Annotated in this window: 228 protein-coding genes, 2 tRNA genes and 3 pseudogenes (1 of these 233 only partly in view); 115 read left to right on the forward strand and 118 right to left on the reverse strand. The window is 63.6% G+C overall.

Annotation, left to right across the window (positions count from 1 at the left end; translation table 11 throughout):
- Window positions 1-236 precede the first annotated feature (236 nt).
- Window positions 237-312, forward strand: a tRNA-Cys gene (locus D8Y22_RS07330).
- A 442-nt stretch (window positions 313-754) separates the two neighbouring features.
- Here the strand turns inward: D8Y22_RS07330 and D8Y22_RS07335 are convergent.
- Genes D8Y22_RS07335 through D8Y22_RS07350 form a run of 4 tightly spaced genes read right to left on the reverse strand, consistent with a single transcriptional unit; the run spans window position 755 to window position 5,065 of the window.
- Window positions 755-1,717: an AAA family ATPase gene (locus tag D8Y22_RS07335; RefSeq protein WP_141464061.1), complete on the reverse strand. Its 963-nt coding sequence runs from the start codon at window positions 1,715-1,717 to the stop codon at window positions 755-757.
- A 45-nt stretch (window positions 1,718-1,762) separates the two neighbouring features.
- A complete protein-coding gene (locus D8Y22_RS07340; RefSeq protein WP_141464062.1) occupies window positions 1,763-2,299 on the reverse strand; it encodes a DUF7519 family protein in 537 nt (178 codons plus the stop codon).
- Window positions 2,296-4,236 (reverse strand): DUF58 domain-containing protein, encoded by a 1,941-nt coding sequence (locus tag D8Y22_RS07345; RefSeq protein WP_141464063.1) that lies wholly within the window; start codon window positions 4,234-4,236, stop codon window positions 2,296-2,298. Before D8Y22_RS07345 ends, D8Y22_RS07340 begins: the two co-directional genes overlap by 4 nt.
- Window positions 4,229-5,065 carry a DUF4129 domain-containing protein gene (locus D8Y22_RS07350; protein ID WP_141464064.1) on the reverse strand — a complete coding sequence of 279 codons (837 nt, stop codon included), beginning with the start codon at window positions 5,063-5,065 and terminating at the stop codon, window positions 4,229-4,231. The genes D8Y22_RS07345 and D8Y22_RS07350 overlap by 8 nt, the downstream gene beginning before the upstream one ends.
- A gap of 177 nt (window positions 5,066-5,242) precedes the next feature.
- Between D8Y22_RS07350 and D8Y22_RS07355 the strand changes: the two genes are divergently transcribed.
- Both D8Y22_RS07355 and D8Y22_RS07360 read left to right on the forward strand, forming a co-directional pair.
- On the forward strand, window positions 5,243-7,237 hold the full coding sequence (locus D8Y22_RS07355; protein ID WP_141464065.1) for a right-handed parallel beta-helix repeat-containing protein: 1,995 nt from the start codon (window positions 5,243-5,245) through the stop codon (window positions 7,235-7,237).
- A gap of 5 nt (window positions 7,238-7,242) precedes the next feature.
- Entirely contained in the window at window positions 7,243-7,425 is a 183-nt protein-coding gene (locus tag D8Y22_RS07360; RefSeq protein WP_141464066.1) for a hypothetical protein, read from the forward strand.
- 46 nt (window positions 7,426-7,471) lie between these two features.
- Here the strand turns inward: D8Y22_RS07360 and glmU are convergent, their stop codons facing one another.
- Window positions 7,472-8,656: a bifunctional sugar-1-phosphate nucleotidylyltransferase/acetyltransferase gene (gene glmU, locus D8Y22_RS07365; RefSeq protein ID WP_141464067.1), complete on the reverse strand. Its 1,185-nt coding sequence runs from the start codon at window positions 8,654-8,656 to the stop codon at window positions 7,472-7,474.
- 131 nt (window positions 8,657-8,787) lie between these two features.
- On the opposite strand from glmU, the gene glmM reads away from it, so the two are divergent.
- The 6 genes from glmM to D8Y22_RS07395 all read left to right on the forward strand — a co-directional run bounded on the left by glmM (window position 8,788) and on the right by D8Y22_RS07395 (window position 15,822).
- Window positions 8,788-10,122: a phosphoglucosamine mutase gene (glmM, locus tag D8Y22_RS07370; RefSeq protein WP_141464068.1), complete on the forward strand. Its 1,335-nt coding sequence runs from the start codon at window positions 8,788-8,790 to the stop codon at window positions 10,120-10,122.
- A 110-nt stretch (window positions 10,123-10,232) separates the two neighbouring features.
- Window positions 10,233-11,444 (forward strand): sugar phosphate nucleotidyltransferase, encoded by a 1,212-nt coding sequence (locus D8Y22_RS07375; RefSeq protein ID WP_141464069.1) that lies wholly within the window; start codon window positions 10,233-10,235, stop codon window positions 11,442-11,444.
- A complete protein-coding gene (gene glmS / locus D8Y22_RS07380) occupies window positions 11,444-13,231 on the forward strand; it encodes a glutamine--fructose-6-phosphate transaminase (isomerizing) (RefSeq protein WP_141464070.1) in 1,788 nt (595 codons plus the stop codon). The genes D8Y22_RS07375 and glmS overlap by 1 nt, the downstream gene beginning before the upstream one ends.
- A 49-nt stretch (window positions 13,232-13,280) precedes the next feature.
- Window positions 13,281-13,562: a hypothetical protein gene (locus D8Y22_RS07385; protein WP_141464071.1), complete on the forward strand. Its 282-nt coding sequence runs from the start codon at window positions 13,281-13,283 to the stop codon at window positions 13,560-13,562.
- On the forward strand, window positions 13,559-14,746 hold the full coding sequence (locus tag D8Y22_RS07390; RefSeq protein WP_141464072.1) for a DUF4350 domain-containing protein: 1,188 nt from the start codon (window positions 13,559-13,561) through the stop codon (window positions 14,744-14,746). Before D8Y22_RS07385 ends, D8Y22_RS07390 begins: the two co-directional genes overlap by 4 nt.
- Entirely contained in the window at window positions 14,743-15,822 is a 1,080-nt protein-coding gene (locus D8Y22_RS07395; protein WP_141464073.1) for an AAA family ATPase, read from the forward strand. The genes D8Y22_RS07390 and D8Y22_RS07395 overlap by 4 nt, the downstream gene beginning before the upstream one ends.
- 25 nt (window positions 15,823-15,847) lie before the next feature.
- On the opposite strand, the gene D8Y22_RS07400 is transcribed toward D8Y22_RS07395, so the two are convergent.
- From D8Y22_RS07400 to D8Y22_RS07410, 3 genes are read right to left on the reverse strand one after another with little or no spacing between them, the layout of a single operon-like run.
- Entirely contained in the window at window positions 15,848-16,771 is a 924-nt protein-coding gene (locus tag D8Y22_RS07400; protein ID WP_141464074.1) for a hypothetical protein, read from the reverse strand.
- Window positions 16,768-17,337: a hypothetical protein gene (locus tag D8Y22_RS07405; RefSeq protein ID WP_141464075.1), complete on the reverse strand. Its 570-nt coding sequence runs from the start codon at window positions 17,335-17,337 to the stop codon at window positions 16,768-16,770. Before D8Y22_RS07405 ends, D8Y22_RS07400 begins: the two co-directional genes overlap by 4 nt.
- Window positions 17,334-18,773 (reverse strand): DUF58 domain-containing protein, encoded by a 1,440-nt coding sequence (locus tag D8Y22_RS07410; RefSeq protein ID WP_141464076.1) that lies wholly within the window; start codon window positions 18,771-18,773, stop codon window positions 17,334-17,336. Before D8Y22_RS07410 ends, D8Y22_RS07405 begins: the two co-directional genes overlap by 4 nt.
- 103 nt (window positions 18,774-18,876) lie before the next feature.
- Here D8Y22_RS07410 and D8Y22_RS07415 point away from each other — a divergent pair, with 103 nt between their 5' ends.
- From D8Y22_RS07415 to thrC, 5 genes are all read left to right on the forward strand, one after another.
- On the forward strand, window positions 18,877-21,102 hold the full coding sequence (locus D8Y22_RS07415; protein WP_174811798.1) for a hypothetical protein: 2,226 nt from the start codon (window positions 18,877-18,879) through the stop codon (window positions 21,100-21,102).
- Between the two features lie 180 nt (window positions 21,103-21,282).
- The gene (locus D8Y22_RS07420; RefSeq protein WP_141464078.1) at window positions 21,283-22,332 is read left to right on the forward strand and encodes a DUF1616 domain-containing protein; all 1,050 of its coding nucleotides are present in this window, start codon (window positions 21,283-21,285) and stop codon (window positions 22,330-22,332) included.
- A 137-nt stretch (window positions 22,333-22,469) separates the two neighbouring features.
- Window positions 22,470-23,657, forward strand: coding sequence for an inorganic phosphate transporter (locus D8Y22_RS07425; protein ID WP_141464079.1), 1,188 nt, complete (start codon window positions 22,470-22,472; stop codon window positions 23,655-23,657).
- A gap of 273 nt (window positions 23,658-23,930) precedes the next feature.
- Window positions 23,931-24,581, forward strand: coding sequence for a helix-turn-helix domain-containing protein (locus D8Y22_RS07430; protein WP_217350870.1), 651 nt, complete (start codon window positions 23,931-23,933; stop codon window positions 24,579-24,581).
- 75 nt (window positions 24,582-24,656) lie between these two features.
- The gene (thrC, locus tag D8Y22_RS07435; RefSeq protein ID WP_141464081.1) at window positions 24,657-25,883 is read left to right on the forward strand and encodes a threonine synthase; all 1,227 of its coding nucleotides are present in this window, start codon (window positions 24,657-24,659) and stop codon (window positions 25,881-25,883) included.
- On the opposite strand, the gene D8Y22_RS07440 is transcribed toward thrC, so the two are convergent.
- On the reverse strand, window positions 25,866-27,509 hold the full coding sequence (locus tag D8Y22_RS07440) for an N-acyl-D-amino-acid deacylase family protein (RefSeq protein ID WP_141464082.1): 1,644 nt from the start codon (window positions 27,507-27,509) through the stop codon (window positions 25,866-25,868). The genes thrC and D8Y22_RS07440 overlap by 18 nt on opposite strands.
- A 91-nt stretch (window positions 27,510-27,600) precedes the next feature.
- Here D8Y22_RS07440 and D8Y22_RS07445 point away from each other — a divergent pair, with 91 nt between their 5' ends.
- From D8Y22_RS07445 to D8Y22_RS07470, 6 genes are all read left to right on the forward strand, one after another.
- On the forward strand, window positions 27,601-28,839 hold the full coding sequence (locus D8Y22_RS07445; RefSeq protein ID WP_141464083.1) for a Zn-dependent hydrolase: 1,239 nt from the start codon (window positions 27,601-27,603) through the stop codon (window positions 28,837-28,839).
- Between the two features lie 274 nt (window positions 28,840-29,113).
- A complete protein-coding gene (locus D8Y22_RS07450; protein ID WP_141464084.1) occupies window positions 29,114-30,832 on the forward strand; it encodes an ABC transporter substrate-binding protein in 1,719 nt (572 codons plus the stop codon).
- Between the two features lie 22 nt (window positions 30,833-30,854).
- Window positions 30,855-31,844, forward strand: coding sequence for an ABC transporter permease (locus D8Y22_RS07455; protein WP_141464085.1), 990 nt, complete (start codon window positions 30,855-30,857; stop codon window positions 31,842-31,844).
- A gap of 4 nt (window positions 31,845-31,848) precedes the next feature.
- On the forward strand, window positions 31,849-32,778 hold the full coding sequence (locus tag D8Y22_RS07460) for an ABC transporter permease (RefSeq protein ID WP_141464086.1): 930 nt from the start codon (window positions 31,849-31,851) through the stop codon (window positions 32,776-32,778).
- A 20-nt stretch (window positions 32,779-32,798) separates the two neighbouring features.
- The gene (locus D8Y22_RS07465; protein ID WP_141464087.1) at window positions 32,799-33,863 is read left to right on the forward strand and encodes an ABC transporter ATP-binding protein; all 1,065 of its coding nucleotides are present in this window, start codon (window positions 32,799-32,801) and stop codon (window positions 33,861-33,863) included.
- A 67-nt stretch (window positions 33,864-33,930) separates the two neighbouring features.
- On the forward strand, window positions 33,931-34,959 hold the full coding sequence (locus D8Y22_RS07470; RefSeq protein ID WP_141464088.1) for an ABC transporter ATP-binding protein: 1,029 nt from the start codon (window positions 33,931-33,933) through the stop codon (window positions 34,957-34,959).
- Between the two features lie 283 nt (window positions 34,960-35,242).
- Here D8Y22_RS07470 and D8Y22_RS07475 read toward each other — a convergent pair whose 3' ends face one another.
- The gene (locus tag D8Y22_RS07475) at window positions 35,243-35,773 is read right to left on the reverse strand and encodes a hypothetical protein (protein WP_141464089.1); all 531 of its coding nucleotides are present in this window, start codon (window positions 35,771-35,773) and stop codon (window positions 35,243-35,245) included.
- A 278-nt stretch (window positions 35,774-36,051) separates the two neighbouring features.
- Here D8Y22_RS07475 and D8Y22_RS07480 point away from each other — a divergent pair, with 278 nt between their 5' ends.
- Complete coding sequence (locus tag D8Y22_RS07480; protein ID WP_141464090.1) at window positions 36,052-36,771, forward strand: hypothetical protein; 720 nt, start codon at window positions 36,052-36,054, stop codon at window positions 36,769-36,771.
- 77 nt (window positions 36,772-36,848) lie between these two features.
- On the opposite strand, the gene D8Y22_RS22825 is transcribed toward D8Y22_RS07480, so the two are convergent.
- A complete protein-coding gene (locus D8Y22_RS22825; protein WP_141464091.1) occupies window positions 36,849-37,118 on the reverse strand; it encodes a DUF7571 family protein in 270 nt (89 codons plus the stop codon).
- A 74-nt stretch (window positions 37,119-37,192) separates the two neighbouring features.
- Window positions 37,193-38,590, reverse strand: a complete 1,398-nt coding sequence (locus D8Y22_RS07490) for a hemolysin family protein (RefSeq protein ID WP_141464092.1) — start codon at window positions 38,588-38,590, stop codon at window positions 37,193-37,195.
- A gap of 102 nt (window positions 38,591-38,692) precedes the next feature.
- Here D8Y22_RS07490 and D8Y22_RS07495 point away from each other — a divergent pair, with 102 nt between their 5' ends.
- Window positions 38,693-38,989, forward strand: a complete 297-nt coding sequence (locus tag D8Y22_RS07495) for a glutathione S-transferase N-terminal domain-containing protein (protein WP_141464093.1) — start codon at window positions 38,693-38,695, stop codon at window positions 38,987-38,989.
- Window positions 38,989-39,513, forward strand: coding sequence for a redoxin domain-containing protein (locus D8Y22_RS07500; protein ID WP_141464094.1), 525 nt, complete (start codon window positions 38,989-38,991; stop codon window positions 39,511-39,513). The genes D8Y22_RS07495 and D8Y22_RS07500 overlap by 1 nt, the downstream gene beginning before the upstream one ends.
- A gap of 37 nt (window positions 39,514-39,550) precedes the next feature.
- Here the strand turns inward: D8Y22_RS07500 and D8Y22_RS07505 are convergent, their stop codons facing one another.
- The 3 genes from D8Y22_RS07505 to D8Y22_RS07515 form a co-directional block, all read right to left on the reverse strand.
- Window positions 39,551-40,390 (reverse strand): DUF6517 family protein, encoded by an 840-nt coding sequence (locus tag D8Y22_RS07505; RefSeq protein ID WP_141464095.1) that lies wholly within the window; start codon window positions 40,388-40,390, stop codon window positions 39,551-39,553.
- An 83-nt stretch (window positions 40,391-40,473) separates the two neighbouring features.
- A complete protein-coding gene (locus tag D8Y22_RS07510; protein WP_141464096.1) occupies window positions 40,474-41,862 on the reverse strand; it encodes a S8 family peptidase in 1,389 nt (462 codons plus the stop codon).
- Window positions 41,863-41,932: 70 nt separating this feature from the next.
- Window positions 41,933-42,304: a DUF5518 domain-containing protein gene (locus D8Y22_RS07515; protein ID WP_141464097.1), complete on the reverse strand. Its 372-nt coding sequence runs from the start codon at window positions 42,302-42,304 to the stop codon at window positions 41,933-41,935.
- A 100-nt stretch (window positions 42,305-42,404) separates the two neighbouring features.
- Between D8Y22_RS07515 and D8Y22_RS07520 the strand changes: the two genes are divergently transcribed.
- From D8Y22_RS07520 to D8Y22_RS07530, 3 genes are all read left to right on the forward strand, one after another.
- Entirely contained in the window at window positions 42,405-43,478 is a 1,074-nt protein-coding gene (locus D8Y22_RS07520) for an NOG1 family protein (protein WP_141464098.1), read from the forward strand.
- 24 nt (window positions 43,479-43,502) lie between these two features.
- Window positions 43,503-43,850 carry a hypothetical protein gene (locus D8Y22_RS07525; RefSeq protein ID WP_141464099.1) on the forward strand — a complete coding sequence of 116 codons (348 nt, stop codon included), beginning with the start codon at window positions 43,503-43,505 and terminating at the stop codon, window positions 43,848-43,850.
- 269 nt (window positions 43,851-44,119) lie between these two features.
- A complete protein-coding gene (locus tag D8Y22_RS07530; RefSeq protein WP_141464100.1) occupies window positions 44,120-45,121 on the forward strand; it encodes a hypothetical protein in 1,002 nt (333 codons plus the stop codon).
- Between the two features lie 33 nt (window positions 45,122-45,154).
- On the opposite strand, the gene ubaA is transcribed toward D8Y22_RS07530, so the two are convergent.
- On the reverse strand, window positions 45,155-45,991 hold the full coding sequence (gene ubaA / locus D8Y22_RS07535) for an SAMP-activating enzyme E1 (protein ID WP_141464101.1): 837 nt from the start codon (window positions 45,989-45,991) through the stop codon (window positions 45,155-45,157).
- 218 nt (window positions 45,992-46,209) lie between these two features.
- Here ubaA and D8Y22_RS07540 point away from each other — a divergent pair, with 218 nt between their 5' ends.
- The 4 genes from D8Y22_RS07540 (at window position 46,210) to D8Y22_RS07550 (ending at window position 49,840) form a co-directional block, all read left to right on the forward strand.
- Complete coding sequence (locus D8Y22_RS07540; protein ID WP_141464102.1) at window positions 46,210-46,395, forward strand: HVO_0416 family zinc finger protein; 186 nt, start codon at window positions 46,210-46,212, stop codon at window positions 46,393-46,395.
- 147 nt (window positions 46,396-46,542) lie between these two features.
- Entirely contained in the window at window positions 46,543-46,701 is a 159-nt protein-coding gene (locus D8Y22_RS23490; protein ID WP_449421050.1) for a DUF7563 family protein, read from the forward strand.
- A gap of 145 nt (window positions 46,702-46,846) precedes the next feature.
- A complete protein-coding gene (locus tag D8Y22_RS07545; protein ID WP_141464103.1) occupies window positions 46,847-48,727 on the forward strand; it encodes a UvrD-helicase domain-containing protein in 1,881 nt (626 codons plus the stop codon).
- A gap of 3 nt (window positions 48,728-48,730) precedes the next feature.
- Window positions 48,731-49,840 (forward strand): M24 family metallopeptidase, encoded by a 1,110-nt coding sequence (locus D8Y22_RS07550; protein WP_141464104.1) that lies wholly within the window; start codon window positions 48,731-48,733, stop codon window positions 49,838-49,840.
- Between the two features lie 3 nt (window positions 49,841-49,843).
- Here the strand turns inward: D8Y22_RS07550 and D8Y22_RS07555 are convergent, their stop codons facing one another.
- Window positions 49,844-50,089, reverse strand: a complete 246-nt coding sequence (locus tag D8Y22_RS07555; protein WP_141464105.1) for a DUF7533 family protein — start codon at window positions 50,087-50,089, stop codon at window positions 49,844-49,846.
- Window positions 50,090-50,208: 119 nt separating this feature from the next.
- Between D8Y22_RS07555 and D8Y22_RS07560 the strand changes: the two genes are divergently transcribed.
- Window positions 50,209-50,868: a riboflavin synthase gene (locus D8Y22_RS07560; protein ID WP_141464106.1), complete on the forward strand. Its 660-nt coding sequence runs from the start codon at window positions 50,209-50,211 to the stop codon at window positions 50,866-50,868.
- A gap of 15 nt (window positions 50,869-50,883) precedes the next feature.
- On the opposite strand, the gene D8Y22_RS07565 is transcribed toward D8Y22_RS07560, so the two are convergent.
- The 3 genes from D8Y22_RS07565 to D8Y22_RS07575 all read right to left on the reverse strand — a co-directional run bounded on the left by D8Y22_RS07565 (window position 50,884) and on the right by D8Y22_RS07575 (window position 53,048).
- Window positions 50,884-51,234, reverse strand: coding sequence for a hypothetical protein (locus D8Y22_RS07565; protein WP_141464107.1), 351 nt, complete (start codon window positions 51,232-51,234; stop codon window positions 50,884-50,886).
- Window positions 51,235-51,373: 139 nt separating this feature from the next.
- Window positions 51,374-51,937: a hypothetical protein gene (locus D8Y22_RS07570; protein ID WP_141464108.1), complete on the reverse strand. Its 564-nt coding sequence runs from the start codon at window positions 51,935-51,937 to the stop codon at window positions 51,374-51,376.
- Window positions 51,938-52,037: 100 nt separating this feature from the next.
- Window positions 52,038-53,048, reverse strand: coding sequence for a PrsW family intramembrane metalloprotease (locus D8Y22_RS07575; RefSeq protein ID WP_141464109.1), 1,011 nt, complete (start codon window positions 53,046-53,048; stop codon window positions 52,038-52,040).
- A gap of 106 nt (window positions 53,049-53,154) precedes the next feature.
- Between D8Y22_RS07575 and D8Y22_RS07580 the strand changes: the two genes are divergently transcribed.
- Window positions 53,155-53,556, forward strand: a complete 402-nt coding sequence (locus D8Y22_RS07580; RefSeq protein ID WP_141464110.1) for a DUF7532 family protein — start codon at window positions 53,155-53,157, stop codon at window positions 53,554-53,556.
- The gene (locus D8Y22_RS07585; RefSeq protein ID WP_141464111.1) at window positions 53,553-54,998 is read left to right on the forward strand and encodes a DUF402 domain-containing protein; all 1,446 of its coding nucleotides are present in this window, start codon (window positions 53,553-53,555) and stop codon (window positions 54,996-54,998) included. Before D8Y22_RS07580 ends, D8Y22_RS07585 begins: the two co-directional genes overlap by 4 nt.
- A gap of 36 nt (window positions 54,999-55,034) precedes the next feature.
- Here D8Y22_RS07585 and D8Y22_RS07590 read toward each other — a convergent pair whose 3' ends face one another.
- Both D8Y22_RS07590 and D8Y22_RS07595 read right to left on the reverse strand, forming a co-directional pair.
- Entirely contained in the window at window positions 55,035-55,496 is a 462-nt protein-coding gene (locus tag D8Y22_RS07590; protein WP_141464112.1) for an NUDIX hydrolase, read from the reverse strand.
- 139 nt (window positions 55,497-55,635) lie between these two features.
- Window positions 55,636-56,622 carry a bile acid:sodium symporter family protein gene (locus tag D8Y22_RS07595; RefSeq protein WP_141464113.1) on the reverse strand — a complete coding sequence of 329 codons (987 nt, stop codon included), beginning with the start codon at window positions 56,620-56,622 and terminating at the stop codon, window positions 55,636-55,638.
- Window positions 56,623-56,729: 107 nt separating this feature from the next.
- On the opposite strand from D8Y22_RS07595, the gene D8Y22_RS07600 reads away from it, so the two are divergent.
- From D8Y22_RS07600 to D8Y22_RS07635, 8 genes are all read left to right on the forward strand, one after another.
- On the forward strand, window positions 56,730-56,945 hold the full coding sequence (locus D8Y22_RS07600) for a hypothetical protein (protein WP_141464114.1): 216 nt from the start codon (window positions 56,730-56,732) through the stop codon (window positions 56,943-56,945).
- Window positions 56,946-57,025: 80 nt separating this feature from the next.
- Entirely contained in the window at window positions 57,026-57,925 is a 900-nt protein-coding gene (locus D8Y22_RS07605) for an acyltransferase (RefSeq protein WP_141464115.1), read from the forward strand.
- Between the two features lie 73 nt (window positions 57,926-57,998).
- Window positions 57,999-58,322: a DUF7577 domain-containing protein gene (locus tag D8Y22_RS07610; protein WP_141464116.1), complete on the forward strand. Its 324-nt coding sequence runs from the start codon at window positions 57,999-58,001 to the stop codon at window positions 58,320-58,322.
- An 83-nt stretch (window positions 58,323-58,405) separates the two neighbouring features.
- Window positions 58,406-59,023 carry a pyridoxal 5'-phosphate synthase glutaminase subunit PdxT gene (gene pdxT, locus D8Y22_RS07615; protein WP_141464117.1) on the forward strand — a complete coding sequence of 206 codons (618 nt, stop codon included), beginning with the start codon at window positions 58,406-58,408 and terminating at the stop codon, window positions 59,021-59,023.
- Window positions 59,024-59,499: 476 nt separating this feature from the next.
- Window positions 59,500-59,967, forward strand: coding sequence for a bifunctional nuclease family protein (locus tag D8Y22_RS07620; RefSeq protein WP_141464118.1), 468 nt, complete (start codon window positions 59,500-59,502; stop codon window positions 59,965-59,967).
- Window positions 59,968-60,252 carry a phosphoribosyl-ATP diphosphatase gene (gene hisE / locus D8Y22_RS07625; protein WP_141464119.1) on the forward strand — a complete coding sequence of 95 codons (285 nt, stop codon included), beginning with the start codon at window positions 59,968-59,970 and terminating at the stop codon, window positions 60,250-60,252.
- Between the two features lie 103 nt (window positions 60,253-60,355).
- Window positions 60,356-61,057, forward strand: coding sequence for a phosphoglycerol geranylgeranyltransferase (locus tag D8Y22_RS07630; protein ID WP_141464120.1), 702 nt, complete (start codon window positions 60,356-60,358; stop codon window positions 61,055-61,057).
- 81 nt (window positions 61,058-61,138) lie between these two features.
- Window positions 61,139-61,786, forward strand: coding sequence for a helix-turn-helix domain-containing protein (locus D8Y22_RS07635; RefSeq protein WP_141464121.1), 648 nt, complete (start codon window positions 61,139-61,141; stop codon window positions 61,784-61,786).
- A 21-nt stretch (window positions 61,787-61,807) separates the two neighbouring features.
- Here the strand turns inward: D8Y22_RS07635 and D8Y22_RS07640 are convergent, their stop codons facing one another.
- The 7 genes from D8Y22_RS07640 to D8Y22_RS07670 form a co-directional block, all read right to left on the reverse strand.
- Window positions 61,808-62,560 (reverse strand): TrmB family transcriptional regulator, encoded by a 753-nt coding sequence (locus D8Y22_RS07640; RefSeq protein ID WP_141464122.1) that lies wholly within the window; start codon window positions 62,558-62,560, stop codon window positions 61,808-61,810.
- Complete coding sequence (locus D8Y22_RS07645; RefSeq protein ID WP_141464123.1) at window positions 62,557-66,063, reverse strand: MMPL family transporter; 3,507 nt, start codon at window positions 66,061-66,063, stop codon at window positions 62,557-62,559. The genes D8Y22_RS07640 and D8Y22_RS07645 overlap by 4 nt, the downstream gene beginning before the upstream one ends.
- Before the next feature lie 215 nt (window positions 66,064-66,278).
- The gene (locus D8Y22_RS07650) at window positions 66,279-66,803 is read right to left on the reverse strand and encodes an NUDIX domain-containing protein (RefSeq protein WP_141464124.1); all 525 of its coding nucleotides are present in this window, start codon (window positions 66,801-66,803) and stop codon (window positions 66,279-66,281) included.
- A gap of 61 nt (window positions 66,804-66,864) precedes the next feature.
- Window positions 66,865-68,049: a pyridoxal-phosphate dependent enzyme gene (locus tag D8Y22_RS07655; RefSeq protein WP_141464125.1), complete on the reverse strand. Its 1,185-nt coding sequence runs from the start codon at window positions 68,047-68,049 to the stop codon at window positions 66,865-66,867.
- Window positions 68,049-69,008: a succinylglutamate desuccinylase/aspartoacylase family protein gene (locus D8Y22_RS07660; protein ID WP_141464126.1), complete on the reverse strand. Its 960-nt coding sequence runs from the start codon at window positions 69,006-69,008 to the stop codon at window positions 68,049-68,051. The genes D8Y22_RS07655 and D8Y22_RS07660 overlap by 1 nt, the downstream gene beginning before the upstream one ends.
- An 86-nt stretch (window positions 69,009-69,094) precedes the next feature.
- A complete protein-coding gene (gene ygfZ, locus D8Y22_RS07665; RefSeq protein WP_141464127.1) occupies window positions 69,095-70,216 on the reverse strand; it encodes a CAF17-like 4Fe-4S cluster assembly/insertion protein YgfZ in 1,122 nt (373 codons plus the stop codon).
- Between the two features lie 48 nt (window positions 70,217-70,264).
- On the reverse strand, window positions 70,265-70,567 hold the full coding sequence (locus D8Y22_RS07670; protein ID WP_141464128.1) for a DUF6432 family protein: 303 nt from the start codon (window positions 70,565-70,567) through the stop codon (window positions 70,265-70,267).
- Between the two features lie 118 nt (window positions 70,568-70,685).
- On the opposite strand from D8Y22_RS07670, the gene D8Y22_RS07675 reads away from it, so the two are divergent.
- The 3 genes from D8Y22_RS07675 to D8Y22_RS07685 all read left to right on the forward strand — a co-directional run bounded on the left by D8Y22_RS07675 (window position 70,686) and on the right by D8Y22_RS07685 (window position 72,436).
- A complete protein-coding gene (locus tag D8Y22_RS07675) occupies window positions 70,686-71,645 on the forward strand; it encodes a DUF7093 family protein (protein WP_141464129.1) in 960 nt (319 codons plus the stop codon).
- Between the two features lie 200 nt (window positions 71,646-71,845).
- A complete protein-coding gene (locus D8Y22_RS07680; RefSeq protein ID WP_141464130.1) occupies window positions 71,846-72,235 on the forward strand; it encodes a DUF5611 family protein in 390 nt (129 codons plus the stop codon).
- A gap of 12 nt (window positions 72,236-72,247) precedes the next feature.
- Window positions 72,248-72,436: a hypothetical protein gene (locus tag D8Y22_RS07685; protein WP_141464131.1), complete on the forward strand. Its 189-nt coding sequence runs from the start codon at window positions 72,248-72,250 to the stop codon at window positions 72,434-72,436.
- 107 nt (window positions 72,437-72,543) lie between these two features.
- Here D8Y22_RS07685 and D8Y22_RS07690 read toward each other — a convergent pair whose 3' ends face one another.
- Complete coding sequence (locus tag D8Y22_RS07690; RefSeq protein WP_141464132.1) at window positions 72,544-74,091, reverse strand: heme-binding protein; 1,548 nt, start codon at window positions 74,089-74,091, stop codon at window positions 72,544-72,546.
- Between the two features lie 162 nt (window positions 74,092-74,253).
- Here D8Y22_RS07690 and D8Y22_RS07695 point away from each other — a divergent pair, with 162 nt between their 5' ends.
- The gene (locus tag D8Y22_RS07695) at window positions 74,254-74,778 is read left to right on the forward strand and encodes a PadR family transcriptional regulator (protein WP_141464133.1); all 525 of its coding nucleotides are present in this window, start codon (window positions 74,254-74,256) and stop codon (window positions 74,776-74,778) included.
- A 37-nt stretch (window positions 74,779-74,815) separates the two neighbouring features.
- On the opposite strand, the gene D8Y22_RS07700 is transcribed toward D8Y22_RS07695, so the two are convergent.
- The 3 genes from D8Y22_RS07700 to pyrH are packed head-to-tail and all read right to left on the reverse strand — an operon-like array spanning window position 74,816 to window position 79,095.
- Window positions 74,816-76,651 (reverse strand): site-2 protease family protein, encoded by a 1,836-nt coding sequence (locus tag D8Y22_RS07700; protein WP_141464134.1) that lies wholly within the window; start codon window positions 76,649-76,651, stop codon window positions 74,816-74,818.
- A gap of 42 nt (window positions 76,652-76,693) precedes the next feature.
- The gene (lysS, locus tag D8Y22_RS07705; protein WP_141464135.1) at window positions 76,694-78,373 is read right to left on the reverse strand and encodes a lysine--tRNA ligase; all 1,680 of its coding nucleotides are present in this window, start codon (window positions 78,371-78,373) and stop codon (window positions 76,694-76,696) included.
- The gene (gene pyrH / locus D8Y22_RS07710; protein ID WP_141464136.1) at window positions 78,370-79,095 is read right to left on the reverse strand and encodes a UMP kinase; all 726 of its coding nucleotides are present in this window, start codon (window positions 79,093-79,095) and stop codon (window positions 78,370-78,372) included. Before pyrH ends, lysS begins: the two co-directional genes overlap by 4 nt.
- Window positions 79,096-79,238: 143 nt before the next feature.
- Between pyrH and D8Y22_RS07715 the strand changes: the two genes are divergently transcribed.
- From D8Y22_RS07715 to D8Y22_RS07725, 3 genes are all read left to right on the forward strand, one after another.
- The gene (locus D8Y22_RS07715; protein WP_141464137.1) at window positions 79,239-80,081 is read left to right on the forward strand and encodes a molybdopterin synthase; all 843 of its coding nucleotides are present in this window, start codon (window positions 79,239-79,241) and stop codon (window positions 80,079-80,081) included.
- Between the two features lie 254 nt (window positions 80,082-80,335).
- The gene (locus D8Y22_RS07720; RefSeq protein WP_141464138.1) at window positions 80,336-80,575 is read left to right on the forward strand and encodes a DUF7123 family protein; all 240 of its coding nucleotides are present in this window, start codon (window positions 80,336-80,338) and stop codon (window positions 80,573-80,575) included.
- A gap of 181 nt (window positions 80,576-80,756) precedes the next feature.
- On the forward strand, window positions 80,757-81,908 hold the full coding sequence (locus D8Y22_RS07725) for a site-2 protease family protein (RefSeq protein ID WP_141464139.1): 1,152 nt from the start codon (window positions 80,757-80,759) through the stop codon (window positions 81,906-81,908).
- 170 nt (window positions 81,909-82,078) lie between these two features.
- On the opposite strand, the gene thiL is transcribed toward D8Y22_RS07725, so the two are convergent.
- Window positions 82,079-82,984: a thiamine-phosphate kinase gene (thiL, locus tag D8Y22_RS07730; RefSeq protein ID WP_141464140.1), complete on the reverse strand. Its 906-nt coding sequence runs from the start codon at window positions 82,982-82,984 to the stop codon at window positions 82,079-82,081.
- Window positions 82,985-83,154: 170 nt separating this feature from the next.
- On the opposite strand from thiL, the gene D8Y22_RS07735 reads away from it, so the two are divergent.
- From D8Y22_RS07735 to D8Y22_RS07780, 10 genes are all read left to right on the forward strand, one after another.
- Complete coding sequence (locus tag D8Y22_RS07735) at window positions 83,155-83,610, forward strand: 30S ribosomal protein S19e (protein WP_141464141.1); 456 nt, start codon at window positions 83,155-83,157, stop codon at window positions 83,608-83,610.
- A 102-nt stretch (window positions 83,611-83,712) separates the two neighbouring features.
- Window positions 83,713-84,063 (forward strand): DNA-binding protein, encoded by a 351-nt coding sequence (locus D8Y22_RS07740; protein ID WP_141464142.1) that lies wholly within the window; start codon window positions 83,713-83,715, stop codon window positions 84,061-84,063.
- Window positions 84,063-84,653 carry a DUF7411 family protein gene (locus D8Y22_RS07745; RefSeq protein ID WP_141464143.1) on the forward strand — a complete coding sequence of 197 codons (591 nt, stop codon included), beginning with the start codon at window positions 84,063-84,065 and terminating at the stop codon, window positions 84,651-84,653. Before D8Y22_RS07740 ends, D8Y22_RS07745 begins: the two co-directional genes overlap by 1 nt.
- A gap of 84 nt (window positions 84,654-84,737) precedes the next feature.
- Complete coding sequence (locus D8Y22_RS07750) at window positions 84,738-86,327, forward strand: hybrid sensor histidine kinase/response regulator (protein ID WP_141464144.1); 1,590 nt, start codon at window positions 84,738-84,740, stop codon at window positions 86,325-86,327.
- A 27-nt stretch (window positions 86,328-86,354) separates the two neighbouring features.
- The gene (gene hisS, locus D8Y22_RS07755) at window positions 86,355-87,653 is read left to right on the forward strand and encodes a histidine--tRNA ligase (RefSeq protein ID WP_141464145.1); all 1,299 of its coding nucleotides are present in this window, start codon (window positions 86,355-86,357) and stop codon (window positions 87,651-87,653) included.
- A 92-nt stretch (window positions 87,654-87,745) separates the two neighbouring features.
- Window positions 87,746-87,982 carry a PaaI family thioesterase gene (locus D8Y22_RS07760; protein ID WP_141464146.1) on the forward strand — a complete coding sequence of 79 codons (237 nt, stop codon included), beginning with the start codon at window positions 87,746-87,748 and terminating at the stop codon, window positions 87,980-87,982.
- Window positions 87,983-87,999: 17 nt separating this feature from the next.
- Entirely contained in the window at window positions 88,000-89,400 is a 1,401-nt protein-coding gene (locus tag D8Y22_RS07765; protein ID WP_141464147.1) for an RNA-guided endonuclease TnpB family protein, read from the forward strand.
- 53 nt (window positions 89,401-89,453) lie between these two features.
- Window positions 89,454-89,714, forward strand: coding sequence for a PaaI family thioesterase (locus D8Y22_RS07770; protein ID WP_141464148.1), 261 nt, complete (start codon window positions 89,454-89,456; stop codon window positions 89,712-89,714).
- Between the two features lie 78 nt (window positions 89,715-89,792).
- Window positions 89,793-91,301 (forward strand): sulfatase-like hydrolase/transferase, encoded by a 1,509-nt coding sequence (locus D8Y22_RS07775; RefSeq protein ID WP_141464149.1) that lies wholly within the window; start codon window positions 89,793-89,795, stop codon window positions 91,299-91,301.
- Between the two features lie 74 nt (window positions 91,302-91,375).
- Window positions 91,376-91,804 (forward strand): hypothetical protein, encoded by a 429-nt coding sequence (locus tag D8Y22_RS07780; RefSeq protein ID WP_141464150.1) that lies wholly within the window; start codon window positions 91,376-91,378, stop codon window positions 91,802-91,804.
- Window positions 91,805-91,840: 36 nt separating this feature from the next.
- Here D8Y22_RS07780 and D8Y22_RS07785 read toward each other — a convergent pair whose 3' ends face one another.
- The 3 genes from D8Y22_RS07785 to hisG are packed head-to-tail and all read right to left on the reverse strand — an operon-like array spanning window position 91,841 to window position 94,218.
- The gene (locus D8Y22_RS07785; RefSeq protein ID WP_141464151.1) at window positions 91,841-92,320 is read right to left on the reverse strand and encodes a desampylase; all 480 of its coding nucleotides are present in this window, start codon (window positions 92,318-92,320) and stop codon (window positions 91,841-91,843) included.
- Window positions 92,317-93,348 carry a cobalamin-binding protein gene (locus tag D8Y22_RS07790; protein ID WP_141464152.1) on the reverse strand — a complete coding sequence of 344 codons (1,032 nt, stop codon included), beginning with the start codon at window positions 93,346-93,348 and terminating at the stop codon, window positions 92,317-92,319. Before D8Y22_RS07790 ends, D8Y22_RS07785 begins: the two co-directional genes overlap by 4 nt.
- Before the next feature lie 3 nt (window positions 93,349-93,351).
- Window positions 93,352-94,218 (reverse strand): ATP phosphoribosyltransferase, encoded by an 867-nt coding sequence (gene hisG, locus D8Y22_RS07795; protein WP_141464490.1) that lies wholly within the window; start codon window positions 94,216-94,218, stop codon window positions 93,352-93,354.
- A gap of 157 nt (window positions 94,219-94,375) precedes the next feature.
- On the opposite strand from hisG, the gene D8Y22_RS07800 reads away from it, so the two are divergent.
- A complete protein-coding gene (locus D8Y22_RS07800) occupies window positions 94,376-95,578 on the forward strand; it encodes an MFS transporter (RefSeq protein ID WP_141464153.1) in 1,203 nt (400 codons plus the stop codon).
- A 70-nt stretch (window positions 95,579-95,648) separates the two neighbouring features.
- Here the strand turns inward: D8Y22_RS07800 and D8Y22_RS07805 are convergent, their stop codons facing one another.
- The 12 genes from D8Y22_RS07805 to D8Y22_RS07855 form a co-directional block, all read right to left on the reverse strand.
- Window positions 95,649-96,662, reverse strand: a complete 1,014-nt coding sequence (locus D8Y22_RS07805) for a hypothetical protein (RefSeq protein ID WP_174811799.1) — start codon at window positions 96,660-96,662, stop codon at window positions 95,649-95,651.
- Window positions 96,663-96,747: 85 nt separating this feature from the next.
- Window positions 96,748-97,362 (reverse strand): NUDIX hydrolase, encoded by a 615-nt coding sequence (locus tag D8Y22_RS07810; protein ID WP_141464155.1) that lies wholly within the window; start codon window positions 97,360-97,362, stop codon window positions 96,748-96,750.
- Between the two features lie 45 nt (window positions 97,363-97,407).
- Complete coding sequence (locus D8Y22_RS07815) at window positions 97,408-97,818, reverse strand: DUF5809 family protein (RefSeq protein WP_141464156.1); 411 nt, start codon at window positions 97,816-97,818, stop codon at window positions 97,408-97,410.
- A gap of 25 nt (window positions 97,819-97,843) precedes the next feature.
- Window positions 97,844-98,302 carry a DUF5810 domain-containing protein gene (locus D8Y22_RS07820; RefSeq protein WP_141464157.1) on the reverse strand — a complete coding sequence of 153 codons (459 nt, stop codon included), beginning with the start codon at window positions 98,300-98,302 and terminating at the stop codon, window positions 97,844-97,846.
- Between the two features lie 334 nt (window positions 98,303-98,636).
- On the reverse strand, window positions 98,637-99,659 hold the full coding sequence (locus D8Y22_RS07825) for a hypothetical protein (protein ID WP_141464158.1): 1,023 nt from the start codon (window positions 99,657-99,659) through the stop codon (window positions 98,637-98,639).
- Window positions 99,652-99,858 (reverse strand): DUF4177 domain-containing protein, encoded by a 207-nt coding sequence (locus D8Y22_RS07830; protein ID WP_141464159.1) that lies wholly within the window; start codon window positions 99,856-99,858, stop codon window positions 99,652-99,654. Before D8Y22_RS07830 ends, D8Y22_RS07825 begins: the two co-directional genes overlap by 8 nt.
- A 188-nt stretch (window positions 99,859-100,046) precedes the next feature.
- Window positions 100,047-100,520, reverse strand: a complete 474-nt coding sequence (gene rimI / locus D8Y22_RS07835; RefSeq protein WP_141464160.1) for a ribosomal protein S18-alanine N-acetyltransferase — start codon at window positions 100,518-100,520, stop codon at window positions 100,047-100,049.
- Window positions 100,521-100,770: 250 nt separating this feature from the next.
- Window positions 100,771-101,088: a hypothetical protein gene (locus D8Y22_RS07840; protein WP_141464161.1), complete on the reverse strand. Its 318-nt coding sequence runs from the start codon at window positions 101,086-101,088 to the stop codon at window positions 100,771-100,773.
- Entirely contained in the window at window positions 101,088-102,548 is a 1,461-nt protein-coding gene (locus D8Y22_RS07845) for a sodium-dependent transporter (RefSeq protein WP_141464162.1), read from the reverse strand. The genes D8Y22_RS07840 and D8Y22_RS07845 overlap by 1 nt, the downstream gene beginning before the upstream one ends.
- A gap of 139 nt (window positions 102,549-102,687) precedes the next feature.
- Window positions 102,688-102,819 carry a hypothetical protein gene (locus D8Y22_RS23125; RefSeq protein WP_281282383.1) on the reverse strand — a complete coding sequence of 44 codons (132 nt, stop codon included), beginning with the start codon at window positions 102,817-102,819 and terminating at the stop codon, window positions 102,688-102,690.
- A gap of 39 nt (window positions 102,820-102,858) precedes the next feature.
- Window positions 102,859-103,401, reverse strand: a complete 543-nt coding sequence (locus tag D8Y22_RS07850) for a DUF892 family protein (protein WP_141464163.1) — start codon at window positions 103,399-103,401, stop codon at window positions 102,859-102,861.
- 95 nt (window positions 103,402-103,496) lie between these two features.
- The gene (locus D8Y22_RS07855) at window positions 103,497-103,781 is read right to left on the reverse strand and encodes a DUF6360 family protein (RefSeq protein WP_141464164.1); all 285 of its coding nucleotides are present in this window, start codon (window positions 103,779-103,781) and stop codon (window positions 103,497-103,499) included.
- Between the two features lie 362 nt (window positions 103,782-104,143).
- Here D8Y22_RS07855 and D8Y22_RS22295 point away from each other — a divergent pair, with 362 nt between their 5' ends.
- The 8 genes from D8Y22_RS22295 (at window position 104,144) to D8Y22_RS07890 (ending at window position 111,245) form a co-directional block, all read left to right on the forward strand.
- On the forward strand, window positions 104,144-104,287 hold the full coding sequence (locus tag D8Y22_RS22295; protein ID WP_174811800.1) for a hypothetical protein: 144 nt from the start codon (window positions 104,144-104,146) through the stop codon (window positions 104,285-104,287).
- A 57-nt stretch (window positions 104,288-104,344) separates the two neighbouring features.
- A complete protein-coding gene (locus D8Y22_RS07860) occupies window positions 104,345-105,034 on the forward strand; it encodes a DUF7119 family protein (RefSeq protein ID WP_141464165.1) in 690 nt (229 codons plus the stop codon).
- A gap of 28 nt (window positions 105,035-105,062) precedes the next feature.
- Window positions 105,063-105,136: transfer RNA gene (locus D8Y22_RS07865), tRNA-Lys, on the forward strand.
- A gap of 729 nt (window positions 105,137-105,865) precedes the next feature.
- On the forward strand, window positions 105,866-107,209 hold the full coding sequence (locus tag D8Y22_RS07870; protein ID WP_141464166.1) for a nucleotide sugar dehydrogenase: 1,344 nt from the start codon (window positions 105,866-105,868) through the stop codon (window positions 107,207-107,209).
- Complete coding sequence (locus D8Y22_RS07875) at window positions 107,209-108,288, forward strand: glycosyltransferase family 2 protein (protein WP_141464167.1); 1,080 nt, start codon at window positions 107,209-107,211, stop codon at window positions 108,286-108,288. Before D8Y22_RS07870 ends, D8Y22_RS07875 begins: the two co-directional genes overlap by 1 nt.
- Entirely contained in the window at window positions 108,285-109,316 is a 1,032-nt protein-coding gene (locus tag D8Y22_RS07880; protein ID WP_141464168.1) for a DUF354 domain-containing protein, read from the forward strand. The genes D8Y22_RS07875 and D8Y22_RS07880 overlap by 4 nt, the downstream gene beginning before the upstream one ends.
- Window positions 109,313-110,518 carry a glycosyltransferase gene (locus D8Y22_RS07885; RefSeq protein ID WP_141464169.1) on the forward strand — a complete coding sequence of 402 codons (1,206 nt, stop codon included), beginning with the start codon at window positions 109,313-109,315 and terminating at the stop codon, window positions 110,516-110,518. The genes D8Y22_RS07880 and D8Y22_RS07885 overlap by 4 nt, the downstream gene beginning before the upstream one ends.
- Window positions 110,493-111,245: a ParB N-terminal domain-containing protein gene (locus D8Y22_RS07890; RefSeq protein WP_141464170.1), complete on the forward strand. Its 753-nt coding sequence runs from the start codon at window positions 110,493-110,495 to the stop codon at window positions 111,243-111,245. The genes D8Y22_RS07885 and D8Y22_RS07890 overlap by 26 nt, the downstream gene beginning before the upstream one ends.
- A 14-nt stretch (window positions 111,246-111,259) precedes the next feature.
- Here D8Y22_RS07890 and D8Y22_RS07895 read toward each other — a convergent pair whose 3' ends face one another.
- The 3 genes from D8Y22_RS07895 to D8Y22_RS07905 form a co-directional block, all read right to left on the reverse strand.
- Complete coding sequence (locus D8Y22_RS07895) at window positions 111,260-113,038, reverse strand: hypothetical protein (RefSeq protein WP_141464171.1); 1,779 nt, start codon at window positions 113,036-113,038, stop codon at window positions 111,260-111,262.
- 186 nt (window positions 113,039-113,224) lie between these two features.
- Window positions 113,225-114,694, reverse strand: a complete 1,470-nt coding sequence (locus D8Y22_RS07900; RefSeq protein WP_141464172.1) for a flippase — start codon at window positions 114,692-114,694, stop codon at window positions 113,225-113,227.
- A gap of 27 nt (window positions 114,695-114,721) precedes the next feature.
- Window positions 114,722-115,687: an NAD-dependent epimerase/dehydratase family protein gene (locus D8Y22_RS07905; RefSeq protein WP_141464173.1), complete on the reverse strand. Its 966-nt coding sequence runs from the start codon at window positions 115,685-115,687 to the stop codon at window positions 114,722-114,724.
- A 365-nt stretch (window positions 115,688-116,052) separates the two neighbouring features.
- Here D8Y22_RS07905 and D8Y22_RS07910 point away from each other — a divergent pair, with 365 nt between their 5' ends.
- The 6 genes from D8Y22_RS07910 to D8Y22_RS07935 all read left to right on the forward strand — a co-directional run bounded on the left by D8Y22_RS07910 (window position 116,053) and on the right by D8Y22_RS07935 (window position 123,154).
- Window positions 116,053-117,264, forward strand: a complete 1,212-nt coding sequence (locus D8Y22_RS07910; protein ID WP_141464174.1) for a nucleotidyltransferase domain-containing protein — start codon at window positions 116,053-116,055, stop codon at window positions 117,262-117,264.
- Complete coding sequence (locus tag D8Y22_RS07915) at window positions 117,261-119,087, forward strand: ABC transporter ATP-binding protein (protein ID WP_141464175.1); 1,827 nt, start codon at window positions 117,261-117,263, stop codon at window positions 119,085-119,087. The genes D8Y22_RS07910 and D8Y22_RS07915 overlap by 4 nt, the downstream gene beginning before the upstream one ends.
- Before the next feature lie 7 nt (window positions 119,088-119,094).
- Window positions 119,095-120,978, forward strand: coding sequence for an asparagine synthase-related protein (locus D8Y22_RS07920; protein WP_141464176.1), 1,884 nt, complete (start codon window positions 119,095-119,097; stop codon window positions 120,976-120,978).
- A 48-nt stretch (window positions 120,979-121,026) separates the two neighbouring features.
- The gene (locus tag D8Y22_RS07925) at window positions 121,027-121,158 is read left to right on the forward strand and encodes a lasso RiPP family leader peptide-containing protein (protein WP_141464177.1); all 132 of its coding nucleotides are present in this window, start codon (window positions 121,027-121,029) and stop codon (window positions 121,156-121,158) included.
- A gap of 54 nt (window positions 121,159-121,212) precedes the next feature.
- Complete coding sequence (locus tag D8Y22_RS07930) at window positions 121,213-122,136, forward strand: hypothetical protein (RefSeq protein WP_141464178.1); 924 nt, start codon at window positions 121,213-121,215, stop codon at window positions 122,134-122,136.
- 97 nt (window positions 122,137-122,233) lie between these two features.
- Window positions 122,234-123,154: a phosphoenolpyruvate carboxykinase (ATP) gene (locus D8Y22_RS07935; RefSeq protein ID WP_141464179.1), complete on the forward strand. Its 921-nt coding sequence runs from the start codon at window positions 122,234-122,236 to the stop codon at window positions 123,152-123,154.
- 333 nt (window positions 123,155-123,487) lie between these two features.
- Here D8Y22_RS07935 and D8Y22_RS22300 read toward each other — a convergent pair whose 3' ends face one another.
- The 5 genes from D8Y22_RS22300 to D8Y22_RS07950 form a co-directional block, all read right to left on the reverse strand.
- Window positions 123,488-123,646: a hypothetical protein gene (locus D8Y22_RS22300; protein ID WP_174811801.1), complete on the reverse strand. Its 159-nt coding sequence runs from the start codon at window positions 123,644-123,646 to the stop codon at window positions 123,488-123,490.
- Window positions 123,647-123,727: 81 nt separating this feature from the next.
- Window positions 123,728-123,886, reverse strand: a complete 159-nt coding sequence (locus D8Y22_RS22305) for a hypothetical protein (RefSeq protein ID WP_174811802.1) — start codon at window positions 123,884-123,886, stop codon at window positions 123,728-123,730.
- Window positions 123,887-123,942: 56 nt separating this feature from the next.
- Window positions 123,943-125,841, reverse strand: coding sequence for an asparagine synthase-related protein (locus tag D8Y22_RS07940; RefSeq protein WP_141464180.1), 1,899 nt, complete (start codon window positions 125,839-125,841; stop codon window positions 123,943-123,945).
- A complete protein-coding gene (locus D8Y22_RS07945; RefSeq protein ID WP_141464181.1) occupies window positions 125,838-126,308 on the reverse strand; it encodes a lasso peptide biosynthesis B2 protein in 471 nt (156 codons plus the stop codon). Before D8Y22_RS07945 ends, D8Y22_RS07940 begins: the two co-directional genes overlap by 4 nt.
- 10 nt (window positions 126,309-126,318) lie before the next feature.
- A complete protein-coding gene (locus D8Y22_RS07950) occupies window positions 126,319-126,636 on the reverse strand; it encodes a PqqD family peptide modification chaperone (RefSeq protein WP_141464182.1) in 318 nt (105 codons plus the stop codon).
- A 135-nt stretch (window positions 126,637-126,771) separates the two neighbouring features.
- On the opposite strand from D8Y22_RS07950, the gene D8Y22_RS07955 reads away from it, so the two are divergent.
- Entirely contained in the window at window positions 126,772-127,188 is a 417-nt protein-coding gene (locus D8Y22_RS07955) for a hypothetical protein (protein WP_141464183.1), read from the forward strand.
- Window positions 127,181-127,705 carry a metal-dependent hydrolase gene (locus tag D8Y22_RS07960; RefSeq protein WP_141464184.1) on the forward strand — a complete coding sequence of 175 codons (525 nt, stop codon included), beginning with the start codon at window positions 127,181-127,183 and terminating at the stop codon, window positions 127,703-127,705. The genes D8Y22_RS07955 and D8Y22_RS07960 overlap by 8 nt, the downstream gene beginning before the upstream one ends.
- 390 nt (window positions 127,706-128,095) lie before the next feature.
- Here the strand turns inward: D8Y22_RS07960 and D8Y22_RS07970 are convergent, their stop codons facing one another.
- The 5 genes from D8Y22_RS07970 to D8Y22_RS07990 form a co-directional block, all read right to left on the reverse strand.
- Window positions 128,096-128,815, reverse strand: a complete 720-nt coding sequence (locus D8Y22_RS07970; RefSeq protein WP_141464185.1) for a DUF5828 family protein — start codon at window positions 128,813-128,815, stop codon at window positions 128,096-128,098.
- A 154-nt stretch (window positions 128,816-128,969) separates the two neighbouring features.
- Window positions 128,970-130,163, reverse strand: coding sequence for a threonine synthase (locus D8Y22_RS07975; protein WP_141464186.1), 1,194 nt, complete (start codon window positions 130,161-130,163; stop codon window positions 128,970-128,972).
- Window positions 130,164-130,215: 52 nt separating this feature from the next.
- Complete coding sequence (locus D8Y22_RS07980) at window positions 130,216-130,914, reverse strand: DUF4013 domain-containing protein (RefSeq protein ID WP_141464187.1); 699 nt, start codon at window positions 130,912-130,914, stop codon at window positions 130,216-130,218.
- A 299-nt stretch (window positions 130,915-131,213) separates the two neighbouring features.
- Window positions 131,214-131,390, reverse strand: coding sequence for a 50S ribosomal protein L37e (locus D8Y22_RS07985; RefSeq protein ID WP_141464188.1), 177 nt, complete (start codon window positions 131,388-131,390; stop codon window positions 131,214-131,216).
- Entirely contained in the window at window positions 131,387-131,614 is a 228-nt protein-coding gene (locus tag D8Y22_RS07990) for an LSM domain-containing protein (protein WP_141464189.1), read from the reverse strand. The genes D8Y22_RS07985 and D8Y22_RS07990 overlap by 4 nt, the downstream gene beginning before the upstream one ends.
- 137 nt (window positions 131,615-131,751) lie before the next feature.
- Here D8Y22_RS07990 and D8Y22_RS07995 point away from each other — a divergent pair, with 137 nt between their 5' ends.
- Window positions 131,752-132,069, forward strand: a complete 318-nt coding sequence (locus tag D8Y22_RS07995) for a hypothetical protein (protein ID WP_141464190.1) — start codon at window positions 131,752-131,754, stop codon at window positions 132,067-132,069.
- Window positions 132,070-132,160: 91 nt separating this feature from the next.
- Window positions 132,161-133,117, forward strand: a complete 957-nt coding sequence (locus D8Y22_RS08000; RefSeq protein WP_141464191.1) for a zinc-dependent metalloprotease — start codon at window positions 132,161-132,163, stop codon at window positions 133,115-133,117.
- An 18-nt stretch (window positions 133,118-133,135) separates the two neighbouring features.
- Here D8Y22_RS08000 and D8Y22_RS08005 read toward each other — a convergent pair whose 3' ends face one another.
- Window positions 133,136-133,588, reverse strand: a complete 453-nt coding sequence (locus tag D8Y22_RS08005; protein WP_141464192.1) for a DUF3225 domain-containing protein — start codon at window positions 133,586-133,588, stop codon at window positions 133,136-133,138.
- Between the two features lie 82 nt (window positions 133,589-133,670).
- The gene (locus D8Y22_RS08010; protein ID WP_141464193.1) at window positions 133,671-134,222 is read right to left on the reverse strand and encodes a hypothetical protein; all 552 of its coding nucleotides are present in this window, start codon (window positions 134,220-134,222) and stop codon (window positions 133,671-133,673) included.
- A 238-nt stretch (window positions 134,223-134,460) separates the two neighbouring features.
- Between D8Y22_RS08010 and D8Y22_RS08015 the strand changes: the two genes are divergently transcribed.
- The gene (locus tag D8Y22_RS08015; RefSeq protein ID WP_141464194.1) at window positions 134,461-134,742 is read left to right on the forward strand and encodes a hypothetical protein; all 282 of its coding nucleotides are present in this window, start codon (window positions 134,461-134,463) and stop codon (window positions 134,740-134,742) included.
- A gap of 26 nt (window positions 134,743-134,768) precedes the next feature.
- Here D8Y22_RS08015 and D8Y22_RS08020 read toward each other — a convergent pair whose 3' ends face one another.
- Entirely contained in the window at window positions 134,769-135,350 is a 582-nt protein-coding gene (locus D8Y22_RS08020) for an SPW repeat domain-containing protein (protein WP_246084378.1), read from the reverse strand.
- Between the two features lie 175 nt (window positions 135,351-135,525).
- Between D8Y22_RS08020 and D8Y22_RS08025 the strand changes: the two genes are divergently transcribed.
- Entirely contained in the window at window positions 135,526-138,456 is a 2,931-nt protein-coding gene (locus D8Y22_RS08025) for an AAA domain-containing protein (protein WP_141464195.1), read from the forward strand.
- Between the two features lie 3 nt (window positions 138,457-138,459).
- Here the strand turns inward: D8Y22_RS08025 and D8Y22_RS08030 are convergent, their stop codons facing one another.
- Complete coding sequence (locus tag D8Y22_RS08030; RefSeq protein WP_141464196.1) at window positions 138,460-138,864, reverse strand: hypothetical protein; 405 nt, start codon at window positions 138,862-138,864, stop codon at window positions 138,460-138,462.
- A 115-nt stretch (window positions 138,865-138,979) separates the two neighbouring features.
- Window positions 138,980-139,939 carry an AIR synthase family protein gene (locus D8Y22_RS08035; protein WP_141464197.1) on the reverse strand — a complete coding sequence of 320 codons (960 nt, stop codon included), beginning with the start codon at window positions 139,937-139,939 and terminating at the stop codon, window positions 138,980-138,982.
- 205 nt (window positions 139,940-140,144) lie between these two features.
- On the opposite strand from D8Y22_RS08035, the gene D8Y22_RS22310 reads away from it, so the two are divergent.
- Window positions 140,145-140,291 (forward strand): hypothetical protein, encoded by a 147-nt coding sequence (locus D8Y22_RS22310; RefSeq protein ID WP_174811803.1) that lies wholly within the window; start codon window positions 140,145-140,147, stop codon window positions 140,289-140,291.
- 17 nt (window positions 140,292-140,308) lie between these two features.
- Window positions 140,309-140,932, forward strand: a pseudogene (locus D8Y22_RS08040) (DUF2270 domain-containing protein); the annotation flags it as partial.
- Window positions 140,933-141,042: 110 nt separating this feature from the next.
- Here D8Y22_RS08040 and D8Y22_RS08045 read toward each other — a convergent pair.
- Together D8Y22_RS08045 and D8Y22_RS08050 are read right to left on the reverse strand one after the other, a co-directional pair.
- Complete coding sequence (locus tag D8Y22_RS08045) at window positions 141,043-141,570, reverse strand: hypothetical protein (protein ID WP_141464199.1); 528 nt, start codon at window positions 141,568-141,570, stop codon at window positions 141,043-141,045.
- Window positions 141,571-141,730: 160 nt separating this feature from the next.
- Window positions 141,731-142,735 carry a TIGR04024 family LLM class F420-dependent oxidoreductase gene (locus D8Y22_RS08050; protein WP_141464200.1) on the reverse strand — a complete coding sequence of 335 codons (1,005 nt, stop codon included), beginning with the start codon at window positions 142,733-142,735 and terminating at the stop codon, window positions 141,731-141,733.
- A gap of 296 nt (window positions 142,736-143,031) precedes the next feature.
- Between D8Y22_RS08050 and D8Y22_RS08055 the strand changes: the two genes are divergently transcribed.
- Both D8Y22_RS08055 and D8Y22_RS08060 read left to right on the forward strand, forming a co-directional pair.
- The gene (locus D8Y22_RS08055) at window positions 143,032-144,990 is read left to right on the forward strand and encodes a 3-hydroxyacyl-CoA dehydrogenase/enoyl-CoA hydratase family protein (RefSeq protein WP_141464201.1); all 1,959 of its coding nucleotides are present in this window, start codon (window positions 143,032-143,034) and stop codon (window positions 144,988-144,990) included.
- A 3-nt stretch (window positions 144,991-144,993) separates the two neighbouring features.
- Complete coding sequence (locus D8Y22_RS08060) at window positions 144,994-145,452, forward strand: PaaI family thioesterase (protein ID WP_141464202.1); 459 nt, start codon at window positions 144,994-144,996, stop codon at window positions 145,450-145,452.
- A 60-nt stretch (window positions 145,453-145,512) separates the two neighbouring features.
- Here D8Y22_RS08060 and D8Y22_RS08065 read toward each other — a convergent pair whose 3' ends face one another.
- The 12 genes from D8Y22_RS08065 to glpK form a co-directional block, all read right to left on the reverse strand.
- A complete protein-coding gene (locus D8Y22_RS08065; protein WP_141464203.1) occupies window positions 145,513-146,058 on the reverse strand; it encodes a winged helix-turn-helix domain-containing protein in 546 nt (181 codons plus the stop codon).
- A 476-nt stretch (window positions 146,059-146,534) separates the two neighbouring features.
- Window positions 146,535-149,420: an ATP-dependent helicase gene (locus tag D8Y22_RS08070; protein WP_141464204.1), complete on the reverse strand. Its 2,886-nt coding sequence runs from the start codon at window positions 149,418-149,420 to the stop codon at window positions 146,535-146,537.
- A 186-nt stretch (window positions 149,421-149,606) separates the two neighbouring features.
- Window positions 149,607-151,085 (reverse strand): sensor histidine kinase, encoded by a 1,479-nt coding sequence (locus tag D8Y22_RS08075; RefSeq protein WP_217350872.1) that lies wholly within the window; start codon window positions 151,083-151,085, stop codon window positions 149,607-149,609.
- Window positions 151,086-151,210: 125 nt separating this feature from the next.
- Window positions 151,211-151,945 carry a 3,4-dihydroxy-2-butanone-4-phosphate synthase gene (gene ribB / locus D8Y22_RS08080; protein ID WP_141464206.1) on the reverse strand — a complete coding sequence of 245 codons (735 nt, stop codon included), beginning with the start codon at window positions 151,943-151,945 and terminating at the stop codon, window positions 151,211-151,213.
- The gene (locus tag D8Y22_RS08085) at window positions 151,942-152,649 is read right to left on the reverse strand and encodes a DUF120 domain-containing protein (protein WP_141464207.1); all 708 of its coding nucleotides are present in this window, start codon (window positions 152,647-152,649) and stop codon (window positions 151,942-151,944) included. Before D8Y22_RS08085 ends, ribB begins: the two co-directional genes overlap by 4 nt.
- A gap of 138 nt (window positions 152,650-152,787) precedes the next feature.
- Window positions 152,788-153,600, reverse strand: coding sequence for a DICT sensory domain-containing protein (locus D8Y22_RS08090; protein ID WP_141464208.1), 813 nt, complete (start codon window positions 153,598-153,600; stop codon window positions 152,788-152,790).
- A gap of 134 nt (window positions 153,601-153,734) precedes the next feature.
- Window positions 153,735-154,715 (reverse strand): 4-demethylwyosine synthase TYW1, encoded by a 981-nt coding sequence (gene twy1, locus D8Y22_RS08095; RefSeq protein WP_141464209.1) that lies wholly within the window; start codon window positions 154,713-154,715, stop codon window positions 153,735-153,737.
- Window positions 154,716-154,808: 93 nt separating this feature from the next.
- Window positions 154,809-155,102 carry a hypothetical protein gene (locus D8Y22_RS08100; RefSeq protein ID WP_141464210.1) on the reverse strand — a complete coding sequence of 98 codons (294 nt, stop codon included), beginning with the start codon at window positions 155,100-155,102 and terminating at the stop codon, window positions 154,809-154,811.
- Between the two features lie 93 nt (window positions 155,103-155,195).
- The gene (locus D8Y22_RS08105; RefSeq protein ID WP_141464211.1) at window positions 155,196-155,615 is read right to left on the reverse strand and encodes an acyl-CoA thioesterase; all 420 of its coding nucleotides are present in this window, start codon (window positions 155,613-155,615) and stop codon (window positions 155,196-155,198) included.
- 77 nt (window positions 155,616-155,692) lie between these two features.
- Window positions 155,693-156,376 (reverse strand): HAD-IIB family hydrolase, encoded by a 684-nt coding sequence (locus D8Y22_RS08110; protein ID WP_141464212.1) that lies wholly within the window; start codon window positions 156,374-156,376, stop codon window positions 155,693-155,695.
- An 87-nt stretch (window positions 156,377-156,463) separates the two neighbouring features.
- Entirely contained in the window at window positions 156,464-157,549 is a 1,086-nt protein-coding gene (locus D8Y22_RS08115; RefSeq protein ID WP_141464492.1) for a hypothetical protein, read from the reverse strand.
- 5 nt (window positions 157,550-157,554) lie between these two features.
- Window positions 157,555-159,102 (reverse strand): glycerol kinase GlpK, encoded by a 1,548-nt coding sequence (gene glpK / locus D8Y22_RS08120; protein WP_141464213.1) that lies wholly within the window; start codon window positions 159,100-159,102, stop codon window positions 157,555-157,557.
- 367 nt (window positions 159,103-159,469) lie between these two features.
- Between glpK and glpA the strand changes: the two genes are divergently transcribed.
- The 5 genes from glpA to D8Y22_RS08145 all read left to right on the forward strand — a co-directional run bounded on the left by glpA (window position 159,470) and on the right by D8Y22_RS08145 (window position 167,161).
- Complete coding sequence (gene glpA / locus D8Y22_RS08125; RefSeq protein WP_141464214.1) at window positions 159,470-161,146, forward strand: anaerobic glycerol-3-phosphate dehydrogenase subunit GlpA; 1,677 nt, start codon at window positions 159,470-159,472, stop codon at window positions 161,144-161,146.
- Window position 161,147: 1 nt separating this feature from the next.
- The gene (gene glpB, locus D8Y22_RS08130; RefSeq protein WP_141464215.1) at window positions 161,148-162,500 is read left to right on the forward strand and encodes a glycerol-3-phosphate dehydrogenase subunit GlpB; all 1,353 of its coding nucleotides are present in this window, start codon (window positions 161,148-161,150) and stop codon (window positions 162,498-162,500) included.
- Window positions 162,497-163,834, forward strand: coding sequence for an anaerobic glycerol-3-phosphate dehydrogenase subunit C (locus D8Y22_RS08135; protein WP_141464216.1), 1,338 nt, complete (start codon window positions 162,497-162,499; stop codon window positions 163,832-163,834). Before glpB ends, D8Y22_RS08135 begins: the two co-directional genes overlap by 4 nt.
- On the forward strand, window positions 163,831-164,997 hold the full coding sequence (locus tag D8Y22_RS08140; RefSeq protein ID WP_141464217.1) for a Cdc6/Cdc18 family protein: 1,167 nt from the start codon (window positions 163,831-163,833) through the stop codon (window positions 164,995-164,997). Before D8Y22_RS08135 ends, D8Y22_RS08140 begins: the two co-directional genes overlap by 4 nt.
- An 88-nt stretch (window positions 164,998-165,085) precedes the next feature.
- Entirely contained in the window at window positions 165,086-167,161 is a 2,076-nt protein-coding gene (locus D8Y22_RS08145; protein WP_141464218.1) for a hypothetical protein, read from the forward strand.
- A 45-nt stretch (window positions 167,162-167,206) separates the two neighbouring features.
- Here the strand turns inward: D8Y22_RS08145 and D8Y22_RS08150 are convergent, their stop codons facing one another.
- Window positions 167,207-167,983, reverse strand: a complete 777-nt coding sequence (locus D8Y22_RS08150) for a CPBP family intramembrane glutamic endopeptidase (protein WP_141464219.1) — start codon at window positions 167,981-167,983, stop codon at window positions 167,207-167,209.
- 82 nt (window positions 167,984-168,065) lie between these two features.
- Window positions 168,066-169,652 carry a phosphoglycerate dehydrogenase gene (gene serA, locus D8Y22_RS08155; RefSeq protein WP_141464220.1) on the reverse strand — a complete coding sequence of 529 codons (1,587 nt, stop codon included), beginning with the start codon at window positions 169,650-169,652 and terminating at the stop codon, window positions 168,066-168,068.
- Window positions 169,653-169,888: 236 nt separating this feature from the next.
- On the opposite strand from serA, the gene hisA reads away from it, so the two are divergent.
- Window positions 169,889-170,620 carry a 1-(5-phosphoribosyl)-5-[(5-phosphoribosylamino)methylideneamino]imidazole-4-carboxamide isomerase gene (hisA, locus tag D8Y22_RS08160; protein WP_141464221.1) on the forward strand — a complete coding sequence of 244 codons (732 nt, stop codon included), beginning with the start codon at window positions 169,889-169,891 and terminating at the stop codon, window positions 170,618-170,620.
- Window positions 170,621-170,686: 66 nt separating this feature from the next.
- On the opposite strand, the gene D8Y22_RS08165 is transcribed toward hisA, so the two are convergent.
- The 6 genes from D8Y22_RS08165 to D8Y22_RS08185 all read right to left on the reverse strand — a co-directional run bounded on the left by D8Y22_RS08165 (window position 170,687) and on the right by D8Y22_RS08185 (window position 174,297).
- Window positions 170,687-171,361 (reverse strand): hypothetical protein, encoded by a 675-nt coding sequence (locus tag D8Y22_RS08165; RefSeq protein ID WP_141464222.1) that lies wholly within the window; start codon window positions 171,359-171,361, stop codon window positions 170,687-170,689.
- A gap of 264 nt (window positions 171,362-171,625) precedes the next feature.
- Window positions 171,626-171,760, reverse strand: coding sequence for a DUF7503 family protein (locus D8Y22_RS23130; RefSeq protein WP_281282384.1), 135 nt, complete (start codon window positions 171,758-171,760; stop codon window positions 171,626-171,628).
- Between the two features lie 280 nt (window positions 171,761-172,040).
- Window positions 172,041-172,325, reverse strand: a complete 285-nt coding sequence (locus tag D8Y22_RS08170; RefSeq protein WP_141464223.1) for a translation initiation factor eIF-1A — start codon at window positions 172,323-172,325, stop codon at window positions 172,041-172,043.
- A 137-nt stretch (window positions 172,326-172,462) separates the two neighbouring features.
- Entirely contained in the window at window positions 172,463-172,975 is a 513-nt protein-coding gene (locus D8Y22_RS08175; RefSeq protein ID WP_141464493.1) for a YkgJ family cysteine cluster protein, read from the reverse strand.
- Window positions 172,976-173,234: 259 nt separating this feature from the next.
- On the reverse strand, window positions 173,235-173,507 hold the full coding sequence (locus tag D8Y22_RS08180; protein ID WP_141464224.1) for a hypothetical protein: 273 nt from the start codon (window positions 173,505-173,507) through the stop codon (window positions 173,235-173,237).
- A gap of 64 nt (window positions 173,508-173,571) precedes the next feature.
- Complete coding sequence (locus tag D8Y22_RS08185; RefSeq protein WP_141464225.1) at window positions 173,572-174,297, reverse strand: fumarylacetoacetate hydrolase family protein; 726 nt, start codon at window positions 174,295-174,297, stop codon at window positions 173,572-173,574.
- 115 nt (window positions 174,298-174,412) lie between these two features.
- Here D8Y22_RS08185 and D8Y22_RS08190 point away from each other — a divergent pair, with 115 nt between their 5' ends.
- Window positions 174,413-174,619, forward strand: a complete 207-nt coding sequence (locus D8Y22_RS08190) for a hypothetical protein (RefSeq protein WP_141464226.1) — start codon at window positions 174,413-174,415, stop codon at window positions 174,617-174,619.
- A gap of 45 nt (window positions 174,620-174,664) precedes the next feature.
- Here the strand turns inward: D8Y22_RS08190 and D8Y22_RS08195 are convergent, their stop codons facing one another.
- From D8Y22_RS08195 to D8Y22_RS08220, 6 genes are all read right to left on the reverse strand, one after another.
- On the reverse strand, window positions 174,665-175,774 hold the full coding sequence (locus D8Y22_RS08195; RefSeq protein ID WP_141464227.1) for an amidohydrolase family protein: 1,110 nt from the start codon (window positions 175,772-175,774) through the stop codon (window positions 174,665-174,667).
- A 194-nt stretch (window positions 175,775-175,968) separates the two neighbouring features.
- On the reverse strand, window positions 175,969-176,868 hold the full coding sequence (gene gnd / locus D8Y22_RS08200; protein WP_141464228.1) for a phosphogluconate dehydrogenase (NAD(+)-dependent, decarboxylating): 900 nt from the start codon (window positions 176,866-176,868) through the stop codon (window positions 175,969-175,971).
- A gap of 45 nt (window positions 176,869-176,913) precedes the next feature.
- Complete coding sequence (locus D8Y22_RS08205; RefSeq protein WP_141464229.1) at window positions 176,914-177,348, reverse strand: hypothetical protein; 435 nt, start codon at window positions 177,346-177,348, stop codon at window positions 176,914-176,916.
- A 115-nt stretch (window positions 177,349-177,463) separates the two neighbouring features.
- Window positions 177,464-177,928 (reverse strand): CopD family protein, encoded by a 465-nt coding sequence (locus tag D8Y22_RS08210; protein WP_141464230.1) that lies wholly within the window; start codon window positions 177,926-177,928, stop codon window positions 177,464-177,466.
- Between the two features lie 107 nt (window positions 177,929-178,035).
- Window positions 178,036-178,590, reverse strand: a complete 555-nt coding sequence (locus D8Y22_RS08215) for a metal-dependent hydrolase (RefSeq protein ID WP_141464231.1) — start codon at window positions 178,588-178,590, stop codon at window positions 178,036-178,038.
- A gap of 9 nt (window positions 178,591-178,599) precedes the next feature.
- Window positions 178,600-179,082, reverse strand: a complete 483-nt coding sequence (locus D8Y22_RS08220; RefSeq protein ID WP_141464232.1) for a deoxyuridine 5'-triphosphate nucleotidohydrolase — start codon at window positions 179,080-179,082, stop codon at window positions 178,600-178,602.
- A 161-nt stretch (window positions 179,083-179,243) separates the two neighbouring features.
- Between D8Y22_RS08220 and D8Y22_RS08225 the strand changes: the two genes are divergently transcribed.
- On the forward strand, window positions 179,244-181,211 hold the full coding sequence (locus tag D8Y22_RS08225) for an aconitate hydratase (protein WP_141464233.1): 1,968 nt from the start codon (window positions 179,244-179,246) through the stop codon (window positions 181,209-181,211).
- Window positions 181,212-181,370: 159 nt separating this feature from the next.
- On the opposite strand, the gene D8Y22_RS08230 is transcribed toward D8Y22_RS08225, so the two are convergent.
- Window positions 181,371-181,661 (reverse strand): YgaP family membrane protein, encoded by a 291-nt coding sequence (locus D8Y22_RS08230; protein ID WP_342781894.1) that lies wholly within the window; start codon window positions 181,659-181,661, stop codon window positions 181,371-181,373.
- 35 nt (window positions 181,662-181,696) lie between these two features.
- On the opposite strand from D8Y22_RS08230, the gene D8Y22_RS08235 reads away from it, so the two are divergent.
- Window positions 181,697-182,353 carry a helix-turn-helix domain-containing protein gene (locus D8Y22_RS08235; RefSeq protein ID WP_141464234.1) on the forward strand — a complete coding sequence of 219 codons (657 nt, stop codon included), beginning with the start codon at window positions 181,697-181,699 and terminating at the stop codon, window positions 182,351-182,353.
- Window positions 182,354-182,546: 193 nt separating this feature from the next.
- Window positions 182,547-183,461, forward strand: a complete 915-nt coding sequence (locus D8Y22_RS08240; RefSeq protein WP_141464235.1) for a TIGR03571 family LLM class oxidoreductase — start codon at window positions 182,547-182,549, stop codon at window positions 183,459-183,461.
- 167 nt (window positions 183,462-183,628) lie between these two features.
- Here D8Y22_RS08240 and solA read toward each other — a convergent pair whose 3' ends face one another.
- The 4 genes from solA to D8Y22_RS08260 form a co-directional block, all read right to left on the reverse strand.
- Entirely contained in the window at window positions 183,629-184,756 is a 1,128-nt protein-coding gene (gene solA / locus D8Y22_RS08245; protein WP_141464236.1) for an N-methyl-L-tryptophan oxidase, read from the reverse strand.
- Window positions 184,757-184,977: 221 nt separating this feature from the next.
- Window positions 184,978-185,442, reverse strand: a complete 465-nt coding sequence (locus D8Y22_RS08250; RefSeq protein WP_141464237.1) for a Tfx family DNA-binding protein — start codon at window positions 185,440-185,442, stop codon at window positions 184,978-184,980.
- 213 nt (window positions 185,443-185,655) lie between these two features.
- Entirely contained in the window at window positions 185,656-186,540 is an 885-nt protein-coding gene (locus D8Y22_RS08255) for a TIGR01548 family HAD-type hydrolase (RefSeq protein ID WP_141464238.1), read from the reverse strand.
- Between the two features lie 96 nt (window positions 186,541-186,636).
- On the reverse strand, window positions 186,637-187,071 hold the full coding sequence (locus tag D8Y22_RS08260; RefSeq protein ID WP_174811805.1) for a UPF0146 family protein: 435 nt from the start codon (window positions 187,069-187,071) through the stop codon (window positions 186,637-186,639).
- A 39-nt stretch (window positions 187,072-187,110) separates the two neighbouring features.
- Here D8Y22_RS08260 and D8Y22_RS08265 point away from each other — a divergent pair, with 39 nt between their 5' ends.
- From D8Y22_RS08265 to D8Y22_RS08275, 3 genes are all read left to right on the forward strand, one after another.
- Window positions 187,111-187,632, forward strand: a complete 522-nt coding sequence (locus D8Y22_RS08265; protein WP_141464239.1) for an archaemetzincin family Zn-dependent metalloprotease — start codon at window positions 187,111-187,113, stop codon at window positions 187,630-187,632.
- A gap of 81 nt (window positions 187,633-187,713) precedes the next feature.
- Window positions 187,714-188,370 carry a class I SAM-dependent methyltransferase gene (locus D8Y22_RS08270; protein WP_141464240.1) on the forward strand — a complete coding sequence of 219 codons (657 nt, stop codon included), beginning with the start codon at window positions 187,714-187,716 and terminating at the stop codon, window positions 188,368-188,370.
- Window positions 188,371-188,498: 128 nt separating this feature from the next.
- On the forward strand, window positions 188,499-189,371 hold the full coding sequence (locus D8Y22_RS08275) for a hypothetical protein (RefSeq protein ID WP_141464241.1): 873 nt from the start codon (window positions 188,499-188,501) through the stop codon (window positions 189,369-189,371).
- Here the strand turns inward: D8Y22_RS08275 and D8Y22_RS08280 are convergent.
- Genes D8Y22_RS08280 through D8Y22_RS08295 form a run of 4 tightly spaced genes read right to left on the reverse strand, consistent with a single transcriptional unit; the run spans window position 189,359 to window position 193,275 of the window.
- A complete protein-coding gene (locus tag D8Y22_RS08280; protein ID WP_141464242.1) occupies window positions 189,359-191,173 on the reverse strand; it encodes a ribosome biogenesis/translation initiation ATPase RLI in 1,815 nt (604 codons plus the stop codon). The genes D8Y22_RS08275 and D8Y22_RS08280 overlap by 13 nt on opposite strands.
- 3 nt (window positions 191,174-191,176) lie before the next feature.
- Window positions 191,177-191,500 carry an EMC6-like membrane protein gene (locus D8Y22_RS08285; protein WP_141464243.1) on the reverse strand — a complete coding sequence of 108 codons (324 nt, stop codon included), beginning with the start codon at window positions 191,498-191,500 and terminating at the stop codon, window positions 191,177-191,179.
- Between the two features lie 54 nt (window positions 191,501-191,554).
- Window positions 191,555-192,742 carry a hypothetical protein gene (locus tag D8Y22_RS08290; protein WP_141464244.1) on the reverse strand — a complete coding sequence of 396 codons (1,188 nt, stop codon included), beginning with the start codon at window positions 192,740-192,742 and terminating at the stop codon, window positions 191,555-191,557.
- A complete protein-coding gene (locus tag D8Y22_RS08295; protein ID WP_141464245.1) occupies window positions 192,739-193,275 on the reverse strand; it encodes a DUF7344 domain-containing protein in 537 nt (178 codons plus the stop codon). Before D8Y22_RS08295 ends, D8Y22_RS08290 begins: the two co-directional genes overlap by 4 nt.
- A gap of 418 nt (window positions 193,276-193,693) precedes the next feature.
- Between D8Y22_RS08295 and D8Y22_RS08300 the strand changes: the two genes are divergently transcribed.
- The 8 genes from D8Y22_RS08300 (at window position 193,694) to D8Y22_RS08335 (ending at window position 200,785) form a co-directional block, all read left to right on the forward strand.
- A complete protein-coding gene (locus D8Y22_RS08300; protein WP_141464246.1) occupies window positions 193,694-194,215 on the forward strand; it encodes a hypothetical protein in 522 nt (173 codons plus the stop codon).
- A 128-nt stretch (window positions 194,216-194,343) separates the two neighbouring features.
- A complete protein-coding gene (locus D8Y22_RS08305) occupies window positions 194,344-195,153 on the forward strand; it encodes a hypothetical protein (RefSeq protein WP_141464247.1) in 810 nt (269 codons plus the stop codon).
- A 211-nt stretch (window positions 195,154-195,364) separates the two neighbouring features.
- Window positions 195,365-195,937, forward strand: coding sequence for a hypothetical protein (locus D8Y22_RS08310; RefSeq protein ID WP_141464248.1), 573 nt, complete (start codon window positions 195,365-195,367; stop codon window positions 195,935-195,937).
- Window positions 195,938-196,013: 76 nt separating this feature from the next.
- Complete coding sequence (locus tag D8Y22_RS08315) at window positions 196,014-196,985, forward strand: CARDB domain-containing protein (RefSeq protein WP_141464249.1); 972 nt, start codon at window positions 196,014-196,016, stop codon at window positions 196,983-196,985.
- Window positions 196,986-197,090: 105 nt separating this feature from the next.
- On the forward strand, window positions 197,091-198,263 hold the full coding sequence (locus D8Y22_RS08320) for a signal peptidase I (protein WP_141464250.1): 1,173 nt from the start codon (window positions 197,091-197,093) through the stop codon (window positions 198,261-198,263).
- A gap of 216 nt (window positions 198,264-198,479) precedes the next feature.
- Entirely contained in the window at window positions 198,480-199,661 is a 1,182-nt protein-coding gene (locus D8Y22_RS08325) for a DUF5305 domain-containing protein (protein ID WP_141464251.1), read from the forward strand.
- Between the two features lie 358 nt (window positions 199,662-200,019).
- Entirely contained in the window at window positions 200,020-200,313 is a 294-nt protein-coding gene (locus tag D8Y22_RS08330; protein ID WP_141464252.1) for a MarR family transcriptional regulator, read from the forward strand.
- Window positions 200,314-200,371: 58 nt separating this feature from the next.
- Complete coding sequence (locus tag D8Y22_RS08335) at window positions 200,372-200,785, forward strand: hypothetical protein (protein ID WP_141464253.1); 414 nt, start codon at window positions 200,372-200,374, stop codon at window positions 200,783-200,785.
- Between the two features lie 10 nt (window positions 200,786-200,795).
- Here the strand turns inward: D8Y22_RS08335 and D8Y22_RS08340 are convergent, their stop codons facing one another.
- On the reverse strand, window positions 200,796-201,707 hold the full coding sequence (locus D8Y22_RS08340) for an NAD+ synthase (RefSeq protein WP_141464254.1): 912 nt from the start codon (window positions 201,705-201,707) through the stop codon (window positions 200,796-200,798).
- Window positions 201,708-201,867: 160 nt separating this feature from the next.
- Here D8Y22_RS08340 and D8Y22_RS08345 point away from each other — a divergent pair, with 160 nt between their 5' ends.
- A complete protein-coding gene (locus D8Y22_RS08345; protein WP_141464255.1) occupies window positions 201,868-202,506 on the forward strand; it encodes a hypothetical protein in 639 nt (212 codons plus the stop codon).
- On the forward strand, window positions 202,506-203,165 hold the full coding sequence (locus D8Y22_RS08350) for a metal-dependent hydrolase (RefSeq protein WP_141464256.1): 660 nt from the start codon (window positions 202,506-202,508) through the stop codon (window positions 203,163-203,165). The genes D8Y22_RS08345 and D8Y22_RS08350 overlap by 1 nt, the downstream gene beginning before the upstream one ends.
- Before the next feature lie 102 nt (window positions 203,166-203,267).
- Here the strand turns inward: D8Y22_RS08350 and D8Y22_RS08355 are convergent, their stop codons facing one another.
- The 3 genes from D8Y22_RS08355 to D8Y22_RS08365 all read right to left on the reverse strand — a co-directional run bounded on the left by D8Y22_RS08355 (window position 203,268) and on the right by D8Y22_RS08365 (window position 207,137).
- A complete protein-coding gene (locus D8Y22_RS08355) occupies window positions 203,268-204,107 on the reverse strand; it encodes a DUF7344 domain-containing protein (protein WP_141464257.1) in 840 nt (279 codons plus the stop codon).
- Window positions 204,108-204,412: 305 nt separating this feature from the next.
- Window positions 204,413-206,299 carry a PINc/VapC family ATPase gene (locus D8Y22_RS08360; protein ID WP_141464258.1) on the reverse strand — a complete coding sequence of 629 codons (1,887 nt, stop codon included), beginning with the start codon at window positions 206,297-206,299 and terminating at the stop codon, window positions 204,413-204,415.
- Between the two features lie 58 nt (window positions 206,300-206,357).
- The gene (locus D8Y22_RS08365; RefSeq protein ID WP_141464259.1) at window positions 206,358-207,137 is read right to left on the reverse strand and encodes a methionyl-tRNA formyltransferase; all 780 of its coding nucleotides are present in this window, start codon (window positions 207,135-207,137) and stop codon (window positions 206,358-206,360) included.
- A 92-nt stretch (window positions 207,138-207,229) separates the two neighbouring features.
- Here D8Y22_RS08365 and D8Y22_RS08370 point away from each other — a divergent pair, with 92 nt between their 5' ends.
- Complete coding sequence (locus D8Y22_RS08370; protein WP_141464260.1) at window positions 207,230-207,793, forward strand: hypothetical protein; 564 nt, start codon at window positions 207,230-207,232, stop codon at window positions 207,791-207,793.
- A 3-nt stretch (window positions 207,794-207,796) separates the two neighbouring features.
- On the opposite strand, the gene D8Y22_RS08375 is transcribed toward D8Y22_RS08370, so the two are convergent.
- The 3 genes and pseudogenes from D8Y22_RS08375 to D8Y22_RS22315 all read right to left on the reverse strand — a co-directional run bounded on the left by D8Y22_RS08375 (window position 207,797) and on the right by D8Y22_RS22315 (window position 209,426).
- Window positions 207,797-208,597 (reverse strand): helix-turn-helix transcriptional regulator, encoded by an 801-nt coding sequence (locus D8Y22_RS08375; protein ID WP_141464261.1) that lies wholly within the window; start codon window positions 208,595-208,597, stop codon window positions 207,797-207,799.
- Between the two features lie 509 nt (window positions 208,598-209,106).
- Window positions 209,107-209,286: pseudogene (locus D8Y22_RS08385) on the reverse strand (RNA-guided endonuclease TnpB family protein); the annotation flags it as partial.
- Window positions 209,283-209,426: a hypothetical protein gene (locus D8Y22_RS22315; RefSeq protein WP_174811806.1), complete on the reverse strand. Its 144-nt coding sequence runs from the start codon at window positions 209,424-209,426 to the stop codon at window positions 209,283-209,285. The pseudogene D8Y22_RS08385 and the gene D8Y22_RS22315, both read right to left, overlap by 4 nt.
- A gap of 95 nt (window positions 209,427-209,521) precedes the next feature.
- Between D8Y22_RS22315 and tnpA the strand changes: the two are divergent.
- From tnpA to D8Y22_RS08400, 3 genes and pseudogenes are all read left to right on the forward strand, one after another.
- Window positions 209,522-209,971 (forward strand): annotated as a pseudogene (gene tnpA, locus D8Y22_RS08390) (IS200/IS605 family transposase).
- A gap of 231 nt (window positions 209,972-210,202) precedes the next feature.
- Window positions 210,203-211,840 carry a globin-coupled sensor protein gene (locus D8Y22_RS08395; protein ID WP_141464263.1) on the forward strand — a complete coding sequence of 546 codons (1,638 nt, stop codon included), beginning with the start codon at window positions 210,203-210,205 and terminating at the stop codon, window positions 211,838-211,840.
- A 53-nt stretch (window positions 211,841-211,893) separates the two neighbouring features.
- On the forward strand, window positions 211,894-213,030 hold the full coding sequence (locus D8Y22_RS08400; RefSeq protein WP_141464264.1) for a M20 family metallopeptidase: 1,137 nt from the start codon (window positions 211,894-211,896) through the stop codon (window positions 213,028-213,030).
- 3 nt (window positions 213,031-213,033) lie between these two features.
- On the opposite strand, the gene D8Y22_RS22830 is transcribed toward D8Y22_RS08400, so the two are convergent.
- The 4 genes from D8Y22_RS22830 to D8Y22_RS08420 all read right to left on the reverse strand — a co-directional run bounded on the left by D8Y22_RS22830 (window position 213,034) and on the right by D8Y22_RS08420 (window position 214,574).
- Window positions 213,034-213,423 (reverse strand): zinc ribbon domain-containing protein, encoded by a 390-nt coding sequence (locus D8Y22_RS22830; RefSeq protein WP_246084380.1) that lies wholly within the window; start codon window positions 213,421-213,423, stop codon window positions 213,034-213,036.
- Between the two features lie 62 nt (window positions 213,424-213,485).
- The gene (locus D8Y22_RS08410) at window positions 213,486-213,842 is read right to left on the reverse strand and encodes a hypothetical protein (RefSeq protein WP_141464265.1); all 357 of its coding nucleotides are present in this window, start codon (window positions 213,840-213,842) and stop codon (window positions 213,486-213,488) included.
- Between the two features lie 101 nt (window positions 213,843-213,943).
- Window positions 213,944-214,399 (reverse strand): PIN domain-containing protein, encoded by a 456-nt coding sequence (locus D8Y22_RS08415; protein ID WP_246084381.1) that lies wholly within the window; start codon window positions 214,397-214,399, stop codon window positions 213,944-213,946.
- A complete protein-coding gene (locus D8Y22_RS08420) occupies window positions 214,335-214,574 on the reverse strand; it encodes an antitoxin VapB family protein (RefSeq protein WP_141464266.1) in 240 nt (79 codons plus the stop codon). The genes D8Y22_RS08415 and D8Y22_RS08420 overlap by 65 nt, the downstream gene beginning before the upstream one ends.
- Window positions 214,575-214,789: 215 nt before the next feature.
- On the opposite strand from D8Y22_RS08420, the gene D8Y22_RS08425 reads away from it, so the two are divergent.
- From D8Y22_RS08425 to D8Y22_RS08435, 3 genes are all read left to right on the forward strand, one after another.
- A complete protein-coding gene (locus D8Y22_RS08425; protein WP_141464267.1) occupies window positions 214,790-216,373 on the forward strand; it encodes a carboxypeptidase M32 in 1,584 nt (527 codons plus the stop codon).
- A gap of 83 nt (window positions 216,374-216,456) precedes the next feature.
- A complete protein-coding gene (locus D8Y22_RS08430; RefSeq protein WP_141464268.1) occupies window positions 216,457-217,203 on the forward strand; it encodes an SDR family oxidoreductase in 747 nt (248 codons plus the stop codon).
- A gap of 72 nt (window positions 217,204-217,275) precedes the next feature.
- Window positions 217,276-217,929 (forward strand): hypothetical protein, encoded by a 654-nt coding sequence (locus tag D8Y22_RS08435; RefSeq protein ID WP_141464269.1) that lies wholly within the window; start codon window positions 217,276-217,278, stop codon window positions 217,927-217,929.
- Window positions 217,930-217,995: 66 nt separating this feature from the next.
- On the opposite strand, the gene D8Y22_RS08440 is transcribed toward D8Y22_RS08435, so the two are convergent.
- Entirely contained in the window at window positions 217,996-218,604 is a 609-nt protein-coding gene (locus tag D8Y22_RS08440) for an IMPACT family protein (protein ID WP_141464270.1), read from the reverse strand.
- Between the two features lie 170 nt (window positions 218,605-218,774).
- Here D8Y22_RS08440 and D8Y22_RS08445 point away from each other — a divergent pair, with 170 nt between their 5' ends.
- Complete coding sequence (locus tag D8Y22_RS08445; RefSeq protein WP_141464271.1) at window positions 218,775-219,176, forward strand: DUF7522 family protein; 402 nt, start codon at window positions 218,775-218,777, stop codon at window positions 219,174-219,176.
- A 27-nt stretch (window positions 219,177-219,203) separates the two neighbouring features.
- Here D8Y22_RS08445 and D8Y22_RS08450 read toward each other — a convergent pair whose 3' ends face one another.
- Window positions 219,204-219,707: an amino acid-binding protein gene (locus D8Y22_RS08450; protein WP_141464272.1), complete on the reverse strand. Its 504-nt coding sequence runs from the start codon at window positions 219,705-219,707 to the stop codon at window positions 219,204-219,206.
- A 94-nt stretch (window positions 219,708-219,801) separates the two neighbouring features.
- On the opposite strand from D8Y22_RS08450, the gene D8Y22_RS08455 reads away from it, so the two are divergent.
- On the forward strand, window positions 219,802-220,683 hold the full coding sequence (locus D8Y22_RS08455) for a prolipoprotein diacylglyceryl transferase (protein ID WP_141464273.1): 882 nt from the start codon (window positions 219,802-219,804) through the stop codon (window positions 220,681-220,683).
- A 32-nt stretch (window positions 220,684-220,715) separates the two neighbouring features.
- Here the strand turns inward: D8Y22_RS08455 and hisB are convergent, their stop codons facing one another.
- Window positions 220,716-220,980 carry the end of an imidazoleglycerol-phosphate dehydratase HisB gene (gene hisB / locus D8Y22_RS08460; protein WP_141464274.1) on the reverse strand. The gene runs 329 nt beyond the window's last position, so 265 of the gene's 594 nt are visible here — the last part of the coding sequence; its start codon lies beyond the right edge, outside the window — the gene reads right to left on this strand; it ends in the stop codon at window positions 220,716-220,718.

The raw sequence follows: 220,980 nt of genomic DNA on the forward strand, positions 1-220,980 counted from the left end.
ACTGGAGTGGGAGACCCTCTGGGAAACCTGGTTCGCCGCCATCCACTCATACTTCATTTCTAAGCCTCACAGCATCCGCTGTGGGGCTTTTTTCATTTCCAACGAGCGCGAGAGCGATCAGGAGCAATCGCTCGGTTCCGGAACATCCCTGTAGCGGCTGCGTCGCTCGAGCGTGCGATTTCCCCGCCGGCGGGGACCGTAACCGTTATGCGCGCCACTCGTCTACTGGCAGTTGCGCCAAGGTGGCAGAGTCCGGCCGAACGCAGCGGCCTGCAGAGCCGCCTACCGCCGGTTCAAATCCGGCCCTTGGCTTACTGTTGCAAACACTTTCGTGACCGGCGGGACGACCAATTTGGATATCGGACTTCGTCTCGCTCGTCTCGGAGTCACGGTCGGCCTGTGGTTGTTGTACGGTCTGTGGTACGGCCTTCGGGAAACCCGCGGGCGATCTGTCGGTTGCCGGTGACGACGGATCGGATCCGTATCAGATCGTATTCGAAAAGCACAGATTTTTCGATACGCTTCCGAACCGAGGAGTTCCGTATGGTTCTCGAGGCCGATCACGTCTTTTGAGCGGTGTCGGTGACGAGGGTGTGTCGTATCGATCGGCTCCTCGCACACCGTCGCGAGACGCTCTCGACCGTACCGATCCCGGACCCTCTCGCGCGAAACGAGATCGTAGCCAGTAACAACTGATTGGGCGTTTTCGGGGCGAGCTGGGTGGCGATATGCACGGATTACGTTCGAGGGAGTGTTAGTGTGGCTGGCTTTCGACGGTCGGGACGGGGACGGATTCGAGGACGGACTCGAGTACCTGCGTGCTATCGATATCGTTGACGGTTGCCTCGGGCGTGAGGACGAGGCGGTGGGCCAGCACTGGCTGGGCGACCCGTCGGACATCGTCGGGAGTGACGTATTTGCGGCCGGCGATCATGGCGGCGACGCGGGCGGCTTCGAACAGTCGCTGGGTGCCGCGTGGGGAGACGCCGGTGTCGACGTGAGCGGCGGTTCGGGTCGCGCTGGCGATGGCGACGGCGTACTCGAGAACGTCGTCGTCGACGTGGATTCGTTCGGGGACGGCTCGGAGGTTGGTGACCTGCTCGTTTTCGAGGACGGTCTCGACGGAGGGTGTGGTCTGGGCGCGCGAGGCACGTCGCCGGAGAAGATCGGTTTCGCCGTCTTCGTCGGGGTAGCCGAGCGAGGTTTTGACGAGGAAGCGATCGAGTTGGGCCTCCGGGAGCGGGAAGGTGCCGTCCTGGTCGATCGGGTTCTGGGTCGCGATGACGAAAAACGGCGCTGGAAGCTGTCGGGTCTCGCCGTCGGTCGTGACTTGCCCTTCTTCCATGGCCTCGAGCAGCGCGGCCTGGGTCTTGGGTGGGGCGCGGTTGATCTCGTCGGCCAGCACGACGTTTGCGAAGATGGGGCCTTCGTTGAACTCGAAGTGTCGTTCGCGCTCGTTGAATACGTGCGTCCCGGTGACGTCGGCGGGGAGCAGATCCGGCGTGAACTGGATCCGTGAAAACGAGAGGCCGAGCACGTCGGCGAGGCTGCGAGCGGTGAGGGTCTTCCCGGTTCCCGGCACGTCCTCGAGCAGGACGTGACCGCGACCGACGACGCCGACGAGTATTGTCTCGAGGACGTCCCGGTCGCAGATCACCGCCTCGCCGATCGCCTCACAGATCGTGTCGCTCAACTCGCTCGCGCGGGCAACGTCCATGGGAATCGCCACCGTTCGACGCGATAAATCAGTTTTGCTCGATTGTCACGATGGCCACTCGAACGAGAGCGTCTCGCGCGGGGCGAGCGCGACGGCGATGAGGGCGCCGGCGAGCAAGAGTAGTGCGACCGCGAGCAGGGGTTGCGTGCCGGCCACCAGCAGCGAGCCAGCGGTACCGAGGACGACGATTGCACAGCCGGCGGTGAGACTCGCAAGCGCGTGTGCGAGCTCGGCGCGGACGGTGGGTGCCTCGCGCCCGAGTTGGCGGCCGACGCTGATCGCGTTGTGGCCGATATCCCACGCGAGGATCGACGCAGTAGTGCCGGTGAGGACGGTGGCGACGCCTGCTCCGTCGCCGGCGCTGACGAACACCGCGAGGACGAGTCCCGCTGCACCGACCGTCAGTACCGTCCGGTCGCCGACCAGCAACGCGAGAGCGAGCAGGAACCAGCCGATCGATGCGGTCGCCACTCCGTGTATCGACCAGGGTACGGTACTGGCCCATCCAATGGCGGCGAGACAGACGGCAAGCCAGGCGCTGAGTATCGCTGGTGAGCCGTCGGGTGGGTTCGCGGCGTTCATCGTGCCCTCCGGAGTGCGTCTTCGAACGACCGGTCCCACGCCCAGTCGACGACCGGGACGCCCAGCCCGCGAACTTCGTCGATCCGTCGCGATCGCTCGAGGTGGGCAACCGCCCGCGCCGGATCGTCTGTCGTCGTCGGATCCGGTGAGACGATGGCCACTGATGGTCCCCGCGCTCGAAGCGTTCGCACGATCTCGAGGATGGTGTCGTCACAGAGCGGGCTGAACAGGAGGAGCTGTGCGTCGCTCGGGAGTCGTTCGAACTGGCCGAGATCGTAACCGGCCGACGCTGGAGGTCGTGGATCGATCGAATCGTGGCTGGTCAGCAGCGCTCGAGCGCGCTCGCGGTGGGCGTCGCCGGTCCCGGGGGACAGCCAGAGCGGTTCCGGGCCGATCGAGGCGAGGCCGACGCTGTGGCGCTCTGTCAGCAACGTATCCACCGCGCTCGCGGCGCCGGTAACCGAGCGGTCGACGGCGTGTTCGCCCGCGAAAAACTCCGGCGTGTAATAGGCGTCCCTTCGCGCGTCGATGGCGGGGATCACCACGGCCGACCGTTCGTCGTGAAAGGAGACGGTCGATAGTTCGTTCGTGCGTGCGTAGCGATTCCAGTCGATTCGTCCGACCGCGTCCCCGGGCTGGTACGCCCGGACGCTGTGGAACTCGAGTCCTGGGCCCGAATCCGTCGTCGCGAGCGAACCGGCTCGACGCCCGCCCTGGGTTCGGAGCGGAAGCTCGTCGCTCGAGGCCAGTGGCGGAGCTGTCGGTTGGCACGTGATCGACGGTGCCGTCTCGGGGGAGACAGACTCGAGTCGTTCGGCCGCGCCCGTGACGGGTCGGTCGACGAGTACGACCGGTTCGAACTCGTGTGTGCCGCGACGAGCCGTGATCGTGTACGTGATCGCGGTCGACTCGCCCGGGGCAAGCGAGGTGCCGAGTCGCGGCGAGCCGTCGACGACGGCCACGTCTGGGGGAACGCCGTCGACCAGCCGGAGGTCGGCGAGTCGTCGATCACCCTCGTTACGGACGCTGAGGACGACGTCGACGTCCGCGCCCGGTTCGGGTGTCGCGTCGCTGACGGCCCGCTCGACGGTCACCTCGAGGTCGCGGTCGAGTTCGATATTCGCGTACGCGGCGAAGCCGATGCCGACCGCCGCGGCGACGACGATCGGCGGTTGCTGGTAGAGGATGCCACCCACGAGGCCGACGAAGGCGACGACGGTCACGCCGTGCCAGTGACCGGTTGGAAGTCGATCGCCGTCGGGAATCTCGGGTTCGCTCGTCGGCTCGTCCTCCGCACCCGCGGTGTGTACTCGAGGCTGCGACGCGAACTCGGCGGATTCGACTGGAACGGTCGCGGTCGCTGCGATCGCGCTCATCGTTCGTCGCAGTTCGCGCGGTGCCTGTCGGCTCGGGAGATCGAGTGCGAGTCGTATTCGTTCTCGGAGCGGTCGCGACGGGGGGCCCTCGCTGTCGTCGAGCAGTCCCGCCGCGAGGGTGTCGTCGGTCCAGGTGCCGGCAGCGATCGCGTCGGTTGCTGCGTCTCCGGTTCGGTCGCGATCCTCGAGGAGGCCTCGTGCCAGCTCCTGGAGTCGCCGACGGACCGTCTCGAACGTCTCGTCGGACCGGTCGCGGACGGATTCGACGGTCGCTGCGAGGTCGTCGCCGGGGACCGGAACCGGCGTCGCCGTCTCTCGCCGGGGGAATGTTGTCTCGGCTGGCGGGGTCAGAAGTCGCTGGCGAGCGATGCGATAGCTCTGGGCCAGGACGAGCGCCAGCAGGAGATATAGCGCCAGTTGCCCGAACGCCTCGAGCCCGACGACGAGATCGGGGGGCAACATCTCGAGAACCCAGTCGGTCGCCACGAGGACGCTGCTACCGACGATCAGCGAGAGGACTGCAACGGCCAGAACCGCCCCACGGAGGACGGATTCACGCATCGGAATCGTCCTCCGTCGCGTGGAGTCCGCGGCCCAACTCCCGCGCCCGCTGCTCTCGCTTGGCAGTCGGGTTTCGGTCGCCGTACCGGCTGTCTTCGAACAGTCGTTGGAGTTCGCCGACGGTTTCGGCGTCGAACCCGTGGTCGATCGCTGCCGCTCGGACGTCGTCGGCCGTCGCTGTGTCGTCGTCACCTTTCCCGACCGATTCGGTCACGGTCTGCCACGCCTGGTAGATGTCGTTGTCGGCCGGCCGATCGCTCGGGGTCTCGAGCGTGGCGGCGGGCGACGCGTTGTCGGCCGGTGGCTGTTGGTGTCGTTCGACAGTCGTCGCCGTCGCCTCGAGGGGCGGCGTCTCGGTGGCGTCTCGAGCCAGGATGACGGCAGTGCCGGCGACGGCGAGAACGAGTGCCAGTGCTGCGACGACGAGTGCCACGCTATCGGCGATGGTGGCGGTCAAACTCGTCTCGCCGCCCCAGCCGGCGAGTACCAGCCAGCCAAGGACGGCAGCGACGCCGCCGATTCCGAGCGCGAGTACCAGCGCACTCGTCTCGGGATTCGAGCGGGCGATCCGGACGAGGATCACCAGACCGACGATGGCGACGCCGAGCAGGAGCCACTCCGCCGGCAATGAGCCACTCTCGTCGCCTTCGGGCTGTTCACCGACTGCCTCCTCGAGGAGTTGTGCCTCCTCGTCGTCCAGGTCGGCGGGATCGAGCGTTTGGTCGTCGTCGACGACGGAGATGGCAGTTGGGAGTGCCGGGGCGGCGACCGCCACGACCAGGATTCCAGTGATCCCGAGACAGAGCATCCACGCGAACGTCCTGGTCACGCAAACTGTGTGGGAATGGAGGGAGATATACGATTCGGTGGCCGGTATCGTCTGCCGGATCTCCGAAAAAATACTACGCTACACATCTAAATATTATATACTGCGAGCGACGAATAGTGGTATGCATCTGGTCTATCGCCCTCCGTCGGGCGTGTCGGTGACGGAGGCTGAATCCGCATGACCGACGGCTATCCGGAGCCGCCACGAACTGCGTGGGGCGATCTGGCACTGGTGAGCGAGGCGGACGATCCGAGGGCTTATGAAGGCGTGTGGGGCGTCGTCCAGGACCGGGAGAACTGGCGCGAACTCCAACGCAAAATCCTCGAGGAGGGGACCTACGAGCAGCGACCCGAGGCGGCGCCGTTCGACGGGGCGAAGTACCACGCGACGGATATCAACACGGTATTCGCCTGGGACGAGGACGACGCGGCGTGGCAGCCGCTAAACACCGGAACAGCGGCCGATCCGGTCCCCGGGAGGACCCACCTCGAGTCGGTCGCCGCGGATCGGACGAACGCCGTCGTCTGGGCCGACCGCTACGCCGATTTGCAGTCGGCGCTCGACGAACTGAATGCCGGTGACGTCCTGTTCGTCCCGAAATCGAGCGGCCCCTACGAGGAGACGCCGACGCTCCCGCCGACCGACGATATCGCGATCGTCAGCAACGGTGCCGTCTGGCGACCTGGCCCCGGCGACGACCGGGCGTTCGAGGATCCACATACTTACAGCGAGTGGACAGGGGATGTCTTTACGCCGTCTCGAGTGACCGACACGCCCTCGACACTCGATCGCGAAATCCGGGTGGCGGACCCGCGTTTATTCGCCGAAGGCGATACGGTTCGCCTGTGGGATCCCGACGAGACGTATCGGGATATTGAGGCGGGCCAGATGGGGACGGGTGCGGGGATTCCACAGGGCGAATTGCTCACCGTTCGAGGAGTCGATGGCGACGCCGTCGGGATCGAACCCGCCGTTCGGTTCGAGTATGCAAACAGTGGCGGCAACCTCGTGTTAGAGCGGGTCGACCATCCGATAGACGGGCTTCGAATCGAGGGGTTTCGGTTCGAGAATCACGGCTGGGCGGTGTCGCTGTACTATCTAAAAAACGCCCGCGTGACGGATTGTACGTTCACGAACTGCGAATCGCGTGCGATCGAGTTCAACGCGTGTTACGATTCCGTCGCGAGCGATATCAGGCTCAGAAACGTCGACGGCTACGGGATCGGTGCCAACAGGGGCTCGTTTCACACGACGATTACGGATGTCGACGCCGAAAACGTCAGCAGCTACGTCGTCGCCGCCGGCTGGAGCAGACGGTATCCAAACCCCGTCTACGACGTGACTGCAGCGAATATTCGCGGGCGAAACTCCCAGTTCGTCTGTGAGGCTCACCACGGTGCGGAGTTCGTCCGCTTTCGAAACGTCGTCGCGGACAACGCGGAACTGTGTAAGCTTCGGGGCAGAGACCAGCAACTGATCGGGGGACAGGCGAGAGTGACGCGACCGATCGGGCCGGATTCCGACGTGATCCACCTCACGCAAGCCCCGGAAAACGTCTCGATACGCGGCGTCGACGTGTCCGGAACCGACGCGAACATCCTGCACGTGATCAACTTGGAACCGGATCTCGCCGCGAAAAACGTCACCATCAGCGACGTGTCCGTCGAGCAGGCGACGCAGTTTCTGTCGATCGGTGCGGGCGGAACTGCGACCGACGATATTTCGATCGAAAACGTCGTCGTCCGTGACGCAGAGATTGCTCGCCTCTCTCACACCGATCCGGCCGACGAGGACGAACGCTCGTGGTTCATCCGGTATCGGGACGACATCCACACCGATGGGTTCACCGTCGACGGCTGTCTCGTCCACGACTTCCAGACGACGACGACCGGCTGGATTCTCCGACACCGGCCGAACGCAGCCATCGACGGTCGGTTCACGATCAAAAACTGTGCGTTTGGGGGTGCCGTGAGCGGACTGCTAGTCGAGCCCGACAACGCCCTCGCAGTCCACGGCTGTACGTTCGAGGACTGCGATACCGTCCTCCACGAGGACTCCGGTCACCCGCGTCATTTCAGGGACAACGTCTACGTCGGGTCGACGACGCTTCCTCGAGCGGAAGGGACCGACAGCATGACGACACCGTCTGGCGTCGCCGACCGTCTCTGGTGAGTCACGTGAACGAAACTCGTCGAGCGCTGTTGGTAACGGTCGGCGCGATGTCGGTCCCGCTGTCTTCCTCGAGGCCCTCGAGCACGTCCACGTCCCCGACGGTGTCGGCGGACGAGCGGGTCTACGGCGCCGGGACGTACGGCGCTGGTGCTTACGGCGGCGTCCGTCTCGGCGACGAATCGAAGTGAGCAGTCTCGCTGGTTGGGTCGAGATTATACCGCACACAGCGCATCCTCACCGATCCCGGTCGACGACCTCGCCGGGGTCGGTCGTCGCGTTCGCCGAGAGCGCCAGGCCGGGTGCGAGACTCGAGTCGATCCCCGTTTTGACCTCGGGGCCGGCGACGACGCCGAACTTTCGACGGCCGGTCGAGACGCGCTCGCCTTTGACGGTGTGTTCGACGGGCTCGTCATCGTGGCGGAGGTTCGCGACGGTCGTGCCGGCGCCGAAGTTGACGTCCCGGCCGAGTACGCTGTCGCCGACGTACGAGAGGTGGCCGACGGTCGCGCCCTGCATGAGCACGCTGTTTTTGACTTCGACGGCGTGGCCGACGTGTGCGTCCTCGCCGACCAGGGTGGCGCCGCGGACGTAGGCATTCGGCCCGACCGAGGCTCCCGATCGGATCAACACGGGCCCCTCGAGGACGACCCCGGCGTCGACGCTCGCACCGGACTCGACGACGACGGGCCCCCGAACGACGGCGTCGTCGCTGACCGTTCCCTCGAGACGGGGCTCGAGCTCGTCGAGTTTCCACTCGTTGGCTGCGAGCAGTTCCCAGGGGCGGCCGACATCCAGCCAGCGATCGAGGACGACCGGCCGAACGGTGTCGGCCTCGATCACGCGTGCGAGAACGTCGGTGATCTCGCGTTCGCCGCGTTCGCTCGCCGGCACCTCGAGCCAGTTGCGAGCCTGGGCGGGGAAGACGTAGACGCCGGCGTTGGCGAGCGTCGAGGGCGGCTCGTCGGGTTTTTCGACGATGCCGGTGACGGTCTCGTCGGCGGTCTCGAGGACGCCGTAGTTCGTCGGATCGTCGACGCGGACGGCGCCGACGGCGGGGCCGACCTCGAACAGGTGAGCGATCGCATCGGGGTCGTAGAGGTTGTCGCCGTTGAGGACGGCAAACGGCTCGGCCGTGAGGTGGTCGCGCGCGGCGGCGACGGCGTCGGCGGTGCCAGCCCGTTCGCGCTGGACGGCGTAATCGACCGGGACCCCGCGATAGCTGTCGCCGAAGTAGTCGCGAACGGCGTCACCCTCGTAGCCGACGACGACGACGAGTTTGTCCACCCCGGCCTCGACGGCGGTGTCGGCGGTGTGGGCGACGATCGGGCGGTCGGCGACCGGGAGCATCGGTTTGGGAACGTCACTCGAGAGCGGTCTGATTCGAGTGCCCTCACCAGCCGCGAGCAGAACTGCGTACATTATCTCGTCTCACTCGCTCGTATGATTTATACGCTACTATTCGTATAAGAACGAGCTGGCGGCGGGGGTCGACTGCAGATACGGATAGCTTCCACTCGACTATTTATGTCCGGTCGTTGAACGCTGGATCAATGTTCGGAACGAGTGGCATTCGAGGGACAGTTGGCGAAACGATAACCGCCGAACTCGCGGTGTCACTGGGCCGTGCGCTGGCGAGTGCAAACTACGATCGCGTCGTCGTCGGTCGCGACGCTCGAGCGAGCGGCCGGCTGTTGGTCGATGCGCTCACCGCCGGCGTTCGCGAAGGTGGCAGCGACGTGATCGACGTCGGGGTCGCAACGACGCCGACGGTCGCTCGTGGTGTGGGGACCCTCGAGGCCGATGCGGGCGTCGTCGTGACGGCCTCGCACAATCCGGCGACGGATAACGGGTTCAAATTCTGGACGCCATCCGGACAGGCCTTCGACGAGACGCGACGGAACGAAATCAGCGAGTACGTGCGTGCCGACGACGAGGCGCTCGTCCCGTGGGACGAACTCGGCGATCGAACGGACCGGAGCGACGGCGTCCTCTACGCCCGTCACAAGGACGCCCTCCGTACGTCGATCGACGCCGCCGACACCGCACTCTCGTCGCTCTCGGTCGTCGTCGACGTCGGCAACGGCACCGGCGCTATTACGGCGGACGCGCTCTACGAACTGGGGTGTACGGTGCGAACTCTGAACGCGCAGCCGGACGGGCGGTTCCCGGCGCGGCCCAGCGAGCCAAACGCCGACACCCTCGAGACGCTGCAACAGACGGTCGGGGCGACCGACGCCGACCTCGGGGTCGCCCACGACGGCGACGCGGATCGCATGGTCGCCGTCGACGAACGCGGTGAGTTCGTGGTGCTCGATTGCTTGCTGGCCCTGTTCGCTCGCGAGGCCGCCGGCGAGGGCGACCGGGTCGCCGCGCCGCTGAACACGAGTCTGGCGGTCGACGACGCGCTCGCGCAGGTCGGCGCGTCGCTTACCCGGACGCCGGTCGGTGACGTTTATGTGGCCGAGCGAGCCACCGAATCGGATGTCGTCTTCGGCGGCGAACCGAGCGGTGCCTGGATCTGGCCCGCGGAGACGCTGTGTCCCGACGGTCCGCTCGCGGCCTGCAAGCTCGCCGCACTGGTCGCCCGCCGCGGCGCGCTGGGCGAGCTCGTCGATGCCCTCGAGACGTATCCGATCCACCGGGAATCGATTCCGGTGGAACGGAAGGCGGCGGTGATGGACGCCGTCGAGACGGCGGTTCGCGAACGCGGGGCGGCATTCGACGCGATGGATGGCGTTCGCATCGAGTACGACGACGGCTGGGTGCTCGTCCGTCCCAGCGGTACCGAACCCGTCGTTCGCGTCACCGCCGAAGCTCGCGACGCCGACCGGGCCGACGCCCTCCTCGAGGACGCTCGTTCGCTCGTCGACGATACGGTCCGCTGACGAGTTTTTGCTCCGAACACCCCTCGTTTCTTTCCCCGCCCTGTGCATACTACAACACTGCACGGATAATTATATATGGCTTCGTAGTACTAAAATTAGCACGTCAAACTATGGAATCTCTCTCTGCCGTCGTGCTTGCGGCCGGCGAAGGAAAGCGGCTCCGGCCACTGACGCGAAACCGACCGAAACCGATGCTACCCGCCGCGACGCGTCCGATTATCGAACGAGTCTTCGACGAGCTCATCGATGCGGGAATCACGGATATCACGGTCGTCGTCGGCTATTGTCGCGATCGGGTCCAGTCGCACTTCGGGCCGACCTACCGAAACGTGGCCCTGACCTACGTCGGGCAGGACAAACAGCTCGGGTCTGGCCACGCGCTGGCCGCCGCCCAGTCGGCCGTCGATGGGCCGCTACTCGTGGTCAACGGTGACCAGATCGTCGACCGAGAGATCATCGACGACGTCGTTCGGGCTCACGAATCGGCGACGGCTCCCGCGACGCTCGGGTTGCTCCGCCGCGAGACTGTCAGCGGCTACGGTGGCGTGCTCCTCGAGCCGGATGCGGGGCTCCCTGCGGACGGGCGTATCGTCGAACTGGTCGAGCGCCCGCGCGACGACCGAAACTATCGACTCAATGCGGGCGTCTACGCGTTCGAGCCGACGATCTTCGAGACGATCGACGAAACGATCCCCCGAGCGGGCGAGCACTCGTTGACCGACGCGATCTCTCATCTCGTCGAGGAGGACGACGCCGCCGGGCCCGTACAGGGGGTCGAATCCGACGGCTTGTGGGTCGACGCGACGTACCCGTGGGACCTGCTTCGGGTCGCGTCCGAACTGTTCGACCGCGACGTTCCCGATCGGACGACGACGGCCGACGATCTCGCGTCGGTCCACGAGACGGCCGTCGTTCGCGAGCCGGTGGTGGTCGGGGACAACTGCGAAATCGGCCCCGGTGCGGTCGTGGGGCCCTACACCTGTCTCGGCGAGAACGTGACCGTCGGCACCAACGCCGTCATCGAACGCAGCGTCCTCGACTCCCAGACGCGCGTTCGGCCGAACGCGACGGTCCTCGAGTGTGTCACCGGCCAGGGCGTCGAGATCGGCGCTGGCACGACGATCGGTGGTGGTCCCGGCGACGTTCGCGTCGGCGACCGGGTCTTCGAAGACGAGGATCTTGGTGCGTTGTTGGCCGACCGCGTCTCCGACGGCGGCGACGTCACCTACGTTCCCGGCACCATCGTCGGCACCGCTGCCGAGGTCAGCGCCGGCGCAACCGTCCGCGGTACCGTCCCGGCCCAGACGGAGGTGCGGTCCTGATGTGTGGCATCGTCGGCTACGTCGGCGACGACGGCGTCCTCGAGGTCCTCATGGACGGCCTCTCCGGGCTCGAGTATCGGGGCTACGACTCCGCTGGCATCGCGATGGCCGAGTCGTCGATCTCGGTACACAAGCGCCAGGGCGACATTTCGGCGCTCGAGGAGGCGCTGCCCGACGGCAGCGTCGAGGCGACCGCCGGTATCGGCCACACCCGGTGGAGCACCCACGGACCGCCTTCGGACGCCAACGCCCATCCCCACACCGACGAGAGCGGCCGCGTCGCGGTCGTTCACAACGGCATCATCGAAAACTACCAGCAACTGCGCGACGACCTCGAAGCTGCGGGTCACAGCTTCGACAGCGACACCGACACCGAGGTCGTCCCCCATCTGATCGCGGCGGCACGCGACGACGGTGCCGACCGCGAGAGTGCGTTCCGTCGTGCGATCGGCCGACTCGAGGGTAGTTACGCCATCGCCGTGGTCTTTTCGGGGAGCGAGACGGTGTATGCCGCTCGCAACGAATCGCCGTTGGTACTGGGCGTCGGCGACGATGGGCACTATCTCGCCAGCGACGTCCCGGCGTTTATCGAGTACACCGACCGGATAATCTATCTCGACGACGGCGAGTTCGCACGCATCGACGAGTCGACCGTCGTCGTGACGGATACGGACGGGACCGTCGTCGACACCTCGATCGAAACGGTCGAGTGGGACGCCGAAGACGCCGGCAAGAGCGGCTACGACCACTACATGCTCAAAGAGATCAACGAGCAGCCGACCGCCGTCCGGCAGTGTTGTGGCGAGCGCGTCTCCGAACTCGAGCGGACGATCGACGTCGACTCGCTGTCGGCGCTGTCGGTGCCCGAGCGCGTCCAGTTCGTCGCCTGTGGGACATCGTACCACGCTGCGTTGTACGGCGCACGGTTGCTTCGCGAACGCGGCGTCCCCGCGACGGCGTTTCTGGCCAGCGAGTACGACACTGCCACACTGCCGGTCGACGAGTCGACGTTGGTCGTCGGCGTTACCCAAAGTGGCGAGACGGCGGATACGATGGGTGCCTTGCGGGGTGCAAACGGCGCCGGTGCGACGACGCTCGCCGTAACAAACGTCGTCGGTAGTTCGGCCGCCAGAACGTGCGATCACGTCATGTACGTCCGGGCCGGGCCCGAAATCGGCGTCGCTGCGACCAAGACGTTCGTCTCACAGCAGATCGCCCTCGCGATGCTGGCGTGTGAACTGACCGACGAGTACGACGATGACCTGGTCGAGGCACTGCGTGATCTGCCCGACAAACTGCAATCGATCCTCGATAGCTCCAGCGGGCGCGAGATCGCTCGGGAGTATCTCGAGGCCGATGCCTACTTCTTCATCGGTCGTGGCTACAACGCACCGGTCGCGCTCGAGGGTGCCCTGAAGATGAAAGAGATCACCTACAAACACGCCGAGGGGTTCCCTGCGGGCGAACTGAAACACGGCCCGCTCGCACTGGTCACCGATCGGACGCCCGTGTTCGCGCTGGTAACCGCGGGATCGAATCCGACGAAGACGATCGGGAACGTCAAGGAAGTCGAGACGCGGGGTGGGCCGGTCGTCGCCGTCACCGATGGCTGCGACGACGTCGCACGCTACGCGGACCACGTTCTCGAGGTTCCCGAGACGCATTCTGCACTTGCGCCCGTCCTCGGGAACGTCCAGTTGCAACTCGTTTCCTACTGGGTGGCGAACGAACTCGGTCGATCGATCGACAAACCTCGGAACCTGGCCAAAAGCGTCACCGTCGAATGAGGCACCTCGCTATGGGCTCCCGGATCGACACCATCGACGACACGAGGCAATGACGACACATCGCCGAATGCAGTTCGTCTACGGACAGCTCGCCTGGATGCTCGGGACGGTGCTCGTGCTCACCGTGCTTGGCTCGGTCTCGCTCGAGTTGTTCGTTAGCTGCTCGCTGATCGGGGTGCTCGTTCTCTCGGAGCTGACGGTCCCGCTGAACGTCGCACCGGCGTGGCGACGGCGACTCCCGTGGCTGATTGCTCTGGGACTGGCCGGGTTTGGATTGCTCGTCGTTCGCCGATTGCTTCTGATCTTCCCACCGGAGGTGCTCCCGTGGTGAGCGATCGCCTCGAGATGGACTGGCCACGAGCGCTCACGTACGCGCTGGCGATCGCCGTTGTGGCGACGCTGTTGATCGCTGCAGCCACGTCGACGGCGGCCTTTGGCCTCTTTAACCCGTCGTGGGACGGCGCCACCGAGTTCCGTGTGGCGGTTGCGGACGATCCCGCGACGGATAGTGCGGTGGTACGAGATCCGTCCGCGTACGACGCCCATTCACCCGACGAAACGACGGCATTCGTTATCGCTCCCGACTCGACGTACGATCCGGCGGCTGCCGACCGGATCGCGCAGTTCGTCGAGCGCGGCGGGACACTCGTCGTTCTCGACAACCGCGGTGTCGAGAGCAACGCGCTTCTCGAGGCTGTCGGTGCCCAGGCCAGACTCGATGGGCGAGTGGTCCGAGACGAGCGCCATCACGAGCAGGGGCCGCTCCTGCCGACGGCGACGACCGTCAGCGACCGCGAGTTGGCCGACGACGCCGAGCGATTGACTCTCAACCACGCGACGGTGATCGACGTCGGAACGGAGCCACTGGCACTCGAGCAGGCGCCAGCCGATCGGGGGGAGCCGACGACCCTGGCAACGACGAGCGCGTTCGCCCAGCTCGAGCCCCGGTCGGCCGAGCATCAGAACGAGGCCGACAACTCGTCGGCGCCGTCGGCCACGTATCGGGTGGCGACGACCGAATCGGTCGGCGATGGCCGGGTCGTCGTCGTCGCCGATCCGAGCATCACGATCAACGCGATGGTCGATCGGTCGGACAACGAGGCGTTCTTGCACGCCCTCCACGCAGATACCGACACGGTGGTTTTCGACCGTTCCCACGCCGGCGATCTACCGCCGCTTGCGAGCGCGCTCGAGACGATCCGCCGATCCCCGACGTTGCAGGCGTTGATCGGTGTCGGGTCGATCGTGGCTGTGGGTGTGACTCCCAGCCGCCGCGTCCGTCGGGCTCTCGTCGCCGTCCGTGATCGGCTCGCGATCGGGAGCGGCGTTCTCACTGGTGTGAGCACGGACACTGGGGTCGACCGAAGCCACGAGCGTAGCGACGCCGGGCTCTCGGCGGCCGAACAGGCGGGGTATCTCAGACGCCACCATCCTGACTGGAGCGACGATAGGATCGAAGAGATAATAGGAAAATTCAACCACAACGATGGTGAATATACGGTTACTGACGAATGACTGGATCGAATCGACGAGCGGATGACGGTAGCGACAGTCGGCAGTCGACTCCCCGTAGCGACCCGGTCGCCATCTACGACACGCTCCACAGCGAAATCAAACGCGTCCTCGTCGGGAACGACGAGACGACCAGACAGTTGACGATCGCGTTGCTCACTCGCGGACACATCTTGCTCGAGGGCGTTCCCGGTATCGCCAAGACGACGGTCGCGACGTTGTTTGCGCGGGCCACCGGTCTCGAGTACAGTCGCATCCAGATGACGCCCGACGTTCTCCCCGCCGATATCACTGGAACGACCGTCTATCGCGAGACCGTCGGCGAGTTCGAACTGCAGCGAGGCCCCATCTTCGCAAACGTCGTCGTCGCCGACGAGATCAACCGTGCAACGCCGAAGACCCAGTCGGCCCTGCTCGAGGCGATGAGCGAGCGTCAGGTCACGATCGAAGACGAGACCTGCCAGCTGCCGTCGCCGTTTATCGTCGTCGCGACGCAAAATCCGGTCGAGATGGACGGCGTCTTCGACCTTCCAGAGGCCCAGCGCGACCGGTTTCAGTTCAAACTCGAGATGGACGTTCCCGACCGGGCGGCCGAACGGACGCTTCTGGATCGGTTCGATTCGGAGCCGGAACTGGGTCCGGACGACGTCGAACCGGTCGTCTCGCCTCGGGAGCTGCTGGCGACACGACGGGCGGTCGCGGCCGTCCACGTCGCGCCGGCGGTCAAAGAGTACGTGCTCGATCTCGTTCGATCGTCGCGGGACCATCCCAACGTCGCCCACGGCGCCTCGCCGCGTGCGACGCTTGCGTTCGTCGACGCGGCGAAAGCCAACGCCGCACTCGAGGGTCGAGCGTACGTCATTCCCGACGACGTCAAACGGTTTGGGGAACCGATTCTGGCCCATCGACTCGTGTTGTGCACCGATGCGGATCTCGGTGGCGTCACGCCGGCCGATGTCGTCGCCGATGTCGTCGAGTCGGTCGAGCCACCGGGTGCCGAAGCGATCGAGACGGATCCTGCCGAGCCCGACTCGGAATCGCCAGCAGCTGAACCCGACGGCGGGCGACGGCGTCGATAATCCGTTTGCGAGTGAGTTCTCGCCGTTAGGTTTCCGCTGCAGTCGCGTCTGTCGGGCCGATCGTTCGCGATTCGAGCGCCGTTTCGATATCCCAGCGACAGGTGACGAGCCAGTCGGCACGACCGTCGCCTCGCGTGACCGTCAGATCGACGGGCTGTTCGAGGCCGGTCGCCATCCCCACGGCGAGAAACGAGGCGACGGGATGGTCGAACCGATCGAGGTCGCGTACGGCGCTGTCCGTGACCGCGAACGTCACCTGTGACGGATCGACTTGAGGATCGACGCCATCGGCGAGTTCGAACTGTTCGACGAGCCCGTCGGCAAGTTGGGCCGCGAGCGGCGACGGCGTCCTCGAGAGGTCGGTGGTCAACGCCTGCTGGAACGCCTCGAAGAGTCGGCCCCCGGTCGGCTCGAGGACGAGTCCGCGAGCGTCCTCGTCGGTGACGATCGGCCCCTCGTGGGTCGGGAGTTCGTAGTCGTGGTATCGGGGGACGAACAGTCGACAGTCGCCGATAGCGTGTGCTGGAACGTAGAGTCGCGTCTCGCTCAGGCCGAGTTCGCCGGCGAGTGCCGCCTGGTTCGACGCGAGCGCAGCGTAGATCCGCTCGCCAACGTCGGCGGCGACGAACGCACCCGGCGAGAGGTAATACGTCAGGACTGCACCGAACGCACCCGTCGCGCCGAGTGCGAACAGCACGTCACGGTGGGCCGGAAAGATCAGCCCGCCACCAACGGCGACGATGCTGATGGCAAACAGTCCGAGTGCCCGCTTGCGATACTGTGCGTGCCTGACGCGTGCGTACGTCGATCGAAGCCGTCGGTTCTCTGCTTCGAGAAGCTCGATCCGGGCGGCGAGTTCGACTCGATCCTCGGTGGTTCTCTGAACGTCGCTCTCTTCGGCCGGTCTCGATCCGTCGGTCGTCTCGCGGTTGTAATCTGTCGTACTCATAACTCGGTCGATCCGGTTCGGTCGGTCTCGGTCCGGTCCGTTTGTGTCGTCGTGTCGGCGTCGGTCGGCTCGTCACGCTCGCTCGAGCCCTCGAGGAGCCCGAGGGCGACCCGTTCGTATCGATCGAGACCGAGTACACACCACACCAACACGACGAGGAGAGCGAGTCCGGCTATCCATACCGACCCGGGGCCACTCGCGATGAGGAGCCAGCCCACACCGACGAGGCCGCTCGTCGTCACGACGACGGCGACGCCGAACGCCACGGGGTGTGGCGTCCGGAATCCGGCCGCCAGTGCAACCAGCACATACGCTGTGGGTGCAAGCAGCGCCGTTTCGCCCTCGAGCGTGTACGTCGGGACGGCGGCCAGTCCGACGAACCCGACCGCCAGCGCGGCTGGCGTCTCGAGGACGTACCACGCGAGGACGGTCCCGAGCCAGATGCCGATCGCCGGCGGACCGACCGTGACCCACAGCGACAGACAAAGCAACACCAGCATCGCTGGCTCCGCGTTCGAGCGTGCCGTCTCGATCGGTGTCTGGCAAGTCTCGGCGCTCGTGGTCACGCCACGTCACCTCGAGATCGGCCGGCGTCGACGATCGCCGAGAGGCGGTCACCGGGGCCGACCTCGAGTGCGGTGACCCGTTCGATGCGCGTCAGATCGCGTCGGAGGTTTTCGAACGCGACGTACTGATCGAACGACTGCTCGAGTGCAGTGATACGGTCGGTCTCGTAGAGTACCGAGGGGGCGAGCAATACGAGCACGTCGTTGCCGTGACTGTGTGCCAGCGAGACGGTTTCGCGGAGTTCGGCGGGCCGCGAGTCGTCGGTAACGATCACGGTTTGGCCTCGGTTGTGGCTACTGGTCGTCGCTCTGATGGCGCTGGTCAGTGAGTCGACGGTCACGCGGTCGGTACCGCTTGCACGCGCTTCGTAGAACGGTCGGAGCGTCGTTTCGAACGGTTCCCCTTCGGGATGGCTCGAGCCGCCGGCTAACGACGCGAGTCGCGTTCGGGCCTGGTCACCGGTCAGTCGTCGCGTGTGGGTGCGTGTCGTCCCGGTCGGTTCGAGATCGAGGAGTCGGTGTCTGATCGTTCGATACGTGCCTCCAGCAGTCGTCTGTTCGATGCGAGAACTGACGCCGCCGTCGTCGACGGTCACGAGACCGACCGGGTCGCCCGCCCGGTACGCGCGTTCGGCTACCGACAGCGCGGCTTCCCGGAGGTGATCAAATTTCGTCCCCGAGTCGGGGCCCGTCGCCAGCGTCGAGCGATGGTCGACGACGAGCGTCGTTCGTCGGTCCGTCTCGGTCTCGAACTCCCTGACGTAGGTAGTGCCGAGCCGAGCCGTTGCCTTCCAGTCGATCTTGTCGGCGGTATCGCCGGGGACGTACTCGCGTGGCTCGGCCGGGTCGTCCCCGGAGCCGAGACGTCCGCCTTCGTGTTGTCCGTAGGCCGTTCCGATCCGATCACCACCGGCGCCGACGTGGATCGGCTCGTCACCTCGCGGTTCGACCGTGACGGCCGGCCGACTTCCGGCGGTTATCGTTTCACGGAGGCCGCCGTCGGTCGCTGTTACGGTTGCCGGCTCGAACTCGTGGCGACCGGAAACGGGCCAGCGGAGTGGTTCGGTCGTCGCGCGCTCACAATCGCCGGGATCCAGCGTCGTCGCCGGCGGGGTGGTATCGTCCTCGAGCGTTGCGACCGTCGGCACCGACCCGCCGATCGTCACCTGGAGCGACGATGGCGCTGCAAGCGACGCTCCGAGCGTGATCGCACTCGCGCCGTCGGTTCGGACCGTCGTTCGATCGACGGTCTGGTCGACGGTTAGGTTCTCGACCGTTCGCTCGAGCGCCATCGTAAACGCGAGTTGGCGAGCGACGGTCCAGCCGCCGATAGTCGCTGCGCCGACGAGCAGCATCGGGTCGTCGAAAACGATCGCGAGGACGACGAGAACGCCAGCGAGCGAACACCGTGCCAGAAAACGAGGTGTGGGGTACATCCTGATGGAAGACGCCGTTCCGATAGCGTTGGTATCTCGGTAGACGGCATCTTCGATTGAATAGCTTTTTGATTTTAGGGACTAATCGACAAATGTGAACCAGATGCGGCGGAGACGAATACTGCTCGCCGAGCTGGTGGTCGTGGTGATACTGCTGTGTAGCGTCGGGTTCGTCGCAGTTTCGGGGGCAACGCAGTCGACGACTGTATCGGGTGCATCGACGGCCGCGGACGAACACGTCGACGGAACCGACGATACGCCTCCACACGTTGACCCCGACGAGTACGACGAGGACGGTGACCTCTCGGAGGTTCAGTCGTGGCTGGCACAGCAACTTGCCGATCGACTCTACACCAGTACGACGGCACTCGAACGTGACAAATACGACAGTGCACGCGCTCAGTTCGACGACACTTATCGAGATCACTACGACGAGTACGCGCCGATCGTCCGCGACTCGGGCGACTACGAACACGAGAACCTGGACGGAACGCTGCCGGAGGCGTTCGTCCACGCTCGAGCGGAGACGATATCGCTTGCCGATGCACTCGAGGCCTACGACGAACGATCGACGGAGTACGACCGCGCCGTCGCCCGCGACGACGAGGATGCGGCCGTCGAACTGGCACTCGAACTCGATCGTCGGGCAGCGGAGATCGAAGCGGCAAACGAAAGCCTCCATCAGCAGTTTGCGATCATCGAAGCCGTTTCACGAGCCGATCTCCAGAACAGTCCCGAGACGGTACGAGCGATCGACACGGAGATCCAGGCCCAACAGGCCGAAATCAGGGCCGCACGGTTTACGGATACGTCACTGACGGCAGACGCAGACGGCGACACCGTCACGCCGGCCGAGACCGTCACACTAACGGGATCGATCGACGCCGATGACGAGGGCTGGCCCGCCGGTCAGGAGACCGTGACGATCGCGGTCAACGGCGAGGCCCACGATCTCGAGGTCACCGAGGATCCGCAGGGGACGACAGCCGGTATCGACGAGGACGGCACCTTCGTTCTCGAGTATCGGCCGGAGCCGCTCGGCTCGACGGCAGACGAACTTCACGTCGAGTACGTTCCGGCGACGGGTATCGGCCACCGGTCGACCGAGACGACGATACCAGTCGCCGTCGAGTCGGTCGAACCGACGGTGACACTCGATGGGCCGGAACGTGTCGGCTACGGCGATACCGTCCTCGTCACTGGCGAGTTCACTGCAGACGACCTCCCGGTCGAAAACGCACTCTTGACAGTGTCGCTCGGTGAGACGGCACTCGAGACCGTCGAGACGGTCGAGGGATCGTTCAGCGAGACGGTATCGATTCCAGCGACGGTACCCGACGGCGAGCGCGAGCTGGCCGTCAGCTTCGACGCCACAGACCGAGCGCTCGAGCCGGTTTCGACCCGGGAGCCGGTCACCGTCACCGAACGCGAGAGTCGATTGACGCTGTATGTCACCGAGACGGCGACGGGACAGCTCTACGTCGAAGGGGCGTTGACGGCCGTCGGCGGCGATGCAATCAGCGGACAGCCGATTCGACTCGACGCCGACGGTGACCACGTCGCCGACGTGAGGACGGCTGACGACGGCTCGTTCGACGAGACGATCACCGTCGAGCCACCGGGGGACAACGCGACGATTACTGCAACTTACGACGGCGACGGTACCAACGTCGGGTCTGGGGCCGAACGAACAACCGCCGAGACGACGACGCAGGCATCGTGGATCGACGACTGGGGACTCATCGTCTACGTGTTGGCCGGCAGTCTCCTCGTCGGCGGCGCTCTCGTCGGTGTGTGGCGACTCGTCCGGTACTACAGATCCCCTCCCGTCGACGACGGTGGGTTCGCGTCCGTCTTTGGCGACCGCTCGAGGGCATCCTCGACGCGACCGTCGGCCGATTCTCCGGACGGGACCGTCACCGCAAGCGCCACTCCCGGGCCCGACCGCCGGCCGACAAACGCCGAGTTGCCGGTCTCGATCGGGCCATCGCACAGTCACGAACTACTCAAGCAGGCGTCGACGCAACTCTCGAGCGGCCGAACCAACGAAGCGATTCAGTCGGCCTACGTCGCCGCCAGGATGGAACTCCAGTCGTTCGTTCCCGAGGGGCAGACGCTTACCCACTGGGAGTTTCACGAGCAGTACTCGGGGCCTCACGCGGACGCGCTGGGGGAAATCACCGAACAGTACGAACGTGCCGCGTTCGGCCTCGAGCACGTCTCACGCGAGGACGCCTCGGAAGCCGTCGTCTCCGCCCGGTTGCTCGTCGACGGAATGAGCGACGACGACGGCAGTCACGATCTCGACGGGATCGTCCTCGAAGAATGAGGCGAAACGCTGTCCCGTGGTTCGGCCCACTTGCAGGCGAGTCGCGGCGGGACCGCCACTGGCGGACGACGGTCCGGTATCTACAGACGTGCCTGCGTGGACGGGATGCTAGCTCACAGCCGACGATGCTATCGGATTACAACAGTTTAATTTTACCACTGATACTCGGTAATGACACGTATGAGTGATGGCCGTCGGTGGTGGTTGCTACTTCCGGCACCGCTTCGGAAGGTGCCTGCGGATCTCGGTGCCGTGTTGCTCCTCACGGCGGTTACCAACGTCGTCATCGTCGTACCGTTCGTCCGTGAGACACCGCTTCGTGCGCTGTTTGGGCTCGTCTTTTTGCTCGTCGTTCCGGGGTATGCGTTCGTCGCGGCGCTGTTTCCCGGGCGACCGGCACCCGAGTCCGGCGACGGCCACAGCGGGTCCGACCCGGACAGTCACCGAGCGGTCGCTACGACCGATATACTCGAGCCAGGGCCAGGCCACATCGACGGCGTCGAACGGGCCGGGCTGTCGGTCGGATTGAGTATCGTCTTCGCCCCGTTGCTCTTCATGATCGTCGACGTCTCGCCGTGGGACCTCGATCTCGTGGCGCTGCTTGGCGTCGTTACTGGGTTTGTTCTCGTCTCGTGGGCGGTCGCGGTCGTTCGGCGGTGGCAACGTCCGCCTGAGGATCGGTTTCGGGTTCCGTACCGCACGTGGATCGGCGCCACCCTGGCGGTCGGACAGTCCCAGTCCCGGCTCGACGCCGCTTTGTCCGTTCTCGTGGTCGTCTCGGTCGTCCTCGCTGTCGGCGTCGTCGCCGGTGGGGTCCTCGTCCCAGCCGACGGCGAACGGTACTCCGCGGTCTACGTGCTGACCGACGACGACGACGAATTCGTTGCCGGTAACTATCCATCGAGGGTGGCACTCGGTGACAGTCGAGAAATCGTCGTCGGAATCGACAACGAGCAACACCGGACCGTCGAGTACACCGTCGTCGTCGCCGAGCAACGACTCGAGGAGACGGGCGAGGGGGTCGGCGTCGTCGACCAGCGGGAACTCGAGCGCTTCGAGGCCGAACTGACCCACGGCGAGACGAGCTACCACGTCCACGATATCGAGCCGACGATGGTCGGTGGGACGCGGATCGTCTGGTTCCTGTATCCGGACGATGCGCCAGTGGAGCCGTCGATGGAGACCACGCCCTATCACGCTCATCTCTGGCTCGAGGTGGACGATAGGTAGTCTCGGTTCGCTATCGCCCGCCGATATACTCGGCCCGGTAGGCCGAGCTGTTGCTCTCCATTCTTGTGCGCATTAGCGACGCCGTCCTCACTGGAACCCGGCACACACTTGTATACCCCCCCAGTAGGAGGCCGTAGATGGTCGAGATCGCGACGATCGCGACGTTTCTGATCGCCGCAGTCGCCAGTCTCTTTATGGCCTGGGCGATCGGCGCCGGCTCGAGTGGGTCGACGCCGTTCGCGCCAGCGGTCGGCGCCAACGCGATTTCGGTGATGCGAGCGGGCTTCCTGGTCGGGATTCTCGGCTTTGCCGGCGCCGTCTTACAGGGGGCGAACGTCTCCGAGGCGGTCGGCGAAGACTTGATCGGGGGCGTGACTCTCTCGCCGATGGCGGCGACGATCGCGCTGGTGATCGCGGCCGGGTTGGTCGCGGCGGGCGTGTTCAAAGGCTATCCGATAGCGACGGCGTTTACGGTCACGGGGGCGGTTATCGGTGTCGGGTTGGCGATGGGTGGCGATCCGGCCTGGCCGAAGTACGCGGAGATCGCCACTCTGTGGATCTTGACGCCGTTCGTCGGCGGCGGACTCGCGTACGGAATCGCCCGAACGCTTCGTCTCGAGCCGATCGCCGAAGAGTGGCTCATTATCCTGCTTGCCGCCTTGGTGGGCGGTATCATCGCCAACATCGAGTTCGCCGTGCTCGGGCCGCCCGACGCCGGTGCGTCGATCGCCCAGGCCGTTGGCGCCTGGCTGCCGGTGTCGGAGCTACTCGGTATCCTCGCGGTGACGGTATCGATTGCGGTCCTCTGGGCGATCGCCATCGGTCTCGACCTCAACAAGGGCACCGAACGCGGCGAGCGACACTTCCTCCTCATTCTGGGCGCGCTCGTGGCGTTTTCGGCCGGCGGGAGTCAGGTCGGGCTAGCGATCGGGCCGCTGTTGCCGCTGTCGGGCGATGTCGGTCTGCCGCTGCTCGCGTTGCTGGTCGGGGGCGGATTCGGCCTCTTGCTTGGCTCTTGGACCGGCGCCCCGCGGATGATCAAGGCCATCTCGCAGGATTACTCCTCGCTGGGCCCCCGACGCTCGATCGCCGCGCTCATCCCCTCGTTTATCATCGCCCAGACGGCCGTCCTCTTCGGGATCCCCGTCTCGTTCAACGAGATCATCGTCAGCTCGATCATCGGCAGCGGTTACGCCGCGAGCACGGGTGGTGGCGTCAGCGCCCGTAAGATGGGGTATACGGTACTCGCGTGGGTACTCTCGCTGGCCGGTTCGATCGTCATCTCCTACGTCGGCTACCTCGGCTTCGCCGCGGTCTTATTGTAACGATTTACCGGTGGGACCGCAGGACGATCGTGGGCACACCGGCAACGACTTCAGATAGTCCGTCTAGTGTGTCGTTCGGAAGCGCTTCGTGTCATTATGCCCGTAGTGTCTATGCATTCGCTGTATCAGGCAACATATGACACTCACTTCCCGGAAAAGGTTTTAGTATGGCTAATAAAATCCATTCATAGGTAAACCATGGCAGTTCAAGAGCGAGCGGAAATGCTACAACTGTCGTTGGATCTCTGGCATCCAAACTGTTGGACGCTGGAAGTGACCGACGACCAAGACGGAGGGATGTACGGTCACGGTGCGTATACGACGGACGAAGGAACGGCGATGGGACGGTTTACGATGTACGGAAAGACGACCGCCGACATACAGACGCTCATTGATCGAGCCAGAGCGTCGTCGCTGACGGAGATGGTCTCGGTGGCCGAGCACGACTACAATACGAACCCGGGACAGACGGGTGTTTCGACACCCGGAAACGCGACGAAGGACGTTTTCGTTGAGTTCCAGTCTGAAAACAGTATCGACCATTCGTTCGTCTCTCGAGGATTCATCTACGATGGTCCCGTTCACATCCATGGCGGTCGTGAATACTGGACCGTTATTACACACAAGGAGCGGGACCTGATCGACAACGATCTCGCGTCGATCCAATCGGAGATGAACGCGGAGATCAACGTCCAACAGATATCGCCGTACCAACACGCGAGAGATCCCATTAGCGAACGGGAGGTACTCTCGGCACGACAACAAGAAGTACTCAAACTCGCTCGCTCGAACGGCTACTATTCGTATCCGCGCGAGACGACCTCTCGAGAACTGGCCAGTAAACTCGATATCTCGAAGACGACGTTCCTCGAACATCTCAGAAAGGCCGAAGCAAAGCTGCTGGGGCCGGGCACCGACGAGTAATCTCTCTCCATCGCCGCTTACCCTCCCATGGGAGGCACTGGGTTATACTCCGGAACGGTACTATCCACGGGTACGATGGACCACGTACCTGCGTTACAGTGTACGCTCTGTGGGGAGACGTATGATCCCGAGCGGGAAATTTACACCTGCCCGAATCACGACGGCGTTTCGGGAATTCTCGAGGTGCAGTACGATTACGATGTCGTTCTCGATCGATTCGACGCCGACCTCGATGGCAGTATTCCGAGTCAGTGGAAGTACAAGCCGTTCCTGCCGGTATCGGCTGACGCGACGCCTGTGACGCTGGGTGAGGGAGGAACGGATCTATTGGCAGCAGAGACCTTGAGCGACCGACTGGGCGTCGAAACACTGGTCAAAGACGACGGCCGAAATCCGACCGGCGTTCTGAAGGATCGAGCGACGAGCGTCTCGGTGACGAAAGCGACCGAAGACGGCGTCGACGTTGTCACCTGTGCCTCGACCGGCAACGCTGCTGCGTCGCTTGCGGGGTACGCTGGGCGTGCGGACCTCGAGTGTCGGATCTTCGTTCCCGGCGACGCGCCCGAGGGAAAACTTGCACAGCCGTTGACCTACGGCGCCGATGTCCTCGCGGTCGAGGGCAGTTACGACGAAGCCTACGATCTCAGTATGGCGGTCACCGACGAGTTCGGCTGGTACAACCGGAACGCGGCGATCAATCCGTTTCAGGTCGAGGGGAAACGAACCGTCGGCCACGAACTCGCCGAACAGACCCGCGAGTCGGTTCCGGACTGGGTCGTCTTCTCGATGGGCGATGGCTGTACGATCTACGGTGGGTGGAAGGGGTTCAGGGAGTTCCACGAACTCGATCTGGTTTCGGAGACACCGAAGATGCTCGGCGTACAGGCAGACGGTGCCCGTGCGATCCACGATACCTTTCACGATCACGACGACGTTGACGACGTCGCGGACACGCTGGCCGACAGCATCGCCGTCGGTCGGCCGCGAAACACGCTCAAAGCCTGCAAAGCGCTCGAGCAAAGCGGCGGAACGTCCGTCGTCGTCAGCGACGAGCAAATACTCGAGGGGGAGCGATTGCTCGGTCACACCGAGGGAATCTACGCCGAGCCTGCGGGTGCGGCCCCGGTCGCGGGCGTCCGCAAGGCTCGCGCTGAGGGGATCATCGATCCGGACGAGACCGTTGTCATCGTCGTGACCGGCAACGGGCTCAAGGATACGAAAAGCGCGTTACGGGCGAGCGGGGATCCCGTCTCGATTCCGCCGGAGCTGTCGTCCGTCGTCGAGCTATTCCCCGACGGATAGGCCCTGGCGTCGCTCGGAAGCGGCCGGGCGACACTGCCTGCCCCACTCCTCGGTCGACCGCAGTACCCGTCCGGAACGTGACGCTGTCGACTCGCCGCCGTCGACGGCAACCGTTCCGTTGACGAGGACGTATTCGATGCCGTCGGCGAGTTGCATCGGTTCTTCGTAGGTACCACGTTCGCGGACCTGATCCAGATCGAACGCGACGAGATCGGCCTTGTACCCCGCCGCGATCCGACCTCGATCGGAGAGCCCCAGTATCGCAGCCGGCTGTCCTGCGGCCTTGTACACGGCGGTTTCGATCGGAAGCACCTCCCGCTCACGGACGTACCGCTCGAGTATGCGAGGAAACGCGCCGATAGCTCGCGGATGCGGTTTCCCGCCGAAAATGCCGTCGGTGCAGAACGTCCCGCGCGGGTCGGCCAGAAATCGCTCGATATCCTCCTCGGCCATGATGAAATCGACCATCGTCACGTCGAGTGCTTCCTCGAGGAGGAGATCGAACATCGCATCGATCGGTTCACAGTCGCGGTCGGCCGCGATCGCTGCGATCGTCCGGCCCTGGTTGCGTCCGCTCGCCGTCCGCGTGATCAGGATGTTTTCCCAGGTGCCGGCTGCGCGGGCGAGGTTCTCCCAGTCCCCGGGTGAGTCGATATCTGCCGCGATCTCAGTCCGAGTCTCATCGTCGCGGAGCCGCTCGAGCGTAGCGGCGGCGTCCCCGGTTCTGGCCCACGGCGGGAGCAGTGCCGATAGCATCGTCGATCCGGACGTGTAGGGGTACTGATCGAACGTCACGTGCTGACCGCGGTCGGCGGCGTCGTCGAAGAGGGCGAGGACGGCTTTGGAGGTCCCCCAGTTGTCCTCACCGCCGACTTTCAGGTGCGAGACGTGAGCGTGACAGCCACCCCGGTGACAGATATCGAGGTAGCGATCGATCGATTCGACGACCCGGTCGGTTTCGTTCCAGACGTGTGAGACCATGAGCGTCTTCCGCTCGGCGAGTGTCTCTGCAAGCGCCACCAGTTCGTCGTCGCGAGCGTAGGAGCTCGGGGGGTAGATCATGCCGGTAGAGAGGCCGAAGGCACCGTCGTCGATCGCCGTCGTTAGTTCTGCCCGGAGTGATTCTACCTCGTCCCGCTCGAGTGGCCGATCCTCGAAGCCGGCCAGCAGCGACCGCAAGTTGCCATGCGGGGCGTAGTACGCGCAGTTGACACCGGGCGAGGCGGCCTCGAGTTGCTCGAGGTACTCGTCGACGGTCGTCCACTGCCAGGGGTCCTCGATAGTTCCGTCGAGCGGTCGAATGCGGTTTTCCCACTCATCGGTCAGTTCCGAGGGGACGGGTGCCACGCTGACGCCGTCTTGACCGAGAACTTCGGTCGTTATCCCCTGTGATACGTTTTCGGCGGCAGTTGGTTTCTCGAACAGGCGGAGATCCGAGTGTGAGTGCATGTCGATAAAGCCCGGCGTGAGATACGCACCGTCGAGATCGATTTCGCGGGTCGCGCCTGTGGGAGTCTCGTCGACGCGACGGATCGTTTCTCCCTCGACGAGGACGTGTCCCGTCTGCGGGGTTCGACCCGTTCCGTCGACGATCGTTGCATTTTGAAACTCGATTCGGTCGTCCATGTCTCGTCTTTCGTCGTGTCGGTAAAAGATCCGCCTCCCTCCCATGGGAGGCTCCGCACTGAAACACCGAACTGACGAACCATCAGACCACATGACCGTAGCGATCGACGCCGATCGATTCAGACGCCGATTCGACGAATTCAACCAGATCGGGGCGACCGAACGGGGCGGCGTGAATCGTCCTGCACTCTCGGATGCGAACGAACGTGCACGCGACCAGCTCGTCGAATGGTTCGAGGAGGCGGGACTCACCGTTCGAATCGACGAGATGGGGAATCTGTTCGGTCGACGTGACGGAGCCGATCCCGATGCCGATCCGGTCCTGTTTGGTTCTCACGTCGACAGCCAGTACAACGGTGGTCAGTACGATGGCGTGATCGGCGTCCTCGGCGCACTGGAAGTAATCGAGACGCTCGAGGACGCCGATATCCGAACCGACCGCCCGCTCGAAGTCGTTTCCTGGAGCAACGAGGAAGGGGTTCGATTCCAGCCGGATATGCTCGGTAGCGGGGTCTACACGGACGTGTTCGATCTGGAGTACGCCTACGAACGAACGGACGACGACGATCTGAGCTTTCGAGAGGAACTCGAGCGGATCGGCTATCGCGGCGAGACGCCGTGTGAACACGACGATCTCCACAGTTACTACGAGATGCACGTCGAGCAGGGCCCCTATCTCCTCGAGAACGACTGTAGTGTCGGGGTCGTCGAGGGCGTCTACGGCTTTTCCTGGATGAACGTCGCGTTCGACGGCAAAGCAGATCACGCCGGACCGACGCCGATGCACCTCCGGAACGACGCACTCGTCGCGACCAGTGACGTGATTCAGGCGGTCCGTCGGCTAACGGCGGTCGGTGGCCCGGATCTGGTAGGGACGGTCGGCTCCGTCGAGGTTTCGCCGAACTCGATCAACGTGATTCCCGAACGAGTCGAGTGTACCGTCGACTTTCGCTCCTACGACAACGCCGTCGTCGACGAGGCGGTCGCCCAGATCGAACGCGAGATCGCGGCTGCAGCCGAACGCGAAGGGCTCGAGTACGAACTCGAGGAGATCATGCGCGTCGATGCCGACCCGTTCGACGACGACTGTCTCGAGCGAATCGAGGACGCGGCCCAGACGGTCGGTGCCGAGTATATGCGGATGACAAGCGGTGCGGGCCACGACGCGAATTATCTCAATACGATCTGTCCGACGGCGATGATTTTCGTTCCGAGCGAGGACGGGATTAGCCACACGGAAGACGAGTTCACCGAGTGGGACGATGTCGTCACGGGCACGAACGTCTTGCTCCACACGGTACTTGCAAGCGCTGGGGGTGATGGCCGATAGGACAAATCGGTGCCATCGCAGCAGGAGGATTTACTCGACTCCGTTAGCTCCGACACTATGACAACTTTCGTATCTATTAGTATAGCCATATCTAAATTTATGTAATCAAATTTTCTTGCCCCATCCCACTCAGTTTGAAGATACACGCATAATAGCGGCTAATCGAAAACAATCAACCACCTATTACACCTATTAATCTCTAGTCTCATCTGATTTGAGATGCGATTCTAGACGAAAGAGTTAACTATGTATGTTCTAACTACTATATTGTAATATGACAGAATCGAGGCGATCGATACTGAAGAAGATGGGTGCAACGGGCGTATCACTGGGGACGGTATCGATAGCAGGCTGTTTCGGCGGCGAACAAGAGACCGAGGAGTACGATCGACCGGTCGAGGAAGACCTGCCCGAAGAGCGCCGTATCGAGAGGACGTTCGAACACATGGCGTACACGGAGGAGTACAGTCCGAACCGATACGCGACGAACGAACTCGTGGTCGAAACCGTCGGCGACGTGCTCGGCATCGACTACGAGATGGATATCGGTGAGGCATCCGTGCTCGACGACCGCGAGGCCGAAGGCGACTTCGACTTCTTTACGTACACTTGGGAATCGGAGCAGGGCGGGGACCCGGACAACGTGATCACGTTTCGGTACCACAGCGACGGCCAGCGAAACTTCGGCGGGTACTCGAACGAGGAGTACGACGAAATCGCCGAGCAGTCCCGTCAGGAGTACGACGAGGATGCACGCCAAGAGCTCATCTACGAAGCACAGGAGCTCATCGGCGAACTCCGCTGGGAGAGCCAGTACCTCTACAACGAGGGCCTATACGGCTACAACACGGACGTCGTCGACGAGGATTCCGTCATCGTCGACGGTCGCCTGCGTGGAACCTGGGTTACCTGGACCGAGATCGAGCCGGGACCGGAAAACGACGACGGGATGGTTGCGACGAACAACTGGGACGCGACGAACCAGCTCAACCCGTTCGACCAGATGACCATCGGCCCGGCCCGAAACGTCACGCCGACGCTCCTCATGCACGATACCTTCATCCGGTACACCGAGGAGTACGAACAGGTCAACTGGATCGCCGAGGACATCGAGACCGTCGACGATACGACGATTGTCGTCGAAATCAGCGACGAGTTCGAGTTCCACGACGGCGAACCCCTCACGGTCGAGGATGTCCTCTGGACGTACGAGACGATCCTCGAGACCGAACCCGCCGCCTACCTCACGTCAGTTACCGACCCGCTCGAGTCGATCGAGCAAACCGGTGACAACGAAGTCACGTTCCACCTCGAAGAGCCCTACGTGCCGTTCACGACGCTCACGTTCTGGCAGACGCCGATCCTTCCCGCTCACTACTGGGAAGAAATCCTCGACGAGACTGACAACCACGACACGCCGTGGGAAGTGTCGTTCGGCGACGACAGACCAATCGTCGGTAGCGGTCCGTTCGAGTACGAAAGTTGGGATCAGGGCGAACAGTTTATCCAGACGGCCAACCACGACCACCCGATTGCGCCGCCGAACATCGAAACCCGCGTCCAGCGGCCACTAAGTTCCTCTGCAGCCGAACTCGAGGCGCTGGAACAGGGCGAGTACGGCTACCTCGACTACTGGTTCGGCAACAACGAGGAGTTAGCCGACCGAATTGAGGACGAACCTCACCTCGGTATGTCGGCCGAGCTCGACAACATGCGCGAGGCGACGTGGATGAACGTCGAGGAGCCACCGCTGGATGATGTTCCCTTCCGCCAGGCCTATCACGCCGTCGTAGCCGATCTTCAGCCGGTATTCGTCGAGGAGATCTACGATGGCTACGGCGAGACGGGTCACTCGCCGATTACCCCGATGATCGAGTTCTGGCACAATCCCGACGTTCCCGGCTTCGAGGGCGGTCCGGAGACCGCTATCGAGATCCTCGCCGATGCAGGCTACGTGTGGGACGAGGACGGGAACCTCTACGCACCCGAATAACGGCACCGATATCTCTATACCTATGCTAAACCGAAAATATCTGTTGCAACGGCTGGCGCTGATGGGGATTTCGCTCTTTATCGTCGTTACACTCTTGTTTTTCCTTTTTCGACAGATTCCAGGCGGACCGACCGCGATGATGGCTCCGGGTGCGCTCCCGGAAGACGTTCGACAACAGGTGATCGAAGAACACGGCCTCAACGAGCCGTTGTGGCGTCAGTACGTACTGTTCATGACCAACCTGGTCCAGGGGGATCTGGGTTACTCGTTTTACTACGGCCAGCCAGTCTCGTCGATGATCGCGAGTCGTGTCGTCAACACTCTCGCACTGATGATCAGCGCAATCCTGATCTCCTACACGCTGGGCATCTATCTCGGTGCACACCTGGGCTGGATCCGCGGCACTACCCTCGAGCGCGTCGAGATGGTCATCGTGCTGATCGCCCGTTCGACGCCGGTGTTTTTTATGGGCCTGTTCTTGCTGTACATCTTCTCGTTTCAGTTGGGGTGGTTCCCCGTCGGCGGGATGCGTAGCGTCGGCGCGTCAGCTGATGGCGCGTTTCAGACGTTTTTCTCGATCGATTTCTTCCACCACCTCGTCTTACCTGTCGTCTCGTTGTCGCTATTTTACACGGGGCTCCCACTGTTGTTGATGCGAAACAACATGCTCGAGGTCATCACCGAGGAGTACATCGAAACGGCACAGGCGAAGGGACTGTCCCGGCGACGAATCGTCTTCGTTCACGCGGCACGGAACGCGATTTTGCCCGTCGTCACCGCTTTCGCGGTTGCTATCGGGTTTTCGATCGGCGGACAGGTACTCATCGAGACGGTCTTTTCTTGGCCTGGCCTCGGTCGGGAGATGGTCGATTCGGCGACAAGAAACGACTATCCCATGGCCCAGGGGACGTTCCTGTTGCTTGCAACGCTCGTCATTACGATGAATTTCGTTGCGGATATCCTGTATACGTACCTGGATCCGCGGGTCAGCGTCGACGGTGAATCCGAGTGATACGATGAGTGATACAAACGCGACTGCAACCGAATCGACTACCGACGGCAGCAGGCGCCGACAGCGGCTTCGGCGACTCGGCGAAACGCTCGCCAGTCAGGCGAAAACCGTCTGGCGGTCGAAGATGGCTGTCTTCGGTATCTGTCTGATTCTGGCGTTTACGCTGATGGCGGTTACAGCGCCGTTTATCGCGCCCTACGAACCGAACGAACGTCAGTACGCAGACGACGGCTCCTGGAAGACGATGGAATCACCGTCGGCCGAGCATCCGCTTGGAACGACCGACGATGGCTACGACGTGCTCTCCCAGCTTATTTGGGGGTCACAGATTGCGATGTTCGTCGGCTATCTCGGGGCGTTCATGGTCGCCGTGATCGGGACTGGTGCGGGGGTGGTCGCCGGCTACTACGGCGGGCTGGTTGACGAGGGTGTCATGCGGTTCGTCGACATCCTCTACGGACTGCCGTTTATCCCCTTCGTCATCGTCATCGCGACGATCTTCGGCGCCAGTGTCTGGAACGTCATCTTCGGGATCGCGCTCTTGTACTGGCTGACGACTGCCAGAGTGGTTCGCTCCGAGGTCCTCTCGATCAAAGAGCGCCCGTACATCGAAGCTGCGAAGGCGGCCGGTGCATCCAACCTCCGGATCATGCGCGTTCACATCGTGCCGAACGTGCTCCCGCTATCGGCACTGTACGCCGCCATCGCGGTCGGCTACTCGATCACCGCACAGGCAAGTATCGCGTTCCTCGGATTTAGCGATCCAACGGTTCCCTCCTGGGGCGTCATGCTTCAACGAGTGTTCAATCAGCAAGGACTCGATGCCTGGTGGTGGTTCCTACCGCCGGGCATCTCGATCACGCTGGTCGTGCTCGGCGCGTATCTAGCGGGACGAGGATACGACGAGATCGTCAATCCGCAGTTACAGCAGTAGACCAACCCAATCGAAGACCTATGAGTACGATCGAATTCACGGACGATGCGCCGCTGCTTTCCGTAGACGGCGTGAGTATCGAGTACGAAACGAGAGATGGTGGCCGGTTACGGGCGATCGACGATCTGAGCTTCGAGATCGACACCGACGAAATTCTCGGCCTGATCGGGGAAAGCGGCTGTGGAAAGAGTACCGTCGCAAAGGCTGTGCTCGGTCTCTTGCCCCGAAACGGCTACGTCGTCGACGGCGAGATCCAGTTTCGCGGCGTCGATCTGACGACACTGGACACCACCGAGCTCAACCAAGTGCGGTGGCAACACGTCTCGCTGATCAGCCAGGGAGCGATGAACTCGCTCAACCCTGTTCATCGAATCTCCGATCAGATAATCGAGGCCATTCAGAACCACGACGATGTCTCGAACGAAGACGCTCGAGCGCGCGTCGCGGAGCTGTTCGAACTCGTCGGACTGGATCCCGATCGGATGGACGACTACCCCCATCAGTTCAGCGGTGGAATGCGACAACGGGCCTACATCGCGATGGCGCTGGTTCACGATCCGTCGCTGATCATCGCCGACGAACCGACGACGGCACTCGACGTGATCGTTCAAGATCAGATTCTGAAGCGGCTTAAGGAGTTACAAGACGAGTTCGACCTCTCGATCTTGCTCATCACACACGACATCAGCGTCGTCGCCGAAACGTGCGATCGGATGGGCGTGATGTACGCCGGCAAGCTGATGGAGTACGGCAATCTGCGGTCGATCTTCGACGCGCCGTACAACCCATACACGCTCGGGTTGAAAAACGCGTTCCCGTCGCTGACCGGCGACCAGCAGGATCTGATCAGCATTCCTGGTAGCCCGCCCGACCTCTCGGAGGTTCCCGCTGGCTGTCGGTTCGTCGAGCGCTGTCCGTTCGCAACCGAGACGTGTACCACGTCGCATCCGCCCCTCGAGAACGTGGGTGCGGATCACCACTCGGCGTGTTATCGCCACGAGGACATCGAACAGTTGCGCGAGCAAGCACAACTGCGAGAGAGTTGGCACCGAGACGGGAGCCAACCGACTATCGAACAGCACTAACATGTCTGAATCACATAATTTGGGTCCGGAATCACCGCCGCCGAGCGATCGAGAGTCCGCTCCCATCATGTCCTGTACCAAACTCGAGCAGTACTTTCCCGTCGAGCAAGGACTCGTCGACACGCTCACCGGGGCCGAACGGGAGTACGTCAAAGCCGTCGATGGCGTCGATCTCGAGATCGAAACGGGCGAAATCGTCGGTCTCGCCGGCGAGTCAGGCTGTGGCAAGACCACGTTCGGCAAGACGCTCATCCGGCTTCTCGATCCGACCGGCGGCTCGATTCGATTCAACGGTAACGACGTAACGACCATCTCCGGCAGCGAACTGCAGGAGTTTCGCCGGAACGTCCAGATCATCTTTCAGGATCCGTTCGAGAGCCTCAACCCTCGACTCACGATACGCGACGCCGTGCGGGAGCCACTGGACATCCATGGAATCGGCGATCGGGAGCAACGCCGTGCACGGGTCATCGAGGCGCTCGAGCGAGCGGAGTTACGACCCGCGACCGAGTTTCTCGATCGGTATCCACACCAGTTGAGCGGCGGACAGAAACAACGCGTCGCGATCGCTCGAGCGCTGGTGCTCGAACCGGAGTTCATCCTGGCCGACGAACCCGTTTCGATGCTCGACGTGAGCATTCGTGCCGGCGTGTTGAACCTTCTCGAACGGCTCAACGAGGAACTGGGGATCACGATGCTGTTCATCAGCCACGACCTCTCGCTGTTGCGACAGGTATGCGATCGGATCGGGATCATGTACCTCGGGCGGGTCGTCGAACTCGGCGATACCGAATCGGTCATCCAGGAACCGACACATCCCTACGCCAGGGCGTTGCTCTCGGCTGCGCCCGAACCCGACCCGTTCGCTGATCGGGATCACACGGAGTTACAGGGATCGATTCCAGATCCGATTGACCTCCCGACTGGCTGTCGGTTCAAAGATCGCTGTCCCGAACGGGAGGCCATCTGCGACCACGTCGACCCACCGTTGCTCGAGGTCGAGTCCGACAAGAGCGTCGCGTGTCATCCGTACTATGACACCGCTGATCGAGAGCGGCTCGAACAGCAGTTCGACGATGCGGACAGCGATACGTAGGCGGCGAGCAATCTACCTCAGAACTTATAAGAGAGGTACAGTGCGATCCCCGAATGGATCCCAATAGCAAACAGTATCCACGATTCCGCGAAACGGCCGCCGGCCAGTAACGCGACTGCAAGCACGTACGGGCCAACGATGACGGCCGAAACCAGCCACTCCCACTGGCGACGCGAGACGCCCAGCCACCGTCGCAGCTGTTCCCGAATGGGTACTCGACCGGACTCGGGATCGAGAGTCGAACCGGGTGAGTGTGGTCGTGTCGTCGATTCAGGTCGATCTGTCATCGAAGATATGCCTGTAAGATCCGCAGGTTCTGATCGACGTCGTCGATCGTGTCGTTGTGTGTCTCCAGCGCTGCAATAGCGCCTTCGAGATGTGCGTGACTGTCGAGCAGTACCGCCTGGTCACCGTCTCGCTCGAGGCGATCGACGTTCGTTTCGACTGCATCGACCAGAGCCGCCATCTCCTCGCGAAATTGACGTATCGTGTCGTTGTGCTGGCGGAGCTTCTCGATTGATCGGTCGCGATGACGGACGGCCTGTGCCGTCGAGAGGTGTGCCGTCCCATCTTCAAGGCACGCGAGGCTCCGTCGCTCGGCTGCAAGCGCCTCTTCGAGACGGTTCAGACACGCCTGCTGCGTCTTAAGTACCTCTCGAGTTTCCGAAAACTGATCGGCGTCGGACTCGAGTTCCCTGGCGAACGTCGTTTGGCGTTTGTCGTCCAGTTCGGTAAGCCGCTCGACGAGGTCGAGGATCGATTGGACGGATAGCGACTCGTCAGCGCCATCAACGGTACGATCGTTCGTGGTCATGAACTAATTAACAATTCTGATACAAAGTCGCCAAAGTCAAACGGATGGACTACATTATACTCCATTTCACTAAACATTCATTCACTGAATTTGCTTTAATGTTTTGGTACCTGCTTCGTTCGACTGCTCCATCCTGCCAGGATCGGGCTGGCAGTCCACGCCTCAGACGAGGACTCGACTCTCGAGCTTTCATCGGTTCTGTCTTGCTGTACTCGGTTTCCCTCGAACAAGCCGCTGAACATCGAACGGTCTTTACCCGATCGGTCGTGAGTCCCGGTATGGAAGACGTCGTCGATGCGGACGACATCGAGGCGATCCAGTGGCGACACGACGCCTCGACGTCGACGTTTGTGCGATGGGGATGGGCCTTGGGCGTCGGCACCTTCTTCGCCGCGATCTCGATCGTCGTCTGGTGGCGGCTGTACGATCTGGCCAGCCAGACCGGCGTCGAAACGGTCGTGTTTGCGCTCACCGCGGCGGCCGTCGTGACCATCCTCGCACTCGCTATCGGCGACACGAACCGACACCTCCGAACGCTCGCCGGCTGGCTCTCGCTCGAGCCCACGGATCGAACCCTCGAGCGCGCGATGGACGCCACACTCGGCACGGTCGCCATGGCACTGGTTATCGGCTCGTTCATGGTCGCGGGTCGGCTCGTCGTCGAACTCGATGTCCTCGAGAACGTCGGTCCCGGTCCCTTCACCGGCGTGGCGGCGTTGACGCTGCCGGTCGCGCTGGTCGTCCTCGTGCTCGCGTCGTTTTTCAGCTCGCGGGGCGCGCTCGATCGGACGAACGACACGCTCTATCTCGGCGATCCCGACCACGCTATCGACCTCGAGTTGATTCAGGCTGTCTCCGTGCGCCGGATCGGCGACGCGGCCGTCGTCGGGCTCACCTACGCCCAGCCCGACAACCAGTACGTCGCCGGCCCGCGACGGATCGTCGTTCCCCCGGACGTCGCGAGCGAAATCGAACGAACCGTCAACTCGAGGCCGTAATCGACCTCGACCGGCTCGAGGTCGGGACCCACTCCGTGTCGTCGGCAGGTGTCGGCGTTCGCTCTCGAGGGTCGTCTTCAGGAGGACAGCGAGGTGCAATTCCAGCCGGGATCGTGCCCAGTGCGATCGATACGATCAGAACGACACGCTGGACAATAGTCGGGGGTGACGGATTCGCTTTGCGGGACGTACACCGCGCCGCCACACTCCACGCAGGCATCTGCAACGATCGTCACGCAGTCCGTGCAGATGTTGAAGTCGTCAACTGTGAGGTCGCGAAGGGGCTCGAGTTGTTTATCCAAATTGTACTCGTCGATGACCGACTGACAGTTGTGGCACGGTTTCATAGCGGTGCATATAGGTCCATGTGAACACACCCCTAAATATCTACCTTCGGAACTGATCGTTACAGCAACCCGTCTCAGCCGTTGGTTTCCTCACCGGTGGCGTCGTTCTTATCGTCCTCGTTTTGCTCAGGCGCTTGCTCCTCGAGTTTTCGCAGTCGGGCTTTTAGAATTCGCGTGTTCTCGACGCTCTCGACCGTGATGCGGACGCCATCGTAGGTGATCTCTTCGCCTTCCTCGACCAGCCGGCCAGCACGATTGAAGATGAAGCCGGCGATGGTCTCGAACTCCTCGCCTTCGGGGAGATCGATCTCGAGGGCTTCGTTGACGTCCTCGATGTTGACCTCGCCTCGGACGAGGACGGTCTGCTTGTCGAGGAACTCGATCGGCTCTTCCTCGCCGGATTTGAGGATCTCGCCGACGATCTCCTCGATCATGTCCTCGACCGTAACGAGGCCCTCGGTGGTGCCGAACTCGTCGATGACGATGGCCATATGCATCCGGTTTTCCCGCATCTCGGTCAGCAGTTCGTCGATATTCTTCGACTCTGGAACGTGCAGCGTCGGCTGAATGAGATCGTCCAACTCGAGTTCGTCGTTGTCGGTCTCGCCGTAGTTCAGGTCACGCACGAGGTCACGAATGTGGACGACGCCCTGCACGTTGTCGAGACTGCCCTCGTAGACCGGAACCCGTGCGTGGCCGCTCTGGATGCAGGTCTGGATGGCCTCGTCGATGTCGGCGTCTTTCGGGACGGCGGTCATGTCTAGGCGAGGCGTCATCACCTCCTTGACGATGGTGTTGTTAAAGCGGAAGATACGGGTGAGCATCTCGTGTTCTTCCTCCTCTAAGACGCCCTCGCGCTCGCCGGATTCGATCATCTCCTGGATCTCGTCGCGCGTGACATAGGGCGATTCGATCGCGCCCGTCGACCCCGTCAGGCGGTTGACCTGCCGCGTGAGATAATCGAAGAGGATGATGAGCGGATAGAGTAGGTACTCGGTGGCCTTCAGGGGCTTCGAAATACGAACGGCCCACGACTCGGTGTTTTCGACCGCGTAGGACTTTGGAACGCTCTCGCCGAACAATAGGACGAGGGCGGTGATCCCGAACGTCGCCAGCAGTACGCCGACGAGTCCGCCGAAGTGCAGCGAGAGGACGGCCGTCGCGATCGAGGACATCGCGATGTTGACGATGTTGTTCCCGACGAGGATCGTCACGAGCAGCCGGTGTGGGTCGTCCTTGAGGGTTTTCACCAGTTCCGCGCCGTCGATCCCGTCCTCGACCATTCCCTCGAGGCGATGCTTCGGGAGGTTGAACATCGCGATCTCGGATGACGAGAAAAATCCGGAGAGAGCGATAAGTATCGCGACCGTAAAGACGCCGAGAATCGTAACCGTCGACTCCTCGATCTCGAGGCCGACTACCGGGACCTCGTAGGCGGCGAGCACGAGTTCGACGGGCAACGAGAACGTCATCGATGGTGGGGATTACGGCTGGATCGGTTAACCGTTTACCATTTACCGGTGGCTGGCGCCGGCGACGACACGTTTACCCGCCCGTTTCCCGTACAGACGGGTATGGGTGAGTCGACCGATCCGCCGATCACGTTCTACCGGCTGCAGGCGTGTCCGTACTGCGAACGCGTTACTCACACACTGAACGACCTCGATCTCGAGTACCGGTCGCGGTTCGTCGAGCCGTTGCACTCGAAACGCGACATCGTCAAGCGCGTCGCGGGCGTTCGAACCGTCCCCGTCATCGTCGACGACAACACCGGCGTGACGATGGCCGAGAGCGCAAACGTCGTCGACTACCTCGAGTCGACCTACGGCGACGGAGCGACGAGCGAGGCCGACGCTGGGGGTGCGGACTAATGCCCGAGTTCGACGTCGTCGAGCTGCCAGCGGCGACGCCGCCCGCGACCGGCGAGGAGGCGCCCGATTTCACGCGACCGCTCGTCACCGACGAGTTCTGGGAGGACCGATCCCTGTCGTCGCTGCTCGCGGAAAGCGAGGGGCGGACGATTCTCGTCTTTACGCCGATGATCGGTTCGTTCCCCGGAACCTACGTCTGGGAGGAACTCGCCGAGCGCAACTGGGACGAGGGCGTCGATCGGGTCGTCGGTATCACGGCTGCGACGCCGTATGCCGTCTCGTCGTTTCTCGACGGGACCGGCGTCCCGTTTTCGATCTTCGCGGATCCCGCGAACGACGTCGCCGACCGTTACGGCGTCGCCCACGACCTCGACGGCATGACGGGGATCAGCGAACCGCGACCCGCGTTCGTCGTCCTCGAGGCCGACGGCACCGTCGCCGCCAGTTGGGTCGCAAGCGAGTGGCCGGAGTTTCCCGAGTACGACGAGTTAGAAACGCAGCTGGGTCTCGAGACACCCTCGTAATCGAAAACAGGTCCTCGGCCGCCGAGAAAACGGGTCGTTAGACGTCGAGCAGCCCCTCGTCGTCATCGTCTCCCGATTCGTCTCCATCCCCGTCGTCCCCCAGCTCGTCGCTGTCGTCGTCGGTCGCACCGTCATCGCCGTCGGAGACATCGTCGTGGCCATCAGAACCGTCGTCCGTCGAATCGTCATTGCCTGTTCCGTCGCCATCGTCCGGTGGTTCGCCGTTAGTCGCGGCCTCGAGGTCGTCGACAATGCCATCGAACAGCGTGTCGACGTTGTCTTGCTCGAGGAGTGCGACCTGATCGGGATAGACGGCAATCGCGACCAGCAGGTCCTCGCCGCTCTCGACGGCCTCGGTGATCTGCAGCGTGACGTCGACGGCGACCCCGTCGAACTGAGCGTCGGCGTCGAACGTCGAGGAAACGGTCTCTTGCTCGAGAATCGTCACCTCGTCGTCGCGCTGATGGGCGATGTTGCTGATGTCGTCGTAGTTGTCCTCGACGAGCTCGACGAGCTCCTGTGAACCCATCTCACCGACGGGATTGAAGTCTCGCCCGAGGATGCTGACCTGGGGCGTGGTCAGGAGCATGAAGACGGCACCGCGTTGCCTGCCGAGTAGCCCCATATCGACCGCCTTGTCGTATTCGGTCAGCCGGTTGGCGACGGAAACGCGTTCCTCGGTGACGAGCATTCCGACCGGCTCCTCGACGACGAGTTCCTCGACGCCGGTTAGCTCGTATCCCGTTTCCTCGCGTGTCGCCTGCGTGACGCCGGCCGGGCCGGCGTGGTGCTCGTCCAGGCCAACGACGCCCAGACAACCTGCGAGACTCGAGAGTCCGATCGTGCCAGCACCGGCGAGGACGGTTCGTCGGTTCATCTCACCACAAATCCAAACCCGATTTATTTTAGTTTATTGGCTTTGCCTGATTTTTTAGTTTAACTTGACATATTTTCGGCGCGCTACCCGAACAGCCACTCGAGTAGTTGCGCGATGGCGGTTCGGACACGGGACCAAAGCGACGCCGAGCCGTCGGTGGATGCGCCGGAGTCGCTGGCATCGTCTCGAGCCCCGTCGCTGTCGCGCTCGGTGGCGGACTCGATCGCTGCCGTCGCGTCGACGAGCCCGTGACCGTCCCAGCAGGCGTCGGTCATCGACTCCGCGCTGTCCTCGAGGATAGCGCGCACGTCGGCCCCCGGACCAGGGCCGTCGGCGTCGTACTGTGCCCAGACCAGCCCTGCGACGCCGGCAACGTGGGGACAGGCCATACTCGTCCCGCTCCGTGTGGCGTAGTCGTTGCCGATGTCGGTCGAGGAAATACTCGAGCCGGGCGCGACCAGACCGACCGCCTCGCCGACGCTGCTGTAGGCGGCGAGCGAGTCGTCGTCGTCCGTCGCGGCGACGGCAAGGACGTCGTCGTGAGTTGCGGGATAGGTGACATTGTCCGCGCCACAGCTCTCGCCGCCCGAGTTCCCCTCGTTGCCGGCCGCACCGATCACGAGGTGGCCCGCCGCGGCGGCCGCCTCGATAGCCGTGTCCATCGCGTCCGTGCTCTCGGTCCCGCCGACGCTCAGCGAGGCGATCTCGATGTCGTTCGAGAGACACCAGTCGATCCCCGCCGCCAGCCAGCTGTGGTAGCCCTGGCCGTCGTCGTCGAGCACCTTCACCGCGTAACAGTTCGCTTCCGGGGCGACGCCCACGACGCCGATGTCGTTCTCGAGTGCCCCCGCGATGCCGGCACAGTGAGTCCCGTGGCCGTGTCGGTCCTCGTAATCGCCCGGCATGCCGGTAGCGTTGTAGCCGCCGGCGACCTCGAGGTCGCAGTGGGCCGTCTCGATCCCGGTATCGAGGATGGCAATGTCGACGCTGTCGCCGGTTTCTTCGACTTCGTCGGCCCCGATTCGCTCCCATCCCCACGACGGCCGCTCGGGCGGATGGACGGTACAGTCGCCGCCCCCGCCGCCGATGAGACCGTCGTCGCCGACGAGCCCGTCGTCGATCGGTCCGGTCACGTCGTCGATCAGGTCGATGCGACGATGGTGGTGGCCGCCGCCAGCGCCAGTCTGGAGGTCGACTCGCGGGTCGTCCTCGACGAGTGCGATTCGCGAGTCGGCCTCGAGTTCGTCGCGAACGCTTGCAGGAACGGTCGCGGCGAGGAAATCGAAGTTGTCGTACTCGAGGCGGACGCCCCCCTCGAGGGCCTCGAGGCCGGCAATTGCCTCAGTGAGCGGGCCGTCGGGGTGAATGAGTACCCGCTCGTCGTCACCGAGGGCACTCGCGGGCTGGCTGCCGACCACCGCCGTGACGCCCACAGCAGTGGCTTGCAGCGCCTGGCGACGGGTGAGTCCCATAGCTATCGAAGCCCTGTTCGTTCACACTAAATCTCTTGTGGTCGAGAGTGTCAGGCGCTGAACACGGTATTTAGGGATACAAGAGGCCACCGAGTGCCCCGGCCAGCGCGCTCTCTATCGCTAGCACGAACGAGACGAGGACGGCAACGCCGAAGATACCGATGCCGGCGACGCCGGTGACGAGCCCGCCGGCCGGTCCGCCCGCCCAGCCCGCGAGGCCGACGACGACCGCGATGAGGAACCCGGCGACGATGCCGCCGAGCGCTCCCGAGAGCAGTCCGTGCCAGGCGCCGCGGCCGAGTCCGCCGCCTGCGAGGTAGCCGGCGACGAAGCCGCCGATCAACCCCGCCGTGAGCTGGCCGAGAACCGGCACCGAGAGGCCGATCAGCCCGAGAATCGTCGTCACGAGAAAGCCAATTAGGACGGCACGCCAGTCGGTCATACCTGCAGCAGGACTCGAGCGACCGTATGCGTTTGGGAGGCAGTGACCGCCACGGCGCGTAACGAACGAGCTTTTACCACCGCGCGTTCTAGCTAGCGCTATGATTTTCGAAGACCTTCCGACGACGCCCACGTCGGAAGAGCTGATCGACAAGGCGTTTTCGCGGGCGGCACGGGCCGGCAGGGCCAAGGGCGGCCTCGAGGCCCAGCAGTCGATGCTCCAGACCGCGGCGAACATCATCTCGGACAATCTGGAGAACGTCGTGACGGCGTGGCCGGACTTCGAGTACGACGCCCATCCGTTCTACTACGAACTCGCCGACGCCGTCCTCGAGTCGACTGCTCGACCCGGCGACGAGGCCGCGGGCGTCGACGACCTTCGCCAGAGCCTCTCGGAGGTGATGTGGGCCAGCCGGAAGGCTCGCGAGATTCACGAGGAGTACCAGCCGCGCCTGCGCAAGACCGACGCCGACACCGCTCGCAAGCACCGTAAACAGGCCTTCGCCCGACTGGCCGATATCGTCGAACAGGTCGACGACGATCTCCTGTTCATCAACGAGGCGCGCAACGACCTGCGGGATCTGCCCGAGATCGATCCCGAGACGCCGACGATTGTCGTCGCCGGCTATCCAAACGTCGGCAAGTCGTCGTTCGTCAACGACGTAACCAACGCCCGCGGCGAGACGGCGTCGTATCCGTTCACGACGAAAGGCATCGGCGTCGGCCACTTCGAGGGGGCGGCGACAGCCGCCGGATCCGAGCGGTCCGATCGGTCCGCGTTGAACGGTCACATCCGCCACCAGATCGTCGACACGCCGGGGCTGCTCGATCGCCCTCCCCAGGAACGAAACGAGATCGAATCCCAGGCTGTCAGCGCCGTCGAACACCTCGCGGACTGCATGCTCGTGATGGTCGACCCGAGCGGCGAGTGTGGCTACCCCCTCGAGTCTCAACTCGAGCTCCGGGACTCGATCACCGCCCAGTTCGAGGACGTGCCGGTCCTGACCGTCGCGAACAAGGTCGATCGCGAAGACGTCTGGGACGACAGCCTTCGCGAGGAGCTTGCGGCCGATTACCGGATGAGCGTCGAAACCGGCGAGAACGTCGACACCGTCCTCGAGGCCGCTGTCGACGCGATCGACCACGAACCGACCCTGCCGTTCGAGGAGTCCTAACGCCGTGACGATCGATCCGTGACGATGAAGGGGCCAGGACTGCTCTGGATGTTCCAGACCGCCGCGGGGCTTTCGATGGCCGGGCCGATGTTCGTCATCGGATTCGACCTCTTCCGGTCGGGAGAGACGGCAATTGGCGTCGGATTCTTCGCTATCGGTGCGGTTGCGCTCTACCTGCCGACGTACTTGATCCAGCGGATCGGCGGACCACGAACCTGGATTCGCCGTCGGCTGGGCCGTTCCGGAGGCGAATCGTCGACCGACGCCAGTGCTCCCTCCAGCGGCGGTTCGAACGCCGACTTCGAGGGGGAGTCGGCGTCCAGGGCCAATTCGAACGGCGCTGGACTCCTCGAGCGGCTTCGTCGTCGCTAACCGTGGTGACCTGGACCGCCGTCCGTCAGCTCTGGCGAAAAATCGCGACCCGGCTGCGGGTGTGCCGGGACTCGTATGGCGGTCCGTACGAGACGGATATGCCAACCCAGTGCAGGGAGGTGGCTGAGGGCGATCGTCCCGCAGTTCCGCGGTTGTGCCGACCGGACACAGATATCACGCGTGTCCTCGAGTCCGTTTCGGGAACCGTCGAACCGATACCGTCGAGTCGAATCGGAACGTTCTCGGTGACACTCTCGTGAGCGAGTCGTGTGTACGGTCCGATCCAGTTCGCGGGCTATCTCGCATTGGTCCTGACACCCGTGGTCCTGCTCGGCAGCGCCCTCCTCAGCCTGCCCGAGCCATCGCTGGACACGGCCGTCGTCCGAACGACGATCGGGCTGCAGGCCGTACTCGTACTCGCCGCCGCAGTTGCGGTCGTCCGCGAGCGCAAGCGGGTTGTCGACGGCTGGCACGTCGACGGGCCGACTGCCGGCTCCGTCGCCCTCACACTCGGATTCGACGAGGGGGACGCAGTCGACGCACTCGCAGTCGCGGCCGGCGGCGTCGTCACCTACGCGATCAGCGTCGCCGCGGGCCTCGGACCCGTCCTGGCCTCGGCACTCGTCGGCCTCGCCGTCGGCCTGGTCGCCCCGCGAGTCGCCGTCCCCGCCTACTGCGGTTCGTTCGTCGGGATGGCCTCGCCGGCCGTGTTCTCGCTCGAGGGCGTCGCCCTGGCCGGGACGGTTGCCGGGCTCGGCTTCGTCGCGACGGCGGAATCGTTCGACGGCGTCGGCGGCAAGCTCGGGACGATCGCGCTCTGTGGCTGTCTCGGCGCGGTCGCGCTCACCGGCCTCGAGTACGGCTCGCCGAGCCCGCCAGCGTGGGAACTGGTCGGCGTTGTCGTCCCGGTCGCGGTCGCGGGGGCGGTCGCGACGGTGTTTTTGAGTCTGCGCCTCGAGTTGGGTGCCGTCGTCGGCTCCGGGCTGGTTGGCGTTCTCGCGGGGGTTGGCTTTCCCCTCCTCTTGCCCGGAGTCGGGGAGACGCTTGCGGCAGTCGCGTTCTGTGCCTCGTTCGTCGGGATGTCGAGTGCGAAGCGTCTGTCAGTGGGCCACGTCGCCGTTGCCGGCGGCGTGAGTGGGCTGGTCTATCTCGCCGTGACGCCGGCGGTGACCGGGGCCGGCGGGAAACTCGGAACGATCGCGTTCGTCTCCTGTATCGCCGTAATCGGCGCGCTGGCGTGTTACAAGGGGACGATCGAACGACTCCGGTGATGTCTCGCGGACGATCCGATGGCGTCGGTGAAATCAGTCGGCGGAGATCTGACAGGTGCCCTCGTAGGCGACGTCGTCGACGGACTCGATCGCGGGCTCCTCGCCACAGATCGGACAGGCCGGGTTCGCCAGCACGTCGACCGTCTCGAAGCTCATATCCATCGCGTCGTACAACAGGAGTCGCCCCTCGAGAAGCTCTCCCTTCCCCAGCAGGTACTTGACGACCTCGGTGGCCTGGATGCAGCCGACGGTGCCGGGGAGCACGCCGAGGACGCCGGTCGTCGCACAATCGGGGACGGTACCGGGTTCGGGAGCCTCCGGGAAGACACAGCGGTAGCACGGTGGCGATCTCTCTCCCGACCGATCGTTCGTAAACGTCGTCACCTGGCCCTCGAACCGGTAGATCGCCCCGTGAGAGAGCGGCGTCCCCGAGAGCACACAGTAGTCGTTGAGTAGGTATCGCGTGGCGAAGTTGTCGCTGGCGTCGAGGACGATGTCGTACTCGTCGACGAGACCGGCGACGTTGTCGGCCGTCAGTCGCGTCTCGTGGGTCTCGACCGTGATATCGGGGTTGAGCGCGTCGACGTAGTCGGCCGCGCTTTCGACTTTCGACCGGCCGACGTCGGCGTCGCCGTGGACGATCTGGCGCTGCAAGTTCGAGCGCTCGACGACGTCGTCGTCGACGATCCCCAGCCGGCCGACCCCCGCGGCCGCGAGGTACTGGATCGCCGGCGATCCGAGTCCGCCCGCGCCGAGGACCAGGACGCTGGCCTCGAGCAGCCGCTGTTGGCCCTCGGGACCGATTTCGTCCATAATGACGTGTCTCGAGTAGCGATCGAGTTGCGTCGCATCGAGGCGCAGGTCACTCATACCCTCGCGTTGGGGCGAGAACGAGAAAAACCCGCGGGTTGGGTCCACGCGAGTGGGCGCCACATCCGTGCTGTCCCGGCGGTCGCTCGAGCAGGTGCGGCGATCACCGGAAAAACGCGACCTCAACCCGTATTAATGTGAGACATTAACACCCAAGAACGGGGCAGCACTTTCACCCACCCCAACCGTTTAGTAGTGTGGTGTCCATTCACATGGATATGGGAACCTCACCCAACGATGCCGGTGACGACGTCATCGATCAATTTCTCTCGACTCGCGGTCACACGGTAGAACAAGTGGGGTGGGAACGAGACTATAACAAAAAGCAGTGTCCCGACTGTGGCGGCCTCCACGACCAGTCGGCCAGATCCTGCACCGTCTGTGGGTGGCAGCCGACGCCGTAGGTTCGCCCAAGCCACTACAGAGAACTGATGCTGTCGGTAACTGCCCTCGCTTCGTGACGAGTCGGTCGTCGCGAGCGACTATTTTCCGTGCTCGTTATGCGATACAATTATAACGTTTTACTCGAGACACATTCACTGGGAGTCACAATGCCGGAATGCCAGAACTGCGGTGCATTCGTAACGGAAGCGTACGCGCGTGTCTTTACACCTCGTGAAATCGACGATCCACGCGTCTGTCCGGACTGTGAGGACAAGATCCGCGACGGTGCCGACGTTCGGTCAGCCCGATCACCGCGAAATCCTTGATTCGTACTCGTTTTGGACCCGCCTCATCGTCGCTATCGATGTGTTTCACCGATCCTTGATGCGCGGATCTGCGCGTTCTGGTATTGCCCGGTTCCGGCACCGAAACCCACGTCACTTATGGGTATTGCGCTCTTGAACAGGTACAATGACTACCACGGAGACGAAGGTGACCCGGCTGTTCGGTGGCCCGGGAAGCGGGAAGACGACCGCGCTTCTCGACCACGTCGAAGAAATCTTAGAACAGGACGGCGTCACGTTTCGGGATATTCTCGTCGTTTCGTACACGCGTGCAGCCGCCCAAGAGGTTCGCGAGCGCCTCGCAGAACGTCTCGACGAAAGTCCGCGTGCACTGCAGGGCAACGTCTGTACGATGCACGCCAAAGCCTACGATCTACTCGATCTCTCTCGGAGCGACGTCATCGGCGAATCCGAAAAGGAAGAGTTTTGCGAGGAGTTCGGCCTCGAGTTCGAAGACGAGTATTCGGGTGCCGGCCGACGAACCGCCCGTTCGACGACGATCGGTAACAAGGTAATCGCGACGAGCCAGTGGCTCCAGCGAACCAGCCGGGATGTCGCCGACTGGTACGACGTTCCCTTCCAATGGGACGAAGAGGAGGTCCGTCTGCCACCGGAGATTGACCCCAACGCCCAGGAGGGCAACAAGTACACCCCGACCTGGCCCAGCGACGACGACCGGATCGACGTCCCCGAAGCGATTCGGGGCTGGCGCTCTTACAAGGGTGAGCAGGGCATGATCGGCTTCGCCGATATGCTCGAGCGGGTCAAACAGCGCTCGCTGCTGCCGAGCGTCGATTACCTGGTGATCGACGAGTTTCAGGACATTACGACGCTGCAGTACGATGTCTACGAGGAGTGGAAACCACACATGGACCAGGTGCTGATCGCCGGCGACGACGACCAGGTCGTCTACTCCTGGCAAGGTGCCGATCCCGCACTCCTGCTCGAGGAGGCGGTCGACGACGACGTTATTCTACCCAACTCCTATCGGCTCCCCTCGAACGTTTTGAACGCGGTCAACAAGGAGATACGCCACATCGAGCACCGACAGGACAAGGACCTCAACCCGCGCAAGGAAGGCGGCGCGGTCGAAGCCCGGCGCAACGCCTCGATGCTCGATGTCGTCCGACTGGTGCGACGGACCTTGGTTGAGGGTGAGGGAACGATCATGATCCTCTTTCGGGCGCGCTACCAGATGTTCCAGTTCATCGACGAGTTCATCACCGAAGGGGTCCCCTTCACCTCGCTGACCGACCAGCGGATGTGGACCGATCGGCTCACCCAGTACGTCCGCGCCGTCGAGGCGATCCACGCGGGCGAAGACGTTACCGGCCTACAGGCCAGGCGCCTCGCAGACATGCTCCAGGAGTCGGCCTTCGGTACCGAAGAACGCGACGACCTCTTCGACACCATCGACGAGCGCCAGGAAGAAGCCGGTATCGACGACTTAGAGCGGCTCATGATCCCCGCATCGGTCGTCGAGGATCACGTCCCGTTCATGCCGACTCCCGACTCGGCCTCCGACATGCTCCGGAAGGTGACCAACTTCCAGAAAAAGAGCGTCAAATCCTACTTCTCGATCGGCGAGTACAAAGGTATGGAGACCGACCGCGTCCGCGTCGGTACCATCCACTCCGCGAAGGGCCGCGAGGCCGACCACGTCGTCGTCGGTACCGATCTCACCGAGAAGGTCGTCGAGCAGATGGTCGCGACCGTCGACGATCCGACGGATGTCCCCGGTGTCGAGGAGTTCCTCAAGACGACCTCGCCCGTGCCCGTGCTGACGGATAACGAACGCCGCGTCTTCTACGTCGGTATGTCTCGCGCCCGGGAACGACTCGTCCTGCTGGAGAACTTGGTCGATGGCGCGCCGACGCTCCCGATCGACGTCCTGCTCAACAACGAGCCGACCGACGCGACCTTAGAGGAGCTGATCGAAACCGCCCAGGAGCCACTCGAGGACGGGGGCGACGCCGGCGCCGAAGAGATCGAAGCCGAAGCGCCCTAAGCCGTGACCATCCCTTCGTTCGACGACGCTCGAGCGCACGTCGAGGGCCGTCTCGAGGCCGAAATCGAGGCTCGCGACGCGGCTGCAGTCGCCCACGTCGGCACCGGTCGCGAGCCGACGGTCCGGTACCTGCTGTCCGTCGCCGATGTGCCAATCGAGGACGACGGTCCGAGCCGCTACGCCGTCGCCTACGACGCCGCGGCGTGGACCGTCCGCTCGTCGCCACAGTCGGGATCACATCCGGCGATCACCCTCGCCGAGAGCCTCCCGCATCGCGAGTCGGCGACGATTCTGACGCCGGCCGACATTCCGCACGACGCTGCGCTCCACCTCGAGAGCGCCGGCTTCGACCTCGCCTCGACGGCCGTCCTCGAACGCGCTCGAACGACGAAGACGACCGCCGAGCGAGATCGGATCGAGCGCGCGCAGGCGGCCGCGAGCGCCGGAATTCGCCGGGCCGCGTCGGTGCTCGCGTCGGCGACGGGTTCGGACGGGACACTCGTTACTGGCGGCGACAACGCCGACGAACGAACCGAGCGGTTGACCACCACACGGCTTCGGCGCGCAATCGACGAGGCGATTGTCGCCGCCGGCGGGTTTCCCGACGCCAACACGCGAATCGAGTTCGGAACCGACGACGAGGCGTGTCGACCCGGTGAGCCGATCGTCGTCAGCGTCGCACCTCACGACCCTGAGGGATACTACGGCGGACTGGCGCGGACCTTCGTCGTCGAGGGCGAGGGCGGCCGCGACCGACGCGCCCACGTCGGCGTCACCCACGCCTTCCGCTCGAGTCGGGCGATGTTGACCGCCGACAGCGAGTCCGTCACGGCCGTCGAAGCCGACCTCGAGGCCGAGGTCAGAGCCTTCGGCTTCGGCGAGGCCGACGACGTCGCCACCGACGTCTCGGGACTCGGCCTCGAGCCCCGCGAACCGCCGCTCGCGGGCGGTGACGTGGTCGGCCCCGAAAACATCGTTCGGCTCGAGGCGGCCGCTCGTCTCGAGGGCGAGCGGTGGGTTCGTGTAGCCGATGTCCTCGCGATCGACGAAGGCGGCCCCGAGTGGCTCGAGGCTCCCTCGCGGGCGCTCGAGCCCGCGGCGCTGCTCGAGTAGCCGCTACTGCTCGTCGTCGTCGGTCGGCTCCGCCGATACCGCACCGGTAAGTCGATCGACGACGAACCCTTTCGCACTCGTCGATGGCGAGAGGCGTCGCTGGGCGATGACGAGCACGCCGGCCAGCACGAGCAGCGTCGCGCCGACGAGTCGCTCGCCGCCGACGAAGAGATTGAACCCGGCGAAGGCCGCGGGCAGCGCCAGCACGAGGATGCTCGCGAGTTTGATCGTATCGATGATGCCGGCCATTGCCACTCCGTAGCGCGGCGAGTGTCAAAAGCCCGGCGGCTCTCTGCGGATCGCCGCCCTAAACCACGCCCGCGAGCGGACCCGGAACGGCTTTCTGCCCGCATCGACCATCCCCGAGTATGTTCACCGGCATCGTCGAGGAGACCGGCGAGATCGTCGCCCGCGAGCGGACCGACGACGGCCTTCGGCTGCGGATCGGCGCCGAGGACGTCGCGACGGGACTCGAGCACGGCCAGAGTATCAGCGTCAGCGGCGCCTGTCTCACGGTCGAGCGCTACGACGAGGGCGAGTGGTTCGAGGTCTTTCTCGCCAGCGAGACCGTCGACCGGACGTACCTGGGCGCCCTCGAGGACGGCGCGGCGGTCAACCTCGAGCGAGCGATGCCCGCCGACGGGCGCTTCGACGGCCACGTCGTCCAAGGCCACGTCGACGCAGTCGCGACAGTCACGGGTGTCGAGTCAGCTGGCGAGAGCGAGGCGCTACGGGCCTCGGATGAACCGACCGGTGACGAACCGGGAGGTGACTGGTTCTTCGAGTTCGAGCTGCCCGCAGGGTACGACCGCTACGTCGTCGAAAAAGGGTCGATCACGCTCGACGGTATCAGTCTGACCGTCGCCGACCTCGCGGAAGCTGCTGGCACCGTCACCGTCGCCATCATCCCGACGACCTACGAACTGACGACGCTTTCGGGCAAGGAGCCCGGCGATCCGGTCCACCTCGAGATCGACGTGCTCGCGAAGTACGTGGAACGGTTGCTGGAGGCCCGCTTCGACGAATAGCGACAATCGAGCGCGTTAGACGCCCGGAATCCCGAACGCGCCGACGCCCAGTCCCAGCAGCGACTCGAGGACGAACAGGACGACGAGCGCGACGAGCCAGGCGACGACGCCGATCGCGGCGGCGGTCGTCCAGCCGCCGGGATACCGCCAGTTGATCACCCAGACCCACGCGACGAGCGCCAGCAGCGGGCCGGCGAGCGGAATCCAGGCGGTCAGCGCCCACGCGATCGCACCGAAAATCGCGGTGAACACGGCGTGGGAGTAGTCGTCGACGTCGGCGACGACGGTCGCACTGACGTAGATCGCCAGTCCGCCGACGAGCAGTGCCACGACGAACGCGACGAGCGAGCCGACGATCGGAATCATACGATCGGCTACCGGTCACGAACCCATACGTTTTGTGCTCCGATCACGAATCGGGTCGCTCGAGCGCGCCACGAGGTGTCTCGCTTCGATCCGGCGGTCTCTCGCACCGGTTTGGCGGTCTCACCACGATCCGGCGGTCTTACTCCGACCCGGCTTCGAGCTGTTGCTGACACCGCTCGAGGAGGTCCGCTTGGCGCTCGAGCACGGCGACGTGCCGGTCGGCGTGGTCGTCGACCCGGTCGCCGGACCGATTCGCCGGGTCGTCGATCGACGCCCGGAGTTCCCGGACGTGTTCGCGGTGGTCCGCGAGCGCCTCAAAGAGTTCCTCGTCACCCGGTTCGGTACTCGCCGTCGATCGCCGTCGATCCTGCGGACTCGTCATCGCTGTGACGGCGTTCAGATAGCTCGTCGCCGTCGATGCCATCGCGTCGAGCGCGCGCTGGTGAGCCATCATCGGCCCCTCGAGTGCCCCGCCCTCGAGACGGACGGTATCGGTGGTGATCTCGTCGATGTCGTCGTCGTGGATCGAAATCGTGTCGCTACTCGATGTCCAGCCCAGCGTCGCCTTGATCGAATCGATCATCCCCGGTTGGGGTTCGAGCTGGGCTGTCTCGTCGTCGACGGCGGTGATCGTGCCGATTTCGTCGCCAGTCGCACTCTCGACGCGCTTCTCGAGGTCGTCGTCGGTAAAGGTTCCACACATGATCCGGACTGGGCGGCTTGGACCCAAGCCGGTAGTGCCTGCACCAGCGTGCGCCCCGCAAACGGTCGCGTCTCGGACGCTCGAGGCCGATCTCGCTCCGTTACCGTTTCGGCGGATCGAACTCGGTCAGTTCGGGTGGCGACGGCTCGTCGATATCGTCCCTGACCGCGAGATAGGTTCGGCGGTAGCGGGCGATCTTCCGGTAGAGGTAGTAACCGATCGCGAGGTTGAAGGCGATCACGTAGCCGACGAACGCGATTTCGAAGGTCAACGCCGGGTACAGCATCGCGAGTAAATCCGGGACGATACCGACCGTGGTGTTGTAGGTGGCGTGGACGAACGCGGCGACCAGCAGCCCTTTGACGACGAGTGGCCCCGCGTCGTTGGGGTTGAACTTCGCGAGCCCGAGGTAGTAGCCCGCGATCGCCGAGTAGATGACGTGGCCCGGACCGACGAGCGCCCGAACCGTCGCAATGCCGGTGGCCGCGGTGAACAGCCCAGTTTCGGCCTCAAGCAGCGTACTGCTGATGTAGATCGCGTTCTCGATCGCCGCGAATCCCAGGCCGGCGATGGCGCCGTAGACCGCCCCGTCGATCACCGCGTCGAACGTGTCACTGCGGTAGGCGAAGACCCGAACCGCGAGCAGTTTGACGATCTCCTCGACGGGACCGACGATCAGATAAAAAAAGAGCGCCCAGCCGACGATCGGAATCGCTTGGAAGAACGGCTGTGTCACGCTGTTGACGACGGCCGCGAACGTCGCAAAGAGCACGGCCAGCACGAATGTCCCCACCAGCAACCCAAGCGGTTCGTTCGTCGTCACGTCGGTGTACCAGATAAAGGCCGCCAGCGCGCCGGCGGGGACGACCGACAACGCGAAGAAAATCCCGATCCAGGGCTGCTCGAGGACGAGAATCCCCGGCTGGAGCAGTAGTGCCAACGTGATCGCGAGTGCGACCAGCAAGACGATGCCGTGAAGTCCGTACGTGATCGCCATGTAGATCGCGTACGCGAGGCGATCGAGCGCCGATCGGGGCTCCCACGTCGCAACGTCGTACAGGTCCCGCGACTCCTCGTCCGCGCGTTCGACCGGGTCACGCCTGCGCTGCATACGGATTCGTACGGCTGCTCACCCGGTAAGCGTTGGGACGCCCAGGATAGGTCTCGCCTGGTACGGACTCGGAATTGACATAGGGATCCCGGCCCAACCGACGGCCATGCACTTCGACCAGCGAACTCAGCGGGCGCTTCGCGAGGTCGGCCTCGAGACCGACGACCTCCGGGCGGCTTCGCAAGCGGTCGTCGATGCCGTCGAGACCGACGCGGCGGCGCTCGAGGACTTCTTCGCGGCACACGACACCGTCTACTCGGATATGGAACTGGCCCACTCAACGGCCGACTACCCCGAACACGCCATCGAGTGGCTCGATCTGACGACTCACGCCGACGAAATGCGCGGCTGGCTGCGCTTCGACTCGTGGGGCGTTTACGTCGAGGACGGTCGCATTCTCGACGGTGGCGACGATCTCGAGGCCGCAAACGCACACATCGAACTGACCCTGGGGCCGACGATCCACGACCGCGTTCGGTTCGCCCCCGCACGCGAGACACTACAATGACTGAGCATCCAGCAACCGTCCGCATCCGTGGCATATACACGACGGCGCTCACGCAACTGCTGATCGACGACGGCTTCGAGGTCGTCCAGGCCTCCGACCCCATCTGCGAGCGCTTCGAGGAATCGTTCGAAGCCGCCCCGGCGGATGTCACCATCTGGACGACCCGCGACAGACAGGGCCTCGAGGTTTCGGGCGACCCCGACGCCGTCGAGACGATCGTCTCGCTGCTCGAGGCGGTTGCAATCGATACCTTCCACTGGAGCGATGCCGTCCCGCGGGGATCGGTCTTCGACGCCGAAGTGCTCGATGCCGACGGCGGCAGCGGCGCGGTCGTCGATCTCGGCGACGGTCGACGCGGCTATTTGCAATACGACGCCGTCGACGGCTACGTCGACGCCGGCAACCGCTATCGGGTACAGGTCGACGAACCGATCCCGCCCTGGGACGACGACCGGCCGCTCGTCCGCCCGACGCTCGCGGTCGGGGGCGGCCTCTGTCGACTCTCGCGGGATCGAACCGGCGTTTCGGCTGCGCTGTCGGGCGAGCGAGCCGAGGAACTCGTCGGGATGACCGACTTGCTCTCGGTCGACCGCCCGGACGGCTGGGGCCTTCGGTGGCAGCGCCCGGCCGCCGACGCCGACCTCGAGGCGATGACGACCGCACTCGAAGACGCCGCCGAACGAGCCGAGGGGCTCGAGGAGGCGCTCGCAGACGCCCCGGGAGGGATCGACGAGCCAGCCGATCCTGGCGAGCGAGCTACACCGAAGCGGACGGCGTGGCTCTGGTTCGGCCGCGAGTCGCGGTTCGAACTGGACGCCCTGCGTCGCGATGTCGAGGCGACGATGGCCGGCCACCATCGGACGAAAGCCGCCGATCGGGCGGCGAGTGCGGCCGTCGACTTCGCCGAAGCCGTCGCCGAGTCGCCGGGTGGGGAAAGCGACGACTTTCCCTTCGAGACCGTCGCCAGACAGTTCGGGCCGACCGACGGCGACCGCCTCGAGATCGATCACGGCAAACCCGACGGCACGCTCATCTCGCTCGGCTACGGCGACGTCACCGAGTTCGATTCGGATGGATCGCTCACCCTCGAGCGGTCGATGGGCGGCGGCGGAACCTACGACGCGCTCGGGACGCCCAAGGAGTCGGGCGACGTCGCCGTCACGAAGTTCCGCGAGGGCCGATGGTGGTATCCGACGACGTACAAGGGTTCGGACGGCGGGTCCAAGGGCACCTACGTCAACGTCTGTACCCCGGTCGAACTCTTTCCCGACACCGTGCGCTACGTCGATCTGTACATTGACGTGATTCGGACGCCCGACGGCACGGTCGAGACCGTCGACGCGGACGAACTCGAGGCTGCCGTCGCCGACGGTCACGTCTCGGCCGAGTTAGCCGACAAGGCACGAAGCGTCGCCGACGCTGTCGAGCGCGCACTCTCCTAGTCGGTTCGCCGGCGTCGTCACTCGTCGCGGTCGATTTCAGTCAGAGGCCGCAGGGATCCCATCGGTCGCGGACTCGCTCGAGGGCAACAACGGCACGTAATCGTCCAGATCGAGCGCGAACTCCCGTGCGGTTTCCGGCGAGACCCAGTACAGGTCGAACGCCGCGCCGTGTTCCTCGCCGCCGTCGGTGACGGTGTGGGTCCACGCCTCGCGAGGTTCGTGAACCGTCGCGTGGAAGAAGTGACGAACGTAGCGCTTTGGCGGCGAGCGCCGTCGCGTCCAGACATCGGTCGTCAGATGCTGGGCCGCGTTCAGCGTCCCGAGACCGGTCTCCTCGAGAACTTCGCGAAAGAGCGCTTCCCGCGGGGTTTCCCCGGGCTCGAGGGTCCCTTTCGGAATCTGGAGGCCGTCGTGACCGGGGCCCTCGAAGACGAGGAGTTCGCCCGAGGCTCGCGTGATGTAGGCACACGCCTTCTCGACGTAAGTGACGCCATTCATGATAGCGTATAGCACAGTGACCGGACGTAAAAGGTTGTCCCCATAACGGATTAAAAGAAACTAAGGAGTGCGGTAGAACCGTTCCATCTTCCAAAACGTTTCGGACGGTTCGAAACGACGACGGGCGGGTCCGGAGTCGTTAGTCCGAGGCGATACCGGCGTCGTAGTCGGAGACGGACTCGCCGTCGATCCGGGTGAAGACGGTCGCGAGCGCCGGCCCGGAGACGTTGTGCCAGACGCTAAACAGCGCTGGGATGAGGGCGGCGACGGGATCGAAAAAGGCCACCGCGAGCGCGACCGCGAGGCCGCTGTTCTGTAGCCCGACCTCGAACGCGCAGGCCCGCGCTCGGTCTTCGGTCATCCCGGTCAGGTAGCCAACGCCGTAGCCGGCGCCGAGGCCGAGGCCGTTGTGGAGGACAACGGCGAGGAAGACGACCGCACTCGCGGTGAGGATCTCCTCGACATTGAGCCCCACGACGGCCGCGACGATGGCGACGATGGCGACGACGCTGATCGCCGGGAAGATAGAGAGGCCGGCTTTCGCCGCCGTCGGCGCGTATTTATCGAGTGCCAGACGCAGGAGAAGGCCGGCCACGACCGGAATCAGGACGATCAACACGATCGATTCGGCCATCTCGGCGAACGTGACGGAGATCTGCTCGCCGGCCAGCAGGACGACCCACGCGGGCATCACCAGCGGTGCGGCGATCGTCGTCAGCGACGTGATCGTCACCGACAGCGCCACGTCCCCGCGGCCGAGGTAGGTCATCACGTTCGAGGCCGTCCCGCCCGGCGCGGCACCGACGAGGATCAGACCGACGCCGATCTCCCAGGGCAGTCCGAGGCCGACGACGAGGACGTACGCGATCACCGGCATCGCGATCCACTGGGCCAACGCGCCGATCAGCACGTCTCGAGGGCGCTCGAGAATCCGTCGGAAGTCCGCGGGCGTCAGCGTCAGGCCCATCCCGAGCATGATAATGCCAAGCAGTATCGAGATGTAGTCGCCGATCGGGACGAACGTCTCGGGCGCATACAACGCGACCGCGGCGGCGATCAGCACCCAGACGACGAAGTACTTGCTCGTGACCTGTCCGACCCGTTCCAGTAGTTGAAGATTGCTCACGTGAAATCACGTCGCTTTCGGTGATGGTCGTTGTTCACGGACAGTTCGCGATAAGTCACACGGATCGACGGCGAACCGCTTTTGGGTCAGTCTCGAGTAGGCCTCGTATGGCTCGAGTCGGCTGGTCGGTCTCGGAACGCATCCTTCTGGGCGCCGTGCTGGCTGCTATCGTCGCCGTTGCGGTCGCCGTGACTCAGTTAGCCGTCGGTCCACGAACGCTCGCCGGCGGCACCGTCGTCGTGGGCACGGCGTTGCTCGTGGTGTCGATCGCGCTCCCCGCGTTCTTGCTCTCGCGGTGGCAGCGAGCCCAGGCGCGCCGGTGACACCCGTGTCACCGCTCGAGAGCCGGCGAAGCGGACGCACAACCGAACTCCTATGAACGCGGCGGGCAAAGCCTCGAGGTATGACAAAGCGGTACGTCTCGCTACCCGACGAGGCGGAGACGGGCATGCGCGAGTTCATCGACGAGGTCGATCGACGGCTGGCCGGCGAGGAGGATACCTGTTCGGTCGTCGAGGACGTCCTGATCGATCTTTCGGGCGATCGGGAGGCCTACGACCGCTGGCAGAACGGCGAGTCGATGTCGGCCGCCGAACGCGTCCGCCTACAGAGTTACGATCCCTGTAACACCACCCTCGAGAGCGAGTACTACGCCGAGAAAGACGAGGAGAAATTTCGCCGCTCCAAGCACCTCCAGTGGCTCTGGCGGCAGTTCGACAGCCTACCGATCGCCGACAATGTCGAGTTCGCGCTTCGCTTCCGGCGGATGCTCGCGGACCACCTTTTTGCCGAGTGCGGGGACAACTGCCGATTCTTCAAGGGTATCTCGTTTACCTACGGCCACAACATCACGATCGGCGACAACGTGGTCGTCCACGACGACGTCCACCTGGACGACCGCGGGACGCTCACGATCGGTGACCGGGTCTCGATCTCCGACGGCGCCCACATTTACAGCCACGATCACGATGTCGTCGACCAGACCGCGGTTCGGAACTACCACACGATCGTCGAAGACGACGTGCGACTCACCTACGATTCGATGGTTCGGGCCGGCTGCAAGATCGGCGAAAACGCCATCGTCGGTGCACGCGGCATCGTCCAACACGACGTTCCAGCACACCACATCGCTATCGGTGCACCCGCCAAGAGCGTCAAGATCAAACCCGGCTGGGAAGACGTCGCCACGCCGCTGGAAGACGCCGGCGTCAACCGTCAGGAACAGCGCCGGATCGAGTACGATTTGCCGGACGACCTCGAGGTCTTCGACGAGTTCGGTCGTGACCACTCGCCACCCCAGTAGTATCTCCGGCCCGAACTGTCACGATCGCTGAACCGGGGAATATCCAAGTGTACTGAGAACGTATACCACGCCGATGGAGCTCTGGGGCTGGCTCATCGGTTACGTGGTGCTGTTTGCCCTCCTCCATCTGGTACTATACTACGTCTACGTTCGAGGAGAAGAAAGCGATAGTGCAGGGACGCCGTCGTTTGCCGATCCGAATCGCGCGCAGTCACACTCCTCACCGGAACCCGATCGATATCCGCGGACCGGCGACGAGGTCGGCGATCGAGGGCCGACCGACGACGACCGGGAGTTCGACGGGGAGACGATTCGGTGTCCCCACTGTGGGGCCCGAAACGCCGCGGATCAGACCTACACCTACTGCTGGCACTGTATCTCGACGCTCCGTCGGTAGCGCCCTCGAGAGCGGACGGCCAGCGTTACCGGATCGCCACCCCGTGGCGCGTCCTTTTTGAGCCGTCCATCCCTACCGCTGGTATGACACTGACTGCGGGCGTCGTCGCCGTCCAGGGCGATGTCGAAGAGCACGCAGCCGCCATCGATCGAGCCGCGCGCGAGCGCGGATACGAAGTCACCGTCCACGAGATCCGCGAGTCGGGAATCGTTCCGGACTGTGACCTGCTCGCGATGCCCGGCGGCGAGTCGACGACCATCTCGAGGCTGCTCCACAGCGAGGGTATCGCGCCCGAAATTCGGGCCCACGTCGACACCGGGAAACCCCTGCTCGCGACCTGTGCCGGCCTGATCGTCGCCTCGAGCGACGCCAACGACGACCGCGTCGAGGAACTCGAACTCGTCGACGTGACCGTCCAGCGCAACGCCTTCGGTCGCCAGAAAGATAGCTTCGAGGCCCCGCTCGCGATCGACGGGCTCGCAGCGCCCTATCCTGCGGTGTTCATCCGCGCGCCCGTTATCGACGACGTCGGCGACGCCGAGGTGCTAGCAGCGTGGGACGATCGTCCGGTCGCCGTCCGCGACGGTCCAGTCGTCGCCACCTCGTTCCACCCCGAGTTGACGCCGGATAGCCGCGTCCACGGCCTGGCCTTCTTCGAAAACGACGCTGCAGTGGTTCCGGAACTCGAGGATCACCAGTAGACGCCGTGTTGGAACCATCCAGTATCGGTCGATCCTGACGGTTTTTCGGGCCGATAGCGGGACACGTCTGTACACGGTATCGACGGTGTCGGTCGGACGGCGTCTCAGGTTGACGGTCGTGACGAAAAACGGATAGCGAACGGCAACGTGTGCTGGCGGTGTCAGTCACCGGTGCACGAGGGTATGCCACAGGGCCACAATGAGTATCGTGTTGGTGTTGGGTCGTCGATTGGTATTTGTTCTCACCACCTCGTTTGTTGTATTGGTGTGTCCAACTATAAAGGTTATTGTCGAGGTGATACCTGACTTCACGCATCACATATTGGACGAACGGCCACTCTATTCCGTCTTAATACATATTTCTCCATTATTTCGAGAGTGGGGGGCAGTCGTGTGAGCAACGTCATTTCGCACGACTACCGTGCATGCATACGCGACCGTCCATGTTTTTCTTGTTCGCCCCCATCTATGAGGGTATGCACGCGTCTATCGACGCCGTTCGCGTCGCGGGAACGCCCCAGGGGCCAGTTCCCGTTGTCGTCCTGGCCGTCGACGGCGAGGACGACATCGTCCCCATCTTCATCGGCTTCAACGAGGCGACCAGCATCGCCCGCGGCCTCGAGGCCGAAGATATCGGCCGACCGCTGACCCACGATCTCCTGTTAGACGTCATGGAGGAACTGGGCAGTCGAATCGATCGGATCGTGGTCAACGAGATCGAACAGCGGGTCGGAGGGCAAGGCGGCACCTACATCGCCGACCTGTACGTCGAGACGCCCCGTGGCGAGACCGTCATCGACGCCCGCCCGAGCGACTCGCTGGCGCTTGCAGCCCGAACGAACGCCCCCATCGAGGTGACCGAAGACGTCTTCGCGGACGGTCGAGACGACAGCGAGAAGTTCGACGAGTTAGAAGACATCCGCAACGTCTCCGGTGACCTCTAGATGGATGACACACTCGAAGCGTTGTTCGACGTGATCGAAGACCGCAAGGAAACGCTCCCCGAGGACTCCTATACCGCCTCACTGTTTACCCACGAGAAGGGGGAAAACGCCGTCCTCGAGAAACTCGGCGAGGAGTCGACCGAACTCGTCCTCGCCGCTAAAGACGACGATCGCGAGGAGATCGCCGCCGAAGCCGCCGACATCGTCTATCACCTGCTCGTGCTCCTCTCGATGAAAGACATGGACCTCGAGGAGTTAGAGTCCGAACTCGAGGCGCGTCGGTAGGGCGACTCCCATCGGCACCTGTCGATTGCTGCCGTCACATCTCGCCGAACTGCGGGTCGACCGTTTCGTAGCGTTTTTGCTGGTAGTCGGGAAACGACGCGGTATGACTGCCCCCTGGGAGGAGTGGGATCACATTCTCAAGATCGATCCCGACAAGGAGTTACCCGACGGCGTGACCTACGGCGATCTCTGTGCGACCGGCACCGACGCGATCGAGGTCGGCGGCACGATGGGGATCACCGAGGCAAACATGGAAGCTGTCGTCGATGCCTGTTCCGAACACGACGTGGCGCTCTATCAGGAGCCTTCGAGTCCGGATGTCGTCATCGACAACGAAGCGCTCGAGGGATATCTCATCCCGACGGTGTTCAACGCTGGCTCGCCGTTCTGGATCACCGGCGCCCACAAGGAGTGGGTCCGCATCGACGACGGATTAGACTGGGACCGAACGACGACCGAGGCCTACATCGTGATGAACCCCGACGCCGACGTCGCGACCTACACGGAAGCCGACTGCGACCTCGAGGCCGACGACGTCGCCGCCTACGCCGAGGTCGCCGAACGGCTGTTCGGGCAGGAGATCGTCTATCTCGAGTACTCGGGAATGCTGGGCGACCCGGCGATCGTCGAGGCCGCGAGTGAGGCGACCGACGAGGCGACGCTGTTCTACGGCGGCGGCATCCACGACTACGACTCGGCCCACGCGATGGCCCAGTACGCCGACGTCGTCGTCGTCGGTGATCTGGCTCACGAGGGGGGCGTCGAGGCGGTTCGGGAGACGGTCGAGGCCGCTTCCGACGCCTGAGGATTGGTATTATCGCCGAGCAAGCCTGAAAAAGACAGATTGGCCTAAACGGTTTTGCGTCTCCACTCTCGAGCACTGTGCATGAGTCTCCTCGCGGAGTTCGAGGCGGCATCACCGAACCTCGTTCTCGGGCCGACACTCGAGGCGATGCCGGCGGTTACTATCGACCTCGAGCGCCAGTATGCGGTCGATCCCGAGCAGCCGGTCGCGTTCTGCTGGGTCCGGTGTGCAGAGCCACCACATTTCGAAGCCACCCTCACGACCGACGACACCGTCGATAGCTTCGATCGCGTCGGGACGACCGACGAGTGGGCACTGTATCGGATTCACCGCAGCGACTCCGATGTCGTCGGCGCCTATCGACAGTGGGTCTCCGTCGGTGGCGAGTTACTCGAATGTCGCGCGACCGACGGCCGCTGGGCGGTCGAGATGCGGTTTCCCGACCGCGATGCGTTCACAGCGTATCACGCGTTTCTCGAGGACGAAGACGTGGAGTTCGAACTACATCGACTGGCGGACGGCGATCAGGCCCGTCGCGTCCGAAACCGGGAGTTTCTGACCGAGTCACAGCGGGAAGCGCTCGTCCTCGCCCACGAGCACGGCTTTTTCGACGTGCCTCGCAACACGACGCTCGCGACGATCGCCGACTCGCTCGATATCTCGAATCAGGCGGTCAGCGAACGCCTTCGACGCGGTCAGGGGCGGCTCATCGACGAGTATCTGCTGTAGTGGCCACGCCTGCATTGGGTACTAGGATCGAACCTCGTCGCTGGCTTCGACGAGTTGGATGAGGACGCTGGCAAACAGCGAGTTCGCGCTCCAAATGGCGGTTTCGCTACCATCATCGTCGACAACGCTCAGCAAGATACTGTCGTCGTCGACGAGGACGATCCGTCCCGAGCGCTGATCGTCTACGCGGTGGCCCGGCGGCGACTCGACGGTCACGCCCTCGAGCGCCCCCAGCCGATCTCGAACGTCGTCGGTACGACTGACGACGACGACAGTGCGTCCGGCCGTCACCTGCTGTTCGAGCGTCGTCTTGATCGAATCGGTCACGAGTTCCGGGAGGCGAGTGCCGAAGACGATCCGCTCGTCGGCACCCCGACAGAGATCGACGACCCGATCGGCCACCCGATCGCGCCCGCGGATCGTCCAGATATCCTCGCGGGCCTCCTGGCCCGTCGAGGCCGATTTGACCGCATCGACGTAGTCGAAGGCGCGTTCGCGCTCGCGCTCGAAGCGGGCCTCGAGCGTCGCTCGTGCCTCCTCTAAACTGACCGGGCGATAGCGGATCGGGCTCGATTGCTGGACCTCGAGGAGGCCCCGGTCGGCCAGGCTCTCGGCGACGCTGTAGACCTGCGACCGCGGCACGTCCGCGATGCGGGCGACGTCCCTGGCGGTGCCCGACCCGAGGCGATGGAGCGCGATGAACACCTTGGCCTCGTAGCTGGTCAGGCCGAGCCGTTCGAAGGCGTCGATCGCCTTGTTCTCGTCGGTGGTCACGACTCGTCACCTCCAGGACCGGTGCCGTCGGCGGGGCCCGATCCCGTCTCGGCGCTCCCGTCGGCGTCGGGGACATCGGCTTTCTCCGCCGACGCGTCTCCGGGATCCGCCTCGGGTCTGCCGCCGTCGCTCGCGGTCGCAGCCGGCCGTTTGGCCTGGGTCGAGTCGAACGAGACGTCCGGGCCGAAATAGCGCGTCCAGAGCACGAGCAGGGTCGGCAGGACGACGACGCTCGCGAGGAACGCGTAGGTAATCGTCAACCCGGTGATAATCCCGAACTGTCGGAGCGCGGGGAAGATCGCGAGCGCGAGCGTCCCGAAGCCGCCGACGGTGGTCGCGGCGCTGCCAAGCAGCGCGCCGCCGGTGCCGGTAACCGTCGTCTGCATCGCGTCCCAGACGTTGCCCTGCCGATCGAGCTCGAGGGTGTAGCGGGCGCTGACGTGGATGCTGTAGGCGACACCGAGCCCGATGGTGAGGCTGGTGATCATCCCCGTCAGAACGTTGAACGGGATGCCCGCGAGGTACATCGTCCCGAGGATCCAGCTGACGGCGAAGGCAACCGGCAGCAGGGTCACCGCTCCTAACGTCGCGCTATTGCCGGTCAGCCAGTACGCCGCCGTCAGGAAGACAAAGACCGCCACGAGCGTCACCAGCAGACTCTGGATGACGGTGTCGAAGAGATCCTGTTCGACGATGTGGTTGACGATGGGGTCGCCGGTCGCGATGGCGGTGAGGCCGTCGGTCTGGCCGGCGACCGCGGCGGCGTCCTCGTCGTCGACCTCGCCGTCGTCGGGACGGGTATCGTCCACGTCGTCCACGTCGGCCGGGAGCCGCTCGTCGCCGGCGCCCTCGTCGTCGAGCGTGTTCGCGATGGCTCGCATCTCCGCCGTCGTCTCGTCGACCGGCGCGTCGCCCTCGATCGAGACGACGAGTCGAACACCGTCGTACTCGCCGTCGGACCGGTCGATGACCTGGCTTGCACCGTCTTCGTTGACCGCGAAGAGCTCGTCGTATAGCTCGGTGACGTTCTCGTCGGGAACGTCGTCGCCCGTCGTATCGGCCGCGGTGAACGACTCGTTGAACGACTCGTTTTGGGCGGCGGTCTCTTCCATCACCGATAGCGGCCCCTCGACGTCGGCCTCGCCGTCCGGGAGCGTATAGACGACGCTACTGTCAGCCGCCTCGGTCTGGGCGGTGTCGATCCGCTCTAAGACCCCATCGCCGGTTACGTTCCCCTCGATCAGGATCTGTGTCTGCAAGTCGTCGCGCTGGAAGTTCTCGTTGACGTACTCGAGGTCGTCGGCGGCCTGGTACTCGCCGGGTGCGAGCGGACCGAGGTTCTCGGTCCATGCCGGCGGACTCTCCGCGAGGAAGTCCTCCTCCTCGAAGCTGGTGTCGACCTGGCTCGCCCCGTAGACGCCGCCCGCGGTCAACAAGAGAACGGCCACCAGCAGGATCAGCGGTATCCGTCGCGCGGCGACCGACCCGATCGAGAGCACATCGCTGAATCGGCCCTCACCGGTCCCGAACGCGCGCTTGTGTCGGTCGAAACCGACGTGCTCGAGCAGCGAGTCGATCTCGACTTTCGCAGCGGGAACCAGCGCACCGAAGACGATCAGCGCCGAGAGGATCCCGACGGCGCTGACGACGGCGAACTCACGGATCGGCCCGATAGGGCTGACGAGGTTCGCCAGAAAGCCGATTGCGGTCGTCGCGGTCACCCAGACGAGCGCGACGCCAACGCCGGCCAGCGCGATCGACATCGATCCGCGAACGGTGTCGGTCTCCCCCGGACCGTCGTGTTCGCCCGGCGGGGATTCGGTCGTCCTGTCCGGATGTCTCAGCAACTCGCGTTGCTCGCGGTGGCGCATGAAGACGTGGATCGCGTAGTCGATCGAAAGTCCGATCAGGAGCACGGGCACGGCGACCATCATCTGGTTGAACGCGATTCCCGCCCAGCCCATGAAGCCGAACGTCCAGACAAGCACCGCGACGATCCCGACGACGCCGAGTGCGATATCGAGCGGATCGCGGTAGGCGATCGACAGCGCCGCGACGACAAACGCCAGCGCGAGCGGACCGACGATCGCTAAACTGTCCCCCATCGAGCGATCGATCTCGTCGGTGATGATCCCGATGCCGAAGACGACGTACTCGTGATCGTGGTCGGCCGCGAGTTCACGGATCTCGAGTTGCGTCTCGAGGACGTCGTCGTCGGCCCCGCCCATCTCGAGGTCGGCGTCGCCGACTTCCTGGGTGATGGCGGTCATCCGAGCGTCAGCGTCGGTCGAGCCCGGCTCGTAGTCCGTCGGCATAAAGGCCAGCCCGGGTGCATCGTCGCTCCCGTTAGCGTCGTCCGCCTCGTCCCCCCCGAGCGTGGCGTCGATCGCGTCCTCGAACGCCTCGTCGTCGATCGTCTCGAGCGTCTCGATCTGTTCCTCGAGCGACGGATCGTCGTCGTCTTCCTGCAGTGCTTCCTGGTCCGCCTCGAGAGCTTCTTGGTCCGCCTCGAGCGACTCCTGTTCGTCCTCGAACGCAGCCTGATCCGCCTCGAGCGCGTCCTGTTCGGCCTCGAACGCTTCGAAGTCGTCCTCGAGCTGTTCGTATTCGGCCTCGAGGACGCCCATCGTCGCGGCGGTGTAGATACCCTCGAGGTCCTCGTTCAGATCCTGGTACGCCGACACGGCGTCGGGATCGTCCGTGGTCTGCTCGATCTCGAACAGTCCCGACTCGATCCCGCGTGCTTGCTGGGCCAGCTCCTCGTACTCGGCGGCCTGTTCGTCGTCGAGGGCAGCCGCGTCGGCCGTCTCCTCGAGCATCGCCTCGAACTCGGCCTCGAGTTCGGCCGCGCCCTGCTGGTACTCGGGGTCGTCCTCGTCGGTCGTCGATGCGAGTTGCTCGTACTCGCGTTGAATCTCGCGAGCCTCGTCGATACCCGTCTCGAGGACCTCGCTGCTGGCTTCGAGTTCGGCCTCGCGTTCCCCCAGTTCCGCGCCGCGTTCCTCGAGGGCCTCGCCGCGGTTGGCCAGTTCCTCGCCCCGCGCTTCGAGGGCCTCGCCGCGGTCGGCCAGGTTCTCACCGCGTTCCTCGAGTTCGGCAGCGTCTTGCTGACTGATCGCGGTCATCGCGACGATGTTCTCGACGCCCGTGATTGGATCGTCGTCGGCCAGCGTCGCATTGATCGACGCGTTGTTCTGAATCGTCTGCTGGAACTCGAGAGCGTCGATCAAGACCTCGCGCTCGAGGACGTTCCGGTCCTCGGTATCACCCCGATGGATCAACTGGACGCTGGTCGTGTTTTCGGCGTCCTCGAGCGCGAACCGATCGTCGATGTCCTCGAGGGCCTGCGCCTCGGGCGAGTCGCTTTCGAACTGGTCGAGCGAGGAATCGTCCTCGACCAGCCCCATCCCCGCGCCGACGAGAGCGGTCGTCAGCAACAGGGCGACGAGCACGATACGAGCGTGTCTCGTGACGAATCCGGCGATACGATTCGGCAGACTCATCCGATCACCGACGGCGACCGTCGATCGAAGCGAGCAGGAACCATCTGTTGTTACGATCCTACAAAACGGTCGCTTATACTTGTTAGGATAGTTACCTTAACGTGACAGTCCGCGAGTCCAACAGCTCGCGACGTGGTGTCGATCAACAGCGATACCGGGAGAATTCCGAACGGGACGGGGAGGAATCGACTACTCGCCGATGGTGGCTCCGGCGTCTACGACTCGAGGGCGGCCCGAAATCGCTGTTCGTGAACCGGTCGAAACACCTCGTCGGTGGCCTCGAACGTCGAGGGATTCCAGAAGCGGGCCGCACTCGCGTCGCTGCCGGCAGTCGGTTCGCCCTCGGTCTCGGCCCGATCGACGACGTAGTGGATCGTCACGACGTGTTTGCCATTACGTGGGGCCAAAGTCGCGGCATCCAAAATCTCGAGGGCGGCGGGGTCGACCGCGACGCCCGTTTCTTCCTCGAGTTCGCGCGCGGCGGCGGCTTCGGGTGCTTCGCCGACTTCCATGTGGCCGCCGGGTAAGGTCCACTCGCCGACGCCCGGTGGGACGTCGCGTTCGACACAAAGAACGGCCGACGCCGCACGGTCGACGACGGCGACGGCAGCACACGGAACAGGCGTATGCCAGACAACTTCCTCGCAAGCTGGACAGTGGGTTCGGTCTCGGCCCTCGAGTGTGATCGTCTCGAGAGCGGATCCACAGCGAGGGCAGAACTCGGCTGGACGGCTGACCATTCGTCTCCATCTCCGGGTCCCGAGTATCAAAGGGTTTTGAGTCCGGATGCCCCGAACAGGTTCAAAGCGTTTTGAGGCCGCTGCCGGTCAAGGGAACGACGGCGTCGGCATCGGCATCCAGCGTCCCACGCTCACGATAGCGCTCGAGGGCGGCGGGAGCGACCGCACACGTCGGCTCGACGTAGAAGCCGCCGCGGTGGAGTCGATCGAGCGCGGCCTCGATCCGATCGCCGCCGACCGAGATCGCGTCACCGTCGGTGACCTCGATCGCCTCGAGGATCTCCTCGCGGCGTGCGGGAGCGTCGATGGCGATACCGTCGGCGATGTCGGTCGGCTGGCCCTCGGCGGCGTCACCATCGATCGCATCGACGATCGGCGTATGGCCGGCTGCCTGGGCGCCGAGCAGTCGGGGCATCTCGTCGACGAGACCGGCCTCGTTCAACAGCTGAAAGCCCCGATATGCGCCGAGAAAGAGCGTGCCGTGGCCGATCGGGAGGACGATCGCGTCGGGAACGGTCCACTCACGTTGAGCGGCGAGTTCGAACGCGAACGTCATCGTCCCGTCGTAAAACGCCGGGTTCCAGGCGTGGCTAGCGTACCAGCCGGGACCCGTCTGTCGGGGTGCACCACCGTCCTCGCCACCCGACTTCGCCGTCGTCCCGTGGGCCGATTCTGCCCCCATCTCGGCAGACGAGTCAGTTTCGACGGCCTCGAGACAGGCGTCGGTGACGTCCTGGCGCGTGCCATCGATCCGGACGGGCCGGGCACCTGCACGCTGTATCGCCATCAGTTTCGACTGTTTGACGTCGGCCGGAACGTAGATGTCGGCCTCGAGGCCGGCACGAGCAGCGTAGGTAGCGATCGCCGCGCCGGCGTTGCCCGAGGAGTCCTCGACGACTTTCTCGACGCCGAGTTCGACGGCTCGCGACAGCGTCGTCGTCGCGCCGCGATCCTTGAAGGAGCCAGTCGGAAAAACGTACTCGAGTTTGAACGTCGCGTCCCAGTCGGGAGCGTCGACGAGCGGTGTAAAACCCTCGTGAAAGGTGACGTGGGGCTCGATCGGCAGGAACTCGAAAAACGTCCAGAGACCGTCGCTGGTGTCGATACGCGACAGCGGCAGGGGATCGCCGTCGGGAAGCGGCCGCTTGGCGAACTCGAGGCCGCGACCACAGCCACACCGCCAGGGTTCGTCGGGCCCAGCGTCGTACGTTCGCTCGCAGGCCGGACAGACGAGATCAGCCGTCATCAGTACGAATCGACATCGGTACCGACCGAACAGACGTACTCGCCGGTCGCGACCTGTGGCAGTCGTCGGGTCCGCCAGAGAATGCCGTCGCTGTCGGCGGTGATCGTTGCCTTCGGCTCGCCAAAGGGTGTCGTGATCTCGAAGATCGTCTCCCCGCGGGTGACGCGGTCGCCGAGCTCTTTGTGGAGGTCGACGAGTCCGCCGGCGGGCGAGCCATACTGTTCGAAGCCGTTGGCACGAGTCTGTCGGTTCAGATCGACCGATCCCTCGAGGAAGTCGTAGTATCGAAGCACGTTGAAGACGCCTGCGACCCCCTTGCGGATACTCGCCTCGTCCCAGCCGATTGCGCCGCCGAGTTCGGGATCGACGGTCGGAATTCCCTCGTCGGGGCCGACGCGTGCGAGTTGGCCGTCCGGTCCTTTCTGATCGAGAACGTAGCCACAGCCGAAGGCCTTCGCGAGTTCGAGACACTCGTCGTAGAGGCGATGGCGCCGGCCACAGCGAACCCGAACCTCGTCGAGCATCCGACTGGTCGAGCCCTGGTGGAGATCGAGCACGAGATCCGCACGCGTTGCCGCGTCCATCGTCGCGGCGGCGATGCGCTCGCTCGAGGTCCCGGTCTCGTTGCCGGGATACGTCCGATTCATCTTCGTATCGTCGATCGGGTTCCGATGTTCGGCCACCTGAAACGCGTGGTAGTTGACGATCCCGGTAATCAGAATCGTGCCGGCGATGTCGGCGGGATCGAGCCGTGGAACGGCGTGCCTGACGACGCCGAGCCCGTTCAGTTCGTCGCCGTCGCTGGCTGCCTGCATGTACAGCGTCTTTCCCGGCCGATCCCCGTTTATCACGGCGACGGGGAGACCGAAGGGGCTCCCATCCCGGGTCTCGCCAACCTCGAGACGCCCCGTATCGATCTCGCCGGGTTCCGCGCTCGCCGTTCCGAGCGTCGTCGTCATGTCCGTCACGACGGACCGATCCACTATTATACTGTCCTTTGACGCCGGCCGGCACAACGGTTTTGGGCCAACAAGCAGGTGCGCGGTTACTGATACGTCGGCAATCGAGCCGAGCGCTCGGAGCCCTCGAGAAACGGCAGTTCGGTGACGGTCGCCGGAACGTCTTCGCCGTCGACACGCACCGTCAATTCGTCACTCTCGAGCCCGTAGCCGACGAGTGCGAGCGCGATCGTCTCCTCGAGTAGCGGACTCATATCGGCACGGGTCACCTCGCCGACGCTCGCGTCGCCATCGAAGACGGCTGCGCCCGACTCGGGGGTCGGTGGCTGTTCATCGTCTGCAGCTGCGTCAGCGCCGCCTTCGAGCGTCAGCCCGATCAGTCGCCGGCTCGGTTGCCCGCGATTTTCGACGCGGGAGACGACCTCCTGGCCGACGTAACAGCCTTTGTCGAAGTCGAGTGCGACGTGGAGCCCGAGCACGTTCGGGATCTGTCCCTCGAGTTCGGTCGCAAACAGCGGCGAGCCGGCCTCGAGACAGAGCCCCTCCCAGGTCCGGTAGCCGAAAGGGGCGGCGTTCAGTCCCTGGGTCAGGAGCGTATCGTAGACGGCTTCGGCCGCATCCGCGCTACAGATCACCTCGTAGCTCTCCTCGCCCGCGAGCCCGTCGGTGCGGATGGCGGTCACGCCCTCGTCGCCCATCGTCCCGCGGACGAACGAGAGCCGCTGGTCGGGCGAGGCCGCACCGTTGAGTACGCTCGCGATCTTCTCGGTCGCCTGCGGGCCGACGACCCGAAAGATCGCGTAGTCGTCGGTCGCGACGTCGATCTCGACATCCTGGATGAAGACCTTCTCGGCCCACTCCTCGGCCAGCGGCTCGGCTTTTTCCGGCGGGACGAACAACAAGAGTCGCTCGCCCGCGTTGTAGACGTAGAGTTCGACCTCGATGCCGCCCTGCGGGTCCAACACGAGGGCATAACAGCCCTGCCCGTCCTGGGACGGGACGCGATTCGAGACAACGTTGTCGACGTACTCGAGGCGATCCTCTCCCTCGACGACGACCACGCCGTAGGCGGCCTCGAGCAGCCCGACGCCGTTGCGGACCGCCCGCCGAGTCCGGTCGGGTCGGCCGTAGTGCTCGACGATCCGTCGGCCGCCCCGCTGGGCGAACGTGGCCCCGTGGTCGGCGTGTACCGACTCGATGACGCTCATGCATGGTCACTCGAGCCTGAGCGTATCAGGCGTTTCGATTCGGCCACATCAAAAGGGAAACCGGTCGCGAAGCCAGTCACCGATCGACTCGGATTCCTCGTCGTCAGGCGTCGGTGCCTCGGGGACGACGCGCTCGTCGGGTTTGATAACGGTCTCCTGGCCGCTGGGATCGACTTCGATCAGATCGTCGGATTTGAGCGTCGAGAGTGCGGTCTCGAGGTCGTCGATCCCCACTTCGACGGCCGCTCGCAGCTCGAAGACGGTCATCCCCTCTTCGGCCCGATCGACGAGGGCGTCGAGTACCGCCACCTCGGTCCCGTCCCGGTTTCGGTACTCCGGCTTTGCTTTCATCCACGACACACTTCGTCGAGGCAGGATTTGACGTTTGTCGTTCGACGACGCCCCCGGGAATCACCACGGTCGTCGGCAGCGGCACGTTTTTTATACCCTGACTCGGTACGGTGGGACAATGGTCCTGCGATGTTCGCTGCTCGGCTGCGACTACGGTGACGCCGAAGTCGACCGCGAGCGCGAAGAACGGGGCAGCGAGGTCGTCGTTACCGTCCAGGAGTACGAGGAGTGTACCCGCTGTGGCGACCGACACGTCATCAGCGAGAACACCGAAGTGACGAGTCTCACGACTGGAACGGCCGACGACACGCCCACACCCCCAGACGCCGAGCCCGATCCGGCGGTCGAACAGCCTGACGCAACCACCCCCACCGACGAGGACGTGATCAGCCACGCGGACGAGCAGTCACAGACCGACGCCGACGGGGCAGCGGCGACACCCGACGACGTCGAGGACGCCGAATTCATCGATGCCGACGAACCCAACGAGGGAGACGGCGTCGTCATCGCGGACGCCGAACCCGATGCCGGGGCGGCCCAGACCGATCGCGCCACTGACGCGGTCGCTCACACCGACGGCGAAGTCGATCACGGCGGCGACGAAACCGACCCCGCCACCGACGACGGCGAAATCCTCGAGGACGAGGAGACGGAGCCGCGCCAACGAAACCACGGCGAGTGGCCGGATTCCGAAGATGTCGGCCCGCCAGCCGACGCCGCCGGCGACACGGGTTGGCCCGAGGACGAGTCCCCGATCGAGGACGACCCCGCCACCGACGACGGCATCGTCCTCGAGCACACCGAACCCGACGACGATTCGACGACGGGGTCCACCGAAATCGTCGACCCGGACGCCGAGTCGACCGCCGAGACCACGGCGGATCCGGGATCGGGTATCGAACGTGACAAACCGGCACCGACGCCCGGAACGACCGACCCCACCGCCGACGACGGCCCGACTGAATTCTACTGTCCCCGCTGTGAGTTCGCCGAACCGAACGACCGCGGCTCGCTTCGCGCCGGCGACATCTGCCCCGACTGTCGCAAAGGGTATCTCGGCGAGCGGCCCGTTCGCTGATCGCCGTCGGTCGAAACCGCCCCGGTGAAAGAACATTCCCTCGAGTCGCCGTCGCACGGGGGGCACGCCCAAACTTATATGGGTGTTGACAATTCTGTTGGGTCGACGGAATCCATTGGCGGTCCCTCAAGAATCCATCGCTTGAGCAGCGTACGACGACGATGAAAAGAGGTAAAGACCCCGCCGTGTATCTCCAATCCATGAAGGAGTACAAGATGCGTCGCGGTGAATATCTCGAGGAGCGAATCCCCGATATGGAGGCCACTGTCGAGGAGTACTTCGGGTCGATTACGGCCACCCAGGAGTTCAAGGGCAGCGATCTCTTCGTCATCGAGGAACCCGACAACCCCGTCTTCGAGAAAATCGTCGCCGGTACCGTCGAGTACTCCGGCAAGAAGGACAAACTCGGCGTCGAGTTCCACGAACGCGACCCCACCGAACTCGGGCCTGACGAACTCGAGGCCGCCGGCGAGGCCGTCGACGCGAAAAACGACTTCCTGCTCGAGGCGACCGGTCGCGACGCCAAGGCCCGCCGTGACTCGATGAAACGCTCCGTCGAGGACGATCCGGACCACGACGTCGACGCGTAAGCCGCTCGAGCGATGGATCTCTACTCGTTCCTGTTCGCGACGGCCGCCGCCCACGTCGGCTTCGCCGTCTTCGTCGCGGGTCACGCCGCCTTCACCGACGAGGACGCCGGTAACTGGCCCTACATCACGCTTGTGCTGGGTCTCGCCGGCGTCGCGGGGTACTTCTTTTACGACGAGCTATCCGATTCCGGCAACATATAGGGTTCAAAACTGGAATCGATCAGCTCATACGGATTGCTGTAACGATTTACCGGCGCAACCGCCGCCCGGGTCGCAGTTGCGCCGGCAATGACTTACAGTAAACCGTATCAGGCCAGGAAGACGTGGCGCGGTCGGTCTGCGAGGATGTCGCGACCGTAGTCGACGGTCTCGGAGAAGGCGTCGCTGCGGAAAAACGCCATGGCGTCCTCGCGGGAATCCCAGCGGCTGGCGATGAACATGTCGTTTTCGTCCTCGCGATTGGCCAGCAGGTCGGTCTTTCGGTGGCCGTCCATATCTGCGAGCGCGCCGGTGACATCGCCGAAGGTGGTTACGAAGTCCCCGCGGTGGTCTGGTTCGACGGTGTAGAACATCCCCATCGTTCCCCACGAATCAGCGTCGTCGTCGCCTGCTTGCCGAACGATCTCGGGTAGATCGGCGAGGAATCCAGCCGCCGTATCCGCGGCGCGTTCGGTTTCCCAGAGGCTGACGATCGCCGTCTCGGTGTCTTCGTCCTCGTCGTGGGACACCTCGCTCGCCTCGTAGACGGCCGTCTTCACGTGTGTATCGTAGTGATCGAAGTTCGTCCGTAACCCCTCGACCTCCTCGAACAGGTCGTCGGGGTCGGCCGCCGAGTAGAGCACAACCGCGTGGACATCCTCGCCGTGAGGTTGGCCCGCGTAAACGCCGATCTCCTCGAGTTCGCTGCGGACGTCCTCGTCCTGTCCCGGTGGCCCGCCCGCGTCACCGTGAGCGTGGTCGCCCCCGTGGTCGCTCGAGTCGCCGTGGGCGTGACCACCGCTCTCGCCGTGAGGGTGTCCGTCGGCGCCGTGGGGGTGGTCGGCGCCACCGTGTGGATGGTCGTCATTCTCGGCTGGGACGGCTTCGCCGGCCATGTAGGCCCCGAGATCCGAGGCGTCGAATCGGCGGCCGACGTGGAACCGGCCGAACTCGGCGTACTTCGAGGTCGAGGGATCAAAACGCATCTCCGCGAGCAGATTCTTGATGTTCGCCGGATCGTTGGCAAACAGCGAGACGCTCCACTCGTCGTCGTCGAAGCCGATGCTGCCGGCGGTGATCTGACTAACCTTACCGCCGTAGCTGCGGCCGATGTCGCCGTGAGAGCTCATATGCTCCGAGCGCGTCTCGAAGGGCAGGTCGTACCAGTTGTACTCGGGGTCGCGGCGTTTTGCCATCGGGTAGAAGTTGACGTACTCGGCGTCGGGTATCTGGGGATAGAGTTTCTGCTCCAAGTAGCGTGCGAGCCCGGTGTCTTCGACCTCCTCGTCGTCCTCGAAGTAGGCCTCCGTGACGTAGTCGGACACTTCGGCGACCGAGACGTAGGAGTCGCTGCGCTCGGTGAACTGGGCGAAAGCGGTCTGATCGAACCGACGGCCGATCTGCTCGATATCGGCCATCGTCGGGCGAATGTGCATGACCAGCAGATCCGTCTCGTGACCGAGCATGGCGAACGTCGCCGAGTCGCCGTCCTCGGCGTCCGCGACGGCCTCGCAGTCGGCGAGGAAGGCGGATCCCTCCTCGAGGGCGCGTTCGCGGACGTGGTCGGGGGCCTCGCGCCAGGCGTCCCAATCGACCGTCCGGAAGTCGTGCAGGATATACCAGCCTTCTTTGGTTCGTGGCGGCGTCCGTCGTTCCATACCGGTGGCTAGGGAGCCACCCGATAAGAAGGAACTGCTTCGAACCCAACAGATAGGAACGAGAACCGCCACAGCAACCCGACACCGGCCCCGAGGCCCACGACGCCGGAATTGCTGGTGGCCGAAACCCTTTACGTTCGCCCGTTTAAATCACGGTCGACCATGCGGAAAAGTGGGCCGCCGAAAGGACTCATCGCCTATCTCGTCCTCGAGCTACTCGAGGAGAAACCGCGATACGGCTACGAGATCCTCAAGGAGATTCGCGAGAGCAGCGGCGGCCACTGGGAACCATCCTACGGCTCCGTCTACCCGATCCTCTACAAGTTCGAGGAGGAAAGCTGGGCCGAGCGCATCGACCGCGAGGACGAACCCGACCGGAAGTACTTCGAACTCACCGATTCGGGCCGCGAGGAGTTGGCCGACCGTCGCGAGAGCTGCACCGAGAAAGCCAGCGAGTTCGCCGACATCATACTGGGGTTTTTCCACGTCTACGCAGCCTTCTCGACGGACGACCGGTTCGACATTCCGGAGCGCGATGGCGAGTGGCGATTCGACGAGACGTTCAGCGCCTGGATCGTCGAACAGATGGTGCGCCACCACGAACAGTACTTCGAAACCGAGTTCGACCGCATCGAGGCGACCCCGGAGACGTTCTACGATCGCCACGGCGTCGATCTCGAGGAGTAGTCGGCTCGAGCCGCCCACAAGCGGCCAGACATCGACCTCAGCCGCCAAGCAGGCCAGGTGCAAAGATCATCGCCAGAAAACTGACCAGCATCGTCAGACCGATCGTCGTCGTCACCATCCGGACCATCCCTCGGGTCGCGTCGATCGGGAGCCGGGAGACGACCGCCTCCGTGCTGGTCCGAAGGATGTGTCCGCCGTCGAGCGGGAACGCCGGGATGCAGTTGAAAAAGCCGAGCTGGACGTTGATCCAGCCGGTCCAGAACAACAGGTTCGCAAGGAGGAAGATCGTGCCGTCACCGAGGGCGGCGAGCGAGCCCTGGACTTCGTAGAAGTTCTCGATGCCACCGGTAAAGCCCGCGAAATTGAACGGCAAGACGCCGATGACGCCGATGATGGGCAACACGAGGGCGATCCCCATTTTCCCGAGGAACGAGTCGGTGATGGCACCGAAGCTACCGTCGCCGTTGCCCCCGAGGACGGCGAGATACTCGTCGGCGGGATACAGCTGGATGCCGAAGGCGTCCGCTGAAAAGCCGGAGATACCGGCAATATCGAAGTAGCCGACGGTCCCGCCGCCGGTCAGCTGACTCCGCTCGCCGAGGGTTACCTCGTACTCGACGTACTCGCCGTCGACGTAGCCGCCGACCGTGACATCGTCGCCCGGATCGGTCGTGCCGACGATCGCGTGCAACTCGTCCTGTGAGTGAACGCGCTCGCCGTCGAACGCGGTGACGATGACGTGTCCGTCGACCGGCGCACCCTCGTTCGCGAGGGGACCGTCCTCGGCGATCCGCACCAGCGCACCGATCGGCATCTCGCGCTCGTCGATCCTGTCACCGGTATCGATCTCGAGGGTCGCGGTGTGGTCCTCGCCGACAGTTCGAACGAGTTCGTCCTCGGAGCCGACGGGTTGCCCGTTGACGGCGACGATCGCGTCACCCGCCTCGAGACCCGTCATCTCGGTTTCGGCGGCCGAGGTGACGAGCAGCGATCGGTCGACATCGACGGTCCGTTCGCCGTCGAGTTCGACCGTGACCTGATCGCCCGCCGCGGCCTCGAGTTGGGCGCCGAGATCGTCGTTGTCCTCGACGGTGACGCCGTCGACAGCGGTGATGCGATCGCTCGGTTCGATACCGGCGTCGTCCGCGGGCGTGCCGGGTTCGACGCCGCCGACGGCCGCGCCGGGAGCGATGGCGATCGAACCGGCGATCGGTCCAAACAGCAACGCGAACGCGATGATCGTCACCGCGAAGTTGTTCGTTACGCCCGCGGCGAACATCCGCGTTTTCCCGCCTCGAGAGGCGTTCTTGCTGCTTTCCTGATCGGGTTCGACGAACGCCCCGAATGGGATGATCGCGAGCATCGCGATCCCCATCGAGTCGATGTCGATATCCTCGACGCGACAGAGCAGGCCGTGACCGCCCTCGTGGACGACCAGGCCGACGAGCAGGCCGAAGACGATGCCGGGGGCTGCAGACAGCGGGAGGAAGTCGTTGACGCCGGGGATCACCAGCACGTTCCGGGGCTGGTGGACCGAAGTCGTCGGCTGTGGCGAGGACAGAGCAGCGAGGCCGGCAAACAGCAGGAGGCCGAACATCGCGACCATGACGACGATCGCGATGCCGATGCCGAAGTTCGCCCAGGCTCGCCAGAATCGTTCGGGACCGGACAGCCAATCTAAGAACTCGCGGCCGCGTTTCGTGTGGAAGGTGAGGATCGGCCCCTGCGCGCCGACGTAACTCGGCAGGAGATCGGCTCGCCGGAGGGCGATGATCGCCCCCCAGTAGACGGCCAGACCGATGAGAACCCAGGTCAGCGTCTCAGAGCCGTAAATTTCGGGAACCGACAGCGCGGCGGGGAAACCGGATTCCATCTACCCCTACTCAGAGGGCGGTTCTCAAATGGCTTTTGTCTCTCAACGCTTTCGGCGAAGTCGGTCGACGACAAACGCCTGATCGACTTTCGCGAGGAAGGAGCCGAGTTTCGGGCCCTGTTGTTCGTCGAAGAAGAGCCGGTAGCCCGCGGCGAAGAAGTCCCCGACATCGATGTCGTGACGTCTCGCCATCTCGTAGATTTCGCCCTGCAGTTCCTCGGGGTCCTCGCTGCCACCCGCCTCGACGAAGTCGGCCAGTTCGTCGAGGGCCGCCTCGGTCGCTTCGTCGAAATCGTGGGCGGGAATCTCGCCGCGTTTGAGTTCGTAGTCGAACTCGTTTTCGGTGCGGCGCGCCCAGTTTCGGGCCTGCTCGACGCGTGCCAGTGCCCCCTCGACGGCCCACTCGGGGGCGTCCTCGGGAACGTGACCCTCGCGGCGGGCGATCTCCTCGCGCAGGTCCGGATCGTCGGTCATCCCGAGCACGGCGGCGAACGTGTAGGGTAATCGAACCCGCTCCTCGCGCGGTTCCTCGACGAGGAGGGGATACACCCGCTCGGCGAACGCCTGCTCGTCCTCGTCAGCCTCGATCTCGCCGAAGTAGACCCGCTCGAGGCGGTCGAACTCGTCGACGAGCTGGTCGAGGCGTTCGATACTGAAGTCCCGCGCTCGCGATGGGTCCTTCGCGAAGAAGTATCGCAGCACCTCGGGCTCGATCAACTCGAGGACGTCCGAGACGAGGATGACGTGGCCCGCCGACGAGGAGAAGGGCTCGCCCTCTAAGGTGAACCACTCGTAGACCATCGGCACCGGCGGCTCGATCTCGAGGACGTTTCGGGCGACGTCTTGCCCGCTGGGCCAGGAGCCCTCGGCGTGGTCCTTGCCGAAAGGTTCGAAGTCGACCCCGAGGATCTGCCACTGGCCGGGCCACTCGAAGCGCCAGGGGAGTTTCCCCTCGCGGATCGACGCGGTGCCCTCGTGGCCACAGCCCTCGATGGTCTGGTCGCCGGCGTCCATATCGGTACAGCGGTAGTCGACCGTGCCGACCTCGCCCGCGTCCAGATCCACGCTGGTGACCGTCTCGGTGATCTTGCCACAGGCCTCACAGATGGGGTTGAACGGCACGTAGTCGCCGTCGGCGTCGACCGTGTCCTGATACTCGGACAGCACTTCGCGTGCGCGCTCGCGATTCTCGAGGACGTGTCGGGTCACGTCGTCGAACGCGCCCGACTCGTAGAGATCGGTGTTCGAGCGCAGTTCGATCGGGACGTCGACGGCCGCGGCGCTGTCAGCGATGATGGTCGCGAAGTGGTCGCCGTAGGAGTCACAGCAGCCGAACGGATCGGGGATGTCGGTGTAGGGTGCGCCGAGGTTCCGACCGAGTGCACCGGCGTCGACGTCGCCGAGGTCGACGAGGTTCCCCTCGAGATCACAGAGTTTCCGCGGAAGGCCGCGCAGGGGATCGCGGTCGTCCGCGGTAAAGAGCTGCTCGACCTCGTAGCCGCGCTCGCGAAGCACCTCGGCAACGTAGTAGCCCCGCATGATCTCGTTGACGTTGCCCAGATGGGGCACCCCCGAGGGGGAGATGCCGCCCTTGATCACGATCGGTTCCGCGGGATCGCGCTCGAGAATCCGATCGGCAACCGTGTCGGCCCAGAACGCGTGTCGTTCGTCGTCCTCGCGCTGGAGCGTGTAGGGGGTCGTCTCGGATAGGTCGTCGCTCATTGCTCGTTTTGGGCCCAGTAAGTCGGTTCCTCGCCGACGCCTTCGGGAACGACATCGGTGCCGTCGTGGTCGCCGAATCGAACTGCACGCGCGATTCGGTCGGGATCGGTGCCGTCCAACACGATCGTTCGCATCCCCGATCGCTGGATGATTTTGGCGGCCAGCAGGTCGACGGGTGCCGAAGCGCCGGCGTTCATCTCGAGGCCGGCGATGACATCGACCAGCTCCGTCGCGGTGAGGTCGTCGTACTTGGTCGCGTCGTCGGTCTCGTTCGGATCGTCGCTGTAGACGCCGGGGACGCTCGTCGCGTAGACGAGCAGGTCGGCGTCGACGTACTCCGCCAGCGCGGCGCCGACGGCGTCGGTCGTCTGGGCCGGCGCGACGCCACCCATGACCGACACCTGCCCCTGCCGAAGCGCATCGCCAGCTTCCTCGTAGTCGTTGGCCGGCGCGGTGACGGTGTTCTCGCCCAGCGCGGCGATGAGTAGCCGAGCGTTGAGTCGCGTGACGTCGATCCCCAGCTGATCGAGTTCGATCTCGTTGGCACCCAGATCGCGTGCGGCCCCGATATACTCACGAGCGACGCCGCCGCCCCCGACGACGGCACCGACGCGACAGCCGTCCGCGACGAGGTCTTCGACGACGGCCGCGTGCTCTGCGACCCGATCCGCGCCCGGCTCGGGCACGAGCACGCTACCACCGATAGAGACGACCACTTTCATACTAACCCGGTGTAACCGGGTCGTTCTCTTAAGGATTGCCAACTTGCCGGCGACTGTGACGGGTTCTCGGTCCGACCGTGTCTCCCGCCCCCGAGCGATCGATCCCCGACAGCTACAAAGACCGACCGAGTCATACGTGAGATATGCACGTACTCGGTATCCAGAACCGCGACGCGACCCGCGAGACACTCGAGCGCGTCGTCGATCGGGTCGTCGATCGCCTCTCGCGAGAGGGACGCATCGGCGTCGTTCGCTACGATGCGACGATCGCCGACGGGACCCACGCGACCCACGACTCGACCACGCTGGGGGGCGATGTCACCTACGATCTCGGCGCCGACGGCGACTGGACGGCCAGCGGTACGGGGTTGTCCGTCGGCGACGCGCTCGACCGGTTAGCGCCGACCTGCGAGTTCGCCGTCGTCGTCGGCGTCTCCCGGCTGCGGTATCCGACGATCCACGTCGGCAGCGACGGAGAGCCGGACGCCGACGACGCTGGGACCGTCCTCGCGACCGTCGATTCACCCGCCGAACTCGAGTCCGACGCACTCGTTACAGCCCTCGCGGAGGCGGAGCCACACCGAACCCTCGAGTCCCTCGTCGCCCGCGTCAAGCGCGAGCCAACGGCCGATCGGTCGGGGGCGATCGCGACCTTTACCGGCCGCGTCCGCGCGAAAGACGACGACGACGACGCGCCCACGGAGTACCTCGAGTTCGAGAAGTACGACGAGGTCGCCGACGAGCGCATGGCCGCTCTCGAGCGCGATCTCGAGGCTCGAGCGGGCGTCTTTGCGGTGGAGCTGTACCATCGGACGGGCGTCGTCGAGACCGGCGAGGACATCGTTTTCGTCGTCGTTCTCGCCGGCCATCGCGAAGAGGCGTTTCGAACCGTCGAGGACGGGATCAACCGGCTGAAAGACGAGGTTCCGTTGTTCAAGAAAGAGGTTACCGTCGAGGACGAGTTCTGGGTGCACGATCGACCGTAGCCATACGTTCGTCTGACGATCGGCTGAAACTATCTGAATTGATGTTAACACAGAAAGAGTATTAGACGTGAATTATATCGCTGATATAATGAGTTAGAGGCGGTTTTAAAACTTCTCCCGGCCTCTCGTCCGCTCGTAAAACCTATCGTAAATGTGAATAAAACTTTCATTACCGGCCAGTTCGTTGAATGCAATCGAAAATTCCCGAACCAACCATCCTTTATAACATATCTCCTCTCAAAGCCGAGATTGCGATGAGCACGACAGCCCAACCCTCCACGGAAACCAAGGAACGCCGCCTGAAACGCTACCTGCGCGAACGTGCAGAAGACGGCGAGCTGTACTTCAAAGGCAAGTTCATTGCCGACGAAGTCGGCATGTCCCCCAAAGAAATCGGCGCGCTCATGGTCAAACTCTCCGAATCCGCGACGGAGCTCGAGGTCGAGAAGTGGTCCTACACGAGCGCGACCACGTGGCGTGTCGAACCCGCATAACGCTCGAGACGACTCGAGTACGCATCGCTGTCGATAATCACCCGATCGGACCGTCCCGTCCGGTGTCGGCGCGTGCGAACGCCATCCGGCACAGCCGTGTTCTCCGTTTTTCTGGCACTGATAGTACAGTGACTGCAACGGAGACAGGCGATTTATACGCACAGCCACGGAACCACCGGTGATGGACGACCGCGCCGTGTCCGGATACGGCAGGCCACGGACCGACGTACTCGAGGATGGGCCGCCGCTCGAGCGGATCGAATCGGTGTTTTCGGTGTACGAGGTGGATCGTGACGAGGATCAGTTAGTCTACTACGGCGACCCGCAAGTCAACCGCGACCAACTCATACAGGAGCTGTGGCCCGCGTTTCGCGACTCCGGCTACGAACCGCGACTCGGGACCCGTCGCGGCGAGTACGTCCTCGTCGCCGAACCGACCTCGGTCGGCATCGACGGAATTCCCTGGACGAACATCCTGCTGTTCGGACTGACGGTCCTCTCGACGCTGTTTGCCGGATCGATGTGGTATCACATCGATCCGTTCGCCAATCCGACCGAGATCTGGCGGGCCTGGCCGTTTTCGGTCGCGATCCTTACCGTCCTCGGGGTTCACGAGATGGGTCACTACGTCCTGAGTCGGTACCACGAAGTCGACGCCTCCCTCCCCTATTTCATTCCCATACCGACGCTCATCGGGACGATGGGCGCAGTCATCAAGATGAAAGGACGAATGCCCGACCGCAAAGCGCTGTTCGACATCGGCGTCGCCGGGCCCCTCGCCGGCCTGGTCGCGACAGTCGGTGTGATCGTCGTCGGCCTTCACCTCCCGCCGGTGACCGCGCCCCAGTCGGTCGTCGACCACCCCGATGCGTTTCGGATCGTGCTGGGGCATCCTCCCCTGCTCGAGGGGCTGGCGACGGCGTTCGACCAGCCGCTGTACCGCGACGATCCGGCGACGAGCGTGAACCCGGTCGTCGTCGGCGGCTGGGTCGGCCTCTTCGTCACCTTTCTCAACCTGATCCCGGTCGGCCAACTCGATGGCGGTCACATCCTCCGGGCGATGGCCGGCGAGTACCAGCCGACGCTGGCAGCGCTCGTCCCCGGCGGGCTGTTCGGGCTCGCGGCGTACCTCTACTACGTCGCCGATGTCGGCATCAACTCGGTGTTCATCTGGCTTTTCTGGGGCGTTTTCTCCGCCGTCATCGTCTTTGCCGGCCCAGCACGACCGATCAGAGAGGAGTCACTCGGCCTCGGGCGGCTCCTGCTGGGTGCGCTGACGTTCGTCCTCGGGATCCTCTGTTTCACGCCCGTCCCGATCGAAGTGATCGTGTAGCTCTCGAGGGGAGTCTCCCGGAGGATGCCGAACGAGAGCCGTAACGTCCGAACGACGTCTCATACGGATTGCTGTAACGATTTACCGGCGAAACCGCAGACGGGTCGCGGTTTCGGCGGTAACGACTTACAGTAAACCGTATCATACATGGGCGCGTGCATATGGCTCGCTCAGCCGTGCGTGTACCCGCTGTCGGCGAGGGTCTTGCCGTCGAGGGTGATCCCCGCTTCGCGCTCGACGACCGACCCGATCGGCGAGACCGCCACGTCGGTGTCGGATCGAACGTCCGCGAGAGCGGCCTCGGGCAGCGTGACGACGAGTTCGAAATCCTCGCCGAACGTCGTCGCCAGTTCGAGCGCGTGGCCCTCGTCGTCGTCGATCTCGCGAACGACGTCGTCGATCGGCACGCGATCGGAATCGATCGCGAAGCCACAGTCGCCGGCCTCGCCGAGTTGGTGGAGCGAGCGCGCGAGACCGTCGCTCGAGTCCATCATCGCGCTCGCGTGGGGCGCGAGTGCGAGGCCGGCGTTGATACGGGGCTCGAACCGGAAGAGTTCGTTCGCGCGCTCGAGCGTGGGGTCCGCTGTCTCCGGAGAATCGGTCGCTCGAGCGAACAACTCGAGGGCGGCCGCGCTGCGACCGAGCGTGCCGGTGACACAGACGATGTCGCCGACTCGAGCGCCGTCGCGGAAGACGGGAGCGTCGGTCCGACCGATCGCGGTCGTCGTCACGGTGAACTCCCGGTGGCCGTCGAGGTCGCCGCCGACGTAATCTGCGTCGACGAGATTGCAGACATCACGCGCGCCCCGGACGAACGCGAGCAGTTCCTCGCGATCGAATTCGGGGGCGGCGTAGGCGGCGACCGCAGCGCTCGCTCGAGCACCCATCGCGGCGACATCCGACAGCGACGCACCGACTGCACGCCAGCCAGCCGTGTAGCGACTCGTACCGGGCGGAAAGTCCGTCTCCTCGTGGAGCATATCCGTGGTGATCACGAGGTCCTCGACGACCGCCGTGTCGTCGCCGACCGCCTCGAGTTCGTCCGCCAGCAGCGACAGGGCCGCCCGTTCGTCCATACCCCCTCGTTTCGACTCGAGGGCGAAAAACGGTCCGGGACGGAACAGTCGGGCGGGAACGACGACCGCCAGCGCGGTGACGGTCGTCGCGGCCCGTTCGCGACCCCGCGTGACGCCGGCGACGAGCCGATACGATGGTCTTAAATGCCGCGGACGGAAACGAAACCCCAATGGCTACGATGTACGACGTTCCGGCGGACGACCTTATCGAGGCGCTCGCCGACGACCTCGAGGAACGCCTCGAGGAGCCCGACTGGGCACAGTTTGCAAAGACCGGTGTCGACCGCGAACTCCCACCCGAACAGGAGGACTTCTGGGCGACCCGCGCCGCGAGCCTCCTGCGCAAGGTCGCCGACCGCGGACCGGTCGGTGTCGAACGACTCTCGACCGAGTACGGCGGTGCAAAGGGCGGCTCGAACCGCTATCGCGTCGCCCCAGACAAGCGTGCTGACGGCTCGAAGAACCTGATCCGAACGATCCTCCAGCAACTCGAGGACGAAGACCTCGTCGAGACGGCCGAAGGCGAAGGCCGACGCATCACCGCCGAGGGCCAGAGCCTGCTCGATGACACCGCCGGCGCCGTTCTCGAAGATCTCGACCGTCCGGAACTCGAACGCTACGCGTAGACGACTCGCCGTTTTCGACGACCGACGCCTCGAGAGCGACCGGGACGAGCGGCCCGCTCCGAAATCATTTTCCGCTGGGCGACCGAACTGACAGACAGCACTATGAGCGGCTCACCCGACGAGGAAAAACTCGAGGAGCTTCGACAGCAGAAGATGGAACAGCTACAGGAGCAGGCCGAATCACAGCAAGGTGGCGCCGAACGGGAAGCCGCCCAGCAGCAGGCTGAAGCACAGAAAAAAGCCGTCCTGCGCCAGCATCTGACCGACGACGCCCGCAAGCGGCTCAACACGGTCAAGATGAGCAAACCGCAGTTCGGCGAACAGGTCGAGCGACAAGTCGTCTCCCTGGCCCGGAGCGGCCGCATGCAGGGCAAGATCGACGACGAGAAGATGAAACAGCTCCTCCAGGAGCTAAAGCCCGACTCGAAGAGTTTCGACATCCAGCGGCGCTGATGGAGCTTGGACTGCTCTACAGCGCCGGCAAAGATTCGACGCTCGCCGCGTTGCTCCTCGAGGAGTTCTACGATGTCACGCTCGTAACGGCTCACTTCGGCGTCAGCGACGACTGGCAACACGCTCGTACGACAGCGACCCAACTCGAGTTCGACTTTCGCCGACTCGAACTCGATCCCGACGTTGCCCACGAGGCCGTCGAGAAAATCCGGTTGGACGGCTTTCCCCGAAACGGTATCCAGCACGTCCACCAGCACGCGTTAGAGCGACTGGCCGACAGCGAGTTCGACGCCATCGCGGACGGCTCCAGACGCGACGACCGTGTCCCGACCGTTTCCCGTGCCCAAGCCCAGAGTCTCGAGGACCGCCACGGCGTCGAATATATCGCGCCGCTGTCGGGCTTTGGCCGGACCGCGGTGGATCAACTCGTCGACGCCCACCTCGAGGTGACCGTCGGCCCGAGCGAGGAGATCAGTCGCGCGGATTACGAGGCGGAGCTGCGGACGCTCATCGCCGACGAAGACGGGCCAGATGCGGTCAGGGAGCTCTTTCCGGACCACGAGCAGACGTACGTGACCGGTATCCGGTGATCGGTCGCCGTCGATCGACCGACCAGGCGAATCGTGTGATGGTGATTTAAGCGATTGCAGTCACATCTACACGCAGGTCGACGCATGACGACGGCATCCGACGGGATCGACGTTCTCTACGTCGGTGCCGACGACGCGAATCCCCCGCTCGAGTCGTTTCTCGAGCGCGACGGCGATCAGTTCACTCTCCATCGAGCCACGACGATACCGGCGGGGAATCGCCGCCTCGAGACCGACGCCGTCGAGTGCGTCGTCTGCGAGGACGACCTGCCGGGCGCGACCGGGCTCGAGTTTCTCGAGCGGAGCCGCGATGCGATCGGCGAGCGGCCGTTCGTGTTGATCGGTCGGCAGACGCCGCCGTCGGAGGCGTTCGCGGCCGGTGTCACGGAGTACGTACGATGGGATTCCCCCGATGACGCCGCCGTTGTCGGCAATCGCGTCCAAAACGCCGTCGAACGCACCCGGGCGAAGCGCCAGCAGGAGGCTCTCCAGTCGGTCTCGAAGCGGAACGACCACGAGCAACGTCTCGAGACGTTGCACGAGACGGTTCGGCGGCTGATGACGAGCGACATCGAACGCGAGGTCGCGACGGTTACGACCGACGCAGCGCGGGAGATCATCGATCTCGAGGTCAACACGGTCTATTTCTACGACGAGACGGCGGACAGGCTGGTGTCGGCGACCGAGACACCCGAGGGTCGCGATCTGTTCGACGAGTTTCCGACGTTCGACCGCGGCGAAGGGCTCGTGTGGCAGGTCTTCGAATCGGACGAGCCGATGATCTTTGACGATGTCAGCGAGCACCCCGACAGCTACAATCCGGAGACGCCGATCCGAAGCGAGATGATCCTCCCGCTTGGCGACCACGGGATCTTCATCGCGGGCACGACCGAAGACAGTGCGTTCGACGCCAAAACCATTTCCCTGGCGAAGATCCTGGCCCGCAGCGTCGAGACCGCCCTCGATAGCACGGCCCGTCGGCACGAACTGCACGCCCAGAAAGAACGCCTTCGAGAGCAGAACGATCGCCTCGAGGAGTTCTCGAGCATCGTCGCACACGACGTTCGAAACCCGATTTCGGTCGCGACCGGTTACGTCGAACTCGCGGCCGACGAGACCGACGATGTCGAATCCGAACTCGCGGCAGCGCGTCGGGCCCTCGAGCGATCGGAACGGATTACCGACGACCTGTTGTGGCTTGCCCGATCAGGCCAAGCGATCGGCGCTCGAGTCGAGACGAACCTTGCCGACGTCGCGGAAACGGCCTGGAGGCACGTCCAAACCGACGGCGCCAGTCTCGAGATGAACGGCGACCGACTCGTTCTGGCCGACCGTGATCGACTCAGCCAACTGTTCGAAAACCTGTTTCGAAACGCGGTCGAACACGGCTCGACGGACGACGACGGACCGCAAGGCAAGCACGATCCGCTCGTTCGCGTCGGGACGCTCGAGGACGGCTTCGTCGTCGAGGATACGGGACCGGGTCTGTCAGTAGCGAATCCCGACACCGTATTCGAGTTGGGCTACACGAGCGACGACGACGGGACCGGCTACGGGTTGTCGATCGTCGAAACGATCGTCGAGGCCCACGGCTGGTCGATCGCGGTGACCGAAAGCGACGAGGGCGGGGCGCGCTTCGAGATTACCGGACTCGACTCGCAAACGAAAGGTTAGAAGGGTGCCCTGGGCGAACTACCGTTCATGTACGACCGGATCAAGGGCTTTCGAGACGTCTATCCCGGCGAGATGGCCGCCCGGCGGGAGACGATCGATACGGTAGAAGACACCGCCCGCCGCTACGGCTTTCGCGAGATCGTGACACCCGCGGTCGAGCGCGCCGAGATGTGGACTGACAAGAGCGGCGACGACATCGTCGACGAACTCTACGCCTTCGAGGATCAGGGCGGGCGCCACGTCACGCTGACCCCCGAACTGACACCGACCGTCGCCCGGATGGTCGTCGCCAAACAGCAGGAGCTCTCGAAGCCGATCAAATGGTTCTCGACGCGGCCCTTCTGGCGCTACGAGCAGGTCCAGCAGGGCCGCCAGCGGGAGTTCTACCAGACCAACGTCGACATCTTCGGCTCGAGCGAACCCGAAGCCGACGCCGAGATCCTGGCGTGGGCAGCCGACGCCCTGACCGGCCTCGGACTCACCGGCGACCACTTCGAATTTCGCATCTCCCACCGGGACATTCTCGGCGGCGTCTTGGAGAGCTACGACGCCGATGTCGATACCGAGGACGCGATCCGCGCCGTCGACAAGTCGGACAAGCTCTCGGCGGCGGAGTACCACGACCTGCTGGTCGAGGCCGGCCTCGACTACGATCAGGCCGCGGCGTTTGACGACCTCGTCGCGGGCGGCGACCTCGAGGCCGTCCGGGTGTTCGCAGACACCGAACGCGTCGACGCTGCGGTCGAGAACCTCCAGAACGTCCTCGCGGCCGCCGAGGACTTCGGCGCACGCGAGTACTGTACGATCTCGCTCGAGACGGCTCGCGGGCTCGATTACTACACGGGCGTCGTCTTCGAGTGTTTCGACTCCGCGGGCGAGGTCTCGCGATCGATCTTCGGCGGCGGGCGCTACGACGACCTGATCGAGAGCTTCGGCGGCCAGCCCACGCCCGCGGTCGGCGTTGCCCCCGGCCACGCCACGCTACCCTTGCTCCTGCAACGGGCCGGCGTCTGGCCCGCGGAGGAGGTGACGACGGACTACTACGTCCTCCAGATCGGCGACACCCGAACCGAAGCGGCACGCATCTCCCGCGAACTCCGCGAGCGCGGCCACGTCGTCGAGACCGACATCGCGGGTCGCTCCTTCGGCTCTCAGCTGAACTACGCCGACTCGATCAACGCCGAGACGGTCGTCATCGTCGGTGAGCAGGATCTGGAAAACGACGAGGTGACGATCAAGGACATGGCCTCCGGCGACCAGACCCAGGTGCCGGTCGAGACCTTCCCCGGCGATCTCGAGCGCCCGACGTTCGACGACCTCGAGTGAGCACCGGGGCGCGTACGCCTCCCATCCCGCGACCGGGGTCGCCAATGCCTGCGCACGAAGCTTCAATATCGCGTATCCACTGTGTGGAATCGATGCCAGAACACGACCCAGGCGGATTTTCGGCCCTCATCGGGCTCGAGTTCACCGAGGTGAGCGAGGGATACAGCCGCGCAACGCTGGCGGTTCGAGACGAGTTGACCAATCCGAACGGCGTGTTACAGGAGCAACAGGAGAATGCCCACGACTTTAGTCGTGCGGATGAATCCGTCACTGCTGAAGACAACCACGACACTGTTGCCCAACCGCAATCCCAACGTTTACACTACTAGAAACCTACATTTTAGATGTGAGCGACCGACCACAACGCACGAACGAGTACATTGCCGAACCCACCAGTGACCGGTATCGGCAGTGTCTGTTCGAGTGGTTGGCCGCCCACGCCCCCTTGTGGAACCAGATCAACTACCGACGCCGGCAACAATACTTCGACGAGGATGGCGACGTCTGGGACGCCGAGTACACTAACCTCTACGACGACTACGCACCCATCCTCGGCAAAGCCACTTGTCAACAGGTCGCCCGCAAAAACAGCGAAGCGTGGCGAAGCCACTTCCGCCTCCTCAACAACTACCACGACGGCTCCAACAATACGGTGACCGAAAAACCGTCCCCGCCGGGGTATTGGGGCAACCGTGACGACGGCTACGAACTTCACGGCCTCGTCCGCAACGACCTCTACACCCTCGACTGGGACGAGAAACGGAGTACGTTGGAGTTCGGTGTCGGTGACGCACTCGAAGAGAAATACGATTTCGAGTATCAAGAACGAGTCACACTCGAAGTGCGCGGGAATCCACAGTGGGACGGTGACGATAGCAGGTTAGAGCTCGTCTACGACGAAGCGGCAGACAAACTTCGTGTCAAGCATCCGGTTCGCATACGGCCAGACAGATTGCAACAACAGCGATTGGATGCCGTCACCCACACACTCCACCCGGAGAACACGACCCACACTGCTTCGATCGACGTGGGCGCGAACAACACCCTCGCCATCGTCACCACCACCGGCGAAACCACTGTGTATCATGCTCGTCCGGAATTCGACCGGTTCCGCGCGTTGTCCACACGGATTGCCGAATTGCAGTCACAACTCCCCGACGATCGGTACACGAGTCGGCGCATTCAGCGCATATACGATGAACGTGGTGAAAAACGCGATCATAGCCGTGATGCGGCGGTGAAACACGCCGCAGAGTGGCTCCTTTCGCGCAACGTGGATACAGTGTACGTCGGCAATCTCACCGACGTACTGGGCACACACTGGAAGGCGAGTGTGAACGAGAAGACGCACGCGTTCTGGTCACACCGCCGGTTAGCTGACCGGATTGAACTCACATTCGGGGATGTTGGCATCGGCGTTAAAGCAGTGAGCGAACGCGATTCGAGTAGCGAGTGTCCTGAGTGTGGTAGCGACGACGTTGTTCGGGATGGCGACGAGTTTCGGTGTCACGACTGTAGACTGGACGCGCATAGTGACGTGACGGGGGCGTGGAATCTACTCCAATCAGAAGTGGGGCCGATGGCACGGCCCGCCGCCCTATCCGCTGGACGCGATAGGGATTCACCCGTTAATGGGGCGTACTGGGAGTGGGATGGACACGACTGGATACCCAGGAGTTTTGGGGAACAGTCGAGCCCGACCGACCAAACCAGCATCGGCGAACCCGCAAGTTCACAGCCGGGGTAATCTGCTGGCCGGATTGCCCACGGAGGAATCCCACGACTTCAGTCGTGTGGAGGATGTCAAACGGCGCGGCTGCCTACGCGATGGCCGATTCGGGGATGGGCGCTGCACTCCAGTCCGAACTGGACCCGGACCAGCGGTGTGCGACCATCGAGATCAAGATCAGCTACCTCGAGCCCGTGACCGACGGCGAACTCACCTGCGAGACGATCGTCCTGCGACGTGGCGGCTCCGTGGCCTTCCTCGAGTCCGAAGTCATGCAGGACGAGACGGTCGTCGCCAGCGCGAGCGGTTCGTTCTCCATCTTCTCGCCGTGATCGGCTGTTTGGCAGCCGAGCGCGGATCCGCCCGGCGCAGGCCCTACCGTTAACTACGACGGTGGTGTACGCCGCCCGATGGCCGACACCGACGACCGTCCGAACGTCCTGCTCGTGCTCACCGATCAGGAACGGTACGACCTCTCGGAGCCCGACGGAGCGCCCGTCGAGACGCCGACCATGGATCGGCTCTCGAGCGAGGGCATGCGGTTTTCGCGAGCCGTCACGCCGATCAGCATCTGCTCGAGCGCCCGCGCGTCGCTGCTGACCGGGCAGTTTCCCCACGGCCACGGCATGCTGAACAACTGCCACGAGGACGACGCGATTCTGGCGAATCTTTCGCCCGAAATACCGACGTTTTCCGAGGCGCTCGAGGCGAGCGGATACGATTGCACCTACACCGGGAAGTGGCACGTCGGGCGCGACCGGACGCCCGACGACTACGGCTTTACCTATCTCGGCGGCAGCGACACACACCACGACGGCATCGACGAGGCGTTTCGCGAGTACCGCCAGGAGCGAGGCACACCAGTCGGCGAAGCCGACCTCGAGGAAGAACTCTACACCGGGGACGATCCGCGCGATGCAAGCGACGGGACCTTCGTCGCTGGGAAAACGCCGATCGACGTCGAAGAGACCCGCGCCTGGTTCCTGGCCGAGCGAACGATCGAGGCGCTCGAGGCCCACGCCGGGACGAACGCAAACTCGAGCACGAGTGACTCGAGCGGCGACGGCCCGTTCTTCCACCGCGCCGACTTCTACGGCCCACACCACCCCTACGTCGTCCCCGAGCCCTACGCCTCGATGTACGACCCCGACGACATCGAGCCACCCGACAGCTACGCCGAAACCTACGACGGGAAACCACGAGTACAGGAGAACTACCTCGCCTACCGCGGCGTCGACGGCTTCGACCGGGAGCTGTGGGCCGAAATCGTCGCGAAGTACTGGGGGTTCGTCACGCTGATCGACGACCAACTCGAGCGGATCCTCGAGGCGCTCTCAGAGTACGGGCTCGCCGAAGAGACCGTCGTCGTCCACGCCTCGGATCACGGCGACTTCGTCGGCGGCCACCGCCAGTTCAACAAGGGGCCGCTGCTGTACGACGACACCTACCGGATTCCGCTGCAGGTGCGCTGGCCCGGCGTCGTCGACCCGGGCTCGACCTGCGACCGGCCGGTCCACCTTCACGACCTGGCCCCAACCTTCCTCGAGATCGCAGACGTCGATATTCCGGACTCGTTCCACGCCCGGAGCCTCCGTCCACTGCTCGAGGCCGGCGGCGATCCCGACGCCGAACCCGACGACTGGCCCGCGTCGACGTTCTCGCAGTATCACGGCGACGAGTTCGGCCTCTACAGCCAGCGAATGGTCCGCACCGAGCGCTACAAGTACGTCTACAACGCCCCCGACGTGGACGAGCTGTACGACCTCGCGTCCGATCCGGCGGAACTGCAGAACCTGATCGATCATCCCGACTACGAGGCCGTGCGACGGCGGCTTCGCGACCGACTGATCGCGTGGATGGACGACACCGACGACCCGAACCGAGCGTGGGTGCCCGACGTGCTCGAGCGCGCGAGATAGAAGCGTACGTTTACGACGATCAAGCAGCTACCACCTGGTATGAGCCGCGACACCGACCCACGGAGGGCCGACTGATGGTGCGAGACGACGGCGAGCAGCCGGCCGACCTCCGCGAGCAGGCCGCCGAGTACGAGGCAATCGCGAGCGCGCTCGAGGACCTGGTCGTCGAACTCCGGGACGAACCGATCCGTGAGACGCGACTCGAGGGGTTGTTCGACGAAGTGACGACGAGCGATCCCCGGATCTGGAATATCGTCACCGCGTTCATCGACGTCGAGGACGGCGAAGCGATCGTCACCGACGAGTCGAAATTGGCCGAAGGCTCGTGGGCACCCGAGATCGTCGAGGGCTGCGATACGATGGTCACCCTCGAGATTCAGCGCGGGCTGATGCCGGACGATTTCGAGTATCTCGTCGGCAAGAAGCTGAGCGATCGCATCGATGAATTTCGCGAGGACGCCGCGAAGGCCGAACAGCGGGCCGCCGAACTCGAAGCCGAATAAGAACGGGTGTCTAGCACGCAGACAGCACAGGTCCACCTACTCGAGGACGAGTGTCTCGCGTTCGAATTTCCCGGCTGTACGCGAGCCGGTGCTCTCGCGGTCGCTCGAGTCCTCGGTCCCACTATCGCCCGAACGCCATCGCCACGACCCGATATCGAGGGGCGACAGCGAGACGATCAGATAGGACCGATCCGGCCAGGTCGCCGCCTCGGCGTCGGTCTCGCTCGGCCGCGGCGGGCCACGGGGATGGCTGTGATAGAAGCCGACGATTTCTTCACCCCGATCCTCGAGTCGCTCGAAGATTGCAAGTTGCTCCTCGGGATCGATCCGGTAGCGCGTCCGCGGGTGGTCGGCGACGTTGTCGGCTGGATACTGCGATCGGACACGGCTCGAGTCGGGATCGAACGAGCCACCGAGGACGCCACAGACCTCACGAGGGTCGCCCGTTCGAGCGCGCTCGAGGATCGCCTCGCGGAGGTCGGACGGAAGAACGAGCGTCGGTTCGGAGCCGGTCATCGCTCGGAGCGGGCCCGCGTTTCGCGGTCATCGCCGACCCCCGTCTCGAGAGCGTCGAACGGGACGGCGACGGCCGCGAACGACGGCGGCGGCGTCTCGTCGTCGAAGACGCTCCTCGAGCCGGGCTCGTCGGCAGGGCCGCCGCCAACAACCGAGTCGTCGAACTGATCGGGCTGGACGATCCGCGCGAACGCCTCGAGCGTCTCGACGAGTCGCGGCCCCGGCCGGTTACTGTAGTGGTCGCCGTCCATCGCCCAGACGCGATCCTCCTGGACGGCAGTGAGGTCTTCCCAGCCGTCTCGAGCGGTGAGATCCGTCCGGTTGGCGGCGGTCTGTTCGAGATCGAACCCGCAGGGCGCGACGATCACGACTTCGGGATCGTAGGCGCGGATATCGGCCCACTCACGCGGTCTCGAGCGCTCGCCGACGTCGGCCAGCCCGTACTCGCCGCCGGCCCACGCGACGAGTTCGGCGGTCCAGTGGCCCGCGATCATGACGGGGTCGGTCCAGTCGAAGACGGCGACGCGCGGACGCTCGTCGACCGCGAGGTCCGTCGTCCGCTCGCGGACGCGGTCGATTCGCTCCTCAAGGGTCGTCCGAACCGCGCGCGCTCGTTCTTCGCGGCCGGTCGCGGCGCCGATTCGCTCGATGTCCGCGAGCACGTCGCCGACCGTGTGCGGATCGGTCGTCAGAATCTCGGGGTCGACCTCGAGGTCGGCGACGGCCTCGGCGATCACGACCTCGTCGACGGCACAGACGTCACACATCCCCTGGGTGACGATCAGGTCGGGGGCGAGATCCGCGAGGGTCTCGGTGTCGATATCGTAGACGGCGCCGTCGTCGGCGTCGAGCACCTGCGCGTCGATCTCGGCGCTGTCTCCGTCGGCCTCGATCCGCGAGCGAGTGATCGACGGCGCGAACGCGACGGCCGCTGGCGGATAGTCACACTCGTGGGAGACGCCGACCGGATCGAGACCGAGCGCGGCGACGATTTCGGTGGCCGAGGGCAGCGTCGTGACGACGTCCATCGGTCACTCGACGAGACGCTCGATTTCGGTCACGAGAATGTCGCTCGCGCCGGCCTGCTTGACTTCGGTGATCGTCTCGAAGACTGCCCGCTCGTCGACGACGACGTGGACGGCGACCGTCCCGCTGGCGTCCGTGCCCTCCTCGTCGGCGATGTCCATCACCGTCGGCCCGCCCATGCCGGGGATGACGTCTCGAACGTCCTCGAGTCGATCTTCGGGGACGTTCATCATCAGGTAGCGCTTGCCTTCGGCCTGGACGACCGACGCCAGCGCCGTTCTGACCTCCTCGATTTTCGGCTGCTCGAGAACGTCCTCGCGAGCGAACAGCCGAACGGAACTCGCGAGCACCTCCTCGACGACGGCCAGGCGATTCATCCGCAGCGTGGTCCCCGTGCTGGTGATGTCGACGATGGCGTCGGCCATCTCGACGTGTGGCGTGAGTTCGGTCGCACCCGAGACCTCGACGATGTCGGGCTCGACGCCCGTGTCGGCGAAGAAGTCCCGCGTGACGTTCGGGAACTCGGTGGCGACGGTTCCGCCCTCGAGATCTGCGATGCCCCCGATATCGCCATCCTCGGGCGCTGCGAGGACGAGCCGACAGCGGCCGAACTCGAGGTCGAGCAGTTCGGCGACGGTCTCGACGCGAGCCTCCCGGACCTGGTCGTAGCCCGTGATCCCCATATCGGCCGCGCCGTCGGCGACGTACTCCGGGATATCGGCCGCGCGGGCAAAGAGCACCGAGACGTCGGGATCGACGGTGTCGGCGTAGAGTTTCCGATCCGCACCGTTCTCGAGATGGAGCCCCGCCCGCTCTAAAAGATCGATCGTCGGCTCGTGCAGGCGGCCCTTGTTGGGAACGGCGATTCGCATGTGGGTCGTGTTGGTCGTCATGCGGGAATTGTCTTTCTATCCCGTCGATCCTCGTCCGCCACGACCCGCTGTCTTCGAACGGTAGCGATTGTGGCAAAGGGATCGGGCTCTCGAGTATTGATACGTCTCGGTCCGAAGGGTTAGACGGATCACCGACGTGACGGATATTGCAGCGATTTCCGCGAGTGCGCGACGCCACTGGGCGGACGGCCGCGGCAAGATCTTGCTCGCGGTGTCTGCCGGTTGGTTCCTCTCGATCGGCGTTCGACAGGCGTTTCCGGTGTTGTTGCCACACCTACAGACGGCATACGGGCTGACGCTGACGACCGCCGGCGCACTGCTGACCGTGCTGTGGCTCGCGTACGCCATCGGGCAGCTACCTGGCGGAATGCTGGCCGACCGGATCGGCGAAGGAACGACGATGGTCGTCAGTTTGAGCGCGGCCGCCGGCAGCGTCACGTTGATCGTCCTCGGCGGCCCGACGATCCTGCTGTTCGTCGCGACCGGGTTGTTCGGGTTTACCACCGCACTGTTCGGCGTCGTTCGGCTGAGTTCGCTTTCGGATATCTACCCCGACCAGGTCGGGACGGCGATCGGCATCATGTCCGCCGCGGGCGATATGGGCAACACGCTGTTGCCGCCCATCGCCAGCGTCCTCGCCGTCGGACTCGCCTGGCAGTTCGGCTTCGGGTTTTCCATCGCGCTGTTCGCTCTCGTCGCCGTCGGCGTCTGGATCGTCGTCCCAAGTCGCACGTCCGATCGGACGTCCGTCTCGTCGCCGTCGCTCGAGGGCGCCCTCGAGACGCTCTCGCAACTGGGGACGCGGGCCATCCTGCTCATCACCGCCGTTCAGGTCGTGGCAAACGCGGTCTACCAGGCGTTTACGGGCTTCTATCCGACGTACCTGATCGAGGTGAAGGGGCTGTCGCCGACGATCGCCAGCAGCCTGTTTGCCCTGTTTTTCGGGTGTGGGATCCTCATCAAGCCACTCGCCGGCTCCGCGTACGATCGCGTCGGCGCTCGAGGAGCGTTGTTCGTCATCCTGGCCGGGTCCGGGATCGCACTCGTCGTCCTCACCGTCGTCGAGCAGTTTTGGGCCGTCGTCGGCGTGACGGTGCTCGTGAGCATCATGCTCGGGGCGGGGACCGTCATCCTTTCCTATATGACCACCGCCGTGCCCGACGCCATCCAAAATACGGGGCTTGGAACACTACGGACGGCCTACATGACCATCGGCGCCGCCAGCCCGGTCATCTTCGGCGCGGTCGCCGACCGCGGCTTCTTCGACGAGGCCTTTCTGTTGCTGGCCGCCGTTATCGGCCTTGCACTGCTCGCGCTCGTGTGGCTTCCCGAGCGGTAGTCATCCCTCGAGGCGGGGACGAGGTGGCTCCGAGGGAAGGGCAGACGACGCTCGAGGTGCCACAGGGCGCTCACATACGCTCGAGGCGAGCGCTGTAGAGAGTCCCACCGTATTCGAAATACGCCCAGTCCGAAAAACGGGGCCCGTCGTCGGGCCAATCTGCCGAAATGCCGAGCCGATCGAGTATCGCCTCGAACGCGTCGGACGGCGGCGGTGTCTCCTCGTATCGAGCCGGTTCACGCCGGCGCGTGATCGTCTCGACGATTTCGCGTTGCTCGTCGGGAAGCCTCTCGGGATCGAACGTCGTCTCGAGCGACTCGTTTTCGATGGCTGCCCGGAACTCGCCCTCAGATTCGTAGGCGAGGGTCGCTTCGTGGATGATTTCCTGGGTTTCGACGGCGGCCTCCTGGGTTCGTACGCGAAACAGGACGGATTCGTCCTGCCACTCGAGGTGGACGTACTCGAACGGCGCCTCCGGAAGGAGTGGGGTGTCGTCTGCCCCATAACGGTGGAAGACGTGACCGCGATCGGCCGGCGGCTCGTCGGAGACATCCTGTGGCCCGTCCGAGCGCAGCGGGAATGCCGTCGAGAGCGCGTTCGCCGCACGCGGCGAGTCGATCCCCGGAACGTTCTCTGGGAACTGATCGTACTCGAGAACGATGTCGTCCGCCGACGGCGAGGCGTCCTCGAGCAGTTCGAACCAACAGATCCAGCGCGGTCGCTCGACGCGGTCGCCCTCGCGGGCATCGATCCGATAGACTGCCTCGTCGCGCTCGGCGTAGACCGGATGCTCGGCAGCGGGTGAGTGAAGCGCGAAACCGGCCGTTCGACGGGTCCCGTTCTCGAGCAAGTCGGCCAGTAGTTTGCGGTCGTGTGCCGCGTGAAGACCGGACGGCTCCCAGCGAAATGCCGCGTCCAGCGAGCCCTCGATCCGACGGCCGTCGAGACGATACGTCGCCTCGTCGTCAGCGGGCGCGGTACTCACACAGCCACCGAGGGTCGCGACCAGGGGGGCTGCGAGGAAAGAGCGGCGAGAACGCCCGCTGGAGGGGATAGGAGGGCGACGGGCGGGATCATTTGCCATGCTCGAGTAGAGCGAACAGACTGGTAAAAGTGTCACGGAGCGTGAGTGAGAGCGTGGCGCGATCGTCGCCGTGCGACGGGAACGGCTACAGCAATCCGTCTTCTTTCGCCAGCAACAGCGCCGACATCGTCGAGTCGTTTGCCGGCTGTTCGCGCGAGCGTTCGATCGCCTCCCCGACCGGGACGGTCGTCACCTCGAGGAACTCGTTGTTGTCGAGTTCGCGCTCGCCGAGTTCGAGGCCCTCGGCCCAGACGACGCCACGATCGTGGCGAAGCACGCCGGTCGCGACGGCGTACTCCTGGAGTAGGGCCGTACTCGAAGGGCGAAAACCGGTCTCTTCCTCGAGTTCGCGGGCCGCTGCGGTCGTGTAGGACTCGCCGTCCTCGACGATACCGGCGGGTAACTCGAGATGAGTCTCGCGGATCGCCGGCCGGTACTGCTCGACGAACAGCAGGTGGTCCTCGTCGACGGCGTCGCCACTCGGTACCGTGGTGTCGCCGCTCGAGCCGTCGGTCTCGATCTGCTCGAGCAGGTCGCCGCCGATCCGAGCCACGACCACGACTGCGGGCGGGAGTTCGGCCCAGTAGTACCGTTTCTGGGTGCCGTCGGGCTGCTCGAGCAGATCGTGACCGCCATCGTACCAGGGCGTCTCGTACTCGATGGCTTCCTCGAGAACCGTCCACTCGTCTTGCGTGGTCATACCTGTTCGCTGGAACGCGAACGGCTAATACCCTGACGGAAGCCGTCAGACGAGTTCCCGATAGAGGCGACCGAAGGCCTGTCGGCGCAGCGTCGCGATCGCGGCGTCCTCCTCGTTCTGGAAGGTCGCTGCGACCGCTTCGCCCTCCGGGCCGGCGTGCCAGACCACGTTGTCGACGTTCTCGTGGCCGACCATCATCACGTCGCCGTCGTAGTCGGCCACCCACTCGTCGTACGCTTTGCGGGAGCCGACCCGCACCTCGAGCAGGCTGGCGAAGAGCGCGTCTCGAGCCGTCTCGACGACGTCGCCGGTCACGCGCTCGTCGTACTCCTCGTGTTCGAACTCCATCGCCTTGGCGACCTCGCGGACGACGGTCTGGGCGGCGGGGCCGACCGACTCGTACGCGTCCTGTGCCTCGGCGGCCGTCTCGAAGGAGAAGGTTCCTACCGTCTTCATACGCGAGTGCTCGAGCGGGCGGTAGTTACGCGTTTTCGTTCGGCGATTCGTCCGCGGCCGCCTCGGCGTCGCGAGCTCCCGCTGGATCACTCGATGTCCCGTCGACATCGCCGTCCTCCGAGTCGGCGTCCGCGTACATCTGCTGGGTCAACTCTCTGGCCTCCTCGAGAACCCCCTCGGCACCGGCGCTGAGATCACTGCGTCCCGGCTGGCGCGTCTGGCGGGCGAGGTCGTCCTCGAGACCGGCCGGCCGGCCGTGGTCGTGGGCGGGACCCTCGTCGAAGTCGGGCGTGTCGATCTCGGATGCGTGCTCGCTGACGAGTTCCCCGAGTTCCTCGGGCGTCTGCTCGTCCCAGTTGGGGACGTGTTCGTCGAGCCACTCGAGGTGGTCCTCGCGCCCGAGCGACGCGGTGACGGCGAGGTGATTGGCGAGGTGCACCGCGTCGGCCTGTTCGGATCCACAGACCGGGCAAGCGTATCCCATACAAAAACGCAGGGGCTCGGGCCCTAAAACGACCACGCACCGAGTCGATCCAGCGGGGCAGGCTCGAGCGACGACGGATCAGCGGATCGGCGGGCCGGAGGGGAACGACGAGCAGGTTTTCGAGGGCGTGGAACCGAGCGAGCTGCCGGAGTCGACATACTCGAGCACGGCCTGATACGGTTTACTGTAAGTCATTGCCGGCGCAACTGCGACCCGGGGACGGTTGCGCCGGTAAATCGTTACAGCAATCCGTATGACAGTTCAGCGCGTGACAGACGCAATTTCCCGTTCGGGCGAGACGGGAACGTCGAGCGGAGTCGAGTAGCGACCGACCTCAGCGCTGGGAATCCCGCAGGATCAGCGGGCCGATCGCGAGGGTCCGCTTTGCGGCCGTCGCGACCCGCATGTTGTACGAGGTCAACAAGAAGAACGGAACGAGTGTGATCGTGAAGGTGATCGCGACGAGCCAGAGCAGCGTCTCGACCTCGAGGATCGTTCCGGTGAACGTGGTCGCGTCGACGAACGTCAACATCATCCCCGAGACCAGCAGCGCCGGAATCGCGACGTAGAGAATGTACCGCGAGAGGTTGATCAGTTCCCACTGGAAGTACAGCGTCTTGATATGCTCGCGGGCCGGTCCGAACATCGCGAAGGAGGTCCGAAGATCCTCGAGGGCGGCCCGTTGTTCCTCGTCGATGTCGTCCTCGTAGTCGGCCAGCAGGCGCTCGATCTGAAAGATGTTCCAGGAGTAGTTGTAGTCCATCGAGGCGTGGACGACATCGAACGTGCCGAACTTCGCACCGTCGAGCTTCTCGCGGACGGTCTCGGCGTTACCGGTGATGCTGTCGACGAACTCGTCGACCTCGTCGCGGAGGTCGTCGTTGTCCGTCGACTCCATGGCCTCGTCGAGCGTCTCGGCGCGTTGCTGTGTCGCGTCGATGATCTCCCGAAGGAACGCCGACGGATCGGCCGGCGCCGGCTTGTCAGTGAGTTCCTTGATGTAGTCCCGAAAGTCGAGGGTCTCGCTCATCCGCGTTCGCTGTTCACCGAGCGGGCCGTTCTCCTGGGAGATGATCAGCTGGCTGATAGTGACGACGAGGGTGACACCGGTGATCAGCGCGCCGATCATCTGGGTGTACAGCGACTCGATGACGGCCCGCGTCTGGAGCAGGTCCGAGAGCGTCGGATCGAGGAGGGCCCCGAGCATGAACAGCCCGAAAAACGAGCCCGCGAGCACGCCGGTGACGAGCTGTCGGGTCGCCCCGACGAGCAGCCAGATCTTGATCCAGCTTTCGTCGGCCCGCTCGTGCATCGTGTCCTGGGTACTGACGTCGCTCTCGTCCGCGTCCTCACTCATCTGTGTCACCACTCGCCGGCCGCTTGAACACGAGGTACTTGGTACCGCCACCGGTGTACTCGATCGTACTGACGAATTCCCAGCCCTCTCGTGCGTACTCGTTGAGAAGTTCCTCGGGATCACTCGCTTCCTCCATCGTTGCCTCGCGGGGCGGCCGAACCGTCTCGTACTCCCAGACGGTCTCTCGATCCGTCGTCATACTCCTCCATCGACGATTCGCCGAAAAAGGGTTCGCGCTGCTACTCCGGGTCAGTGACTCGAGAATCGGTCGCCGAGGCGAGACACGCTCTCGAGTCGCCGAAGAACCATCGCTTTCGAGTCGTCGGAAAACGTCTCTCGGTGGCGACCGATGTCGGAGTGGGAACCGACGAAACCGACGGTATCCGATCAGTTCCCGCGGATCATCACGATGGCGTCCTCACCGTCGGCGTAGTAGCCGGGGACGACACGCAGCGCCTCGAAGTCGAACCGTCGGTAGAGTCGTTTCGCCGTCTCGTTCGACCGGCGCACCTCGAGTTTGACCGAGTCCGCGCCGTGGGCGGTGAGGACGGCCAGAACCCGAGTCAGGAGCGTCGATCCGACGCCGTCGCCGCGACGTTCGGGGTGGACGGCGACGTCTTTGACGTGGCCGAGTCGCCGACCGATCGTCTGGGTGATGTCTGCGACGACGTAGCCGGCGACCTCGCCGCCGCACTCGGCGACGAGAAAGCCGGGTTCGCCGAGAAACTTTTCGAACGCGTCGTAGGGCCAGGGCTGGGAAAACGACGCGTTCTCGATACGGACGACGGCGAGCAGATCCGCCCGCTCGGCCCCCCTGATCGACAGGTCGTCGCCGCCCTCCGCCGGAACCCGAACCGTCACACGCTGACGTAGCGCCCCGAGTGTAAAAGATGTATCCGTCGCTCGCGCGACCGACGGCTCATACTGTTGGACAGAACTATTCAACGATCGGTCGCAGTACTGCGGCCGTCACCGTAAGGACGGCCGCGAATTCGCGACCGACGTTTCATACGGACCGTTGTAGTTCTTTACCGGTGATCACCGACCCCGTCCGGGTGATCACCGGTAAAACGCTACAACAATCCGTATCACTGACTTCTGTCCGACAGTATCAGAGCCGCTCGAGGTTCGCGATCTCTCGATCGGACCAGTCGTAGAAGTGACTGTCGGTCTGGCGAAGCGTCTCGACGCACTCGTTGTAGCGTTCTCGAGCGGTGTCAGCGAGCGGATCGTCAGGGTGTGCGTCGATCCACTCGCGCAGTTCCGCGAGCGCCTGCGGAGAGTACGTGTCCATCCGGTCCTGGTGGCGGAGGATCTCGACCTTTCGGCCCTCCTGTCGGAGCGTCCGGACGAGCGCCCAGGTAGCGAGCCCCCAGAATGTGAGGAGGGTAAAGGAGAGCATGCCGAGGACCTCGGCGGTGAGCGCCATCAGTCGTCACCCCCTGTGACGTCGGCGGCGTCCGGGTGGCCGCCTCGGCCCTCGAGGACGGACATGATCGCGTAGCCGATGATCGGGAACAGCACGATCACGAGCATGCCGGCGATCATCTCGGGTTCGCGGAAGTTGTCCCAGGCGAAGTAGCCCATGATAAACAGCATGACGAGCGGGATAACGTACTTGATCACGGGGTCCCACCACTTGCCGACGTAGATGCCGGCGTTGCGGTTGACCGCGAGTAAGCGGAGCCGTTCGGGGCCGAGCACCCAGCCGATAACGCCGATGATGGCCAGCGTCGCCAGCGGCAGTCCCCAGTTGCCGAAGACGAAATCGAGGAAGTCGAGGATATCGGCGGAGTAGGCGCTCGGAAGCCCGAGCAGCCAGATCCCGCCACAGATCGCGAGCACGGTCTGGGTACGATCGAGGCGAGTCTCCTCGGCGATGGTGGTGACGCTGACCTCCGTGATGAGCAACCCCGAGGTGAACGTCGCGAGGAAAAAGCCAACGAAAAAGAGGATCGCGACGACGCCGCCTAGCGGAATCTCGGGGAAGACCTGCACGAGCGAGACGAACGCGAGGCCGGCACCGGCGTCGGGCGCGACGCCGACGGCGAAGACGACCGGGAAAATCGCGAGCGCCGCGAGGATGCCGATGCTCGACTCGCCGATCGCGGTGAAGACGCCGCCACCCAGCGGAACGTCGTCGTACTCCCGCAGGTAACTCCCGACGGTTAGGGCGATCCCCCAGCCCAGCCCTGTCGAGAACAGCGCCTGCCCGAGCGCGGCGATCCAGGTCTCGCTGCGAAGGAGAAACTCCCACTGGACGCCGAAGGTAAAGGCGATACCCTCGCTCGCGCCGGGCAGCGTGAGTCCGCGGATCGTCATGATCACGAGTGCGACCACGAGCGCCGGCACCGCGTAGACGACGAGTCGCTCGACGCCGCGGCGAATGCCGAGGATCAGTATCGCCGCGATCGACCCCATCACGACCGTGTGGAGCCCGATCATCAGTGCCGAATTCGCGAAGAGCCCCTCCATGAACGGCTCGGCTTCGAACCCCGCCGCGGTAAAGGAAAACAGCAGCGAGTGGACCGCGTAGTACAGCGTCCAGCCGATCAGCGGCGAGTAGTACGACATCAACGCGATATTCACGAGCAACACGATGACGCCGAACCCGACCATCCCACCGCGACCGACGACTTCGCGAAACGCGCCGATAACGCCCTTGTTCGTGTACCGGCCCAGCGCGACCTCGGCCATCAGTCCCGGCACCGCGAGCAGGAACAACAGGACGAGAAACGCGAGGACGAACGCCCCACCCCCGTTGTCGCCCATCACGTACGGAAACCGCCAGATGTTCCCGGCGCCGACCATGGCACCGATCATCGCCATCAGGAACCCGAACCGCGTTCCCCACTCCGCTCGAGCCGTTTTGGTCGAAGCGTCTGCCATCGTCGAATCACCGACAGATCCACGACGCGCAGCTACCTATAGACACGGGGTATGATAACACACTACACGAAGGTAACATCGGGTTGTGAGGATGTCCAGCGACACTAGGCGACGGTTATCATCGCGAGCACGACCGAGATCACGCTCCAGCGCGGGCGTCGACGGCCGATCCGCCAGTCGGCCGCCACGACTCGGTTTCCCCGTCCTCGTCGATCGTCGTCGGCTCGTCGCCGGTATCGTCACTGGCGCCCGGGTCGGTGTCGGGACCCACGGCGATCACTCCGCGGGGATCGCGTCCATCTCGAGCCCTTCATACGGATTGCTGTAACGATTTACCGGCGAAACCGCAGACGGGTCGCGGTTTCGGCGGTAACGACTTACAGTAAACCGTATCAGTCAGTTCGGTCAGCTCCTCGAGCGTCTCCTGCTCTTCACGAAGATTCTCCTCGAGCAGGTCGGCCGCCTCGTTCATCCCGAGTTGATCCGCCAGCGGCAGCAGGTTGCCGTAGGCCGCGATCTCGTAGTGTTCGGTCTTCTCCGCAGCGGCCATGGTGTGGTAGTCCATGACTTCCTGATCGGGGTCCATCGAGATGAACTCCTCGTACTCCTCGAGTAGCCCCTCGATGCCTTCGCACTCTTCCTTTTCGGGCGGCTCGCCGAACATTTCGAAGCCCTCCTCGAGCCGATCGATCTGGCCCTCGGTCTCCTCGCGGTGGTTTGCAAACGCCTGGGCGATCTCCTCGCGTTCGGTGTTCGATTCGAGTTCCTCGAGCGCGTCGAGCAGTTCGTGTTCGGCGTGATAGATGTCCTCGAGGCCGTGCTCGAACAAGTCCTGGATCGTGTTCATGCTCATGGTGTGACCATCCGGTCGTTTACCTGGCCGGTGAAAAAGTCGAGCGCCTGCGACGGCAGGCGAAGCCGGCGGACAACACGAATTCGTCCGAACCGTCAGGCGTCGTTGGCGCCGCCGACGCGGTCGGCGTAGTCTTCGAGATCTGCCGCCAGCGCTCTGGCCTGATCGGGCGTCAACTCGAGTTCGAGCATGTGTTTGGGCAGGTGCTGTTCGGTCACGTTGTCGAGTTCGGTCTGCAATCGGACGCAATCTGGCTCCTCCCGATCGGCCGTCGCGTTGACGACTCCGACCGATTCCCACTCGAACGTTTCGCCCGTCGCGACGGCCTCGACGTAATCGAGTGTCGTGTCGGCGTTGACCGTCATCAGTCGATCGGACATGCTCGGTACAACACGGGACGGTTACTTAGAAACCGCGGGACCGGCCGACACCAACCGCACCTACCGGAATATGTTGCCCCAACAGGGAATACACGCGTTTCTGACCCCAGCGGTGTCAATTCGACTCGAAACGCCTGATGACGAGCGGTCAGAACCAGTAGTGGACGGTCGATCCTCGTGACGGCGTTTCTGTGTCGAAGACGGTGCTGTGTCGGTTCTCGCGGTCAGAGCCAGCTACTACGCCGCTCGGGTCGGGGGAGCGTGGCGTCGGAGGTAGCGGCAGAACTCACCCACACGAGCAAGCACGGGTATTGCTTGCACTCGAGGCGATACTTAAGCAGATAGCGTCCATAGGGCGGGTCATGACCGACGCAGCCGAGTGCAGTCCGGAGGCGAACGACCTCGAGCAGGACGACGAACGCGACGATGCACACCTCGACGATATCGAGGAAGGTGCTGGCTGCACGGAGATTTGGGAGCACCTCGCAGAACAGCGTGAGGAGTGAGCCGAACGGGAGCGTCCGATTGCGGACCTTTTTACCTATTCCACCGTATGCTTTCATATGACAGAGAACCGGCCCCGTGATCGCGACCGTGACGAGCGACCGGTTCCAACCGATCGCGAGTCACCGGTTGGCGAACCGGTCATCCGCGGTGACGAATCGGTAACCGGGCAACGCGCTCGAGAGGCGGTTCAATTCGATCCCGACGATCCCAACAGCCTCGCCGACGCTGCCGATATCGTCGCGCAGTTTGCCACCGGCCAAACCGAGGACGACCACCTCTACATGCTCCGTGGTGCTGCCGCCTGTGCAGCGCTCGTCCGTGGTGAAGGCTCCTACAAGGCCGCGGCCGAACGCGCCGGGGACGGTGTGACCGTCTCGTTCATCCGCAAGTGGGCACGCGTCCACGATCTTCCACGATCGGTTCGCAAGCAGGTCGCGATCGGACAGATCGCACCCACGGCGGCCAAACACATCGCCCGCGTCGGTGGCGAATCCCGACTCCTGCTGGCCTGGGCGACCCTCGATGGCAACCTGACGGTTCGGGAAGTTCGCAGCGTGGCTAGTGCGGTCAACGACGGCACCGCAATCGATCGCGCGCTGGCCGAATACGACATCACGCTCGGCCAGCTCGAGGTCACGCTCTCGCCGGCAACCTATCGCGATCTGCGCCGACGCGCCGCCATCGAAGATGTCGAACCTGGCGAACTCATCACGGCTGCACTCGAGAACGAGAAAGAAAACGTTTAACCACCACTCACTGATAGTGAGAGACAGAGGGCCGGTAGCTCAGTCTGGCAGAGCGTCTGGCTTTTAACCAGACGGTCGCGTGTTCAAATCGCGCCCGGCCCGCTTCTGCGAGGAACAATTCGTGACGAGCAGAGCGGCTACCGCGATTTGAATCGCAGGGAACACGCAGCGCGAGAGAAGCGAGCGACCGTGTGACCGTGTGTTCAAATCGCGCCCGGCCCGCTTCTGCGAGGAACAACTTCGTGAGCGACAGCGAACGCCAGACCCGAAATCATGTGAGGCAACTATCTCGATTGGTGAAGACAGTACCAGCACGATAATTTATTTGGATTCGAATGATAGTATAACGGAGAGTCGTTCTGTTCGGTACAGGCGGCCAAAATATTTATGTGATGCGCTCGTAGGTTCCAGCGGCGAGGCAGGGACGTTCTGTCGTTGCCACGTCGAAGGGTCCCACCGTACGATCCGCCTCGCCCCGCAAGCCGGCCCACCGTACCGCGTATCACCTGTAGGGGGGTGAACAGTTTGGACGTTTCGGCCGGCTTCTCTAGTCCTCGAGAGTACGATCTCAGTACGACCCGTGGGTGTATCGAGTTCACTCGTCACCGAACGGTGTATCGACAAGCGACCCTAATACTAACTCCTAACGACATACAATAAAGTATTTAGCAAGCTAATTATATTGTTTCTGTAGAGGAATTAGGTGGTGTTCGAATGCACACACGGCCGACGATCGAAGCGGTTGCTGGATCCAACCAGGCAACCCCCGATGTGCCGGTACAGCGACTGTGACCGTGTATTCGACGACTCACCTATCACGGATATCCAGGTATGACTGAGAGAGAACACGCCTACAGCGAATCCGAACTCGAGTCTGTTGAGGACCCCATCACAGCGCAGGCCGACATCTGTATCGTCGGGCTTGGCTACGTTGGCTTACCGCTGGCCTACGAATTTGACGCCGCCGGCCACGACGTGGCTGGCGTCGATGTCGATCCCGACACGATCGAGACACTCGAGTCGGGGACCGATCCGACGGGTGACGTCGGTGACACGGCGATTGCGGACAGCGGTCTCGAATTCACGACCGACCCGACCGTCATCGAGGATGCAACGTACGTTATCGTCGCCGTCCCGACACCAGTGACCGACCGCGAGAGACCGAACCTCGAGCTCGTCGAAAACGCGGGCACCACGGTCGGTCGTCACCTCCAACCGGGGACGACCGTCGTCCTCGAGTCGACGGTCTATCCCGGTGGGACTCGAGACGTGTTCGTCCCGGCGATCGAGGAGACTGCGACCCTGACGGCCGGTAAGGATTTCGGCGTCGGCTACTCGCCGGAGCGAATGGTCCCCGGCGACGACGAACGCGGCCTTCGCAACGTCGTCAAAATCGTCAGCGCGCTTACCGACGAGACGCTCGCAGACCTCGCTGCCCTCTACGAAACGATCGTCGACGCTGGCGTGCATCGGGCCCCGACGATGGCGACCGCCGAGGCCGCAAAGTGCGTCGAGAACACCCAGCGAGATGTCAATATCGCCCTGGTCAACGAACTGGCGATGGTCTGTGACCACCTCGGTCTGGATACCCAGGCGGTCCTCGAGGCCGCGGGCACGAAGTGGAACTTCCACGACTACCGACCCGGACTCGTCGGCGGACACTGCATCCCCGTCGATCCGTTCTACCTGATCGACGAGAGCGAACAGCGCGGGTTTTCGCCGGAGCTCATTCAGCAGGCACGCGAGGTCAACGACTCCGTCCCGAACCACGTCGCCGAGATGACCATCAGAGCGCTCAACGAGGCCGGAAACGTCTTACAGGACAGCCGGATCCTCGTCCTCGGACTGACGTACAAACCAAACGTCGCCGACATTCGAACGTCCAAAATCGGGGCCGTCATCGACTCGCTACAGGAGTACGGTATCTCGGTGGCCGGCTTCGACCCCCACGCCGACAACGAGGAAATGGCCGCGGAGTTCGGAATCGACATCCAGAAAGAGCTATCGACGGTCGATGTCGACGGACTTCTCGTCGGCACGACCCACGACGAATTCCACGGACTCAACTTCGGTGACCTCGCGTTCGATATGAGCGAGCCACCCGTCCTCGTCGATGTCGACGGTGCGTTCGACGAACAGGCAACCGAACACGGATTCGTGTATCGACGGCTCTGATGTACCGGGAGCACTCGATCGGCGTCGTCGTCCCCGCGTACAACGAAGCGGGTTTTATCGGCGACGTAATCCAGGCGATGCCAGCCTACGTCGATGCGATATACGTCATCGACGACTGTTCGACCGATAGCACCTGGGACGAGATCCAGGAAGCCGCTCGAGCGGACGCTGCCCAACAGGTCGATCCGCCCCTCGAGTACGAGACGATGGCGGACGACGAGGCACAACTCCTCTCGGACGGTGGCACGTCACGACTCGACGAACGGGCGACCGTACACGAGCCTATCGGTCGGGTCACACCGCTTCGACACCACGAAAATATCGGCGCCGGCGGCGCGATCAAAACAGGCTATCTGGCCACGCTCGAGGACGGGATCGATGTCACGGTGACCGTCGACGGCGACGGCCAGATGGATCTCGCCCAGATGAGCCGGTTGCTCGATCCGATCGTCGAGGGAGACGCCGATTACGCGAAAGGCAACCGGTTGCTGTACAGAGAGTACCGGAAAGCGATGCCGACCTTCCGGTTCGTCGGTAATACGGCGCTGACGTTCTTGACGAAAATAGCCAGTGGGTACTGGAAGACGATGGATCCACAGAACGGGTATACGGCGATTTCCAAGCGCGCATTAACCGCCGTCGACGTCGGCTCGTTGTACGAATATTACGGCTACTGCAACGATCTGCTCGTGAAACTGAACGCCAGCAATATGCGCGTCGCAGACGTCGCGATGCCGGCCGTCTACGGTGAGGAAGAATCGAGTATCACGTATACGACATACATCCGAAAAGTATCGTGGATGCTGTTTCGGAACTTCTGGTGGCGGTTACAGTCGAAATACCTCGTCCGGGACTTTCACCCGCTTGTCTTGTTCTACCTCCTCGGCATTGGAACCGTCTGTCTCGGAGTGGCCACAGCGACGTGGTCGGTCTACTCGAGTGTTGTCTACGATTGGCAGCTATTCACGCCTATCGCGATCAGCGGACTGTTCGTCCTCGCCGGCACATGGAGCGTACTCACCGCAATGGAAGCGGACATGAAAGCGAACGAACCGAACGAGATGCAGGTGTTCGAATGAACGTCGTCGTGACGATTCAACATCCGGCACACGTACACTTTTTCAAAAACGCCATTCGTGAGCTGGCAGTCGACGAATCGGTGTACGTCTTCGTCAGAGAGAACGATATTGCGACCGACTTGCTGACCGAGTACGGCATCGAACACGAGGTGCTGGCCGGTCGCTCGGACTCGTTCTTGCAGCTGGCTCGCACGCAACTTCGCTACGAACGTCGTCTCCTCGAGCGGGCACGACAGATCGAGCCGGACGTGATGGCGGCGATCGGTGAACCCGGCGTTGCCCACGTCTCACGTGCCGTCGGGAGTACGAGTCTGGTCTTTACCGATACCGAACACGCCACGCTACAGAACGCACTGGCATTCCCATTTAGTCATCGGATCTACACACCGACCTGCTACAAGGACTCGATCGGCGACAAACAGATCGAATACCCCGGTTATCACGAACTTGCATACCTTCACCCCGAGCGGTTCGATCCTGACCCATCGATTCTATCCGAGATCGACGCGACCGAAGACGAGACACTCGTCATCATGCGACTGGTGTCGTGGGACGCCGCTCACGATGTCGGCAACAGCGGATTCGATGGCGTCCACGAAGTCGTGTCACGTCTCGAGGCAGAAGGTGCGCGGGTACTGATCACGTCGGAAAGTCGACTCCCGCCGTCGTTGGAACGGTGTCGGATCACCGTCGCGCCACACAGAGTACACCATCTCATGTATTATGCGGATCTGTTTATCGGTGAGAGCCCGACGATGGCGACTGAAAGTGCGGTGCTTGGCACACCGGCGATATACATCTCATCGATCGAGCTGGGATACGTCGACGAGATCAGCGACGAGTACGGGTTGATCTTCAATTTCTATTCGGAGAACAGAGAGCACAATGGATTACGGAAAGCAGTAGCGATTCTGAGCGACGACTCGCCGACGAAGTGGGAACGGCGACGAGAGGCCCTCCTCGAGGCAAAGCTGGACACGACCTCGTTTATGCTCGACGAAATCTACAACGCGGGGCGATCGAAATGAGCGTACACAAACCAACCAGAACACGTCAGGACACATCGCCTGTCGGGAACAAGCTGCTCGTCATCGCACACAACTACAGTAACTTTACCAAAGGACAGATCGACGCGATCGCGGATCGGTTCGACACCGTGTTGGTAGCCGTCCGGTACAATCGCTTTACGGAGCTATCGGCAGTTATCGATTCGGATACGTTGAAAAAGTACGGTCGCGAGTTCAAAATCGCCGATTCGGCCCCCGAGAACGTCGAAATTGTCCCCATTCCGCTGACGTACGCGCCCGTCAGCACCTGGTACAGATATCTCGGGAAACACCACTACTGGGCGACGAAGATGAAACTCGGTGGCCGACTGGAGACGTTCGATGTCGTCCACGCCCACTTCAGTTGGACCGCCGGATACGTCGCCACGAAACTGGCGACCGAATTCGACATGGAGAGTGTCATTACGGTCCACGAAAACGAGGATCGGCTCTACGACGAACTTCGATCGGAAAACGACGATCTCTACTGGACGTGGGAAAACGCAGACGCCATTATCCGGGTCAACGAGAAAGATTGTGCGAAACTGGCCCGCTTCAACGATGATATCTACGCGATTCCGAACGGATACGATCGAGATCGGTTCCCGCTTCAATCGACTACGGATGCCAGAACACAACTCGGCGTGTCACAGGATGCCAAGATCGTCTTTTCGGTCGGGGGACTCATTCCCCGAAAGCGCTACCAGTTGCTGATTGAAGCGATAGCCGATACCAGTTCGTCGGAACAGGTGATCTGTGCAATCGGCGGACGGGGAAAGGAGCGAGCGGCCTTAGAAGACCTCGCGGAGACACACAGCGACGACGGCCTCGAGATACGGATCCTCGGATTCATTCCCGACGAAGCGCTCGCGGCTTGGATGAACGCGTGTGATATTTTCGCGCTCGCGAGCGAGTCAGAGGGGAACCCAACGGTGATGTTCGAGGCGCTTGGCTGTGGCAAACCCTACGTCGGCACTAACGTCGGTGGCGTCGACGAGATCATCACCGAAGAGACGTACGGATTGCTCTGCGACCCGGACGACAAAGCGGCGCTTACGGACGTGTTACAGCGTGGCCTCGAGAACGAGTGGGATCGCGATGCGATCCTCGAATACGGTCGCCAATACTCGTGGGACGATATCGCGAGTGACGTATACGATGTCTATCGGGATGCTCAAGAGTGACTGCGTTCGGATCGTCGTCGGGGTAGCGGCGATCGTATCGCGATACAGCCTCAAATACGTCCGATTGGTACAGTGGTACTTGCTCGACCATTACCCCCACCCATTTCAGCGAATATACGTCGATCCTGCGAAGATACAGACGTACGGTGGGCGATTCACCAACAACCCATACCGGTACGGTGGGCGGTTCAGCCTCGCGTACTACGCAGGTGCCACAGTTCGGGGTGGACGGTGGGACAGGGACACCGAGTGTGTCACCGGATCGGCAAAATACAACGCCGTATTCGATCGCTACGAACACGGCTGTCGCTGGGAAGAGACGGGAATCTACGACGAAATCAGCGAGCGGGCAGCCCGAACTGGCAGTTACGACGGCTGTACGACGAGAGACGATATCGAGCGACGATACGAGCGCATCGATGCGCTGTACGAACGTATCAAGGCCGAGGGTTACGAAGACGACGGATCGCTGGATCAGGTCTGTGTGAACATCGGCCGCGACGGCGAGATCATGTTCAATGGAAACGGCAACCATCGGCTGTTCATTGCGAAGGTATTAGGAATTCGTGAAATCCCGGTTCGCGTTCTCGTTCGACACGAGCGCTGGATGCACAAACGAAAGCAATTTGTCGACGAGAGAGCAGCCGATGCGGAAAGCGAGGTCCACGCAGTCCGTGCCGACCACCCGGATTTACAAGACCTGGCGCCTCGAGAACGGACCGATTGATCGGATTTCCAGTATCATTGACTATCTACGTAATAGGCCCTGAACTCACCGGACGAATGAATGCGGTGAATATTCGGATCGTGCTCGAGATACCTGAAGTCGTCGTCGGTGAATCGAAACCCCTGATACAGTTCCTGTTCGCGGCGTTCGTCGGCAGCACTGATCAGAAGATACGTATCAGTTGGGTAGAGGGCCGGCAGGTCCTGGCCGGCGAAATGGTCCGGGGCACCGCCGCGTCGAACGCCGTCGTGATAGTACTCCTGGCGGTCGCGTTCGGCGGGCCCGTGTATCGCGTGTCCGTAGCGACTCGCGTGCGATCGCACGTGATCGTAGGCGATACCCGTCTGTTCGTGCTCGAGGATCGTCCCGTACCCGTTCATATCCGCTTCGGTGACATGTTCCGTATCCTGATGGATGTAGCCCGAGGGGTGGACGATACCCAACGAGAGCACCAGAAAGACGAGCAGACACGGAACGAGGACGACGCGCGAGTCGATCGGCAGACGGGAAACCGTATACGCTCTGGTCGCGATCGCGCCGACGATTGTCACGATCACCATCACGAACCCAGCAAAGCGAAAGAACATCGTCACTCGATTTGTCACGAGGAACAAGACCATCGCGCCACCGAGGGGGACGAGACCGACCATAGCGCTCACCACGGTGATGTCCCGGAACGCATCGCGTGGTGGGACTGTCCGGCGACGCCACAGCAGCCGAACGCTCCGATCGAGCGTATACACGGCTGCGACGACGCTGACGACGAGACTCACCGAAAACAGTTTCAAAAAGAGGAGTCCGAGACTGCTGCCGAGTTCGCCCAACGACGACCCGCGTTGTGAGACCTCTCCCGCGGTCTCGGCGCCTTCGACCGTGTAGACGGCTAATCCGGAGACGAAGTTCGTAAACGAACTCTCGAACCGAATCCAGAGCCACGTCACTGCGCCGAGCACGAGTGACTGGCGAAACAATGCGGTGATGTCGCCGCGGTCGGTTGCGGTCAACCGTGTCATAGCCCACAAGAGTGCACCGACGACGGGCAAAAAGAACACGAGAACGACCGCGAACATCGGATGCAAGACGAGCACGACGCCACACAGCACCAGTGCGAGGAGGCGGCTTCGAAACGACTGCTCGAGTACCGACAGGGCGATCGTAAACAACACGAGCGGGATCACGAACAGTGCAAAATTTCGTGGCGACGCCTCGACGTGAATCGTGGCGTGATTGATCGGGAGCAAGAACGCGGCGAAAAACACGCCAAGCGTCATCGCGCCAGGCCGGTGGTCGAGTCGGCGAACGAGAAGACCGACGAACAGGACGAAGATGCCGACGAACAGCGTCGAGATGAGCATGAGTGACGTTCGAATCGGGATTCCGGAGAGCTGATGTAACCCATATGCGAACAGATGCGTTCCGGGGTACAACAACTCGGTCCCGTCCCTGGCACCGGCGCGTAACTCCCGCGTCCATCCGAGATGCGTCATCATGTCGCCTTCACCGAGGAAATGGTAGCCACGAAGGAGCGGGAGTGCAACGACGAGCAACACGGCATACACCACCGCACCGAGTGCCAGCCCGTTCGATCGCCCAGCCTCGAGGCGGGAGAGCGCGACGAACGTCCCGAGAACCAGGACAGTTCCGAGACATACCCAGAACGCCAGTGGTGTTTCACGATAGACGTTGAGTTCGTATCCCGTTGCTGGGTTCAGGACCGCCACCGCTGCGGCGACGCCACCGGCAAAGAAACACGCGATAATCGTACTCTTGTACCGTCGGTCTCCGCTGTCCATATACTGTTGTACGTACTAGTTCTCGTACTTTGATAAACCAATTATGGTACAACATTATCGAAGAAATGGGAAATATAATATTAGTCCACCGTTGCAACGAGTGTACTCGAGACGGCAGTCGGGTTGGAGCCCCGAAACCGATCGACGGATCGGGTATCGAGCAGCCAGGGGCGGATCAGACAGAAGTTATCCGGTGACGACCGAGACCGCGTCGTCGGGATCGACCAGTCCAACGAGGACCGACAGCACGGCCCAGACTGCCACGCCGACGCCGACGACGAGCAACAGCGTAAACAAGCCCGTGATGAACTCGAGGGAGACGAAAACGACGACCGACATCACACCCGTAATGGCGACGATCCGTGTGAGTGTAGACAGCAGGGCTACGAGTCGAAGCTCGAGTTCGACGTGAATGAGGTACACGTTGAAGACCGTATAGATCCCGTGGGTGAGGACCGTCGTAATCGCTGCACCGGCGATTCCGATCACCGGAATCAACGCGACGTTCAGGCCGAAGTTGAGGGTCGCAGTCAGTCCCTTGGCGATCGCTCGATCTCGAGCGCGACCGAGAAAATCGAGGGCGTGGCCGGCGATGTTCATGATCGCACGAAGGACGATGTACGCGCTGAAAATCTGGAGAACGGGAACCGCACCGACGTAGTCGGGACCGAACACGAAACGGATCATCGGGTCGGAGACGAGGACGAGTCCGGCGGCGGCGGGGACGTAGATCAACAGCGAGTTCGTGACTGCGACTTCGAACAGATCACGGGCGTGCTCGAGGTTGCCGTCTGCTTTTTCGGCGCCGAACGTCGGTGACAGCGTGAATCCGAGTGCGGTCATCGGCTTCTCGAGGAACTCGATAGCCTGTTTGCTGATCGTGTAGTAGCCGACCGCGACCGGCGTGAGGAAGAAACCGATCAACACCGTATCGACCTGTTTTTCGATAACGGTTGCGGTGCTGGTTGCGGTCAACGGGACCGTGTACTCGGCCAGCCGACGCCGGAGGCCCGGTTCTGGCGGCTCGTCGGTGACCCGCGGTCGATAGTGTCGGGTATAGACGAGGACGAATCCGATCACCGTTGCGACGACGTAGCCGAGAATGTAGCCGCCGAGTGCACCGACCGCGCCGTAGCTGGCAAGCACCAGTCCGATGCTGAAGACCAGTCGCCCGCCGCGATTGATGCCGTGGACGACGGCGGCCGATTCAATGGCTTCGAACCCCTGTAACACAAGACGGACGTACTTCGTCAGCGTCCCGAAGACGACATAGAGGACACCCAGGAGGAGAAATGGGGCCAAATCCGGCTCGTCGACAAACTCGGCGAGCAGCTGGTGGCCAATCAGAAGGCCAACAGCGCCGATCGTGATCGTGATCGCGTTCAACAGGAGTGACGTCCGAACGATATGCGGGATCTGCGACGGGTCAGTTTCCTTGTACTCCGAGAGATATCGGCCGGCAGACCGCGCGATCCCGAGTTTCGTCAGGACCATCAGAATGGTGAAAATCGATATCGAGAAGAACAACAACCCGTAGGCATCCGGCTCGAGAAATCGGGCCAGCCCGACGAGCAACAGCGCACCCGACACAGCTGCGACCAGCTGCCCGAGCAGTTCGGTCTTGAACCGCGAGAGGATCGATCGTGTCGGTGGCATCGAGTAGCGGACCTGAGTGAGAATTGATTACGCGTTCGAAACCGGCGACACCGTCTCGAGGTCGGCCGCGAGATCGCTCGCGACGCGTCGAACTGCCTCGTCGCTGCTGTATGCGGGCTTCCAGCCCAGCGCAGACAGTTTCTCTATCGACAGTTGCATCTTCGGAACGTCGCCCGTCCAGCCGCGAGAGCCGCCGGTGTAGGAATACGTCGGATCGAGGTTCATCTCCTCGCTCACGATGTCAGCGATCCGATCGACCGAGGTCGTCGTTCTCGTCCCGAGGTTGAAAATCCGCATCGGGCCGGCCGAATCGGCCGTCCGTTCGATCGCGTGTTCGATCGCGTCGACGCAGTCCGAGACGTGCATGTACGACTTCTCCTGTCGGCCGTTACCGAGAATCGTCAGTTCCTGCGGATCAGCCGCGAGCTTCTCGACGAAATCCGGAACCACTCCGGCACCGAATCGAGGACCGACGACGTTTGCAAATCGGAAGCTCCAGACAGAGATATTGCGAGTGTGTGCATAGACCGACAGCAGCGATTCCTCGGCGAGTTTCGCTGCGCCGTAGGCGCTGATCGGCTCCAGCGGGGCGTAATCCTCGGGCGTCGGACGGGGCGCTTCGCCGTAGACCGTCGACGACGAGGTAAAGGCGACGTTCGAAACGCCGACGGCGTCCATCCGTTCGAGAAGCGCGTGGGTCATGTCGACGTTTTCGTCGAACTGCGTGCGCGGATCGTCGCTGTTGACGTACTTGTCGGCAACCGCACAGTGAAACACTGCGTCGACATCGGCCGTGACGGTCTCCTCGAGTGTCTCCCGAGTCGAAAGATCACCTTCGAGAAACGTCACGTCGTCGGGGACCGAATCCCGGACGCCGTTAGAAAGATCGTCGACGACGCGGATGTCGTTATCGGCCGCGAGTTGTCGAGCGAGACAAGAGCCGACGAGTCCCGCACCACCGGTAACGAGAATCGTCTTGTTCTCGAGATTCATATACAATACTAAATTTAGTACTGTATTACTCTTATGATTTCTTGAAGTGGTATTAGAATAGTATCTCTAAACCATTCTATAGTAATAGAAATTATTTATATTTTATATAAATCAGTGAGATTTATAAAGATTACGCGCGGATACTGTGTATGGATATCGAGAGTATTCCGGACGGGACGAACTGTCCAGAGTGTGGCTCGACGCTAGAACGTGGCGACCACAAAGGTCGACCAGCACTTCTCTGTCGGCGTTGTGAAACGCCGCGGATCGTCTCGTACCCAGTCGCCGAGCCCTCGGAATAATATTTTTATACTATATTCAAATCCGTAAATATAAATTGGTAAGAGATAGTACTTGCATATCGGATGGGTGGGGAATACAGTGCAGCGGAGGAGTTCATCATCGAGTGTACCCGGGCAGCGATCGACGACCGGACGGTATCTGCTGAGCGGTTTCAACCGGACCTAGAGTGGGACACCGTCGTCGAGCTGGCGGCGAAACACGGGATCAGACCGATCGTGCTGGCGGCACTCGAGACGGGGTCGTCATCGGCGGTTCCGCCGGACGTTCTCGAGACGTTACAAGCGCAGGTGCGACTCATCACCCAGCGGAATCTTCGACTGCTACAAGAAGTCGAATCCCTTTCGACAGCGCTTCGGGACGCCGGAATACGAGCGATACCGTATCGGGGACCAGTAGCGAGCGAGATCGTCTTTCGAAACGTCGGCTGGCGGGAGTTCGGCGATGTGGATCTGCTCGTCCCGCGAGCGGATATCCCAGCGGCCACGTCGATACTTCGAGCGCACGGCTACGAACAGCAGTACGTACTCGAGAGAACGGACGATCTCACCGATCGACAGCGGTGTGCCTACGCACGGTTCAGTCGCGACTACGCGTTCGAACACAGCTCCGAACCGTTCGAAGTCGAATTGCACTGGCGGATCGTCTCTCAGCGATTCCCGACGGCGATTCGACTCGAGAGCGTATGGGATCGGCGGTCGACGCTCTCGGTCGCAGGGACGGACGTGCCGGTATTGGCCCCCGAAGATCGCCTCCTCACGTTGTGTGTCCACGGCACCCGCCACCGGTGGGAGCGACTCGTCTGGCTGTGTGACGTTGGCGCGTATCTATCCCGCCAGTCGTTCGATTGGACGGCAGTACTGCAACGCGCCCGATCACATCACTGTGAACGAATGCTGTATCTCGGATTGGCGATCGCAAACGAACTCTTCGACGGCCCGCTACCCGATCGCGTTCGACGGGCAATCGAGGCCGATTCTGCCATCACCTCGCTGAAATCGCACGTCTACGAACGGCTGTTCGACGATCAGTTACACTGGTATCTCGATATCAAGCGGTACCAGGCACGCACGCTCGAGCGACGGCGAGACAGAGCGGCGTTCTGGCTGAAAGGTGCCTTGATACCGGACCGAGGGGCAATCGAACTCGTCTCACTGCCCCGACCGCTCTTTCCGCTGTATTCGGCGGTTCGCTGTCTCCGAATCGGCCGGGCGGCCGCCGACCGACTCCGACCCGGAGGGCGCTCCCGGGTCGATTCACAGGGGACGAAGCGATGAGCGAGCCACAGCCGACCCTCCGTCACAAACTCCAGGCGCTGCGACGGGTCGCCGGCTACCGTCCGGTCTACGCAGTCACGATTCTTCTGTGCAAACTCGTGGCGGCGCTGTTCGAGGGGATCGGCCTCGTATTACTGCTGCCGATTATCGAGTTCGCGATGGCCGATGGGGACGCCGGCGGGGAGACCTCACAGATTGCGACATACTTCATCCAGGCCTACGAGCTCGTCGGCGTTCCGGCCACGCTCGAGACGCTGTTGCTCGGTCTCGCAGCGGTGATTACGCTCCGATACACCATCAGCTTCTGTATCGGCTGGTTGCAGGCATCGCTTGCTGTGGCGTATATGGCCGATCTCAGACGGCGAGCCTACGAAAATCTCCTGGCTGCAGACATCGCCTACGTCGACGAACAAGACGGCGACGAGATCGTCAACACGATCGTCACCGAGATCCGGGCCTCTGCCCGAGTCATCGGGGAGATCCTCGGTGCCGTCGAGAAACTCCTGTTCGCGATCGTCTACACAACAGTGGCGCTCGTGTTGTCACCCGTACTGACGATCACGTCCGTGCTGGTGCTCGCGCTCGTCGCGGTGTCGACCCGGTACGGTCTCGATACCGGGTACGGTATCGGCGATCAGTTGGCAAAAGCCAACGAAGAGATTCAATCGCACGTCAACGCCGGCACGCGTGGCTTGCGTGAGATCAAGCTCTTCAACATGGAGTCCACCCTCAATCGGGAGTTCGACCGGGCGCACGATCGCCTCGTCGATACCCGGGTCCGACTCGAGCGAAACCAGATGGCACTATCGAATTTTAACCAGTTGCTCAACGCGTTCGTCGTCTTCGCGCTCGTCTATCTCGCGATCGAGTATCTCGCCCTCGAGTTTGCGACGCTTGGCACGTTTCTGTTTGCGATCTACAGACTCTCACCGCTCGTGAGCCGGCTCAACAACACGCTGTACTCGATCGACGGTGCGCTCCCCCACCTCGTACGTGCCCAGACGCTCATTGGGAAACTTGATGATCACGCCGATACGGCCGGCACAGAACCGGCACCAACACCCACGACGACGGTAACGGCCGACGACGTGAGCTTTCGGTACGACGACGACGCGGAGGGGACCGATGTCACCAACGTCTCGCTTCGCGTCGAGCGCGGGGAAACGATCGCACTCGTCGGCCCGTCCGGCGCCGGCAAATCGACGATCGTTTCGTTGCTCGCCCGCCTGTACGACCCCGACGACGGACGCATCTACGCAAACGGCGTGGCACTCGACAGTATCGACCTCGAGTCCTGGCACGAACGCGTCACTGTCGTCCCACAACAACCGTTTTTGTTCAACGAGACGCTGCGATACAACGTCACGATCGGCGATCCAGACGCCAGCGACGACGCGGTCGAACGCGCGTGTAACCGAAGCCAAGTGACGGCGTTTCTCGAGGAGTTACCCGAGGGGCTCGATACCGAACTCGGCGACGACGGCGTCCGGCTCTCGGGTGGCCAGCGCCAACGAATCGCCATCGCCCGGGCGTTGCTCGCCGATGCCGACGTCTTGATACTCGACGAGGCGACGAGCGAACTCGATTCGCCGACCGAGAAAGCGATCCTCGAGGGGATCGACGCGATGGATCGCGACTACGCGACGATCGTCATCGGCCACTGGCTGTCGACGGTCAAAGACGCTGACCGAATTTACACCGTCGTCGACGGCCGGATCGTCGAATCGGGAACCCATCAGGAACTGCTCGCAGCGGACACACAGTACGCCGAGCTGTACGGCTCACAGATAGCGGCGACTGCCCCGTCCCGCGAAGGATGGTGAGCGAATCGTGAGCGGTATCGTCGCCTGTTATCGCCGAACTGGAGAACCGATCGAGTCGACGCTTCTCGAGCGACTGTGTGAGAGACAGCGCCATCGCGGTCCCGACGGCGACGGGCGCTGGTGTGACGGCCACGTTGGCCTGGGCCAGCAGTTACTCGAGACGACGCCGGAGTCCCGATACGCGGCGCTTCCGACGGTCGACGGTGATCTCGCACTCACTGCCGATGTCAGACTCGACAATCGAGACGAACTCATCGCAACACTCGAGCTCGCTGGCGACCCGAGTCGAATGCCGGATGGGCGGCTACTGCTCGAGGCCTACCGCGAGTGGGGAGCCGACTGCCCGAGTCGGTTGCTCGGTGCGTTCGCGTTCGTCGTCTGGGACCGCGACCGGGGCCAACTCTATTGTGCTCGTGATCACGTCGGGGTAAAACCGCTATACTACTACGCGGACGAGGCGTGGGTCGTGATCGCCTCGGAACTACCGACGCTGTTCGAACTGCCGGCCCTCGAGTCGGTGCCGGACCGACGGTGGATCGGTAACTACCTCGCCGGTCAGCTGACCGACGAGCGAGCGACCGGTTACCAGCGGGGCGGACGGCTACCGCCGGCACACACGCTGACCGTAACCGAGACGGGATCCACTCGGCGACGATACTGGTCCGTCGAGGATATCGATCCGTTGCCCCCAGTCTCGGACGACAGATATCGCCGGCGATTTCGGGACCTGTTCGAAGACGCGGTCGCCGATCGCCTCCGCCACCAGCAACGTGTTGGCTCGCTATTAAGTGGTGGCATCGACTCGAGTTCGATCGCCAGCGTCGCTACACAGCTTCGTACCGATCGCAACGAGCCGGCGCTACCGACGTTTTCAGCGATATTCGAGGACGTTCCCAGCTGTGACGAGCGCGAGTTCGTCGAGGCCGTCACCGCGGCCGGTCGGTTCGAGCCACACTACGTTCGCGGCGACGGGTTCGGGCCGCTGGCAGACATCGATACCGTCCTCGAGGGGTTCGGCCGGCCGTTCTATCCGTCGCTGTTCATGCTCGTCCCGCGATTGTACGCGCGGGCCAGCACCGCGGGCGTTCGAGCGGTACTGCACGGCTACGGTGGCGACCAGGTGATGGGATCGGACGTACGCGGCTACTTCCGCGGGCTGGCACGGCGCGGGAACCTTCTGACGTTGGGCCGGGAACTTCGGTCCTATCGCCGGCGATACCCGTGGCTCTCCTGGACCGACGTGATCTGGCGGGACGTCCTTACGTCACTCGTGCCGGAGCCACTTCGTCGCGTCTACCACGCTCGCTACGACGCGGACCGATACCTCGAGCAAACGATCGCGTCGATCGACCAGTCGTTCGCACGCCGGATCGATCTCGACGAGCGACTCGAGCGGGCACGCGTTCGGCGACCGCCGGACTCCCAGCGCGCGCTCCGGCAACGAGCGTTGACCAGGGGTGAACCGACGTTCAATCTCGAGTTGAACGACGCCGCGGCCGCTGCGGTCGGCGTCGAACCGCGATATCCGTACTTCGATAAACGGATCGTCGAGTTCGCGCTCGCGTTGCCACCGGGTGAAACCGTCGTGGACGGCCTCGATCGGACGATCGTTCGCGACGGACTCGCCGGTATCCTCCCGCGTGCGATACGCGAGCGAGACGACAAGACCGAATTTTCACGAAACGTCGTCTACGGTGCCACGAGGTACGACCGCGAGTACATCGATCGAACCCTGTTTCGGGACCGCCCCTCGATCGCCCCCTACGTCGACCTCGCCGGTCTGGAAGATGCGTTCGAGAACCTTCGAACCGGTCGTGCCAGCGCCGGCGACGCGCGAAACCTGTCGATGGCGACGACGCTCGAACGGTGGCATCGAGACGAATCGAGCTGAGCGACCACAATATACTTGCACTAGAAGAATAATATAGTATTAGAGTATATGAGTGAGTACGAAATACCCGCGATCGTCGAACTCGGCGCCGTCGAAGAACTCACCGAGGGGCAACACTTCTCGCGTGTCGATGGAAACTCGGGAACGACGGGCAACCGCGGTCATCGACGAGGCACCTAACCGTCTCAGCGACAGCGTCGACTCGACCCGTCGCCCCAGACTCGGCGCCCGTCGATGACTGGGTGCCGGTACTACGAAGCGTTCGGTCGATTGATCGTTGCCGACCGGTCGCTCCCGCTAACACGGATACCGTCGACCGAACCGCATCGTGAGACGAGCCAGCAAGACAGTATCCGAGTCACACGCGGTGGCGTTCCAGCGAGCCCCGACGGCATCGAACGGTCGCTCGAGCAGGTGTATACCGACTCGAGCGGCAATCTCGAGGGATACGTCGATGGCGACGTCTGTTACTGGTTCGACACAGCCGTCGGCTCGCTGTGCGTTCGTCGCGGGCATACTGTCACCGTCTGGACACGGACGACGGGAGCAATGCGAGCACTCGAGCAGTTTATCGTCGGGCCGGGGCTGCGCACTGCCGTTGCCCACCAGGGAGCGTTCGTCCTCCACGCCGGTGCAGTCGCAATCGACGGGCGGGCGATCGTGTTTCTTGGACCATCCGGGCGCGGGAAGTCGACTGCCGTCGCTGCGTGTGCCAAATGCGGTCACACCGTTTTGGCAGATGATGCGGCGGCGATTGCCTGTCGGTCGGGTGAGCCAGTCGTCCTCCCAAGCGCGTCCCGTCCTGCTATCGACGACGAAACCCGGAGGGCACTCGAGCGTACTATCGGAACCGACGAGTCGAGACGCCCGACCGAACGGATGGCCAACGGCCGCCAGCCGGTGCCGCTCGCCGCAGTCCTGTTGCTCGAAGATGGCGACCGGTTCGATCGGACGACGCTGTCGCCCCCTCGAGGGGCGTTCGAACTGTTACGCGCGACGGATACGCTCGTCCCGGATCTCGACCGGTCGACGCTCGACGCCCGGACGGCAACCGCAGGCGAGATTGCTGGCGCCGTCCCGGTCGAGCGAGTCGTCCGCCCGCGATCGCTCGCACGGATGGACACGTTCGTGACTCGCCTCGAGGCGACGGTTGGGTGACTGCCTCGATGGCAGTGATCGATACGCTCCTCTGACATTTTCACTACCGAAAAACTGTAATGATTATGGGCGTTGAGGACGTAAAATAACTCGCGAAATGTATCGGTACACCGCGTATGGGTTGACGATCCGATCGGCGTTCGAACTGCCGGAACTGCCGCGGATCGACGATGGGCTGCCGGCCGACATCGTCTTTCGGCGCGACGATGTCGATCCCGTTCCCCAGTCGGTAGCGGGGACCGGTCGACGACGTATCCAGGCTGAGCCCGGTCGCTGCAGGTTCAGCTACGATGGAATCGGCTCCTTTCTCGTCGAGCACGGACACCAGGTGAGCTTCCAGCCAGCGACCCAACCAGCATCGGTGACGAAGCCCCGAAAGATCGTGCGCCGACTCTTCGCAAACGAGATGCTTGGACTGGTGCTCCATCAGCGCGGCGATCTGGTCCTCCACGCCAGCGCGGTTGCAGTCGATGGCAACGCAGCGCTCTTTCTCGGCCCGAAGGGTGCCGGTAAATCGACGACGGCGGTTGCCTTTCACGAACACGGCTATCCAGTGCTCGAAGACGACCTCGTGGGGATTCGATTCGACGGCAGCCAACCGATGGTCGTTCCCGGCGTCCCACAGGTTCGATTACTCCCGGATGCCATCGATGGGCTCAAGGTCGACGGGACGACGCGACCCGCAAGCGACGCCGATTCGGAGAAACGCTACAAACAGGTCACAACGACCCGCGATCCCGCACCAGTATCGCGGTGTTACTTCCTTCGGGACGGCACGGACCTCTCGTTCGAACCGGTTGCACCACGGTCACGAGTGGTTCGGCTCGTCTCCCAGACCTACACCGGCGGGCTCCTCGAGGACACCGACGCGACCGCCGACAACTTTCGTCGCTGCACGGCGGTTGCAGAGACGGGGACGTTTCGAACGCTGTATCGACCGACGAACCACGACTCACTACCAACACTCGTCGATCGAGTCGCAGCCGATCTCCGGTCGGGCGACACCACCGACCGATAGCACCGACATCCGCCAGAAAAAACGTGATATTTCGTCGACAGCTGGAGAGCCCCCAATCGCCCAGGGTGTAGTGGTACCGCCCCAAACGTCGATTATCGGATCGATCCGAGACACCACGATGGTTCATGCGGGCCGCTGTCGATCAGTACCAACACAGCCCCGATCCGACTGTGGCTGGGTTGGGAGTCGGTACAGCGTTTCGTTTCTGTCTGCAAAGACGGTTTGGACCGCCACTAGTACCGTTCCAAGCGTCGACCAGTGGGTGAAATCGGGCATCCACCATCGATTTCACCCATCAGTGCAGCCTTGGGACGCCATACTGACACCAGTCGTCTAGACGATGGAGCCCGTGATCGGCGTGCCGACGGCTGCCGTTGCTTCGGTAACCGTATCTTCCGAGTCGCCCACCTTGTCGTTCTGGGTGAGTGATTCGACGGTCCCGTAGGTCGTTACTTCCGGTCGTTCGTATCGTGGTGATGTTCTATCGGACATCAACACACTGTTACAGCCATCAAGATATAAAATTTTCCCATATTTTATAGAAATGATGTGTGGCGACGGGCTGAGACGGAGTTAGACGATCGAACCGGTGATCGAGACGCCGACATCGGCCGCCGCTTCCGTGACCGTATCTTCGGAGTTTCCGATTTTATCGTTTTGCGTGAGCGATTCGACGGTCCCGTAGGTTGTCACTGTCGGCCGTTCGTACGAACGGGATGTGCTATCGGACATCATATTAGTATTCGTCTTTAATCGTATAAAATTTACCGTGGGATATCCTCCAGCAGTCACGGTGACGATGGCATCGACCGAGTGGGCTGTCGGGGCGAACGCGCCTCGACCCACGTCGACAGCGAGAGGGCACGCCACAGTGCACGCGCGTCACGACTCGAGGGATCGGCGTCGAACCGTTCGTACGCCACCCGGAGTTCGTCGGCGTCTAGATAGCGTGCCAGCGGCCCGGGGTCGGCGACAAGGTCCTGCAATCGGTCGTCTTCGAGTGCCAGCGCGTTCCAAAAGGCTTCGTCCATCATCGTTTTCCAGGGGCGCGTTCGAATCGGCTCGGGTAACAGATCCTCGAGCGAGCGTCGAACGATCGCCCGCGTCCAGCCGTCGGCGAACTGCTGGGTTGGCGCCATCGCGAGCGAAAACTCGAGCAGTCGCTTGTCCGCGAACGGAGACCGCGGTTCGATACCGACCGCACCGTAACGCAGATCGATCGTCTCGAAGTTCGCGGCGTGGCGCCCCGAGGAAAGGGAGTAATACTGGCGCAGCCGATCGGTGCTCGAGACCCGAACCGAATCGGGCCCGGACAGCCGTTTGTATCGCGATCGAAGATCGATCCGGTCGACGAAGTCGGGATCGAGCGTCGGATTTGCGTTGGCTTCCAGTATCGGACGGCCACGCCGGTTGCGGTAGTGGCGACGGACCGATTCGGGAACCAACGGTAAGAGGGCGTGACGGACGAACAGGTGGTGTGGCGGCGTTTGGAACACCTCCCCCATCGCACGGAGTTCCAGCCACATGTGTCGCCAGCGCCCAGTTCGAAACAGTTGCGGGATCACGCCCAACCCGTAGTTCGACGCACTGTCACCGAAGACGCCGTTGAGCACGACGTCGACGCCGGCCTCGGCCGCACGGTTCGACTGTTCCCACACCGAAAAGTGCAGCGTGTTGTGTGGCGGTTTGTCGTAGTAGGACAGATACGTCGACGCGTCGGCCAGCGAGCCACGGCGATCCAGGGTGACGTAGTGGGGGACGATGCCGTCTCGTTGGGTCACCAACTGGATGTACTCACGCTCGTCGCTCGAGGGGGCGTCGTCGTAGACGTTCGAGAACGTCTGTAGCGGTTGCTCTGCGGGCAACAGCTCCCGTGCGAGTACCGTCACCGCCGACGAATCGAGACCGCCGCTGAGTTCGGCCCCGACCTCGCCGGCGGTGCGGAGCCGACACCGAACCGCCTGCTCGAGCAGGTCGCGAAACCGTCGCTCGTAGGCCCCATCCGACGCGAGCGTGATCGTCCGTGAGGGGTCGAGTGACCAGTACTGCCACTGCTCGACGCCATCGGCATCGACGGTCATGGCGTGGGCCGGCGGAAGTCGGGTAATCGATTCGTAGAACGAAAGCCGCTCGTCCTCGAGTCGCCCCGTCAAAAAGTCGCCGACCTTCCGTTCGTCGAGCGTGTCGTCGACGGTCGGCAGCGCCAACAGTCCTTTGAGCTCCGTACTGAACGCAAACGTCGTGGCGCTTCGGTGATAGTAGATGGGCTTGACGCCGACGTGGTCGCGGGCACAGAACAGCTGTCGACGGTCGGCATCCCAGATAGCGAACGCGAACGCGCCGACCAGCCGGTCGACACATTGGGGTCCCCACCGGCGGTACGCCGAACACAGCAGCTTACAGTCGGGAACCTGCGACGATGCGTTCGTAATTGACAGCGTCTCGACCAACTCGGAGCGGTTGTCGAGACGAACGTCTGCAGTGACGATCAGGCCGTCGTCGTCGTACGGTTGTGTCGTCGCCTGCGGTGTCGCTGCCAACAACTGGTGACCGAATCCGACGCGCTCGTCACACCACTGCCCGCTCCCATCCGGCCCACGGTGTGCGAGCGACTCGAGCATCGATTCGACATCGACGGGGCCGACGGCCCCACCCGCCCGGTCGAAGACGCCGACGATACCGCTCATGGCCCGCCAATTTCGTCAAGCGGTGGCAGCGGTTCGAACCGCGAAAGGTCCTCGAGGTGTCCGATAAGAACCGACCCATCGTACTCGATCCAGCTGTGGGCTTGGAAACAGCCGCTCCCAGCTGCTGTGTCGTTTCCGTCGCTGGCCGTGTCGACGCCGATTCGATGAACGACCGCGTGATCGTACAGTCGGTGCATCGTCTCCGCTGTCAGCGACCGCATCAGACAGGTTCGATGGCCGGGGCAGTTTCGATCGGCGGCATCGACGGTCCACGCAATGCGAACGGGAGCAGGCGAGCCGGGAACGATCCGGGCGAGCGTCGTCGCCGGGGCCAACAACAATCGTCGAAACGTCGAAAACGGCACGACGAAGACGCCGATGCGGACGACGACCAGCAACGTCGCTGCGAGCACGAGCCGTAGCTTGTCCCCGGCCGGAACCGACAGAAATCCGGATATGCGACCCATCGGTCGTCCGTTAGTCGCCCCCCTGAGTGTCAGGGTCGGTCTCGACAAGATCGGCTGTTGCCATCTCGGCAACCGTCGACTCGACGTCCTGACGGCACTGGTCGGGAGAGACGTCGTACTCCGCCAGTATCGTCTCGGTGATCTCCCCGACTGTTCGTGGCTCCTGAAGCAACTCCCAGATTCTGGAAGCGACCTCGTTGAACCCGTAGTAGGTCCCCGATTCGACCTGAAGCGTTACCGCCTCGCCATCGATCGTCGTCGACAGCTGATCGTCGGTCGCAACGACTGTCGTCGACGCCGAAATCCAACCCTCACCACGTTCGGACATCGGCCATTAATTACGCTTCAAACAATATAAATCTAGCCCTATAAATTAACGAACTATTCGGGCAGTAGACGGAGGACGGATACTGTCTCGAGCATCCGAACGACATATATCTACCTCCGGCCGTTGTGAATGGAAATGGCACGGCCAATCGGTGCGTATTCGAGAGCACTCACACTCGCCCTTGGGACGGTGACACTCGCTAGTCTACCGATCTGGTACGGCTCGGGCGTGCCCGGTCTGGCCGAGTTAGCCGTCGATCGGCCACCGACGTGGTCGACGGCTATCCTCGATGGAATCGTCCCCCTGGCCGAGCGGACGGCGTCACGCGAGCGGTGGGAACTGTACTATATGTACGGTGTGTCGGTGACCGGCGTGGTCTGGACGGTCGGTCGCGTTTTCCAGGGGTGGCGGTTCGACCGCGAACAGCTCACGTTCGTCCCGCGGACGCGCCACCGGACGGTACGTGCGGTGTGGCAAGACGCGAGGGCACCATCGGCATCCGAGCGCGAGTCCGACCGGGAGCGCTACGTCGATAGAACGGACGATGGCTGACGTACTGACACACGTGTTGGCAGGGTACATCATCGGGTCGGTGCTAGCGCTATCGGTCGATCGAATCAAGACCGCCCACGTGACGGTCGTGATGGTCGGTGCCGTCGTGCCGGATCTCGCGAAGATCGATCTCGTGCTCTCGGAGACGACAGTCGCGGCGACACTCGGGATCCCCTGGAACTGGACCGCACTACACACTCTCGGCGGGTCGATCGTGATGGCAGGACTCTGTGCGCTGGTCGTTGATCGCCGACACCGACTGCTCGTGTTCGGCCTGTTTCTGGTCGGCGCCCTCTCCCATCACGTCCTCGATCTGCTGTTGCTAACGTGGGACGGACGAGCCTACCCCGTTCTCTGGCCGCTGACGGGGTATCGACCACCATCCGGGGGGCTCTATATGAGCAGCGATCGCTGGCCGTTGCTCCTCGCGACAACGATCGGGACAATCCTGTGGCTGTGTCGCCGACGGTTCGACGCGTCGATGTCGACCGATCCGATCGACCGTCGCGACAACTAATACGGATTGCTGTAACGATTTACCGGCGAAACCGCAGACGGGTCGCGGTTTCGGCGGTAACGACTTACAGTAAACCGTATAAGGGGATCTTCACGCTTCAACAGCCCGGGTTGTCTTCTCTGAGCGCCTTTCTGAGGGAACGAGCGGGAAGAAGCGCGTCGTTCAGCTTTCCCATGAACAACGTCTGCATGAAGACGTTCATCTCGACCGGTGAGCGGAAAGCCGATAGGTCATACCCGGATGTGTTGCACTGGTCTCTATCGGGCTCGTGCTCTCGGCAACGAATCTCATGGGCCGCGTCGCGGTGCCCGGAATCGGACGGGTCGAGGATCGCCAGCAGGGGACGGCCGAGTAGTGTCGCCGCCCGCGGACCGCCGGGTTCGCTCGCGGTCAGTTCGTCGTCGATTTCGAGGTGTCGTCGGGTTCCGGCGGTGGCTCGACGCCTTCGATCGCTTCGGCGGCGTCGGTATCCTTCTCGACGCCGACGTGCCAGCGGTCGATCTCGTCGTCGTATTCGGCGAGGCGGTCCGAGACATCCTCTTTGAGCACGTCATCGTTGACGTTGACCTCGAAGACGAACTGTTCGCCGTTCCCGTTGCGCGCCGACTGCTGGATGTTCGCGCTGACCAGTTCGTTGTCGAAATAGTAGGGTGCGAGTTGGGTCATCACGTTCTGATAGACCGTGTCCTCGACCCGACGGATCGCCTTGCGACTTGCGGAATCGGCTGCTCGAGTGACGTAATCGATCGACTCCTTCCAGTTGTCGACGGCCGCTTCTGGGTCGTCTTCCTCGAGTTGTTCGTACGATTCCGAGAGCTTCTCGCCGGCGGTCTTGATGTCTTCGTCGGGCTCCTTGCCGGCCTGCTCGCCCTTTCCCTCCTCGACGCTGGCCTGGTCGGCAGTCTTCTCGCTGACGTCGGAGTCGAGGGTCTCGTGGGCTTTCGGTCGCCACTCGTCCCACTCCTCGAAGGCGCGGGTGAACCGGGCGTCGGCGGATCCGTCGGGGTCGTGGACGCCGGCGTCCCGAAGCGCGCGCGTAATGCGTTCGCCGTGTTCGACGACCTCACTCCAGTCGCCGCGGACCTTGAATCCCGAGATACTCTCTTCCATTCGGCTGACGCGGTCATAGGAGACGGACCGCCATAAACTTCGTTACTGCACACGTCAGTGAATCGACCAATTCGGCAGTATCATACCGATACGTTCTACAGGATCCTCGAGCAGATCCGTGGGATCGGTCAGCAAACGTCGGACATACGGTCGATCAGATACCTTGACTCATCAAGTGGCTGCGTAATACGTCGGCCTCCTTGGTTCCGGCACCCGTATTGCAGATGACGACCGTCTCGTCGCCGTCGAACGCGCCGCGCTCGGCGAGTTCCCACGCGCCACCTGCGGCGGCGGCGGCGCTCGGGGTCATCTCAAGGCCTTCGTGCATAGCAACCTGGACGCCGGCCTCGAGGATGTCGGGATCCGCGGTCGCCACTGCACCGCCGCCGGTCTCGCGAATGGCCTCGAGCACGCGCTCGCCAGCGGGCGGGTCGGAAATCTCGAGCCCGCCACAGATGGTGTCGGGCGTCTCGACCGGCCCGTGGGCGTCGGCGCCCGATTCGTAAGCCTCGACGATCGGCGCACAACCGGCCGCTTGCGCGGCGTACAACTCCGGTAACTCGTCGATCAGGCCGAGCCGTTCGAAATCGGTCACAGCGTCGTAGAGGCCGACCAGTCCAAGTCCGGTCCCGGTCGGATAGCAGATCGCGTCCGGCACCGTCCACTCGAGCTGTTCGAGGAGTTCGTACCCAAGCGTCTTCATCCCCTCGAGACGGTAGGGCGTCGCGAACGGCTGCAGCGAGTACCAGTCGTCGTGTTCGGCCAGTCCCTCCGCGGCGGCGCCGACGGCGTCGTCGATCCGGCCGCCGACGACGTTCATGTCGCCGCCGTGGACGTTCACCATTGCCTTGGTCGAAAAGCTCGAGCGCGAGGGGAGATAGACGTGGGACTCGAGGCCCGCCCGTCCGGCGTATGCGGCGGCAGACTGGCCACCGTCACCCGTCGAGGCCAGTGCGATGTCGGTTGCGTCGTGGCCGGTCGCGGCCGTCACCGCGACCGAATTGCCTCGATCGGCGACGGAACCGGTCGGATTCTGGCTCTCGTCTTTGATGTAGACGCGTTCGACGCCGAGTTTGTCGGCCAACCCGGGACAGTCGACCAGCGGTGTCGCCCCTTCGCCCATCGTCGTCGCCCCCTCGCGAGCGAACGGCAACAACTCCGCGTACCGCCACTGCGAGTCGAACGAGCGTGCAGCGAGCGTCTCGCGATCGAGATCGATCGCACCGTCGTCGTAGCTCGCCTCGAGCAGTCCGTCACAGTCGGGACACCGGTGTGTCGCCGCGTCAGCGTCGACCGTCGCCTCGCAGTCGGCACACTCGAGGCCCAGAAAAGCGTCAGTCGTCTCCATACCCGAGTATTCGTGGCTCGGGACAAATGGCTGTCCATCGGCCGACGGACGCTCAAACGGCCGGCCGTTCGTCGACGGCGTCGTCGGGGACATCCTCGATCGAGACGGGGTGGAGGTCCGCCCAGGTGCGGCCGATGACGTAGTAGGCAGATACCAGCGCGTAGAACGACAGGATCGCGCCGAGGACGGCACCGACGAACGGGATCGCCGCGAGAATGCCGGCGACGAACGAGCCGACAAAGAGGATGCCAAGCGCAAGCAGCCAGCCGGCCGCATACGTGCCAGTGCCGAGCACTGGACGGATCGCCTCGAAGTCGACGCCGTCGCTGAGACGGCGTTCGCCGGCGAAGTTAGCGAGTGCTGCCGGGACGGCGTAGAGCGCGACGAGGCCCGCGAGGACGGTGAGAAGGCCGGCGAGGACGAGCATCGCCGCGCCGACCGAGCCGGGAGAGCCGCCAGTCGCGAGCAAGACGCCACCGACGAGAACGGTGCCGACGACGAGCACCACGAGCGAGTACGCAAACAGGATCACGGACGCTTTCGCACCGTCGATCGCCAGGGTTCCCCAGTCGTCGAAGGCAGGTGCATCCTCGTCGCCGTGGGCGGTTCGGTCTAGGACCCGAACGACGTAGCCCCAGACGAGAAAGAGCGGAATGAGCAGGAAGCTAAACAGTAGGAACAGTCCGCCGAGGATGCTCGTCTTCCAGACATCGTCACTGTGTTTCAGGTACGTAATTGCGTCGGATAGCATGGTAGTTCTGTGACCGGGTGCCGCCGCCGGCAGGGCTGCCGTTGCTCACGGCGTGGTCACCGTATAGTATGGCTGTCAACTATATAAACCTTCCATACACAGGAAATTCGACACGCGTGGCTATCGAGGCCGGGACTCTCCAATAATATGTCTACTCGAAGAGGGGTCGGACACGGCGATCGTTCGCCGAGCGATCGGCACTCGAGGGAACTCGATCGGTCCACGGATCGCAGTCGCTACTCGTGCGTCGTCGATCGCGCGGTAAGAAACGAGACGACGAATTCGGTCGAGAGAAACGGTTAGTTGTCGCCGGCTTTCGACTGCCACTCGTAGTCGCGGCGTTTGGCGGATTTGCCAAAGCCACACGAGGAGCAGACTTTCTTCTTCGTGTGATAGGACTTCTCACCGCAGCGACGACACTTCGTGTGCGTCGTCGTGTTCTTCTTTCCTTGGCTCGGGGTTCCTGCACCAGTCATGGAGTGATCGAAACGACGTTATCGCCGCGTATAATGGTTGTGTCTTGGATCGGCTCCCCCTCTGTCGGTGCGTCATCGGCCGGATCTTCGGCGTCTTCGAGCACGAGATTCATGTGCTGGTCGTAGCCGGCGAGATCGCCGACGTACTCCTCGCCACTCTTGAGTCGTACCGCGACGCGTTCGCCGAGCGACGCCTCGAGGACGTCCAGCGGTCGTCCACTCATACGAAAGAGCGCAGGTGACGGACACTTAATCGTACCGGTCCTGTGGCCCGATAGGCGCCCCGTACCACCGTGGGATCCCGACACACTGGCGGCGAATCGACCAAACCGCTAAGTGGTCGGTCGTCGACCGTACACGTATGAGCGACAGAAAGTTCACATTCATCGAGTTGCACCTCGAGGGCGACCACCAGTTCGGCCCGCGAACGATCGACGACGCGCTTCCCTTCGGCGAGAAATACGAGACGGCCGAGACCGAGGCCGCCGACCCAGCGGCCGAAACCGCCGATGCCGATGCCGAGGAGGCGGCGGAAGGGTCGAGTTCGAAGGGCGCGATCGGCGCGCTCGTCGCTCTGGCCGTCCTCGTCGCCCTCGGCGTCGCGGCCAAAAAGTACCGCGGCGACGACGAAGACGAGGCCCTCGAGGCCGACGAAGAGCCCGACGTTATCGTCAACTGACCCGCCTTGGTACCCGGTGTGGCGCAGTGATGGCTCGACGAGTACGCGACTCGACCGAACGCTTTTGCGCCTGCTCGCCCTACCGACGTTCGTGAACCTCTATCGTAGCGCCCGGACCGTCGCCGGGGCCTCGGGCACCGACGCGATCGATTGGGCGTCAGCAGCCGAGGCCGCCAAAGCGGCGACCGAGCCCGGCTCGCTCGCGCTCGAGTCCGGCGAGCAGGCGGCCTACGCGCAGGACGTGCGAGCGGCGCGGACGGCGGTGCGGTCGGTCTCGGGCGTCGAATTCGACGTCCCCGAGACCGTCGAGATCCAGAACCGCCACCACTGGATCGACGCCAACGTGGCGACGTTCGAGCGAGTGATGGGCGCCTTAGAGCCCCACACCGACACCTTCCCGGGTATCGCGCGGACGATCAACACCGGGACGATGACCGTCTTGCTCGCCTTTCTCGGCCGGAACGTCCTCGGCCAGTACGACCCCCTCTTGCTCGCGGAGGCCCCCGAAGGCGATCACGCCCTCTACTTCGTCCGCCCCAACATCCTCGAGGCAGCCCAGACCCTCGAGGTCGATCCCGAGCGGTTCCGCCGCTGGATCGCCTTCCACGAAGTGACCCACGCCGCCGAGTTCGGCGCCGCGCCGTGGCTCTCGGACCACCTCGAGGACCGCATGGAACACGGCATCTCGAACCTCTCAGCGGGACGCTTCGACAGAGAGGCGTTCCGAGAACTCGACGCCGCGATGACCGTCGTCGAGGGGTACGCCGAACTGTTGATGGACCACGCCTTCGACGACGAGTACGCCGACCTCCGGCGGAAGCTCGACGAGCGCCGACAGGGACGGGGGCCGCTCCAGCAACTGTTCCGGCGACTGCTCGGACTCGGGCTCAAACAGCGCCAGTACGAACGCGGCAAGAACTTCTTCGAGCACGTCGTCGAGGCCCACGACCTCGAGACGGCGAGTTTGGTCTGGGAGAGCCCCGAGTATCTCCCGAGCCACGACGAACTCGATCGGCCGGGGCTGTGGCTCCGGCGGGTCGATCGCTGAACGTCGCCGTCCGTCCCGTCAGGTCGACCCAGCTGTACTAACGTGCATCAGGGCGAATCGCCACTCGGGTCGGGCGCCGTCGTTACTGTCTGCGGGAACGAGCGTCCCGCTCCAGCGCGTCTCGAACTCGTACTCGTCGTTGCGATCGGTACTTCGCCAGGCCATCGTCACCTCGTCGGCGAACGTGGCGGCCGTCGCGTGCGGTTCGTCCGGGGTCGTCCCGTCGGTCGCGTCCGTATCGACCGCCGGCTCGTGGGTCGCGACCTCGAGTGCGTGGCTCTCGACGGTCCAGTCGGTAGTCGTAGCAGTCTGTTCTCTCAGGGCGTCGGCGACCGCGTCGTAGCCATACAGCGTCTCGCTGATACCGAACTTGACGGTCGAGTCGGCCTCGAGGAAGGAGGGCTCGAGTGGCTCACCCTGTCGGAGCGCGTCGTAGTAGTCGCGGACGACGGCCTCGGGGTCGGTGTCCATACGGGTCGCTAACGAGAGACAGTGCCAAAGGATCAGGGGGCGAGCACGCAGGGCGGCGGTGAGTCGTGCCGACTCGAGATGCCTACATGAAGCCGCGATCGACTTCGTCGGTCTCGATCAGGTCGTCGAGTTCCGCGGAGAGCAACTCGTCGGCCTCTTCGAAGTGATCCGAGAGTTCCTCGAGGTCGTCGGGACGGTCGTACTGGTCGTAATCCATCGGCCCGAACGCGGGGCTCTCGATGGCCTCCATGACATCGTCGAACAGCGCGTCGGGACTGGTCGGCGCGTCGGCGTGGGTTTCCAGCACCGTCTCCAGACGACTCGAGAGCGTCTCGGCGTGGTCCTCGTCCTCGGGCGGTGACTGGACCGCGAAGCGCCCGCCCGCGTCCTCCTGGGGGAGGAAAGCGCCGATGTCGTCGTCGACCTTGCGGGCGACCTGCGTCCCGACGCCCCGCACTTCGAAGGGGTTCTTGGCGTAGGTCTTCAGGAAGAAGATGCCGGCGCGGGGATGTGCGAGGTACATGTCTTCGCCGACGCCGCCAGCGCGGTCGCCGGCCACTGCTCGCCAGTCGTCGGGGTCGACGTCACGGTCGGTGACGTCCTCGAGGATGTCCTGCCACTCGCGAATCCGCATACCCGGCCCTTACGAGCGCGACAGAATGAACGTATCGGTTGTGAGCATTCGGTTCGGGGATACGTCACTTGGCAACTATCGAAACCGACCTTCGTCAGCAACGACGAGAGACACGAATGGTGATAGTCCCAACGAATCGGAGTTAGTATCCTCTTTGTATTCTCTCACGGACAGACGATGGGCGAATCAAAAGGAATACGTGGGATGGGTCGACAGCAATAGTAACCGACCCTTTCAGATGGCAATCGCATCCTTCCGTTCGCTTTTCGAACTGTTTCGGGCCGCGCCGGCAAAGAGCGTCCTGCTTGCCGGCGGGCCGCTCGTGCTGGCCTGTGGACAACTGCTGAACAGTTACGTCAACGGTCTCTCACCGCTGGTCGCGATCGGGTTCGCGGCAGGGATGGTGGCCTTCGCCGTCGTCGCCACGCGCCACCACGCTGCGGAACTGCGACTCGAGGCGCTCGAGGCCGACCTCGAGGGGACTTCGCAGTCGGGGGCGTACGCGGACTCGAGCGATTAGGGCTTTCGGACGGACGAACCCGGCTGCTACGCCGTCTCGGTCGCGACCGTCTGTGTCTCGCGGGCCTCGTAAGCGTTGTACCCGGCGAGCCCGGCGATCAGGAAGCCGGCGGCGATCGTGCTCCAGAAGAGCATCTCGAGCATACCGAACAGCGCCGCGGAGACGATGAGCCAGATGCCGAGGACGGCGACGAGCGTGGCGACACCGATGCTCATGGGGACATCGTTCGAGAGCCGATAGCCGTTGTAGCCCGCGGCCAGGAAGATGACGATCCCGACGAAGAGGTTGTTCCACAGCGCCGTCTCGCCGGCGTCGAAGACCACCACCGACGCAGCGACCCAGACGCCCAGTGCGGCGACGATCCCGCTGATGACCGATGTCTTGCGCCGGCGCTCCTCGTTGGCGATCTGTGTCGAGGCGTCGCGCGGATCGGGTTCGTCGGCCGGACGGTCACCGGCACCCGTTCCCGAGTCGACGGTGTCGGCGGACTGATGGATCGGCTCGTCGGCCGGTCGTCCGTCCGTTCCGGCGTTGGACTGGGAGTCGCCGGATCCGGCCGCCGGTGAGGCGTCGTCGGTCGGGGACTCGTCTGCTGGAGGATCACTCATACGTCGTTCGGGTTCCGGTGAGCGGCCTAAATCGCTCGCGACTGTTTCGATCCAGACACCGCTGTCGCCGTCGGTAAGCCGTGGTTACGGACTACCACCGATCGAGAAACGACGACCACGGAGAGCCAGTCACCGACCGATAGCGTTTTTGACCGTTCGGCCCGTGACCGATACCGTGAACGTACGCGGGATCGTCGCGGGCGAGATCGAGGAACGAACGGTGTCGACGCAGTACGGCGAGAGCGATCTCGCCGAGGTACCGCTTCGACTCGCTCGAGACGACCTCGAGGGGGAGACGCGGGGAGAGCGCCTCGCGGACTGGACCGACGGCGCGGACGAATCGGAGAGCGATCGAGCCAGCGACGGCACCGACGCGAGCGACGAGCGACGATCCAACGACGACCCACACCCCGATGGCGGCCTCACGCGCGAGCGGGTCGCCGACGGCCAGGAGACGACGACGGTGACGCTGTGGAACAAGTGGACCGAGTCCGCGGAGTACCTCGAGCCGGGGATGGAACTGCTGGTTACCGAGGCAAAGACCGAACAGTACCAGGGCGACACCCAGTACGCGACGACGGGTGACTCCTACGTCGTCGTCGAGCCGAGCTTTCTGGTCAACGTGACGGCCATCCGCAACTGGGTGGAGTGTCCGCGGCTGTACTACCTGAACAAGCTCTCGGGCGTCCCGCTGAACTACCCCGTCGTCAAGGGGACGCTCGTCCACGAGGTCTTTGGCGACCTGCTGCGCGGGCGCGACATCGAGGAGTCGATCGACGCCCGCGTCGAGGAACGCGGACTCCAACTCGGTCTCCTCGGTGAGACGCCCGAGGCCGTCGCCGAAGACGTCCGCGAGAACGCGAAAGCGATCGAGGGCTGGCTCGAGCAGGGTCGCCTCACGGAGGAAGATAGCTGGCGCTCGGAACAGCTCTTGATCAGCGAGACCTTCGGCATCCGCGGGCGAGCCGACGCCATCCGCCGGGGTGGGCCGGTCGAGCTCAAGACGGGCAAAAACCTCAAGAAAGAACCCCGGTTCAAGGACAAGATCCAGGCGGCCTGCTACGCGCTCGTCCTCGAGGAACACGGCGGCGATGTCGACACGGGGACCCTGCTGTATACGAAGAACTCCGCGCTCGATCGCAACGAGGAGACCGGCGATCTGACGCCGGCCAAGGACTTCTCGATGGGGCAGGGTCTGCTCAAATTCGTCGTCCGCAAGCGCAACGAGATCGCAGCGATGGAGGTCCGCGGCGAGGTGCCGACGGGCTACGAGGGCGACGCCAAGTGCGAGTACTGCTTCGAGCAGGACACCTGCATGGTCGTCTCCGGCCGCCTCGATCAGGCGTCCAAAGCCGGCCAGATCGGCCAGGCACTTCCCGCCGAGGAACGGGAGTACTTCCAGCGGCTCTACCGAGCTATCGAAGAAGAACGACGCGAAGTCCACCACGAGTACGCAAAGCTCTGGGAACAGGACGCCCAGGAGCGGGCCGACGACGACCGCGCGCTGATCGACCTCGAGTTCCTCGAGAAACGCGAACTCGAGGAGGGCCGCTGGGAGCTGCGAGCGCGCCGGACGAGCGCCGCGAACTCGAAGATCCGCGAGGGAGACTTCGTGCTCGCGAGCGACGGACACCCGGTGCGTGGCAACGCGGAACTCGCGACGATCGAACGGCTGGGCAGCGCGAAGCGTGACTCCGCGGACAGTCCGAGCGGACCGCGTCCACAAGGCGACGAGGTCGTGCTGACCGCGGACGAGCCGGTCGAGGTGACCCGACTCGACGTCTATCCCTCCGAGCTGACGACCGATCGGCTGCTGGTCGCGGTCCACGACTTCCTGCTGAAGGGCGAGGAACGCCGGAAAGATGTCCTGTTCGGCCGAGAGGATCCGACCTTCGATCGGCCCGAGGAGACGTTCGTCGACAACAACGACGCCCAGAACGAGGCGGTCCGGCTGGCGGTCGGCGCGGACGATTTCGCGCTGATCCACGGCCCGCCCGGCACCGGCAAGACCTACACCATCGCCCAGGCGATCCGCGCGATGGTCGAGCGCGGCGAGCGGGTCCTGCTGTCGGCCTTTACCAACCGCGCCGTCGACAACGCCTTGGAGGCCGTCCTCGAGCACGGCGGTGACGTTCTCGGGGCCGACGGAGCGTCGGAAACACGACCTGGGGTGGCCGGTGACACCCACGGCGTCGTCCGCGTCGGCTCCGAGAGCGGCGTTCGCGAGGACATGGAACCGTATCGCCTCGAGCGGGCCGGCGATCCCGCCGAGCGCGTGGCGGAACTCGAGGACGCACAGGTCGTCGCGGCGACGACGGCGACCTGCGGCTCGCGGGTGATGAAAGAGCAGGGCTTCGACGTCGCGCTGGTCGACGAGGCCGCACAGCTGACCGAGCCGGGAACCTACGCCGCGGCCAATCTGGCCGAGCGGTTCGTTCTCGTCGGCGATCACGAGCAGTTGCCGCCGGTCGTCCGCGCCGAAAACGACCTGACGGAGTCGCTGTTCGAGCGCCTTGTCGAGCAGTATCCCGACGCCGGCGTCATGCTCGACCGCCAGTACCGGATGAACCAGCGTATCCAGTTTTTCGCCTCCCAGGAGTTCTACGACGGGATGCTCCGGCCCGCCGAACCCGCGGTGGCCGGGCGCACGCTCGACGACCTCGAGGGAGTCTCTCGGGACCGACTTCCGGAATCGCTTCGGGATCCGGTCTCGTTCGTCGACGTGGCGGGAGACGACGGGCAGTACACCGATAGCGAGGAGGCCGCCCGCATCACCGAGTTGATCGACCGCTACGTCGACGCCGGCCTCTCACACGACGATATCGGCGTCATCGCCCCCTTCCGCGCGCAGGTGTCCGAAATTACGGGCCACGTCCCCGACGCCGTGACCGTCGACACCGTCGATCGGTTCCAGGGCTCGAGCCAGGAACTGATCATCGTCTCCTTTACGGCGACCGGCTCGCTCGAGGGACCGATCTTCGAGGACTACCGGCGGATCAACGTCGCGCTTACCCGGCCAAAGCGTGCGCTCGTTCTGGTTGGCGACTCGCAGGCACTCGCATCCGATCCGGTCTACGAACGGTTACTCGAGTGGGCGGGTCGCTGATCCCTACGTGTCGCCCGGTGTGAGGTCTGCGACGTCGTTTTCGAGGTATTCGAGACACCAGCCGATGTCGTCTATCTCCGTCGAGCCGTTCCGATCGATCGAGACGAGGACGCCGGACTTTCGCTCGAACGAATCCGGGCAGGAAACGACCCATGCGTCCTCGAACACTTTGAGGACGGCTGTGAGCGAGCCGGCTTCGACGGCGTCTTCGTGGCGTTTGTATCGCAACTGATCGACGATCGTGTGGTCGACGACCGTTCGACCGTCTCGGACGGTGTATCGATCCTCGATATCGTCACGGACTGCCGAGTCCGATTCGACCGGGCCATAGCAGACGACGGCACGCAAATCGTCGTCGACGCGGTCGGCGACGGCATCCCATATCGATTGCAAACGACAACTTGTCATCAATGACCTTGAACAGTAATGCAAATTGGCGTTAAAAATAGTTGTTGGTAGCTCCGTTCGGGGACGAGCCGGCGGGAATCTGTCGAGATCGCTCGACCGAGTCGGTCCGTCCGAACTACTCCCAGAAGGGGTACAGGTCGTCTCGAGTCGGCTCGCGGATCGACTCCCCATCGAGTACGAGTGCGGGAGCGCCCGACTGAACCGTACCGATCGCGGCGGCTTCGATACCGCGACGCTCGAGCGCCTCGAGGGCGTCAGGACACGCGGAGTCGGGGACGGTCGCGAGCAACGCACCGGAGCCGAAGATGCGGAGCGGATCGACATCGGCGGCCTCACAGAGCGCCGCCGTTTCGGGCCGGATCGGAACCGCGTCGCGGTCGACCTCGAGGCGAACGCCCGAGGCGCGTGCGAGTTCGACCAGTCCGGCCGTGACGCCGCCTTCCGTCGGGTCGTGCATCGCCGTCGCGTACTCGCGGAGGGCCCGAGCGTCGGCCACGACGCTTACTTCCTCGAGGAACGTCTCGGCACGGGTGCGAGTCTCGGCGTCGACGTCGAGGTCGTCGCCGAAGTCGGCCGCGAGAATGGCCGTCCCCTCGATACCGGCGCCCTTCGTCAGGACGATTCGATCGCCGGGCTCGGCGCCGCCGGTCGGCACGAACCGATCGGTCGTTCCCATCGCCGTCAGCGTCACCAGCGGGCGCTCGAGGGCGTCGACGTACTCCGAGTGGCCGCCGACGATGGTCGCCCCGACCTCGCGGGCGGCTGCATCTAGATCGGCCGTGATCGTCTCGAGCGAGGCTTCCTCGTCGGGGAGCATGACGACGACCGTCAGCCAGCGCGGATCGGCCCCCGAAGCTGCAACGTCGTTACAGGCGACGTAGACGCCGAGTTGGCCGACCGCCGAAGCCGCGAGCGAGATCGGATCGGTACTGACGACCAGTCGGCCATCCGGCGGATCGATCGCGGCGGCGTCTTCTCCCTCGGCCGGCCCCTGCAACACGGTCTCGTCGGCGGCTGCGCCCGTTCGATCGAAGACGTACTCGAGCAGGTCCTCGGGCGGTACCTTCCCTGGCATACCACGAATTGGAACGATTGGCGGCTTGTAGCTGTCGGCGTCGCCGGTCCCGACACCAGCGACTCGCGTCTCGGGTCGGTCCGAGGCTGGTCGGACTGGCCCCCGAGTCGACCCGGGACTCTCGAGTCCGCATCCGGGCCGCTGGGAACGTCAGCCGAGGATCTGCTGGCTAGCGTTCTTTGGGGCCGGTCGAAGTCGACGACCTATGGCCAGTGAGGACGATCACGCGGAGAGCCCACTCGAGCAGGTGGATCAGGAGATCGGCGCGGAAATCGCAGACGACCCTGATACGGATTGCTGTAACGATTTACCGGCGCAACCGCCGCCCGGGTCGCAGTTGCGCCGGCAATGACTTACAGTAAACCGTATGAGACGTTGTTAGCCTCTCTTCCACACTACTATCGCGGCGAAGTCGCGCAGGCGACCAGCTCTCAGGATCGGATCGACCAGACGACGAACTGGGCAATTACGGTCCTCGCCGCGCTCCTTTCGGTCGTCTTCTCGAGTCCGGACATGCCCGCCTATCTGCTCCTGGTCGGCGTCCTCGTCCTCTGTATCTTCCTCTGGTACGAGGTTCGGCGGTATCGGTTCTACGACATGTATCGGGCACGCGTGCGATTTTTTCAGGAGAACGTCTTCGCAAACGCGCTGGAGCCAGTCGGCGTCGAACACCCGCGGTGGCGCGAGGAGTTGAGCGACGACCTTCGGTATCCAACGTTCAAGGTGACCTCGTGGGAGGCCCTCTCGAGGCGGCTGCGACGCATTTACGTGCTCCTGTTTGCCGTCCTCGGCGTCGCCTGGGTGGCCAAAGTGACGCTGTTCACCCAGTGGACGGAAGCCGCGGAGTTGCCCGGCGTTCACGGTCTCGTCGTCGCGACGCTGCTGGGGACCTTCTATCTCGGGATCGTACTCGTCGCGATATGGCCTCACAGTCGACGAGCCAAAGGCGAAGTGTACGGCGAAGAACCGGGTGACTGGAAAGAAGAGGAGTAGTCGACGCAAAACGCCCTCAGAGAACGTTCATACGGTCTGCTGTAACGATTTACCGGCACGACTGCAGGACGGGACGCGGTCGCGCCGGAAATGACGGACAGCAGTCCGTATCAGTCAGTCGCCAGAACGGCTCGACTCGGCACCCAGCGCGGCCGTGGCGACACCGTCCAGACGCCCGTCGTCACCAGCCACTCTGCTTCGCGGAGGCGCTCGCGTTCGGCCGCTGCCAGCGACGATAGCGACCCCCAGTCGTCGACCTCGGGGACCACCTTGAGCGTGCGCGGGAATCGCCAGCCGACCTCGTCGACCTGCAGCCGTCGAGGTTGGTCGGGCGTCGACCGATACTGGACGACGACCGCGAACCGATCGTCATCGTCGGTGGGAGCGTTCTGGAGGGTGGTTTCGACGCTCGAGGGTGGATTCTGGCCGAGGAGAGTGGTGGGATCGGCGGGCGCGACCGTGACGAACGACTGTGCTTCGTCGGGATCGAGACCGCCGTCGATCGCGTCCTCGGCGCCCGGATGGAGGTTCGAACTGCCGGTGCGGACGCGAAGGTCGGGACGGAAGAGCGATCGATCGAGCGCGACGCCGACGATCCCGGATCCGACGAGGGCGATCGTCTGTCGACGAGAGACCATACGACAACGTAGGCCTCGAACACGTCAACCTATCGATAATCGATCGGCACTCGAGAGCGCGAGGATAAACCACTGCTCGAGGTGGCTACGGAGAAGCCACCGTTCGAGGGATCAGTCGTCGTTCGAGAGATCAGCCGCCCTCGGTGGGACGAGTCGGGCGTTACTCGCCGTTCGGAGCCAGCGCTTCCATCGTCGTGCGAACGTCGTCCTCCTCGGCACCGCGCGGGAAACTCACCATTACGGCGTCGAGGCCGTCGACCGCCTCGTAGCGTTCGATCGTCTCGCGGGCCGACTCGAGGTCGCCCGCCGCACAGAGGTCGTCGAGGATGTTCTCGTCGACCAGTTCGAGGGCGCGCTCGCGGTTGCCCTCCTGCCAGGCGTCGTAGATGGCTTCGGCCTCGTCGTAGCCCTGCCGGACGAGGGCGTCGCGGTAGAAGGTGCCCATCCCGCCGACGTAAAAGGCGGTGTGCTGGCGTGCGAGTCGCCGGGCACGGGCTTCGTCCTCGAGGACACAGCAGTTGACGCCGATGCAGACCTGTACGTCCTCGGGCTCACGGTCGCCCAGTTCCGCCCCGCGTTCGATATCCTCGAGGCGGTCGCGGACGCCGTCGGGAGTGAGCATGATGCCGTGCCAGCCGTCGGCGAAACGGCCGGCGAGTTCGACGGCCTTGGGACCCATCCCGGTGACCTCGACCGGCGGTTGTGGCTCGGGCGGTTCACAACGCAGGCGAAAGCCCGACAGCGAGAAGTCCTCGCCGTCGTACTCGACTTCCTCGCCCGAAAGGACGTTCTGGACGATTTCGACGGTTTCTCTCGTTCGCCGCAGCGGGTTGCCGTACTCGACGCCGTGCCAGTTCTCGATGACGATGGGGCCGCTCGGACCGACTCCGAGCCGGAAGCGCCCGTCCGAGACCTCCTGCAGCGTCGCTGCCGTCTGTCCGAGCACCGAGGGCGTTCGGGAGTACGTATTGACGATACTCGGGCCAAGATCGATCGATTCGGTGCGTTCGGCGATCGAGGTTAGGACGGTGACGGCGTCTCGACCCCAGGTCTCTGGCAGCCAGACGCAGTCGTAGCCGGCGTCTTCGGCGGTCTGTGCGTAGTCGACGATCGAGTCGACCGTCGGCTGTGCGGCGACGGGCAGGTGGACCTCTCTGTCTGTCATCGTCTCACACCGAGACTCCGGACCCTTTTGGGTGTACTGGAACCGGCCGTGCAGGAACGAGCGTTCACGACGACCCGGCACAACCGCTATGAAGGTCGTCAGTAGCGAACGCACAATCGAAGTGGCCACAGAGCGCGAGGTGGCGATCCGCGCCGTCGGCGATAAACTCGAGACATGATTACGGGAGTTTACTAAGTGCCGCAATCGACGTACAGCCGCCACAACTGTAGACAACTAGCTTAACATTGCTAATTTGTGTCGGTGGTATTAAGACAGTCCCGACAGACATCACGACCATGTCACTCGACAGCATCGACCGCGTTGCTGTACTCGGCGCAGGGAACATGGGCCACGGGATCACCGAAGTCACCGCGATGGCCGGCTTCGACGTCACCATGCGGGACATCAAAGACGAGTTCGTCGAGGACGGCTACGAGCAGATCGCCTGGAGCCTCGAGAAACTCGAGGAGAAAGACCGCCTCAACGAGTCGGCCGACGAGATCCTGGGTCGGATCGAGACGACGACCGACCTCGAGGCTGCCGTCGAAGACGCCGATCTCGTCGTCGAGGCCGCCCCCGAGAACCTCGAATTGAAACACGATATCTTCACGGATCTCGAGACGTACTGCGACGAGGATACGCTGCTGGCGACCAACACCTCGAGTCTGCCGATTTCAGATATCGCGGAGGTCGTCGATACGTCCGAGCGCGTGCTGGGACTGCACTTTTTCAACCCGCCGGTAAAGATGGACTTAGTCGAGGTCATCTACGGCGAGGACACCAGCGACGAGGCGGCCGAGGCCGGCTACGAGTGGGTCGAGTCGATCGACAAGACGCCGATCTACGTGCGCAAGGACGTCCGCGGCTTCGTCGTCAACACCATCGTCGGTCCCTTCGGCGGCGAGGCGGCTTGGATGATCTCCGAGGGCGAATCGACGGTTCGCGAGGCCGACGCTACGATGGCCCACGAACGGGGCTACCCGATGGGGCCGTTCGAACTGGCCGATCTGACCGGCATCGACGTCGGCTACCACGTCCGCAAGGAGGCCGGCGATCCCGTGCCGCCGATCACCGAAGAGAAAGTCGAGGCCGAGGAACTCGGTCAGAAGACCGGCAAGGGCTTCTACGACTACGAGGACGGCGACGGCGCGGACTACGGCCCCGACGACGCCGGCGACTTCGACTGGCTGCGTATCGAGGCCCGCATGATCAACCGCGCGGCCTTCCTCGTCGGCGACGGCGTCGCTACACCCGAGGAAGTCGACACCGGCGTCCAACTCGGCCTTGGCTTCCCCGAAGGCATCTGCCGGCGGGCCGACAAGATCGGCCTCGACACCGTCCTCGAGAAACTCGAGACGATGCAGGCGGAGACCGGTGCCGACCGTTTCGGCCCACATCCCTACCTCGTCGAGCTCGTCGAGGAGGGCAAGACCGGGACGGAAGCCGGCGAAGGGTTCTACGAGTACGATAGCGACGACGGCGAGCTCGATTCCTATCACGACCTCAACGTCACGCTCGAAGACGAGGTCTTGCAGATCGAACTCGATCGCCCCTCTCGCATGAACGCCCTCTCGCAAGGCCTCCTCGAGGAACTCGACGATCTGCTCTCGACGGTCGATACCGACGAGGTCCGCTGTGTCACCATCGAGGGCGCGGGCGACCGCGCGTTCTCCGCCGGTGCCGACATCACCAGCTTCTCGAGTGCGGAGCCGACCGATCTGATGGACGTCACGCCGGCCTTCGAGACGGTCAACGACTTCGAGCGACCTGTCCTCGCGAAGATCGACGGCTTCTGTCTCGGTGGCGGGCTCGAGCTCGCGCTGGCCTGTGATCTACGGATCGCGACCGAACGCTCCTCCTTTGGCGCGCCAGAGATCGATCTCGGCCTGATCCCCGGCGGCGGCGGCACCCAGCGACTCACCCGCATCCTCGGCGAGACCCGTGCGAAAGAACTGGTCTTCCGGGGCAACCACATCGACGCCGATCGCGCCCAGGAGTGGGGACTCATCAACCGCGCCGTCGACCGCGACGCGTTCGAGGAGACGATCGACGAGTGGGTCGACGACCTCGCTTCCGGGCCGCCGATCGGGCTGAAGGTTGCCAAGAAAGTGATGAACGAGGGCCAAGACGCCAGCATCGACGCCGCCATCGCGATGGAGAGCCAGGGCTTTGGCCTCCTTTCGAGTACGGACGACGTGATGGAAGGCGCAATGGCTTTTGCGGAGGATCGAGAACCCGAGTTCGAGGGTTCGTAAGGAATGGACGAGGAGTCGACCGACGGCGACGCGTGGCCAACCTGGGGATCGTTCGTCGAACGCCACGGGTATCTCTCGTGGCTCGGCGTCGAGGCCGAACACCTAGAGCACGGCCGCGCCGTTATCACGATCGAGCGCGACGAGGAGTTCGAGAATCCGATCGGCAACGACGGCTACGATCCCATCCACGGCGGGATCGTCGCGACGTTGATCGACACCTCGAGTGCCTTCGCGCTCCGGACGACCTTCGACGATCCCGACGCGGTCGGGTTGACGACGACGGATCTCAACGTCTCGTATCTGCGGCCGGCGATGGGTGATCTCCGGGCCGAGGCGGAAGTGCTTCGCGTCGGCGGGACGACCGGCGTCACCGAGGTGTCGATCGAGGGTGCTGCCGGCGAGGCCGCGGTCGGTCGAACCACCTACAAACTGTTCCGCCCGGAAACCGATCCGGACGGCTGATACGCACGTCTGTCGCCGTAGTAGCGTGGCGGTGAGGGCACTCAGTCGATTGCCGTCGTCCTAGTCGGTCGTTTCGTCGCGCAAATCCTCGTAGATCTGCGGGTCGGTCTGGAACTTGAGGACGTTGTGGATCGCCGAATTTCGCAGGTTCGCGATCACGTCGCCGTGTTCCTTGTAGCAGTTGTGGATCCACTGGGAAGCCTGTCGTCGAGATCGAAACATCATCACCGTCTTCCACTGGTATTCTCCATCGGAGAGGAAGAAAAAGAGGGTGTGTGCGTCCTCCTTGATGAATTCCATCGCGTCTCGCCAGTTGTCGGCGAAGTTCTCGGCGTTGAACTTGAACTCGAACAGCGAGAAGATGTAGTAGTCCTCGTTCGGGATGATCGCCTCCCGAAACACGCCCTCGTTTCGCATCCGTCGGATCGACTCGCTGACGGTGACGTGCGAGACATCGATGTCGTAGTTCCGTTTGAGGACGTCGGTGAGTTCCCGCGAGGAGAGCTGTGGATCGCTCGAGAGCTCACAGAGAATCGCGATATCTCTGTCTTTGAAGTCCCAGTTCGGTTCGTCGTCGTCCAGATGCCAGTATTCGTCGTCGGTCATACGTTCGTCCGATCCCTCCGCGACCGACCGTTCCGTATCGTCATTGCAGATGTCGACACACCGTGTGACATCCCGTCCGTTCGCGCTGCCGGTATCACCGAGCAGCCCACGTCAGTACCACTCGCTTGCAGTCCCTTGCCAACCATACCCATCCATTCGCTTCCAACAGTAAGTGGGTTTGGGATCGTGTTCTACCGATGTTAACTCGTCTCGAGGGGTCGCTGGCGGGATTCATCGGGCTTCCCGTCGGCGTGCATCGTTTCCCGGTGACCAACCGAGAGACAGTGCCACAAACAGGATTCGAAACCGTCGGTTGCCGACGATAATTCGTCTCAGTTTCCGTGCCACCCAAACGGAGACGACGGCAGCGCTACCCAGTTACGGCGGTTCAGCTCATACGGATTATTGTAACGATGTACCGGCGCACCCGCCGCCCGGGTCGCGGGTGCGCCGGAACTGACTGACAGTAAACCCCATCATTCCTCGAGCGGACGTGGCGACCCCGATGGGCCGTCGATCGATTCGAGGACGTGCTCGTGAAACGCCTGCAATGCGGCGCTTTCGTCCTCGGCCAGCACGACGTCGCTGGCCGACAGTGTCGCCAGGCCGAACGCACGCGGTGTCGGCGACTCGAGACGGTGGCGTTCGACGCGGATCTCGCCGTCGCCGAGTCGGTCGACGATCGTCTCGAGTGCGTCGACGGCGAGTTTGTCCTCGAGCAACTCGCGGTAGGTCTCCTCGATGACGGCGAAGTTCTCGAGATCCTCGGCGAAGCCGAGTAGCATCTCGCTGGAGACCTGCTGTTCGCTCGCGGATTTCTCGTAGCCCTTGTAGCGTTTGAGGATGAGCAGCGAGCGGGTCGCGTTGATCCGGAAGTATCGCTGGAGGAGGTCGGTCCCAGCGAGGGCTGCCCGAAGGTCGGATCGGACCCGATCGGGATCGAGGTCCGCGAGGATGCCCTCGAGGTCGATCTTTCGGTTCAGCGGCATCGAGAGCACGAAGCCGTTGTCGGCGACGGCGACGGTGACGTTGGCGGTCGCGGCCTGGGCACAGTGGTAGGCAAGCAGCCGCGAGAAGCCGTCGTTGAACCGCCGACCGTAGTTCGAGTGGACGTAGTAGTGGCGTTTGTACTCCTCGCGGTCGCGGACGATTTCGATCGCGAGGCGGTCGTCGGTGCTGAGACTCCCGGCGCCGGCGTAGCGACACTGGTGGTCGTACAGCCGCGCGATGGCCCGCACGCTGTCGTCGTCGAGGGGAAACTCCCGGAGCCACGCACGGACTCGCGGCGGGCCACCGGTTTCGTAGTGTGCGAGCAGGTCGCGCTGGAAGGCGAGGATCTCACGGCCCAGATCGTCGGAGAGGGGGAGCCGTTCGGAGTACCAGGAGGGTACCGTCGGCTGGGCGCTCGTGCGGTCGACGTAGAGCTTCGAGCCGCGGCGATACTGGTACTCGAGGTGATCGCCCCCGAGGACGAAGACGTCGCCTTTCTCGAGCGTATCGAGGTAGTCCTCGTCGAGTTGGCCGACCCACTCGTCGCTCGCGCGGGTGTAGACGTCGCAGGTGAACGAGTCGGGAATGGTCCCGATGTTGGTCATGTAGATCACCCGCGCCAGCCGGCCGCGCTTGCCGATCAGCGGCTTGCCGACGGGATACTCCTCGTAGTGATGCTGGCCGCTTGGAGGATCGTTCTCGTCACACCAGATCTTCGCGTAGACGTTTTTCTCCTCTAAGCCGGCGTATTCGGCGGTGAGATAGCGTCGAAGCGACGCCCAGTGACCCTCGTCGTAGTCGCGGTAGGGATACGCCCGCCGCAGAATATCTACCACGGTCGACTCCGGGCGAATCTCGGCGATCGCCATCCCGTAGACGTGCTGGGCGGCGACGTCCTGTGCGTTCTCGGGAATCGAGACGGAATCGACGAACCCCTCCTCGGCCTTCTGCAACATGACCGCACACTCGAGCAGTTCGTCGCGGTCCAGCGCGATTACCCGGCCCGTGACGGTCTGGCCAACGCGGTGGCCCGCCCGGCCGATCCGCTGGAGCAGGGCCGCGACGGATTTGGGCGAGCCCACCTGGACGACGAGATCGACGTGGGGCATGTCGATCCCCAACTCGAGGCTCGTCGAGGTGGTGACGACCTCGAGACTGCCGTCCTTGAGCCGTCCTTCGACGTCCTGGCGAACCTCCTTCGAGAGGCTGCCGTGGTGACACGCGGCGTTGTCTTCGTCGTAGGCGTCGAAGCGATCTCGAAGGTTGTGGAGGACGCGTTCGGCCCCCGAACGGGTGTTCGTAAAGACGAGCGTGTTGGTGTGGGCCTGTACGTGGTCGTGTAACTGCTGATAAAAGCGGTCCTGGACGACGTCGCGGGGCGTGTTGATCAGGTCGTCGGTCGGACACTCGAGTTCGACGTCGAATTCGCGGGCGAAGCGAGCGTCGACGATATCGTACTCGCGGGCCTGTCCGCCCGGCGCGTCGCGACCGACCAGAAACTCCGCGACCTCCGAAAGCGGCTCGATCGTCGCCGAACAGCCGATTCTGGTGATCTCCTGATCGGCAAGCGCCGCGAGTCGCTCGAGGCTGACCGAGAGATGCGTTCCTCGTTTGCCGGCCGCCAGCGAGTGGATTTCGTCGACGATGACGTACTCGACGGTTCGTAGTTTCTCCCGGAACTTCGGCGAGTTGAGGAGGATCGCGAGCGTTTCGGGCGTCGTATTGAGGATGTGGGGCGTCTCCTCGAGCATCCGCTGGCGCTCGCTCGAGGGGGTGTCGCCGTGGCGAATGGCGTGACGGATCTCGCCCATCTCCCGGTCGTCTTCGCTTACGGCGTCCCCGCTCGCGCCATCCGCGGCCCGTAGCGCCGCGCCATCCGCGGCCCGTAGCGCCGCGCCATCCGCGGCCCGTAGCGCCGCGCCATCCGCGGCCCGTAGCGCCGCGCCATCCTCGACGATCGACTCGATCCCCTCGAGTGGCACCTCGAGGTTGCGGTGGATGTCGTTGGCCAGGGACTTCAGCGGTGAGACGTACAGACAGTAGACGGAATTTTCGAGGCCGTCGGGGTCGTCGCGGCTGCGCCGGTAGAGTTCGTTGATGATCGAACAGAAACTGGCCAGCGTCTTTCCCGACCCCGTCGGCGCAGCGATCAGCGTGTTCGTCCTCTCGTGGACGTTCGGGATCGCACCTCGCTGTGGCGGCGTGAAGAACCCGTCGTTTTCGGGCACGAACTCGCCGAATTCCTCGAGCCACCACGCCTGGACTGCGGGCTCGAGCAACTCGAAGACGTCGCCGTCCTCGATCGTCACGTCCGCAGGATCGAACGGCACCGACTCGGCGACCGACGACTCGAGGACCTCGCGCCCGTCCATGTCCACGTCTGGGCGACTGGTGCCTAAGAGGGTTTGGACGCCACGGTGAAAGTGAAACGTGCCACCGAACGCTCGCGCCGTCGTCGAGTTATACGGTTTACTGTCATACGGTTTACTGTAAGTCATTTCCGGCGCACCCGCGACCCGGGCGGCGGTTGCGTCGGTACATCGTTACAGTAATCCGTATTAGTCGTCTGGGAATTCGACGCCCGTGATCTCGAATCGCGCACCGCCGTCGCTGCTCTCCGTGATCGTGAGCTCCCAGCCGTGGGCGTCGGCGATTTCGTCGACGATCGCCAGTCCGAGTCCGGTCCCGGTCGGATTGCTCGTCACTCCGGGCTCGAGGATGTCTTCGCGTTTGTCCTCGGGGATGCCCGGCCCGTCGTCTTCGATCGCGAAGCCGTTCTCGAGGTCGGTGGCGCGGACGGTAACGTCTTTGCCACCGTGATCGATCGCGTTGCCGAGGAAGTTCTCGAGGACGTGTTGCAGGCAGTTGCGATCGGCCGCGATGGTGCAGTCGGTATCGACCTCGAGCGTCGCCGCCGTCGGTGCCACCGTCGCCCAGGCGCGTTCGACGGCCGCCTCGAGTTTGATTGGGGTCTCCGATCTGCGCATGTCACCACCGCGTGCCCACGTCGAGAGTTGGTCGATGATCGTCTCGATCCGGTCGTGGGCGTCTCGGACATGCTCGAGTTCGGTGAGTTCGTCGTCGATGGTTTCGTCGACGAGTTCGAGATAGCCGGTCGCCGTCGTCAAAGGCGTATGGAGGTCGTGCGTGACGAATCGGACGAAGTTGTCGAGTCGCTCGTTCTGGCGTTCGAGTGCCTGTCGGCGTTTGATTCGCTCGATCGCGGTGAGCATCGTGGTCCCGAGTAACTCGACGCGATTGCGATCGGTTTCGTCGAACTGGTCGCACTCGGTTGCGACGGCCTGAAAGATGCCCCACTCACCGATGGGAACGGTAAGAGCCGATCTGATCGTCTCCTTGGCCGGTTTCCCGCGATCGGACTGCCTGGCATCGTCGGTGATCTCCGGGTCTTTCGTCTGAAAGACGTGGCCGGCGACGCCTTCGTCGGTACCGAACGGGCGGTCGCCGACCTCGACCGGTCCGTGCTCCGAGATGGCGACGATTTCGAAGACATCGTCGTCGCTGGCCGGTGCAGCAAGCGTACACCAGTCGAATCCGAGGATGGTGACCGCAGTGTCGATCGTGATCTGATAACATTCCTCGATCGAGTGGGCACTGTAGAGGTCGTTCGCCGCGTCGTGGAGTCGCTCGAGGTCGTGCTCTCGACTCTTGTGTGCGGTGATCTCTCGGATCGTGATCACGTGGGTCTCGGACGAGCTGTCGGGTGTGTCGACACCGGCAGCCTCGAGCCACACCGATTCGTCATCGCGGCGTCGAAACTCGATGCGCCGAGAGGCCGCGTCCGGACCGGTGACGAGCGCATCGAACGATCGTCTCACTCGGTCGCGGTCGATCGCTGCGACGTACTCGAAGGCTGTGTTCCCGACGAGGTCGGCCGGCGCGACGTCGAGATGCCGTTCGACCGCACCAGTGGCGTACTGGATACGCCCCTGGTCGTCGAGAACGAGCACGGCATCGGGCAGTCGCTCGAGCAGGCTCGACAGCGCTACCGATGTCTCGGCGTCACTTGCGGGCACCGAGCTGTCCGTGGATTTCGAGTGATCGATAGCTGAAGTCACCAGAGTGTCACTATTAGAGTTATTGGCCAATCGTTCGGCCGCACTCGCGGGAACGCCCCGACGCAATCACCTCTCGATCGTCGTTAGCCGAGTCGCTCGAGGACGTCGCGACCCTCGAGGTAGACGAAATCGTGGCGAGTGGCATACGCGCGGGCGTCGGTCGGGGTCAGCGCTTTCCCAGTATCGTCGTCTAACATCTCACAGACGACGGCTGCCGGCGGCAGGTTTGCGGCCGCCGCGAGCGCGACGCCGAGTTCGGTGTGGCCCTCGCGCTGTGCGAGCAGATCGGGGGCGGCTTTCAACACGTGGACGTGACCGGGGGTTCGAAACTCCGTCGCAAAGTCGACGGCGTCGGGAGCGCCGGCAGCCTTGCCGAGCGCTTGGATGGTCCGCGATCGGTCCGCGTCGGTGATCCCGGTGTAGGTATCCCGATGGTTGACCGTCAGCGAGAACGACGACCGTTCGTCGTAGCCAAGGTCGTGGTCATCCGCAGCGGGGTGGTCCACCGTTTCCGAGTAGAACGGGAGGTCGAACGCCTCGGCGATGTCGTAGCCGAGTGCAGCACAGATGAGCCCACCGGCATCGTTTCGCATCCGAGCGACGGCATCGGCCGTGACCGCATCCGCGTGATAGATCAGATCCGTCTCACCTTCCCGGTCGGCCGCGTCGTGAACCAGGATCGGCTCGCCGGCTCGCAACGCCTCGAGTGCGTCGTCGACGCTGTCGCCGGCGGTCGAGCCGTCGACATCCGTTCGAGCCGTCGTACTCGCTCTCTCGGTGTCGTGACCGGCCTGGGTCCGGGTGTGGTTGCCGGTCATTCGCGATCACCCACCGACACCGTGACGTGATCGTCGTCCTCGAGACCGAGTTCGTCGCGCAGTTTGACCGGCGCGATAACCTCGAGCTGGTCGTCGTCGTGGTGAGTTCGTTCGGGTGCGATCGTGTGGGCGTTCTCGTAGCTCCGACCGTCGGCCGTCTCGATCGTCGCGGCGTAACAGACCGCCGGACCGTAGGTTCGGTCCTCGTCTTCCCAGCCGTCGATCGGTACCGGCTCGAGCGCGGAGATCGCACCCCGACGGCGCACGCTGTCCTCGCGAAGTTCGACGTTCAGCGTGCCGGGAAACGGCTCGTAGCCGAGACGATCCTCGAACTGGCATTTGTACCCCGGCAAGGAGATGTAGTGGCGACCCTCGCCCATCCCGCTGGTGACGATTCCCTCGAGGTCGACCTCGGCGTCGGTCTCGAAGATGCGACGGTAGTCCTCGTACTCGGCGTGGAGGGCGTGTTCGCCGTCGTCGGTGATCGCGACCCACTGGCCATCACTGACGGTGTCGCGCTCGAGCAAGGCTGCGCTCTCGAGCCGTTGGAGGCGACGCGAGGCGGTCTGATTCGAGGCGTCGAGTCGATCCGCGAGGTGAGAACAGGAGATTTTGACGTCGCCCTCGAGCCCGCCCTCGAGTGCGAGCAGCTTGAGCACGGCGAGTTCGTCGTAGCCGATGGCGGCGTCCGCTGTCGCTGACATACCAACGTGTATTGTGGGCTCCCTCAAAAGCGTATCGAATATGGCATGCGTAACGAGAATGTGATGCTGGCGTCGAGCGCGCGTTCGATACTCGGTCGTTGGGAGCCCGAAAGAAAAACCCTCCGAACGCGGAATGCATCACAGTGTTGTGACGATCCGGTCTTCGATCGCGTCGACACAGTCCGGATCGAAGGTAAAGAACCCATCCCAGATGCGGGGCTCGGTTTCGAGACAGACGAGCGCGCCGGCGTCGGTCGTCTCGATACCGGCAGGTGGATTGTAGACGACGAACCAGGAATTTCGGTACGTCCGGCTCGAGCCCGCATGAACCGTCATCTCGAGATCGGGAACGGATCCGTCGTCGATACCGTAGACGTGGACGTCGAGATCCGTCTCCTCGAGTTGCTCGTACACCCGTCTGGTCCCGATCTCGTCGTCGATGCGAGAGAGGTGCTGAAACGCGGACCGTACCGTTCCGGTTCCGTGCTCCCACGCCAACTGTTCGATGTATCGCGACAGCAAAATCAACAGCAGTTTCTCCTTGTGTGCGAGCGGATACCCACGGAGCCGGAGTCTCGTACCCTCGAGACCGGCGAGTACGTCGGGGAGCGAGGTGTCGCCGAGCCTACGGGCCCCGGTGACGAACAGATCGGAGTTGATCGCGAGCAACGAGTCGTACAGCGCCGCCATCGACGAAGCTGCTACGGGTTGGCCGTCCTCGAGCAGGACGGCAAGATCCTCCTCGACGGCAGCCTCAGGATCAACGGCGTCCTCGAGAGTGGGTGGGAGATCGGTCGCAGTGAGGTCGGCGTCGACGGCGGTCTCGATGTCGGGGACGCCGTCGAACGCCTCCTCGAGCAGCCCCGCGACCGGGCCCGGGGCGTCGTCGGCAACGACCGCGACGGTGTGGTCGGGACCCTCGACCGACTCGAGGAGTGAACGCAAACTCACGCTGGAGATGTAGTCGGCTACAGTCCTTAAACGTTCTCGCCGACGGGCGGATTATACGGACTGCTGTACCGATTGACCGGCCCACCGCCAGCCCGAGTCGCAGCCGTGCTGGTGCCGACGTACAGCGGTCCGTATCAGTCGCCGGCCACCGAATCTTGCGCCCAGAACTCGCTGTCTTTCTTCAGTTTGGGGACCCAGGTATCGCGAGTCTTCGAGAGCAACGCGACGCGGGAGGCCGGGACATCCTTACACTCCGTAAAGTCGGGCATGTACTCGGCGATCGATTCGGCGAAATCGACGACCTCATCGTGGTCGGGCATCGAGGAGCGGTCGAGTCGCCCTCGAGAGTGCCCGACGTGCATGTAGGCCTTCAACTCGACGAAGTCGGGATCGGCCTGCTGGTAGAAGCCGGCGTACCAGTCGGGGTGGTGCATGTTCTCGCCTTTGACGAGCGTCGTCCGCAGGACCGTGCGGGTCTCGTCTTTCTCGGCGAGGATGTCCATCGTCTCGAGGAGGTTGTCCCAGGCGTCGTCTTCCATCGCTTTGACGACCTGATCGAAGGTGTGGCGCTCGGGAGCGTCGACGCTGACGTAGAGCTGGGTCGGATCGCAGTCGGCGAGCATCTCCGGACGCGTGCCGTTCGAGACGAGGAAGGTTGTGATGTTGCGGTCGTGGAAAGCATCGATCAGTTCGGGTAGATAGGGATAAAGCGTCGGTTCGCCGTCTAAGGAGATTGCGACATGGCGCGGTTCCATCGCCTCGTCGAATGCCTCGCGGGGGACCTTCTCGTTGCCGCCGAAACCGGAGAGCAGTTTCTTCTGTAACTCGATCGAGGCGTCGACGACGGCCTCTGGGTTGTCCCATTCGACATCGTCCATCTCGTAGGCGTGACCCTGATGATCGCGCCAGCAAAAGACACAGCGCTCGTTACAGCGTACGACCGGCGTCATCTGGATGCAGCGATGGGATTCGATCCCATAGTAGATGTTCTTGTAACACTTGCCCTCGCCGCGCAAGGCGTTGGCCGTCCAGCCGCAGGTCTGGGCCGCCGTATGATTCTCGCTGTGGTAGTCCGGCGAGCCGACCTGTTGTGGGCTCTCCTCGGAATCACTCATTAGCTAGTGGAGGGGGCTTCGACGACAAAAACGTCCGGTTCGACGCCGCCCGCGAGGATCGCGAGTCCAGTTGACCTGTCGCGACAACTCGAGTTACTCCCGATGAGGAAGCGTCCCGGGTTCGGCATCCTCGTCGTCCTCTCTGGCGATTTCGCGTTCGAACCCGTAGAGGACGAGCCCGGTATTCGCGGTCATGATGACGCCCGTGGTCGGCACCTCAGCGAACAGATAGAGCCCGATGCCGACGCCGAAGGCCCCGGCCGCGACCGCCGCCCACAACATCGGCCTCGAGACATCGACTCGAGTCGCGTCCCAGTAGATCCCGCCGAAGATGGCGACCGTCGTCGCGACGCCGAGAACCCCGATCACGGTTGCCAGGTCGACCATACCGATGGTGGGTAGAGCAAGGCCAAAAGCGTTCTGCGACGGCGTAGTGGGTACTGTCGTCGAGTACGGACCAACCCACGACGGGCTGGGAGCCTACAGGCCCTCCCACTCGGTGATCGCCGTTCGCCACGCCTCGGGAATTGGGGCCGACTCCCCGGTCTCGGGATCCGTATTGATCTGTACCGTCTCGGCGGTGGCTGCGACCGTCGGCTCGGCCTCGTCGGGATCGGCCGCGCGAACCTCGTACTCCATCGGAACGCTCGAGGTGCCGAGTTCGGGGACCCGAACCGCGACGGTGACGGTCTGATCGCGGGTGATCTCGTTTCGGTACTCCACGTGTAAGTCCGCGATAACCGTATCGAGCGTCTCGAAGGGAACGCCGACGACCTCGTCGTAGTAGCTCCCACGGGCTTCCTCGAGATACCTGACGTAGGGCACGTTGTTCACGTGGCCCAGCGTGTCGAGGTCACCGAACCGGACGTCGATGGTCGTCTCGAAGTCGAATTCGCTCATGGACTGTCGTTCGACGAGCGCGGTTGTAAGTGGTGTGGACGGCTCGATCGGGAGCCAGCAGCGCCACCGCCGACGGGTCACGCGGTCCCGCGAACGCGCTCGAGCGCGGCGAGCGTGCCGTCGGCGTGGGCGTCTGCGAGCACCTCGTCGGCCGCGTTTTTCGCCGACGTGTCCGCGTTTGCGACCGCGAAGCTTCGGCCAACGGTCTCGAACGTCGAAACGTCGTTGACCGAGTCGCCGACCGCGACGCAGTCGGCGGGATCGAAGCCGACGTGCTCGGCGATCGTCTCGAGGGCGTCGCCTTTGTTCGGCGTCGTATCCTTCACGTGATAGGCGTAGCCGGTATCGACGACCTCGAGGCCGTGGTCGGCGGCGATTTCTCGAAGCGGTTCGATCGGCTGCTCGAGATCGACGGCGATCTCGGTCTCGCGCCAGCGGTTGACGGTGTCTTCCTCGCCCCAGCCCAGCGAGTAGCCGGCTTCGCGGTAGGCCTCGGCGACGGCCTGGGCGGCGGCGCGGTCGGCGGTGTAGTAGACGTCGTCGCCCGTGTAGACGACGCCGCCGTTTTCGGCGACGACGAGTTCCGGAATACCAGCGAAGTGACAGAGCGCGACGGGATAGGGAAAGGCCTTCCCGGTGGCGATCACGACGGGGGCCTCCCACGCGCGGATCGGATCGAAGATTCGCGGGTCGATCCCCCACGCGTCGGGGCGGGTCAACGTGCCGTCGATGTCGAGCACGAGCGGCGGATCGGCGGTCATATCGAGAGACCACTGTGGCCGACGGTAAAACTCGTCTGGTCCCAGCTACCGAGCGAGAAGCGCCATTAACGAAACGCGTGGGTCCGATCAGAGCGTCGGGACCCACGAGGCGTCCGGAAAGATCCCCGCGAAGTACATGACTGCGACGAGGAAGGTTCCGAAAACGATCGCGGCTGCGGGCGGGTCGACGTGGGTGTCCCCGTGGGCGTAGAAGACCCGCTGGAACAGCTCACCAAACAGTGCACAGAGCACGCCGAAGACGAGCGCGACGATCAACGCGCCGGACTCGCCGAGACCGGCGATGACGGCGTCGCCCTCTGCCATCACGGCCAGGGCCGCCGTTCCCGCGGGAAGCGTGATGTGGTGGGTTACCGGCACCCTCTCGACGCCGAGATTCAGGAAGAGCAGCGACGCGGCGCTGATACCGAAGCCGAGAAACGCGCTCCCGGTCGCGATCGCGATCCAGCCGCCGAGAATCCCCACGAACGCGCCCAGCGTGGCCACGTTGGCCCACGTGTACTGGTGGGGAAGCCACGGTTCGACGGCGAGTCGACCCCCTGGCGCGACAGCCCTCTCGGAATCGGGTCGGATGACCTCGCCGCCGTCGGCTCGAGCCCTCGAGTGACCGCCGTCGGTGGCCGTTCGACGCTCCTCGCGCTCGAACGGCGACATATCGAGGACGTTGCTCCCCCGGATCGTCCCGATGATGCTGTAACCCAGGATGAGCCGGTGGAAGATCGCCGAGAGCACGACGCCCATCGCGATGGGGTCGTACGGCAGCGCGAGCGTGTCGAAGGCGACCTGCAGCCACCAGCCAAGCAGGCCGAAGGCCGCGCCGACGGCGAGCACGTCGGGTTTCGTCCCCAGCGCCTGCGCGATATTCTTAGCCTGGTGGTAGTCGTACTCGAACCCGTCCATGTACCCCCTTCGGGCGGCGTAGGCGGTCGCAGCCACGCCGCCGGCGAAGCTCACCGCCGGGGAAAAGGCCGGGCCGAACGCGATTCCGTTCGTAATCTGGGCGTACTCCTCGCCGCCGACAAGCACCGCGGCCTCCCCGGCGATCACCATGAACCCGGTGAAGACGAACGCGGGTAGTGGGCCGAGCGCCGCTCCGAACGCGCCACCGCCGAGCGCGGCGATGATCTCCGGGAGACTCGAGAGCGCGTCGACCAGCGCGTTCATTCGCCGTCTCCCCCGTCGGTGGCCCACCCCAGTGAACACTCGACGGCGTCGGTCCAGCGCTCGTAGCGGGCGTCGGCGCGCTCGCTGTCCATCTCGGGCTCGAACTCACGGTCGACCTGCCAGTTGTCACGTAGTTCCGCGAGATCGTTCCAGTAACCGACGGCCAGGCCAGCGGCGTAGGCCGAGCCAAGTGCCGTCGTCTCGTCGACGACCGGGCGGACGATATCCGAGCCGATGATATCGGACTGCAACTGACAGAGGTAGTTGTTCTTGACCGCGCCGCCGTCGACCTTGAGCGAGCGCATGTCGATTCCCGCGTCGGCTTCCATCGCCTCGGCGACGTCTCGGGTCTGGTAGGCGATCGATTCCAGCGTGGCCCGAACCAAATGTTCCTTGCGGGTGCCACGGGTCATCCCGACGATGGTTCCGCGGGCGCGTTGATCCCAGTGGGGCGCACCCAGTCCGGTGAAGGCGGGAACGACGTAGACGCCGTCGGTCGAGTCGACGCTGCGAGCGAGGTCGGCCGTCTCGGCCGGATCGTCGATCAGATCGACATCCTCTAACCACTCGATAGCCGCCCCGGTGACGAAGATCGAGCCCTCCAGTGCATACTGTACCGGTTCGCCCGAGCGCTGAAAGCCGATGGTCGTCAGGAGACCGTGGTCGCTCGCAACGGCCTCGTTGCCGGTGTTCATCAAAAAGAACGAGCCGGTGCCGTAGGTGTTCTTGGCGTCGCCGGCGTCGAAACAGGTCTGGCCGAACAGCGCGGCCTGCTGGTCGCCCAACGCCCCGGCGACGGGAACTTCGGCCTCGAGAAAGCCCTCCGGATCGGTCGTCCCGTAGGTTTCCTCGTCGCTCGAGGGTCTGACCTCGGGCAACATCGCACGCGGGATCGAGAACTCTTCGAGGAGGTCGTCGTCCCACGCCAGCTCGTGGATGTTGTATAGCATTGTCCGCGAGGCGTTGGTGACCTCGGTGACGTGCTCGCCGGTGAGGTTGTAGATCAGCCAGCTATCGATGGTCCCGAAGAGGACGTCGCCGCGCTCGGCCCGATCGCGCACGTCGTCGGGTCGCGACCGTTCCATCTTGATTGGATCCCCTTCCTCTAAGAGCCACTCGGCTTTCGTCGCCGAGAAGTAGGCGTCGGCCTCGAGGCCGGTCTTCTCGCGGATCTCCTCGACCTTGTCCTCGGCCTCGAGTGCCTCGATGCGTTCGGTGGTCCGTCGATCCTGCCAGACGATGGCGTCGTGAATCGGCCGACCGGAGTCGACGTCCCACAGCACCGTCGTCTCGCGCTGGTTGGTCACGCCGATGGCCTCGAGCTGGTCGGGAGCGATCCCGGCCTGGCCGAGTGCCTGCGTGATGACGGCTTTCGTGTTCTCCCAGATCTCCATCGGGTCGTGCTCGACCCAGCCGGGCTCCGGGTAGTACTGTTCGTGCTTCTCGTAGGCGTTTGCGACGACCTGGCCACCGTGGTCGAACACGATGAATCGCGTCCCGGTGGTTCCCTGGTCGACGGCGCCGACGTACGTGGTATCTGTCACTGGTCACACCCCGTCTATCACGCAACTCTTTATCGTCGATTGCGTGGTACTGGTAAACAACTATTACTATCATTATAAATGTTTCCTAGTGAACGAGTAATAGATACGGAAATTCGACTGTAACTGAACCGCTTCACGTCGGGCGCGTAGCGGAGACGGCTCTTATCGCCGCCGTGCGGCCGCTACCGGTCATGGTCGATCCTGGGTTGGCGGCGATGGCCATCCTCGAGGCGTCGGCCGAGGACCGCGTCCGTGGCCGGATCGATCGCTAATGGCCGACTGCGGGTGGACCGTCCGTGATTTCTTATGGGTGTTGCTCCGCCGGCGATAAAATAAAGGATGGTGGGACCGAGGTACCGGTAACGGGATGGCAACGGACACCGAGGTCCTCGTACTCGGCGGCGGCTCGACCGGCTGTGGCATCGCCCGCGATCTGGCGATGCGCGGTCTCGAGGTGACGCTCGTCGAACGGGGCAATCTGACCGACGGGACGACCGGCCGCATGCACGGCCTCCTCCACAGCGGCGGGCGCTACGCCGTCTCCGATCAGGCGAGTGCGACGGAGTGTATCGAGGAAAACGAGATTCTCCGGGACATCGCGGGCCACTGCGTCGAAGAGACCGGCGGCCTGTTCGTCCAGCTACCCGACGATTCGGACGACTACTTCCGAGAAAAACTCGAGGGCTGTCGCGACTGTAACATTCCGGCCCGGGTGCTCTCCGGACGGGAGGCCCGCGAGATCGAACCCTATCTCACACCGGATATCGAGCGCGCGATCGAGGTCCCCGACGGTGCGGTCGACCCCTTCCGACTCTGTGTGGCCAACGCCGTCGACGCCGAGGCCCACGGCGCGCGCATCGAGACCCACGCCGAGGTGATCGACCTCCTGCGTGACGGCGCGGATGTCTACGGCGTCGACGTACGTCACGACTCCGGACCGGGCAAACGCCGACACGCAGCGCCCGGTTCGACCGAGGAGATCACCGCAGAGTACGTCGTCAACGCGACGGGCGCGTGGGCCGGCCAGATCGCGGCGATGGCCGACCTTGAGGTCGCGGTGCGGCCCTCCAAGGGCGTGATGACGATCATGAACGTCCGGCAGGTCGACACCGTGATCAATCGCTGTCGGCCGAAAGGCGACGCCGACATCGTCGTCCCCCACGAGACGACCGCCATCCTCGGCACCACGGACGAGGAAGTCTCGGATCCCGACGACTACCCCGAGGCGCAGTGGGAGGTCGATCAGGTGATCGACACCCTCGCGGACCTCGTTCCGATTCTCGAGGAGGCCCGAACGATCCGCTCGTTCTGGGGCGTCCGCCCGCTGTACGAACCGCCGGGGACCGCCACGCAGGATCCCACCGATATCACGCGGGACTTCTTCTTGCTCGATCACGCCGAGCGCGACGGCGTCTCGGGGCTGTCGAGTATCGTCGGCGGGAAGTTCACCACCTACCGCGCGATGGCCGAGGAGATCAGCGACCACGTCTGTGGGAAACTCGGCGTCGACGCGACCTGTGCGACCGCCGAGGAACCCCTGCCCGGCAGCGAGAACCTCGCCGTCCTCGAGGACGGTATGGACGAGTTCGGGCTGCGCTCGCCGGTCGCCCGCCGGAGCAAACAGCGACTGGGGAGCCGGGCGAGCGACGTCCTCGAGACCGACGACGCGAACCCCGTGCTCTGTGCCTGCGAGGGCGTCACCCGCGCCGAAGTGCGGGACGCCATCCAGCAGTCGGGCACCGACTTAAACGCCGTCCGCATCCGCACGCGGGCCTCGATGGGCAACTGTCAGGGCGGCTTTTGCTCGCAACTGCTGGCGACCGAACTCCACCCCGAGTACGACGAGGCGACGGCGCGGTCGGCGCTCGACGAACTGTTTCAGGAGCGCTGGAAGGGCCAGCGCCACGCCCTCTGGGGCGAGCAACTCTCCCAGGCGATGGTCACCTACGCGTTGCACGCGACGACCATGAATCGGGACCGCGACCCCGCGGCGAGCGATGGGTCGCTCGAGTACGGAGCCTTCGACGACGGGGAGGTGCGCTGAGGTGGCGATTTCCGACGACGTGCTTGTGATCGGCGGCGGCCTCGCGGGGGCGATGGCAGCCCTCGCCGCGGCCGAGCGCGACGTTCGGGTTCGACTCGTCACGTACAAACAGTCGACGCTGCGCCAGGCCAGCGGGCTGATCGACGTGCTCGGGTACGCGCCCGACGGCGACGGTCCGCTCGTCGACCCCTTCGAGGCGCTCGAGGGGCTTCCGACGGGCCACCCCTACGAGCGCGTCGGCAGCGAGGCCGTTCGGGAGGCCCTCGCGTTCTTCGACGAGGTGGCTGGCGACGCCTACGTCGGCGATCACACCGATGCCAACGCGCTCGTCCCGACCCACGGCGGCACGGTCAAACCGACCGCACGCTACCCGACCGCGACGGCCGCGGGGCTGGCCAGTGACAACCGAGACGCCCTGCTCGTGGGCTTCGAGACGCTGCCCGACTTCGACGGCCCACTGGCCGCGAGCCATCTCGCAGCCGCCGGCGTCCCCTTCGACGCACGCGGTGTTACCCTCTCGTTCCCCGGAATCGAGCGCGACGACGCGAAGGTAACCCGCTACGCCCACCTGCTCGAGCGCGACGAAGCCGTCTCGGTCGACGACAGCGCGGCGACGGTGGGGGCCCGCGACGCACTCGCCGAGAGCGTCGACGAGCACCTCGAGGGCGAACCCCGCGTCGGCTTCCCCGCGATCCTGGGCGACGAGCGAGCCGACGAGGTCCGCACTGCGCTCGGCGAGGGTCTCGGCGTCGACGTCTTCGAGGTCCCGATGGGCCCGCCGAGCCTGCCCGGGATGCGCCTCTCGGACCTGCTGTACGACGCTCTCGAGGATGCGGGTGTCCGAGTCACGTCGGGGGTGCCGGTGGTCGACTACGAGGTCGATCCTCGAGGGTCAAGCGACACGCCAGCCGACCCTTCGGCGGCAAAAACGAGCGACGACCCAGCGCGCGGGCGCATCGACCACGTCGTCGTCGACCGCAACGGCGCCGAGGTTCCCCACCGCGCCGACCAGTACGTCCTCGCGACGGGCGGCCTGGTCGGCAAGGGCGTCCGCTCGGACCGCGAGGGGGTTCGCGAACCGATCTTCGACTGTCACGTCCCCCACCCCGAGGATCGATACGACTGGTTCGTCGACGGCGTCTTCGGCGACCAGCCCTACGCCCGCTTCGGGCTGGACGTCGACCGCGAGCTTCGACCGCTCGAGACCGACTCGAGGCCGACGTTTTCGAACCTGCGGGCGGCGGGAGCGGTGCTTGGCGGCTACGATTTTGCAGCTGAAAAGTCCGGATCGGGCGTCTCGCTCGCGACGGGCTACGTCGCGGGTCGGCGTGCGAGCACGGCGGTGATTCGATGAGCGAGACAGACCACCCACCAGACGACGGCGCGACCGAGGACCGCTCGAGCGACGAGTTCGAACCGATTCAGGTATTCCCAGAGGCCGAAGCGATGGACCTCCGGCCGGGCGCGGACAACTGTTACAAGTGCTCGACCTGCGACACGAACTGTCCCGTCGCCGAGGTCGACGACGAGTTTCCCGGGCCGAAGTTCCAGGGCCCCGAGCAGTGGCGTCTGAAGCGTCAGGACGACCACGATGTCGACGAGTCGGTGATGAAGTGCTCGAACTGTATGCGCTGTGATAGCGCTTGTCCCTCCGAGGTCCCGCTCTCGCAGATGCACAACACGGCTCGCGGGGAGTACATCGAAGAGCGCATGAGCAGATTCTCGAGGGAGTACCTCCGCAACCGGCTGCTCGCGAACTATCGACGGCTCGCCCCGCTCGCGGCGACGTTCCCCCGGACGGCCAACTTCGTGATGGGACTGTCGGTCACGCAGTGGCTCGGCGAGAAGACCCTCGGTATCACGAGCGAGCGGGAGTTACCCGACTTCGCGACGGAGACCTTTCGGGAGTGGTGGACAGAGCGAGGTGGGCCAGCAGTAGAGAGCGAGGCGAAGCAAATTGCGTACTTCCACGGCTGCTACGCCAACTACAACACGCCCGAGGTCGCGAAAGCACTCGTGCGCGTCTACGAGCACTTCGGCTACGAGATCATGATCCCCGAGCAGGACTGTTCGGGGACGCCGATGTTCGCAAACGGCATGCTCGAGGACGCCCGTCGAGCGGCCGAGACCAACGTCGCCGAACTCGCCGCCGCGCTCGAAGATGGCGCCGATATCGTCGCCTCCTGTAGCTCCTGTTCGATGTCGATCCGTCAGGAGTACCCCGAACTGTTCGACTTCGAGGGCACCGCCGAGGTCGCCGCCAACACCTGGGACGCCCTCGAGTACCTACGGGTCCACGAAGATCTCGAGGCCGAACTCGCGGACGCCTCACTCGAGGGCGACGAGTACGACGAGTTTGCCTATCACGCGCCCTGCCACGCCCGTAACCAGGGACTGGACGGCCAGACGGTCGACGTGCTCGAGGCGATCGACGGCGTCGAGGCCGAGGATGTCGGCGACTCCTGTTCGGGCATTTCCGGCACCTACGGCTGGAAGGCCGAGAATTACGAAACATCGATGAAGATCGGGGCAGCAATGTTCGAACACATGGAGGGAGCCGAGGCCGAGCAGGGGCTGACCGAGTGTCCGACCTGCTCGATGCAGATGGGACACGGAACCGGCTACGAGATCACCCATACCCTCGAGATACTCGAGGCCGCGCTCGTCGGTGACGCCGGAGCGGCATGAACGTTCGCGATCGAATCGCCAGGCGACAGTCTGCCCATCAACACGGTGGGATCGTCGTCGACCGGGAGCAGTTGAGTCCGGTCGTCCACCGACAGGACCCGATCGGTCGGGACTCCATCTTCGAGCAGCTACTCGACGCCCTCGAGGCGGTGTTCGACGGCGGGTTACCCGAGCCGGTCACCGTCGTCGGGCCGGCAGGGTCGGGGACGTCTGCGATCGTCACGGCGCTGTTCGACGCGTTGAACGATCGGTTTGGCGCGCCGAGTCGGTCGATCGGCACGACGACGCGAGCGGGTCGAACCGAGCCCGTGACCTGGTTCGTCACGGTCGACGGCCGGCGCGTCGAGAGTGCCTTTGCGTTCTACCGGGCGGTTCTATCGGTGCTCTCGACGGATCCCGTTCCCGAAAGCGGCATCGGAACCGGCGATCTCGAGACACGACTCGCGAGCCGTCTCGAGCGCCACGGTCGCCGGGCGGTCGTCGCGATCGACCACCACGACGAACCCGAGACGCTCGGCTACGATCGCGTGTGTGACCTCCTCGAGCCGGTCGGAGACAGCGTTTCGACCGTCGCCGTCGGCCGCGGCGAGCCCGACGACTGGAGCGGGACGACGGTTCGAGTACCCGCCTATCGCGAGCACGAACTCGTCGACGTGCTCACGGACCGCGTCTCGACCGGGCTGGCGGCGGGAACGGTCGAACACGAGACGATTCGGGAACTCGCGATGTGGGCCGAGGGCAACGCCCACGACGCGCTGGCGGCGCTGTTTACGGCGGCCGTGAGTGCCGACGCCGGGGGTGCCGATCGGATCGACGAGAGCCACGTCGATCAGGCGGTAGCAGCCGTCCCCGACGACGGTGTCCACGTCGCTCGCCCCCTTGCACTGCCCGAGACGCGCCAGCAGGTGCTTGGAAAATTAGTCGCGATCGAACGGGCGGATCGGCCGATTCGCGAGGTCGCCGACGAGATCGCCGACCGGTCGTCGCTGACGACGGGGACGGTTACACGGTTCCTGTACGAGCTTGCCGACCGGGGTATCCTCGAGCGAGTGACGTTACAACAGACTGGCAACGGCCGTCGACCGAGCACCGTCGAGGCGCGATTTCCGTCGGTCGTCTTCCGCTCGCTCAGTTCGGCCGTCGACACCGAGCCATCGCCGTAGTACGCTCTGGACGAGAGAGTCACACGATGAGCCGATACGACCATTTTTGGTGGTACACACGAAACAGAGAGGTAGCCGTCGACGCACCATGACGATCACCCTCGAGGAGACGAGCGACCCGCCCGGGCTCGAGATTCACGACTCGATCGAGCAACGGCGACTGTGCCTCGAGACCGCAGGCGCTATCAGTGCGGAATCGGCCGACACGGAGCCGTTTTGCTTCCCGCTGGATACCGCTTGTCGTTTCGAAACCAGCAAACTCGTCCTCGATCAGTTGTGTTCCGTGACCGTCCACGACGAGACGGGACGGACCGAAGCCAGCCTCGATACCGGTGAAACGGCCACACTCGAGGAGCGGCCACAGTTCGTCGGGTTGAGCGGCCCGATCAAACTCTACTGTCGGATCGAGACGGCTGGCCAGATCGACGTCGGACTCACCTCGATTCGGCTCTCGTTCGATCGGGCGCCGACGATCGAACTCGGCGCCAGGTCGTTACACGACCGCCCGGTCGAGACGATCACGACATCGCCGGATCCCGACTCAATGATGGAGGCGATTTCCGCGATTCCCTCGGCGCTGAAAACGACCTCACCCGAGCGAACGTGGCCGACGCTGCGTGGCCATCCGCCGCTGATCGAACTCGGCGACCGCCTCGAGATACCCGACTCGATCGCGGGGAGAGAAAGCGAGATCGAACTCGTCGTCCCGTCCGATCGGCTCTCGGTCTATCAGGTGGCACCGCTTGCGTTCTTCCTCGGGGCAACGATCCAACCGGGTGCCGAACCGCGAGTAGAAACCCCCCACTTCGAGCAGTCACTGACGACGACGGGCTCACTGGAAGATGATGTCGCTCGACTGCTCCAGCGGTGTTTCTTCCTCGATTGTCTGGTCAGAACCGAGGGCGTCTTTCAGTACGATATCGCCGAACGGTCGGCGCTCGAGGCCGACCTCCCATTCGATCTCCCAGCGGTCTACGACGCGTCGCTGTCCGAGCGGATCGCGCAGTATCTCGAGGTACCCTACGAACGTCTCGAGCCGTTTCTTCCGCGGTGGCCCCTGACCGCCCACCTTCCGGCCGATCCAAACAGCGTCGAACTCGTGCCATACATCGTCAACGAGTTGGGGATCATTCGGGAAGCGCGTGGCTACCGACCGGCGACGGTGTCTCAGCCCGAGAGCACGGAGTCACAACTCGTGCGGTCAGGGACTGGCGTCCGAACGGCGTCGATAGACCGTTCGGAGACGCCGTTCGTCGTGCCCGCCGTCACCGACGAATCGGTCGAACACGCCTGGTTCGGCGCTGCCATCCCACAGGAGGCATCGAAAGCAACGATCGAAGCCTACCGCAATCAACTCGACCGCGACGAACGAAGCGAATCGATCGACATCCTGCTGGTCTGTAACGATGCCCGGATGATCGACGAACACGACCTGCTAGACGAAGCCTATGGGAATCGAGACGTGCTTCCGTTCGAGATTCACTCGGAGTTTGGCGTCGACACCGAGCGCCTCGCGACGCTGCTGACCGAGGGCAGCTACGACTTCGTCCACTACATCGGCCACGCGACCGAAGACGGCATCCGCTGTCCGGACGACGACCTCGACGTCAGAACGCTCGAGTCGGTCGATGTCGGCGTCTTCTTTCTCAACGCCTGTCGGTCCTACGAACAGGGGTTAGCACTGACCCGCCGTGGGGCGTTCGGCGGCGTCAGTACCTACGCCGATGTCATCAACGAAGACGCGATCGAAGCCGGCGAGACGATGGCTCGACTGCTCAATCGTGGCTTCCCGCTTCGGGGTGCCCTCGAGATCGCTCGAGAACAGTCGCCGCTTACCGAGCAGTATCTCATCGTCGGGGACGGCTCCGCGGATATCGCCCAGTCCGATGGGGGTGCACCAATGGTGGTCGACCTCGAGGAAGGCACCGGCGACGAGTACGGTTTTGGCGTTCGTTCGTACTCGACTAAGGAGTTCAAACTCGGCTCGGTGACCGAATCGACGCTGGAATCGGTAACTGACAGACACATCACACCCGGCGCGATATCGGCGTCGACCGTCGACGCCGACTCCCTCCAGGAGTATCTGACTTGGACCGAATATCCGGTGTTACTCGCCGACGAACTCCGCTGGAACGACGGTGTCGGCCCACTGCGACTCGAGTGAGCGATCGGACGACAGCAACGACAGCAACAACTGCAACTACAACAACTACAACAACTGGAAGCCAAAGAGGACGGCGTTGTAGACCCCGTGGATCAGCATGACCAACACGATGTTTCGGTAGCGTTCGTAGATCGCGCCCAGAACCAACGAGAGTACGAAGACGACGACAAGCGAGACCAGCGCCGTCGAGATGGGGCCGGTAAGATACGCCAGGATGTGGATGGCGGCGAACAACACCGACGTCGTGACGATGGCACCCATCGAGCCGAACGCCGGACGCATGTAGTTCTGTATCAGGCCGCGAAACAGCAACTCTTCGACGGGGCCGATGAGCAGGATCGAAATGACCATCAGTGCCAGATAGTACGATGCGGCCGCATCCTCCTCGAAAAGAGTGTGTTCCGACGCCGGTACGCCAGCCGTCTCAGCGATCAGGCTCAGGCCGCTGGCGACGACCAGCAACACGAGGACGGAGCCGGCACCGACCAGTAGCTGTCGGTGCGTCGGCACGGCGATCCCGACGACTCGCTTTGGAATCCATCCAAGCGAGAACGAAATCGCTGCGGCGATGACCGTCCCGACGCCCATCAGCGCCGGCTCGGCCGCAAGCACGACGAGCATTCCCGGGCCGGTCAGAAACTCCTCGAGGGCGTCCATCGTCCCCGTCAGCAGGAGGGTCGCTGCGACGGCGATTCCGAGTGTCAGGAACGCGGCGACGAGGAAGACGTAGACGCCGGCGATGTAGCCGATCGAGCCGACGACGGCGACGAGCCGTGAGCGTTCGGGCTGGCGTTCTGGAGGATCGACGTTGGGGGACAGCATACATTGAAATCGTATGACAGGACCAATGAGTCTGGCGGTCTTTCGCAACCCGATACCAGCGGCCGATCGAGGTCGATAGCGCTCAGTTCTGACCGTTCAGCGTGATGTAGTCGACGCCGATGATCCGCCCGTCCTCGTTGAGTTCGGTTTTGGCCGCTTCAGGCACCTGACTGTCGACGTTGTAGACCGTCAGCGCTTCGCCGCCGTGGGCTTCGCGGGCGTTGAACATCCCGGCGATGTTGACGCCGTGTTTACCCATCACGGAGCCGATGAGGCCGATGACGCCCGGCTCGTCCGTGTTTCGCGTGACGACCATCTTGCCGTGGGGGATGGCGTCGACGCGGTAGCCGTCGACGCGGACGATCCGTGGATCGTCGCCGGCAAAGAGCGTCCCCTCGACGGTGATCTCGTCGTCGCCGTTACTGACGGTCACCGAGACGAGACTCTGGAAGTCCTCGGCCTGTCGCGTTTTAGATTCGGTGACTTCGACCCCGCGATCCTCCGCGATCTGTGGCGCGTTGACGGCGTTGACCTGCCACTCGAGGGGTTCGAAGACGCCCTTCAGTGCGCTGGCGGTGACGAACTCGACATCTTCGTCGACGATGTCGCCTTCGTAGGTGACCTCGACGCCCCCGATACGGCCCTCGAGGAGTTGTGCGGCGACCTTGCCGGCCGTCTCCGCGATGTCGATGTAGGGCTCGACGCGGGGGAACGCATTCTCGTCGATCGAGGGCGCGTTCAGTGCGTTGGCGACGGGTTCGTTGTTGATCGCGGCGACGACCTGTTCGGCGGTCGAGGTCGCGACGTTCTCCTGTGCCGCTTCGGTCGACGCGCCGAGGTGTGGCGTGACGATGACATCCTCGTGCTCGAGCAGCGGCGAGTCCGACGAGAGCGGTTCCTCGGCGAAGACGTCCAGCGCCGCACCCGCGAGGGTGCCGTCCTCGACTTTCGTAGCGAGTGCGTCCTCCTGGACGATGCCGCCGCGACCGACGTTGATCAGGTGGCCGCCCTCGAGGAGGTCGAGTTCCTCGGCCCCGATCATGCCCTCGGTTTCGGGGGTCAGCGGCGTGTGGATCGTCAGGAAGTCCGCGGCCTCGAGACAGGCCTCGAACTCGACGAGGTCGGCGCCGAGTCGACTGGCGCGTTCCTCGGAGATGTAGGGGTCGAACGCGACGATATCCATGCCCAGCGAGTCGAGTTTCTTCGCGACCTCCTGGCCGACGCGGCCCAGTCCGACGACGCCCAGCGTCTTGTCGTCGAGCTCGGCGCCGAGATAGTCGCTTTTGGCCCACTCGCCGTCTTTGAGGCGGATGTGTGCCTGCGGGATCGAGCGCGCGGTCGCGAACGTCATCGCGACGGTGTGTTCGGCGGCGGCGCGGACGTTGCCTTCCGGTGCGTTGGCGACGATGACGCCGTGGTCGGTCGCGGCGTCGATATCGATGTTGTCGACGCCGATCCCGGCTCGACCGACGATGACGAGATCTTCGGCAGCGTCGAGTACGTCTTCGGTGACTTCCGTCCCGGAGCGGACGATCAGCCCGTGGGCGTCCGATACCGCCTCGAGGAGTGCCTCGCCCTCGAGTTCGTAGCCTGTCTCGACCTCGTGGCCGGCGTCTTCGAGTACGTCCAGACCCGCATCAGCGATCGGATCCGTGACGAGTACCTTCATGCGCGAGACAATCGGGTCGAGGAGGTAAACCCTTCCGTTGTCGTCTCGCGGCGGCAAGACTGGCCGGATGTGCCCACTGCACCGGCATCGAACGGTCTCCCGGAGCAGACGAGCGGTCCTCGCCACCCTCGTCGCCGGGACAGCTGGTCCCGGCTGGTTCCACGATACGACCGAATCCCGAGTGGTGCCGGATGTGAAACGGTGGCTTTACGCGATCACTCACCGACCGACATCGCATGAGCCAGTTCCCGACGTTCGAGGTGATACCGGCGGTCGATCTGCAGGACGGCGAGGTCGTCCAGCTCGTCCAGGGCGAACGCGGTACCGAGAAGAGCTACGGCGACCCCGTCGAGGCCGCCCAACGCTGGATCGACGCCGGCGCGGAGTCACTGCATCTGGTGGATTTAGACGGCGCGTTCGAGGGCAATCGCAAGAACGGCGACGCGATCGACGCCGTCCTCGAGACCGTCGACGTGCCGACGCAACTTGGCGGCGGTATCCGGACTGCCGAGGACGCCCGTGATCTCCTCGAGCGCGGCGTCGACCGGGTCATCCTCGGGACGGCCGCGGTCGAGAACCCCGAGATCGTCGCCGAAATCAGCGAGACCCACCCCGACAGCGTCGTGGTCAGCCTCGACGCGAAAGACGGCGAAGTCGTCGTCGAGGGCTGGACCGAAGGCGCAGGCATCACACCCGTCGAAGCCGCCGAACGCTACGCGGACCTCGGCGCCGCTGCGATCCTCTTTACGAACGTCGACGTCGAGGGGAAACTCGAGGGCGTCGCCGCCGAACCAGTCCGCGACCTCGTCGAGGCGACCGATATCCCGGTGATCGCCAGCGGCGGCGTCGCCACCCTCGAGGATGTCCGTGCGCTCGACGATGCCGGCGCGGCGGCCGTCGTCGTCGGCAGTGCGCTGTACGAAGGACAGTTTACGCTCGCGGCGGCACGGGACGCGATCGACGGCTGATCGGATTCGGTGGGTCGCTGACGGTCCGGGTTTGGCATCGTGGTCTCGGCTGCTTCTCGGCTCGAGTTACGCCGCGGGCGCGAACCGCGGGGGATACATTCGGCTCGCGTAGATGATGAGCGGAACGCCGAGTACGGTTGGTCCGAGCCATCGAATCAGCGGCGGGACCATCGTCAGGTTGACCGTAATCGTGGCGGTCACGGTCGCGATGTAGGCCCCACCCATGAAACCGAGGTGCCAGTTGATCCACGGGGTGCGTTCGTCCGGTGGTGACCGAAACTCGAGCAGGGAGAACACGGCGAACCCGGCGCCGATCCCGCCGAAGACGGCCAGCGCTGGCGCGAGTCCGGGCGGACCGGTGACCGTTTGCCAGCCGCCGAAGACGATCATCAGGCCGCCGACGGCGACCATAGATCCGTGACCCGAGTAATCGATCAGTGTCGGTCCGGTCAATCCAGCCCGTCGACGGGCGATGACGCGGTAGCCGCCGAAGACGAGATAGCCGCTGAAAACGGCGATCGCCAACAGGAACCAGTTTGCGGTCCAGATCGCGAGCGGCACCGCCGTGACGACGACGACGGCCATCGCTATCGCGTACGCCTTCCCGGCGGCGTTGTGTCGTCGCCCGCCTTTCTTCGTTACCATCGCACCGAGTCCCGCAGCCAGCGCGAGGACTCCCGCGAAGACGTGTATCCAGAGCGTCGGGTCGGCGACCCACACGTCTGCGCCCGATTCGATCATTCGGTGAACACCCATCGCGTCCTCACGTTACTACGAACCACCGTCCGTCCGGTTCCGATCGCTCTCGTCCGTTCGACGTTCATGCGTTCGACCTGGGTGAACAATGCCGAATAGGCTTCCCCAACACGTTGGGGCCGCTCGACTGATGGAACGTTGGGACTGCAGTCGTGAACGGTCCGGACTCAGGTCGTTGGAACCGGTTGCGGCCGCTCGATCGGTTCGGGTCGGCGTCAGACGTAATCGGCGTAGAAAAGTGAAACGAACTTACGGACCAACCTGCGTCGAACTTCCGGCCACCACCGTGCCGGCCTGACTCAGCAGGAGCAGCAGGGTAAACAGCGCGCCGATCATTCGTGGGTTCTGTGCGAGGTAATCTTCCATGCTGTCTTTCGCGGACATTGCATTCCATTGGTTGTTTCCGTTGGAAATAAAATTATCTTATAGTTTCATATGGTTGTAAATATAATTGAATATTGCCGTAATTTGGTTAGAGATCGGGGACAGGAGAGTCAGGGACTGAGACGGTCCGTCATAAGTAGTTCGGCGTGATGACGCCCCGTGGCACGGTCGTGCTGGAAGTCGTTACAGCAACCCGTACGAGGAACGCGTTCGCTGCCAAAATAACGGTCAGTTAGACGAGAGAACGCACTCGACTACGACAACGGCACCCGCACTGGCGTTATTCGATGTGGCCTTCACGCCGAAGCTGGTCGGCGTCCTGGCTGGTGTAGCGCCACTCGATGGTCGCTTTCTCGTCTTGCCAGTCCCAGGGTTCGGCAACGACGATGTCGTCTTGCTCGATCCAGGTCCGATACTTCATTCGGCCGGGAATTCGACCGAGACGCTCTTCGCCGTCTGCACAGCGGAGTTGCACGTGGTTGCCACCGAGGTGTTCGGTGACGACGGCGAATACTTCGTCGTTGTTGGGCATACGGAGGTTCCGTCGCCCGGAGTTTTCTGTCACAGCTTACCTACGCTCGGGAATGATTTAAATTGTTGGTAAGCCGTGGTAACACACGACACAAAATCCAGTCCTCACGAAATCGGCGACAAGCGACGCCAACAGCGACAGTCAGCCGATCGGCAAAGGTGTTTCTCCCGCTACAGTTTTCGGTCGGAATCCGGATTCTCGAGGTCCCAGAGTAATTCCGGCAAGAACGCCTCGAGGTTGTCGATAACGCTGCGTTCGCTCACGTTCAACCCCTCGCAGTGCTCGTGGGCCGAGTCGCGGATGTCGACGTGGAGCCCGTCGTCCTCGAGCCAGACGCCGAGTGGAAAGACCGAACACCGCGTCGGCTTCCAGTCTTCCTCGAGATGCAGCGAGCAGAGGCCGTCCTCCCGGAGGAAGGCACACGCGGAACCGTCCTCGCCGACGTGGTCCTCGCGATCTTTCCCCTCGCGAGTGACGAACTTCTCGCCGCGAAACTCGGTCGTGTTCTCGGCGAGGTTCGCTCGCTGGGCGAGCTCTACGAGGTCGCGGTCGTACAGCAATACGCCGTGATGACAGCACCAGGTGCAGTCGTCGACGCACTCGAAAGTGAGGTCGGGGTCGAACTCGACGACGACCTCGCGGTCCGGGTAGACCTCGACGCGGCGCGGCCCTTCGGTACTCACGTCAGCGGGGAGGGGGCGCGTGCGGAAGTGTGTTTCTTCCTGTGGCTCGCGCGCGGCGACGACCACGTTCGCTCACGCCGGTGGCCGACGACCCGTTCGCTTCCGAGCGCACCACGCCTCGAGCGCCGACGGCCAGACGATTCGTCTCGCATAGCAGGTCGGACGGTCGCGACGTAAATAATCCGGCTGCGGGTGTGTAAGAGATGCACAAACGAGAGGGTGGCGACGGCCAAGAGACGCCGGCAGGAAATCCGGACGGCTACGACGCCGATAGCTCCGTCTCGGGCTCGTCGCCCGCCGCGCTGGCGAGACGGTACCGCTCGAGACACGCTCGCATCTCTTCTTCGGTCTCGAACGTGAGCAGTTTCATCGGCGTATCGCAGTAGTAGGTCTCCGCCTGGCGACGCAGCGCCATGTTCAACGACCGACCGAGAACCTCGACCTCGACGATGACGCGATTGCCCGCATCGAGTTCGCGAACGATCTCCCTGGAGGTGAGATCCTTTCGATTGATACGAAGTGTCTCGGTCATACCCGACACGACGGTCCGAGCGCGTAAGAAGGTACCACCACACTGGGACGTGTCGGCATTGCGCTCATCGCGCCGTCGGATCGACGACCGTATTCCGGAGCGTGCCGATCCCCTCGTAGGTGATCGCAACGTCGTCGCCGGGGTGGACGAGCCCGGGATTCGCGGGACTGCCGAACGCGATTACGTCGCCCGCCTCGAGGGTGAACCGGCGGGAGAGATACGAGACGACCTCGTAGGGGTCGAACAGCATGAGTTCGGTGGTGGCTTCCTGGCGGCGCTCGCCGGCGATGTCGGTGTGCATGTCGATCGCTCGCGGATCGAGGTCGGTCTCGAGCCAGGGGCCGAGCGGGCCCGATCCGTCGAAGGCCTTGCGGGCGGTGCGGCCCTGCTGGTCGAGGGCGTCGAGATCGTTCATGATGGTGTAGCCCCGGACGATGTCGGGGACATCGTCTTGGGCGACGTTTCGACACCGTTCGTCGATGACCGCGGCGAGTTCGCCGGCGTAGGTCAACTCCGACGTAAAATCGGGGTAGGGAATCGACTCGCCGTGGCCACACAGCGACGCCGGCGGCTTGATGAAGAAGTCGGGTTCCTCGGGCCGTTCGTACTCCATCTGCTCGAGCGTCTCGGCGTAGTTGCGGCCGACGCAGTACAGCGCACTCGGGGTCGCCGGCGGTAACAGTCGGCCGTCGGTTCCGACCTCGTACGCGCCGTCCTCGGCGTAGACGACGCCGTCCTCGTATCGTCCCGATACTGGTCCGTCGGTGCTCAACAGTCGTGCCTGGCGCATACGATCGGTCGTAACTCGAGGCTGTTAGCCGTGCCGATCTGAGTTCTGCCACGGCCCGACCGGGCGCTGCAAACGCAAGGCGACCCGTTTACCGCTTCCCGTCGTTTCCTCCGGTATGGCCACGACTGGTGCCCGCGACCGAACGGAGCTGTTCAAAAACGCCGGCGTCGTCACGACGCTGCTGGACGCCGCCATGGAGTTTGCGAAGGGACGACGAAAGAGCGCCGCGATGTTGCTCGGTGCTGCGGCCGTCTCCTCGCGGATCCCTGGCTTCGGAACGGCCGCCTCGATTCTGCTGCGGGCGTACAGACGACTCCGCTGACGCCTCTCTCGAACTGTTGCGACGTGTCTTTGTCTCGGACCGGTCTCAGCGGACCAGCCCCTCGAAGTTACGATACCGGATATCCGCCCACGCCTCGAGGTCGAGATCGTACTCCTCGAAGATGTCGAAGTGGGGGATCTCCTGCTCGGGAAAGAGATAGTCCGTCCCGAAGACCAGTTGCTCGTGATGCTCTGTGAGGAACTCCTGGGTAAACTCCTCGTCACGTGAGAGGGCGTTCCAGCCGGCTCCCGCGGAGATGTCGCCGTAGAGGTTGTCGTACTCGGCGAGGAGCTCCGGGACCCGTCCACCGGGTTCGACCGGTCCCTCGTGGGCGGGTCCCCGATCCATCGTGTCGACGTCGCCCGAGATGTGGATCCACCAGCCGTGGGCGTGTGCAACGAAGTCGACGTCTGGGAACGACGCCACCACGTCCTCGAGTCCGCGGAGTCCGATCTCGTCGGTCATCGCCGTCTCGTCGGTGTGAAAGAGGACGGGGAGCTCGTAGTCTGCACACAGTTCGTACAGCGTCGCGGCGTTTTCGTGGTCGATCGGGACCCCGGCTTTGAGTTCGCCGAAACCGGCCATCCCCTCCTCGAGGTAGCTCTCGAGGACTTCCTCGACAGTGTCGTCCTCGTAGGCCAGCGTTCGCGGATCGATCGTACAGAAGGGCACGAGCCGGTCGTCGTACTCGGCGGTCTCCTCGAGGATCCACCAGCTCGGTGTCTGTACCGGGTATGCTTCGGGGGACTCGAGTGCCTGAACGGCGGCGTAATCGACGTCGTTGTCGTCCATCCAGTCGACGAGGTGATCGACCGAGAGCGCGTCGTACCCTCGCGACGGCATGGGCGTGATGTGGACGTGGGCGTCGAACAGGGGGAGGTCGTCGATGTCGTCGGCCGCGTCGGGATCGGCGTTGGCCACGAGGGGTTCGTCGGAATCCGCCGACTCCGGCGTCGGTTCGTCCTGGATGTCGGAGAAACAGCCTGCGACGGTGGCCAGCGTGCCTGCACTCGCGGCTCCGAGAAACGTGCGTCGACGCGTCGCCGATCCGCCGACATCGTCGGTCCCAGCGACAGCCGTGTCGACTGTCGCGGCCGTCGGTCGATCGCTGTCGGCCGCCCCCGGACGACGCGAGACGGGAGGTGGTCGGTACATGCCTTCGAATGACACGGAGGGGCGTAAAATCCCCGACGACTGTAACGCCAGCCTACGATCGGTCGACGATCACGGTCGCCGTGGTTCGTCTCTCGAATTCCACCGTTGGCCACGGCACGACGTTGCTCGAGGAGGATTACCGAGAACACGTCCACGCCTCGGGTAACCCGCGATTCGATCGCAGTACGGCGAGATTACTCGCGTCGCGGGACCTCGTGGCGCCCGAAGCCGTACCGAAGCCGGTTGGCGAGTCGCCGCGAAAATCGGCCGTCGTCGGCCCGCGAGCCGAAGCGCTCGCCCAGCGCGGTGTAGATCAGCGGCAGCGGGACCTCCTGCTCGAGGCCCTCCTGGACGGTCCAGGTGCCGGTCGAGCCACCTTCGACGCGGTCGGCGACGGTTCCCAGATCCGTCCCCTCCTCGCGGAAGGCCTCCTCGCAGAGTTCCAGCAGCCACGAGCGGATGACCGCGCCGTTGTTCCAGACCGAGGCGACATCCTCGAGATCGAGGTCGTAACGACCCTCGTGGAGCAACTCGAAGCCTTCGCCGTAGGCCTGCATCAGCGCGTACTCGACGCCGTTGTGGACCATCTTGACGTAGTGGCCCGAGCCCGCAGGCCCCATGCGTTCGTGGCCCGCCGGCCCCGTCGCGACCGCGTCGAAGGCCGGCTCGAGTGCCTCGTAGGCCCACTCGGGCCCGCCGACCATCAGCGAGAAGCCCAGTTGCGCGCCCGCTGGCCCCCCGGAGGTGCCACAGTCGAGGTAGGCCCCCTCGCAGGTCTGGGCGCGTCGAACCGAGTCCTCGTAGTGGGAGTTCCCGCCGTCGACGACGACATCGTCGCCGTCGAGGTGGCCCTCGAGTTCGTCCAGGGTCGCGTCGACGGCCTCGCCGGCCGGCACCATCAGCCAGATGCGTTTGTCTTCGCCGAGTCGCTCGAGGAGATCGAGTATCGAATCGGCCGGTTCGGCGCCGGCGTCGGCCGCCGTCGCGACGGCTTCCGGCTCGAGGTCGAAGGCGACGACGTCGTGACCCGCCGCGAGCACGCGGTCGACGACGATCTGTCCCATACGTCCGAGTCCGATTACGCCCAGTTGCATACGACCCCCTCCGCGGGCGCGTGAGGTAGTGGTTGTGATTCCCCGTCAGTACACCGGCTCCTCGAGTCGGGCCCAGCCGATCGCATCGAGAACGACGATGCGATCACCGTACTGGACGTAGACGCCGTTGTACTCGCCGTCGTCACCGTCGTAGTAGGGCACCGAGTCGCGGACGGCGTCGACGATCGACCAGGCACCCTCGCGTTCGAGGGTGACGTGTTCCCACTCCTCGCGGGCGTTGTTCCGAACGGCGCGTGTAACCGCGCGGCGAACGCCCGGAATCTCCGACAGTCCCTGAGACGTTGCGTTTACGACCGTCGCGCCGTCGGGAATCTCGTGTCGACCGACGACGCGGGCACCGACGTCCGCCTTCGAGTGCGTGTCGCGGCCGTCCGTCCGACTCGAGCGCAGGACGTAGCCAGCGACTGCGGCTGCCCCGACCGCGAGCAGCGACACCGCCAGATCGTTCCGCCTGAGCATTAGCAAGTACCTTACAGTAACCGACTAAGTATCTTTCGCAAGAACGTCCGATTTCGATCGCTTCCCGTTCGAAACGTGCTGCATTTGTGGACTCGTTGACGGGACAATGCCACGATCACAAGCGACCGACGACGTTCGAGGTGATCGCGCCGGCGACGACGAGCAGTGCGATCGACACCACTGCGGCCACCCGGTACACCCCCAGTGCGTCGTTGGCGGGTTCGCGAAGCTTCTTGCCGTTGAGGCCCGACTGGAGTCGCTTTGCCCCGATTTCGACGAGTGCGGCCAAGGCCGCCCACAGCGCGAGCATCACGAGCACGAGCTGTCCGTTCGGCGACCCGAACAGGCTGTCGGCGGTGTATCGCGTCCCCGCGAGGTGGCCCCCGGTGAGAAACAGCACCAGGGCACTGACTCGCGAAATCGTCGTGAGCTTACTCGAGATGGCCTCGAGCGGTGCCGTCGCGTTGAACTGTCCGTCTCTGGCCAGTGGCAGTACGGCAAAGGCCACGAAACAGACGCTGCCCGCCCAGACGGCGGCAAATATCAGGTGAACCGTCTGCGAGAGAAACGAATCGACCATACGGATGGCTTGGACAGCGACGGTATCAGCGTTCCGACTTCCACCCGGCAGGTGCAAGCACCGCCTCGAGTGGTACCACCGGCTGTCGCTCGAGCTAGTTCCGGACGCTACTCAAGCCAGTCGGGTACCCACGAGACCATCCGTCGGCGGACGAGCGCGTAGCCGATCGAAACGGCAACGCCGACGAGCGCGAGCACCCTGACCCACCCCTCGAAGACCACGAGCGTCGGGATCGATAGCGCGACGGCCAGGGCGGCGTCTTCGGGAGCGCCGTCGTAACGGATCCATCGACGCGGGCGAATCCAGACGCCGCGCGCGTGGTCGTACACGGCGCGCTCGCTGCGATCGTTCCAGGGGTCCATCTCGGGGCCGCCACCGATGGCGTCGCTGGCGGCGTGAAGCCAGGCGGCGACCGCGACGGCCGCGACGGCCGCCGTGAGACTCGAGGGCGCGACGATCGCGAGCCCCACGGCGGGAACGACGATCGCGAGGCCGACCACCGGAAAGTGGAAGCTCCGGCGGTGCTCGAGGACGAGATCGATGTCGGGTGCGAGTCCGCCGAGGATCGCGCCGACCGCAAGCGGCGTCGCGAGGGTCGGCGCGGTGACGGCGACGGGTACGACGACGGCGAGCGCGGCGAAGACGTGCGTGGTCGCCATCATGCGGTTCGCTCACTCGAGGTTTTCGCCCTGATAACTCCCCTCGTAGACGTCGTCGTGGTTCGCCTCGGCGAGGACGAGTTGGGCGATACGTGCGCCGCGTTCGATCTCGATGTCGTGGTGGACCTGCAACAACCCCTCGCCGCGGCCCTCGTAACCGGCGTCCCAGACGGCCGTGTTGAGCATACAGGAGTTGCGCATCAGCGAGGAGCGTGGATAGACGAAGCCGACGTGCCCCTCTGGAATCTCGATGCGTTCGCCGTACCGGGCGACGTAGGCGCCCTGTGGCAGGTAGTAGGTGTCGGGAAACTTCTGTTCGAGTTCCTCGAGCGGGCGGGCGATCCGTTCGCCGATCTGTTTGCCGTCACGGCCGATACGGCCGGGTTCCAACTGTTCAAAGACGATATCCAGCGTGAGATCGACGCCGTTTGGCTGAATCTGGTCGTCGGTCGTCGGGGAAACGCACTCGCCGACGAACGCGCCGGAGCGGAACATACACTCTCTCGAGATGGCGTCGGCAAAAGCGTGTTCGTTCACGAACGGCCATTCGGCTGGCAAACGTTGCACGAACATCGCCGAATTGTCGAAATGGCAATGAACAACCCTCACAGAAACACGCTGGATTTATCAGGACGGACAGCCGAGATTCGGGTGCTATGGGACAAACTCTCACCGAAAAGATTCTCGACGACCACCTCGTCGAGGGCGAACTCGAGACCGGCGAGGAAATCGGGATCGAGATCGATCAGGTGCTGACTCAGGACACGACCGGCACGATGGTCTGGCTGCAGTTCGAAGCGATGGGACTGGAGGAAGTCCAGACCGAGATCGCAGCCCAGTACTGCGACCACCAGACCTACCAGTTCGACTTTAAGAATACTGACGACCACCGCTTCCTGCGTTCTGCAGCCGGCACCTACGGGGCTCACTTCTCTCGCCCCGGCAACGGTATCTGTCACAACGTCCACCGCGAGAACTTCGCCGCACCCGGCAAAACGCTGCTGGGGTCGGACAGCCACACCCCGACGCCCGGCGGGATCGGCGAACTCGCGATCGGCTCCGGCGGGATCGACGTCACCGTCGCGATGGGTGGCGCACCCTACTACATCGAGATGCCCGAGATCGTCAGCGTCCGCCTCGAGGGCGAACTCCCCGAGTGGGCCACCGCGAAAGACGTCATTCTCGAGCTCCTGCGACGCCTCAGCGTCAAGGGCGGCGTCGGCAAGATCCTCGAGTACACCGGCCCCGGCGTCGAGACGCTCACCGCGCCCGAGCGCATGACGATCACGAACATGGGCACGGAACTCGGCGCGACCACGTCGATCTTCCCGACCGACCACCAGACCGAGGACTACCTCGAACGGGTCGGCCGCGGCGACGAGTACGTCGAGCTCCAGCCCGACGACGACGCCGAGTACGACGACGAGATCGTCGTCGACCTCTCGGATCTCGAGCCGCTGATCGCCCAGCCATCGATGCCCGACAAGGTCGTCCCCGTCAGCGAGGTCGCGGGCGAGTCCGTCGAGCAGGTTATCGTCGGCTCCTGTACGAACGGCGGCTACGAGGACATCCTCCCCGTCGCCAAGATGCTCGAGGGTCGCGAGACCTCGATGGAGACCGAGACGATCGTCGCGCCCGGCTCCAAGCAGGCCTCCGAGATGCTCGCCCGCGAGGGCTGGGTCGCGGAGATGATGGCCGCCGGCGTCAACTTCTCTGAAGCGACGTGTGGTGCCTGTATCGGCATCGGCCACGTGCCAGCGTCGGACTCCGTCTCCCTGCGTACCTTCAACCGCAACTTCGAGGGTCGCTCCGGGATCGAAGACGACAACGTCTACCTCTGTTCGCCGGAGGTCGCCGCCGCCGCCTCGATCAAAGGCGAGATCGTCGACCCACGCGACCTCGAGGACGAAGTCGACGACCTTGAGGCGCCCGGCGTCGAGCTTCCCGACGAGTACGACGGCTCGAAGACGGACCTCATCAGTCCCGACGAAGCCGTCGATGACGAGCTCATCAAGGGGCCGAACATCGGCGACGTCCCGATTCGCGACCAGCTCAGCAGCGACGTCGAAGGCGAGGCCTTGCTCAAGATGGAGGACAACATCACGACCGACCACATCATCCCTGCAACGCAGGACATCCTGATGTACCGGTCGAACGTCCCCAAACTCTCCGAGTTCACCCTCAGCCGCGTCGACGACACCTTCGCCGAGCGCGCACTCGAGGCCGACGGCGGCTTCCTCGTCGCCGGCGAGAACTACGGGCAGGGCTCCTCGCGTGAACACGCCGCGCTCTGTCCGATGTATCTGGGCATCGAGGGCGTCCTCGCACAGAGCTTCGCCCGGATCCACCGCGCGAACCTCTTCAACTTCGGTATCGTCCCGCTGACGATCGACGAGGACACCTACGAGTCGATCGATCAGGGCGACGAGATCGAGATCGTCGACGACGTCTACGAGGCCGTCACCAGCGGTCAGGAAGAGTTTACCGTCCGTGTCGGCGGCGACGAGTACACCGCGACGCTGGACGCCTCCGAACGCGAACGCGACATCCTCGCCGCCGGTGGCAAGCTCGCCTGGACGAAAGAGCAGGCCGAAGACAGCGGTGCTGCAACCGCAGACGACTAAGCACGGTCGTCGATCAGACAATTTCGCTGAATCGAGGCGCTAAGCCTCCTTCCTCAGCGAGCGCCGAAGGCGCGAGCAAGAAGAGATACAGCGTTCACAAGGGCGAGCTCTTGTGTGCGAACGAGACGCGAAGCGTCTCGTCAACGCCCCATGAGTTTCTCACTCGTCCGCTGTCGTATCGATTCCGAACAGCCTATTTCCACCGCAGTATCCTATAACGGCGTTTTGTACGAATCCCAGCCCAACAATCCCGGCGATCACTGCAGTCGTTCGTTGCTTCGCCCGGTACGCCGAGATAGCGATTGCCACGAGCCAGATTCCGACGATTCCGCGAGCGATTCGTCCAGTTTGATCCAGATTTGTGTGCATGGATCGCGGTTCGTTCCGCAAGGACGAGTCACTGCTGCCGAATACTTCCGTTGGGTTTATATTCGCTGCTGGCCCCCCCATCGGTGCTTTTGTGTTATCACCGAGTTGTCCCAAATATGAAGCGGGTTCGAATCACGATATCGCCACCGGACGAGTATTTGCCCCCCGTTTACCGGCTTCTTACTCGAGAAGCGCCATACCTTTCGAACGTGCGGATCGTCAACTGGAACGTCGCCGACCCGCCTGTCGGATTCTTACTCTGGGTTCGTGGCGAATACCAACGGCTCGGTCGTGCGCTCGAGGAGGCCGTGAACGTCCGCGACGCTGAGTTGTTCCCGAACGGTGAGGACGAAGCGTACTGCTTTCTGGCCGCTGATCGATCTACCCCTGCCCGACTGTTGTTCGAGAACTTCACTCGCGACGATATCCTGACGATACCTCCGATCCAGTGTCACGATGATGGTAGCAGCACGTTCACGTTGATTGGAACGGACGCCGCGATTCAGGCCGCGGTCGAGGGTGTCCCTGCGGGAGTAGATGTCACGGTCGATGCCGTCGGAACGGGGCCGGTAGCCGATGAGACCGTCATCGGAGCGCTCTCGGCGAGACAGCGTGAGGCCGTCCGAGCCGCGGTCGCCGTTGGATACTTCGATAGCCCTCGTGGAGCGACTATCGAAGCCGTCGCGAACGAACTGAACTGTGCGACATCGACTGCCTCGGAACACTTACAGAAAGCCGAATCACGCGTGTTTTCGATGCTCGTTGCGGAGTAAGTTGTCCCCTGTGTCATACGGTTTACTGTACGTCATTTCCGGCGTACCCGCGACCCGGGCGGCGGGTGCACCGGTACATCAGTACAATAATCCGTCTCAGTGCCTTCGTCGGGAATACCAGTTTTGCGGTCCCGTCGTCCACTGGATGAACGAACAGCGTCATGTGAGCGGAGCCGATAGCTCGAACAACCGCATGTCCCACGAAAACGCCGGCTACCGTCGACTCTTCGAACCGGATGGGATGACTTTCGGCGCGAGTTTTCCGCTGACAGGAACCAATCGATCCACACCCGATGTGAGCGACGAACTCCACCTCGCAAAACACGCCGAGGCGGTCGGCTTCGACGCCCTCTGGGCGCGAGACGTGCCGACGTTCTGGCCGAAATTCGGCGACGCGGGACAGACGTTCGACACCTGGCCGTGGCTCTCCCAGGTCGCCGCCCATACCGACGAGATTGCACTCGGCACCTCGAGCGTCGTCCTCCCCCTTCGCCACCCGATTCACGTCGCGAAGTCGGCGGCGACGGTCGACCGCCTGTCGGACGGTCGGCTCGTGCTGGGCGTCGCGTCGGGGGATCGCGACCCAGAGTATCCCGCCTTCGATATCGACCGGGACGAACGCGGCGCGGCGTTTCGCGACCGATTCGAGGCTCTGAGAACGCTCTGGACCGAGGAGTTTCCCGAACTCGAGGGCGAGTGGGGAACGCTCGAGGGCGACCTCGACGTGGTTCCGAAACCGACGACCGATACCGTCCCACTGTTGCCGACCGGCAACTCGCGTCAGTCCCGCGAGTGGATCGCCGACCACGGCGACGGCTGGCTCTTCTATCACCTCCCCGAGCGCACGCTCGAGGACTACCTCGCGGACTGGCGCGAACGGGCGGGCGAAAAACCGTTCGTCATCGCGGTTCGGGTCGCGTTCGCCGACGATCCGACGGCCAATCCCGAGGCGCTTCATCTGGGCTTCGAGGCCGGCGTCGAGTGGTTCCGAACCTACTTCCGACGACTCGAGGAGTTGGGGCTCGATCACGTCATCGTCGGGTTGGTGGGTGACGATCCGGAACGGGCGCTGTCGGTGTTCGGTGAGGAGATCATCGGCGGGTCGTAATCGACGCCACACGGACTGATACGGATTGCTGTAACGATTTACCGGCGAAACCGCAGACGGGTCGCGGTTTCGGCGGTAACGACGTACAGTAAACCGTATGAGATGTCGATTCACGCACCTCTGCGTACGTCTTGTGGTTGGGCCGGTACGGAGATCCACGCCCCGTCTCAGAAGCGATCGATAGCGAAGCGGTCGATATCGTGAGCTGTCTCCCCCTCGAGGGTTAGCTCCGCCAGAATCTCGCCGATGACGGGTGCGAACTTGAAGCCGTGGCCGGAGAAGCCGGCGCCGACGACGACCTCGGGGTGATCCGGTAGCGTATCGAGGACGAAGTGATCGTCCGGTGTATTGGTAAAGAGACAGGTCTGGAGCCCCATCGTGGGTCCTGCGCCGCCCGGGAAGTACGTCTCGGCGAATTCCCGGAGCAGGCGCTCGTCGGCCTGGGTTGGGTCGCGCTCGAACGCGTTTGGGTCGACGGTTTGCTCGCGGTGGTGGTAGCGTCCGAACTTGAACCCGGGAACACCGTGGACGGGAAAGCCGTAGTACCGACCGTCGGGGACGCGAAGGTTCCAGACTGGGAAGTTTTCCGGGTCGAAGTGGTCAGGCTCGCTCGGCTGGAGCCAGGCGAGCACCTGGCGTTCCGGGACGGCGACGTCCTCGAGGGTGTCGACGAACTGGGCGGCCCACGCGCCGGCGGTGACGACGAGTTTGTCGGCCTCGTAGGCACCGTAGTCGGTCTCGACGCGGATCCCGTCGTCGATCGATCGCCAGTCGACGACCCGTTCGCGGGCTCGGATCGTCGCCCCCGCGCGGTGAGCGCGGTCGACGTGGGCGACGATGCTCTCCTCGGGGCGGACGAACCCGCCGTCGGGCTGGTAGATCGCCTCGTAGTCCTCGGGCAGCCGGTAGCCGGGGTATCGATCGGTGAGTTCCCCACTCGAGAGTCGCTCGTACTTGAGGTCGTACTCCTCACAAGAACGCTGGGAGCCCTCGACGAGGTCGCTGCCGGCGGGGCCGGCGTCGATCGAACCGGTTCGGTACAGCAGTTGCCGGTCGTGGTCGGCCTCGAGGTTCTGCCACAGCGTGTCGGCACGTTGCAACAGTGGCACGTAGGCAGGGTGTTCGTAGTAGGCAAGCCGGAAAATACGGGTGTGCCCGTGGGAAGAGCCGTAATCGTGGGGAACATCGTAGCGCTCGAGGCCGAGGACGTCGGCGCCGCGATCGGCGAGGTGGGCCGTCGTCGCAGCGCCCATCCCACCCACGCCGAGGACGATGACGTCGTATCGGTCGCTCATGCCGGCCTCTACGACCGGGCCGTCGAAAAGGTTGTGGAGAACGCGATACCCGGGTAGCAGACGGACTGCTGGATGGCGGTACCGGCGCGACCGCAGGACCGCTCGCGGTCACGCCGGCAAAACGGAACGGCAGACCGTATCATACGGTTTACTGTACGTCGTTACCGCCGAAACCGCGACCCGTCTGCGGTTTCGCCGGTAAATCGTTACAGCAATCCGTATCAATCCTCGTTCTGGTGTCGAACACGGACCATCCCGTCGGAAGTGACGCCGACGACGAGCGGCGTCGAAATCTGGCGCCCAGAGACGGCCGAGCCGGCGGCGTCGCTGACGACTTTCATCAGATCCGGCGCGGTGTAATCGACCTTGACGCCCTGTTCGTCACAGGCTTCGTAGACGAGTTGTGGTACGTCGTAGAGGTCGGTACCGGCCGGGACGCGAACCCGGACCGGTGCCCGGAGCGCTTCGGCGAACGCGATCGTTTCGCGGGCCTTTTGGACGTTTTCGCGGCCGCTGGCCTCGATCGAAGAGACGTTCGCCCGCGAGGTCCCCAGCTCGTCGGCGATCTCTGCCTGTGAGACATCTCGCTCGCGCAGTGCGAGCACCTGTGCTTGCCGGTAGGTCAACACGCTCGTCGACGGATCGAAGCCGATCTCGCCGAGGAGGTCGTCGACCTCGTCGATCACCGGCATCCACCTCGATGGCGACTCACTCGCGATCGCAGGATCATACGTCACGATAGTCACCGGTAGACCCAAAGCTTCCCCGGTCCGTTCTCGGCGTCGTCACAGCGGATCGGTCGGTGTCGCTCATACTATCGGACAGAACTATTCGAAGACCGATCGCGAATTCCCGACAGCGTTCACACTGACGTCTGTCTGGAGGTATCTGACGTCTGTTCAGTGGTATCTCTCCTCGAGCCACGCCGGGATGGCGTTGATCGACTCGAGGACGGCGGTCGCGTCTTCGGCCTCGTACTTCCGACGGCCCGCCTCACCGGTGAGGCCGCCGGTGAGGACGCCGACACCGTGGTATTCGCGACCGGGGTCGGCCTCGCTGGCGTTTGTCGCCGTCCGCACGTCATCGAGCGTATCGCCGACGAAGACGACGGTCTCGGCGTCGAACCGATCGGCCAGCGTCGTCAACGCTTTCGGGTGGGGTTTGCCCTCCTCCCAGTCGTCCATCGTAAAGCGGTGTATGGGCGGGATTTCGTCCTCGAGACCGACCCGCTCGAGGGCGATTTCGGCCTCGGCTGCCGGTCGACCCGTGACGACGCCGACATCGTAGCCCGCGAGCAGGGCGTCGCGAGTCTCGGTCTCGAGCAACACCGGCTCGTCGTGGATGAACCCGCGGGTCTCGAGGTCGGGCTCGTCGCCCTCGAGGCCGCGGTAGAGTTCGGCGCCGAGATACAGTTGTTGAAAGACATCGCGCAGTCGGTCGCGATCCCAGCGGTCGGTGACGCGCTGGGTCGCTCGAGCGCCGATGTTCTCGCGAACGACGGTTTCGGCCGCCTCGAGACCGCCGCCGTTGGCCGCGATGCCGTCGGTGAAGCCGTCGATCGACTCGTCGTAGCCTTCGCCCGCGGCGAGGACGTACAGCGCCGCCGCGTTGGTCAGTTCCCAATCGTTGTTGAACCCGCCCGCGTCTTTGAACTGCTGGATGTCGTCTTTGCGAATCGTCCGATCGTAGACGCGCTCGATCGACTCGACGATCGCACGGCGGTAGGAGTCGGCGACGTCGACGAGCACGCCGTCAATATCGAGGACGACGGCATCTACGTTCATAGCCGGACGAACGGCCTGGCGGGAATAAAGACAGTCGATTTCGTCCCCCCGGCTCGAGGGCCACGTGGTTGGAAGTGACTCGAGAGACACGTCTCGTCACTCGGGAACGTCGTCGGTAGTATTACTCTTTCCGTCGATCTCTCGTGCCACGTACAGCGTCCCCGACCGAATCGTCTGGCGCTCGACTGGAACCGCCGGCTGGTCGCCACCCAGCGTCGTAAACAGGAAGTCGGCGTCGGCCGCGCGGGCGACCTCGAGCGCGGATCGATGGAGTTCGGGCGGAAGGTTTCGCGCGTAGATCGCGTCGGCGTCGGCGTAGACAGTCGGATCGGGGTCGACGATGTCGTCACGAACGAATCGAACGGTTTCGGGAACCTCGCGGCGGTGAACGTCGGTCGCGGTGACGGCTACACCGTCGGCGGCGAGGCGTCGAGCGAGGCCAGTTCGGTGGCCGATACCGACCTCGACGACGCGGTCGTACCTCCGAAGGGAGTCGAGCAGTTCGTCTCGATGCTGGCGAGAGTCGCACACGGCGAGACGTTTATGACACCCGCGGTCATAGCCGTTGTCATGCTCGTCGATATCGTGCCGGTCGGCAGCGTCTCTGCGGAAGTCAAGCGGGCGGCCTCCTCGGCGCTGCGGACGGTCTACGACTGCGATGTCTCGGTCAACGACTCGCAGTCGATGCCAAACGGCGCATACGACTCCGATCGCAACCAGTACTCCGCCGAGCCGTTCATCCAACTGGCCGAACGGGTCGGTCGTGGCGACAAAAACATCGCGATCACGCCACACGACCTCTTCTACCGTCGTCGAAACTACGTCTTCGGACTGGCCTATCTCGACGGTAGCGGAAGCGTCGTTTCGACGTATCGACTCCAGACCTCGAGCGATGGCGGCTTCTCGAATCAGAGCGCGAGCGAAATTTTCGAAGACCGCGTTCGCAAGGAGATCGTCCACGAGATCGGCCACACCTACGGCCTCGAACACTGCGACAACAACCGTTGTGTAATGAATTTCTCGCCGACCGTCCGCGAGGTCGACATCAAAGAAGAGACGCTCTGTGGCTCCTGCCAGCGACTGATTAGCTGAAGAGTGCTGGTCGACGGTCCGCCGTGGTACTCTTCGCGCGGAGGCAAGCCTTTTTATTTAATTGGCACGGAGTTTGGGTCAATGGCACACACTCCCTTCGAAAGCCGAGTCGCGGAGTACGACGAGTGGTTCGACGCCCACCAGGGAGCCTATCGTGCCGAACGGACGGCCCTCGAGCACGCCGTCCCCGAACGCTTCGACCGGGATCGAGCGCTCGAAATCGGCGTCGGCACCGGTCGCTTCGGGACCCACCTCGGCATCGCACGTGGCCTCGATCCTGCCCGCATGCCGCTCAAGCGCGCTCGCGAGCGCGGTATCGATCCGATTCGGGGCGTCGCCGAAGCGCTGCCGATCGCCGACGATGCCCTCGAGGTCGTCCTCGTCGTCACCGTCCTCGAGTTCGTCGACGATCTCGAGGCGACAGTCGCCGAATGCCGGCGCGTCCTCGATCGCGACGGAACGCTGGTCGTCGCCGTCCTCGATCGCTCGAGTCCCGTCGGCCAGCTGTATCAGGACCACAAAGACGAGGACCCGTTCTACGCCGAAGCCGAGTTTGTAACCGGCGAATACGCCTGCGAGATCCTCGAGGAAGCCGGCTTGACGATCGAGCGACGACTCCAGACGATCTTCGACGCACCCGAAGACCTCGAGAACGATTCGATGAAGACGACGGAGGTTCGCGAAGGTCACGGCGAGGGATTGTTCGCCGTCATTCGGGCGACACCGAACGGCCGGTGAGACGGATCAGTCGATCGGTATCGGTGCAACCGCGGGAATCGCGACTGCACCGGAACGTCGTTCCAATAGCTCTGTGACGGGAACGACTTACCAGCCTCGAGCCCGTAGCCTCGCGGTGACACCAGCCCGTGACCGACGAGCGCACACCCTCGAGCGAGAACGAACGCACGCCCGGCGACGGCGATGTCGAAATCGAGATCACACGCGGGAAGATCGGTGACGACGGCGTCGGCGATAGCGAACGCCACGGCACGAACGAGACGCGCGATAGCAACGAACACGCCGACGAGAGCGACACACGCGACGGACACGAACGCCGCGGTCCCGACGCGCAGGACGGCGACACCGATCTCGCGGACGAGCTCGGCCGAATCGACATCATGACGACACCGGCGGGCTACGTCGAGGGTCGAATTACCGACCTCAGCACCGTCGACGCGACGACGGTCGAACTCACGGTTACCCTTCCCCACGGCGAGACAACTGCGTTCACGCTCGAGAAACCGATTCCGTGGTCGAGGGAGTTTCTCCTCGCGCGGCTGGTCGAGGATGTCGGTTACGACGCCGCCTCGATCGACTACGCCGTCGGCGAACCCGTCTCCCTCGAGCGGACGGACCTCGAGACGGACGACGACGAGAACTGGTGGGCCGAGTCGGTGCAGGTTGCAACCGACGCTCTGGTATCGTCGCTCTCGGGCGGTCGCTACTCCCTCGAGCGAACGGACGAACCCGAGTGGCGGCTGGTCGATCCCCTGGAGCGACCGGATCCGACGGGCGACACCGACGACGAGACGGTCGGTGATCTCGCCGGTGCCGGACTGGTACTGATCGGTACCGTACTTGCCGTGACCGGTGGCGTCGTCGGGGCGACGGGCGGACTCGTCGTGTCGGGACCGATCGTCGCCTACGCGTCCATCGGCCTGATTGTGGTACTGGCCGGCCTGATCGTACTCTTCAGAGACGAACTACGGGAGCCAAGCGACGACAATCAGGGCGCGTAATAGTACTCGCCGTCGGCTTTCTGCTGTTTGTCCAGTTGCGAGTCGGGCTTGTTGATCCGCGGGCGTGAGGTGCGTTCGTCCCGGCGGAACGTGACCTCGAGGTTCGCGAGAAAGTCGTTCATGCCGTCGCGCATCGGCTGTGGAGTGCCGGCGCGACCGTGGGATGCGGGTTCGCCGTCGAAGACCATCAGCCGGTCGGCCAGCAGGTCGATCGAGTAGATGTCGTGATCGATGACCATCACGGTCGCGTCCTGTTGTTCGGCGTAGCGCCGGATGGCGCTCGTGGCCTGGACTCGCTGTTCGACGTCGAGGTGCGCCGATGGTTCGTCGAGCAGGTAGAGGTCTGCCGAATCCGACAGGCAGGCCGCGATCGCGACCCGCTGGCGCTCACCGCCGGAGAGATCCGAGAGGTTCTGTTCCATGATCCGCTCGAGTTGCAGCGGCTGGGCGATTTCGGTGTTCCAGTAGGATGACCCGAACTGGTCCGTAATCGACGAGAGGAACGCATCGACTCGCATGTGCTGATCGATGGTCACGTACTGCGGTTTGTAGGAGATGTCCAGATCTAGATCAGCCGCTCCCGAATCAGACTCGAGATTGCCGGTCAGCAGCTTTGCGAACGTCGATTTCCCGATCCCGTTCGGGCCAACGATGCCGAGCACTTCGTTCTCGCGAATTCGGCCGCTCTCGACCTCGAGCGTGAACTCGCCGTCGCCGTAGCTCTTCGTGAGGGCGGGGTACTCGACGAGCGTGTCACCGTGTGTTTCGGTTCGCGGAGCGTGTTCCTCGAACTCGATCGGGTTCGGTCGAATCCGCATGTTCTCGTTGTCGAGATAGCCCGAGAGATACTCGTTGATACCGTTTCGGACCGACTTCGGCGGCGTGATGACACCGTAGGCACCGGGCTCACCGTAGGCGACGTGGAGCGTGTCCGCGAGCAGGTCGAGAATCGCGAGGTCGTGTTCGACGACCAGGACCGATTTGTCTTCCTTCTCGGCGAGTTCGCGGATCAGCCGTGCCGACGTGACGCGCTGGCTCATATCGAGGTAGGGCGTCACCTCGTCTAAGAAGTAGAAGTCGGTATCACGAGCCAGCGTTGCGGCGATGGCCACCCGCTGGAGTTCCCCACCCGAGAGGTCGTCGATCGATTGGTCCATCACGGGGCCGATCTCGAGGCGGTCGACGATCGAATCGAGTTCGCCGCGTTCGTCCGTCCGCTCGAGAAGCTGGCGGGTGTTGCCGTCGAAGCTGTTTGGGATCTGGTCGACGTACTGTGGTTTCCGGGCGACGGTCACCTCGCCGTCGCGCACGTCGGCGATGTAGTCCTGGAGTTCGGTGCCGCGATAGGCTTCCAGCACCTCGTCCCAGCCGGGTGACTCCTCGTGGCGCCCGAGATTTGGCTCGAGTTCGCCGGCGAGGATGCGAACGGCGGTGGTCTTTCCGATCCCGTTCGGTCCCAGAATGCCGGTTACTTGCCCTTCCTGGGGAGCGGGGAGACCGTACAGCGAGAAGGCGTTCTCGCCGTAGCGGTGGGCCGGATCGTCTTGCAGTTCCTGTGGCAGGTTGATGATCTCGATCGCGTCGAAGGGACATTTCTCGACGCAGATACCACAGGTTTCGCCGAGACAGATCTCTTCGGAGATGCGGACCTGTTCGGGTTGACCCTCCATCGTGTCCTCGCCCCGGAGGGTGATACACTCCTTGCCGGTCCGGTTTGGCGGACAGTAGTTTTTACACTCGTAGCTACAGCGGTCGGGTTGGCACCGATCGAGGTCGACGACGGCGATACTATCGTCTGCCATGGTTTATGCCTGAAACTCCGCGGTCAGAAAGATGCCCCACGTCACGAACCAGAACGAGAACGTCATGAACACGATAAACAGGTAGTGTTTGACGCCGAACTCGTCGTCGCCGTAGATCCCCGTGAAATCGTAGAGGATGAACTGGGCGAGGATCGCCCCAACGACGAGCATGAGCGCCTGTGTGTCCCCCGCAGCCTCCGCTGGGCCGAGGTCTCCCGTCAGCGCCACGGAGGCAAACGCAGCGCCGACGCCGAGCAACGCCGACAGCGCCGTCACGCTGATCGAGCGAACGTGCTCGCGTCGGTCGCTAATCGATTCGGTCGACATGCGTGTGTATCGGCGGCCGGCCTTCAAAAGCCGTTCGGGTCAGCGCTGTCGGTCTCAACAGTCATCCACTTCCTCGCCGATGTCTATCTCACCGTGGATCGTGACATCACAGCCGCGATATAGCGTTCCGTCCGCAGAGACATCGTCGGTCACCGTTACCCCCTCACGAAGGAAGCTATCGCCATCGGCCTCGAGTTCGTCGTTGACTTGCGAGTGGGCGCCGATGGTGATATCACCACCTGCTTCGAGTTCGTCCGTCAGCTGTGAGTGGTCACCGATCGTGATGTCACCGTCGGCCTCGAGTTCGTCGTTGACCTGCGCATCGTTGCCCAGAGTAACGTCGCCACCTGCTTCGAGTTCGTTCGTCGTGTGCGGATTCGATCCGAACGAGATGTCTCCCGCCGCCGAGATCTCGTCGTTTGGTCTGAATTCGTCACCGGCGACGACGTTCCCGCCGGCCTCGAGTTCGTCGTTCGTTCGAACGTCGTTCCCGATCACGATGTCACCACCTGCCGTAATCTCGTCGTTGGCGTTGGCGTGATCTTCGAGCAACACGTTCCCGGGGACGTCGATCTCGTCGTCGGACGACGATCCACTCTCGACGACGGCATCGAACTCACCGCTCGTCTCGTCGTCATCTGAGCCGTCGTCATCGTCCGATTCATCGCCATCCCCGGGGCCGTCGGCACCGTCCTCGAGACAGGTCGCGGCGAGTTCGCGCTCGAGGTCGACGGTTACTGCTCCCTCGCTCGTTTCGATATCGATAGCAAGTGTCGTCTCCCCGCTCTGTTGATCGCCGGACGGGACGAGCCACCCACCGACGTTCTCGGCATCACACTGAAGCGTCCCGCTAACGACGATTTCGTCACCGCTACCGTCGGTTTCCAGATCCGCAAGTTGTGGATACCCCCCAGTTGTATCAGAAACGCCGATCGCATTTTCATCGAGGTCGAGCGCGCCATCGTCAGTCTGATCCGTTATCGTCACGAGTTGCTCGTTCTCGTATTCGAAGTAGCCGTCGGTGCACCATCCCCACCACGTGTACTCCGTACACTCGAATTCCTCACCCTCGAGGACGACTTCGTCCGGGGTATCGATCCCAAGCAACGCGTTTGCGTCGTCGGCAACGGTGACGTCGACGGACCGATCGGCATCCAGGGCGCTAAACGCACCCGTCGAAACGAGGATGGCGGCGACGCCGACGAGGACGAACACGAAACCGATCGTTTTGACGGCTTTCATCGTGGCCGCTCCGTTCCACCGAGTTTGAGTCGTCGGTTCTGCCAGACGTGGACGACCGCCGAGACGCCAAAGAGCGCGACGACGAGCGTCGCCCACCCCAGTTCCGGGATCGTTTCGGTGGGGATCCACTCGAGCCAGAGCCCGCCCATTACGACCAGTCCAACGGCAGCCAGCCCGAGATAGTACGTGCCCCACGGGACCGAATCGCCGGGAACGATATCGAGGTAGACGTCTAGATCGGCCGCTTCCTCGGTCAGTTCGATCGTCCGATCGTCGAACGCGATCATGTTCGCGCGCTCGAGGGTCGGCAGGTGGTTCTGCTGTAGGGAGGTGTAGACGCGCTTGCGTTCGGCGGAGGTCAGTTCCTCGACGTCCTTGTCGAGTTCCCAGGCGGCGACGTGTTCGGCGAGGTCCCCGAGGGTGACGGGTTCGTCCTCGCGTTTGCAGTAGTGAATCGCGTATCGCCGTCGCTGATTACTCAATAAGTCGAAGATTTCTCCGCGATCCGGTCGCCCCTCGTCAGCCGTCGCCATTGCTCCCCAGGTTGACTGATTCTACTCACCAGTGACAGATAAGTTTTCTTGTAGTGTTGGTTGGTATCAACATCCTCGCTGCACTATTTCTACACACCTTGGCACGAATCGCCATGCCTGCTAGCCGACTCGCTTCGCTCTCGATTGCTCCGGTCTGGTTTCACGTCACCGAACCAACATACTGACTATGTTTGTAGTAGGATTGTTAACGACGGTACTATACTGGTGTGTCAACGAGGAACAGCGGCCATGCGTGCCACCGTCACCACTAGACGGTCGTGTCATATGGTATCATGGAATCCCTCAAATCCGCCGATTTCGGCCGTTCAGGGTGGGCTTGAAGCCGGTACGGACTGTCCTGTAGCAGTTCTCTCCGATCAATACAAAGGGGGTGGGGAACATATCGTGAAATATGAGAATGAATCGACGCAACGTGTTGGTCGGACTGGGAACGATCGTCGCCGGCGGTGGCGCCGCACTCGGGACGGGTGCGTTTAGCACTGTGACGGCTGAACGAACCGTCAGTGTCGAAACGGCGGGCGATAGCGACGCTTTCCTCGCGCTCACGGCAGCAGAGGGCGCTGAGGACTATGTCGATACCGATGGCGACACCATCGAAATCGACATCGGTGGGGACGGTGACGGCATCAACCAGGACGCACTGACTCGCTTCGAGGAACTCGTCGAGATCACGAACAACGGGACCAACTCAGTCGACATCTCAGCTTCGATTGTGGAGAGCAGTGACGAAGCGGACGTGCTAACACTGATCGAAGAGTTCGGCGAAGATAACTCGCTCGGTGGTACAGAATCCACGACCTTCGGCCTCGCGATCGAACTCCGCGAGGCGGAGGTCGGGAGTGGTACGTCATATGACGAAGGCGACCTCACCGACGACTTCGACCCTACGATTGAGATTACCGCCGAGTCAACCGAGTAAGCCTCCCCGTCGCATCACGTTCGGTTTTGGGATCGCCATTTCTCGTCACTGTCGCTTTGTGGTGTCTGCCTGTGGTAATAACTCACTCGATCAATATAGTTATAGGTACTCGAGACCTACAGTATAGTATGAACAGACGGGCGTTTCTGGGGCTCGGGGCTGCGTTCATCGGCGCTGGTGCACTCCACCAGACCGGTGCCTTTAGCTCCGTCAGCGCTGGTCGCGGGGTTGCAGTCTCCGCTGCGACCGATCCGAACGCCCTGCTCGGCGTCGACCGCAGCGAGTACCCGCCGACAGTAACGAACAACACCGACAGTTTCTCGATGACCGTCTCCCTCGAGAGCCACAATCTCGCGTTCGACGTGACGGGCGACGGCAGCTACGAGGAACCCGCGACGTTCCAGTTCGGGCCAGGCGACTCTCGGACCGTCGAACTCGAGGGTGACGACGACACCGTCACGATTACTGCCGAACTCGAGAACGGTGCAGGGACGATCGAACTCGAGCGGTTCTTCGAGGTGCCACAGGCTGCGGCCATCGAACAGGTCGTTGGCAGTGTGAGAGAGGCCTTCGGAAGCGGCCGATACGAGTTTTCACTCACGAACACCAGTGGAAACGACATTACGCTCGATGGATTCGGTATCGCGTGGACGAACAATCCCGATGCGATGCAGGTACCACGCCCGAACGGCAACGACAGCATTCTCACCGCAAACGGCAGCCAGCGAATCGACCAGGTGCTGTACGTCGGTGGGGAGATAACCGACGTTATCGATGGGCAGGAGGTACAACTCGGCGGCGGCGAGGCCATGGACTTCGAAATCCAGCGGTTCAGTGACGGAAACCCTGGTGGCGGGATCGGTGTCGAAGATGTCGATTTAGCCGTCCGAGCAGCGGATGGCTCGAGTTCCGTCGTGGAACTGCGAGCAGACGGCTAAGTTCCTCGCGTATCCATCGAATCGACAAGCTCGTCGATTTTGGCCGTTCAGGACGGCCTTGAAAGGAGTATCGACGCCACTTCAGTACGGACGGTCGACCTTGAGGAATTTCTCGAAACCCAATACAAAGTGGGTCCCACGTCTGTCCTCGAGTAAGAGCCACGTGCTGGGTCCGGTCATGGGTTCGGGCGTGGCTGGAGAGATACATACAATGAATCGACGCAATGTGTTAGTTGGTTTGGGAACGATCGTCGCCGGCGGTGGCGCAGCACTGGGATCGGGCGCGTTCAGCACGGCCGAGGCCACTCGGGATCTGGACGTCAACGTCGTTACTGATGACGAAATCGCAGAGGAGTTCGTCGATATTCTCCTGACGGACGTCGACGGCACCGACAGTGTGGGGGTCGACAATGGGGGCGATTCCGACGCGACAAATATGTTTCCCGAACAAGAGGTCAACTACGACAACCACACAGCAACCGAGGCCGATGTCAGCCTCATGCAAAATGATGTCACGATTATATTCGGTCCCGACGGCAACGCACTCCCACCGAATTCGACTGTAAGCTACGACGAGCTCATTACCGTCGTCAACGACGAGGGGGACTCCCCACAGGACTTCGAGGTCAGTTTCTCGGTCGGTGGCGACGAGCCATCGAGTGTTATCCTCGATCCGAACGAGCCCGAGGTTGACTCTGGCGAGAGCGAAAGCGTAGACGTTACCGTCGAAACCGGCGATGAAGACAGCTCTGGAACCCTCACTATCGAAATCACAGCGTCATAAACTAAGCGTCGTGCTCGGTACATGACCGTGCTGTTGGCTGTGTGGCCAAACTGGAGCACTGTCAGAAATCCATCGGATGCCATCTACAAAGGTCCTCGCGACCACAATCGCGGTTTGCGTGCTTTGCGGTCTGGTAGTCCCGACAGCGGCACTGGCAGTCGGTGAAGACGCGGCGGCCAACGAGGTGACTCTCGAGCCGGTCGACGACCGGTATGCGACGATCGAAGACGACGAACTCAGGCTCGATCTTGGCGTCTACGACCACGCGGTGACGACCATTGTCAGCGTGTTCACGATCACGGTCGGCGAGGACGCATCGACGATCGAGGAAATCTGGATCGACCACGACGTCGACGGGATTCAGTTCGCTATTGGTGGGGAAGAGGTAACTGCGGATTCACCCATCGAGCCCTCGCCCGGCGAGACCATCACGGTTGGGCTAACAGTCGATACAGCGACGAACAACTACGACGAGAGCGAGACGTTCACGGTCCACGTCGCCTACGAGGACGACGAAGACGACGGTGACGAGGAGGCCGACGACGGCGACGACGCCGACAGCGGTGGTGGTGGTGGTGGTGACAGCGGCGGACAGACCGGGGACGAGCAGCCGTCGACCGAGAAAGACGAACCCGCGGCCGTGATCGACCAGATCGACCTCGAGGCCGCCCCCACGGATGTCGAGACCGGCGAGACGGTGACGGTGACCGCGACCTACGAGAACACCGGGAATATCACGGGCGAGCGGACCGTCGAGTTGACCGAAGACGGCGTCGCCGTCGCGAGCGAGACGATCGAACTCGGCCCCGAGGAGACGGAGACGGTCTCGTTCGAGTGGTACGCCGACGCCGCCGGCGAGTACGACCTCGCGGTCGACGACGAACTGGCCGACTCGATTACCGTGACGGATCCGGGGCCGATGGCACTCGAGGACCGCGACCTCTCGGGCCCGGCGACGGCAGCACTCGCGCCGCCGGCGGCGCTCAGCATCCTGGCGCTGGGGATTGCTGCCAGACGACGGTGGGATCAAATTGGGCGGGTCCGCTGACGGATCACGAGGATCTGATCGGAGCCGGTGTCTTAAGGTCGTTCGTCCCCGACGTTTCGTCGAGACGGATCGTTCGCTTGGCATGACAACTAGACGAACACGACGATGACGGCACGAACGTACCTCGAGCGGGGACTGGGGATAGCGGTGGTGATCGTCATCGTCCTGTTGTTGATCGGCCAGGTGCTCGGCCAGCCGATCTTGCTCGGCTACGTCGCGACCGGCAGTATGGAACCGACGATGAACGCCGGCGACGGCTTCGTCGCGATTCCCAGCGTCGTTGCCGGCGAGATCCAGGAGGGCGATGTCGTCGTCTACGACGCTCGAGAGTTACACGACGGCGGACTGACGACTCACCGAGTGGTCGGCGAGACCGAGGACGGATACGTCACTGCGGGCGACGCGAATCCCTTCACCGATCAGGACGGCGACGAACCTCCCGTTTCCGAGAGCCAGATCGTCGCGACCGCCTGGCAGGTAAACGGCGAGGTCGTGACGATCCCGCATCTCGGAACCGTCGTTATGGGGATGCACGGGCTGCTCGAGCAGGCGTCTCAGACCGTGACATCGGCACTCGGAATAGAGGGATCGTCCGGGTCGGACGGACTCGGCGCGTTTTTCGTCGCGATCGGCGTTGCGCTGTTGGGATTTGGACTCTTGCTCGAGCGGTTCGGTCCGTCAGAACGGATAACCGATCGATCCCGCCGCCGGAAAAACGTCGTTCGGTTCTGGGTCGCGATCGGCGTCGTATTGGTGGCCCTCGTTACGGTTGCGACTGCAGCGATGGTCATCCCGGCGGGAACGACGGAGTACGGCCTGGTGAGTTCCGACTCGCCGACTGACGATCCACAGATCGTCGCTCCCGGTGAGACGACGACGCTCACACGGACCGTCGACAACGCCGGCTTCGTTCCCGTGGTCGTCGTCCATGAGGCTCCTCACGAGCACGTCTCAGTCGATCCGGACCGACAGACGGTCGGCATTCGAAGCGAGGCGGAGACGACGGTATCGCTTACCGCACCCGAGGAAACGGGTGAGTACACGCGCCACGTCGAGGAACACCGCTATCTCGCCGTCGTTTCGCCATCGATACTCGGCACCCTTCACGATGTCCATCCGCTTGTCGCCATCGCCTTCGTCAATGTGGTCGTCGTTGCAGTCACCGTTGCCCTCGTGAGTCTCCTCTTCGGGACCGGCGACTTTCGGCTCCGGAACGGCGGCGATCACGTTCCCTTCTCGACACGGCTCGCCCGGACGGTTCGAAAATGGCTTCGATGAGTCCCACCCAAACCAGGTTGTGGGGTCGAGACAAAATCCACTCGGACAGGACGATCACTATATCGTTGCACCGTTGTGTAAAATTCGTCCCCAAGCCACTATTGTTATAGTGATCGACGCCATTGACTCAATTACGCGTCGTCTCATCGATGTGTTTGGGGGCACGCATCTCGAGGGACCCCTCGGGACGACAGTGAGACGATGGGGTGGATACGAATGCTCGATAATCCGCGGCTCGATCTCGTACTCGCGACGCACGGTCGACGCGTCGTCATCGTACTCCTGGTCCTCGGTGTCCTGGCGATCGGCGCGACCGGCTGGGCCGTCGCCAATCCGGAAACCGAGACGAGCCCACAGTTTGCCGAACATTCGGTGACGACGGACGTCCATACGAGTGCATCGGTCGTCGACGGCGGTAGTCTCTGGGAGGAGGGCGACCAGCTCTCGAACAGTCCTGTGTACGTACTCGGGGCGTCACCCGAACTCGAGGTCCAACCGGTGACGCAGCTGACGAACGAAACGGAACGGACGCCGATCGAAGATGGGACGGTCACACACGAATTGACGGTCCGTCTCGAGGCGACTCGCGACGGCGAGGCGTTCTGGAACGAGAGCAATCAGGAACTCGAGTCGACCGGACCGGTCGAAGACGGCGTTAGTGCGTCCTCGACGACGATCGATATCGAGTCGCTGGTCGAGCGCCAGCGCCAGCTCGAGGAGGAAATCGGGACGATCGGTGACGTGGCCATCCACCTGGACCTTGCCGTCACCTACGAAACCGAGACCCACGAGGGAGCACAGACGGCGACGACGACGATCGACGTTGACGACAACGCGTACTGGCTGGCCGAGCCGCTGAGCGTGTCCGATACGAACGCACACCGAACCGGTACCGAACGGACGACCCAGTCGCGACATCCGTTAGTCATCGGTGGGCTGTCACTGGTCGGGACGCTCTCGCTCGCCGGCGCGGTTGTGACGAAGCGTCGGCTTCCCGTCGACGAGGACGAGGCGCGCCAGCGCGTCCACGAGCAGCGCTACGCCGAGTGGATCTCGCTGGGATCGATCCCGATGTGGATCGGCGATCACCACCTGTCGCTCAATACGTTAGAAGACGTCGTCGACGTCGCGATCGACACCAACGAACGAGTCGTCTACGACGCCCAGCGTGGGCTGTTCGCGGTCGTCAACGGCAATATCGTCTACTACTACAGCGAACGCGGTACCTGGGAACAGACGACGTGGCCCGAGATGGGGTTCTCGAAAAACCAACAGGTCGTCGACACCGATCAGCCATCTCCAGCCGACCAACTCTCCGAATTCCAGGGTAGCGACGAGTTCGCAGCCCCCGACGAGGAAAATGCCTTCGACGACGAGGATGTCTGGGAACAACTGTGACGCTTACAGACGGAAACGATCGTTCCTGCAGCGACCGACGCCCTGGGCCGATCGCTGGGAATCAGCGATAACTGGCTGTGTCCTCCCTCGAGTGCAGGTGCTTGTTCTTGCGTTGTCCACGTAGCCACGCTCGAGTATCGATTCGCACTGTCGTGAAAAGTACATTTTGCACGCGGGAGGGTATTCGACAGTATATCGACCGGTGACTGCACAATCTGACTAACCAGTTAAATAGTCGCGATAGTGCCCTAGAGCACGTTCTGAACCATTTTTCTGTCTATATATCCTTACATTATAGCTATTCACGAGCGATTATATGGCTCAACTTTTATACTGCTGGGGGTTTTCGAATCGTAACATGGTAGACACCGACGGGGAGGAGATCGAAGACCTGCCACCGAGCGCGAAACTCGTTTTCAAAGTGCTCGAGTACGATGGTCCCTTGACACAAAAACAGATCGTCGAGGAGTCGATGTTATCGGCACGAACGGTTCGGTACGCACTCGAGCGACTCGAGGAGATCGGTATCGTCGACGAGGATATCTACTTTGCAGACGCACGGCAGAGTCTCTATCGGCTCAAAGAGCCGGTTGCAGCTGACGGCAACGGTGTCGAAGAGGCACCGAAGAAAGACGCCTGCTGTGCCGAGTAACGCGGCCGGGTCGACCGCGAGCGCCAGGATTATTTCGGCTGGGTGACCCACCAGAGACATGGACAAAGAGCTGCTGCCACGATGGGGATGGTTGCTTGTTGGCCTCTTCGTCGTCGCAACCGTTGCAAATATGCTCAACTACGCGGTACTGGGCCCAGCCGGGCTTCACGAGGAATATTTCGTTATTACCGTCATCACCGGAATGGCTCCGGTGTTGATCTATATCGGCGTCTGGTACGACGACGATCGCCAACACTACTGGGAGCACCGGAGCGAACGGATCTTCGGCGACGTCGTCTTCGTCCTCGTCGGAGCAGCGTTAGGGTCGTCGATCGCGCTCGTCATGCTCACCGATCTCGGCGCGACCGGTCTGATCGCGGATATCGCGGCGATGGTCGCCGGATTCGTGCTATCGTGGGGGTTGTTCTGGTGGCGGAATCCGGAACTCTATCGGGACGAAGCAGGCCGATAGCGGTCCGAGTCTACCGAACTTGGTCGTCTCGGTGCTGATACGTGTCTCGAGTCCCGATGGCTGGCGTCGGCGGAGACTGCCGTTTGTGCTCGGTCTCGGCGACGAGCCAGGCGATCGATCGAGCGGTCTCCCGGTTGATCTCGAGGGCGTCGGTCGCATCGGCGAGTGTCTGGTCGTCGTCGACGAGTCGTCGTAAGAGCGGATCGATAACGTCGTAGGGGGCACCGAGTTCGTCGACATCAGTCTGACCAGCCCAGAAGCCGGCTGTCGGTTCTCTGGCGACGATTCGCCGTGGGATGCCGATGCGTGTAGCCAGGGCCCGTACTTCCGTCTTGTACAGATCGCCGATCGGATAGATGTCAGCCGCGCCGTCACCGTACTTGGTGAAATAGCCGCACAACAGTTCCGACCGGTTCGCAGTGCCGAGCACGAGTCGTTTACGGCGGTTCGCGACGTAGTACGCACAGCACATCCGCAGCCGTGACACCGCGTTCCCGCGTTCGTGTCTTCGCTCGTCCGGTCGATCAGCCTCGTCTTGGCCGGGTTCGGGGTCTAAAACGACCGTCTCCTCGAACGAATCCAGCAACGGTTGCAACTGCAGTTCGTGGAACTCGATCCCGAGACCGTCCGCGATCGTTCGCGCGTCGCTGACGGCCGCACCATCGCTTTTGTGACAGGGTAATCCGAGACCGATCACGCTGTCGCTACCGAGCGCTTCGACGGCCAATGCGGCCGTGACGGTCGAGTCGAGTCCGCCGCTCATGGCGACGACGACACCATCAGCGCTCGCATCCTCGACGGCCGTTCGAATCGCCGTCAGGATCTCGGCTCGGACGCGCTCGAGGCGCGCTCGGTCCGTAATGAACGGCTCACGATCGTTGATGGACTCCGAATAGACGAATGACCTACTATCAGTACTCATCGAACAATACCACCAACTATCTCGATAACTATAAAACATTCGTCGCCCTATATCGGCATATTGGTTGACAAACCGTGTCATGGGGCGAGATTCAACAGCCAGGTCGGTCGTCGAACCGACCGTCGACATGTTTATTTCGAGGCGCGGTTATCTGCCCCGCATGGCACCGATGATCGTCAACGTCGCTCTCGGTGTCCTCGTCGGACTCGCGTTGCTCGGTGCGGCGTTCGACCGACGCTCGATCCTCCTCGTCGCGCTCGCGGCCGCCCTCCCGGACCTCGATGCGGCCGCAAGTCTCGTTGTCGTGGGCGCGACGAACGCGCTCTTGCATACGCTCTTGGTGCCTGCTCTCGCGTTCGGTCTCCTCTACTGGGATACCCGCCTTCGTGACCGCTCGTGGCTCGAGGACCGCTACGGCTGGTACGGCAGTCGCGTCGCCTGGGTCGCACTCGCGGCTTTCGTCGTCGCCGGTATCGGTCCCGAGCTGTTCAGCACCGACGGCGTGAACCTATTGTACCCGCTGCACGATCGGTTCTACACCGTCGTCGGTTCCTTTCTGCTCTCGAGCCAGGACGGCGTGATCCTCACGTTCGTCGACCGCGGCGAGCATCTCCTGTGGTTGGCGTCTCCGGGAACGACCGCCGATCACCACGTCGCGACGTGGGTAAATCCGACACCCGGAACCGGCCTCGAGACTGGTGTCGAACGCGAGTTTTACTTGGTCGAGACGGGCTGGCAACTGATCGTCGTCGTCGCAACCGTGGCCGCGCTGGCAGTGCGGCTCTGGGAGGAGCGATAATGCCGTCGACGGTCGTCCACGCTGGATTCGCCCTCCTGCTGGCCGCAGGCTTGCTCAAGGGCGCGTACGACCGGCGTACACTCGCCATCTTGCTCGTCGTCGTTACGCTCCCGGAGGCGGACACGCTCGTCGGCCCGTGGATGGACGGCGCCCACCGGGCGCTGTTGCACAACCTGACGATTCCCATTCTCGCCGGTATCGTCGTCTACTGGGACACCTGCTATCGCGAACGGTCGTGGCTCCGCGAGCGCTTCGGCGGCGGGGGCATCCGCGTCGCCTGGGTCGTCCTCTTCGTCCACGTTTTCGCCCACATCCTGCTCGATTACGCCCACCTCGAGGGGATCAACGTCTTTTATCCCGTCTACGACCGGTTTTTCAGACTCGAGGGCGAACTCCTGGTGTCGACGGCCGACGGCGTCATCCAGACGTTCGTCGAATTCGAGACCAATCCCGAAACTGGCGAGCAGACGGCCGATGTCGGCGCGGTGGGAACCACCGCAGACACCCACGTCGCGAACCCGGTCGAACTGTCCGAGGATCCCGAGCCAGACGACCCGATCTTGCTGCCGATTGCAGAACGCGGTTGGGAGCTGTACCTGGCACTCACCGGACTGTTCGTCCTGATCGCTCGCCGGTTGCAAAACCGTGATTCGGAGTGAGCACTGACGAACTGACTGGGGCGATAGCGCCCCCATCACGTGCGGGTCGCTCGAGGTTCGTCTTGCGACGTTCCCGCTCGAGTCGACGACTGACGGGTACAGCTATGGCTCGAAGGGCAGATCGTCCAGAAACCGCTCGCTCTGATAATCGAGATGGTCCAGTCGCGGTCCGAGCAGTTCGCGAACGAGCACTACCAGCGGATTCGTTCTCCCGTCACCGACCATCGCGACTTCCCGTTTGGTGCCGTCGGTGGATTCGTCCCAGAGACCGACGACGACCTGCTGGCGGTCTGCAACGATGAGTCGACTGATCGTCGGATAGCTCGTCCGTCGGTTCATCCAATCTAGTTGCGGCTCCCAGATCGTCGCCTCCTGTAACTGCTCGCTGAAAAACTCGCGCGTTTCGTCGCTTTTTGCCCCCGCGTAGAGATCGACACCACGATCGACCGCGCGCTGTGCGTGTGGCAAACAGTTCTCGTCCAACAACTCGTCACTCGTGTAGATCAGAAACAACTCGTCGGTCGCCGTGTCCGCGAGGTTGCGGCCGTACTCGTAGATATCGTCTCGACCCTCGAGTATCTCGACGGGCCCACCGGCGGACGTGGTCTCGTCGTTGACGGTCGATACAAACTCGTCGAGTACCTCGAGGTTCCCCCACTCGGTATCGGCCGATCGTCCGGCCACCGTCGACACCGTCGTCGACTCGCGATCGTACGCGAGCAGTCCCACGTCCTCGAGTTGGGGTAGATGCGTGTGATGCAGCGAGAGTCGGATACGCTCGAGTTGGGCGTCTGTCCCCCACGGCGTCTCTGCCCGGCCACGAAGCCGTTCGGCGAGTTCGGCTACCGACAGCGCTCGCGGTGTGCTATCGAGGACTTGAAGGATTGTTCGGTTGGTTCCATTCGAGAGTAACCGAACGATTCGTTCCTCCGGTGTAGCCATCGCTCAAGACTCTCAGCTATACCATCTTAATAGAAATGTAATGTTACAGTCACTGGATGACAGAGTGATATTCTATTTTGATGTGATACTAGTCACACACTATCAGTTTGACCCGTCGTTGTGAGTAGCGGTTACGACGTTCACTCGCGGTAGATGGCGCTACGAGGGAACGACCGTGATCGGCTCCTCGCGATGGACCTTTTTTCCTCGTCGGGATCGCGCCCTCCGGGCGCTCACCGCTCCTCGAAAAAATCTCCACCAAAAAACGGCCGCTCGCTCACGTCGTTCACTCGCGGTAGATGGCGCTACGAGGGAACGACGGTGATCGGCTCTTTATGATCGATCGCCCGCTCTAGCTCTTCGGCGATTGCACTCCCTCGAGAGACCTGGATTTCGCCGCCGCGACTTACCGTCGCGGTGAAGAGGTAATCGCCGCCAGCCTGGATCTCGACGGTTTCGCCGTGGTTACCGTCGACGGGAACGACGATGTGCCGTGAGGTGATCTCCGGCGTGACCATCTGGCCGGCGGCCTGTCCGCCGCCACCGCCTGCGCCGCCGTCACCCGCTGCCCCAGCGCCCCCACCGGCCCCCGGCCCGTAGTTGGGGTTCTCGTCGTGCGTGCGGACGTCGATGTCGATGCCCAGCCGGTTCTCGATGTCCGTGATGCGACCGCCACCCTTGCCGATGACACTCGAGATGTCGTCCTCTTCGACGTAGACGACGGCGCGATCCTGACTCTTGAGCGCGACGTCGACGTAGCCGTGGGCGATCGAACGAATCTCGCGTTCGATCTCCTGTTTGGCGATACGGTCGACGCCGGATTCGCTGCCGGGGCCGCCCTCCTCGTCTTTCAGGGGGACCGTGACGACCTGGCGGTTGAAGGTGTAGATCTCGTACTCGGGCTCGCCCGTCTCGAAGTTCGTCACTTGGATCACTGGGCGAGCGAGGTCTTCCTCGGTGAGGCCCGCGGGGACCTTGACCTCGGTGCGGATGTCGTAGACCGTGTTGACCTCTCCGGCCTCGATGTAGACGACGGTGTCGACGACCTGGGGAATCATCCCGAGTTCGACTCGGCCCACGAGTCGTTGGAGGGCGTCGATCGGCCGGGTCGCGTGGACGACGCCGATCATGCCGACGCCCGCAAGCCGCATGTCCGCAAAGACCTCGAAGTCGTCGGTCTTGCGGACTTCATCGTAGATGGTGTAGTCGGGTCGGACCATCAGCAAGGCGTCGGCCGTCTTGGCCATCTCGCCGCCGAGTTCGGTGTACTGGGTGATCTCGGGGCCGACCTGCAGGTCCCGGGGTTTCTCCATCGTCTTCACGGAGTAGTCGTGTCCCGAAATGAACCGGGCGACCGCCTGCGCGAAGGTCGACTTCCCGGCGCCCGGCGCACCCGAGATCAGGACGCCGCGCTGGCGCTCGAGCAGACGCTCTTTTAACTCGTCGGCGTTCTCGTAGTCCTCGATGTCGGTCTGGGCGATCGGCCGAACGGCGGTGATCTCGATCCCGTCCGAAAACGGCGGTCGACCGATGGCGATCCGGTAATCGCGGAACTGCACGATCTTCATTCCGGGCTCCGAGAGCTCGATGAACCCGTCCGGAGACTCCTTCGCGCCGTCGATCACCTCACGGGCGTACTCGTCCATCGTGGCTTCGTCTAACGGTTCGTCGGCGATCTCCTCGTAGCGCATCTCGCCGAGTTCGCCGCGTTTGGCCATCGGGACCGTCTCCGTCTTCAGGTGAACGCTCATCGTCCCCTCGTCGAAGTAGTCCTCGACGGTGAGCGTGCCGACCTCCCGTACTTCGGGCGAGACGCGCTCGACCTCGAGGCCCTTCGCCTGGGCCACCTCGGCCTGGACGATGTCGCTCGTCAGGAAGGTCGCCTCGAGCTCCTCCGCGAGGTCCCGAATCAGGGCGTCGATCTCGCCTTCGGAGGCGTGGCCGCGCTCGATGGCGTTTGGACGGTCGCCGACGTACTCCAGGAAAATCGTCCCGTCCTCGGCCAACTCGGCGAGACGCTGGAGCTCTTCTAAGCCGTCCCACCCACTCTCGATCCCGTCGTTTGCCTGCGCCTCGAGTTCCGCGACGACGGCTTCGGGCACCGAAATCGTCGCTCCCTCGAACTGCCCGTCGTCGATCGTCGATGAGACGCGGCCGTCGATGACCACGCTCGTATCCGGCACGACGTTCATTTAGGCGTGGCTAGGGTGTGTACGCGTAAAAGGCTGCGGAAGAATCTGTGCGTCCCGATCACACAAATCGGTTGCCCCGACGGAGAAACGCCCGGCGCTGCTCGACGCTGGGTACCGATCGGTACGTCCCTTCTTCGATCGGGTTCGGACGGGTCTCGAGGTCGAGATCGGGCAGTCTCTCGAGCAGATCGATCGCGAGATCGCTTCCCACGGCCGCCAGTCGCCGGTAGCAATCGTCCATCGTGTCGGTCTCGTCGATCGAAAACGATCGCTGCTCGACGATGGGGCCGGCATCGAAGCGGGTCGTCATCAGGTGTGCCGTCACCCCGGTGCGGTCGTCGTCGTAGTACAGCGGCCAGAACGCCGTCGCCCGACCGCGATACTTCGGGAGTAGGGAGCCATGAACGTTGATCGCGCGGTCGGGAATCGACAGCAGGTCGGCCTCCAACAGCTGGCCACAGATGATCGAAAGAATCAGGTCCGGCTCGGACTCGCGGACGCTCGAGACGAACGACGTGTCGGTCACGTCCGCGACGTAGCGGACCGGAACGCCGTGGTCCGCTGCGACCGACCGAACGGAGTGGAGCCGTCCCGTCGCGTAGCGTTGCCATGCGGGCGGGAGTTTCCCGAGTACTGCCCCGCGAGCGAACCGGCTTCCCATACGAAGTCCGTTTACGAGTCCGAACTGTCCGTACTGGGAGCGAAGCACTGCGAGCGAACTCGCTGCAGGCGGCGCAACGACGACCTGCTCGATGACATCGGCGTGTTCTCGAAGGATCGGATCGAGGTACCTGGGCAGATACAGCGGCTCCTCGGACGTAAACAGCCAGACGGTCACGCCCAGTCGTCTCGTGGCCGACGGGATAGTTGTATCGACGACAACTCCGGACCGACGGAAGGCTTATTAGCCGACGGTGTGCGCCGACGTGCATGTCCGCTGACAGTCAAGGGCTCGATCTCGAGCGCGTCGTTCGAATTACCGCCGCAGTGGCTGCGATCGTCGTCATCACGGTTTGGAACGCCGTCATGCGCCGTCGTGAGCGCTCGGTTCCGGTCGGCGAGCCTGACGACGAGCCGGTCGTCCGTGAACACGAACGCGGATGGATCGGCTACATCCGTGGCTACGATGTCCACCACGGCGCTGGGATGGCGGCGACCGGCGGCTCGTTCTGGCGCGGGCTCGTTCGCTGGAGCGAGGGTGACTTTCTGCGCGGCTACACGATCGGCGACGACGTCTACCTCTGTCCGTACACGCCTCGAGTCGTCCGGGTGCACCAGGCCGGTCACGCGCCATCGTTCGGCGAGGCGTTCGAACCGCTCGCCGAGCGGCGCCGTGAGGACGGTGGGTTACCGGACGAACCCCTCCGAACGGCCGACGTGATGCTGCCCGGTGCGTTTCCACACACGTTCCTCCGGCTAACCGATCGGCGGGGATTGGGCGGGGCCTACCGGTTCTGTTTGGCTGACGGCCGGATCGGTCGTGTCCGCGAGTGACCGTCAATCGACGGTATCGCGCCCGGATTGTGCGGAGCGGTTCTCGCCGACGGGCGCCTCGAGAGACACCCCGACCGCCTGTTCGCGATACCGGTCGTAGATGTCGCTCGCCCACTCGCGAAACGTCCGCTCGCTGCTCTCGATGCAGGCGACGAACGTGCCATCGTCGTAGGTACCGACGAACGCGGCGTCGTCGGTAAGCGTCAGCCCGAACGAAATCGGTCGATCGAGCACGTAGAGTGAGAACTGCGACGAGTGGGGCGCGTCCTCCGGTGCGCTCTCGAGGACGGATCTCGGTGCGATCAGTTCCGTGTCGACGCCGTCGGCGAGCATATCGCGGTGGACTTCGACGAGCAGTTCGCTGAACACCGGTAGGATACCGCGGATCGACTCGGTGGTCGTCTCGTTCATCGCACGCCGATAGTGGATGATCGGTTCGTGCGGGTTGTTCGAATCCGCCACCGAAACGGTCGCATCGGTGAGCAACAGTGGGTCGAACGACGGATCGATCGCCGCCAGCGAATCGATCACCGCCTCGTGGGTCTGCAGTACCGAGAGTCGATCGACGAACGCCGTCGTCGCCGCACAGACGTGCTCGCCAAGCGGCGTGAGCTCGTAGCGGCCGTCGACTTTCCGAACCCAGCCGAGTTCGGAGGACCGGTTCAGATGGCGCTGGATGGTCACTCGGGAACTCGAGAGGGCGTCGGTCAACGCCTGCGTATCCGCGGGGTTCGACCGAAGCTCGCGGAGCAACTCGAGCCGGTGTGGTGACGAGAAGAGCTGTGTTCCCCAGTCGTAACCCATTGCTGCCGGTAGGTTCTCGACGAACGTCAATACGTCTGTTGGCTCGACAACGATTGATACGGACTGGTGTCGTTCGTTACCGGTGATCGCTCGAGCAGGTTCAGCGGCCGCCGGTCAAACGCTCCAACAACCCGTCCGACTCGACGCGCGAATCGGATGCCGGGAAACGCGTACCGTGTATCGATGTTCACGAGGTGAATGGGCATTCACCCGGTAAGGTAAGGGTTGGATCCGATTTATCACCCACTGCGCCACGACGACCGCTCGATCGATCGCGCTGGACGCGATCGCTATTTCCTCGTGCGACCGATGGTGGCGTGTGCCTCTGACACGACGGGCGTTCGTCCCGTGCCCGACACGAACGCCCGCCTATTACGTTCCACAAAGCAATAGCGACGACGATCCGGTGATGGCCTCGAATTGGTCCGCCGCTGTGAACCGCCTCGGGGTCAAGCCCCGAGGCTTCCCGTGGTTTAGTCGGACACTCCCACGACACCATCGGTCTGATAAGCGCCGCCGGCTACTCGGTCAGGAATGTCATCCCAGTCCACGCCTTGCTTGGCGAGGCGGATGGTTTCGTTGTACACCGACCGTGCTTCGAGCGTGGCGTCGTACAGCAGGCTCTCGTTGTCACTCTGGATGTTGAGTTGGAAGTCCAGCGTCTTGACGAGAGCCTGTGCGTCCGTCATTCTTGGTCGTTAGGTTGGACGTGACGGTAGTGGAGGAGGAGCGTGCGGAGTACGCTATCGAAACTCGTGTGGCCCTCCTCGTCCTTGAGTTCGTCAAGCTCGTCGTACACGGCGTCGGATACCTTGAGTTGCTTCGTCACGTCTACCCCTTGTTCATCCACACTTAATAGTATACTGGTGGTAGTCTGTGAGTCGTCTCAAAGAATACTTTAGATTAGTCGTTGTGTTGTCAGGTATGGACGAGAAGCGGTCAAACCACACGGTGTACAACGTCAACTACCACTTCGTGTGGTGTCTAAAGTCAAGCAAAGCGAAGCTTTGCGTACCTCGCGGGATCGAAGATCCCGCTTAGTACCGTCACGCGATTCTCGAACCAATCGAAGATTCGCTGGAAACGAGTTTCCGCGACGTGTGCGACAAGTACGGCTACGAGATATTATCGCTCCACATCTCGCCCGACCACGTACACCTGTTCGTCTCCGCTCACCCGAAGCACTCACCGAGCGAGATTGTGCGAACAGTCAAGAGCATCACGGCGCGGGAGATGTGGGAACAGCACGAACCGTTCTTGGAAGACTACCTGTGGGGCGGTGGGTTCTGGGAAGAATCGTACTACGTTGGGACGGCAGGCGATGTTTCGACCGACACGATTGAGCAGTATATCGAGCGCACGGAACACGTTTAGCGGGGCTTACGGCCTTCACCCTCGGGGTCAAGTGGTTCGAGACGCGAAGCGTCTCGTCATCACGAAAATCTTCGATTTTCGAACGACCCCGAGGCACTCGGCCTGCTCCGCCTGTAGACCGGCAAATATCCCACCTTGCGGTACGGGAAGCCGCGCCCTTTAGGGCGCGGAGGATGTCACGTTGTGGGAACAGTCGTAATTACTTCAATTAATGGCCGAACAGGTTCCCCTATGCATCCCGAGCAGACGTTTGGTGGTGGGCAATTAAACGAGTACGTCGATGTCGAGGAACTCGTCGCGAACATCGGTCTCGACGAGGCGGATGTCGCCTGGCGAAAAGATTTTATTGGCTTCGACGACGACGATGCACGACGGTTAGCCGACCTCGAGCCGTTGTTACGGGACAATCAGGAAGCGATCGCCGACGACTTCTACGATAACCTGGTCGTCGACGAGCGGACCCGAGAGATCATCGAGCGCTCGCCCAAGGGTATCGACGCCCTCAAACAGACCCAGCGTGCGTATCTCGTCTCGTTGGCGTCTGGCGACTACGACCGGTCGTACTTCCAGAACCGGGCCCGCATCGGCAAACTGCACGAACTGCTCGATATGCCGCTCAAACAGTACGTCGGGCAGTACGGCGTCTACTACGATCTGTTGTTGGACCGGCTCAACGAACGGATTCAGGACCAGGTCATCGACGCCGTCGAGGAGTGGGCGACCGACCGCGAGCAATCCGACCGCGGTGGGCTCGGCGGTCTCGCAGAGACGCTTGGATTCGGGACCGAACGTGACGACGAGGTAACTCTCGAGGAATCCTTCGAGGAGACGATTCGGGGCGCGATCGACGACGGCCTTCGGGACGTACTCGCGCTATTGAAAGTCATCAATCTGGATATGCAGGTCGCCGTCGAAACCTACGTCGACTCCTACGCACAGCGACTCGAGCGCTCGATCGACCGTCGAAAGCAACTGGCACACGAGGTCGAAACCGACGTTCAGGGACCGATCGACGAACTTCACGAGACGAGCGAGGTCGTCGCGGACCGGGCCGAGCGAATCAGCGCACACACCTCGACGCAGGCCGACGCCGTCGGCCGGGCAGCGAGCGAACTCAGCGAGATCAGCGCCGGCGTCGAGGAGATCGCGAGCGTCGCCGACGATGTCAGCGAGGAAAGCGAACGAACAGAGCGACTCGCCGCGGCCGGCGTCGAGTCGGCCGACGACGCCCTGGACGATCTCCAGGCGATCGAGGACGCGACCGCTCGCGTCGAAGGAGCCGCGACGGACCTCGAGGCACGCACCGACGATATCGACGATATCCTCGAGCGTCTCGAGGATGTCGCCGATCGAACAACGATGCTGGCGACGAACGCGAAGATCGAATCCTCCCGGTCGGAGGCCGCGGACGGAACGATGGGCGTCATCGCCGACGAAGTCCGCTCGTTCGCCGACCAAACGAAAGCCGACATCGCGGCGATCGAAGACGCCGTCGAGGACGTTCGTGCGGACGCCAGACGGACGGTCGAGACGACCGAAGAAACCGTTCGCAGGGTCGACGACGGCACGGATCGTGTGCGAGAAACGGTCACCTCGCTCGAGGAAATCCACGAGGCGGCCCGGTCGACCGCCGCGGGGATCGACGAGGTGACGACGGCGACCGACCAACAGGCACGCAGCGTCGAGACGACCGCCGGCATGGTCGACGATCTCTCGACGACGGCCGACCGCGTCGCCACAGCCGCGGAGTCGCTCGCGGCGGCGAGCCAGGAACAGACCGCGAGCCTCCAACAGGTGAGCCAGTCGGTCGGCCGGCTGACCGACGAGGAACCACAACCGCGAACGCCGATCTACGAACGGATCGGCTGATACGGATCGACGAGTGCCCAACGCTGAACACCCTCGAGGATGAACTCGCCCGCATGTCGAGTGTACTCGAGTTGACCCGCGAACTCGTCTCGATCGCGAGCCACGAGGACGAGACTGCCGCGGGCGATTTCATCGAGGCGTGGCTGCGCCGCGAGACGGATAGCGACGTAATCCGTGATGCGGTCGGCAACGTCATCGCCCGCACGGGGACCGGCGGCGAGACGCTCGCGCTCGTGGGCCACCACGATGTCGTCGAGCCAGCACCCACACAGCTCGCGGCGGGCGCCGACGAGAACACTGGCGAGGCGACCTACGTCCTCGAGGAACGCGACGGCCGCCTCTATGGGCGCGGGACGGCAGACATGAAAGGCGCCGTCGCGGCCGCGATGCTTGCGTTCCGGGACGCGGAGGTGGATGCCCCCTCGAGCGGTCCCGCCGACGATACCGAGTCGGCGGGTGAATTCGCCTTCGCGAGTTTCGTCGGCGAGGAGGTCGGCGGCGTCGGGGCGCGCCACGCCATCGACGAGGGGTTCGCGCCGGAGTACGCCGTCGTCGGCGAGGGGTCGACCGGCTACTCGAGCCCGGGCGTCACCGACGTCGCCGTCGCACACAAGGGCCGCCGGGGTAGCACGATCACCGCGAGCGGCGAGCGCGCGCACGCGAGCGAGGTCGGTGCCGGCACAAACGCGATCTATCGGGCGACCGACGCCGTTGCGGTCGTCCGGAATCTCGAGATTCCGGCCCTCGAGGTCGCCGGTGAACGCCTCGAGGGTAGCCTCACCGTCACCGAAATCGAGGGCGGGACAGCGATGAACGTCGTCCCGGATCACTGTGAGCTAACGATAGACGAGCGGACGGTACCGGGCGAACGCGCCGCCCTCGAGCGCGTCGAGTCGATCGAGGGAGTCGCGTGGACCGTCGATCAGGATCTGCCGCCGATGCGGTGTGGCGACGAAGCCTTCGCCGAGGCCGTTCTCGAGGCCGCCGACGCCGCTCAATCTGGCTCGCCGGAGCTCGTGACCAAGCCCCACGCGACCGACGCGGGCTGGCTCGCGCGAGCCGGCACCGACTGCGTGATCTGTGGCGCTGCAGAGCCAGGCGAGGCCCATACCGCCGACGAGAGCGTCTCGATCGAGGCGCTCGAGCGGTGCCGGGAGACCTATCGGCGGGTCGCAGAGGGCTGGCTGTAGCCGTCAGATTGGATCGGAGTCGGTACTGGCATCGGAATCGGTCTCGGTTTCGTCGTCAGCCGACTGGTCCTCGGATTCGGCCTCCTCGATGACGGTCGCCGGCGACTCGTCCTCGCCAGCGGTCTCTGTTTCGGCCGGTCGTTCCGCTCCTGTCTCGCCACCGCCGTTCTCCTGGCCGTCTTCGGTCGGCTCGGATTCGTCGGCCGGCTCGGATTTCTCGCTCACGTTCTCTCGACCGGTAACGGTCTCGCCGCAGTTCGGACACGTGTCCTGTGCTGGATCGACCTGTTCACCGCAGTTTCTACAGGCGTCGCTGCGCTCTTCGGCGGCCGCGCGTTTCGCCTCGTGGGTGAACTGTCCGACTTTCCGCCCCAGATTTTCGAAGAGCCCCATCGTCTGCAGTTGGGGATCGAGTCGGATATACTATCGGTCCGCCTCGCGACTGGTATCGATCGTTAGACGCCGGGCACGCCGACCGCCTCGAAGCCGGTGAGCCCGACCGCGGCGAGGACGTAGAGCACGACCAGGACCGTCACCCAGGCGACGACGCCGATCATCGCCGCGGCGGTCCAGTCGCCGGGGTACCGGAAATTGATCACCGCGACGTAGGCCAGCAGCGCGAGTAGCGGCCCCAGAAGCGGGATCCATCCGACGAAGAAGCCAACGACGGCCCATATCACCGCCCCGATCAAGGCGGTGACGATGGCGTGGTCGTAATCGTCCGCGCCGACGATTACCCGCGCTCCGAGGTAGATGCCGAGCGCGCCGATCAACAGACTGACGACGAAGACGATCGCTGATGCGAGGACCATACTAGTCGAGCCGTCAACGAGGGAGAATACACCATGGCTTGCAATCTCCACTGTGGGGCTCGGTCGTTGGTCGATCGCGATAACTGCATTGGCCTGTCGAATCAGTACGCTTCCACGTCGACGACGGTCTTCGTCGCCGGGTGCGTGAGGCCACTGTCGATCGAGACGACCGTCCCATCGAGGTCGCGACTGACTGCAGCAACGATCGCGTCGATACCGTCGAGGAACGGTCTCTCCGGTCCGATTTCGTCCGCAATCCGTGCCGCTTCGATCGAGTGCCGGCGATCGACATCGACGACATCTACCCACGCGAGCGCGTCGATGGCCTGTTCGACATCACCGTCCGGGAGATTCCCGACGCCGACGAGGACCTCGGCGTAGACTGGTGTGGGCGTACTCCAGTGCTCCTTGGGACCACCCTGTTGCTTGTAAAACGTCTCCGTGGCTGGGTCGCCTCGAGATAGTCGATGAGAAAATTTGCGTCGAGGGCCTTCATGCGTCGTCGAGCCGTTGCAGCCGATCTTTCCGGTCGCCTTTCGCGGTTTCGCGCTCGTCACGGATCCGATCGGCCTGCTCGTCCGAGAGTATCCCGAACCCGTCCTCGAAGTCGGCCTCGGCGTCACCCAGCACTCGCTCGAGGACGTCGTTGTAACTCTCGTCGGGTCGCTTCCGCCGCTCGAGTTCGCGCTTGACTCGATCGCTGACTGGGATCTGTTCGTCCGATGTCCCCATACATCGACGTTCGCGGTTGCGCTACTTCGGCTTTCGGTTCGGTCGACTCGTCTGTGATCGCCTCTGATACGGATTGCTGTAACGATTTACCGGCGCAACCGCCGCCCGGGTCGCAGTTGCGCCGGCAATGACTTACAGTAAACCGTATGAGGGCCCGACTCGAGTCTCCCGGAACCACGAGGTTGATACGATTGCCGACGGTAGTAGCGCCACAGATGGCGACCGATCAGTCCCGACAGGAGGCGGCCGAGCCCGACACCTACGACGAGTTCGAATCGCGCGTCGAACGCATCAGAAACGTCGGCAACGCCGCGGGTATCTTGCGGTGGGACCAGGAAGTCGTGATGCCCGAGGCTGGGACCCCCGCTCGAGCCCAACAGCTCTCGACGCTGTCCTCGATCAGCCACGACCTTCTGACGGCCGAGGAAACCGGCGACTTGCTCGCAGACCTTGAGGCAGACGACCTCACCGACGAGCAGGCGGCGGTCGTCCGCGAGATTCGCCGCGAGTACGATCGGGCCACGAGCGTCCCCGAGGAACTCGTCGCCGAAATCTCGGAGACGACCGCCAACGCCCACCCGGCCTGGACGGAGGCCAAGGCAAACGACGACTTCGAGGCCTTCGCGCCGACGCTGGAGAAACTGGTCGCGTTGAAGCGGGCGTACGCCGACCACGTCGACCCCGACGCCGATCCCTACGCGGTGTTGTTTGCCGAGTACGAACCCTACATCGACCTCGAGACCGCAGAACGCGTCCTCGAGCGCCTGCGCGAGAACCTCGTCCCGTTGATCGATGCAGTACAGGACAGCGACGCCGACCTCGAGACCGACGCGTTCGCCGGGGAGTTCGACGACGACGATCAGGAGGCGCTGGCGCGTGACGTGCTCGATTCGCTGGGCTACGACTGGGACCGCGGTCGGCTCGACACCGCGCCACATCCGTTCTCCTCGGGGACGCAGTTCGACGCCCGCGTGACGACGCGATTCGAGGCGGACGACTTGCTCGGCTCGATCACCTCGACGATCCACGAGTTCGGGCACGCGAACTACACCCTGGGCCTGCCCGACGAGGGCTACGCCACGCCGCTTGGCGAAGCGCGGGACCTCTCGGTCCACGAGTCCCAGTCCCGACTCTGGGAGAACCACGTCGGCCGATCGCAGCCGTTCTGGGAGCACTTCCTGCCGATCGCCCGCGAGCGGTTCCCCGAACTCGAGGACGTGACGCCCGAGGAAGCCTACGAGGCCGCCAACCAGGTCCACGACGACAACCTCATCCGCGTCGAAGCGGACGAACTCACCTACCACCTCCACATCGTGATCCGCTTCGAGATCGAACGCGACCTGATCCGGGGCGACCTCGAGGTCGCGGAGGTCCCCGAGGTCTGGAACGACAAGTACGAGGCGTACCTCGGCGTCCGCCCCGAAACCGACGCCGAGGGTTGTCTCCAGGACATCCACTGGTCTCACGGCTCCTTCGGCTACTTCCCGACGTACTCACTCGGCTCCGTGCTGGCCGCACAGCTGTACGACACCGCCGAAGACGACCTCGGGAGCGAGGCGCCACGCGCCTCGGAAACGCCGAGCGGCGATGAGCCGCGAGGCGATCTCGCGGACGACATCCGGAACGCGGACTTCGACGCGATAAACGGCTGGCTCCGCGAGAACGTCCACCAGCACGGGAAACGATACACCACGCCCGACCTGATCGAGGGCGCGACCGGACAGGAGCTCACCGCCGAGCCGTTCCTCGAGTACGTCGAGTCGAAGTACGGCGAACTGTACGAGCTCGAGAAGTACTGACCTCGACGGATCGATATCGTTCTACCGACGAGACTGCCGAGTGCGAAACACCCACGGTGCTGGCCCGCCCATCCCCACGTACTATGACAGCTACTGACACCCTCGAGGAGAAGACGGCGATCGTCACCGGCGCGAGTGCGGGAATCGGTGCGGCGACCTGTCACGCGCTCGCGAGCGACGGGGCGAACGTCGTTCTCGCGGCCCGGAGCGAGGATCGACTCGCCGACCGGGCAGGCCAACTCGAGGACGACTACGGGGTCGAGACGCTCGTCGCGCCGACGAACGTCCGCGAAGAAGCCGATGTCGACGCGCTGATCGCGGACACCGTCGAGCGCTTCGGCGGGATCGACGTCTTGGTAAACAACGCCGGCCTCTCACGGGGTCACCGCATCGAGGAGATGGCGACCGAGGAGTACGAGACGATGCAGGAGACCAACGTCGATGGCGTCTTCTACGCGACGCGGGCGGCGATTCCCCACGTTCGCGACAGCGGCGGCCACCTGATCTTCGTCGCGAGTTTTGCGGGCCAGTATCCGCGGTCGTTCAACCCCATCTACGCCGCTTCGAAGTGGTGGGTTCGTGGCTTCGCAAAGAGCGTCGCCGCACAGGTCGGCGACGAGGGCGTCGGCGTCACGGTCGTCAACCCCGCGGAGGTTCGCTCGGAGTTCGAAGCGAGCGACGGGACGACCTTCGCGGACCACTTCGACGAAGGCGAGGTCAGCGAACCCGAGGAAGTCGCCGACGCGATCCGCTTCGCCGCGAGCAGAACCGGCTCGAGCATCAGCGAGATCGACGTCAACCGCCGGGACAAGTTCGCCGACGGCTTTTGATTTCGGCCCCGATAAAACGGGCGTGGCCCTGCCGGGTATACACTCTCAATCGCGAGATCCCTCGAGCCGGGTATGCGAGTCTCCATTCCGGGTACACCCGGCATCTACTACGACACCGACGCCGGATCGTCGGCGCTGCAGGTTGCGCTGACCGCAGCGGGTCGTCGCGCACCGAAACCGAAGGGGTACGCGATCCAGCTCCTGCCCTATCTCTGGTCGTTCGATGTCGACCTGCGGGAAGTCCCAACCGAGCATCCGATCCAGTATCTCCACCCCGAAGGGGCACGAAGCCTCGGCGAACTGTCGGCCGAGCGCGGCGTTCAGAGGGCCGGGGCCGACCTCGAGGCCGTTCTCCAGTTCGCCTGGGCGGTCAACCGCGAAGTCGAGTCAGGGGCCAACAGCCTGCTCGGCATCGAGTCCGCCACCGAAGGGGTCGTCATCGAGATCGAGGACGGCAGCGTCGGCGTCGACGGCGACGAACTCGAGACCGACGCCTTCGACATCGACGATAGCGACGCCACGTCCGCAGACGACGATCGTGCGATCGACGACGGCGTCACCGAGTTCGAGATCGATACCGAGACCGGGGAACGCGAGCGGGACGACCTCGAGATCGGCAGCGGCGACGATACCGTCGTCGAGGAGGACAACACGACCGATGCCGGCGAAGACGCTGCGAGGAATTCGGACGAGGAGACGACGGACAGCCCCGAGGACGAACGGTGAGACGACGGACACCTCGACGACGCCGGTACTGACGACGAACGGTGAGACGACGGTCCCGAGGAGTGGCTACTCGAGGGTGACGCGGTCGCTCGTCGCGCTGCGGAGGCGGTCCCGGAACGCGTCGGCTCCCTCGAGCGGGACGCGAACGTCGAAGGACACGTCGGCCTCGTAGCTCGCGTTGAACTCGTAGCCCTCGCTCTCGATGATGCTACGCACGGTACCGGAATCGTCGTAGTCGACGGTCACGACGACGCGCTCGTGGGGCCGTTCCTCGACGATTCCCGCGGCGTCGACGGCGTCTTTGACCGCTCGAGCGTAGGCCCGGACCAGCCCGCCGACGCCGAGGTTCGTGCCGCCGTAGTAGCGGGTGACGACGACCGCACAGTTTTCGATCTCTCGTTGGGCGAGTACGTTCAACGCCGGTTTCCCCGCCGAGCCCGAGGGCTCGCCGTCGTCGCTCGAGTACTCCCGAAGGAGCTCGCCGTCGGCGTCGGCTCGAACGCGGTAAGCGGGGACGTTGTGGGTCGCGTCGGCGTACGCTTCGGCGACGGTCTCGACGAACGTTTCGGCCGCCGCGACGGATTCGACGGGACGGGCGCGGCCGACGAACTCCGATCCCTGGACGACGAACGCCGCGTTGGCGGGCTCGGCAAGCGTGCGGTAGCTCCGGCTCACGGACTGTCACCACGGCCGTCGTTCATACCTGCCCTACAGCGACGTCGGAAATGAGCCCATCGGTCTGCTACTTACCGTACGCTGCAGGCGCCGTCCTCGCCACCGCATCGAACTCGAGCCGTCTTGCCACGTCCAGTAGGCTATTCAACCTGGGCGTGGTATAGCAACACATGGACGGCGAAGCCATCGAAACGGAACTTGCCGACGAAGTGCTCTCGATCTGTCGAACGACGGTCGGCGACGAGCTCCGGAGTATCACCTACTTCACCGACGAGGACGTCGAACAGCTCTACCTTCGATCGGATCTCGATCGAACGGCCGACCTCGTCGGATTCGCCGAACACGAACGTCTCGGCTTTCGCTCTCAGTCTGCCTACCGGAATACCCAACTCGGCGAGTACGGGGCGACGATCCGAATGTTCGAAAACGGCTTTTTGAGCCGCGTCATCCGGAACGACCACGGCGTCTGGGTAACCACCGACCCGATGTCGATGGAGCGTTTCGAGGAGCTAACGAGCGCCCTCGAGTCGGTCCTCGAGGACCACGACGTGATGATCGTCGGCGGCGAGTGATCGAAACCGATTCGTCGCCGGCCGGCCCTACTGTAATTCGATTTTGCGGACGAACTCGAGGTCGCGGAGCTCGGTGATCGCGTCGCCAGGGAGGTGTTCGTCAGTGATCAGATACAGCCGCGGTTCGTCGGTAAACTCGGGATCCTCGCTAATCGTCTGTCGGATCGAAATCCCATTATCGGCCAACGTTCCTGTAACCGTCGACACGATTCCTTCGCGCTCCGGATCGTCGACGGCGATCGAGAGGACGGTCAGATCCAGAACCGGCGCTAAATCCATCAGGCTCGGCACTTGCGAGATGTTCTGAAAGATCCGCCGCAACTCGGGATCCTCGAGGATAACGTCGGTCGTCGAGTCGACGACCCGGCGATCGACGCCGATCTCACGAGCGATGCCGGTGTTTGGAATCTCGATGCCGCCGGAGACGACTCGCCCCTCGTCGTTGACCGAGAAGCCCCGCTCGAGCAACAGACGAATCACCGCCTGCTGACTCGGAGACCCCTCGAACTTCTCCATAATTTCGTCGAACATTCGTTGGCGCATATACGCCCCCGGTCGTATAATGGGCGGTGGTCGACATCGGCGTCTGACGGACGTTTTTACCTGTTCGCGTCCAGACCCCGATATGCGCCCACTCCGCACCTGTGACTTCTGTGACGCCGACGCGATCGGCACGTTCGAAGTCGTCCCCGCCGAGCTCGAGCCGTCCGAGAACGAACAACGCCGCGTGCTCCTCTGTGAGAGCTGTCGCGACCGCCTCGAGACGCTGCTCGAACCGCTTCTGGAGCGCGTGCTCGGGGACGGGCAGACGCGAGCCAGCGCCGCGTCGGCGGCTGACCCAACACGGTCCCGGTCCGCGACGGCCACCGAGACTGACGCCGGATCCGAGACCGACGCGATCACCGACGACGCGATTACGTTCGATGCGACGACGGCAGCCGGCGACCCCGATTCGGACGGTTCGACACCGCCCGGTACCGACTCGAGCACTGCGTCCCGATCGAAATCCAGCGACGACAACGGCGACGAACCCGAGGCCGCCGCCGAGCACGTCGCCGAGTCGACCCCCAAGCAGGTAGCCGAGGCCGATACCGACGACACGCCGGATTCGTCGGTCGACGGAGTCGCAGATACCGACACCGAACTGCTCGAGCAGCGAGACGAGTCGCCCGCCGACGACGAAGCCGAACCGGCGAGCGACGGGAGCGATGACCGCCAAGAAACCGAGTCTACGGACACGACACTCGAGAACGACGGTGATGGAGACGGGGACGCTGACGACACAGCGACCCAATCGGCTACCGAACCGGCGACGCGACCGCCACGGGCCTACGGCAAGGTCGTTCGACTGCTTCGCAACCGCGAGTTCCCGATGGAACGCGACGCCGTCGAACAACTCGCCGCGGGTGCCTACGACCTCGAGGACGACGACGCCGAAGCGATCGTCGGCCACGCCATCGCCAACGACGAGTTCGACGAACGCGGCGGCAAACTACACCGATCCTGATCCGCCGAGAGCTTTCGGAGTAGAACTGGTTACTACTCGTCTAACGTCCCTTTCGTACTCGGGGCACCCTCGCGTCGGTCGTCGATTTTCGTCGCGTTGTCGAGTGTCCGCGCAAGTGCCTTGAACAGCGCCTCGACCTCGTGGTGGGCGTTTTCGCCCTCGACCGCGAGGTGGAGCGTCAGTCCGGCGTTCATCGCGAGCGACTCCGCGAAGTGTCTCGCCATGTCGCTCGTGAAGTCGCCGATCTGTGCCTGCGAGAACGCGCCGTCGAAGTAAAATCGCGGCCGACCGCTGACG

It is taken from the genome of Salinadaptatus halalkaliphilus, from assembly GCF_006543045.1.
Taxonomy (GTDB): Archaea; Halobacteriota; Halobacteria; order Halobacteriales; family Natrialbaceae; genus Salinadaptatus; species Salinadaptatus halalkaliphilus.

What these genes read in the sequence shown, in the direction of transcription:
- D8Y22_RS08300 (WP_141464246.1), top strand. Translation starts at nt 193,694, where the DNA reads ATGAATCGACGCAACGTGTTGGTCGGACTGGGAACGATCGTCGCCGGC.
- D8Y22_RS07575 (WP_141464109.1), bottom strand. Translation starts at nt 53,048, where the DNA reads ATGCAGCGCAGGCGTGACCCGGTCGAACGCGCGGACGAGGAGTCGCGG.
- D8Y22_RS07385 (WP_141464071.1), top strand. Translation starts at nt 13,281, where the DNA reads ATGACGACACATCGCCGAATGCAGTTCGTCTACGGACAGCTCGCCTGG.
- D8Y22_RS07480 (WP_141464090.1), top strand. Translation starts at nt 36,052, where the DNA reads ATGGAAGACGTCGTCGATGCGGACGACATCGAGGCGATCCAGTGGCGA.
- D8Y22_RS08400 (WP_141464264.1), top strand. Translation starts at nt 211,894, where the DNA reads ATGTCGAGTGTACTCGAGTTGACCCGCGAACTCGTCTCGATCGCGAGC.
- D8Y22_RS07850 (WP_141464163.1), bottom strand. Translation starts at nt 103,401, where the DNA reads ATGAGCATGAACACGATCCAGGACTTGTTCGAGCACGGCCTCGAGGAC.
- D8Y22_RS07995 (WP_141464190.1), top strand. Translation starts at nt 131,752, where the DNA reads ATGAGCGACAGAAAGTTCACATTCATCGAGTTGCACCTCGAGGGCGAC.
- ubaA (WP_141464101.1), bottom strand. Translation starts at nt 45,991, where the DNA reads ATGAGTGACCTGCGCCTCGATGCGACGCAACTCGATCGCTACTCGAGA.
- D8Y22_RS07475 (WP_141464089.1), bottom strand. Translation starts at nt 35,773, where the DNA reads ATGACCACGAACGATCGTACCGTTGATGGCGCTGACGAGTCGCTATCC.
- D8Y22_RS07415 (WP_174811798.1), top strand. Translation starts at nt 18,877, where the DNA reads ATGCGGCGGAGACGAATACTGCTCGCCGAGCTGGTGGTCGTGGTGATA.
- D8Y22_RS07815 (WP_141464156.1), bottom strand. Translation starts at nt 97,818, where the DNA reads ATGAAGACGGTAGGAACCTTCTCCTTCGAGACGGCCGCCGAGGCACAG.
- D8Y22_RS07940 (WP_141464180.1), bottom strand. Translation starts at nt 125,841, where the DNA reads ATGAGCGGTATCGTCGGCGTCTTCGACCGGGCGGGTGGGGCCGTCGGC.
- D8Y22_RS08065 (WP_141464203.1), bottom strand. Translation starts at nt 146,058, where the DNA reads ATGACCGACGACGAATACTGGCATCTGGACGACGACGAACCGAACTGG.
- D8Y22_RS08110 (WP_141464212.1), bottom strand. Translation starts at nt 156,376, where the DNA reads ATGACCGCCGATCCGCCGCTCGTGCTCGACATCGACGGCACGTTGACC.
- D8Y22_RS08135 (WP_141464216.1), top strand. Translation starts at nt 162,497, where the DNA reads ATGAGCGAGACAGACCACCCACCAGACGACGGCGCGACCGAGGACCGC.
- hisG (WP_141464490.1), bottom strand. Translation starts at nt 94,218, where the DNA reads ATGCGAATCGCCGTTCCCAACAAGGGCCGCCTGCACGAGCCGACGATC.
- D8Y22_RS08070 (WP_141464204.1), bottom strand. Translation starts at nt 149,420, where the DNA reads ATGGACGGGCGCGAGGTCCTCGAGTCGTCGGTCGCCGAGTCGGTGCCG.
- D8Y22_RS08310 (WP_141464248.1), top strand. Translation starts at nt 195,365, where the DNA reads ATGAATCGACGCAATGTGTTAGTTGGTTTGGGAACGATCGTCGCCGGC.
- D8Y22_RS07945 (WP_141464181.1), bottom strand. Translation starts at nt 126,308, where the DNA reads ATGGGTCGCATATCCGGATTTCTGTCGGTTCCGGCCGGGGACAAGCTA.
- ygfZ (WP_141464127.1), bottom strand. Translation starts at nt 70,216, where the DNA reads ATGAGCGTCATCGAGTCGGTACACGCCGACCACGGGGCCACGTTCGCC.
- D8Y22_RS08205 (WP_141464229.1), bottom strand. Translation starts at nt 177,348, where the DNA reads ATGCTCAGGCGGAACGATCTGGCGGTGTCGCTGCTCGCGGTCGGGGCA.
- D8Y22_RS07955 (WP_141464183.1), top strand. Translation starts at nt 126,772, where the DNA reads ATGGCACGGCCAATCGGTGCGTATTCGAGAGCACTCACACTCGCCCTT.
- D8Y22_RS07345 (WP_141464063.1), bottom strand. Translation starts at nt 4,236, where the DNA reads ATGCGTGAATCCGTCCTCCGTGGGGCGGTTCTGGCCGTTGCAGTCCTC.
- gnd (WP_141464228.1), bottom strand. Translation starts at nt 176,868, where the DNA reads ATGCAACTGGGCGTAATCGGACTCGGACGTATGGGACAGATCGTCGTC.
- D8Y22_RS08345 (WP_141464255.1), top strand. Translation starts at nt 201,868, where the DNA reads ATGGCACCGATGATCGTCAACGTCGCTCTCGGTGTCCTCGTCGGACTC.
- D8Y22_RS07985 (WP_141464188.1), bottom strand. Translation starts at nt 131,390, where the DNA reads ATGACTGGTGCAGGAACCCCGAGCCAAGGAAAGAAGAACACGACGACG.
- D8Y22_RS08190 (WP_141464226.1), top strand. Translation starts at nt 174,413, where the DNA reads ATGGCCACGACTGGTGCCCGCGACCGAACGGAGCTGTTCAAAAACGCC.
- D8Y22_RS08360 (WP_141464258.1), bottom strand. Translation starts at nt 206,299, where the DNA reads ATGAACGTCGTGCCGGATACGAGCGTGGTCATCGACGGCCGCGTCTCA.
- D8Y22_RS08060 (WP_141464202.1), top strand. Translation starts at nt 144,994, where the DNA reads ATGGACGAGGAGTCGACCGACGGCGACGCGTGGCCAACCTGGGGATCG.
- D8Y22_RS07870 (WP_141464166.1), top strand. Translation starts at nt 105,866, where the DNA reads ATGACTGAGAGAGAACACGCCTACAGCGAATCCGAACTCGAGTCTGTT.
- D8Y22_RS07580 (WP_141464110.1), top strand. Translation starts at nt 53,155, where the DNA reads ATGCACTTCGACCAGCGAACTCAGCGGGCGCTTCGCGAGGTCGGCCTC.
- D8Y22_RS07570 (WP_141464108.1), bottom strand. Translation starts at nt 51,937, where the DNA reads ATGTGTGGAACCTTTACCGACGACGACCTCGAGAAGCGCGTCGAGAGT.
- D8Y22_RS07910 (WP_141464174.1), top strand. Translation starts at nt 116,053, where the DNA reads ATGGGTGGGGAATACAGTGCAGCGGAGGAGTTCATCATCGAGTGTACC.
- D8Y22_RS07785 (WP_141464151.1), bottom strand. Translation starts at nt 92,320, where the DNA reads ATGACCGGCTCCGAACCGACGCTCGTTCTTCCGTCCGACCTCCGCGAG.
- D8Y22_RS08335 (WP_141464253.1), top strand. Translation starts at nt 200,372, where the DNA reads ATGGACAAAGAGCTGCTGCCACGATGGGGATGGTTGCTTGTTGGCCTC.
- D8Y22_RS22310 (WP_174811803.1), top strand. Translation starts at nt 140,145, where the DNA reads ATGGCCAGTGAGGACGATCACGCGGAGAGCCCACTCGAGCAGGTGGAT.
- D8Y22_RS08150 (WP_141464219.1), bottom strand. Translation starts at nt 167,983, where the DNA reads ATGCTGTCCCCCAACGTCGATCCTCCAGAACGCCAGCCCGAACGCTCA.
- D8Y22_RS08305 (WP_141464247.1), top strand. Translation starts at nt 194,344, where the DNA reads ATGAACAGACGGGCGTTTCTGGGGCTCGGGGCTGCGTTCATCGGCGCT.
- D8Y22_RS07600 (WP_141464114.1), top strand. Translation starts at nt 56,730, where the DNA reads ATGGCTCGAGTCGGCTGGTCGGTCTCGGAACGCATCCTTCTGGGCGCC.
- D8Y22_RS22305 (WP_174811802.1), bottom strand. Translation starts at nt 123,886, where the DNA reads ATGTCCGATAGCACATCCCGTTCGTACGAACGGCCGACAGTGACAACC.
- D8Y22_RS07905 (WP_141464173.1), bottom strand. Translation starts at nt 115,687, where the DNA reads ATGAATCTCGAGAACAAGACGATTCTCGTTACCGGTGGTGCGGGACTC.
- pdxT (WP_141464117.1), top strand. Translation starts at nt 58,406, where the DNA reads ATGACACTGACTGCGGGCGTCGTCGCCGTCCAGGGCGATGTCGAAGAG.
- D8Y22_RS08455 (WP_141464273.1), top strand. Translation starts at nt 219,802, where the DNA reads ATGCGCCCACTCCGCACCTGTGACTTCTGTGACGCCGACGCGATCGGC.
- D8Y22_RS07620 (WP_141464118.1), top strand. Translation starts at nt 59,500, where the DNA reads ATGCACGCGTCTATCGACGCCGTTCGCGTCGCGGGAACGCCCCAGGGG.
- D8Y22_RS07465 (WP_141464087.1), top strand. Translation starts at nt 32,799, where the DNA reads ATGAGTACGATCGAATTCACGGACGATGCGCCGCTGCTTTCCGTAGAC.
- D8Y22_RS07565 (WP_141464107.1), bottom strand. Translation starts at nt 51,234, where the DNA reads ATGATTCCGATCGTCGGCTCGCTCGTCGCGTTCGTCGTGGCACTGCTC.
- D8Y22_RS07375 (WP_141464069.1), top strand. Translation starts at nt 10,233, where the DNA reads ATGGAATCTCTCTCTGCCGTCGTGCTTGCGGCCGGCGAAGGAAAGCGG.
- D8Y22_RS07790 (WP_141464152.1), bottom strand. Translation starts at nt 93,348, where the DNA reads ATGGACGTCGTCACGACGCTGCCCTCGGCCACCGAAATCGTCGCCGCG.
- D8Y22_RS23490 (WP_449421050.1), top strand. Translation starts at nt 46,543, where the DNA reads ATGCCGGAATGCCAGAACTGCGGTGCATTCGTAACGGAAGCGTACGCG.
- D8Y22_RS07915 (WP_141464175.1), top strand. Translation starts at nt 117,261, where the DNA reads ATGAGCGAGCCACAGCCGACCCTCCGTCACAAACTCCAGGCGCTGCGA.
- D8Y22_RS07660 (WP_141464126.1), bottom strand. Translation starts at nt 69,008, where the DNA reads ATGACGACGACGCTCGGAACGGCGAGCGCGGAACCCGGCGAGATCGAT.
- D8Y22_RS07740 (WP_141464142.1), top strand. Translation starts at nt 83,713, where the DNA reads ATGAGCGGCTCACCCGACGAGGAAAAACTCGAGGAGCTTCGACAGCAG.
- D8Y22_RS07520 (WP_141464098.1), top strand. Translation starts at nt 42,405, where the DNA reads ATGATTTTCGAAGACCTTCCGACGACGCCCACGTCGGAAGAGCTGATC.
- D8Y22_RS07990 (WP_141464189.1), bottom strand. Translation starts at nt 131,614, where the DNA reads ATGAGTGGACGACCGCTGGACGTCCTCGAGGCGTCGCTCGGCGAACGC.
- D8Y22_RS08265 (WP_141464239.1), top strand. Translation starts at nt 187,111, where the DNA reads ATGCTCGTCGATATCGTGCCGGTCGGCAGCGTCTCTGCGGAAGTCAAG.
- D8Y22_RS07900 (WP_141464172.1), bottom strand. Translation starts at nt 114,694, where the DNA reads ATGCCACCGACACGATCGATCCTCTCGCGGTTCAAGACCGAACTGCTC.
- D8Y22_RS08140 (WP_141464217.1), top strand. Translation starts at nt 163,831, where the DNA reads ATGAACGTTCGCGATCGAATCGCCAGGCGACAGTCTGCCCATCAACAC.
- twy1 (WP_141464209.1), bottom strand. Translation starts at nt 154,715, where the DNA reads ATGAGTGATTCCGAGGAGAGCCCACAACAGGTCGGCTCGCCGGACTAC.
- D8Y22_RS07745 (WP_141464143.1), top strand. Translation starts at nt 84,063, where the DNA reads ATGGAGCTTGGACTGCTCTACAGCGCCGGCAAAGATTCGACGCTCGCC.
- hisS (WP_141464145.1), top strand. Translation starts at nt 86,355, where the DNA reads ATGTACGACCGGATCAAGGGCTTTCGAGACGTCTATCCCGGCGAGATG.
- D8Y22_RS08165 (WP_141464222.1), bottom strand. Translation starts at nt 171,361, where the DNA reads ATGATCGAATCGGGCGCAGACGTGTGGGTCGCCGACCCGACGCTCTGG.
- D8Y22_RS08340 (WP_141464254.1), bottom strand. Translation starts at nt 201,707, where the DNA reads ATGAGTACTGATAGTAGGTCATTCGTCTATTCGGAGTCCATCAACGAT.
- D8Y22_RS07455 (WP_141464085.1), top strand. Translation starts at nt 30,855, where the DNA reads ATGCTAAACCGAAAATATCTGTTGCAACGGCTGGCGCTGATGGGGATT.
- D8Y22_RS07500 (WP_141464094.1), top strand. Translation starts at nt 38,989, where the DNA reads ATGCCCGAGTTCGACGTCGTCGAGCTGCCAGCGGCGACGCCGCCCGCG.
- D8Y22_RS08375 (WP_141464261.1), bottom strand. Translation starts at nt 208,597, where the DNA reads ATGGGTTACGACTGGGGAACACAGCTCTTCTCGTCACCACACCGGCTC.
- D8Y22_RS07605 (WP_141464115.1), top strand. Translation starts at nt 57,026, where the DNA reads ATGACAAAGCGGTACGTCTCGCTACCCGACGAGGCGGAGACGGGCATG.
- D8Y22_RS07875 (WP_141464167.1), top strand. Translation starts at nt 107,209, where the DNA reads ATGTACCGGGAGCACTCGATCGGCGTCGTCGTCCCCGCGTACAACGAA.
- D8Y22_RS07525 (WP_141464099.1), top strand. Translation starts at nt 43,503, where the DNA reads ATGAAGGGGCCAGGACTGCTCTGGATGTTCCAGACCGCCGCGGGGCTT.
- D8Y22_RS07825 (WP_141464158.1), bottom strand. Translation starts at nt 99,659, where the DNA reads ATGAGTGAGGACGCGGACGAGAGCGACGTCAGTACCCAGGACACGATG.
- D8Y22_RS07610 (WP_141464116.1), top strand. Translation starts at nt 57,999, where the DNA reads ATGGAGCTCTGGGGCTGGCTCATCGGTTACGTGGTGCTGTTTGCCCTC.
- D8Y22_RS08295 (WP_141464245.1), bottom strand. Translation starts at nt 193,275, where the DNA reads ATGGCGACGGCTGACGAGGGGCGACCGGATCGCGGAGAAATCTTCGAC.
- D8Y22_RS07935 (WP_141464179.1), top strand. Translation starts at nt 122,234, where the DNA reads ATGTATCGGTACACCGCGTATGGGTTGACGATCCGATCGGCGTTCGAA.
- D8Y22_RS07725 (WP_141464139.1), top strand. Translation starts at nt 80,757, where the DNA reads ATGGACGACCGCGCCGTGTCCGGATACGGCAGGCCACGGACCGACGTA.
- glmS (WP_141464070.1), top strand. Translation starts at nt 11,444, where the DNA reads ATGTGTGGCATCGTCGGCTACGTCGGCGACGACGGCGTCCTCGAGGTC.
- D8Y22_RS07675 (WP_141464129.1), top strand. Translation starts at nt 70,686, where the DNA reads ATGGTCCTGCGATGTTCGCTGCTCGGCTGCGACTACGGTGACGCCGAA.
- thiL (WP_141464140.1), bottom strand. Translation starts at nt 82,984, where the DNA reads ATGGACGAACGGGCGGCCCTGTCGCTGCTGGCGGACGAACTCGAGGCG.
- D8Y22_RS08420 (WP_141464266.1), bottom strand. Translation starts at nt 214,574, where the DNA reads ATGGGGACATCGGACGAACAGATCCCAGTCAGCGATCGAGTCAAGCGC.
- D8Y22_RS08030 (WP_141464196.1), bottom strand. Translation starts at nt 138,864, where the DNA reads ATGACAAGTTGTCGTTTGCAATCGATATGGGATGCCGTCGCCGACCGC.
- D8Y22_RS08085 (WP_141464207.1), bottom strand. Translation starts at nt 152,649, where the DNA reads ATGTCAGCGACAGCGGACGCCGCCATCGGCTACGACGAACTCGCCGTG.
- serA (WP_141464220.1), bottom strand. Translation starts at nt 169,652, where the DNA reads ATGAAGGTACTCGTCACGGATCCGATCGCTGATGCGGGTCTGGACGTA.
- D8Y22_RS08445 (WP_141464271.1), top strand. Translation starts at nt 218,775, where the DNA reads ATGGACGGCGAAGCCATCGAAACGGAACTTGCCGACGAAGTGCTCTCG.
- D8Y22_RS08240 (WP_141464235.1), top strand. Translation starts at nt 182,547, where the DNA reads ATGTCCCACGAAAACGCCGGCTACCGTCGACTCTTCGAACCGGATGGG.
- D8Y22_RS07635 (WP_141464121.1), top strand. Translation starts at nt 61,139, where the DNA reads ATGAGTCTCCTCGCGGAGTTCGAGGCGGCATCACCGAACCTCGTTCTC.
- glpA (WP_141464214.1), top strand. Translation starts at nt 159,470, where the DNA reads ATGGCAACGGACACCGAGGTCCTCGTACTCGGCGGCGGCTCGACCGGC.
- D8Y22_RS08370 (WP_141464260.1), top strand. Translation starts at nt 207,230, where the DNA reads ATGTCCGCTGACAGTCAAGGGCTCGATCTCGAGCGCGTCGTTCGAATT.
- D8Y22_RS08435 (WP_141464269.1), top strand. Translation starts at nt 217,276, where the DNA reads ATGCGAGTCTCCATTCCGGGTACACCCGGCATCTACTACGACACCGAC.
- D8Y22_RS07515 (WP_141464097.1), bottom strand. Translation starts at nt 42,304, where the DNA reads ATGACCGACTGGCGTGCCGTCCTAATTGGCTTTCTCGTGACGACGATT.
- D8Y22_RS08100 (WP_141464210.1), bottom strand. Translation starts at nt 155,102, where the DNA reads ATGGTCGACCTGGCAACCGTGATCGGGGTTCTCGGCGTCGCGACGACG.
- D8Y22_RS07650 (WP_141464124.1), bottom strand. Translation starts at nt 66,803, where the DNA reads ATGGTCAGCCGTCCAGCCGAGTTCTGCCCTCGCTGTGGATCCGCTCTC.
- D8Y22_RS07395 (WP_141464073.1), top strand. Translation starts at nt 14,743, where the DNA reads ATGACTGGATCGAATCGACGAGCGGATGACGGTAGCGACAGTCGGCAG.
- D8Y22_RS07495 (WP_141464093.1), top strand. Translation starts at nt 38,693, where the DNA reads ATGGGTGAGTCGACCGATCCGCCGATCACGTTCTACCGGCTGCAGGCG.
- D8Y22_RS07885 (WP_141464169.1), top strand. Translation starts at nt 109,313, where the DNA reads ATGAGCGTACACAAACCAACCAGAACACGTCAGGACACATCGCCTGTC.
- D8Y22_RS08220 (WP_141464232.1), bottom strand. Translation starts at nt 179,082, where the DNA reads ATGTTCCGCTCCGGCGCGTTCGTCGGCGAGTGCGTTTCCCCGACGACC.
- D8Y22_RS23130 (WP_281282384.1), bottom strand. Translation starts at nt 171,760, where the DNA reads ATGTCCGCGAAAGACAGCATGGAAGATTACCTCGCACAGAACCCACGA.
- D8Y22_RS07670 (WP_141464128.1), bottom strand. Translation starts at nt 70,567, where the DNA reads ATGAAAGCAAAGCCGGAGTACCGAAACCGGGACGGGACCGAGGTGGCG.
- D8Y22_RS07560 (WP_141464106.1), top strand. Translation starts at nt 50,209, where the DNA reads ATGTTCACCGGCATCGTCGAGGAGACCGGCGAGATCGTCGCCCGCGAG.
- D8Y22_RS07770 (WP_141464148.1), top strand. Translation starts at nt 89,454, where the DNA reads ATGTCAAACGGCGCGGCTGCCTACGCGATGGCCGATTCGGGGATGGGC.
- D8Y22_RS08105 (WP_141464211.1), bottom strand. Translation starts at nt 155,615, where the DNA reads ATGAGCGAATTCGACTTCGAGACGACCATCGACGTCCGGTTCGGTGAC.
- D8Y22_RS07410 (WP_141464076.1), bottom strand. Translation starts at nt 18,773, where the DNA reads ATGTACCCCACACCTCGTTTTCTGGCACGGTGTTCGCTCGCTGGCGTT.
- D8Y22_RS22295 (WP_174811800.1), top strand. Translation starts at nt 104,144, where the DNA reads ATGACCGACGCAGCCGAGTGCAGTCCGGAGGCGAACGACCTCGAGCAG.
- D8Y22_RS08020 (WP_246084378.1), bottom strand. Translation starts at nt 135,350, where the DNA reads ATGAGTGATCCTCCAGCAGACGAGTCCCCGACCGACGACGCCTCACCG.
- D8Y22_RS22830 (WP_246084380.1), bottom strand. Translation starts at nt 213,423, where the DNA reads ATGGGGCTCTTCGAAAATCTGGGGCGGAAAGTCGGACAGTTCACCCAC.
- D8Y22_RS08145 (WP_141464218.1), top strand. Translation starts at nt 165,086, where the DNA reads ATGACGATCACCCTCGAGGAGACGAGCGACCCGCCCGGGCTCGAGATT.
- D8Y22_RS07810 (WP_141464155.1), bottom strand. Translation starts at nt 97,362, where the DNA reads ATGACCACGCAAGACGAGTGGACGGTTCTCGAGGAAGCCATCGAGTAC.
- D8Y22_RS07400 (WP_141464074.1), bottom strand. Translation starts at nt 16,771, where the DNA reads ATGAGTACGACAGATTACAACCGCGAGACGACCGACGGATCGAGACCG.
- D8Y22_RS07970 (WP_141464185.1), bottom strand. Translation starts at nt 128,815, where the DNA reads ATGGAAGAGAGTATCTCGGGATTCAAGGTCCGCGGCGACTGGAGTGAG.
- D8Y22_RS08395 (WP_141464263.1), top strand. Translation starts at nt 210,203, where the DNA reads ATGCATCCCGAGCAGACGTTTGGTGGTGGGCAATTAAACGAGTACGTC.
- D8Y22_RS07585 (WP_141464111.1), top strand. Translation starts at nt 53,553, where the DNA reads ATGACTGAGCATCCAGCAACCGTCCGCATCCGTGGCATATACACGACG.
- D8Y22_RS08280 (WP_141464242.1), bottom strand. Translation starts at nt 191,173, where the DNA reads ATGGCAGACGATAGTATCGCCGTCGTCGACCTCGATCGGTGCCAACCC.
- D8Y22_RS07590 (WP_141464112.1), bottom strand. Translation starts at nt 55,496, where the DNA reads ATGAATGGCGTCACTTACGTCGAGAAGGCGTGTGCCTACATCACGCGA.
- D8Y22_RS08235 (WP_141464234.1), top strand. Translation starts at nt 181,697, where the DNA reads ATGAAGCGGGTTCGAATCACGATATCGCCACCGGACGAGTATTTGCCC.
- D8Y22_RS08210 (WP_141464230.1), bottom strand. Translation starts at nt 177,928, where the DNA reads ATGGTCGATTCGTTTCTCTCGCAGACGGTTCACCTGATATTTGCCGCC.
- D8Y22_RS07490 (WP_141464092.1), bottom strand. Translation starts at nt 38,590, where the DNA reads ATGACGTTCTCGTTGCCCGTCGAACTCGTGCTCGCCGCCTACGAGGTC.
- D8Y22_RS08015 (WP_141464194.1), top strand. Translation starts at nt 134,461, where the DNA reads ATGGCAATCGCATCCTTCCGTTCGCTTTTCGAACTGTTTCGGGCCGCG.
- D8Y22_RS07505 (WP_141464095.1), bottom strand. Translation starts at nt 40,390, where the DNA reads ATGAACCGACGAACCGTCCTCGCCGGTGCTGGCACGATCGGACTCTCG.
- D8Y22_RS08185 (WP_141464225.1), bottom strand. Translation starts at nt 174,297, where the DNA reads ATGCGCCAGGCACGACTGTTGAGCACCGACGGACCAGTATCGGGACGA.
- D8Y22_RS07450 (WP_141464084.1), top strand. Translation starts at nt 29,114, where the DNA reads ATGACAGAATCGAGGCGATCGATACTGAAGAAGATGGGTGCAACGGGC.
- D8Y22_RS07545 (WP_141464103.1), top strand. Translation starts at nt 46,847, where the DNA reads ATGACTACCACGGAGACGAAGGTGACCCGGCTGTTCGGTGGCCCGGGA.
- D8Y22_RS08005 (WP_141464192.1), bottom strand. Translation starts at nt 133,588, where the DNA reads ATGGACACCGACCCCGAGGCCGTCGTCCGCGACTACTACGACGCGCTC.
- lysS (WP_141464135.1), bottom strand. Translation starts at nt 78,373, where the DNA reads ATGAGCGACGACCTATCCGAGACGACCCCCTACACGCTCCAGCGCGAG.
- D8Y22_RS07715 (WP_141464137.1), top strand. Translation starts at nt 79,239, where the DNA reads ATGCACGTACTCGGTATCCAGAACCGCGACGCGACCCGCGAGACACTC.
- D8Y22_RS08330 (WP_141464252.1), top strand. Translation starts at nt 200,020, where the DNA reads ATGGTAGACACCGACGGGGAGGAGATCGAAGACCTGCCACCGAGCGCG.
- D8Y22_RS08290 (WP_141464244.1), bottom strand. Translation starts at nt 192,742, where the DNA reads ATGAAAGCCGTCAAAACGATCGGTTTCGTGTTCGTCCTCGTCGGCGTC.
- D8Y22_RS07840 (WP_141464161.1), bottom strand. Translation starts at nt 101,088, where the DNA reads ATGGCGCTCACCGCCGAGGTCCTCGGCATGCTCTCCTTTACCCTCCTC.
- D8Y22_RS07895 (WP_141464171.1), bottom strand. Translation starts at nt 113,038, where the DNA reads ATGGACAGCGGAGACCGACGGTACAAGAGTACGATTATCGCGTGTTTC.
- D8Y22_RS07645 (WP_141464123.1), bottom strand. Translation starts at nt 66,063, where the DNA reads ATGAGTCTGCCGAATCGTATCGCCGGATTCGTCACGAGACACGCTCGT.
- D8Y22_RS07630 (WP_141464120.1), top strand. Translation starts at nt 60,356, where the DNA reads ATGACTGCCCCCTGGGAGGAGTGGGATCACATTCTCAAGATCGATCCC.
- D8Y22_RS07700 (WP_141464134.1), bottom strand. Translation starts at nt 76,651, where the DNA reads ATGGAATCCGGTTTCCCCGCCGCGCTGTCGGTTCCCGAAATTTACGGC.
- D8Y22_RS07555 (WP_141464105.1), bottom strand. Translation starts at nt 50,089, where the DNA reads ATGGCCGGCATCATCGATACGATCAAACTCGCGAGCATCCTCGTGCTG.
- D8Y22_RS22300 (WP_174811801.1), bottom strand. Translation starts at nt 123,646, where the DNA reads ATGTCCGATAGAACATCACCACGATACGAACGACCGGAAGTAACGACC.
- D8Y22_RS08450 (WP_141464272.1), bottom strand. Translation starts at nt 219,707, where the DNA reads ATGTTCGACGAAATTATGGAGAAGTTCGAGGGGTCTCCGAGTCAGCAG.
- D8Y22_RS08355 (WP_141464257.1), bottom strand. Translation starts at nt 204,107, where the DNA reads ATGGCTACACCGGAGGAACGAATCGTTCGGTTACTCTCGAATGGAACC.
- D8Y22_RS07860 (WP_141464165.1), top strand. Translation starts at nt 104,345, where the DNA reads ATGACAGAGAACCGGCCCCGTGATCGCGACCGTGACGAGCGACCGGTT.
- D8Y22_RS08425 (WP_141464267.1), top strand. Translation starts at nt 214,790, where the DNA reads ATGGCGACCGATCAGTCCCGACAGGAGGCGGCCGAGCCCGACACCTAC.
- D8Y22_RS07440 (WP_141464082.1), bottom strand. Translation starts at nt 27,509, where the DNA reads ATGGACGACCGAATCGAGTTTCAAAATGCAACGATCGTCGACGGAACG.
- glmM (WP_141464068.1), top strand. Translation starts at nt 8,788, where the DNA reads ATGTTCGGAACGAGTGGCATTCGAGGGACAGTTGGCGAAACGATAACC.
- D8Y22_RS08430 (WP_141464268.1), top strand. Translation starts at nt 216,457, where the DNA reads ATGACAGCTACTGACACCCTCGAGGAGAAGACGGCGATCGTCACCGGC.
- D8Y22_RS07355 (WP_141464065.1), top strand. Translation starts at nt 5,243, where the DNA reads ATGACCGACGGCTATCCGGAGCCGCCACGAACTGCGTGGGGCGATCTG.
- D8Y22_RS08255 (WP_141464238.1), bottom strand. Translation starts at nt 186,540, where the DNA reads ATGAACGTAGATGCCGTCGTCCTCGATATTGACGGCGTGCTCGTCGAC.
- D8Y22_RS08320 (WP_141464250.1), top strand. Translation starts at nt 197,091, where the DNA reads ATGACGGCACGAACGTACCTCGAGCGGGGACTGGGGATAGCGGTGGTG.
- D8Y22_RS07735 (WP_141464141.1), top strand. Translation starts at nt 83,155, where the DNA reads ATGGCTACGATGTACGACGTTCCGGCGGACGACCTTATCGAGGCGCTC.
- D8Y22_RS08215 (WP_141464231.1), bottom strand. Translation starts at nt 178,590, where the DNA reads ATGATGGCGACCACGCACGTCTTCGCCGCGCTCGCCGTCGTCGTACCC.
- D8Y22_RS07540 (WP_141464102.1), top strand. Translation starts at nt 46,210, where the DNA reads ATGGGAACCTCACCCAACGATGCCGGTGACGACGTCATCGATCAATTT.
- D8Y22_RS08050 (WP_141464200.1), bottom strand. Translation starts at nt 142,735, where the DNA reads ATGACAGACAGAGAGGTCCACCTGCCCGTCGCCGCACAGCCGACGGTC.
- D8Y22_RS07425 (WP_141464079.1), top strand. Translation starts at nt 22,470, where the DNA reads ATGGTCGAGATCGCGACGATCGCGACGTTTCTGATCGCCGCAGTCGCC.
- D8Y22_RS07720 (WP_141464138.1), top strand. Translation starts at nt 80,336, where the DNA reads ATGAGCACGACAGCCCAACCCTCCACGGAAACCAAGGAACGCCGCCTG.
- D8Y22_RS08045 (WP_141464199.1), bottom strand. Translation starts at nt 141,570, where the DNA reads ATGGTCTCTCGTCGACAGACGATCGCCCTCGTCGGATCCGGGATCGTC.
- D8Y22_RS07925 (WP_141464177.1), top strand. Translation starts at nt 121,027, where the DNA reads ATGAGTGAGTACGAAATACCCGCGATCGTCGAACTCGGCGCCGTCGAA.
- D8Y22_RS08285 (WP_141464243.1), bottom strand. Translation starts at nt 191,500, where the DNA reads ATGTCGACCGAATCGATTAGCGACCGACGCGAGCACGTTCGCTCGATC.
- D8Y22_RS07470 (WP_141464088.1), top strand. Translation starts at nt 33,931, where the DNA reads ATGTCCTGTACCAAACTCGAGCAGTACTTTCCCGTCGAGCAAGGACTC.
- D8Y22_RS08225 (WP_141464233.1), top strand. Translation starts at nt 179,244, where the DNA reads ATGGGACAAACTCTCACCGAAAAGATTCTCGACGACCACCTCGTCGAG.
- D8Y22_RS07980 (WP_141464187.1), bottom strand. Translation starts at nt 130,914, where the DNA reads ATGCTATCCGACGCAATTACGTACCTGAAACACAGTGACGATGTCTGG.
- D8Y22_RS08410 (WP_141464265.1), bottom strand. Translation starts at nt 213,842, where the DNA reads ATGGTCCTCGCATCAGCGATCGTCTTCGTCGTCAGTCTGTTGATCGGC.
- D8Y22_RS07950 (WP_141464182.1), bottom strand. Translation starts at nt 126,636, where the DNA reads ATGTCCGAACGTGGTGAGGGTTGGATTTCGGCGTCGACGACAGTCGTT.
- D8Y22_RS07460 (WP_141464086.1), top strand. Translation starts at nt 31,849, where the DNA reads ATGAGTGATACAAACGCGACTGCAACCGAATCGACTACCGACGGCAGC.
- D8Y22_RS07445 (WP_141464083.1), top strand. Translation starts at nt 27,601, where the DNA reads ATGACCGTAGCGATCGACGCCGATCGATTCAGACGCCGATTCGACGAA.
- D8Y22_RS07510 (WP_141464096.1), bottom strand. Translation starts at nt 41,862, where the DNA reads ATGGGACTCACCCGTCGCCAGGCGCTGCAAGCCACTGCTGTGGGCGTC.
- D8Y22_RS07655 (WP_141464125.1), bottom strand. Translation starts at nt 68,049, where the DNA reads ATGACGGCTGATCTCGTCTGTCCGGCCTGCGAGCGAACGTACGACGCT.
- D8Y22_RS07695 (WP_141464133.1), top strand. Translation starts at nt 74,254, where the DNA reads ATGCGGAAAAGTGGGCCGCCGAAAGGACTCATCGCCTATCTCGTCCTC.
- D8Y22_RS08195 (WP_141464227.1), bottom strand. Translation starts at nt 175,774, where the DNA reads ATGTACCGACCACCTCCCGTCTCGCGTCGTCCGGGGGCGGCCGACAGC.
- hisA (WP_141464221.1), top strand. Translation starts at nt 169,889, where the DNA reads ATGAGCCAGTTCCCGACGTTCGAGGTGATACCGGCGGTCGATCTGCAG.
- D8Y22_RS07890 (WP_141464170.1), top strand. Translation starts at nt 110,493, where the DNA reads ATGTCTATCGGGATGCTCAAGAGTGACTGCGTTCGGATCGTCGTCGGG.
- D8Y22_RS08315 (WP_141464249.1), top strand. Translation starts at nt 196,014, where the DNA reads ATGCCATCTACAAAGGTCCTCGCGACCACAATCGCGGTTTGCGTGCTT.
- glmU (WP_141464067.1), bottom strand. Translation starts at nt 8,656, where the DNA reads ATGTACGCAGTTCTGCTCGCGGCTGGTGAGGGCACTCGAATCAGACCG.
- D8Y22_RS08270 (WP_141464240.1), top strand. Translation starts at nt 187,714, where the DNA reads ATGGCACACACTCCCTTCGAAAGCCGAGTCGCGGAGTACGACGAGTGG.
- D8Y22_RS07680 (WP_141464130.1), top strand. Translation starts at nt 71,846, where the DNA reads ATGAAGGAGTACAAGATGCGTCGCGGTGAATATCTCGAGGAGCGAATC.
- D8Y22_RS08230 (WP_342781894.1), bottom strand. Translation starts at nt 181,661, where the DNA reads ATGGGGGGGCCAGCAGCGAATATAAACCCAACGGAAGTATTCGGCAGC.
- ribB (WP_141464206.1), bottom strand. Translation starts at nt 151,945, where the DNA reads ATGACCGGCAACCACACCCGGACCCAGGCCGGTCACGACACCGAGAGA.
- D8Y22_RS07855 (WP_141464164.1), bottom strand. Translation starts at nt 103,781, where the DNA reads ATGTCCGATCGACTGATGACGGTCAACGCCGACACGACACTCGATTAC.
- D8Y22_RS08180 (WP_141464224.1), bottom strand. Translation starts at nt 173,507, where the DNA reads ATGACCGAGACACTTCGTATCAATCGAAAGGATCTCACCTCCAGGGAG.
- D8Y22_RS07690 (WP_141464132.1), bottom strand. Translation starts at nt 74,091, where the DNA reads ATGGAACGACGGACGCCGCCACGAACCAAAGAAGGCTGGTATATCCTG.
- D8Y22_RS07880 (WP_141464168.1), top strand. Translation starts at nt 108,285, where the DNA reads ATGAACGTCGTCGTGACGATTCAACATCCGGCACACGTACACTTTTTC.
- D8Y22_RS07420 (WP_141464078.1), top strand. Translation starts at nt 21,283, where the DNA reads ATGAGTGATGGCCGTCGGTGGTGGTTGCTACTTCCGGCACCGCTTCGG.
- D8Y22_RS07685 (WP_141464131.1), top strand. Translation starts at nt 72,248, where the DNA reads ATGGATCTCTACTCGTTCCTGTTCGCGACGGCCGCCGCCCACGTCGGC.
- D8Y22_RS08350 (WP_141464256.1), top strand. Translation starts at nt 202,506, where the DNA reads ATGCCGTCGACGGTCGTCCACGCTGGATTCGCCCTCCTGCTGGCCGCA.
- D8Y22_RS08010 (WP_141464193.1), bottom strand. Translation starts at nt 134,222, where the DNA reads ATGCGGATTCGCGAGTGGCAGGACATCCTCGAGGACGTCACCGACCGT.
- D8Y22_RS08035 (WP_141464197.1), bottom strand. Translation starts at nt 139,939, where the DNA reads ATGCCAGGGAAGGTACCGCCCGAGGACCTGCTCGAGTACGTCTTCGAT.
- thrC (WP_141464081.1), top strand. Translation starts at nt 24,657, where the DNA reads ATGGACCACGTACCTGCGTTACAGTGTACGCTCTGTGGGGAGACGTAT.
- hisE (WP_141464119.1), top strand. Translation starts at nt 59,968, where the DNA reads ATGGATGACACACTCGAAGCGTTGTTCGACGTGATCGAAGACCGCAAG.
- D8Y22_RS07780 (WP_141464150.1), top strand. Translation starts at nt 91,376, where the DNA reads ATGGTGCGAGACGACGGCGAGCAGCCGGCCGACCTCCGCGAGCAGGCC.
- solA (WP_141464236.1), bottom strand. Translation starts at nt 184,756, where the DNA reads ATGAGCGACCGATACGACGTCATCGTCCTCGGCGTGGGTGGGATGGGC.
- D8Y22_RS22825 (WP_141464091.1), bottom strand. Translation starts at nt 37,118, where the DNA reads ATGAAACCGTGCCACAACTGTCAGTCGGTCATCGACGAGTACAATTTG.
- D8Y22_RS07805 (WP_174811799.1), bottom strand. Translation starts at nt 96,662, where the DNA reads ATGGCAAATGATCCCGCCCGTCGCCCTCCTATCCCCTCCAGCGGGCGT.
- D8Y22_RS07340 (WP_141464062.1), bottom strand. Translation starts at nt 2,299, where the DNA reads ATGAACGCCGCGAACCCACCCGACGGCTCACCAGCGATACTCAGCGCC.
- D8Y22_RS07930 (WP_141464178.1), top strand. Translation starts at nt 121,213, where the DNA reads ATGACTGGGTGCCGGTACTACGAAGCGTTCGGTCGATTGATCGTTGCC.
- D8Y22_RS07845 (WP_141464162.1), bottom strand. Translation starts at nt 102,548, where the DNA reads ATGGCAGACGCTTCGACCAAAACGGCTCGAGCGGAGTGGGGAACGCGG.
- pyrH (WP_141464136.1), bottom strand. Translation starts at nt 79,095, where the DNA reads ATGAAAGTGGTCGTCTCTATCGGTGGTAGCGTGCTCGTGCCCGAGCCG.
- D8Y22_RS07775 (WP_141464149.1), top strand. Translation starts at nt 89,793, where the DNA reads ATGGCCGACACCGACGACCGTCCGAACGTCCTGCTCGTGCTCACCGAT.
- D8Y22_RS08325 (WP_141464251.1), top strand. Translation starts at nt 198,480, where the DNA reads ATGCTCGATAATCCGCGGCTCGATCTCGTACTCGCGACGCACGGTCGA.
- D8Y22_RS07335 (WP_141464061.1), bottom strand. Translation starts at nt 1,717, where the DNA reads ATGGACGTTGCCCGCGCGAGCGAGTTGAGCGACACGATCTGTGAGGCG.
- D8Y22_RS07760 (WP_141464146.1), top strand. Translation starts at nt 87,746, where the DNA reads ATGCCAGAACACGACCCAGGCGGATTTTCGGCCCTCATCGGGCTCGAG.
- D8Y22_RS07830 (WP_141464159.1), bottom strand. Translation starts at nt 99,858, where the DNA reads ATGACGACGGATCGAGAGACCGTCTGGGAGTACGAGACGGTTCGGCCG.
- D8Y22_RS07820 (WP_141464157.1), bottom strand. Translation starts at nt 98,302, where the DNA reads ATGGGATACGCTTGCCCGGTCTGTGGATCCGAACAGGCCGACGCGGTG.
- D8Y22_RS07750 (WP_141464144.1), top strand. Translation starts at nt 84,738, where the DNA reads ATGACGACGGCATCCGACGGGATCGACGTTCTCTACGTCGGTGCCGAC.
- D8Y22_RS07975 (WP_141464186.1), bottom strand. Translation starts at nt 130,163, where the DNA reads ATGGAGACGACTGACGCTTTTCTGGGCCTCGAGTGTGCCGACTGCGAG.
- D8Y22_RS08055 (WP_141464201.1), top strand. Translation starts at nt 143,032, where the DNA reads ATGTCACTCGACAGCATCGACCGCGTTGCTGTACTCGGCGCAGGGAAC.
- D8Y22_RS07960 (WP_141464184.1), top strand. Translation starts at nt 127,181, where the DNA reads ATGGCTGACGTACTGACACACGTGTTGGCAGGGTACATCATCGGGTCG.